This window comes from Pokkaliibacter sp. CJK22405 (assembly GCF_046614695.1).
GTDB lineage: Bacteria > Pseudomonadota > Gammaproteobacteria > Pseudomonadales > Balneatricaceae > Pokkaliibacter.
Map to the genome: position 1 here is coordinate 1 of NZ_JBKKHQ010000008.1, position 191,818 is coordinate 191,818.

A 191,818-nucleotide genomic window follows, 5' to 3' on the forward strand; every position below is an offset into this window, starting at 1 on the left:
ATTCGTGATACTGACTTTGCTTCTGAAACAGCGAACCTGACCCAGAACCAGATTATCCAGCAGGCCAGCTCTTCCATCCTGAGCCAGGCTAACCAGGTACCACAGATTGCCCTGTCCCTGCTGGGAGGCTAATAGTCGATTGAAGGTCGCTGATTAAAGACGCGTTTTATTATTTAGCGCCGATTTGTTAGTTATTTATTAAGAAAGTCTCCTTAAAGTCTTTATTTGTATAGCCAGGTTTTTACCTGGCTTTTTTATTGTCTGCTTAGTAAAAACTTAAAAGAAAGAATTAAAGAAAGTTTGTGCAAGGTCGATAACCTAAATATGAAAGATGCATGCATTTGCACCTGATTAAAAAAGTATTTAGGAGAGCTAAAATGTCTATTTACGTTAATACCAATACTTCTTCCTTGAATGCACAGCGTCAGCTGATGAATTCAACCAATTCCCTGTCCACGTCCTATGAGCGCCTGTCTTCCGGTTACCGGATCAACAGCGCCAAGGATGACGCGGCGGGCTTACAGATTTCTAACCGTATGACATCCCAGGTTCAGGGTCTGAACCAGGCGATCTCTAACGCGAATGACGGTATCTCCGTGGCACAGGTTGCTGAAGGCGCGTTGCAGGAAACCACCACTGCGCTGCAGCGTATCCGTACTCTGGCAGTTCAGTCCCAGAACGGCATCAACTCCAGCTCTGACCGTGCAGCACTGCAGAAAGAAGTGACCGCACTGAAAGCGGAAATCAGCCGTATTGCTCAGACTACCCAGTTTGGTGGTACTGATCTGCTGAAAGGCGGCTACTCTGCCAAATTCCTGGTGGGTGCGAACGCAGGCCAGACTATCAGTGTGAATATCTCTCAGGCCGGTGGCTTTGGTGCATCAGGTCTGGGTATCGGTACGCTGTCCATTTCGACCACGGCGCTGGCGTCGGCTTCTCTGGCTCAGCTGGACTCAGCGATTAAAACCATTGATGGCAAGCGTGCTGACCTGGGTGCGATTCAGAACCGTTTTGAATCGACCGTTCGTAACCTGAGCAGCATCGTGGAGAACGTGTCGGAAGCCCGTTCACGTATTCGTGATACTGACTTTGCTTCTGAAACAGCGAACCTGACCCAGAACCAGATTATCCAGCAGGCCAGCTCTTCCATTCTGAGCCAGGCTAACCAGGTACCTCAGATTGCTCTGTCGCTGTTGGGCTAATAGTCAGCAAAAAGAAACCTGCTAACAGATCGGGGAGGCTTAGGTAGGAGTTTCCGATCCGTTAGCAGGCAGTTGCTCGATCTCTCCTAAAGATGAGCATGCGATTGGCCAGGTTAATACTTGGCCTTTTTTGTTTCGCAAGACCTCTAATGCAGTTCGTGTGCCACTTCGAGCGCGTCGTCCTGATTAAACTTTGTGCTATAACGCTCCAGTCATTTCCCCGTCTCACCTCCCACTTCCACACCCTGATTCATCTCGCAGCTGGCAGGTTCTTGCCACCGATAGCGTCATCCGTTGCCACTTTTATGGCAATTCTTTGCCTCTTGTGAAAAAAGTTCTCAAGTTCTTCAGATCGAGGTCGTTAACCCATCTAGGTAGGAAGTTTGTAATGAGACAGTGGCTCTGTCTCGTTGCACATTTGACCGGTTTTTCCGGTCTTTATTGTGGCTACGTAGGAGTGGCCGCGTTTAAATTTGGAGGCTAACCATGTCCTTATACGTAAACACCAACGTGTCATCGTTGAATGCGCAGCGGCAGTTGATGAACTCCACCAACTCCCTGTCAACGTCCTATGAGCGTTTGTCTTCCGGTTACCGTATCAACAGCGCTGCTGATGATGCTGCCGGTCTGCAGATCTCTAACCGTATGACTTCTCAGGTTCAGGGTCTGAACCAGGCGATCTCTAACGCGAATGATGGTATTTCCGTTGCTCAGGTGGCTGAAGGCGCCTTGCAGGAAACCACCACCGCACTTCAGCGTATCCGTACTCTGGCTGTACAGTCTCAGAATGGTATTAACTCCAGCTCTGACCGTGCCGCATTGCAGAAAGAAGTGACTGCGCTGAAGTCTGAAATTAGCCGTATTTCGACCACCACTCAGTTCGGTGGTACCAACCTGCTGGACGGTACTTTCTCTGCTAAGTTCCTGGTCGGTGCCAACGCAGGTCAGACCATTAGCGTTAACATTTCTCAGACCGGCGGTTTCGGTGCTTCTGGCCTGGGTATCGGTTCACTGTCAATCTCTACTGCGGCGCTGGCTTCTGCTGCGCTGGCTAGCATTGACTCTGCAATCAAAACCATCGATGGCAAGCGTGCTGACCTCGGTGCGATTCAGAACCGTTTCGACTCTACCGTTCGTAACCTGAGCAGTATTGTTGAGAACGTCTCTGAAGCCCGTTCACGTATCCGTGATACTGACTTCGCTTCTGAGACTGCTAACCTTACTCAGAACCAGATCATCCAACAGGCCAGTACTTCCATTCTGAGCCAGGCTAACCAGGTACCACAGATCGCTCTGTCGTTGCTCGGTTAATCAGTAAGTAAGATCAAGTAGGGCCAGAGCTTTTAGCTGGCCTTACTATCTGCTCTTACTGACGTAAATAAGAGGTAGTTGGTATGGAAATTGAAACTTCAGGAATTAGCCGGGCGGGCTATGGAAAGATGCCCGAATCCATAGCGGCTGATAACGCAGTCAAAGACCCTGCAAATGCACCCGATCAGTCTAAGGACGATAGCGCTGCAAATGATGTGGTGGGTAACAACAGTGGAGTGTCATTGCAGGATTCTGTGGATGAGATCAACTCCATGATTCAGTCTCAGAATCGTTCCTTGCAGTTCAGTGTCGACGACAGCACAGAAACTCCTGTGATTAGTGTGATGGACTCTGATACGGGTAAGGTCATTCGTGAAATTCCGTCTGAAGAAGTTCGGGCACTGGCCAGTCGTATCAAAGACTTGCAGGACGCTCTGGGTCAGGCCACCGGCGTAATGCTGAACAAAACAGCCTGATTGATCAGGGCTGAGGAGTAATACCATGTCTACAGTAACTTCACTGGGTGTCGGTTCCGGTCTAGACCTTGAGAGTCTTGTTACTCAGTTGGTCTCTGCCAGCTATGACTCCAAGTTTCAGACCATCTCTGACAAACAGGATGCTATTACTGTTCAGCTCTCTGCGGTCAGTCAGGTTAAGTCAGCACTGGAAACCTTTCAGGATTCGCTGGCAAAACTGAAATCTGCCGATTCGCTGTCTGAGCGTCAGACCACCGTAACCAACCCGGACGACATCGAGGCGTTCACTGCCGAGGCGACCAGCTCTGCCTCCGTCGGTAATTACAAGATCGAAGTGCTGGGTCTGGCTAAAGGTTCTGTGGCGACCACTCAGGATGGCACCTTCTCTTCTTCCAGCGATGTAGTCTCCACCACTGATGGTGTGATGACCTTTTCCGCAGGGGATGAGACCTTTGATGTCAACGTCACTGCAGGTATGACGGTCAGTCAGTTGCGTGACGCCATAAACAAAAGTGCGTCCAACTTCGGTGTTAATGCCAACATCATCAACACCGGTGATTCGACCGTTGGTACCAAGCTGGTTTTTACGTCCTCCGTGACGGGAGATCCGCTGACCAATAACCTGACCATCACCAACAACAACTCCGAGTTGGACAAGGTCTCCACGGTGGCCTCGGGTGGTGGTTCAACCATGTCTTTGAAGGATTCCCAGCAGGCGCATATCACCATCGATGGTGTGGATGCCTACAGCGATTCCAACACCATGGAAAACGTTATCGCTAACGTGACCCTGGAGCTGAATGACGTTACCGATACTGACAGCCCCTCAACGCTGAAAGTGGGTACTGACAGTGATGATATCGAACAGTACATCCGTGACTTCGTCGACAGTTACAACTCCATGATGAGCACCCTGAAGGATCAAACTTCTTCAGGGACTTTCAGTTCTTCAGGTACTGCACTGACCGATGGCGGTGCTTTGCAGGGTGACGCGACGCTTCGTGGGTTTATGAACCAGATGGCGAGTCTGGTCTCCAATGTGGTTCAGGGTGCATCGCCACAGCTGAATACTTTGTATGCGCTGGGTATTTCGATGAATTCGGACGGCGAGCTGGAGATCGAGACGTCGAACAGTTACGGTGGTGAATCCGGCGAAGATCGCTTGAGCAGTGCTCTTGAAGATAACTTCGACGATATTGCTGCACTGTTTTCTGGTGATAACGGTATTGCTACCCAGATGGATAGCTTGCTGGAGCAGTATACCCAGCGTGGCGGTTTGCTTGATCAGAAGACGGATACTTACAATGACCAGCTGGATGATCTCAACAAGCAGGAAACTGATCTGAGCGATCGCCAGACCAGTTATGAAAGTACGCTGCGTTCCCGCTATACCGCGCTGGATACGGCGCTGGCTGAAATGAACTCGTCCTCTTCTTATGTTTTAAATCTGCTGGCCAGTCTGTAACGGTCCGGGAGGGCTCTATGTATCAACGTGGTATTGAAGCGTATAAAAAAGTCGGAGTGACGAATACGTTGTCCTCTGACTCTGATCCCCATTTGGTTATCCAGATGCTGTTCCAGGGCGCTCTTGAAAAAATGGCCTATGCTAAAGGCTGTATTGAGCGAAAGGATATCAGAGGCAAGAGTGAGCACATCACCAAGGCTGTTTCTATTATCTATTCCCTTCAGGGTTGTCTGGATATGAGCGTGGGTGAAATTTCCGACAATCTTTATCGGTTGTATGACTTCATTGTGGATCGTCTGACCTCCGCGATGATAAGTAATGACATCAGTAAGATCGATGAAGCGATTCGCGTTTTAATCCCCATTAAAACCGGCTGGGATAAAATCCCGGAGAGCGCCAAGCTCGAAGGCTATGCCTTACGTGCAGAAAAGGGCGCATTGGAGCATCTTTCAAATGTCCGTGATGACTGATCAGCTTGATGACGAAAGTTTGCTGCTGGCGCTTGAGGAAGTGCGTCATCATCTGACCGAGTTGACGCGTACCCAGGAGTTTGATGAGAAGGATCTCCAGGGTTACGTCTCAACTCACCAGCGTTTACTTGAAGCTATGGTGAGTCGGGAATCACTGCAGGGGCAGAAAAAGCAGCAGCTGGAGTTATCTCAGCAGGCATTGCGCGAATGGCAGCCTCAGGTAGAGGCCAGTTTCAAGCAGACCCAGGTTGATCTTAAACGAGCCATGAAAGGCGGTAAGATGCTTAAGGCTTATCGGAAAAGAGGTTGATTTTCATCAGTTTTTAAGACGTAATGCCTGAATCCTTCTAGGTGTCGCTTGTTTGAGGTTAAGTGCTAAAAGTGCTTTGAAATCAACCCTTTAAAATAAGATATTCCTATGCTTCGAAATATCAGCCAGCAGGTTCTCCCTAATGATGCCGAGCAATCGGAGCTTGAGGAGGTACTGGCCGGTCAGCTCTCCGAGCGACGCAACCGAAGCATTCAAGCCATCCTGAACTATCTCCCCCATCTGGCACCTCACATTAATGATGTGGTGCGTGATGATTGCCTCTCTATTTTTTGTACACGCGAAAGTCAGGCAAATCTGGTCGATTTTGCCACCGGTCGTTGCTGGTATACCGCTGATCCCAAATCCGAAGTGGCTGAAGAAATCGCAGCCTTTCAGCAGTGCGCCTATCGCATTGCTCTGAATGAAGAGGAACTGCCCAAGGGGCCTGACTCCATTCAGCAGCGTGGTGTGCCCTTTATCAGTCCCCAGGCCTGGCAGATGCACAGAAACGCCGGGCGCAGCCTGCCAGAACATGTCCCTCTGATGCTGATGTTTGGTATGGGGCTCGGCTATCAGCTTGAGGTACTGAGTCAGCAGCATGATGTCGATTGCTGGTTGATCTACGAACCTCTCGAAGATGTGTTTAATGCCTCTCTCTATGCCTTTGACTGGGATGTGTTCCTGAGTCGATGTGTGGAGCAGGGAAAGCAGGTGTATTTACAGATCGGCAATAATGCCGAAACTCTGGATGCCGATCTGCTGGCACTGAAAGAGGCCCATGGTCTTGAGCATGCCTGGGTCTATCGCCACTACAGCCATCCTCAGATGGATGCGCTTTATCAGTATGTGGTCTCCGCTTATTACCGCTGGGATGACCTGATGGCGGGCCGGATCGAAGTTCATCCCTTTGGCCATTTGTGGGATGAAGTCTCGCCCCGTGCCGTGCCTGTGGAGTATCTGGCAACGGCTGATATTGCTGTGGATGAGCTTCAGCAACGTTGGCAACAGGCCAAAATGCAGTATGCGCAGAACATGGCCGTCTTTTCTGAATACTATCCGCAGATTGCCGAAGGCTTCTTTCAGTATCGCCCACAGGCATGGCATCTCTTTCTGGATGATCAGCTGCAGTGGAACCTTTTTCATGAGGGGCGGGGCGTATCGCTCTACGGCAGAAATCCTGAGGGCGAGTCTGATGCGCATTTTGAGCATTTTCAGAACTTCCCGAACAAAGATGATGTTCTTCTCAATGTAACGGGCGGCAAGCTTGCTCACTACGGTCACTTCCGTTTTGTTCGCGAACTTCGCCAGCTCTTTACTGATAAAGGCGCAAAAACAGAGAAGTTGCCTGAGCGCGTCAACTGTATGGTGCTTTTCGGTATGGCGCTGGGCTATCAGTTGAGGGATCTGCTGGAAGCTACGCAGATTAACCACCTGTATCTCTGCGAGCCGAATCACGACTTTTTCTACGCCTCGCTTTATGTGCTGGATTGGCGCGAGATTCTGGAGCGTGTGGATGAGACCAAATCCTCGCTTTTCCTGAACCTTGGGGATGATGGCTCTAACCTCATGTCTGATCTGCTCAGCCAGTTCTATCGCATCGGCCCTTATAACATTGTTAATACCTATATTTATCCGGTCTATCACCATCCGGTGATGCAGCAGGCGGCTTTCGATCTGCGGCATGAGTTCAAGGTGGTGGTGTCCATGGGCGAGTATGTGGACCATGTCCGCTATGGTCTGTCCCATATGAAAGGCTGCTTTGAGCGTGAACTGGTGCACATGGCACGAGCGGATGTGGCCAAAACGATGGCGGACTATAACGATTACCCGGTGGTCATCGTCGGCAATGGCCCATCGCTGGATCACTGCATTGATTTTCTAAAAGCCAATCGCGACCGCTTTATTCTTATCTCCTGCGGTACCGCGCTAAAGCCTTTGTATGTGAGCGGCATTACTCCGGACTTTCACGCTGAGGTAGAGCAGAACTTCAATACCTACAGCTGGATTTCATCCATCAAGGATCCGGACTGGCTGAAAAAAATCACCATGCTCACTATCAGTGGTGTGCATCCGGATACCGCGAGCCTGTTTGGTGCCACTGCGATGGCATTCAAAAATGGCGAAGCCTCGGCTCACGCCTATCAACAGGCTCCCTTTTTTCCTGAAGATGAGTTTCTGTCAGTCAACCATGCTTATCCCACAGTCTCGAATGCAGCGCTTTCCATGGCGCTCACCATGGGATTCAAAAATCTGTATTTGATGGGAGTCGATCTTGGTTATCGCCAGATTGGTAAACACCACTCGTCACTGTCGGATTACTATGTGAAGGATGCCGCAGGGCAGACCAAGGAAACCTACGATTATGTTCGTGAGCATGGCCTGCAAACCGTTCGGGGTAACTTCGCGGATTTTGTCTTCACCAAACATGAGTTCAGTGTTTCGGCCAAGAGTCTGAGTCGTGCGCTTGCTTCCTTCCCGACGGCGACCTGCCATAACTGCTCGGACGGTGCTGCGATTGACGGTGCGATTCCATTACCTCTTTCAGCACTTGAGCTGCCAGAGCAGGATCAAAAGCCGTCCTATATCGTGCAGAAGCTTATGAGTGATGCCTTTGCTGACCCTGCTGAGTGCGCGCGCCGCGCGGCGCCTTTTGCTGACAAGTTCAGCGAGGAGCAGTTAGCTGAGGATATGGCTTCCATGCTGGAGTGGCTGGATGAGCAGGCGCCTGATAGTCGCGAAGCACTGGACAAGATGATTCATGAGCAGCGCCAGCGTATTGAGATTACCTATCTCAATCAAAACTCGCTGTTCTACTATCTTTATTGGGGAAGCATGTCGTATGTCTCCTCACTGCTTATCAAGATGGCTAACCTTAGCAATGATGAAGAGGCATGCATGGACGTGGTTCGTGAAGGCCTGGAAATCTGGAAGCGCTACTTGCGGGAAAGCTTTGAAGATTACCGTCAGGACCCTGATCGCGTGGAGCGCACTCCGGCGTTCAACCCCAACTGGTGACGAGGAATGTCGATGTTTAATAACAAGTCCGTATTAATCACAGGGGGCACCGGCTCCTTCGGGCATGCCTTTGTCAGACGTCTGCTCGAGCATTACAACCCCAGTAAAGTCGTGGTGTACTCCCGCGATGAGCTGAAACAGTACGAGATGGGGCAGGTCTTCCCGGATAGCCGCATGCGCTTTTTTATCGGTGATGTGCGTGATCTGGACCGCCTGAAAGTCGCGATGAACGGCATCGACTATGTCGTTCACGCTGCCGCCCTGAAGCAGGTGCCAGCGGCGGAATACAACCCGATGGAGTGCATCAAGACCAACATCATTGGTGGTCAGAATGTGGTGGAGGCGGCGATTGCGGCAGGTATCAAGCGCGTGATTGCGCTCTCCACGGATAAGGCCGCCAACCCGATCAACCTCTACGGTGCGACCAAGCTTGCCTCGGATAAGCTTTTTGTGGCCGGAAATAACATGTCCGGTCGTGATGGTCCGCGTTTCTCCGTCGTGCGCTACGGCAACGTTGCGGGCTCACGCGGTTCTGTGGTGCCGCTTTATCAGAAGCTGGTCGCAGAAGGGCGTGAGCGCCTGCCGGTCACGCATCCTGAAATGACACGCTTCTGGATTACCCTTGAGCAGGGCGTCGATTTTGTTATCAAGAACTTTGATCGCATGCACGGCGGTGAAATCTTTATTCCCAAAATTCCTTCCATGCGTGTTGTTGATCTGGTCGAAGCCATGACCGGCAGCCGTGATTATGACGACATCGGTATTCGTCCCGGCGAGAAACTGCACGAAATCATGGTGCCCGGTGAAGTCTCGCACCAGACCCTCGAATTCCATGACCACTATGTGATTACCCCGGCCATCGCCTTTTTTGATCGCGAGCTGGATTACCACACCAACCGTCTGGGCGAGAAGGGCCAGCCTGTTGCAGATGGCTTTGAGTATCACTCCGGTACCAATCCGGACTTTCTGGATATTGATGCGCTTAAGGCTCTGCTGTGATCCCTTATGGTCGCCATCAGCTGACCGAAGAGGACATCAACGCCGTTGTTGATGTTCTGCGCCACCAGCATTTGACCCAGGGCGCGCAAGTGCCTGCCTTTGAGGCGGCGCTGGCAGGTTATACCGGCGCGACACACGTCTGCGCCGTTAACTCTGCCACCTCGGCACTGCATCTGGTATGCCTTGCGCTCGGTATGGGGCCGGGGGATGTGCTCTGGACCAGTCCTCTTTCTTTTGTCGCCTCTTCCAACTGCGCCCTTTATTGCGGTGCTGGTGTCGATTTTGTCGATATTGATCCTGCGACCCTAAGCATCAGTCTGCCGCTTCTCGAAGAGAAACTGGCGCAAGCGCATGCCCGGCAACAACTGCCCAAAGCACTGATTACGGTTCACTTCGCCGGGCTGCCGACAGATATGCAGTTGCTGCATACCCTGTGTCAGCGTTACGGCATTGCGCTGATTGAAGATGCCTCCCATGCGGTAGGGGCCGATTGTCACAGCGCCAAGGTGGGCGAATGTCGCTGGTCGGATGCGGCGATCTTCAGTTTTCATCCGGTGAAAATGATCACCACCGCTGAAGGTGGAGCCGTGCTGACGCCACATGAGTGGCTGGATGCTCGGGTACGTAAACTGCGCACCCATGGCATCGTGAAAGATGCAGCGCGTGTTGCCTCCGGCGAATTGCCTCCGTGGTATTACGAACAGGAAGCGCTGGGTTTCAATTACCGGCTGACGGATATGCAAGCTGCGCTGGGGTTAAGTCAGCTCACGCGTCTGGACAGTATTCTGGCGGAGCGTCGGCGGCTGGCCGCTCGCTATCGGCAGTTACTGGCGGACTTGCCGCTGACCCTGGCGCCGGTCTCTGCAATTGAGGGCACAGAAAGCTCCTGGCATCTCTACGTTATTCAGCTTAATGACGCCGATCGGCGTCTTGGCTTGTATCAGGCCTGTCAGGCGGCAGGCATTGGTGTGCAAATCCACTACATCCCGATTTACTGGCAACCCTATTATCAACAGCTGGGCTTCTCGCAGGGGTATTGTCCACAGGTGGAAGAGTACTATCGCCGGTGCCTGACTTTACCGCTGTACGTCGGGCTGACCGATGCCGAGCAGGACAAGGTGGTGGCGGTGATCCGGGCGTTTTTTGAGCACACCTGAATCTTTCCTTTCGATTAACCACAAGGCGCTGATGTGATGAGTTCCCGAGTGGCTGTGATTCCTGCCCGTGGTGGCAGCAAGCGAATTCCCCGTAAAAATATTCGTCCTTTTGCCGGTCGTCCGCTGATCAGTTATTCCATTCAGGCGGCGCTCGATAGCGGCGTTTGCGACCGCGTACTGGTGTCGACGGATGATGAAGAAATCGCCGAGGTTGCTCGCACCTGCGGTGCCGAGGTGCCCTTTGTCCGGCCTGCTGACCTGTCTGATGATTTCACCGGCACAGGGGCGGTGGTGAACCATGCACTGCGCGAGCTTGAGCACAGCGGCGTTGCTATTGACTACGTCTGCTGCATTTATGCCACTGCGCCGCTGATTCGTGCTGAGCGGGTTCGCGCGGCGTTTGAGGCGTTGGCGCAGGCACCCGAAATGTCCCACGCTTTTTCGGTCGGGCGCTATGGTTATCCGGTGATGCGTTCACTGGTCAGTGAAGGGCAGGGCGTGCGAATGCTGTTCCCCGAACACATGGGCACGCGCAGTCAGGATTTGCCTCCCGTGTTTCATGATGCCGGCCAGTTTTACTGGTCCAGACGTCAGGCCCTTGCTGACAATGTGCTGATGTTCAGCCCGCACTCTATCCCGATTGAGCTGCCCGCGTGGGAAGTTCAGGATATTGATACTCCAGAAGATTGGCGTCGTGCCGAAATACTCTATGAGATCCTTCAGGCAGAGCGCACATCATGACCTTTCAGATTGGCAAACATCATATTGGCCCAGGCCACGAGCCTTTTGTTATCGCCGAGCTATCGGGCAACCATGATCAGTCGCTGGATAAGGCGCTGGCGATGGTCGATGCTGCCGCCAAGGCAGGCGCTCATGCCATCAAGCTGCAAACCTACACCGCCGATACCATGACGCTCGATGTTGACCGCCCCGAGTTTCTGATCGCCGATGCGGATAACCTCTGGAAGGGCAACACCCTGCATCAGCTTTACCACAAGGCACACACGCCGTGGGAATGGCATAAGGCCCTGTTTGACCGTGCGCGCGAGCATGGTGTACTGGCCTTTAGTACGCCCTTTGATGCCAGTGCCGTGGACTTTCTCGAAACCCTCGACGTCCCTTGCTACAAGGTCGCCTCCTTTGAAAACACTGATCTGCCGCTGATTCGCAAGATTGCCAGTACCGGCAAACCCATGATTATGTCGACTGGCATGGCCAGTGCCGGTGAGCTGGAAGAGTCGGTACGTGCCGCGCGGGAAGCAGGGTGCCAGCATCTGGTATTGCTCAAATGCACCAGCGCCTATCCCGCGCCGGTGGAGGAGGCGAATCTCCTGACACTGCCGCACATGTCGGCGCTGTTTAATTGCCCGGTCGGGCTGTCGGATCACACCCTTGGGCTGGCGGCGCCGCTGGTCGCGGTGGCTCACGGAGCCTGCGTGATTGAAAAGCACTTTGTGCTGGATCGCTCTGAAGGCGGTGTGGACTCGGTGTTTTCGCTTGAGCCTGAAGAGTTCGCAACGCTGGTGCGCGAATCGGCCAATGCGGCCAAAGCCCTTGGGCAGGTGCGTTATGGTGGCAGCGAGGCGGATGAAGTCTCAAAGAAATACCGCCGCTCTATCTATATCGCCACCGACCTTGCCGAAGGCGAGGTGCTGAGCGAGGCCCATATCAAGATTATCCGCCCGGGCCTTGGGCTGGCACCCAAATACCGCGACTCGGTGCTCGGGCGAACCCTGCGCCGTGGCGTTGCCAAGGGCGAGCCACTCGACTGGTCAATGCTGGACTGACCCATGCGTGTGCTTTTCCGGGTAGATGCCTCAGGACGGATGGGCGGCGGCCACTGGTTGCGATCCATGGCGCTGGCACAAGCCTGCCTTGCTCTCTCCTCTAACTGCGAGTCTGCGGTTTTCTGGTGTTTTGCCGAAGGCCCGCAAGGCTTGCAGCAACGGCTGGTATCCCTCGGTATTCAGCCCTACGCCTTGGCGGTCGAACCTTCCTCCACGGCAGATGCTGAAGCGACAATCGCGCTGGCGCGCTCTTTAAATGCCGACTGGCTGGTGCTGGATGGCTATCACTTTAGTGCTACCTATCGGCAACAGCTGACGGCGGGCCTTCATCCCGCCTGTCGGGTACTGTGGATTGATGATCTCTTTGCCGCTGAAGAAGCCCATGTCGACTGGGTGCTGAACAGCACGGCTCTCGCGCAAGAAGACGACTACGGTCAGGCGCGCGTACTGGCAGGCCTTGATTACGTGCTGCTGCGTGAGGACTACTGGCAGCCACCGACTCCAGCCGATGATTGCCGCTCTCTGTTTGTGAACTTTGGCGCGACCGATGCTTTTGGCCTGACACTGCCGGTGATTGAGCTACTAGGCAGGGCCGGGATAACGACGCCGGTGGAAGTGGTGACGGGGCCGGGCGTTGAAAATGCGCCTGAGATTGCCGCACGTTGCGAGGCGCTGGGCTTTATTCATCACCATGATTTGCCGAGCCTGACGCCGGTGCTGGCGCGCAGCCAGCTGGCACTCACCGCTGCAGGCTCGACGCTGCATGAACTGGCGTACTGGCAGATTCCGAGCGTGCTGTTAATCGTGGCGGATAATCAGCTTGCCTCCGCACACTGGCATCAGGACAAAGGCTGGTGCCAGAGTTTTGATGCGCGAAGTGAAGGCGCGCTTGTTGAGGCGGTGGCTACCGCGAGCCATCTGCTGGAAAACACCACCAGGCGGCAGCTCATGCAAAAGGCGGCTCACGGCATTATTGATGGACAGGGCGCGCGGCGTGTCGCGGCCCTGATGCAGGAGGCCATTGCGCGATGATGCACAGCGTGTTGGAAGCCTATCGTGTTCGGCTGGTGCCTTTTCTTGGTTTGATTGCCGAGCAGCCTGCTTTTATCGAACACGTCCGGCAGTGGCGAAACCATGAAAGCGTGCGCCAGCACATGTTTACCCAGGAGGTGATCAGTGCTGAGCAGCATCAGCGTTGGGTGGAAAAGCTGAAAACGCGCGAGGATTTAACGCTCTTTGTCGCCTTTTACGGAGATGATCCGCTGGCGGTGGCCAGCGTGAGCAGTATGGATGATCAGCCACTGGCGCTGAGTCAGCATCTGGAAGCGGCGATTTATCGTGTACCACCGATGCCCGCGGCGACAGGTGAGATAAGCCCTCCGGCCAGTCCGATGCTGGCCTTTGCGCCGGCTATGGCACTGAATGACTGGTGCTTCAGCCTCAATGACAAGATTGTGCTCTGGGCGCGTGTGCTGGAGGCCAATACCACGGCGCAGCGCTTCAATGACAGCATGGGGTACGAGGTGGAGCGCTGGGTGGAGGCAACGCCTGAGTTGCCTTATCGTCATGTGGTGCAGCGGCTTGACCGTGATGCTTATACTAAAGCCAATAAAATCAAAGCTTTACTAAGTAGAGTGCGCTGAATTAGCCTGCTCTGATACGTTTTGTCTGCCGTTCAGTGTTGAGCTTGTGCGGCCAAGAGGAAAATCTCCATGAGCGATATTGCCTCCCTGCATGAGGTTTTTGCCAAGGCGCTGAATGTGCCCCTCGATACCATCAGCGATGAGCTGGCTTACAACACCATTCCGGCGTGGGATTCCACGGCGCACATGATTCTGATCGCTGAGCTGGAAGCCACCTACGATGTCATGCTTGATACCGATGACATCATCGATATGAGTTCGGTGGCCAAAGCCCGCGAGATTCTTGCCAAGTACGGAGTGAACGGCTGATGTCTGCTGGCATTGCGTTGGTAACAGGCGCCAGCCGTGGGCTGGGTTTTGCCGTTGTCACGCGATTGCTGGCAGCGAATTACAGCGTCTGGATGCTGGGGCGCGATGAAGACTCCCTGACACAGGCAGGCAAGGCTCAGCGAGAACAGGCAGGTTTGCCTGATGATTCTTTGCGATTGCACATCGCCGTTGCCGATGTCACGGATGAAGCCGCGCTGAAAAGTGTTTTTCAGCGCATACACAAAGCCCACGGTCGGCTGGATGTACTGGTGAACGCGGCGGGCATCATGACCGAGGCGCCCCTTGCCATGACCCGCGCTGCCGATGCGCAAAAGCTCTGGCAGGTGAATGTCGAGGGTACGCGCCTGTGCTGTCAGTACGGCTCACGGCTGATGGCGCGCGGCAAGCAAGGCAGCATTATCAATTTCTCCAGCGCGGTAGCGCAGCAGGGCGCGGCGGGGCAGTCAGCCTATTGCGCGACCAAAGCGGCGATTGAAGGGCTGACGCTGGCGCTGGCCCGAGAGCTGGCGCCGAATGGCATTCGGGTGAATGCCGTCGCTCCCGGTTTTATCGCCACTGATCTTACCCGCCACTATGAAGGCGAGCGCCTGCAACAGGTGATCGAGCGTATTCCCCTGGGTCGTGCCGGTGAGGCCGACGAAGTTGCGGCGATGGTGAGCTTTCTCGCCAGCGACGATGCCCGCTATGTGACGGGGCAGGTGATTGGCGTCGATGGAGGCCTGCGCCTGTGAACAGCTTAAACCGCGACCTGTGCGCTGACTGGTCAGACTATGCCGAACAACAGGCGGTGATCACCCCTGCCGGTGAGGTGCTGACCTATCAGGCGCTGGCAGAGGCGGCGGATAGCTATTTCCCCCAGGCTGCAACAGGTACTAAAGAGCTGGTGGTGCTGGTTGCCGATAACTCGTTGACCGCGCTGATTGCCTATGTGGCGTGCTGGCGCAGTCGCCGCGCGGTGATGCTGCAACCGGCCACTCTGGATGAGGCGTCACTGGCAGCGTTGCTCGAAACCTATCAGCCCGACTGGCTGATTGATCCACGGCACGCGAAGATGCCTGAACGTCTGACCCATTCCGACAGCTCGGGCGCGCAGATTCATTCTGAACTTGCGGTACTGCTGTCCACTTCTGGCAGTACCGGCTCCCCCAAACAGGTGCGCCTGAGCTATGGCAATCTCAATGCTAATGCCCGCGCTATTGCTGAATATCTGGCGCTCGATGCCAGCGAGCGGCCTCTGTGCCACCTGCCGATGTCCTACTCCTATGGCCTGTCGGTCATCAATTCTCATCTTGCTGTAGGGGCGACCTTGCTGCTGACGGCAGATTCGATGATGGCGCGGGAGTTCTGGAATTTCTGCAAGGAAGCCAGGCTTACCAGCCTGCCGGGCGTGCCTTATCACTATGAAATGCTCGAGCGTCTGCGTTTTGAGCGCATGGCCTTGCCTTCACTCAGAACCCTGACTCAGGCCGGTGGACGCCTTGCGCCAGAGAAAATTCTGCACTGGCGCGCATTCTGTGAAGCCAGCACCTGCGACAAGGGTGAGCGGCGTTTTATCCCCATGTACGGGCAAACCGAAGCCAGCGCGCGGATCAGCTATCTGCCATGGGAGCAGTCTGCTGCGTATCCGCAGTGCATTGGCGTGGCGATTCCGGGGGGTAGTTTGAGCCTTGAGGAAAACGGCCAGCCGGTGACAGGCACTGATGAGCCCGGCGAGCTGGTATACCGTGGCCCGAATGTGATGATGGGTTACGCCCAGTCGCGGGATGAACTTGGCAAAGGCGCTGAGCTTGAGGCGCTGCACACCGGTGATATTGCCTGTCGTAATGCGGCGGGGCTGTTTTATATCGTCGGGCGCAAGAAGCGTTTTATTAAGCTCTTTGGTTTGCGGGTCAGTCTGGATGAGGTTGAAAGCCGTCTGCGCCAGCACTGGCCAGAGGCTGCGCTGGCCTGTACCGGTGAAGATCAGCGGCTGGACATCTGGTGGGTAGCGCAGGGCGCTGCAAGCGTTCATAATGCTGCAGCTTTGCCTGAGGCTGAAAGCATGCCTGACGCCGCGGCCTTTGCCTCCGTGCTGAGTTTTCACCCCAGTGTGATTCGCGTTAATGCCGTGGCCAGTCTGCCCTATAACGCCAACGGCAAACTCGACTATCAGGCGCTGCGTGCCGCCAACGAGAAGGCAGCGCCATGACGAACCGTGAACCGCTATCCCTCGATATTCCGGTGTATGACTGGCCTCATGCGCAAAAACAGACGTGGCTGGTCAACCGGCTTAATCAGCTGACGCTGCATCATCGCGCCTACTGCGAACCCTATCAGCGCTTGTTGTCAGTACTGAATACGCCAGAGCTGAGCCATCAGCGAGAAGATTTTTATCCACTGGCGGTACGCCTCTTCAAAGAGAAAGCGCTGAAAAGCATTGCGGATGAGGAGCAGTTTCGTGTGCTGACGTCCTCCGGCACCACCTCGCAGCAGGTTTCGCGGATTATTCTTGATAAGACCACGGCGGGTTATCAGTCCAAGGCGCTGGTGCGCATCATGCAGGAATGGCTGGGGCGTGAACGCCGACCGATGCTGATTATTGATCACCCCGGCGTCATTCAGGACCGCACGCAGTTTTCCGCCCGGGGCGCGGGTATTCAGGGCATGCTGATTTTTGGACGCCAGCCTGTCTATGCGCTGAATGAGGATCTAACCCCCAACTGGGAAGTGATTGATGCCTTTTTTGCGCGCTGGCAGCAGGCGCCTGTGCTGATGTTCGGCTTCACCTTTATGGTCTGGCAGCTGATCGAGAAATTACACAAGGCAGGTAAAGCGCTGCCGGACAACGGCGGCGTGCTGATCCACAGCGGTGGCTGGAAAAAACTGCAGGATCAGGCGGTGGATAACCCCACCTTCAAGACTGCCGCACGCCAGCATCTGGGCGTTGGCAATATCCATAACTTCTACGGCATGGTCGAGCAGGTCGGCTCGGTGTTTGTCGAGTGTGAACACGGCCATCTGCACACGCCGGTCTTTGCCGATGTGATTATCCGCGATGCGCTGACGGGGCAGGCGTTGCCCGCGGGAGCCACCGGCGTGATTGAAGTGCTTTCGGCACTGCCGGAAAGCTACCCCGGTCATGTCTTACTGACGGAAGATCGCGGTCGCTGGCTTGGGGAAGATGATTGCCCTTGCGGTCGTCAGGGTCGCTATTTCGAGGTGGCGGGCCGAGTGCCGCGTGCAGAAGTCCGGGGTTGCAGCGATACCGTGGCAACGCCATCCGCGCCGTCACCTGTAGCGGAGGCGGCTGTATGAACTGGCTATTTCCTTCGCAGGCGGGTGCGGTCACGCCGCAAAGGTCACTGGATAATACGGTCGAAGCGCTGCTGGCGGAACTGTCGTCCCTCTGTATGGCGAGCCCGTCGGCATCGCTCAAGGCACTCGGTTTCTGGCTGCGTCCTGCCCACCTTAAGCAGATGAAAACGCTGGTCGCGGGCCAGCGGCTTCGCCCCCGTGGTCATGTGCTACAAGTGGCGCCGGGCAACGTCGATACGCTTTTTATCTACGTGTCCTTACTGGCACTGTGGATGGGCAATGTAGTGACGGTGCGCTTATCCTCCCGTGAAAGTGAGGATGAGCGCCTGCTGCTGACGATGCTGAATACCCTGAATCAGCACACGCAATGGCAGAGCGCTCTCGCCAGATTGCGCTTACTGCGCTGTGATTATGACGACCCGCAGTGGCTGCGGCAGTTGGCGTGCGCCGATGTGCGGGTGTTCTGGGGCAGTAATCAGACGCTGGCGCAGTTGTCGCAGTTACCCAAAGCTGCGCACTGCACCGAGTTGCTGATGGGGCATAAACATTCCCTCTGCCTGATCCATTCCGCTGAGCTGCTGGCAGATCAGGAGATGCGCTGGGCCGAAGGCTTTATCCGCGATACGCTGGAGTTTGCCCAGCAGGGCTGCGCCTCGCCACGTACCCTGATCTGGCTTGGCAACGACGAGGATAACCGTCAGGCACAGGCGCGCTTCTGGTCGGTGATTGCCGAGAAAAGCGCTAAAGATTCTGCCGCTGCCAGCCGCTACCCCATAGACGAGGCCGGTGCGCTGGAGCGCCTGTTGCAGCTGCAATCCCTGACGATGGACGGGCTGATTAGCGCACCCTGGCAACAAAGCGGCGCTTTTGTGCGGTTGCCCGTGTCGGGGCTGAATCAGGCGCAGGAAGCACGGCATCCTGCTCAGGGCGTGATCTTCGAATGGCAGATTGAGCAGCTGGCGTCACTGGCAACGGAGCTTCGCCCCTGGCATCAGACTCTGACCTTTATTGGCGGTAGCCGTGAGGCGTTGGTGGACTGGGCACTCAGCGAGGCCGTGCCGGGGCTGGACCGCATTGAGCCAGTCGGGCAGGCGCTGGTGTTTGACCCTGTTTGGGATGGCCATTCATTACTGCTGAGTCTGGCCCGGTTGCTGCGATAGCGCTTGCGCTGAAAAAGTACGCCGCTTCTAACATTGCTAAATTGAGAGACGCCATGAAAGTCAGTGTGCTGGTTCCGGTCTACAATCTTGAGCGTTTTGTCCTGCCTTGTCTTGAAGGCTTGCTGGCGCAGGAGACGGATTTTGACTTTGAAGTCATCGCCGTTGATGACTGCTCACCGGATAATTCCCATGCGCTGATGCTGGAACTGGCGGCCCGCGAACCGCGCCTTAAGGTCTATCGTAACGAGCATAATCAGGGGCTGGCAAAAACCCAGAAACGTCTCTTGTCGCTGGCTTCCGGCGAGTATCTGGCGTATCTGGATGGCGATGATCTGGCACTGCCCGGTAAGTTGCAGCGTCAGGCGGATTATCTCGATGAACACCCCAGCTGTAGCCTCTGCTACCACGAATCCGAAATGTTTGATGATGAAAGCGGTCGCTTTCTTAAGCATTTCACCGAGGATTACTACAACGCGAAATACCTCTCGAATATCGCTGGGGTAGAACAGCTGATTCGCTACGGCGCCTTTGTGAACGCCAGCTCCATCATGTTTCGCCGTCATCCGAATCTTGCCGATGCCATCGATGAAGGCTGCAAGATCATTCTTGATCACACTTGGCATATCCTGATTCTCTGCCTTGGTGGCGGCACCCTCGATTTTATTCCCGAGGTGCTGGGCCGTTATCGCGCCCATGCCGGAAGCTTCGGTGCCCAAACCTCTCGCTCTGCTGCGCGCCGTGAGCAGTCGCTGGCGGATCTGATTCGCGCCTGTGACAACGCCCTGAACTACGGTGTTGATGCGCTGCTGGTGGCCAAAGGCCGTGCTCATCATTATTACTCGGCTGCGCTGTATTTCCTGTTCCGCGAGGATGAAGCGCGTTTTGTGCAGTTACTGGAACAGGCGAGGGCGACGCTGCCGGCGACGCATCAGGACTGGTATTTCGATGCGCGCCATCGCTTTGCTTATGAGCACCGGCAGGATGCCGGCGCGGTTCGGCAGTTTTTAAAGGCGGGTGGCTGATGCAGGGCGTTGATATGCGTTCTTCTGATGCCGCATCGTACGATGCGATCGTCATCGGCGCGGGGATTTCCGGCGCGGTAATGGCCGAGCGGATGGCCAGTCAACTGAACTGGCGGGTGCTGGTGATTGATCAGCGCAGCCACATCGGCGGTAACTGCTTTGATGAGCTGGACGCCGATGGCATCCGTATTCATCGCTACGGGCCGCATCTCTTTCACACCGACCGCGAAGACGTCTGGCAATACCTCTCCCACTTCACCCGCTGGCAACCCTACGAGCACCGTGTGCTCTCCAGTATTGATGGCGAGCTGGTGCCGATTCCTTTTAACCTCACCAGCATTGAGCGCTGCTTTCCGGAAGAAAAAGCACAACGGATGATCAGCGCCCTGATCGCGCGCTTTGGCGAAGAGGCGCGAGTGCCGATTCTGGAGCTGCGCAAAGAGGCCGAGCCACTGCTGGCGGAGCTGGCGGATTTTATCTACCAGAAGGCCTTTGTGAACTACACCAGCAAGCAGTGGGGCGTGGCGCCAGAGGCCATTTCCCCGGCGGTGACGGCGCGTGTGCCGGTGGTAGTGAGCCGTGATGACCGTTACTTCACCGACCCCTGGCAGGCGCTGCCCGCAGACGGCTACACCGCGATGTTTGCCGCCATGCTGAACCATCCTGCCATTGAGGTGCGCCTCTCTACCCCAATGAGCGAGATGCTGCGCTTTGACTGGGAGAGTCAGCGAATTTATCGGCGAGAAGGCGGTGAAGAGTCGCTGTTTACCGGCAAGGTTATCTACACCGGCATGATTGACCAGCTCTTCGCAGCGGACCGCGGCGCGCTGCGTTATCGCTCCCTGCGCTTTAGCTTTGAGCGTAAGGATCAGCCCTGGTGGCAACCGGCCACCACGGTGAATTACCCCAATGATCACGACTACACCCGCATCACCGAATTTCGTCACCTGATGCAGCCAGAACCTGCCGCTGCAGCCACCACGGTGGTGTATGAGTTTCCCAAAGAGTTTGATCCGGCAGCGGGGGATGAACCCTATTACCCCGTCTTCACCGAGGAGGGTCAGCACCGCTTCGATGATTACGCCGCGCGCGCCAAAGCGATGAGCCAGCTGCACTGTCTAGGGCGCCTTGCCCAGTACAAATATTTCGATATGGATGATGCCGTGGCCAATGCGCTGGAGGCGTTTACGGCGCTTGAAGCTGCCATTCGCAGCAAGTCAGCCGGCGGTGAGAGCGTGCCACATGGCTAAGGTGATGAGCATTGCGGATCTCAAACAGGCGCTGCAGCACACCTCGGCGCAGGTGATCTCCTGCGATATGTTCGACACGCTGATTTTCCGCCGAAGTGGCACGCCCCATGGATTATGGCGGCGGATAGGCGAGCAGGCCTTTACCCTGGGTTTATGGCCGCAAGAGGATACCGAAGCCTTTGTCCGTTGCCGTCAGCAGGCGGAAAGTGATGCTCGCAAGCGCAAGTTTGCCACCGCTCATCATCGCGAAGTGACGCTGGAAGAGATTTATGCCTGTTGGCCGCGTATCGACGCCGCTCGCCTGATCGCACTTGAACAGCAGATGGAAGTAGAGGACTGGTGCCTGAACACTGCCCTGATCGAGATGCTTGCAGTGCTCCAGCAGCAGGGTAAGCGGCTGATCCTCACTTCGGACATGTATCTGCCCACGTCATTGATTCGCGCCTACTGGCAGGAGCATTGCCCGTCGCTTTCGTTTTCTGACGTGCTGGTATCCGGCGAGTGTGCCGGGAGCAAAACCGATGGTTTGCTCTATCAGCAACTGATTCGGCGAGCAGGCGTTCTGCCCGGGCAAATCCTGCATCTTGGTGATCATCCTGTCGCGGATGGTCAAATGGCGCTCGCAGCGGGCGTGCAGGCCTTGGTATGCAGCTTTGAGTCCGGCATCGACAAGCTGGAAATGCTGGAAAGCCGGCTGGTGGCGAAAGAGCCTGCGGGCCTCTCGCTCTATCGCAAACGCTGGTGGTGGGCAAAGGATAAGCATCAGAATAGCCCGACGGCGGAACTGGCCGGGCTCGTGTTTGCTCCGGCGCTGTATGCCTGGGCCGCCTGGGTGGCTGCGCGCTGCCAGCAACTGGGTATCACCCGGCTTTATTGCTTTCGCCGTGAAGGGGAGTTGGTGCGCCAGCTATTGGCGGCGATGCCCTGGGTTAGGTTTGAGGTAAAAACGCTGGCGCTCTCGCGGCGCTCTACTTTTCTGCCAGTGCGCGTTGAGTGTTCTCTCGACACGCTTTATGAACTGACGGCACGGCGGGGTTATACCCTGTCGGAGCTGGCAGAGGATATTGGCCTTGGCGTGCCTGAGTCGCTGAGTGCTCAGGCCGCTCAGCCGCTGGCTCACCTGGTCAGTCAGCCAGAGTGGCATGAGGTCACGTCCTGGATTGAGCAGGAGCAGGCCGCTATTGCTGCGCATTTACAGACGCAGCGCCAGCGACTGATTCGCTATCTCAAAGCGCAGGGTATCCGCAACGATGGGCAGATAGCGCTATTGGACTGGGGCTGCGGCGGCAGCCTGTTTGCCAATCTGGCGCAGGCGCTGCCCCTCGATCAGGTGCGGTGCTTTATGTTCTATCAAAGCCCGAAAGCCGCCAAAGTGGCGCTGTCACAGCATCTGGAAGTTTTCCAGCCATGGAAACATGCCCAGTGGAGCGAGGTGATGGCGGCCTATCCTGAGGTATGCGAGATCCTTCTCAACGGTTTGGAAACCTCCACGCAGTCCTATCAGGAACATGATGGTGAGGTAGTGCCGGTAGCCGTTCCCAACCCCGACATCACGCCACAGCAACAGGCGCAGCTTGGCGATTTTCGTTCAGCCGTGCTGGCGTTTGCCACCCAGGCGGGGAGAGAGGGTTGGCTTAACGGTGGCGTAACACTTGCCGACCGTGATCGCTTTTTTGCCATGCTCTATCGGCTGGTGCGCTATCCGCGTTTTGAGGAAGCCAAGGCCTTGCAAACCCTGCCGGTACCTCTTTCTCAGGGTGAAAGCACACCGCTACTCACCTCTCAGGATATTGCCGAGGTGCAGGCGCTGTTTGGCAATAGCACCGATGCATTCGAGCTTGGGCGCAGCGGCGGCCATCCGCTGGTCGCGCGCAGCTGGTGGTACCCGGGCCTGGTGCCTCTGGCATTCCCCGGGAATGAGAAAGCGCTGGGTGAGCTGGTGGTCAATCAGGATGATGATATCGTCGCCCCGGGCTTGCTTGAGCAGCTGACGCGGGCAGGTATCCGCTCTGTCGCGCTTTATGGTGCGGGCGCTCTGGGCCAGCGGGCGATGGATCTGTTACTGGATAACGGCATCGGGATTACCGCCGTGGTGGATCGGCGCGCTGAGCATACTGCTTTTGAACTCAATGGCGTGCAGGTCGAAACGCTACATCAGGTGCTTGAGCGTGGAGAGCGCTGCTTTGCTGTGGCGTCGCGCGCCTTCGCCAGTGAAATTTCTGCGCAGCTTCGCCAGTCTCTGGCGGGGATGAGTGATGCGCGAATCGTATTGTTTTACGAGGTGCAATGATGCCTCCTCTGGAAGTGAGACACGCCATGAAACTGACCCTCGTGACCTGTACTTTCAACAGTGGCAAGACGCTGGCGCGTTGCCTTGAAAGTGTGGCCAGCCAAACGGCTATTGAGCATATCGAGCACATCATTGTGGATGGCGGCTCGCGGGATGACACGCTGGCGGTAGTGAGCCGGTTTCCCCATGTAGCGAAAGTGATCTCTGAGCGGGATTACGGTGTTTTTGATGCCTTCAATAAAGGGCTGGCCGCCGCCACCGGCGACTATATTCAGTATCTGGGCTCAGATGACAAACTCTCCGATGCCGATGCGACCGCTTATGCCCTGGCCATCCTCAAAGAAGAGCAGCTGGAGTATTTATCCTGCCCGACCCTGACCGTGGATGAGGCTTCCCGGAGCCAATGGCAAACCACCTGCACTGCCCTGAGCAAAGGCGACAAGCACTTTATTCATCCCTCCCACCCCGGTTTCTATATGCGCACTGAGCAGGTGAGGCGTATGGGCGGTTTCCCGCGCAGTTTTGATATCGTCGCGGATACCTTCGTGATGCTTAAAGCGATTCTTGAACTGCATGGCCGCTTTGATGATCGCATCGTCGCGCATTTCTATCAGGGCGGCCTCAGCAGCACCATTGAGAACCAACTCAAGGTCAAGAAAGAGTGCGAGTGCGTCTATAAGTTGCTGGGCATCAACGAAGAGCGCAAAACCGATGAGCAGCTCGCGGCGGAATATCGCTCGACGGTTTACGCCTTACGTGAGCTGTTTCTGGATCAGCTGACAGATAAAACGCTGACGGCTACGTTATCTGCTGACAAAACGATTGCGGTCTTCGGCACTGGCGTGATGGCGGCCATCATGACGGAAGCACTGGCAAAGCAAGGTATCAACGTTGATTGCTACGTCACCACGTCCGGAAGTGACGAGCCGTTTCGCGGTAAAGCCATTAAAGCCATCAGCGCCCTTGAAGGCGTGGATGTGGTGATTAACACCATCGAAGGCGGGCATTATGTTGATATTAATGCCGCGCTTTTACAGGCCTGGCCTACGCTCAGTATTCTGCATTGGCACGAAATTCTGGATAAACACTCATGAGCACTATCTGGATTGGCGCCTCAAGTCTGGCAGACAAGGCCTTCCATAAATGGGTGGGATTGTACGACCAGCCTAAACCGCGAGTCATACTGGATAATGACCCCGCCAAGCAGGGTTCGACCCGGCAGGGGGTGTCGGTTGATCTGGTGGCTAATGTGCAGCGTTATCTTGAAGGTAATGACGCTGAGGCGAGGCTGATTCTGACCTCGTCTTATGCTCGCGAGCTACGTGCGCAGTTACTGGCGCTGGGCGTACCTGAGAGACAAATCGTTGATTTCTACGATCATGATGCTCAGGTTGATGGTGGCCTGCTGTCCCGCAATGCCCTTCTGAAATCGCGAACGCAGGGTAAACGCTGTGTGATTGTTGGTAATGGCCCTTCGCTTAATCAGATCGATTTGAGCCAGCTAATGCCGCTGGACTGCATCTGCGTTAATCACGCCTACAAGAGTGAAGCCATTCTGTCGCTGCAGCCCAGGTTTTGGGTGGTGGCCGATCCGCTCTTCTGGCAGCAGGCTGAGCTTCATCTCGATCCGGTTTTCGATGTGTTGCAAACCCATCTGCCTGAGGCGCGCTTATTAATTAATGCCGATGCTATTTTCTCCTTTGACCGTTCGCGGGCGATGAGTGAGCAGGTGTATTACTTCGATATGTCTCTGCCTCGGCCTGAAACGGTGCTGGCATCCTGCGATTTTGAATCCCGCATGCCGCTTTGTGCGCAAAACGTGCTTTGTCCTGCGCTGATGCTGGCCATCTATCTGGGTTACGAGGAAATTCTGCTGGCAGGGTTCGATCATACCTGGTGGTCCTATACTCGCGAGGATATCGCAGCGGGGAAGGTCATTCCCCATGCCTATCAGCACACCTCCTCGGACAACAAGATTTCTACTGATGCCTATGCTGACCTTGGCTATGAAGGGCTGCGTGCCACCATTGCACAGCAACAGCAGGAGTACGGGCTAATCCGAACCTATGCGCAGACGCTGGGCCGACGGATTATCAGTATTACCCCGGGGGAGATGACCTGTTTCCCGTATCAGCGATTCGATGATGTCTTTTCTGCAGGGGTTGTTGAGGATGGCAAGCCATGCTGAGCCGATTCCGTTCACTGATTGATGAGCGCCTGTCACAAGGCAAAACCTTGTTGATTTACGGTACAGGTTCTCTGGCCGAGCAGTGTATTAACCAGAACCCCTGGATCCTGCCGAGAATTCACACCTTTGTGGTTTCCAGGTCTGCAGAAGGGCTCTTTCTTGGGTTACCCGTTGTGGGGATTGAGGAGTGTTCCCTCGCGCTGGAGAACTGCTTTTTTATCATTGCCAGTTCGTATCATCGGGAGATTGCAGCGGGGTTGATGGCGCGCGGTCTGATGCCAGATCAGCACTTCATTCAGATCTACCAGACCATTGACCCTTCGACCCAAACCCGGCGCCGGGTCAATGGCGTTGAGGTCGGTAAATACAGCTATGGTTATGAAAGCTTCTGTTTTAGTGGCTCTCTGGTCGAAAAGGTGGGGGCGTTTTGCTCGATCAATAACACCGCGCGTATTGGTGAATTCAACCATCCACTCGATGCCATCACGACGCATCCGCTGCTCTATGTCGCCGAAGGGGAAAAGCTTGGGTATGAAGGTGTCCCCGGTTTGCTGCCTGCAGAGGCACTTATGGATATCTATGCCGTACCCAGTAACGGCCCAATTGTGATCGGTAATGATGTCTGGATTGGTGCCAATGCCGTTGTGCTGCCAGGGGTGACGATAGGCGACGGTGCGGTGATTGGTGCTGGCGCGGTAGTGACAAAGGATGTTCCTGACTACGCCATTGTCACAGGAATTCCCGCGCGAGTGGCGCGCTATCGTTTTACCGATAACGAGATCGCAATCCTGAAAAAAGTGCAGTGGTGGCAGTGGAGTGATGAGCGTATCCGCGAGGAAGCACCGCTGATCAAAACTCCTGCACTATTCTTTGAACGTTATGCCTGATCAATCGTGACCGCTTCAATAAAAAGCCCGGGGATGCCGGGCTTTTTCGTTTCGGGAGCTCCGCCTTACTTGACGGTAATAAACGCCGGAATGTGGCTGAAAGGCAGTTTCTCAACGTGTAAGTCCGTCCCCTGGATAAACTCATCCACCGCGCGGGTTTCGCCTTCGACGGTGCCGTAATCATCCAGCACGATGATACCGCCCTTGACCATACGCGATGCCAGTAAGTCCAGCGCCAGTTTACTTGGACCGTAAACATCGACATCGATATGCAGCAGGGAGACTTTCAGCTGTGGATGTGCGGTGAGATAGGCGGGCAGGGTTTGCATGATATCGCCCGCAACCAGCTCAATATTGCTCAGGCCCTTGTGCGCCAGAAAGTCATTCAGTGATTCCTGCGAAATCCCATCGCCAGCGACTTCTTCAAACAGATCGATAAAGTCAGCATCCGCCGCCGAGCCTGACTCGGGGCGAGGAAAGCGACCAAAGGCATCAAAGCCAATGACCTTGCGCGACTCCGGTGTTTCGAGCATGTCCCGAAACGAGGCAAAGCGGATCAGCGAGGCGCCTTTAAAGACGCCAAGCTCAATCACTGTTCCGGGCAAATGGCTGATGCGCTTGTAGAGTTCGAAATGGGCGATCAGCTTTTGCAGGCGCTTGGGGTCGGAGGTCAGGTAAAAACCATTCTCGTAGGTAAAGGCCTGATCGGTATCAAATCCAAAAGTCTTCATAAAAAGCCCTGTTAAAGGTGTGCGGCTTCCAGTGCTTCGAGGGCTTGCCAGAAGCCTTCGCCCTGATTCTTGTGGCCCTGCCAGATCTCCGGGATAAAGGAGGCTGTGGGCGCAGCGCGTTGCAGCTCGGCGGCCAGCTCCGCAAAGTCGATCTCTCCCTCGCCAATCTGAAGCCCTTCGCCATCGACACCGGCAGCATCGACGATATGCAAATGTGCGGTGTAAGGAGCCACCGTGCGAATAAAGCTGGCAAAGGACGTCTTTTCCAGGTTGCAGGTCAGCTTCGAGTGGGAGATGTCAAAACAGATCCGCAGATCGTTGGCCTGACAGAATTCGGCAATTTCTCCCGCGCTCATAAAGAGGTTGTGGTAGCGCTGCCCACCGAAATGCCAGGGGTAGGGCGGCATCGTCTGGGGAATAATCTCGACACCTTCGCGGTCCAGCTCATTCAGCGATTGGGCGATTTTTTCATATTTGCGCTGACGTTCCTGTGCGGGCAGAAAGTGATCCATGCTAAAACCGCCGGCATTGATGATGATCATCGGTCGGGTGCTGCGATGAAAATAGCCTTTCAGGGTGCGGGTAATATCAATCACACGCTGGAGCTCTGCGACTGAGCGGCGGCGATAGCTTTCGTCATCGCTACACAAATCCATAATGTGATCGCCCTCAAACAGCTCCGGGCTATGGACGACGACATCGAGATCATAGCCTGCGGAATCCAGAAACTTCGCAGGGTCGAGCTCCATATCCTTGTAGCTGAAGTGAAATTCGACCAGATCCAGATTGGATTTGTCGGCCATGGCGGCAAAGTCGTGATAGCGCACCGGAATGCCAAATGGGCGGTTGAAACGGTATTCGCGGGCCTGAATCTGACGCTCACGAAGATCGGAGGGATAGAAGAAGTCACCCGCGTCGATGTCGCGCTGAGCAGTGCGGCCAATCAGCTGATGCTTTAGATAAGGCGCCAGACCTTTACCGGGGCTGCGGATATCCAGATCCTCGGCCTGAATCACCTCACCGGCGCGCAGCGTGCGAACACAGACCAGACTTTTACCAAGCACTTCGCGGTTCATCATTTCGCCCTGGGTCACCGTGCGCTGGCTGTTCTGTCCCAGGGCCTGCTCGATTTCACGAATGCCTTGCACCATCTGGGTAAACTCATCCGGCAGCAGGCTGACGCGGTGATCATTGCCTTCCATTGCCCGATCAACGGTGAAGTGTTTTTCAATCACGCGTGCGCCCAGGCCAACGGCAGCAATGGCGACGGCAATACCGCGTTCATGGCCGGAATAACCCACATAGCTGCCCAGCGCCAGTTCACTTAAACGGCTCAGGTAGCGCAGATTGATGTCTTTAAACGGGGCCGGATAGGTCGAGTTGCAGTGCAACAGCACAAATTGTGCCCCGTGCTGATGAAAGATGCTGACGGCATCACGGATTTCCTGCTCCGTTGACATGCCGGTGGAACAGATCAGGGGTTTGCCGGTACGCGCCAGCTCATGGAGGAAGTCGTGATTGGGCAGATCCGCCGAGGCGATCTTGTAGGCAGGCATGCCATAACGTTCCAGCGTTCTGAGGCTGGAAGCATCCCAGGGTGTGCACAGCGGGATGATGCCCTGGGTTTTGCAGTAGTCGAAGACGCTAAACATGTCTTCAACACTGAGCTGGAAACGCTCCAGTAGCTGCAGGGTGTATTCGGCACCGAGATCCTCCCCGGCGCTGCTGCCCGAGGCGGCCTGACGATACAGGCTTTCCAGATCTCGCAGCTGGAACTTGGCGCAGTCAGCACCGCTTTGCACAGCCAGATCAACCAGTTTTTTCGCCAGGACCGGATCCCCATTATGGTTATTGCCAATCTCGGCGATCACAAACACACCGCTGTCCTCGGAGAGCGTGAAGTGATCAATCTGGATGGGCTGGGTTTCCTGAGTGGCCACTGCTACCAGACGGCCTTGCGCATCCAGCAGAGGAATAAACTCGATACGACGGGAAAAAAGGGCGCTTAACTCTTCCCGGGGCAGCTCTTCCGAGGCGCTGGTGAAGCGGGAGTTACTGGCCAGCGACGCGGGCTGGTTCAGGTCAAAGTCCCGGGTTTCGAGCAGCCAGCGGCGAAAGTCGCCATCGGTCATAACGCCTTCAAGCACGCCATTCTGCGCCAGTACAAAGACGATCCCGCTTTTGTTCTGACTGATCTTTTGCAGGGCGTGGCTCAGGCTGTCATCGGAAAACACCACATAGCGGGCGATGTTACGGTCAATGATCATGGATTTTGCTCCCGCATCAGTGTTTCCACGATGGCAAAGTCGGTCAGAGAGTCAATCTCCCAGGATTCGCACTCTTCCATGCAATGCATGGCAATCTTGCCGCCCAGGCGGTTTTTGCCGCTGGCTAACAGTGAGGTCCGTGTCAGATAGACTGAGCCATTTTCCCGGTATTGCTTGTCCCCGGGGCGGATATCCTGGCGCCGGGGGCGGTTCATGTAGTCGTACTGGGCGATGGGGGCGGGCGGATTTTTCCAGAAAAAGGCATGGCTTTCACACACGGAAACCAGAGAGTCGGCGCCTTCATCCTCAAACTGTTGAATCGCCTGAGCCAAACGATGCGCCAGACGAAGCGGCGAGGTGGGTTGCAGCAGTACCATGACGCTTTCACCTGGCGTCATCCAGTCTTCCAATACCTGCAGCATCACCGCTTCAGTCGAGGTGCTGTCCTCTGCCAGATGCGCAGGACGCAGTGCCGGAACTTCCGCGCCGGCATCGCGGGCTACCGCGGCAATGGCTTCGCTATCGGTGGACACCAGTACCCGGGAAATGGCCGGGCAGGCCAGCGCCTGTTGAATGCTCCAGACAATTAATGGCAGGCCGTGAATGGGCCGGATGTTTTTACCGGGAACGCCCTTGGAGCCGCCGCGGGCTGGAATCAATGCCGTGTAGGTCATGGTGTTGCCTCTTCGTTTTTCACGGCGACAAATAGCAGGGTATCCGTGGTGTTGCGTGCGGCATGAAAGGCTTCATAGGCCTGTTGTAACTGCCGGGCGGAGGCATCCATCACCGTGGCTTTTAACCCGGAAGGCTTTTCTTCGGTCAGCCAGTGAAAGTGATTCCAGGCCGGGTAGCGCTGCACTCCGAGTTCCTGAGTTACCTGCCAGCCACAATGGGTTAGAAGTTTACGAAGGGACTCATGGGTATGCAGCACCAGATGCTCCGACCAGAACGTGAACTGGCGGTAGGCTTCAGGGCCATGAGTCAGTATCCAGTCCTTGCCGTGCGGGACTTCAATAATCAGCAGGGCGTTTTTGTCTGCGGCATCGTAGAGTTCACGCAGAATGCGCGGTGCCTCCAGTAAATGCTCCAGCACATGAAAGAGGCTGATGACCTGAGGTTTGATCGTCGTTTCCAGTTGCCCGACCACATGAAAGCCATCGGCCTGCAGCAGGTTTCTGTCTCCGGCATTAAGCTCAACGCCTGTGGCGGAGCGAGCCAGATGGGCATCCTGACGCAGCTGGTAACCCGGTCCGCAGCCAAAGTCGAGCCAGACTTTGCCGGTAATCAGCGGAGCAAGAATGTCTGAACGGCGCAGGCTATCGGCCTGATCCATTTCATTGCGAAAACGGGCTGAACCCTGAGAAGACTTGTCGGTGTAGTACTCGGTATAGCCCTGGCCTTTGCCTGCTCGCTGCGGGTCGAGATACACCACGCCAGAGGCCTGATCGCGAAACACCGCCACAGCAGCATCACGGCACTGATCACTGATGCGCCGACTGCTGGCAGTTTCAATCAGGCCCTGTTGCGTCAAAAAGTCGAAAATAGTATCCATTCGGCAAGGCTTCCTGGGTTAAGTAGCGCACGTCTCTGAGGCTCGGGTTGTCGTTAAAATACGATAACCCTCAGGAGCGTTTCAGAACGTGACAAGCAAATTAGCGGCCTTGCGACTCGCATCTTTAGCACCAACCAGGCTATATGCGCCTAAATATTGACGCTGTTTGGTCGATAAGGGTGTTAATTCGCTTCTTCGGCTCTGTTACCTGAGCCTACGCAGACTGATGGACTAGTTATGATCACACTTGCCTCAACCACCAATCTCATGCCCGGCAACCGCGCGTGGCAGCCGTTGGCCAATGAAGGTGAACTCCACTTTGCCGAGTTCGGCCACTGGGGGCAAGTCCTTGAAGCAAAAGCAGAAAGTGCCTCGCCTGAGCAGATCGTACTGATCTGGATCTGGGAAGACCTGATCAGTCAGGAATTGCTGGATGGCTGGCGCGAACTGGCCGATGAGGATCGGCGTCAGGCGATGTACGACTTCTGCGAGATTCTGCTGGTGTCCGTGACCCGTCGGCTGAAAGCCCGTCCGCAGGACGCGGTTCTTCTGGGGGCGGTCAGCGTTGCGCCTCAGCATGTGTTTTCCAGCGTTGAAACTCCGGGGCTGATGGTCGAGCTGCAGCAGGCGCTTCGCTGGCAGGTACAACAGGCTCAACAGCGCCACAGCAGTCTGCACTGGCTTAACCTGCAGGGCTGGCTCACCGAGCAGGGACGCACCAACTGCTTCGATGCCCGCAACCGCTATTTTGCCTCCTGCCGCTTTTCCATGAAGGGTCTGGCTTCTTTGGCTCTTTGGATTCAGCCGCTGCTGCACCGTCTCAAGGAACCCGCGCGCAAGGTGCTAGTACTGGATGCGGACAATACGCTTTGGGGTGGTGTGATTGGTGAAGATGGCCTCACCGGGCTGCAGCTCGGTCAGGATGGTCTTGGCCGTGCCTATCAGGATTTTCAGCAGGTCGCTTTGGGCTGGCAACGCCGTGGTGTGTTACTGGCGCTGGCCTCCAAGAATGAAGAAGCCGACGTCTGGCGCGTGTTTGATGCTCATGCCGGGATGATCCTGCTAAAGGAGCAAATCAGCGCAGCGGCTATCGGCTGGCAGCCTAAGTCTGAATCGCTGAAGGCGCTCGCTGCCAGGCTCAATCTGGGGCTGGAGGCTTTTGTCTTCTGGGATGATAACCCCGCTGAACGAGAAGAAGTGCGCGCCAATACGCCGGAAGTTCTGGTGGTTGAGCCACCTGCAGGCGTCTGGGACTGGCCACAGGCGCTGCACTCCATGAGCGAGTTTGCTCAGGTGCGCTACACCCGGGAAGATCAGGGGCGGCAGGCATCCTATCAGGGTCTGAAGGCTGCCGAGGCGTTAAAAGCTGCACAGGCGGCAGAAGGCGGCGAAACCGGAGGAAGTGGCTTTCTTAAGCAACTGGCCATGATCGCTGAGTTTGCGCCGGTGGCAGAGGACTCCCGCGCACGTGCTGCTCAGTTGTGTCAGAAAACCAATCAGTTTCATCTCAGTTTGCGGCGCCATGACACCGGCGATCTTGAGGCTATCGAAGCCCAGGGCGGTCAGGTCTGGATGGCAAGCCTGAAGGATCGTTTTGCCAATCACGGACAGGTTGCCGTGGCGGTAGTTAGGCCGGCCGGCGAGGGCATCGCCTATCTGGATACTCTGGCGATCAGTTGTCGTGTGTTGGGGCGGCAATTCGAGCATTGGGTGATGCAGCAACTGGCCAAAGTCTTGAGCGCGAACGCCGTAACGACACTGGTTGTTGGTGTGGTCACCGGCGAGCGCAACACCCCTGCACGGGAGTTTGTGGCCTCTTTGCCGGTTGTCGCCTTTACCGGGACGCTACCAGCCATTCCCTTGCTTGAGGGCGAGCAGCGCTATAGCCTGTCCGTCGAAACCCTTTCCCAACTGCGTTTTGATGAGGTAATTGACTGATGAACCCTTTGATCCCGGTTCTTGTGCAACAGTTTCCGGATGCGCAGTTTGACCATAACAACCCTGCACTGGCGATCGGCAGCTTTCCTGCCTGGGATTCCCTCGGCCATTTCAATCTGATGTTGCTGATTGAGCAGGAATACGATGTGCGCTTTGAGCCTGAAGAGCTGACCGAGCTTAAGTCGCTGAGCCAGATTGAGTCGGCGCTGAAAAGCAAAGGGGTCAGCCTTTGAGCGATACCTCAGCCGCAAGGGCGCAGCTTGAGCACGCCCTGAACACCACACTGGCTGCTTTGGGTATTGCTCCCGGGCAGAGCCTGATGGTGCACAGCGATGCCATGGCTGTGGCTCAGTTTCGTGGTCTTGGCTCGCAAGAAGGCATGCAGTTTTTCTGGACAGCTTTACAGCGCTATCTCGGCGCACAGTCCACCTTGTTCGTTCCTACCTTCACCTACGCCCTGACCCAGGGGCAGGTCTATGACCCGGCGACGACGCCGAGTCAGGTTGGGCAAATGACCGAAGCTTTCCGCACCATGACTCAGAGCTATCGGAATCGTGATCCTATTTTCAGCATGGCAATGACGGGTAACGAAGCTGAATCCCTTGCGGCCCGTGACTGCACCAATTGCTTTGATGACACTTCTCCCTTTGCCTTTTTGCATCAGCAGCAGGGCATGATTCTGGGGCTGGGCTGCCATCCGGATCGCATTACCTTCACCCATTATGTTGAACAACTGTTGGGCGTGGATTACCGCTACCTGAAAACCTTCTCAGGCCAGCGTCGCTCTGCAGGCGGGGAGCCTGAGTGTGTGGAGGTGGCTTATTTTGTCCGTGACCTTGAGCGCGAAACCCAGATTGATCTTCGCCTGCTGATTGACGAGCTTAAGACTCGCGGTCAGTGGCGTCAGGCGCTGTTTGGGCGAATTCCTGTCTGGGCGGTGGCGTGTGAGGACTTTGTTGAGGCGACGAAAGCCCTGCTGACCCGTCAGTCCAACGGGTTGATTCGCGAGGCTCATGCCGGGCGCTGAGCGCTCATGCCGATGTATTCTGATTTATGCTAATTGGGCGCCCCTAAGGACTCACCATGAAGTTTCATCATCTCGGACTGGTCGTTGCCACGCTGGAACAAGGGCGCCGCTACTGTGAAGACGTGCTCGGAATTCATGATTTTAGCGAAGCGATCGAAGACCCGGTTCAGCGTGTCTGGGTGCAGTTTTGTGAAGACGACAGTGGCCTTCGCTATGAGCTGGTGGCTCCTGCCACGGACGACAGCCCGGTGAAGCAGGCGCTGTCCCGCAAACAGAATATTCTTAATCATCTGGCTTACGGTGTGGCCGATCTCACGGCAGAGGCTGAGCGCCTGCGCCGCCTTCGCCATATGCCCGTGACCCAGCCTGCGCCAGCGGTCGCGTTTAATGGTGCCCGTATCCAGTTTTTCCTGAGCCCCCTTGGACATCTGGTGGAGCTGATCGAGCAGGAGTCACACCATGGCTAATACCGAACCTTTCGCTTTCACCTATCCGGCGGCTCCCATGGCCTTTGAGGAAAGCCTGCCGGTGGGCGAGTTTCTGCATCAGTGCTGCACGGATCTTTTTCCTCTGAACCGGAGTTTGAGTGGTGATGGCGTGCGCCAGACTCTGCGCTACCTTCAACACTATCTCCCCGAGTTGGAGCTGCATGAAGTCGCGACAGGCACCCAGTGTTTTGACTGGACAGTGCCGGATGAATGGAATGTACGCGAGGCATGGATTGAAGGCCCGGATGGCCAGCGGATCGCTGATTTTGCCGCACATAACCTGCATCTGGTGGGCTATTCCGAGCCGGTCGATACGGTATTGAGTCTGGAGGAGTTACAGCCGCATCTTTACTCCATTCCCAAACAGCCCACGGCGATTCCCTATATCACCTCTTACTACAAGCGCCGCTGGGGCTTTTGCCTGCCTCATGAGGTGCGTGAACAGCTCAGCCCCGGCCAGTATCGGGTACATATCGATGCCACACTCGAACCCGGTTCCATGACTTACGCCGACATGGTCTTGCCGGGGGAGTCCAAGGAAGAGGTGCTGCTCTCAAGCTACATCTGCCATCCTTCCATGGTGAATAACGAGCTGTCCGGGCCGATTGTCGCCCTGGGGCTGATGCTGTGGCTTAAGTCATTACCCAGACGTCGCTATACCTACCGTTTGATGCTGGTGCCGGAAACCATCGGTGCGATTGTCTACCTCGCTGAGCATCTGGAGGTTATGAAAGCCCGCACCTTCGCCGGGTTTAACCTTACCTGTATGGGGGATGAGCGGGGCTATTCCTTCCTGCCTTCAAGGAAGGGGAATACCGAGGCGGACAGGATTGCCCTGCATGTGCTCAGGCACATGGATAAGGATTTCAAACGCTACAGCTATCTCGAGCGCGGATCGAACGAGCGCCAGTTGTGCGCACCGGGCGTGGATTTGCCGGTCACAACGCTGATGCGTACCAAATACGGTTGTTTCCCTGAATATCACACTTCTCTGGATGACCTGACGCTGGTAACGCCTGCAGGTCTCGCCGGCGGTTTTGAGGCAATGAAGCATGCCTTGGAATGCCTGGAGTATGACGCTATCTACCGGGTCACTGTGTTGGGCGAGCCGCAACTGGGCAAGCGTGGGCTTTATCCGGACATGTCGACCTGGGCATCCGGCTGGCAGGTGCGCGATATGATGAACCTGATCGCCTATTCCGATGGTGAGCACAGTCTGCTCGACATCGCTGAAGTGATCGGCGTGCCTTTCTGGAAAGTGCGAGAATTGGCGCAGCCCCTGATCGAACATCAACTTCTGGCGGCTGTCGAACCTGACTGACACAGCGATATTCACTCAAAATAAAAATCAGGATGACTCATGACCACTGTTCCCGCGACCTCTTCACCCTCGGCGTTGCCAGCTGCATCGGCAGATACCTGTCAGTCTGAACTGGTGACCTTAAGCCCCTGGGGCGGTGTACTGGCTCCCATCGTCGTGGGAATGTGGCGGCTGGATGAGTGGCCTGAGCGCAGGCAGGCACTGGCGGACTGGATGAATGCCTGCATCGAACTTGGCCTGACCAGTTTTGATGTCGCGGATATCTATGGCGGCTACCAGTGCGAGCGCTGGGTGGGAGAAGCGCTGGCCACCGGTAGCGTTAAGCGCGAAAACATTCAGATCGTCACCAAGTGTGATATTTGTCTGCCTTGTGAAGGTCGCCCCGAGTGGTCGACCCATCACTACAATACCGATCCTGATTATCTGACCCATGCGGTTGAGCGCAGTTTGTCCTCCCTCGGCACTGACTATATCGACCTTTTGTTGCTGCACCGTCCTGATCCGCTGATGAATGCCGATGAGGTCGCCGAGGCGCTGCAGGCCTTGCAAAACAGCGGTAAGGTGCGCGCCTTTGGTGTCTCCAACTTTACCCCCAGCCAGTTTGCTCTGCTGCAAAGCCGCTGGCCGCAGCTGGTGACTAACCAGATTGAGATGTCACTTTTACAACGCCAGAGTCTGTGGGATGGCACCCTTGATCAGATGCAGCAATTGCGGGTTCGCCCTATGGCCTGGTCGCCCCTTGGCGGCGGTCAGCTGTTTGATGAAGCCGCTAATCCTGAGCTTTATCGGGTCATGCAGGCGATCGCCAGTCAGCACAACACCAGCGTTGCAGTGATCGCTCTGGCCTGGTTGTTGCGACATCCGGCGGGTGTGTTACCGGTACTCGGTACAGGCAAGCTGGAGCGCATTCGTGAAATGCACTCGGCGCTGAATCTGAAGCTTAGTCGGGAAGAGTGGTTTGGTTTGCTGACGGCAGCTCAGGGGCATCCGATTCCCTGAGCTGGTTTAGAAGATATGCGGTTCAGAAAGTGCGCGATTCAGAGACGAATACGCGCATGATAAATTGCCGTCATGGGCATGGCGGCAGCTTCACTTTGCTCTTCATCTTCTGCTCCAACCCTTGGCTCCGCTTCCTGCCCATCCTGTACTGCCTGCTCAGCCACTTCGTGGGAGGAGTAATACAGGCAATGAAGTTCTCCTTCATGCACCGCCAGGCCCGGATAGCTGCAGTCGCCTCCGGAGGGCACCGTCAGACGCTCTTGTAATACGCCTTCACGATTCAGCCGCGAGACCTCTGTCCACTGGGGTAGCCAGCTGTCGGGATACTGATAGCGGCGGTAGGCGGCAAGAAAGTCCTCACTGCCGTGCAGGCTGATCATCTCCGGGCCGCCGATGCGAAAACCCAGATCCTGCCAGTGCCAGTCTGTATAGGGCGGCGTGGCGTTACCCAATAAACCGTGGGTGATGCTGATGTCCTGATTATCCCGGCGCAGCAAACACCAGGCCGTACCGTCTTCATCAAAACTCAGTGCATGTTCATTGACATACTGGCCGGCAAATTCCTCGACGGGTCGGCAATGCCAGTGACCGTCCGGATTCACTTCATACCAGAATAAACCCTGAACGCCGCCGGTGCCGTAAGCCATGCCATAGGCGGTATCGCCATGCCAGGTCAAACGCCAGAGCCAATGATTGGGTTCTGCAACCGGGGTGGCTTGTGACCAGTTTTCTCCGTCTTCGCTCAGCCAGTAATGGCATTGATGACTGACCGGCTGGTTCTTGTATGCCGCCGCGCCGACCAGCATCAAACACCCATCAGGCCGGACACTGAGCTTGGCGTCACGCACATCGGCTTCGGGAAGTGTCATCACTGCTACACTTACCCACTGATCCTGTTCCAGACGCAATACCCGTAACTGTCCGTCGGGAGAGACATGGCTTGTGCCTTCCCGGAACGCGGTATAGAGCTGACCCTTAAAAACGCGGGCATCGGTAAAGGCGTTGTGAGGCGCCTCGTTCCAGATTCGGTGAGCAGAGATCAGTTGCATGATGGACAGCCGCCGTTCAGAGTAAAGTCTGAGAGTAGCAGGAGCGGGAGTTGTGCTCAAACCAGCCGTTGGCACAATCTTTACAATGCTAATTGATTGATTATGAAGATAATTCTATTCATAGTGCGTTATCACTAAAAGAGAGTTCGATATCGGGGAAAGGCTTTAATAGCGCCCGGTATGTCGATCTTCTTCGCCGTCAGAACGAGGATGGGAATGAGTCAGGACGATCAGCAACCCGCCGGTGAGCCATCAGCGGCCTCCCTCAGTCAGGCTTTTGCCGAGTTCAATAGCTACGCTGAAGCACTGACGACTCAATACCAGAATCTCGAAGCCGAAGTGCAGCAATTGCGGGCGCAACTGGCCGAGCAAACCAAGGCCGTCAGAAATGCAGAAGCCCAGCGTCAGGCGCTGGCCGAGCAATATGAAACGCTGCTGGATATTCTGCCTCTGGGTATGGTGCTGATTGATAACCGCGGCACCGTGAAGCGTGCTAACCCTTCCTCCGTGGAGCTGCTCGGTGAGCCTCTGCAGAATGAGCCCTGGTTCAAAGTCATCCAGCGCAGCTTTGCTCCGCGCAAGGATGATGGCCATGAAATATCTCTGCGCTCCGGCAAGCGCGTTTCGGTTTTGACCAACTCGCTACCGGATCAGACCGGGCAGATTGTGTTGCTTTATGACCTCACCGAAACCCGTGATTTACAGGCGCGGCTTAGCCATCACGAACGGTTGACGGCCATGGGCCGGATGGTGGCGGCACTCGCGCATCAGGTACGAACGCCTCTGGCAGCAGCCATGCTCTATGCCTCCCATCTGCAGAATCCGGCGGCGGATGAGCAGCAGCGCCAGCGTTTTACCGCCAAGCTGCGCTCCCGTTTGAATAATATTGAACGCCAGATCCGCGACATGCTGATTTTTGCCCGCGGAGAAACCCAGTTACAGGATCAGCTGAGCCTGCCTGAGTTGCTCGCGCAACTGGAAGATAATCTGGATTTGCCGCTCTCCCAGCATGACGCCGACTGTGATGTGATCAATGACGCGGGTGATGTGCCTTTGCTGGTCAATCAGGAAGTGTTGATTGGCGCGCTGCTGAACCTGGTGAATAACGCCTTACAGGCGGCCGGGAGTGGTGCTGAGCTTGTGATTCGCAGTCAGCGCTCACAGGATGAGGTCAGTATTAGTGTGATCGATAACGGCCCGGGCATTGCGCCGGAGCAGATTGCCAAGGTGCTGCAGCCTTTCTATAGCACTAAAAGTCAGGGAACCGGGCTTGGGCTGGCGGTGGTGCAGGCTGTCGCCAAGGCCCATGGCGGGCGCTTTGAACTTGGCTCCGAGCCCGGCAAAACCACAGCAACGCTCTGGTTGCCCATTCAACAAGCATAACGAGATACGACAAGGGGACGCTCCATGACTCAGGCACGCATTCTTCTGGTCGAGGATGACGGGGACTTGCGCGAGGCGCTGGAAGATACGCTGTCGCTGGCGGGCTATGATTTTCTGTCAGCCGGCAGTGGCGAACAGGCGCTCAGTCTGCTCAATCATGAAACCGTGGATATGGTGGTGAGTGATATCTCCATGCCGGGCATGGATGGTTACGAGCTGCAGCAGCGGCTGCGCCACCAGATGCCTTATCTTCCTGTGGTGCTGATGACAGCGTACGGCGATATCAGTAAAGCCGTTGAAGCCATGCGTAATGGTGCCACCGATTATCTGCTGAAGCCGTTTGAGCCCGAGGCGCTGATCAACATCGTCAGCCGCTGTGTCTCCGGTCAGAAAACCGCGAGTGATGATGAACCCATCGCGGAAGACCCTTCCAGCAAGCAACTTTTCCAGTTAGCGCGTCGTGTCGCCACGACGGATTCCACCGTGCTGATTTGCGGTGAATCCGGAACGGGCAAGGAAGTCATGGCGCGCTTTATTCACCTGCATTCGTCACGCGCCGCTAAACCCTTTGTCGCTATTAACTGCGCCGCGATTCCGGACAACATGCTGGAGGCCACACTCTTTGGTTATGAAAAAGGGGCTTTCACCGGTGCGTATGCCGCCATGCCAGGTAAGTTTGAGCAGGCCGATGGTGGCACCTTACTGCTGGATGAAGTGACCGAAATGCCCCTTGAGTTGCAAGCCAAGCTGCTGCGTGTGCTTCAGGAACGTGAAGTCGAGCGCCTTGGCAGCCGGAAAACCCTGACGCTGGATGTCCGTGTGCTGGCGACGACCAACCGTGATCTTGCTGAGTATGTGCATGAAGGCAAATTCCGTGAGGATTTGTTCTACCGACTGAATGTCTTTCCTCTGGAATGGCTGCCGCTGCGGGATCGTCCTGCGGATATTGCGCCGCTGGCGAAGCGCTTGCTGGGAGTACATGCCAAAAAACAGGGGCGTCATGCCATGGCTCTCAGTGCTGACGCCGTCACCAAACTCAGTGGCTACGATTGGCCGGGTAATGTTCGTGAACTGGATAACTGCATTCAGCGGGCACTGATCCTACAGCCGGGCGAAGTGATTGACGCTGAAGATATTCAGCTGGATATGGGACGTTTTCGTCCGGGGTTGAAAGCCGCGCCGGTGGTTGTGGCTGCTGAGATGGATGAGGAAGAAGAGAATGCTGCTGAGCGTGGTTTGGGCTCGGATATGATGGCGCATGAATTCCAGCTTATTGTCGAAGCGCTGAAATCCACCAGAGGTAGCCGAAAAGATGCGGCGGATAAGTTAGGAATTAGTCCGCGTACTTTGAGATATAAATTGGCGAAAATGCGCGAAAGTGGATTTGAATTGGATTCTGCTTATAAATAATAAAGTTCAGGCGCTTTTTATTTGAAAAGGTTATTGGCAATTAATTAGTACTAAAGTGCTAATTAATTGCTGCCTTCGATTGATTACTCCCTTCCTTATATTAGAAAGTCCTGAAACACTCTGTGGCTGTGCTTCGCATTGAATCAGGAAAAGTTCCCCGTCAAATATACCAATGTCTACTTATTTGCTTTTCACGAGGCGAGTATAAAAATTCGTCTCGGATGGAGGAAATGGCGTTTTTGGGCTAAAAATTCTTTAACGCTTCCTCTATCGGCTGAGTTCTAGTCGTACAGCCTGTTATATCGACAATAAATCTAATCAAGGGCACCGTTATGAGCGACACCAAGGTCTATCCGATCGATCAGAAAGGGGCTGCCAATGCCCTGATCAACGAAGCCAGCTACCGCAAAATGTACCAGCAAAGTATCGAGAATCCTGAGGGGTTCTGGGCGGAGCAGGCCGGGCGTCTTGAGTGGATTACGCCGTTTACCAAAGTAAAAAATACCTCTTTTGATTCTCACAATGTCGATGTTCGCTGGTTTGAGGATGGTCAGCTGAACGTGGCCAGTAACTGTCTTGATCGTCATCTCAAAACCCGTGGCGACCAGATTGCCATTCTCTGGGAAGGCGACAGCCCGGAGGAAAGCAGCCAGCTGACCTACCGTGAGTTGCATCAGGCCGTCTGCAGGTTTGCCAATGCTCTTGAGGCTCAGGGCGTCAAGCGTGGTGATGTGGTTACCCTGTACATGCCCATGATTCCGGAAGCGGCGGTGGCGATGCTGGGTTGTGCCCGTATCGGTGCGGTGCACTCCGTGGTGTTCGGCGGCTTCTCCCCTGATGCGCTGGCCGGGCGTCTGGTCGATGCCGGTTCGCGCTTTGTTATCACTGCTGATGAGGGGCTGCGTGGCGGCAAAAAAGTCCCGCTGAAAAAGAACGTCGATACCGCACTTAAGAACCCTGAAGTGTCGGTGGAGCGTGTCATTGTTGTGAAGCGCACGGGTGGCGATATCGCCTGGGATGACTCCCATGATCTCTGGTATCACGATGCCATCGCCAGTGTTTCTGACCAGCACACTGCGGCGGTGATGAACGCTGAAGACCCGCTGTTCATTCTCTACACCTCAGGTTCAACCGGTAAGCCCAAAGGTCTGAAGCACACGACAGGAGGTTACCTCCTTTACGCTTCCATGACCCATCAGTACGTCTTTGATTACAAGGACGGTGATATCTACTGGTGTACAGCCGATGTGGGCTGGGTCACAGGTCACTCATACATTGTCTACGGCCCGCTGGCCAACGGCGCGACTACGCTGATGTTTGAAGGGGTGCCAAGCTATCCGGACAACAGCCGCTTTGGTCGTGTGATCGAAAAGTACAAGGTGAACCAGTTTTACACGGCGCCGACGGCTATTCGTGCCCTGATGCAGCAGGGTGAGGACGTGCTGGGGGACAGTGATCTGAGTTCACTGCGGATTCTGGGATCGGTGGGTGAACCTATTAATCCGGAAGCCTGGGAATGGTATCACCGCATTATTGGTCAGGAGCGTTGCCCCATTGTGGATACCTGGTGGCAGACGGAAACGGGCGGCGTGATGATCGTGCCTTTACCTTATGCAACGGCCGCGAAGCCAGGCTCCGCGACCCTGCCATTCTTTGGTATCCAGCCGAAACTGGTCGATAACGAAGGCAAGGTGCTGGAAGGTGCGACTGAAGGCAATCTGGTTATAGCGGATGCCTGGCCCGGTCAGGCGCGCTCCATCTGGGGTGATCATGACCGTTATGTGCAAACCTACTTCTCCACCTTCAAAGGCTACTACTTCACTGGTGACGGCTGTCGTCGCGATGAAGATGGCTATTACTGGATTACCGGGCGCGTCGATGATGTGATCAACGTTTCCGGGCACCGCATGGGCACTGCCGAGGTGGAAAGTGCGCTGGTGGCTCACCCCAAAGTGGCCGAAGCTGCTGTGGTCGGTTACCCCCATGCCATCAAAGGTCAGGGTATCTACGTTTATCTGACGTTGCAGGCTGGTGAGGAAGGTTCGGATGAGCTGACCAAAGAGCTGAAAGCCTGGGTGCGTAATGAGATCGGCCCGATTGCCACGCCGGATCTGATCCAGTATTCCCCGGGGATGCCCAAAACCCGTTCCGGCAAGATCATGCGTCGTATTCTTCGCAAGATCGCTGAGGATGATTTTGCCGCATTGGGTGACACCTCAACGCTGGCTGACCCCTCCGTGGTGGATGATTTGATCAGTAATCGTCAGAACCGCAAAGGTTAAGGCGGATTCAGAAATGCAGCAGGCCTCAGGGTCTGCTGCATTTTTTTATGTCATTAGTTTTTCTGTCTTTCATGGCTGCCGTGAATGGCTTGATCGTAAAGGCCGTGTCGGCCACAATCATTGAACTTTTTGCATATGCGTACTTTGGCCATGATGGGCATGATTGCCCGCAGCCATGTCATTGTGACCCAACGGGTTATCATTCACCTGAGGAATCGCAAGAGCGCCTGACTAAGGGGAAATAAATGGACGTTAGTAACAAAGTTCTTATCGCTGATGATCATCCGCTGTTTCGTGCAGCGTTGAAGCAGGCGGTAAGCCAGGCCATTCCTCAGGCGATGGTAGTAGAAGCAGATACCTTGGAAGCGGCTCAGTCCGCTGCGGATGAACATCCAGATGCGGATCTGGTCCTGCTGGATCTGCACATGCCGGATGCTAACGGCTTCTCTGGCCTGGTTTTCCTGCGTGGTCAGCACCCCGGTATTCCGGTGGTGATGGTATCCGGCAGTGAAGAGCCTCAGGTGATCCGTAAAGCGATGGATTACGGCGCTGCCGGGTTTATTCCCAAGTCGGCTTCTCTGGAAGTGATCGCTGAGGCCATTCAGGCCGTCATTGAAGGAGAAGAGTGGCTGCCAATCGATATCGATGATCTGGATGATCAGGTCACTGAAGAGGAAGCCAAGTTTGCTGAAGCGCTGGCGACGCTAACGCCGCAGCAGTTCCGTGTCCTCATGATGCTGACTGAAGGTCTGCTGAACAAACAGATCGCTTATGAGCTGAATGTCTCAGAAGCAACGATCAAGGCTCACGTGACAGCGATCCTGCGCAAGCTGGGTGTGCATAGCCGCACCCAGGCGGTGATTGCCGCCAGCCAGTTGCTGGTGGACAAGCCCAAGGCTGAGCTGGAATAAGCTTTAGCGATAATAAAAAACGCAGCCCTGGCTGCGTTTTTTTATGCCCGAACACCGGATCAGCTGGATGTGCCGGAGGTGCGCCCATGGCGGGAAATCAGGGCGCGAAGAGCGGCAGGTTTCACCGGCTTTTGCAGCACAAAGGCGCCTGCCTGGTGAATTTCCTCCTTGATCTCTTCAGTACGGTCAGCGGTGATGACGATAGCAGGTAGCTGATCATCCTCCAGCTGCTTGCGGACGCCGGCAATCGCCATGACTCCGGTGAGGTCATTATCAAGGTGATAGTCGGCCAGCAGAATCGCCGGTTTCCACTCATCATTCACTTTCAAGATAGTAATGGCCGCCGCTTCCGAGAGGGCCGTTTTTACCTCGCAGCCCCAGCCTTCCAGCAGCACGCGCATCCCGTCCAGAATGCTTTGCTCATTATCGACCACCAGTACCGGCAGATTATCCAGACCGCCTTTACGACGGCTTACCACGCCGCCGCGGCGAGTCACATTCTGTACCTTGCTCACATCGCCCAGCGGTACATCGATAGAGAAGACCGTGCCTTTACCAACTTTGGAGCGCACATGAATGCTGTGGCCAAGAATGCGGGCGATACGATCAGTGATAGCCAGCCCCAGACCCAGACCCTTAACATCCGCATGCTGAGGGTTATTGATGCGTTTGAACTCTTCGAAAATCTCGTGAATTTTATCCTCGGCGATGCCTACGCCGCTGTCCCACACTTCAATACGCATCGCATCATTCACCCGTCGTGCGCCTAGCAGCACCTTGCCACTGCGGGTGTAGCGGATCGCGTTACTCAGGAAGTTTTGCACCACGCGGCGCAGTAGCTGGTTATCGCTATGGATAACCTGCTGGGACATGACCAGCCTGAAGGACAGGCCTTTTTCCTGTGCCAGCGCAGTGAATTCGGCTTTCAGCGCGCTGAACAGTCGCTCAATCGGGAAGTGGCTAAGGTTAGGCTGCAGTGCGCCCGCATCCAGTTTGGAAATGTCCAGAATCGTGCTGATCAGTTCCTCGGCGGCTTTAAGGGAGCCATCAAGGTTGGTGACCAACTCCTGGGTGAAGTCATCATAATGACGCTGTGATAGCGCTGAGGAGAACAGTCGCGCGGCATTCAGGGGTTGCAGCAGGTCATGGCTGGCCGCCGCCAGGAAGCGGGTTTTCGAGAGGTTGGCGGCCTCGGCTTCGCTCTTGGCCTGACGCAACTCATCTTCGATCAGCGAGCGAATAATGTTCTCTTTACGCAGCTCCTGGTTGGCAATTGAAAGCGCCTGAGTACGCTCGCGCACACGGGTTTCAAGATCCTCATTGGTTTCCTGCAACAGCATCTCGGCCTTGCGGCGCTCGCTGATGTCCACGTAAACCGCGAAGTAGCCGATGATGCGGCCTTCTTCGTTGATATGCGGCAGGTAGTTGACCTGGGCATAGCGTTCCTGATCTTCGCTGGAAGGAAGAGTAATTTCAAAGGACTGGCGCAGGCCGCGCAGTACCTGTTCGATAAAGGGCAGGCGTTGCTGATATTCATGCTCGGGCAGAATCTCTCGTGCCTGAGTGCCGACAACCACGGAGCGCTTCAGACCAAAGGTGTCTTCATAGGCTTGGTTGATGTAGCGATAACGGCCTTCGTTATCGAAATAGGCAATCAGCGCCGGCACGTTATCGGTGTAAATACGAATACTGCGCTCACTTTCTCGCAGGGCCGATTCGGTTCGCTTGTACTGGGTAATATCGGTGTAAGTGGTGACATAACCGCCGCCCGGCATCTGGTTGCCATGCACATCCAGCACCGTGCCATCAGCCCGATGGCGTTCATAGCTGTGGGAGTGCCCCTGATTGAGCATCTCCATACGTTTCACGACCTGATCCTCAGGGTCGCCCGGACCGAACTCACCCTGTAAGGCCAGATGGCGATACACCTCTTCAATGGGACGTCCGACACTGATCAGGCCTGGCGGATGAGAGAACATATCGAGATAAGCGCGGTTCCAGACCATCAGCCGTTGCTGGTTATCCACCACGGTAATGCCGAGGCTGATGTTCTCGATGGTCGCCTGCAGCATGGAGCGGTTGAACTGCAGTGCCTGTGAGGCTTCATCGACGATGGTCACCACATCGCCGATCTGCATATCGCGACCACGCAGGGTCGAGCCAATGACGATACGAGCCGACGAGGCGCCGATGACACCGCCCAGCAGGCGTTCACAGAAGTGAATCAGATCCGAAGGCGCTTTTTCGTTGGCCGAGGGCAAACGCTGATGACGCTCATGATAAAAACTGCGAAAGGCGCGTTGGGTACGTTCTACACCCAGGAAGCGCTCAGTCAGCATCTGCAGATCACCAATACTGATTTGTTCAACTGGTGCCCGTGAGCCGCCAAGTTCGCCATCATCCAGCGTATCGACAAAGCTGCTCGACTGAATACGGTCAATCAGGCGCTGATTGGCATTACGTGATACCCAGACATAAAGCGCGGTGTTAAGAAACAGGCTCCAGACCGTGCCGTGAGTGATCGGGTCCATGCCTTCCAGCCCAAAAAGCGCGTAGGGACGAAGCCAATGCAGGCCAAAAGGGCCGTTCTCCAGCAAGGATTGGGGCAGCAGGCCGGTATGGATAATGGCCGGCACTAGCAGAGTAAAAATCCAGACAGTGAAGCCAGCCAGTAAGCCTGCCATCACGCCCTGACGGCTGCCTTTCTTCCAGTAAATACCGCCAATCAGCGCAGGGGCAAATTGCGCCACCGCCACAAAGGACATCAGGCCAATATCTGCCAGAGAGGTATCTGCGCCAAGGATGCGGTAATAGAAATAGGACATCAGCAGCAGGCAGAAAATAGTGACTCGGCGGGTGTTCAACAGTAGCGCTGCGATGTCTTCATCACGGGTAATGCGGTTGCCACGAAGACGAAGCAGCAGTGGCATCACCAGATCATTACAGATCATGGTGCTTAGCGAGACGCAGGAGACGATGACCATACTGGTCGCCGCTGAGAGGCCGCCAAGGTAAACAAACATGGCCAGATGATCAGCGCTGGCGCTCAAAGGCAGGGTCAGGACAAAGCTGTCTGCATTCACAAAGCCGGACGGGAAGTTGGCCATGCCCGCCGTCGCGATGGGCAGAACAAACAGGCTCATCAGGATCATATAAAGCGGGAACAGCCAGCGAGCCGTGCGAAGATCGCGCGAGTGGGTGTTTTCGACCACCGTCATATGAAACTGACGAGGTAAACAGATCACGGCCAGCACGGCCAGAATGCATTCGGTGACGAAGCTGCCTCCGAACAGGTCGCCGCTGAAATTGGTGTTATTTTCCAGCTGCACTGAGGTTTTGAGGTAGAGGTCTTCAAAGCCGTTATAGATGCCAAACACCACAAAGAAGCCAACGGCCAGAAAGGCCATCAGTTTGATCACTGATTCAAAAGCGATCGCCAGCACCATGCCCTGATGGTGCTCCGTGGCGTCAATCTGGCGGGTGCCAAAGAGAATGGCAAAGATTGCCATCAGCAAGGCCACAAACAAGGCCGTGTCACTGCCACTTTCGACCGTTGTACTGGTAATGCCGGTCAGCACATTAAAGCTCATGGCCACCGCTTTCAGCTGCAAGGCGATGTAGGGCAGGGTGCTCAGCACGGTCATGCAGGCGACTAGTGCGCCCAAGCCCTGACTTTTGCCGTAGCGTGAGGCGATAAAATCAGAAACGGAGGTGATGTTCTGTTTTTTGCTGACCTGAATCAGCTTGCGCATTAAATGCAGGCCGAAAACAAAAACAACGATGGGGCCAATATAGGTGGCGAGAAATTCCCAGCCGGTGGAGGCCGCACGTCCAACGGCGCCGTAATAGGTCCAGGAGGTGCAATAAGCCGCCAGAGAAAGGGCGTAGATATAAGGGCGGCGTTTGCCTTCACGCATGCGCGGCTGGCGGTCGCCCCAATAGGCAATGCCAAACAGCAGACCCAGGTAGGCCAGTGATATCACGATGATCAACCAACCTTGCAGCATGCCTGGGGCTCCCTCTGAAAAAATGTTAGCCATTGTAAGTGGTTTTAAGGCAAATCTCACGGCAACTGACGTCCTGGCGACTCTTGATCCTGATCAAGGCTCCTAGTGCTTTGGTCGAGTTTTTATTCACACTTTGTGCGAGTTTTCTGGAAAAAATCAGGCGGGCGACTAATGTTTCATTACGTTGCTACTAAAGTTGATCTATCAGTTACAAAAGCCTTTGCTAGATTTGAATTGGTAAACCCCTGTTCCCTGATTCTCACATCGGAAGGAAGGTCCCATGAGCGTGAATAATGATAAAAACAATGCCAGGGCATACTGGAAAGAAAACGTCAGAATAATTCTGACCTATCTTGTTATCTGGTTTCTGGCCTCTTTTGGCTGCGGCATCATTTTTGTGGAGCCGCTTAATACCGTGCAATTCTTTGGATTCAAACTGGGCTTCTGGTTTGCTCAGCAAGGCTCCGTTTATATCTTCCTTATTCTGATTGTGGCGTATGCCATCAGCATGAATAAGCTTGATGAAAAATATGACGTGCACGAATAAACGTTGTCGAAAATAACCAAGTAGTACGCTGTACCTAAAAAAATAATTACGCAATCCATTACGGAAGGTATGAAGCTATGAGTTTGGATATCCTGACTTATTTATTCGTCGGGGCAAGTTTCGCGCTCTATATAGGGATTGCGATCTGGTCCCGTGCCGGTAGCACGAAAGAGTTCTATGTTGCCGGTGGCGGCGTTTCTCCCATGGCCAATGGTATGGCTACCGCAGCGGACTGGATGTCTGCGGCTTCCTTTATTTCTCTGGCGGGTATTGTTTCCTTTGCGGGTTACAACGGTTCGGCTTACATCATGGGCTGGACGGGCGGTTATGTGCTGCTGGCACTGCTGCTGGCGCCTTACCTGCGCAAGTTTGGCAAGTTCACCGTGCCTGATTTCGTGGGTGACCGCTATTACTCCTCTACTGCACGCACTGTGGCCGTTATCTGTGCGATCTTCGTGTCCTTTACCTATGTTGCCGGCCAGATGCGCGGAGTTGGGATCGTGTTCTCACGCTTCCTGCATGTCTCTATCGAGATGGGTGTTGTCATCGGCATGATCATCGTTTTCTTCTACGCCGTGCTGGGCGGGATGAAAGGGATCACCTATACCCAGGTGGCGCAGTACTGTGTGCTGATTTTCGCCTACACCGTTCCTGCCATCTTCCTGACCTTGCAGGTTACCGGGCATGTGCTGCCGCAGCTTGGTTTAGGGGCGGATGTCGATCCGTCGTTTAACGCAGCCTGGGGAGGGAAGCCTGTACTCGAGGTGCTCGATGGGTTAGTGCAGGAGCTCGGATTTACCGCCTATACGACCCAGGGTACAGACAGCCTCTTTAACCTGTTCTTCTTCACCATCGCCTTGATGGCAGGAACGGCAGGTCTGCCTCACGTTATTGTGCGCTTCTTTACCGTGCCTCGTGTTAAGGATGCACGCGTCTCTGCAGGCTGGGCTCTTCTTTTCATCGCGATTCTCTATACCGTAGTGCCATCCGTAGGTGCGATTGGGCGTCTGAACCTGATCAATACCGTCAACGGCGCAGAAGGTACCGGTACAACCTATAGCGAAATGCCAACCTGGTTTAAAAACTGGGAAAGTTCTGGCCTGATCGCCTGGGAAGATGTGAATGGTGATGGCAAGGTGCAGTACGCTGCAGGCAGCCCCTTCGTGGGCGGCAAGCCACAGTTTGAGGGCGATCAGCGTGCTGAAGACGGTCACCGTCTGGTGTCCAATGCTATCGAGGGTGCAACTTTTGATGCGACCAAACAGCCATTTGCCAACGAAGTCTACGTTGACCGTGACATCATGGTGCTGGCTAACCCTGAAATTGCCCAGTTGCCTGATTGGGTAATCGCACTGGTTGCCGCAGGTGCCATCGCGGCTGCATTGTCGACAGCAGCTGGTTTGCTGCTGGTTATCTCCACTTCCATCTCTCATGATTTGTTCAAGAAAACCCTGACTCCCAATATGACCGAGAAGCAGGAGCTCCTGTCGGCTCGTTTGGCTGCCATCGTGGCTATCGTCATCGCCGGTTACTTCGGGCTTAACCCGCCCGGGTTCGTGGCTCAGGTGGTGGCGCTTGCCTTTGGTCTGGCGGCGGCGTCTTTCTTCCCGGCGATTGTGATGGGTATTTTCTCTAAGCGCATGAATAAGGAAGGTGCGATCAGCGGTATGGTGATTGGTCTTGTGATCACTGCCGCCTACATCGTTTACTTCAAATTTATGGGCGGGTCACCTGACCAGTACTTCATGGGCCTGACTCCTGAAGCCTTTGGTACGGTGGGGATGGTTGTGAACTTTGTGGTTGCGATGGTGGTTTCGTCCATGACACCTCCTCCTCCTGAAGAGGTTCAGCATGTGGTTGAGGACATTCGTATCCCCCGTGGTGCGGGTGCTGCACAGAACCACTAATTCATTCGTCCTATAGCACGGCCTGCACACTCCCTTCGGGGAGTGTGTTTTTTCTGCCGACGTACCGGCCAGCTTCTAGCCTGACAACAGGACTGTCTTATGACGGCAAGCTTTGATGCGGACAAACCTCCTTTTAACTTACTGAGCGAAGGCGAACTGGACCTTTTACGGCGTAATCTGGATATCGCCTATTTCAAAAAAGGCGAAGTGATTATTGGTGCAGGAGAGGTGCCGGAAGGGCTGCATTTGTTACTCAAAGGTCGAGTGGCAGAAGAGGATCAGGCTGATAAGGATGCCCCGGCCCCGCTTCGGCATACCTATGTTCATTACACTCAGGATGACTACTTTGGTGCCTGGTCTTCATTAAGAGGCTCGGCCATCCATGACTTTATCGCGGTGGAGGAGACGATCTGTCATATCCTGCCAACCGCAAAACTGCTGGAGCTTATGGCCGCTAATCAGGCCTTTGGCGAGTATTTTCGCACCAGTTTTGCCAGTCGAACCCAACTGCGAGCCGCCACACCGCACAATCATGACATGACGGAATTCATGCTGGCGCGTGTCTCCAGTTGTATGCGTGAGCCATTAATCGTGCTCGAAGGCACCAGCCTTCGTGAAGGGTATCAACTGATGAAAAATCAGCAGGTCGACTGCCTGCTGGTTCGTCGCAACACCCGATATGGCATGGTCACTGGCTCGGACATGCTGACGGCACTGCTGGATCAGGCGCTGCCTGCCGATACCGATGTGGCGAGCATTGCTTCATACCGGCTGGTTCAGCTTCCTGAGGATGACTATCTCTTTAATGCGCTGGTCCAGATGACAGAGCATCGAATTGAGCGGGTGGTGATCGGCAAGGTGGATGAGGTCATTGGTATTGTCGAGCTGACCGATATTCTTAGTTACTTTTCAAACCACTCCCATGTGATTGGCTTACGGATAGATCGTGCCCAAACTATGGAAGATCTTGAAGAAGCTGCTGCTGTTCTGAATTCATTAATTACCGGGCTCAATGTACACGGAGTGAAAATTCGCTTCGTCATGGAGCTGATTGCGGCAATGAATGAAAAGATTATGGCGAAGCTCTTTCATTTACTGGTACCGGAAGGTGTTCAGCCACATGTCTGCCTGCTGGTCATGGGCAGTGAAGGTCGGCGTGAGCAGATACTGAAAACCGATCAGGACAATGCGCTACTGATGCGCAATGGCCTGGATTGGCCGGAAGGCCCAAGAATACTTGGCCGCTTCAGTGAGATGTTAGCGAAGTTCGGTTATCCACCCTGTACAGGCGGGATTATGGTTTCCAATGCGGACTGGGTTATGAGCCTGGCGCAGTGGACGGAGCATTTGCGGGACTGGTCAACTCAGCCTCGTGGCGACAATCTTCTCAAACTCGCTATTGCTGTTGATGCTCATCCGGTGGCGGGTAATGCCGCCTTGTTTAAAGCGTCCCGAAACTGGTTTATGCGCTCCTTACAGGAGAATCAGATCTTCTTTGCGCATTTTGCCAAAGCAGTACTGAGCTTTGCGACCCCTCTGACTTTCTTTGGCGGAATCCGCAAGCAACAGCATGGATTGGATATCAAAAAAGGCGGTATTTTCCCGCTGGTGCATGGTGTTCGGGCGCTGGCACTGGAGCATCGTGTTCTGGAAACCAATACCTTTAAACGTGTCGAGGCGCTTGTTCAGTTGGGGGTGCTTTCTGATGAAATGGGGCAGGATTTATCCCATGCCCTTGGGCTGTTTATTCAGCTTCGAATGCAGCAACAGGTTGAGCGCCTGGAAAGGGGCGCGGCCTCAGTCGCGGATGACTCGAACATGCTGGTGGTAGAGCTGCTGGATCGGTTGGATCGGGATCTGCTTCGCGAGGCGCTTCATATCGTTAAAAACTTTAAACAGTTTTTGACCCAGCGATATCGCCTGGAGTCCTTATGAAGTATCGGCTGATGCGTCATTACTGGCGCTGGAAAGAGGCGAGAACCCAGCAGTCTGGACCCTATCAGGTACTGTTTGAGCCTTATGAGGGTGATGAGGTGGTGTCACTGGATTGTGAAACCACAACACTGGATGTGAATGCTGCAGAGGTGCTGACTATTGGGGCGGTAAAAATTCGTCGTGGACGACGCGTCACTGTCAGTGATCGTCTGGATATCACCCTCAAGCCTCCCCGTCAGTTTCGACCGGAAACCGTGCCTTTTCATCGTATTCGAGAGATGGATCTGGAGTCTGGAATCAGTATTGAAGAAGCGTTAACGCAATTACTGGCCTATATCGGTAATCGTCCCATTCTGGGCTATTACGTTCATTACGATCTGGCGGTATTGGACAAGTTTCTATTTCCTTATTTAGGCTTCCATCTGCCTAACAAAGCGATTGAGCTTTCAGACGTGTACCACAGCATTATTAAGTGGCGCTCATTAGGTGGAGGTGTGGACCTGCGATTTGACACTATCGCCAAATCCCTCGATTTACCTATCATCGAGCGGCATACCGCGCTGGGGGATGCCATCACGGTGGCGCTTATGTACGTTCGATTAACCCAAGGTGACAGCCTCGCTCTATAGCGAGCCATCACCTAGAATTAAGGAAAGTCCCGTTTCCTGTTGGCTGGCTTAGGTAAGTCCTTTGTATTTTTGAGTATTTTCAGTAAGATGCGAAGATTGGGGGAACCACTGGCAAGTGAGTTCGGGGCGAAGTAGCGAAATAAAGGAGGGATAAAGATGGATGGCAGAGATGATATTCAGTCCGTTCTCTCTCAAATGCGCTCAATGCAGGCGCAAGTTCAGCGTACGCAAATCATCCCGCCGGTTGACACTGTCACACCGACTGACTCCGCTTCCCAGAATCTGCCTTCTTTCTCTGACATGCTGGCAGATGCTGTGAACTCTGTTGCCGCTCAGCAAAACAAAGCCAGTAGTATGTCTACGGCTTACGAGAAAGGTGACCCCAGCGTCGATTTGCCCCAGGTAATGATCGAGCTTCAAAAAGCCAGTGTGTCTTTTGAAGCCATGAATCAGGTGCGTAACAAACTGGTCGATGCCTACAAAGAAATCATGAGCCTGTCTGTGTGATGCCGCGGTGATGACTGCGATGAACTTCAGGCAAGCAACTGCTAACAGGCTGACGTGATATGGCAAGAGCTGGTGCAGACAATGCGTCCACACCTGCCCAGGGAGGGCTGTTTGGATCCCTGATGCTTGGCTTCGGTCAGCTCAGTATTATTCGTCAGGTCGGCCTGATGGTCGGCCTGGCTGCCAGTGTAGCCATTGGTTTTGCTGTGGTTTTGTGGTCACAGGAGCCAAGCTACCGTCCCTTGCTGGGGAGTCTTGAAAATCTGGACTCCGACCAGATCATGCAGGTTCTGCAAACCAATCAAATTCCCTACAAGATAGACACTAATAGCGGTGCACTTCTGGTGCCTGCCGATCAGGTAAATCAGGCTCGGATCAAGCTGGCCGGAGATGGCCTGATAGGCGATAAAACCGTCGGTTTCGAGCTGCTGGATCAGGACACGCCGCTTGGTAGTAGCCAGTTTATGGAGACTACGCGCTACAGGCGAGGCCTGGAAGGCGAGCTGGCGCGAACAATTTCCAGTCTGTTAAGTGTCAAGTCAGCCCGGGTTCATCTGGCGCTTCCCAAAGAATCTGTTTTTGTACGTGACTCCCGCAAACCGCGGGCTTCTGTATTTGTGGAGCTTTATGCCGGGCGTACGCTGGAGAAAGATCAGGTAACGTCAATACTGAATCTTGTGGCTTCCAGCGTGGCTGGCCTGGATCCGAAAGATGTCACCGTGGTGGATCAGAAAGGTCATCTCTTGTCTGAAGAACCCGTTGATACTGATGCGGGCATGGCGTCTGAACAGTTCGAGTACACCCGAAAGATAGAGCAGACTCTCGCGCGCAGGGTCGGTCGTATTCTGGAACCGGTGGTGGGCGCGGATCGCTACAAAGCTGAAGTCTCCGCTGATATCGACTTTACAGCCGTTGAGCAGACTGATGAGCAATACAACCCGGATCTGCCTTCCCTGAGAAGTGAGCAGACGTTGGATGAAGAAAAATCCTCCAACGGGGCCTCAGGCATACCTGGAGCGCTGTCGAATCAGCCTCCGGCAGAAACCTCGGTGCCGGAAGTGGCGAATGGTAATGCTTCAGGAGGTGGGTCAGGTACGCCTATCACGTCCCGAAAACAGTCCACCCGTAACTATGAACTGGACCGTACCATTAGCTATACCAAACATCAGGTAGGTCGGGTGCGCCGTCTTTCCGTCGCCGTGGTGGTGGATGATCTTGTTTCCGTGAATCCCCAGACGGGCGAGACCCAGCGAACGCCCTGGACTGAGAATGAGCTGCAACGTCTGACGATTCTTGTCAGAGATGCCGTGGGCTATTCCGCCGAGCGTGGAGATAGCGTCAACGTGATCAATTCGCCCTTTGTTCAGGGTGATAATCTCTTTGAAACGGAAGATATTCCCTTCTGGCAGACTCAGTGGTTCTGGGATTTGCTTCGTCAGGGCGGTTCAGTGCTCTTTATCCTGTTGCTGGTGCTGTTTGTTCTGCGTCCTATTTTGCGTAATCTCTCTACGGCAGGTCAGGCGCAATCCCAGGCCAGCGAAGAGGAGTTGCGTGCTCTGGAAGGCTTGGATGATGACCTTTCTGATGAGGCGATTACTCTGGCCAGCGTGGATGAAAGCCTTTTGCCTGGCCCCAACGAAAGCTTTGAGAAACAGCTTAATGCCATCCGTGGCCTGATAGCAGATGATCCGGGTCGTGTTGCGCAGGTAGTGAAAGGATGGATAAGCGATGACTGATAAGGCCAAGCTTTCTCAGCTCGAGAAAACCGCTGTTCTGCTTATGACGCTGGGTGAAAGTGATGCGGCTGAAATCCTTAAGCACATGGGGCCCAAGGAGGTTCAGAAGATCGGTGCGGCCATGGCGCAGTTGCGCTCTGTGCAGCAGGATCAGGTAGAGGCCGTTATTGCAGAGTTCCTTGGTCAGGTCGGTAACCAGACCAGTCTGGGTATTGGTTCTGATAGCTACATTCGTAACATGCTTAAGACCGCTCTGGGTGAAGAGAAGGCCAGTGGTCTGATCGATCGCATTCTATTGGGTGGTAATACCAAAGGTCTGGATACACTCAAATGGATGGAAGGGCGACAGGTGGCGGATGTGATTCGCTACGAGCACCCGCAGATTCAGGCAATTGTCGTGTCTTATCTGGACTCGGATCAGGCCGCAGAAATGTTGTCTTATTTTGATGAGAAGGTGCGGCTGGATATTCTTCTGCGCGTAGCCTCTCTGGATACTGTTCAGCCCGCGGCTTTGCAGGAGCTAAACGATATTCTTGAGCGTCAGTTCTCGGGCAGTTCTTCTTCCCAGACCACGAATATGGGCGGTGTGAAAGTCGCAGCCAATATCATGAACTTCCTCGATAGTAATATTGAGGCAGCATTGATGGATTCTCTTAAAGAAGTGGATGAAGACCTTGCTGAGCAGATCTCTGATCTGATGTTTGTCTTCGATAATCTCAGTGATGTGGATGACAAGGGAATTCAGGCCCTGCTGCGTGAAATTGAGCAGGATACGCTGATTGTGGCGCTCAAGGGCGCCGATGTGGGTCTTCAGGACAAGTTCTTCAACAACATGTCCAAACGTGCTGCTGAGATGATGCGTGACGATCTTGAGGCCCGTGGCCCGGTCCGTGTCAGTGATGTTGAAGGGGCGCAAAAAGAAATTCTGGGTATTGCACGTCGATTGGCTGACGAAGGTCAGATCTCCCTTGGAGGCGGTGGCGATCAGATGATCTGATCGCTGTGCGCTATTCTCCTCTCTTATTCCCATCCGGTATGCGTTATTCTGGAATGCCTACCCGTTTTTGCAGCAATAGGTTTTTTACGTGAGCAAATCAGACAAAGTGCCGCATCGCATTCCCGCGGGCTCTGCCGAATCCTATAACCGTTGGCAGTTGCCTGATGTGGGTGAGTCTGATTTCAGCAATGAAGAACCTGTCTATGGCTTGAATATTCGTCGCAAGCCGCCTGAGCCGGAAGTGATCGAATCCCTTGAAGAAGAGGAAGAGCCCGAGGTTCCGCTCATTACTCTGGAGCAGCTCGAGGCTATTCGTCAGGATGCCCATGATGAAGGCTATGCAGAAGGTAAAGAGACCGGATACCAAGAAGGTTTTTCTCAGGGAGAGCAGGCAGGCTTCGCAAGTGGTCAGGAAAAGGGACATAAAGAAGCCTTTGAAGCTGAGCAACAAAGAATCATCAATGCTGAAGCTTGGCTCAAAGCCTTGGGGCAGCAGTTTATGGAGCCTATTCAGAAGCAGGACGAGGCGCTGATTAGCAGCTTGGCTACGGTTGTAAAAAGGATGGCCGAAGCGGTCATCCAGCGAGAGTTGGCAACGTCGGACAAGGCTGTAAGAACGCTTGCCGAGCAGGTGATTAATGAGCTGCCTGATCCAGCCGTTGAGGCGCGGGTGCAGATTCATCCTGATGATCGGGAGCCGCTTCAGAAAGTGCTTACTGAGCAAGGCCTAAGCTGGCATCTTGAAGATAACCCAGAGCTGCAACAGGGAGGCTTCTTCCTGCGTACGCCCTACAGCTTCGTTGATGCTACGCTAGGTCCGCGTATGAATGCGGTATTTGAGCGTTTCTCGCAGCAGCATGAGCTTTCCGCCAGTCGTCTGAGTACTGAATCCATTGAGCCGACAAAAGGCGCTTCTGAGGAAGTGTCAGATGAAGGTCAGTCGCTACCCTCCGAAGGCAACGGAGAAGGCGCGTGAGTCATTCTCAGGTGATGAGCTGGCTGGCTGACCAGACGGCCTTACCCATGCCTCAGCCGCGTCCGCGCGCAGCCGGCAAGATAACCCGAGTGGTGGGCCTGACTCTTGAGGCGACTGGCTGCAAGGTCGCTTTGGGGGAGTTTTGTCAGGTGACGGTGCGTCCCGGATATTCGGTGGAAGCAGAGGTCGTCGGCTTTCACGGAGAGCGCGTTTTTTTGATGCCTGTCGATTCCGTTGAAGGCTTGCTTCCCGGAGCGCAGGTTGTTCCGACCGGCTCGACCAGTCTGGTTCCTGTGGGAATGGGGTTGCTGGGCCGGGTGCTAAATGGTGTGGGCAAACCGCTGGATAGCCTTGGGCCTCTGGATGCGGAAGCCTATGTTGACTTGCAGGGGGAGACGATTAACCCTTTGGGTCGACAGCCTATTCGTGAGCCGATGGATGTCGGGATTCGAGCCATCAACGCTCTGCTGACGGTTGGTCGTGGGCAGCGTCTTGGTCTTTTTGCAGGTAGTGGCGTCGGTAAGAGTGTCCTGCTCGGGATGATGACACGCTTTACCACGGCCCATGTGGTTGTCGTGGGCCTCATTGGTGAGCGTGGTCGTGAGGTTAAGGAGTTTATTGAGGACGTACTTGGCGAGGAGGGGCTTCGGCGAGCCGTTGTCGTGGCTTCTCCTGCGGATGATTCTCCCTTAATGCGCCTTAGAGCCTCGCAGTTGTGCACGCGCATTGCCGAGTATTTTCGAGCCCAGGGTCATGATGTGCTTTTGCTGGTCGATTCCCTGACGCGCTATGCTCAGGCGCAGCGTGAGATTGCTCTTGCGGTTGGAGAACCACCGGCAAGTAAAGGTTATCCGCCCTCGGTGTTTGCAAAGCTTCCCAAGCTAGTTGAGCGGGCAGGTAATGGTGAAAAAGGCGGAGGCTCCATTACGGCTTTTTATACCGTGCTAACCGAAGGAGATGATCAGCAGGACCCGATTGCTGACTCTGCACGAGCTATTCTAGACGGTCACGTTGTTCTTTCGCGGCGGTTGGCAGAAGAAGGACATTATCCCGCGATAGATATCGAAGCTTCTATTAGTCGAGCCATGCCGCAGGTCGTATCACCTGATTTTTTAAAGCAGGCGCAAAAAGTAAAGCAGTTATATTCACGTTATCAGCAAGTGCGAGACCTTATCAGTGTGGGGGCCTATGTGCGCGGTAGTGACCCTGAGACCGATCAGGCCATACATTTGATGCCTGCCATCAGGGTTTTTCTGCAGCAAGGCTTGCATGAGCCTGTTCCTCTGGCGGTAGCTCATGATCTGGTGGGTAAGTTACTCTCCATCAAGTGACACGGATTTATTAATAAGGTTTAGGCTATGGCGCGGCGTTCTCAGCGATTGGCACTGGTAAAAACACTCGCTGAGAGAGATGAGCAGAAAGCTTCTCAGGCTCTCGGAGCAGCTCGTCAGCGCGAGCAGCAAGCAAAGCAGCAGATTGCTCAGCTGGAGGCTTATCAGGAGGAGTACATCACGACGCTTCATGCCAAAGGTGAGGCGGGTATTTCTGCTCGAGACTGGATGTCGCAGCAACAGTTTATGGGTCGCCTTGAAGGCGCGCTGGAGCAGCAAGTCCAAATTCTGCGACAGGTAGGTCAGGATATTGATAAGAAAATGAAACAGTGGCAACAGGCGCGAGCGAGAGTAAAAGCAATCGAGGCCTGGATTGTTCGGGTTGAGGCGCAGGAACAGCTTGAATTGTCACGTAAGGAACAAAAGGCACTGGATGAACTGGTGTCTTTCTATCGGCGCTCGCAGGATAATTAAATTACCGGTCGCGTCGCGATAGCTCTGGAAAATGTCCTTGTCAGAGCCTTACATAGTGTCTATACCTTAGACATTAAGTGTTCGCAGGCGAAAGGCTGTTTTTGTTAAGGTCGGAATCCTAGGCGATCATCCAAACATGCTGCGTAAAAGGGAAGTTAACGCCACGCCGTTAAGTTAGTATTCCCGTATGTTTTACCTAGATGATCCAGGTTTAAAGAAAGCTTTATAGGAAGTGATGAGGTGAATAATGGCAATCTGGTCCCAGCTTTCTGATGATGGCAAAGAGTTGACCATTAGTATTCAGGGCCGTTTTGATTTTAGTGCCCACCAGGATTTTCGTGAAGCCTACGAACAGGTTGGGGAGGGGCAGGTCGAGCAGTTCGTGATTGATATGCGTGAGACTTCCTATTTGGATAGCTCTGCGTTAGGAATGTTGTTGCTGTTGCGTGATCATGCAGGTGGCGATGGATCCAGTATTCATATCGTTAACTGTAATACCGACGTAAAGAAGATCTTGATCATCTCCAATTTCGGTCAGCTGTTCCATATCGAATAAAATGGACTGCATGTGAACTCAGAAAGTCTTATTCCAGGGCCTGAAGATTCGGATGCCGAAGTACCGCTAAGAATTCTTGTAGCGGATGACAATACCAGTGATCGGATGATCCTCAGGGCTATTGTTCGTAAGCAAGGTTACGAAGTACTCACTGCTGAGAATGGTCGTCAGGCGGTGGATGTCTTTGCTGAACATAGGCCGCATATTGTATTGATGGACGCCTTGATGCCCGAGATGGATGGCTTCGAGGCGACGCGTCTTATTAAAGAAATGGCAGGTGAAGAACTTGTACCTGTCATTTTTTTAACCTCTCTTAAAGATACTCATTCGTTGGTGGATTGTCTGGAAGCCGGCGGCGATGATTTTCTGTCCAAACCTTACAATCCGACGATTTTGCAAGCCAAAATCAACGCCTTCAATCGTATGCGGCGTATGCATCATGTGCTGCAAAGGCAACGTGACGAGATCTCGCTGCATAACAAGCGGCTAATTCATGAGCAAAGTGTCGCCAAGCGTGTCTTTGACAATGTGGCGCACTCGGGTTGTCTCGACGCAGCCAACATCAAGCATTTGTTGTCTCCACTCGCTGTCTTCAACGGTGATGTGCTACTTGCCTCCAGAACCCCTTCAGGCAATATTTTTATACTGCTGGGGGACTTCACTGGGCACGGCTTGCCAGCAGCGATCGGTGCAATGCCGCTGGCTGAGATCTTCTACTCGATGGCATCCAAAGGGTATGCCATGGTGGATGTGCTTCGTGAGGTGAATCAGCGGCTCAAGAAAATTCTTCCAACCGGCTTTTTCTGTTGTGCCGGTACGCTAGATATCAATTTTCATAAGAAAACTGTCGAAGTCTGGAATGGAGGTTTGCCTGATGGTCTTATCTTCCATCAGTCGAGCAAGTCTTTAACGCAGCTGAAGTCTCGCCATCTGCCATTGGGCATTATGGGGAATGATCGTTTTAGCGATAAGACAGAAATTTATACCTTGGAAGAAGGTGACCGGATTTACCTTTACTCTGACGGTATTCTGGAGGCCAGTAATTCACAGGATCAGATGTTTGGTGAGGAGCGTCTGGCGAGTGTTTTCTACGATAACCAGACTCCGGATCAGTTATTCGATGAGATCGGGCAGGCCGTTAATGCTTTTGCCGGGTTAACAGGCGTTCAGGACGATCTGACGCTGGTCGAAGTACGGATGTGCGATCCAGAAGAACTGGTAGAGCTGGCTGAGCCCTTTGCCAGCAGCCGTAAATATGGCCCTAGCGACTGGTCTTTCTCATACGAGCTGTACCCCAATACGCTTAAAACCTATAACCCACTTCCCCTGTTGCTTCAGGTGATCATGGAAATGCCGGCACTGCGGCGTTTTAGTGGACAAATCTATACCTTGTTGTCAGAACTGTTTGCCAACTCGTTGGAGCATGGCCTTCTGTCACTGAGTTCCGAGGCCAAGTCAGATATTTCAGGTTTTGCCGCCTTCTATGCAGAGCGAGAAAAGCGACTGGCAAATCTGGATGAAGGCTATATTCAATTCCATTTTTCCCACCGACTATCACCTCAGGGGGGGGTATTAACTCTGGCTGTCAGGGATAGTGGAGCGGGGTTTGATGTGTCACGAATCCGGCGAGAGTTTTCTTCACAAGGCTATTCAGGCAGAGGGTTAGCGCTCATGCACTCCTTGTGTGATGATGTACGCTTCAATGAATCCGGTAACAGCGTTGAGATGGATTTCCGGTGGTATTTCGAAACCTGAGTCGTAGAAAGGTCGGCTTTGGTCGAAGAGGATGTAGGTTATGAGCCTTGATTTGGTGTTGCTGGCAGAGTTGCAAGACGTGATGGAAGAGGAGTTTGCCAGCCTTCTTGTTACGTACATAGATGACTCAACACAGCGATTGTCACGCCTCAAAGGTGCTCTGCAAGCGGAAGATGCAGAGGATGCACGTCAGTTTGCTCATAGTGTCAAAGGGAGCAGCAGTAATATCGGAGCCTTGCAGCTTGCCGAGCATCTGAAGGAAATGGAATACAATGCTGGCAGCAAAGACTGGCCTGCGCTTAATGATCTCTTTGCGCAAGTCGTAGCTGAACATCAGGCGGTGTGCCAAGAGCTAAGAGCGCGCTATTTGGTCGGTTAAACTGTCCTCATTCGGTGGTTTATTGCTGAAGTTGGCCTACACTTTGCTCTAATCCTTGCATTGGTTAGGTGAGGTTGTAGCTATGGCGGTTTCCATCGACGTTAAATCTGCTCAGTCACAAAGTGTAGCGGCGAGTAGTGCCTCTACGGGAGCAAATCGCCAGGACGGCTCATCATCTTCGGTTCCTTTCGCAAACCTGTTGGAGACAGTGAAAGCGGCTGTATCTTCCAGTCCTGATGCTCGTGCGTCAAAGTCTTCCTCAGCTTCTTCAGAAAACCCGCCCTTAAAGGCTTTCGGTAGCCAAAATAAGGCAACTGATGCTGTTTTACCCGCGACAGATGCAACTACGGCTACTACTAACAAGCTCTTACCGTCAGAGGTGCCGGGTTCTGAAGAGAATGCTTCTACGAAGGAGGGGCTAGACTCAAGTGAGCTTGAGGATATCTCTGAATGGCTGAGCATGATGGGCTTGGAGGGGCTGGGAAGTGCGGTTCATTCGCTCGGTGAAAGCTTGCCTGAGGACGGCCAGATTTTGCCGCAGGAGCTGCAGAGAATCGCAGTAGCTCAGGCCGATAGCCCTGAATTACAGGGTGAGTTGCAGACTCTTCAGTCCATGTTGAGTGGAAGTGCTTCATCGCCGTCTGGACTAACTGCTCAAATAGAGGTGGCTTCTGGTCCGGCGTCTAAAATAGCTGAAGATTCGACACTGACTTCAGGCGCAGATTTAACCGTGGATGAGCTTGCTGCCCTGACCCAGATGCTGGGTGGTGAGTTAGCAAAGAACTCTGTTAGTCAGGCCGCTACTGCATCAAGTGTCGATCAGAATTTTACTGTGGCTTTAAATCCGGTCACTGCTAATCAAGTGGGATCAGACGCAGCCATAAACACTTCTGTAGGCGGTCAAGCGGATTCATTATTAGCACAGCTTAAAGCCTCTGGATCAGACCTTACCTCTAAAACTGCTGCCAAGCTGGATGCTCAAGTAGCAAAAGCTGAACCTGCTCAAGCATCAGTGGTTGGTCCGTCCACTTCGGCAGCCTCCGCACAATTGAGTGCCACTGCTCAGGCAGTGGCTAATGGTAACGCGCAACTCGCTACGTCTCAGGATGCTGCGGTGCAGGATGGCTCTCGTGCTCAAAGTGCTACTGTGCAAGGTGCAACTGCTAACCAGTCTTCTGTGGATTCGTCTGCAAATACAATGCAGGTCAGCATGCGTCCTTTAACCCATGCCGAGCAGGAAGCGCTGGCTAAGGATCTTCGTGCTAATGGGCGTCAGGAAGGTTCCACGCAGCTGCGCGATGGTTCTCAGGTCACAGCTTCGCAGCGCTCTGATGCGATCGCTCTGGCGGGAGCTGCTCAGCAGTCCTCGGATAATGCCGGGGGTTTTGGAGGCAATTCGCAGGATGACGGCAGTAATGCCGCCCTTGGGTTAACTGCCCAAGGGGTTGGTTCATCAAACGCTGACAAATCGGTCGCGAATGATTTTAAAACGGTAATGCAGCAAGCCTCACAGAATGCCAATATGCCCTCTTTGAATGGCAAACCAGATACTGACGCCTGGGCAAGCCAGCTTTCTCGTCACATGCAGTCATTTACCAGCCAGGGAATTCAGAGTGCATCTCTGCGCTTGAACCCTGACGATCTGGGTACTTTGCACGTGCGAATCCATATCCATCAGGATCAGGCGAGTGTCGTTTTCCAAAGCGCCTCTCCTCAAGTGCGTGATGCTCTTGAACAGCATATGCAACGGCTCAAAGACGGTTTCTCCGAGCAGGGCTTGGGTCTGGGCTCTTTTGATGTTCGGGATGACAGTGGCACAGGTCAGCAATATGGCAATCAGAACGAGGGCGGTGCTGCTGGGGGGAGTTTCGCCGGAGATGCCTCTATGAGTGATACGGGCTCAGAGGTGGCGGCAGCTACCATTCAGCAAGATGTTTCCTCTCAATTAGTGGACTATTACGCTTAGGCTAGTCGTCCTCTAAAGTCACAATAATGCCAGTCCTTCTACTTCACGTGAAAATTCTATCGTGCCTGCTATGGTGCGATAGACTGGCCTTTGGCGTCATGTATAAGGTATTTTTCCAATAGGTCTTTTATACTTCCCTCATCTCACTGTCGTGATGGTGGGGATAAGATTCTATCCGTAAGGGGACGCTATGGCTGACGAGCAGCTGGAAGAAGAAAAACCCAAAGGTAAGAAAAAGCTCATCATTATTATCGTGTTAGCTTTGCTTGTGCTGGGCGGTGGTGGGGCTGCAGCGTATTTCTTTCTTTTTGCGTCTTCTGATGAGCCCGCCCCAGAAGCTCAAGCTCAGGAGCCTGCTCGGATTCGGGCGCTCTATGTCAGACTGCGTATGCCGGGAGACAAGCCTTCCTTCGTTGTTTCTCTGACTGATACTAATGGCCGACAGCACTTTATGCAGATCTTTGCTGAAGCTAAAACCCGGGATCAGGCAATGGTGGATGCGCTGACACTGCACATGCCGTTGGTATGCGACCGACTGAACTTTGTATTCAGTGCTGCCAATTTTGAAGAAATACAGACCAATGAAGGCAAGCTGGCCTTACAGCAAAAAGCGCTGGATGCGGTCAAAGATGTCATATCCAAGGAAACCGGTAAGTCTGATGTCGAGGCTATCCTCTTCACCAATATGGTCATGCAGTAGTAGGAGATAAATATGCAGGACCTGCTGTCGCAGGACGAAATCGATGCTCTCTTGCACGGCGTGGATGATGGAGAGGTCGAAACAGAGGCAGATGAAGAGGTTGCTGGTGCCCGTAATTACGACCTGACCAGTCAGGATCGTATCGTACGTGGGCGTATGCCTACGCTTGAAATGATTAACGAGCGTTTTGCCCGCTACACCCGTATCAGTCTGTTTAACCTGTTAAGACGAAGCGCTGATGTTTCTGTCGGCGGTATTCAGATTCTCAAGTTTGGTGAATACGTCCATACCCTCTATGTACCTACCAGCCTGAACCTGGTGAAATGCCGCCCGCTTCGTGGCACTGGTCTTTTCATTCTGGACGCCAAACTGGTCTTCAAGCTGGTTGATAACTTTTTCGGAGGGGATGGGCGCCACGCCAAGATCGAGGGACGAGAGTTCACTCCAACCGAAACACGTATCGTACAGAAAGTGCTTGAGCTGGTATTTCGGGATTTGCATGAGGCCTGGGCGCCCGTACTTAAGCTTGATTTTGAGTATGTGAACTCTGAAGTTAACCCTGCGATGGCAAACATTGTTAGCCCCAGTGAAGTCGTGGTTGTAAATACCTTCCATATCGAGCTTGATGGCGGTGGTGGTGACTTGCATATCACCATGCCTTATTCCATGCTCGAACCTGTCAGGGATATCCTCGATTCTGGTGTGCAAAGTGATATCGATGACAAGGATGAGCGCTGGGTTAAGGCCTTGCAAAGTGAAATCATGGATGCGAAGGTCCAACTCAACTCCGTAGTGGCGCGCCGTCAGGTGACCTTACGCGATATCCTGGAAATGGAGCCGGGAGACATTATTCCGGTTGAACTCCCTGAAACCCTTACTTTGACTGCGAACAAGATTCCCATCTATCGAGGTCAGCTGGGGGCAAGTCGCAAAAATCTTGCCTTTAAAATTATTGATGACTTTAAGCTGAGCTAAGGCTGTAAGTCAGATTCGGATTCTGATGACTGATCATGAGTGACGAAAATACCCCTAAGGACGATGAAGCACTGGCCGATGAATGGGCTTCTGCGCTTTCAGAGCAAACGGATGAGGCCGCCGATGACTGGGCTGCCGCAATGGCTGAGCAGGAAAATGAGGATGCTCAGCCGGTTTCGCTTGATCAACTGCAGGATGAGGGCTCGCCAGTCGATCTGGAGCGGCCTAATCTGGACGTTATCCTCGACATTCCCGTAACGATTTCTATGGAAGTTGGGAATACTGAAATTTCTATCCGTAACTTGCTGCAATTGAACCAGGGCTCAGTGGTTGAGCTGGATCGCATGGCGGGCGAACCGCTGGATGTGTTGGTGAATGGCACCCTGATTGCCCACGGAGAGGTAGTAGTCGTCAATGAACGTTTTGGAATCCGTCTTACCGATGTTATCAGCCCAACTGAACGCATTAAGAAACTTCGCTAACCTGGGTCTGCTATTCCTGCTGACCTTTTTCTCGACAGTGATTCATGCTGCAGACGATACGCCTGTTGCAGAGACTGTGCCTTCCGTGGTGGGAGGCAGTGGTTTTTCTGCGGGTACCAGTATTCTTAACGTGTTGACAGGGTTAATCGTTGTTTTCCTGTGTATGTGGGGGGCTTTCTGGTTCCTTAAGCGCATGCAGGGTGGGAATACTGGTGGGCGTCAGGACTGGAAAGTAGTCGCCACGCTGCATCTTGGTCCTAAGGAGAGGCTGGTGCTTGTTCAGGTGGGTAGTGACCAGCTTTTACTCGGCGTCACTGCTCAGGAAATCCGCCGTTTGGCGCGTTATACCGAGCCTGTTCTGCCGGAAGAAGCCTTTGCCGGTAAATTTGCTGAAGCGCTGACGCGGTATCGGAAACCCAAAACATGAGGCTGCTGCTAAAAAGCCTGGGAGCGTTACTGCTTATTCTTATGCCCCTGATGCAGGTTCATGCGGCAGAGCCAGGAATTCCAGCCATTCAGATCACTCCAGGTCCGAATGGTACGCAGAACCTGACGGTAACGATCCAGATTCTGCTGGCGATGACGGCGCTGACATTCTTGCCAGCCTTCGTCATGATGATGACTTCCTTCACACGAATTATTATCGTTTTTTCGATTATCCGTCAGGCGCTGGGTCTTCAGCAGGCGCCATCTAACCAGATACTGGTGGGATTGGCGCTGTTTCTCACCTTTTTCATTATGTCGCCGGTTTTCGACAAGATTAATGCCAATGCGCTGCAGCCATATCTGGATGGACAGATTGAGGCAAGGCAAGCGGTGGATGAAGCCGGAAAACCACTGCACAAATTCATGATCGAACAAACGCGTAAAACCGACATAGCCATGTTTATGCATCTTTCAGGTCGTCAGCAAGTGGCTGAACCTGAGGATGTGCCTTTTACCGTGCTGGTTCCTGCTTATGTGACCAGTGAGCTAAAAACGGCATTTCAGATCGGCTTCATGATTTTTATTCCATTCCTCGTGATTGACCTTGTGGTCGCCAGCGTTCTGATGGCTATGGGTATGATGATGCTCTCGCCAGTGATTGTCTCCCTGCCGTTCAAGCTCATGCTTTTTGTATTGGTTGATGGCTGGAGCATGATTATGGGAACGCTCGCTGCCAGTTTTGGCATGCAATAGGAAGCGCGCCTATGTCACCCGAAGTTGCGCTGGATATGTATCGGCAGGCATTTATGCTGATCATTGTGCTGGTGTCAGTCATAGTGGTGCCGAGTCTTGTGGTCGGTCTGATCGTGTCGATTTTTCAGGCCGCTACCCAAATCAACGAACAGACCCTCAGCTTTCTTCCGCGTCTTTTGGTAACGCTGGGAGCCATCATGTGGACAGGACCATGGATCGTCGAACGTATCATGGACATGTTTCACTACCTCTTCGTTAATATTCCTACCCTCATTGGCTAGTCCGGCATGATCGAGCTGGATGTGCCTACGCTAACGGGCTGGATGTACGCCTACATTTGGCCGCTGTTTCGTATTTCCGGATTTGTCATGGCAGCGCCGATATTTGGTGCCCAGATGGTGCCTGCGCGAGTAAAGATTTTTATCTCCCTTGGTTTGGCCGCCATTCTTGCGCCTGTAGTGCCTCATGGTGAACCGCCCACGGGGATAGGTTTTGATGTCTGGGTGCAAGCGGGTGTGCAAACCATCATTGGCGTCATTATGGGTTTTGCCTTGCAGATGCTGTTTCAGATCTTTGTTGTGGCAGGTCAGATTCTCTCCCTGCAGATGGGGCTTGGCTTTGCATCGGTGAATGATCCGGTAAACGGTGTCTCAATCGTTGTGCTCAGTCAGTTCTATATGATGCTTGCGACGCTGATCTTTCTCCTGCTGAACGGGCATTTGACCATTCTGCAGATGTTGGCTAACAGTTTTATCTGGATACCGGTAGGCCAGTGGCCGCAGGTCGATACCTACTGGCTGATAGCCCAGTCCGGAACCTGGCTGTTTGCCAGCGGGCTGTCATTGTCATTGCCTGGTATGGTCGCTTTGCTTCTGGTTAACCTCTGTCTTGGGGTGATTACCAAAGCGGCTCCGCAGCTGAATATTTTCGCTATCGGTTTTGCGTTTCTTTTGGTTTTTGGCCTGATTATTTTTTGGGCAAGCATGTCGGATATGCTCTGGCAGCAGGAGAACCTGATGCTGGAAGCATTCGATAAAATTAAGGTCTACCTCGGAGCTTCCTGATGTCAGATCAAGATCAGGAAAAAACAGAACAGCCAACAAGCAAGCGTCTGGAAGAGGCGCGACGTAAAGGTGATGTTCCCCGATCCCGTGAGCTGACAACAACGGTTCTGTTGGTTGTTAGCGGCAGCTTCATGCTGTTTTTTGGACCTGAAGTCGTGGATGCCTTCATTCGCTTAATGCGTTTTAACCTTGAGCTGGATTACACCGCTACGACTGATCCCTACATGATGTTTGCCCATCTTGAAAAAAGCGTAGAGGAAGCGCTGATGTCAGTGCTTGGTTTGCTGATCGGACTTTTCTTTGCCGCGATTGCTGCTTCGGTGTTAATGGGGGGGTGGAACTTCAGTGGTGAAGCTCTGATGCCGAAGCTCAGTAAGCTAAATCCGCTTTCGGGACTGAAGCGGATGTTCTCGGTTAACTCCCTGATTGAGCTTCTGAAAGCATTTGCCAAGTTTGTCGTTGTGGCCGGTGTGGCGGTGATGGTGATTCGCTCTGATCAGGAAACGCTACTATTGATGGCGCGACAAGATGTCGATGTGTCGATTCAGAATGGTCTCGATATCATCCTGTGGGGCTTTCTTTGGCTCTCTTCATCGCTTGTATTGATTTCACTGATTGATGTGCCTTTTCAGCAGTATCAGTACATCAAGAAACTGAAAATGACCAAGCAGGAAGTCAAAGACGAAATGAAAAACTCGGAGGGTAACCCCGAGATTAAAGGCCGTATCCGTCGAATGCAGCGTGAGATGGCGTTTCGTCGCATGATGGCTAATGTGCCTAAGGCTGACGTGGTTATTACTAACCCGACCCATTACGCCGTTGCCTTACAGTATGCTGGCGGCAATCGTGCGCCAATTTTGCTGGCAAAGGGCGAGGAGCACAGCGCTCTTAAAATCAGGGAGATCGCACAGGCTCACGAGATCCCGATGCTGGAAGCGCCAGAGCTTGCTCGTGCGATTTATTACAATACTGAGCTTGATCAGGAGATTCCAACAGGGTTGTATTTTGCCGTGGCGCAAGTGTTGGCCTATGTAACCCATCTGCGTGCGTGGAAACGTCGTCAGGGGCCGCGTCCGCTGGAGCCTTCCTCTTACGAGATTCCTACCGAACTGCAACACGACTAACTGTCTGAAAATCCTTGGAAGTTACACAGGTAGAGGTGGCTTCGCGGTTGCGAGATCAGGTGTTTTGCGTATGCTAACAGTGCACTCATCTGGCATTGTTCCTTAATGGCTATAAACCGCGCGCAAGTAGTATCGACTCTGAGGTCTTTCAGCCAAGGAGGATTAGGGGTTCCTATCGTCTTGCTGGTGTTGCTGGCAATGATGACGTTGCCCATGCCGCCGTTTCTGCTCGACGTTTTCTTTACCTTCAATATTGCGCTGTCTCTGGTCATTCTGCTGATCAGCATCTACGTGCTGCGGCCGTTGGATTTTGGCGTCTTCCCCACTGTGCTTCTTGTCGCAACGTTACTGCGACTGGCGCTAAACGTGGCTTCGACCCGTGTGGTACTGCTTTACGGTCATGACGGTGGTGATGCGGCCGGTAAGGTTATTGCTGCCTTCGGTGAGGTCGTGATCGGTGGTAACTACGTAGTTGGTCTGGTGGTTTTCGCGATCCTGATGATTATTAACTTCGTGGTCGTTACCAAAGGTGCTGGTCGTATCTCGGAAGTCAGCGCCCGCTTTGTTCTGGATGCTATGCCTGGTAAACAGATGGCCATCGATGCGGATCTCAACGCGGGTCTTATTAATCAGGAGCAAGCGCAGGCCCGACGTAAAGAGATTACTCAGGAAGCTGAGTTCTACGGCTCTATGGACGGTGCCAGTAAGTTTGTTCGTGGTGATGCCGTTGCCGGTATTCTTATCCTGTTTATCAATATCATTGGTGGTTTGCTTATCGGGATGATTCAGCATGGCCTGGCCTTTGGTGATGCCGTTCAGATTTATACTCTTCTCACCATCGGTGACGGCCTTGTCGCCCAGATTCCTTCTTTGATGCTCTCCACCGCGGCCGCTGTCATCGTGACTCGTGTTAGTGCGGCTGAAGATGTGGGCGTTCAGATTGGTACTCAGGTCTTTGCTTCACCTAAAGCGCTGGCGGTGACGGCGGGGATTATGGCCATTATGGGGCTGGTGCCAGGAATGCCGCATGTTTCATTCTTAGGCTTGGCGGCAGGAACAGGAGCGCTGGCCTATATCGCGGATAAACGCAGTAAGCAGCAGGCGGAAGCCAAGGCGCTTGAGGCCCAGAAGCCGAAACAGGCGCCTTCGGAGACTACTGAGCAGCGTGAGCTGAGCTGGGATGATGTCGGCCCGTTGGACATGATTGGTTTGGAAGTGGGCTATCGACTTATTCCTCTTGTGGATAAAAGTCAGGGTGGACAACTGCTTACTCGAATCAAAGGTATTCGAAAAAAGCTTTCACAGGATCTGGGATTTCTTGTGCCTTCTGTTCATATTCGCGACAACCTTGATTTGATGCCTGGCGGGTATCGTATTGTCCTGATGGGGGTCACGGTCGGTGAGGCAGAGATTTATCCAGATAAGGAAATGGCAATTAATCCGGGGCAGGTATTCGGTACTCTGCGGGGAATTGAAACCCGTGATCCGGCCTTTGGATTGGAAGCGTTGTGGATTGAACCTGCTCAGAAAGATCATGCTCAAACCATGGGCTACACTGTGGTGGATCCGGCAACCGTGATCGCGACGCATCTTAATCAGGTAATGCATGACCACTCTGCTGAGTTGATTGGTCATGAGGAAGTTCAGCATCTTCTTGATAATCTTGCGAAAAATGCACCGAAGCTGGTTGAATCCTTGGTGCCGGGTTTGCTATCTATTAGTATTGTTCTCAAGGTGCTGCAAAATCTTTTGCGTGAGCAGGTGCCGGTTCGTGATATTCGAACGATCGCGGAAGCCCTTACGGAAGCGGCTGCTCGGACGAAAGATCCGGGTCAGCTGACATCTTTAGTACGTATAGCACTTGCTCGACTGATTATTCAAAACATTAATGGTACTCAGCCTGAGCTGCCGGTTATGACGCTTGATCCGAAACTGGAGCAGATTTTGCTTAAGTCATACCAGCAGAGTCAGCAAAATACGGAAGACGGATTAATACTTGAGCCTGGTATGGCTGAGCGACTGCAGCAGTCACTCCAGCAAGCGGCGCAAAATCAGGAAATGCAGGGTCGTCCGGCAATTCTTCTGGTGGCGGCACCGCTTCGTATGTTGATGGCAAAATTTGTCCGTTATGGTAGCCAGGTGATTCATGTGTTGTCTTATCAAGAGATACCTGAGAACAAGCAAATTACCATTGTGGCGACGGTTGGTGGTTAATTGCTGGCACGATTTTCAATATCGGGTTTTAATGGCGTAATGAGAAAACTATCCGCACGCACAAATTTCGGGGGAAGGCTTTGAAAATCAAACGCTTTTTTGCTCCCGATATGCGACAGGCAATGCGACAGGTTCGGCAAGAAGTCGGACCTGATGCCGTTATTTTGTCGAACAAGCGGGTAGCAGGCGGCGTTGAGATCATGGTGGCAATCAATTACGAGCCACCTGAAAAGTCAGAGTCTCCGCTACAGCCTGAGCCGCAGGCCCCGGCAAAACCCCCCACGGCGTATAGTGAATCTATACCTTCGGCGGCCTCCCTTCGACAGCGGGCGCATGAGCAACAGGCTCGTCAGGGAAAAATCCATGAAGGGCTTCCAACATCAGGCAAAGGTCTTGATAAAGAATCCGTAGCAGCACTGTTAAAGCGTCTTGAAAGTGAGCGAAAAGAGCGCCAACGCCAGCAGAATGGTGATCATTTACGCGTAGTGCCGGATGCTCCTGCCTCCTCCCCAATGCCATCTAAGCCTCCTTTTGAGCCCGTCTCAATGTCGCAGTCGATGGATGAGGAAGAGGGGAGTGATACTTATACTGCTCATGGCAGGCTTTCCCCAAGTGAGCCTGTCGAGCCGCCTAAGGCAACTGCTCCTGTATCCCGACAGCAGGATGTTCATTGGTCGCAGATTCCTGATCTTCCTCCTTCAGTACCTGTGCGTCAGCCAGAGCCCGTGTTCAACGAGCGATCTGATGTCATAACTTCAATGCGCGGTGAGATCGAGCAGTTAAAAGGTCTGCTTGAAAAGCAGATGAAGGCTAGTCAAAAGCCTGCAAGCTTTTCGGAGCGCAGTAAGCCTCTGCAAATACAGATTCAGACACGACTGCATAAAATGGGCTTTAATGTCGCTCTTTCGCGTCAGCTCATTAAAGTATGTGATGAGGTCTCTGAGCCTAAACAGGCATGGCGTGCTGTGCTTGCTAAGTTGGCTGGGCATCTCTCTACATACGAGAATGATGTTGTCGACGGTGGCGGGGTCTTCGCACTGGTTGGGCCAACGGGTAGTGGAAAGACAACCACCATTGGTAAACTCGCAGCCAGGTATGTGCTAAAGCACGGAAGTGCTGGCTTGGCTCTGGTTACGACAGATTGCTATCGCGTTGCTGCTCACGAGCAGCTGCGTGTCTTTGGACATATTCTTGATGTTCCTGTCAGAGTTGTGGATGAGCGTCAGACGCTCAATGAGACGCTCAAGTCTCTGCGTGACAAGCATCTTGTTCTGGTGGATACGGCCGGAATGAGCGCACAGGATGTGCATCGAGACAAACAGCTGCGCCAGTTAAGTCAGGTCAGTATGAAACTTCGTAAGTTGCTGGTACTTCCAAGTACCAGTCAGGCGCAGGTGCTGCGCTCTGCGTATCAGTCCTACCGCCCTCTTGGTCTAGAGGGCAGTGTGATCACCAAGGTGGATGAAGCCGTGAATCTTGGTGAAGTTTTGAGTGTTGTCATCGAACATGCGCTCAAAGTTGCCTATATTACAGATGGACAGCAAGTCCCCGATGATCTTTCTCTGGCAACTCAGGGGAACCTGATCAGCCGGGCAGTACATGCTATTGATAATCTGGTTCCCGCGACGGTGAATGCGCGTCCCGTCGGTGAATTCAGCAGGACAGGATAACGACGCTGTTTGGCGCCTCCTGAGTACGGTTGCTATTGACCTGTAACTGTATTCAGGTGAATTTGTGTCATCGTTGGTTAACGTAATTCGTATTTCCTGAAACTGTCCAAGTGGTTATAAGGAATCTCATGTATAACCAGTTGTATCCTTCATCAAGCCAGGATCTGGTGACTCGTTATGCGCCCTTGGTTAAGCGAATAGCGCATCACCTGCTAGCCAGACTTCCATCAAGTGTTCTGGTCGAGGACCTTATTCAGGCAGGAATGATTGGCCTAATTGAGGCTTCGCGGAAATATGATGCGAGCAAGGGAGCCAGTTTTGAAACCTATGCTGGCATTCGTATCCGTGGGGCTATCATCGATGAAGTGCGTAAAGGAGACTGGTCTCCACGCTCTGTTCATCGAAATGCGCGACGCGTAAGCGAAGTTATTCAGCAGATCGAGTCAACCTATGGTCGTGACGCCAAAGATTATGAGGTGGCGGCTGAACTCGGTGTCTCGCTGGATGAATATTACGCTATGCTTCAGGACAGCTCGTCAACGCGGCTGTTCAGTTATGAAGAAATCACCGAGCAGGAAGAGGATGGTCCCGGCGTGCAAATCGCTGGAGATTCAGAGTCTCCCGAAGCGGAGCATCAGCGGGATGCTTTTGCCGGTGCGCTGGCTAAAGCCATTGAACTGTTACCCGAAAGGGAGCGTTTAGTGTTATCGCTGTACTATGACGAAGAGCTCAATCTCAAGGAAATTGGTGCGGTTCTGGGGGTGAGTGAGTCGCGTGTCAGCCAGATTCACAGCCAAGCGGCTGCCAGGTTGCGCGCAAAGTTGTCAGGTTGGCAGCTTCAGGTATAAAACTCAGCTTGTGCAGAATTGTGAATAAACTAATTTTTAAGAGAGCTTTGGGCTCAGCCGTTGGGGCATGACGGAGGTTGCCTTGGATAAAAATATGAAGATTCTCATTGTCGATGACTTTTCAACAATGAGACGGATCATCAAAAACCTGCTGCGTGATCTTGGCTTTACCAATACGGTAGAGGCCGATGACGGCAGTACTGCATTACCCATATTGAAGTCAGGAGGCATTGATTTCCTCGTTACCGACTGGAATATGCCCGGGATGACCGGAATAGATCTTCTAAAGGCTGTGCGCGCTGATCCTAAATTGGTGCGCTTGCCTGTTCTCATGGTGACTGCAGAAGCTAAACGTGAGCAGATCATTGCTGCAGCTCAGGCTGGGGTTAATGGTTATGTGGTTAAGCCTTTTACTGCAGCTGTGCTGAAGGAAAAAATCGAGAAAATCTTTGAGCGTATTGATGCGACTTCCTAAATAAGGTGCCCCGTTATGTCCGGTGAAGAAAAAGTGGATCTGCAAGGATTTGAGCAGACCCTGTTACGGGGTGGTGAAGAGATCATGGGGCATCTGGAGCAAGGTGACTTCAGTCGAGCCATCAGTGTGATTCACCGTTTGAGCGAAGCTCGTAACGAAGCGCTGTTTCATGAAGTAGGGCGCCTGACTCGTGCTCTTCACGAATCCATCAAATCGTTTCACTCTGACTTCGAGAACAATGCTCTGGTAGCAGGTTCTGACGATGTCAAAAACATTCAGGACGCTTCCGAGAGACTGAATTATGTCATTGAGCTGACAGCGACTGCTGCGAACAAAACCATGGATATGGTGGATGTCAGTATGCCGGTAGCTGAAAAACTGGGTAATCAGGCTGAGCTTCTTCGCACTGACTGGGAAAAACTGGTCAAGCGGGAGATGGATGCCAAGGCATTCAAAGAGCTCTATATGCGCACTTCTGATTTCCTGAAAACCGTTGAGGATGGATCGAGCTCGCTTCACTCTCACCTGACTGAAATTTTGATGGCGCAAGGCTATCAGGATTTGACAGGTCAGCTGATTCGCCGCGTTATTGCGATGGTGACAGAGGTCGAAGCCAGTCTGGTAAATATGGTTCGTATGGCCAGTCAGGTCGATTTCATCTCCGGGATTACGCACGATTTCGAGCAGCAGGATCAATCTAAGAAAGAAGATCAAAAAATAAAAGGTGAAGGTCCGCAGTTGCCCGGTGGAAATCAGGATGTGGTTTCTGGCCAGGATGAAGTTGACGACCTGTTGTCTAGCCTAGGGTTCTGAGGAGTGGCCAGATGAGCTTAGAAGTGGATGAAGAGATCCTTCAGGATTTTCTGGTAGAAGCCGGAGAAATTCTTGAGCTGTTGTCAGAGCAGTTAGTCGACCTGGAGCAACGTCCTGAAGACAAGGATCTTTTGAATGCTATTTTCCGCGGCTTTCATACCGTTAAGGGTGGGGCTGGTTTCTTACAGCTAACCGCTCTGGTTGATTGCTGTCATGTGGCGGAAAACGTCTTTGACGTGCTACGAAATGGTAAACGCCACGTCACTTCTGAGCTCATGGATATCGTGCTTCAGTCGCTCGATACCGTGAACGCCATGTTTGATCAGGTTCGAAATGGTCAGGAACCCGATCATGCCTCCCCTGAGTTGCTGGAAGCGCTTGGCCGTCTGGCCGAGCCTGAAACCGCTCAGGAGGCTGCAAATGCCGAACCTCCATTGGCTTCTCTTGAAGAGGAGTTTGCCGCGGCTCAGGAAGATGAGGTCGTCGAGGAAACTTCTGATATTTCTGATGATGAATTTGAAAACCTGCTGCAGGCTATCTCGTCTGAGGATGCATCTGCGTTAGCTGCCGAGCAGAGCTCAGGCGATGATGATCTTATTACCGATGATGAGTTCGAGAATCTTCTGGATGAGCTTCATGGTACGGGAAGTGGCCCGAGTGCAGGCGATACATCAGCCGCGGAGCCAACTCGGACGCCGACAACTCAGGAGTTACTGGGTGATGCTGATCCTAACGGTGACATCACTGATGAAGAGTTTGAGGCGCTGTTAGACCAGTTGCAGGGTGGTGGAGCGGCTCCTGCGGCTGCAGAGCCTCCTAAGCCAAAAGAGCCAGAGAAAAAGTCTCCCGCGCCAGTGAGTGCCGGGAATGACGGTGATCTGATTACTGACGATGAGTTTGAGCGGCTGATGGATGAGCTTCAGGCTCAGAACAAAGGGGCTTTTGCTCATCAGGATGAAGCACCTGTCAGTGCTCCAGCAGCACAAAAACCAACAGGTGTGACCAAGGCGCCAGAAACACCATCAGCTAAAGCTACGGAAAAGCCTACGCCTAAGCCTGCTACCCCACCTAAGCCGCCAGCTCCGGTAGAACCTCCCAAAGCAGCGCCAGCCGCAGAACCAGTCGCTGCTAAAGCTGCAGATAAAGCCGCACCCGCCAATGCAGCTGCTGCTGAAACGACTGTGCGTGTTGATACCAAGCGGCTTGATGACATCATGAATATGGTGGGTGAACTGGTGCTGGTTCGTAACCGTCTGGTTCGTCTGGGGTCAAAACATATTGACGATGAGCTGGTGAAAGCCGTAGCCAGTCTGGATGTTGTCACTGGTGATCTTCAGACATCCGTGATGAAGACACGTATGCAGCCAATCAAGAAGGTATTTGGCCGCTTTCCACGCGTTGTACGAGACCTTTCACGCTCCTTGAAGAAAGAAGTTCACCTTGAGCTAGTGGGGGAGGAGACGGATCTCGACAAGAACCTTGTTGAGGCACTGGCGGATCCTTTGATTCACTTGGTTCGTAATGCTGTGGATCACGGTATTGAAAACCCTGAAGTTCGCGAGGGGGCCGGGAAGCCACGTGCAGGTACTGTGATTCTCTCTGCACAGCAGGAAGGTGACCATATTTTGCTCTCCATCGATGATGATGGCGCAGGCATGGATCCACACATTTTGCGCGCCAAGGCTGTGGAAAAAGGTGTGCTGGATGCAGACTCAGCAGAGCGCTTATCGGACTCTGAAGCCTTTAACCTTATTTTTGCACCGGGCTTCTCGACCAAGTCAGAAATATCAGATGTTTCTGGCCGTGGCGTCGGCATGGATGTGGTGAAAACCAAAATCACCCAGCTGAATGGCTCCCTGAATGTGCGCTCTATCAAGGGCAAGGGCTCACGCATTGAGATCAAGGTACCGTTAACCCTGGCCATTATGCCTACGCTGATGATCATGCTGGATGATCAGGCATTTGCGCTGCCTTTGGTGAATGTGAATGAGATCTTTAATCTTGATCTCAGTAAAACCAACGTAGTGGATGGTCAGGAAGTGGTGGTTGTTCGTGAGAAACCTCTGCCCTTGTTTTATCTTCACCGCTGGTTGGTGAGTCGCCATCGCAATGATCAGGAGTCCAAGAGCGGTCATGTGGTTATTGTTTCGATCGGGACTCAGCGTGTTGGTTTTGTGGTTGACCAGTTAGTGGGCCAGGAAGAGGTTGTTATTAAGCCTCTGGGTAAGATGTTGCATGGTACCCCAGGTATTTCGGGAGCAACGATTACTGGGGATGGCCGTATTGCCCTGATTCTTGATATCCCCAGTCTGCTTAAGTATTACGCCTCGCGCTAACAGGGTTTAGCCGAGTTTGAAGGAGTTTAGCAATGCCCATCACCGTACTGGTGGTAGATGACTCAGCGTTCTTTCGGCGTAGACTGACAGAAATTCTGGAGGCTGATAGTCGCTTCAAGGTAATAGGAACTGCTGAGAACGGGCGGCTTGCGATTGAGAAAACGCTCGAACTCCGTCCTGATGTGATAACTATGGATTATGAAATGCCGATGATGGATGGTATTTCAGCCGTTAGTGAAATCATGCGTCGGCAGCCGACTCCTGTACTGATGTTTTCTTCGATGACCTACGAAGGCGCTCGCATTACCTTGAACGCCCTCGAAGCAGGGGCCATCGACTTCATGCCGAAGAACTTCGAGGACTTGTCCCGGAATCGGCAGAAGATGGAGAGCAGCCTGCGGGAAAAAGTCTATGAAGTGGCTATGAGCCGTCGAGCGACGCCTCGTGGCGCACCTTCAGTGAGCCTGGATATCACTAAACCGTCTGCGCCTCCTGTTAAAACCGTGACGCTCCAGTCGCGAACTGGTAATGACATCAATATTCCAACCCGCACCTTTAGCCCGACAGTAGCCAAACGCTATCAGTTGGTGGCGATTGGTACCTCAACCGGTGGACCTGTTGCACTGCAAGAGGTTTTAACGAAGTTACCCAAGGACTTTCCTGCCCCTATTGTTTTGATTCAGCACATGCCAGCGGCTTTTACCAAAGCCTTTGCAGAGCGTCTTAATCAGCTGTGTCAGATTAGTGTCAAGGAAGCGGAAGATGGCGATGAGTTGCGTCCTGGACTCGCTTTATTGGCTCCGGGTGGCAAACAGATGATGATTGAGCAGCGTCAGGGTGGTCGTGTACGTATATTGCCTGGCGATGAGCGCCTTAACTATAAGCCTTGCGTTGATGTTACCTTCGGGTCTGCTGCTAAACAGTATCCGGGGAAAGTGCTGGCTGTCGTCATGACGGGAATGGGCGCCGATGGTCGTGAAGGTGCTCGTCTCTTAAAGCAGTCCGGTAGTGATGTCTGGGCACAGTCGGAGCAAAGTTGCGTTATCTATGGCATGCCTATGGCTATCGTTAAGGCTGGGTTAGCAGATGACGTGGTTGATCTGGCCGAAATCGGCCAGCGCCTGACCAAAACCGTTAAGGTTTAGGGAGCTGCATCATGCGTGTATGGGCAGTATCCAATCAAAAAGGTGGTGTAGGTAAAACCACGACGGTCGTGACGCTGGCTGGTTTACTGGCAGATATGGGCAAATCTGTTTTGTTGGTAGACCTGGATCCCCATGGATCTCTGACCAGCTACTTCCGCTATGATCCTGATCAATTAGGCGGCAGTGTCTACGATCTTTTCAAGTCTTCAGAGCAACTGGACAGCGGTCTTGCCAGCCAGTTATTACTCGATACCTCTCATCAGCGTATTAAATTGATTGGCGCTTCCACGGCCATGGCCACTCTTGAGCGTCAGGCAATGGCTCAAGAGGGGATGGGCCTGGTGGTATCGAAAGCGCTGGCGACGCTCTGGGATGATTTTGAGTATGTCATTATCGATAGTCCGCCAGTACTAGGCGTGCTCATGGTTAATGCGATGGCAGCCTGTGAACGATTGATCGTTCCGGTGCAGACTGAGTACCTTGCAATTAAGGGGCTTGAACGCATGCTCAAGACCCTGCTGCTTGTAAATAAATCGCGTAAGCGACCACTACCTTTTACTATTCTGCCGACCTTTTATGACCGCAGAACTCAGGCATCTGTGCAAAGCTTACGTTTAATTCGTAATAGTTTTCCGGATCATGTGAGTAATGCTGTGGTTCCGGTCGATACTAAATTCCGCAATGCGAGTTCTGCCGGCATCGTGCCCTCAGAAGTTGATGCAGGATCGCGAGGAGTTCGTGCCTACAACATGTTGCTGAAATCGTTGCTATCGCAAGATGAGACAGTTCAGGCTAAGGGAACATCATGAAGCGGAAGAATTCCCCTGCTTTTGCTGAGCCTAAACAGGCGCTTGAGTCTTACCTTGATGCTCTGCTGCGGGATATGCCCGCTATTGATGAGGAAGAGGTCGATGATCAGGCGAAGCCAGAGCTGGCTGAAGAAGAACTGCAAGAGCCTGAAATAGCTCCTGAAGTGGTCGCACCAGAACCTATAGTCGCTAAATCTGAACCTGCCCCTGAGCCTGCCTGGCCAGAGTCTGCTGATGAGGCACCGGTTGAAGAGCTATCAGTTCCCGAGCTGACTCCACTGGCTGGATCGGAAGGGGGTGATGCTCCTCCTGATGAGGTGGGGCGTCCTGCGTGGGCCAAAGATCGCTTTGAGTGTCTGCTTTTTAACGTCAGCGGCTTGAAACTGGCGGTGCCTCTTATTGAGTTGGGAGGTGTGCTTACCTTTCCTGAAAAAGGATTGACGCCACTTTTTGGCCAGGCGAAATGGTTTATGGGTTTGCTGCCAGCGCACTCAGGTCAGATGGTTCGAGTTGTTGATACGGCCCTTTGGGTTATGCCTGACCGCTACGATGAAGCGCAGCGTGCCAGTATGCGTTACGTGATTATGATGGAAGGTTCAGACTGGGGGCTTGGTTGTCATGAGGTTGCGGAAGCCATTACCCTGAGTGTCGATGATGTACGCTGGAGAACGGAGCGGAGCAAACGGCCTTGGTTGGCTGGAACTGTCATTGAGCATATGTGTGCCATAATGGATGTTGGTGCGATGAACAAGTTGCTCAATGCGGGGGATAAAAACTACCGCCCGCAAGAAGACAAATAACAACCCTGATAATGAACAGGGAATAGATAAGCATCTCGGTGTGAAGAGGAAAGAACGATGGCGAGTAACAATGCTAAGGTCAGTAATGACACAGTTTTGCAATGGGTCACGTTTCGCCTGGAAAAGGAAGTGTACGGCGTTAATGTCATGCAGGTTCAGGAAGTTCTGCGTTATTCAGACATCGCGCCCGTGCCCGGAGCCCCCTCTTATGTGATGGGTATTATTAACCTACGTGGAAACGTGGTCACCGTTATTGATACACGTCAGCGCTTCGGTCTTCCTACCACAGATATCACTGACAACTCGCGAATCATCATTATTGAGGTGAGCGGCCATGTCGTTGGCATTCTGGTCGACTCCGTTGCTGAAGTGGTTTATCTCAGCCAGTCTGAAATTGAAAGCGCGCCGAACCTTGGAAATGAAGAAGCGGCAAAATTCATTCATGGCGTTTGCCATAAAAATGATCGCTTGCTGATTCTCGTCGAGTTGGACAAACTGATGAGCGAAGATGAGTGGGCAGAAATTATCAATCTGTAACTCCGTAATCAGTTTGGCTTAAGGGACAGGCATTGGAACCTTCGTTGTCCACTTCCAGCATAGGGCTAATTTTATCGGTGGCTGGCATCGCGTTTTTCTCGTTGATGCTGGCTATCTGGGCTTGTGTGCGCCTGTCTCAACAAAGAAAACAGTTCAACACGCTCATGGAGTTGTTGCGAAGTGAGCTGGATGTCATGAGCCAAAGCAGTATGGGCGTAGGGCAGCGCCTTGTGGAGGTCGAAAGACGTCTTAATTCCACGATGGAAAAGCAGCAGCGCCTTGAAGGTCGTGAGGGTGGCGGCGCCGCCATCACGCAAGCGGCAAAGTTAATGGAAATGGGAGCATCGGTAGACGATGTTATGACTAACTGTCAGATCGGCCGTCCCGAAGCAGAGTTAATTGCTTTACTGCATAAAGAAGTTCGAAGCCCTAGTGCGCCACGCAAGCGTATTCGCGGCTGATGAGATAACTCAATGATTGGGCTTAGGCGTTGACCGGTTTTTCATCACAGCACTTTTCTTTTCTTCTTTTAACCTGAACAGAAATGCCAGAATTTCGGCAATCGCGACGTATAGCTGTTCAGGAATTTCCTCTCCTGGCTCCATTTGACTCAACAGCGCTGCCAGTTCTGGGCTTTCATGCAGAGGTACATTAGCCTCTTTGGCTAATGCAATAATCTGCTCGGCCAGAAAGCCGCTACCTACCGCCGTAACTTTTGGGGCTCCGGTTTTATTGGGATCATACTCCAGAGCGGCAGCAAGCTTTTTCTTGATCGCCATGATCAGACCTTCTCATCAATCAGCGGTAGTGTATTTACGGGCCGGATATCATCGTCTTCTTTGGGGCGCCCGACAAATTGCTGGTAATTTGAGACTCTGATGCCCTTATCTTGTAGAGCGTTTATCAGACTTTTGCTGACTGGCTCGCTCAACGTATCGTCCCAGCTTTTATCCGGAAGCCACAGGCTGATACCAAGCGCCTGTTGGTAATCCAGGCGAATATGGATTTGCTCGTTGTCCTCAATTTCAAAGTCGAGGTCAATCTGCCAGTTTTGCTGTTGTTCAGGGGCTTCAGGAGAGGAGCCTGACTCATCGCGCTTGACGCGAAGTCGAAAGGGTTCCAGCTCCTGCTGAGGAGAGGTCATCACCAGCTCAATATGTTGTTCGTTATCCCGCTGCATATTCTCAAGTTGCATTACCTGAATGCGGGCTAGCCGACCTTCAACCGCTTTTCGCATCGGGTGCTCAGGCTCAAGGTTCTGCAGTGCCTGCCAGAGTAGTGCCTTATGATCCTGACTGACCGACTCTCCCTTGAGGAGCCTTTTTTCAGTAAAAAATCCACTATTCTGCACAGCGCTCTTAAGCGTATCAGGCTGTTTCAGTTCATCTTTCTTTGGAAGCTGCTGCTTTATGCTTTGCATGGCTGAATAAGCTTGAGGTGAAAGCGCTAAAGCCGTGGGGGTTAATGTCAGGCGCTGCAGCAGTGGCTGTAGCTGATCCAATGATTGCTGCTGTGGCAAATAAGTTTTTAATTGTGATAGCAGTGTCTGCTGGGCAGCAGAGGGTGTCGGAACCACCTGAAGTAGCTGTGGTCCAATGGCTTTAAGCGTTACCGTTTGACCCGGAGTGAGCGGCACATTGCTCACCGCTTTGTAGACCTGCCCCTGAACCGATACTGTCGCCTGATATTGCCCCTGACTCGTTGGGGCTGCTCCCGTGCGGGTATAACCTGCAGCGCCTGTCGTTGCGGCTCCGGATGAGGGAGATGCGGTAGCCGTCAGCACTTGTGCCTGTACCAGGTTCTGCCCCAGGCTATTGGTATTGGAGCTGCCCGCAAGCACGCTACCCTTGGCAATGGATTGCAAGGTATTAACAGCGACGAGTGATGATGGCGGGATCTGATTGACCACAGTGAATTCCATGTAATGTCAGGTTACAACCTATCACTTCTATTTCTATATAATCGACGCCTATTTGGCAAAGTTGAGCTTTAACGCTTATTTCCTCCATCGGCTGACTGTTTCAGGAGGCCACTGAATACCGGGTCCTTCATGCCATCACTGCTTGATGTGAAAGCGCTAGCCTGCGAGAGGGATGATGAATCCATTTTTGCCGGTCTTGATTTTGAGCTGAGCGCGGGCGAATTGATTCATGTTTTAGGTGCTAATGGCGCCGGTAAGACCAGTCTCTTACGTATTTTAGCTGGCTTAATGTTGCCTGCGGCGGGCGAAGTGCACTATCAGCAACGATCAATTGATCAGTTGGGAGTGGATTATCGGTCTCAGCTACTGTATCAAGGCCACGCAAACGGTGTTAAGACAGCGCTAACACCATTGGAAAATCTGGAAATAGCCTGTGCTCTGCAAAGCCATCTGGTGCCTGAGAAAATGCTGGAGGCTCTCACGTGGGTGGGGCTCGAGCATTACGTCGAACAACCCTGCCGACAGTTATCAGCAGGGCAGAATCGCCGGGTTTCACTGGCACGCTTGTTCATGACACGCGCACCTTTATGGATTCTGGATGAGCCTTTTACGGCGATTGATGTCAGTGGTACCAAGCTTTTGGAGCAACGTCTGGCTTCACACTGTCAGTCGGGAGGCGCGGTGATTCTTACAAGTCATCACACGTTGAAAGACGCCGGTAGCGTTCGTTACCTGTCACTGGATGCCTCCTATGCATAACTCTGCCTTAGTGGCCTGGGGCGCCATTATGAGGCGTGAAATGCTGATTATTGGTCGGCACCAGCTGGAGTGGATGAATCCACTTTTTTTCTTTGTTCTGGTGATTACGTTACTGCCTCTGGCTGTCTCCCCATCGGCTGAACAGTTAGCTCCTATTGCGCCCGGCATGATCTGGATCGCAGCTTTGCTCTCCGTCATGCTTGGAATGGATGGGTTATTTCGCAGTGACTTTGAGGACGGCACCCTTGAGCAGATGGTGCTTTCTTCACAGTCATTATCCTGGCTTGTGTCCGCGAAAGTGGTGGCTTACTGGCTGGTTACAGGTCTGCCTTTGACCCTCATTAGCCCTTTACTTGGCATGATGCTGTCGATGTCGTCAGAGAATATTCTGACGCTCTTTCTCGGTCTTTTGCTGGGCACGCTCAGTCTCTGCCTGATTGGTGCGATAGGAGCGGCATTAACGGTGGGTTTACGCCGCGGGGGCGTTTTGCTGGCACTGTTGGTGCTGCCACTTTATGTGCCAATTCTTATTTTTGGTGCAGGGGCAGTGACCACCTCAGCTCTGACGGGCTCAGCTAGTGGACAGTTCGCTCTTATGGGAGCCTTGTTGGCACTGGCTTTACCTTTGGCGCCGCTTGCATCTGCCGCCGCGCTCAAGATTAGTATTAATGGATAGTTTGTAATGGCAAAGAAACAACGTATGCCTACCTGGTTTTATCAGTTGGGCTCTCCCCGCTGGTTTTATCAGATGACAGGGCGTTGGTCCGGAGGGCTTGCCCTGCTCGCTGCGGTACTCTTAATTGTTGGTACTGTCTGGGGGCTGTTGTTCGCTCCAGCCGATTACCAGCAGGGCAACAGCTTCCGGATTATTTATATCCATGTGCCCAGTGCATTTCTGGCTGAATCCGCCTACATGCTGCTGGCCGCCGCTGGTCTGGTTGCGCTGGTCTGGCGAATGAAAATGGCCGAGGTTGTGATGAAGTGCGCGGCCCCAATTGGCGCCTCATTTGCGGCAATGGCGCTGATTACCGGTGCAATATGGGGCAGGCCCACCTGGGGTGCCTGGTGGGTATGGGATGCTCGTATCACGTCCATGCTAATCCTGCTTTTTCTCTATCTGGGCATCATCGCGTTGCACGCTGCTATCAACGATCGACAAATGGCCGCTCGCGCAGCCGCTATTTTGGCGCTGGTAGGTGTCGTCAATATTCCCATCATTAAATACTCCGTCGACTGGTGGAATACTCTGCATCAGCCTGCGACTTTTACTCTCACTAAAAAGCCAGACATGCCTCCGTCAATGTGGGTGCCATTACTGGTGATGGTGCTGGGTCTTTACTGCTTTTTTGGCTGGGCTCTGATCAAGCGTTGTCAAACCGAAATTCTTATTCGTGAACGCAAGAGTGTTTGGGTGATTGAGTTGCTGACAGGTAAAGCTGCCCGTTCTCATAGCGATAAAACCAGTGGGAGAAAGGCCAATGCCTGACATGTATTTTTCCTCATTCGCCGATTTTCTGGCAATGGGCGGCCATGGCTTATATGTGTGGCTCAGCTACGGAATCGCACTGGCTATTATGATATTTAATGTCATCGTCCCTGTGGTTAACGCTAAGACGCAGCGTCGGGTGCTGAAACAGCGAATCGTGCGGGAGCAACAGCGTGAGTCTTAAACGTAAACAGCGGTTGTGGGCTGTTATCCTGCTTGTGTTGGGAGTGGCCGTTGCAGTGGGGCTCTCTCTTTATGCTCTGCAACAGAATATCAATCTGTTTTATACCCCCACCCAGATTGTCAGCCAGGAAGCTCCTAAAGAGAAAACCATTCGAGCCGGCGGTATGGTTGTACAGAACAGCCTTAAGCGTGCCAGCGATAGCCTGAAAGTGACCTTTGGCCTTACCGATTACCAAAAGACTATCGAAGTGGAATACACCGGGATTCTTCCCGACCTATTCCGTGAAGGACAAGGCGTCGTTGCATTGGGCAAGGTTAACAGCGCGGGTGTTTTCGTCGCCGAACAGGTACTCGCCAAGCATGATGAAAAGTACATGCCTCCGGAAGTGGCTGCTGCTTTAAAAGCCAGCGGTAAACTTCCGCCCAAAGCAGAAGGGGAGGCGCAATGATTCCTGAATTAGGTCAAATGGCGCTAATCCTGGCATTTTGTCTATCGATATTGCTAATGACAGTGCCAATGGCGGGTAGCTGGAGCCGCAATGCGCTTTGGATGCGTTTTGCTCCACCTCTGGTCGTTGGGCAGTTCATTTTTATTCTGATCGCTTTTATCTGTCTGATCCTAAGCTTTCTGCACGATGATTTCAGTGTGGTTTATGTGGCCAGCAACTCAAACAGCCTGCTTCCTTGGTACTACAAGTTCAGCGCTGTATGGGGAGGTCATGAAGGCTCGCTTTTACTGTGGATTCTGATTCTCTCAACGTGGACCTTGCTAGTAACCTTGAGAAGCGCCCATCTCCCAGAGGTTCTGCGTGCCAGGGTGTTGTCTGTACTCGGCATTATTGCCGTGGGGTTTCTGGCTTTTATTCTCTTTACCTCTAATCCGTTCAATCGAAACCTCTTCAATCAGCCTGCTGATGGACGTGACCTGAATCCACTTCTGCAGGACTTTGGCTTAATTGTTCACCCGCCAATGCTGTACATGGGATACGTCGGATTTGCGGTGGCCTTTGCTTTTGCTATTGCCGCTCTTTTAGGAGGTCGCCTTGATGCGGCCTGGGCCCGTTGGGCGAGGCCATGGACCAATGCCGCCTGGGCGTTTCTGTCCGTAGGTATTGTGCTTGGCTCGTGGTGGGCTTATTACGAGTTGGGTTGGGGCGGTTGGTGGTTCTGGGACCCTGTAGAGAATGCTTCATTCATGCCTTGGCTGGCAGGTACGGCTCTCATTCACTCTCTGGCGGTGACAGAAAAACGCGGTGGCTTCAAAAGCTGGACGGCTCTTTTGTCTATCTGTGCCTTCTCGCTCAGTTTGTTGGGTACTTTTCTGGTGCGCTCAGGCGTACTGACCTCTGTGCATGCTTTTGCCAGTGACCCGACGCGTGGCTCTTTTATTCTCATGATGCTGGCAGTGGTTGTCGGCGGTTCGCTGCTTCTGTTTGGCTGGCGGGGGGGGCAATTACGCTCCCATGTTCGGTTTACGCTGCTCTCGCGCGAGAGTTTCCTGTTGGTGAACAACATCATTCTGTTGGCGGCAATGACCGTTGTGCTGTTGGGAACGCTTTATCCATTGGTAGTGGACTCACTCAATCTCGGCAAACTTTCCGTTGGCCCACCTTATTTCAATGCTTTATTTGTGCCCATGATGGTAATCCTTGCAGTTGTTTTGGGTGCAGGAGCGTTGCTGCGCTGGAAAACCCATGCGCCAGACTTATGGGGGCGTTCGCTAGTCAAACCTGGGCTTGTGGTTCTGGCGGTGGCTATTGTCAGTCTGGTTTGGGGTGGAGAGCATCGTTTAGGCATTGTGACAGGCTCAGTCGTTGCGGCTTGGGTCGTCGGTGTCACCCTCATTGAAGTTTTACAGCGAGTTCGTAAAAGCGGACTTCGGCGCTTGCCAGCAGGTTTTTGGGGAATGCATTTGGCTCATTTGGGCTTTGCTGTGTCCATTCTCGGTGTCACCTTTGTCAGCCAGCATGCCTTTGAGCAGGACATCCGTGTGGTGACCGGACAAAAGGAAGCTATTGGTGGGCTAACGCTTGAATATCTCGGCGCCAAAGAAGTTCAGGGGCCTAACTATGTCGCACAGGAAGGCCACTTCAAGGTTTTTGACGGTGAGAAGTTATTAACGGAACTGTATCCGCAGAAACGCCGCTATAGCTCGGGTATGTCAGTCATGACCGAAGCCGCCATTTCACCTGGTCTTATGCAGGATATCTATATTGCGATGGGAGAGAAGCTTGGTCCCGATGCATGGGCGGTCAGGTTTCATATTAAGCCTATGGTTCGCTGGATCTGGCTTGGGGGTCTCATGATGGCCTTGGGCGGTGCCATTGCGGCTCTGGATAAACGCTATCGCAGGCTTAAATTTAAAGATCAGGAGGTTGTGGCACATGCGTAAGCTTATGTTCTTTCTGCCTCTTGTGATTGTGATCATTCTGGGAGGGTTCTTCTGGAAAAGCCTGGGCAAGGACCCTAGCCTTCTACCGTCAGTTTTAATTGATAAGCCCCTGCCTGACTTTCGTCTGGCGAGCCTGGCCGACTCAGAGAAAATGCTGACTCCCCAGTCGATGCCAAAGAAACCTTACCTTCTCAACGTATGGGGAACCTGGTGTCCTGCATGTCGTATTGAGCACCCTTTCTTTACCCAGCTGGCACAAAGCGGGGTAAATATTATCGGGGTGAATTATAAGGATGAGCGCTCAAGCGCAGAGAAGTGGCTGAGTGATTTGGGTAACCCTTACTTAATGAACATCTTCGATGACAAGGGCACCTTAGGACTGGATCTTGGTGTTTATGGTGCTCCAGAAACCTACCTTGTCGATAGTCAGGGAGTTATTCGCTATAAGCATGTGGGAATTGTTAGCGCCGAGGTGTGGAGTAAAAATATTCAGCCTCGTTATCAGCAATTGCTGGGAGAAAAGGCACCATGAAGATAAGTCTTTTGCTGAGCCTGCTGTTGTTCAGTGCCATTGCTCATGCAGCAATTGATGCACAGCAGTTTGCTGATCCCGCATTACAGGCCAGATACCAGCAGCTGATACACGAACTTCGCTGCCCAAAATGCCAAAATCAGAATATTGGTGACTCTGATGCGCCTATCGCTTCGGACTTGCGCCAAGAGGTCAGTAGCCTGCTAAAGGATGGTAAAACAGATGATGAAGTGCGGGATTACATGGAATCTCGTTACGGGGATTTCGTGCTTTATCGGCCTAAAGTAGAAAGTAAAACCTGGGTACTCTGGTATGGACCTTTCGCCATTTTATTAATGGGAGCATTAGCGCTGATTATTCTGGTCATACGGCTTAAGACAGCTCCGGCGGAAGAGGCACCCGATCAACAACGGCTAAATGCCTTACTTAACAACGATTCTTCCAAGGAGCCCTGATGTCTGCTTTATGGTATGGGCTAACGGCATTAGTGCTGGTTGCCATCGTTATCCTGCTTTTCCCCCTTCTGTTTCAGCGCAAAAACAAGACCCAGCTGGCACCTGAGCAAGCCAACATTATTGCCTATAAAGAACGTCTTGCCGCGTTGGAGCTTGAATGTAATCAGGGACGTTTATCTCCTGAAACACTCGAGCAGTTAAAAAATGAGCTTCAGGCTGAGCTACTGCAGGATGTGCCGGAGCATGAGGCTTCATCACAATATGATGTTCGTTTTGCACTTGGTGCTCGTCAGTACGCATTGATATTTGTGATGGCGCTGGCGGTGCCCGCCACTGCTCTGGGTCTTTATGAACAGTTGGGAGGTTCGCAGCAGATGACGCAATTTGCGGCGATGAAAGCCCGTCAGAGTATGTCTCTGGAAGAGCTGGTAGCTGACCTGCAAAAGCGTCTTAGTGAAAACCCCGATAATGCCAAGGGTTGGTTTATGCTCGCTGGCAGCTTGCTGGATATGGGGCGTTATCAGGAAGCAGCTGACGCTTTAGACCATACGCTTAAAACGTTGCCAGAAAATGCACCGGTAAGGGCATCAGTAATGGGGCAGCGTGCTCAGGCCCTGTTTTTTGCGAACGACGGCAAAATAAATGCTGAGGTTAAGTCGGCAATTGATGAGACCCTTAAACTCAATGCCAATGAGCCCAGTGTGATGGGCGTTCTGGGTATTGCTGCCTATAACCAGCAGCTCTACTCCGAAGCAATTGGTTTCTGGCAGCGCGCATTGGCACAGAACCCTCAATCGGGAGCTGCTAATTCACTTCGGCAAGGTATCGAGAGAGCAAAACAGGCGCTGGGAGAGAATACCCCTGCACAAACTCCGCAAACAGCTGTTGTTGATGAGTCTAAAAACTTTACGGGGGTTCGCGTTAAAGTCAGTTTATCCCCTCAGGCACAGTCCGAGACAAATAGTAACCAGATCGTTTTTGTATTGGTTCGGAAAGTAGGAGAACGGATGCCGATAGCGGCTACCCGGGTAGAGGCTGATCGGCTTCCAGCTACCATCACTCTTGATAAGCGTAACTCAATGACGGGTCAGGCATTGGAGAATCAGGGAGCGCTGGAGGTTGTCGCCAGAGTCTCCAAAAATGCCAATGCAATCCCTCAAACTGGTGATTGGACTGGCCAAGTTGAAAATATCCATCTTGAAAACGGACAGCAAAAGCAGGTTGAATTACAAATAGACCATCAATTCAAGTGATTTTTGTGTTTTTTCTTGCACCAGAGTAATTGACGGTTATCATTAGAAAGGTTGTTTTTTGACCTTCAGACCATTGCGTTTGGTTTGGATGTTCACTAAAACGGTTACTTAATCGGATCAATCAGCGGTTCTTATAGAATGGATATCAGCTTGCGCGAATGGCTCATTGTGTTTGGCATGGTGGCCATATTACTGATAGCGATTGATGGGGCTCGTCGTTTCCTTTTGCAGCGTAAACGCAATCCGCTGCGTATGCGTATCGACCGGAACCTATCCAATCTCGATGATTCTCCGGAACCGGCGAATAACGAACTTCCCAACGGTGGTGCCAGAGTATCCAAGATGGAGCCTCAGGCATTTTCTGCTGCCTTGGCCAAGTTAACCCAATCCAAGAACCGCGCTGGCAAGTCGCGCAAACAAGCTACGGCGGTGGTTGATAAGCCTGTGAAGTCCAGCCGTAAAGAGCCGGGTCTTAGCAGCCTGGATGTCGACGTTGATCCGTTGCTTGATGATGCCGTGCATTATTCTTCTCCTCAGGCTTCCCTTAATTCTTCTGAGTTTTCAGAGCAAACCGAGTCTGAAGCGCACGGCGAGCAGTATAATTTCTCTTCGAATGTTTCTGAGCTTCATCTTCATAGTCATTCTGAGTCAACAAGTCCTAGCGTAGAGCAATCGTTTCCGGTCGAACCTGCCGCTTATGAGGCTACGGAAGTTATGTCTTTAAATGAGCAGTTAGTTGACCAAGAAATTACCCAGAACGTTTTTCAACAGCCTGAGACCTCAGAGTCTTCTGGCTGGTACGAAGTAAATCCTGCGGATACCTTTGAGACTTTTTCAGCACTTCAGGAGCAGTCTGAAGAACCGCAAACAGAAAGTTCTTCAGAGTCTATTGCAGAACTGCATGAGGAAGAGTCTCAGGCAGCGACTCCTACTGCTGAGTTGCATCCTTGGGAACGTCCAATTACTGAGCTGCTTGCTGAAGAGCATGAAGCTGAAGTGCTTCAGAGTGAATCTACTGAGTCCTCTGACAGTCATGATTCAGTGGTTGTGGAGGAACAAGAACTACCTCCACAGGAAACTGCGCGCGTGTTGCCAATGCGCCCAGATCCACTGGCAGACCTTAAGAAGCAGGCTCGTGTTAAAGCAGATGCTCGTGCCTTTTCTGTCCCTGCAGATGAGCACGTTATTATCAGTGTTACTGCTAATAGTCAGGACGGATTTGACGGTACTCAGCTGCTGCAAGTTTTGATGGCATGCGGCCTTCGCTATGGTGAACGTGAGATTTTTCATCGCCATGAGCATGCGATCAACAAGGGTAAAGTTCAGTTTAGTATGGCCAATATGCTGAATCCCGGTAACTTTGATCTGGATAATATCGAGAAACTTCAGACTCCAGGCGTGACATTCTTTATGGGTATGCCGGGAGCGGATGATCTGATGCTGGCTTTTGAATGCATGCTTTCAACAGCACAGTGCCTTGCCAAAAACCTCAATGGTGAGCTTAAAGATGAGCATCATAGTGTCATGCGTCCTCAGACCATTGAACATTGCCGCCAGCGCATCAGGGAGTTTGAAAGGCGCCAACTAGCCCAGCCCCACCGTCGACAAATCCACTCCTGATTTTCTTCACTGACTTCACTTAAACAGGCCGGTACAATTACCGGCCTGTTTGTTTTTATTGGACTCGCTTAATGTCGACTGCGCCCTCAGAACGAATTGCGGAACTTCGCGACCTTATCCGAAAGCATGACTACCACTACTATGTTGAGGACGATCCACAGCTCCCCGATCAGGCCTACGATGCACTTATGCGAGAGCTTAGAGAGCTCGAGTCCTTACATCCTGAGCTGATTACCTCTGAGTCTCCGACACAGCGAGTCAGCGGCACACCATTAAGCGCTTTTTCTCCCGCAGAGCATGTTGTTCCCATGCTCTCATTGGATAACGCTTTCTCAGAAGATGATATGGAAGGCTTTGTCCGCCGTTGTCGTGATCGTCTGAAACTCCCGGCTACTGCAGATATTGAGTTTATGGCGGAGCCTAAGCTTGATGGTATTGCTATCAGCTTACTCTATGAAAACGGCAAGCTTTCAAGAGCTGCAACGCGTGGTGATGGTCAAACCGGTGAGAATATTACGGCTAATGCCCGAACCATTGGCGCTATTCCTCTGCAGCTAACAGGAGAGGGGATTCCAGAGCGTTTGGAAGTTCGTGGTGAAGTGGTCATGGCGAAAGCCTCGTTTGAAGCATTTAATGAGCGTGCTCGAGCTAAAGATGAAAAGCCATTCGTTAACCCGCGAAATGCTGCCGCCGGAAGTTTGCGCCAGCTTGATGCAAGAGTTACAGCGAAGCGCTCGCTGGATTGCTATTGCTACAGTATTGGTTTGCTTGAGGGGCAGGACTGGCCAGAGACTCATGAAGAGGCCCTTGAGGCCTTGAAATGCTGGGGCTTTCGGGTGAATCCTGAAATTCGTAAGGTCTCTGGTCTTTCCGGCATGTCTGAATACTACGAGCACATGCTCATCCGGCGTGATGGTCTGGATTACGATATCGACGGCCTGGTGTTTAAGATTAATCGTCGAGACTGGCAGGAGACGCTAGGCTTTGTGGCAAGAGCTCCTCGTTGGGCAATTGCCCATAAGTTCCCCGCTCAGGAAGCATTGACCGTTGTTGAAAATATTGAGTTTCAGGTGGGGCGTACAGGAGCGGTGACGCCGGTTGCCAAACTCAAGCCCGTATTTGTTGGTGGTGTTACCGTCTCTAATGCAACACTCCATAACATGGACGAAATTGATCGTCTGGATGTCCGCATCGGCGACTCGGTTATGGTGCGACGAGCAGGTGATGTCATTCCTCAGGTTGTAAAAGTCATTACTGAGTCTCGTCCTGCGGATGCCAAAAAACCTGAAATGCCGACGCAGTGTCCTGTCTGTCAGGCTGCAATTGAGCGGGAAGAGGGCCAGGCTGTAGCTCGATGCTCTGGTGGTATTAGTTGTGCTGCTCAGCGTAAGGAAGCGCTGAAGCATTTTGTCTCTCGCAAGGCTATGGATATTGATGGCCTCGGCGATAAGTTGATCGATCAGCTGGTCGATCGGAACTGGGTGAAGAGCCCGGCTGAGCTGTTTGGGCTTGAGGCTCCTGCACTCGCTTTGCTGGAAAGAATGGGTAAGAAGTCATCTGAGAAGCTGGTTCAGGCCATTCAGAATGCTAAAACAACGACCTTGGCGAGATTCATTTACGCACTGGGAATACGTGAAGTCGGGGAAGCGACCGCTAAAGGGCTGGCTGGTTATTTTGGTAGTCTGGCTGCAGTTCGTGAGGCAACACTAGAGCAGTTGCAGGAAGTGCCGGACGTCGGTGGTGTGGTCGCAGGGCATGTCGAGACCTTCTTTAAGCAGGTGCATAATATTGAAGTCGTGGACGCTTTGATTTCAGTTGGTGTTGTCTGGCCCGAATCCAGTCCTTCCAGTGATGGAGAAGGGACTGAGCAGGATCTGCCTCTTGATGGCCTGACCGTTGTTCTTACAGGTTCCCTGGAGGCTATGTCCCGCGATGTGGCGGGCGCGCATCTGGAGTCATTAGGTGCCAAGGTTGCCGGTAGTGTGTCGAAGAAAACTGCCTGGGTTGTGGCTGGCCCCGGAGCTGGATCGAAGTTGGCTAAGGCAGAAAGTCTGGGTGTAGATGTGTATGATGAAGCTTGGCTTCTCGCATTACTTGAACGATATGGTATTTCTGCCTAATTCAAATGATGCTTCTTACACTTTCTAGGGGGGGCAAAAATGAGTTTTATGCCTGAGCAGCCTATGTTGCTCTATCCCTCGTTGGCCGTGAAGTTGGGCGTTGAGCCTGCTTTATTGCTCGGTATCTATCATCAGTGCAGCTCAGCCTGGGGGGCTAAAGCCGAAGGCAGCAAAAGCTTTTCTTTATCTCGCGCTCAGTGGTTGTCCTTAGCGCCTTTTTGGGATGAGGATCATCTGGCCACCTTAACGCAGACGCTGGTGGAGCAAGGCTATATCGAGGCGCGTTGGGAGCAGCGACAGCTTTTGCGAGTGCAGCTCTTTGACTCTCAAAGGCCTGAGGTCCCGGATGCTGCTGCAGAGGCTGCCGACGTTGAGGTGACTGAGCGTCCAATGCGTGCACTGGCTCAACAATTACGCGAGCATGACTCCGCTCCTGTGTCACGACCTGAGACCTCCTCTGTACCTGCGACGCCTGCCCCCAGTTTCGGTGGCAGTGTGGGCTGGCCCAAACGCAATACGCAGTCGGAAGATGCTTTAGAAGCTATCTTTGCCAAAAGAGCGCAACAAAATCAGGGCTTACACACCGTTGGCCTTGAATGGAAACCGGGTGAATCCGCTGTATCGATGCTGGAGCAACATCACCGGGTGACGCCCGAATTTGCAATGAGCTGTCTGGATGAGTTCATTGTGTACTGGGCCGAGACAGAAAAACGAAAAACGGCAGCGGCCTGGGATCAGGCCTTTATGAAATGGGTTAAGCGTGAGTGGGTTAAAGGTCAAACCCAGTCTAATACGCCAGCCGTAAGAGAAAGTGCAAGCAAGCATGTTCAAAGCCGGGAACGTACTCGAGAGAATCGTGAACAAGTCAGAAACTCCATACTCGACATCAACAACCTCGATTGGTGAGGTTGCGGAGCCCGGGGCTGACTACCGCCGGACTGATCCCATCTCTGATCATACGAGGCAGATGGTCAACCTGATCTTTGTCAGGTTTCAGGCTATTTATGGTCATAAGTTCGAAAGCATGTTCGCCTCGAATCAGGCTGTCTCTCTGGCTAAGCGTGAGTGGGCCATGAGTATTGGCGGCATCAGTGAAGCGTTGCTGGTGAAAGCTATCGATCACTGCAAAATTAACATGAGCTGGATGCCAACTATCGCCGAGTTTCTCAAGGTGGTGGGTATGCTGGATAAAGGTGTTAATTATCCGGATGTTCAGCGAGCCTACGAAGAAGCTTGTCGTTATGCAGAGCATCCGCGTGAACACGCCTGGAGTAATCCGGTGGTTTACCACGCTGGAAAGGCTTCTGACTGGTATAGGCTGAGACGTGAAGACAGTCGTATTATGTTGCGGATTTTCACTCAGCATTATGAAAGCCTGTGCGCGCGCGCTGTCGCTGGCGAGGATTTTACTGTTCCAAAGGCCGTAGCCTTGCCTGATCATCGGCCGGATACGTTATTTCAGTTTATGGCCGCTTGGGGAGAGCTGAATAATCTCACTCCTGAGCAGTCTCATACACTCTTGTTTTATCTCACTAAACCCGCTGACAGTAGCGCCAGGCGGTCACTTCAGAACCATGCTAGAAAGCTTCTGGAGTCTTGGGGGCGAGAAGAAATCAGCTTGCCTGATAGTCCGATTCTTTAATTGTCTCGTGTGATTGGTGGGAATGGATTTGTCCGTTCCCACATTCCCTCTTAACACTCTCTTGTCTTATTGCTTCACTACGGCATCGCTTTTTCAGGGAAATCCCTCGCTTCAGTGTGGTTGTTACCTCTTGAAACGCCTGCTAACCCACTTTTCCAAGGTGTTTTGCCACACTTGCTTTGGTTGTGAACTAATCTGAGTTTTCAATCGTATAGGAAAGACGAAGCAGAGAAACGCGTCACGGATTGATCGCACGATCTACAGAGTCAGTGATTTACCTGATCGGTAAATGACGCATCAAGCAGCGACACGTTCGCTGCCGAAATGAGGAGGATGATGTAATGGGAATGGCACATTTTTCACCAGGTCGCGATATTCACCACTTCATTCATAAGGCGAATGCCATCAAGTCTCTTTCTAAGGCAGAAGAGCTTGAGCTAAGCCGTAAGAGCAAGCTTAACGATAAGGAAAGTATCGAGAAGCTGGTGCTGGCAAACCTTAAAAGTGTAATTTGGATTGCTTACAGCTACCGCGGTTACGGGTTGCCTATTGGCGATCTGATCCAAGAAGGAACAGCAGGTTTGATGAAGGCCCTCAAAGGTCATGATCCGGATCGAAACATCCGTCTATCCACCTTCGCTGCCTACTGGATTCGTGCCGAGATTCATAAATATGTGATCAAGCATTCACGAATCATGAATGTCGCAACGAACAAAGAGCAGCATAAGCTGTTTTTCAAACTGCGCGCCGAGTTTAAGAATGCCTCTCTGTCTGAAGCAGAAGTCGACGACATCGCAGAGCGTTTGGGCGTTTCCCGTAACGCAGTCAAAGAGATGGAACTGCGACTGAAAGGTAAAGACATGACCTATGTCGAATATGACGATGGTCGTGACGATGATGGTTTTGAGATGGATACTGTTCGTGGACTTGAAAGCTTTGAGTTCAATCCTGAACAGATGTTCATTCGTGAGCGTAATGCCAACGAGAACTATCAGGCCCTTTCGCGAGCTCTCTCTGAGCTTGACCCTCGTAGCCGGGATATCATTGCTTCTCGCTGGTTGACTGATAACAAGATGTCACTGCAAGAGCTTGCCGATCGCTACGATATTTCTTCCGAGCGCGTTCGTCAGCTCGAAGCAAAAGCGCTAAAAGATATCCAGAAAATGCTGCTGGGTGCCTAAGACGCTTTATAACCGTTCCAGACGTGGCCTGAAGAAGTTCGTGAGTGTACAATGTGCGCCCACGTCACGTCTGGGGACAGTTATTGTCCGCAGGCTGGCATGATGACCTATCACCGGCTTGGGAACATCTCTCGTGGAAGTATCCAACTTTGACAAGAAGTCGCCGACCAACAGCGTCGCGCGCGAACTGCTAAGATTCGTTCTGGCAGTAGGTTTTGTACTGATCGGAATGTGGATTGCCCGAACTCAGGGAATCGCTGCAGACAGTACGGCTCTCATGATTGCTGCTGCTATTGGTGCCTATATGGCGCTCAATATCGGTGCCAATGACGTTGCTAATAACGTCGGCCCGGCAGTAGGTTCAAAAGCGCTTTCAATGACAGGTGCAATTCTCATTGCTGCTGTTTTTGAAGCATCAGGTGCTCTTGTTGCTGGTGGCGATGTTGTCGGCACTATCAAGAGTGGCATCATCCAGCCTGAACTCATTCAGGATCCCCAGCTATTTGTTTGGTTAATGATGGCCGCGCTACTTTCAGCTGCTTTGTGGCTGAATCTGGCAACGGCAATCGGTGCCCCTGTTTCTACCACTCACTCTATCGTGGGTGGTGTTTTAGGTGCCGGTATTGCCGCTGGCGGTATGGGAATTGCCAACTGGAGTCAGTTGGGGGCAATCGTTGCGAGCTGGGTGATTTCACCCGTGCTGGGTGGCCTGATCGCAGCCTTCTTCCTCTACTGGATCAAGACACAGATTACCTATAAGTCCGATATGCTGACGGCTGCCAAAAAAATGGTTCCGCTGTTGGTATCTGTGATGGCATGGGCATTTATTACCTACATCATTCTTAAAGGCTTCAAACACCTGTTTAAGATGGACTTTATCAGTGCTGCTTTGGTGGCTTTGGTGTTGTCTATTGCAATTTACTTCGTGGTTCGCCCCATGGTTGCTTCAGCCGCAACGCGTATGGCTAACCACAAAGACAGCGTGAATAGCCTGTTTAATATCCCACTGATTTTTGCTGCTGCGCTTCTGAGTTTTGCTCATGGTGCCAACGATGTAGCGAATGCAATTGGTCCTCTTGCTGCGATCAATGATGCACTGACTACAGCCCATATTTCTTCCAAGGCGGGAATTCCACTTTGGGTGATGATGATTGGTGGGTTGGGTATCTCTGTGGGTCTTGCGCTTTATGGTCCTAAGCTGATTCGTACCGTGGGTAGTGAGATCACTGAGCTGGATAAGATGCGAGCCTTCTGTATCGCGATGGCGGCAGCGCTGACCGTTATCGTTGCCAGTCAGCTGGGTTTGCCCGTTTCATCTACTCACATTGCAGTTGGTGGCGTTTTCGGCGTCGGCTTCCTGCGTGAGTATTTGAAGCAGTCTTATGATCGCAAAATGGAGCAGATTCATCTGCACCACCAGGATGCCAGCCAAACTGACGTGGAAAATTTCCTGAGTCAGTTTGAAGCCGCTGATGTGACTGCCAAGAAAGCGATGCTTCGTGAACTCAAGTCGCGTTCAGGTGAGTCTTTGCTGAAGAAGAAAGAGCTTAAGAGCCTGAAGAAAGCAACTCGCAAAGAGTTGGTCAAGCGCTCTGCAATCTACCGTATTGCCGCCGCATGGATCATCACGGTTCCTGCATCAGCTTTACTGTCCGCCTTTATTTTCTTCGCGATCCGTGGATACATGGCGGGCTAAACCGTCAGATCCAAGCGAATAAAAAAACCTCCCTTTGGGAGGTTTTTTTATATCTGTTGTATCCGCTTAAAGGTGCTTTAGAAGAAAGAGCCTCAGGCTTTGCCTAACGCTTTGCGGATATGGCGGCGCTGCAGGTTGTTCACCAGGCGACAAATAGTATTTACTCCACGTTCACCCAGCTCTACAAAGCGGCAGCGGTACTCGTTGTCTCTCTGCTCAAGGAGTTGTAGGGCAAAGTCGAGGGCTTGTTGCTCAGTGTCCAACTCAAACTGAAGCTTAGCCCAGAGCAGCGTCTCCGCAGACAGGTGATCACCCTCATAGATGAAAGCGCAGCCCGAAGCACTGAGATTAATCAGATGAACCCGGTGGTCACTGATACTCAGTTGTAAGCTGTCCCGATCCTGAGCGGTCAGTTGTACACGAAAGTCCGCTCGGCGGGCTTCGGCTTCATCAAGGCTGAGATGCAGGCTGGATTTTTTCAAGGACAAACTCCACGCGTCGGTTTTCGGCTCTGCCTTCGGACGTCTTATTGCTGGCGAGTGGTGCTGAGTCGGCAAAGCCTTCCGCAGTAAAGCGATCAGCCGTGATGCCTTTCAACAGAAAATAACGAACAACCGTGGTTGCTCTCACTGCTGAAAGCTCCCAGTTCGATGGGAACTGATTGGTATAAATGGGCTGATTATCTGTGTGACCCTGAACACTGATATGAAATTCAGGATGTTTTTTAAAGAGTGCAGTTAAAGACTCCAGAATTGGTTCAGCCTCATAGGACAGGTCTGTACTGGCGGGATCAAAGAGGGCCTGTCCCTTAACGCGGATATGTAGCCGGCTATTTTCGGTGACAACCTGAACATCCTTGGACATCATCGGCGTCTGAATCATCTCGCTAAGTTCAGAGGACATTTCGCTCAGTTCGGTATCCAGCTCACTATTTTTTGCTTCGCTCTGATTGGGGAGGATAACTTCCTCTTTCACGATGGGCTTGTCTCTTTCCGTGGGCGCTTCATGCTCAAACTCAATAATCGCGTTGGTTGTGCCATGAGTGTTCAGGCTGAAGCGAACCGAGGTAAAGATTTCTTCGAACTTTTTGATCTCAATGGTTGAGATGGAAAAGAGAAGAATGAAAAACACCAGCAGCAGGCTCATCAGATCAGCGTAGGTCGCCATCCAGCCTGCTTCGTCATCGTTGTCTTCGAGCAAAGGGTTGCGGCTCATTTTTTACCTTTTTTAGCACTGACAGACTGGCGCTGGGCTTCGGGAATGTAGGAGGAAAGCCGCTCGTAGACATTCAGGTAGTTGTCATTTGAGAGAATGCTGATAGCCCCCTCGCGAATGATTTCCAGATTCTGAACTTCCATCATGGTTCGGGAGCGTAGCTTTCCAGCAATCGGCAGAAAAAGCATGGTGCTCATCATTGAGCCGTAAAAAGTTGTCAGCAGGGCAACGGCCATCGCCGGGCCGATACTGGCTGGGTCATCCAGTTGGGAAAGCATTTGCACCAGGCCAATCAATGTCCCGAGCATGCCGAAAGCGGGTGCATAACTCGCCATCTTCTTGAAGATGTCCTGCACGGTGTAGTGGCGGGCGATGAGAGAATCAATCTCGGTTTGTAGTGTACGACGAATAAATTCCTCGCTGGCTGCATCCGCCATCATATTGCAGGCACGCTTAAGGAACTTGGAGTTAGTTTCCACATTCGCCAATGCCAGCAGACCATTGCGATGGGAAACCTTGCTCAGATCCAGCATGGTGTTAATCATTTCCAAGGGTTTGGAGCGTTCCTGACTAAAGACATGGAAGGCTCCGCGAAAAGCTGAGATGACATCCTTGAACTGAAACGTGAGCAAGGTGGCGGCAATCGTCCCGCCAACGACAATCATGATTCCCGGAACGTTGATAAAAATATGAAAGTCTCCGCCCATGAAAATGGCAGAAATGATCAGCGCTAAACCAGAAACTATGCCGAGTATGGAGGCAAAATCCATGAATGTGTTCGCTCCTGAAGCCTTAGGTGCAGAAAGTTCCGGTCTGCACGCTGCGCGAGTGGAAGGTTAAAAAAGGATATTTTTTCACGACAAGTGTGCGAAGAGTATAAACACGGCCTATGCTATCGTGAAGAGAGTGGCCTGTAGCTAATGACGCCATACGAAAACAATTAGGCATCTTTGCTCCGAAAAGCAACAAATGCCGAGGCGTTGTAAGTCACTGTCTTTTATCTGTGGGAGTAGTACATCAGCGAGAATAAAGCCTGTACTGAAGCTTGCGCAGCTTCAGGGTGTTTCAACAAAAATAGCGCCGCTGAATGAGTAGGGAACGACTGTAGCCAGAGCAAAGCACTGTTAGTTAACTCAAAGATACTGCAAGGAGATGCAAGAATGTCGAAACGAATTGCACTGGTAACCGGTGGAACAGGGGGAATTGGTTCCGCAATCTGTCAGGAGCTGGCAAAACAGGGTTATCAGGTTGTCGCTGGATATAACAATGGCGGCAAGCATGAAAAGGCACAGGCCTGGCAGGCAGAGATGCGTGAAAAGGGTCTGGATATCGGTATCGCCTACGGTGATGTAACCAAATACGATTCCTGTGAGCGCTGCATCAAGGAAATCGAAGAGGTTTACGGCGCGTCAGTTTCTATTCTGGTCAATAATGCGGGGATCACTCGTGACGGCCAGTTCAAAAAGATGTCCTGGGAGCAGTGGAACGAAGTTCTGCGAGCCAACCTAGACTCCATGTTTAACATGACCCGTCTGGTCATCAACCCGATGATCGAGCAAGGCTGGGGTCGTGTCGTCAATATCTCTTCTATCAATGCCCAGAAAGGGCAGTTTGGACAAACCAACTATTCTGCTGCCAAAGCCGGTATCCATGGTTTCACCAAGGCACTGGCTCAGGAAGTGGCACGCAAGGGGGTCACCGTTAATACCGTTTCCCCAGGTTACGTGCTAACTCCCATGGTTGAAAAAATCGCACCTGAAATTCTCGAGAAAATCCAAGGTGATATCCCGGTAGGGCGCTTGGGTACTCCAGAAGAAATCGGCTTTGCTGTGGCTTATCTTTGCAATGATATGGCAGGCTACGTAACCGGTTCCAATATCGCTATCAACGGCGGTCAGCACATGTTCTAACAGGCTCTGGATATCACTTAAGGGTGATGTTCTGCCAGTAAAAAAGGGTAGTCCTGCGACTACCCTTTTTTCTTGATCAATCCTTTTCTTGAACAGTCAGCGCTGCCTGAAGTGAGGATTACTCTGCTATCTCGGCCAGTGCATGCCCGAAGCGTTCAGTGAGTGAGTGATCAAGAACAGGGCCGGCGCTAAGCCAGGCGATTTCGACTTCCCAAGCCTGTACCGACAACGGCAGTACCTCTGTCTCGCCTTGAGACATGGAAGCCTGAAGCTTGCTTAGCTGATACTGCATGCGCAGCTCTTTATCAGAGTCCGGTGTCTCAGTGCCTGCCAACAACTCCATTCGCACGCACAGTAATCGAAGCTGATCGTGAAGGCTTTCAAAGCGCTTCATAATGGCGTCTTTACCCATTTGCAGCACTTGTGTGCGTTCGACTAATTCCGCAGGTACGTTACTGATTACGGCTTGCAGGCTCTCATTATTGAGGACCGTCGTTTCCATTGATGCCAGATCTTTGGCTGCAATTCGGCACAGTTTTAACTGATTAAACAGTGGCTGGTAGCGTTGCTGATGTAAGCGCTGAGTCAGCGTTGCAATGGCTGCTTTTACGGTTGTTTCACGAGGTGCCTGTAAAACTTCAGGCAAACCCAGAAACTCAGTTTCAAGCTCGGCTAGGGTGCTGGCCGACATCTGGTGCTGATTCAACAGCTTCTCCAGACGTGCATCGAAGGCTTCTGCACGCTGATTCGCCTGCTCGAAGCGCTCAAGTTTGGCGACCTTTTGTGCCTGAATCCATTCATCCCGGCGGGAAAACAGTTCATCGCAAATATCGCGCAGCTTTTGCCACAGCTGTTGTTCCTGACGGCGGCGACCACGTCCAAGAGACTGCCAGCGCTGCTGAATTTCTTTGGCCGCGCGGGTAGCAGCGATCACATCATCGCTTTCAAGCAGGTCGAAGGCTTCTTCAACCAGCGCTGCTTTTGCTTCCTCGGCTGATTTGCGAGAAAGCAGAATGGCATCGCTCAGGGTTTCCATGAGGACATCGAAACGCTCTTGCAGCGGTTGGCCTGCTTCACGATCGACTGGAGATGCTTCACGCCATTGCTGGCGTGCTGTGTGGCGCAACTGCTCAAGAAAGTTTCCATCGCTGTCACGGAAAGCCTCAGAGACAATGAAAGCAGCCAGCTCTGCCACGATGACCTGACGTGTCTTCAGATTTTGCTCACGCAAAGCCGCTTGCTGCTCGAGATAAGCCTGACAATGCAGGAAGGCTTTATCACTGGCTTCACGGAACTCACCCCAGAGACGCTCGGACTCATCCGAGTGATCTGTCCCGAGCGCACGCCAGGCTTCATTCAGTTCCCGAATACGCTGAAGTTGGCTTGCCCCTTCCAGAGGTTGAGCGGCGATAGCTTGCATCGACTCCACCAGGGAGAGCTTTTTGGGAATGACAGCAAAGCGCTGCCAGTCCTGAATCTCTTCGAGCTTTTCTTTCAGTTGCTCAACCCGGCTGTGGATAGCGGCCTGAACCTGAGGTTCGGCATTATTCTCGACCTGTTGAATCAGGCGAGTCGCCGCTTTGGAGCGACCACTGTTCAGGTGGCGCTGAGCCTGATCCAGCTTACGCTGAACGATTTGCTTGGCCTGTCGCTCCGCTTTCGCTTTTTCATCATCGGCTTTTTTCAGCTCCGACAATTTGCTCAGGCTTTGCTCCAGTGCTGCGGGCAGGGCAACGTTCTTTGGCCAGGCAATCTGACGGACGACATGTTCAAGACTGGAGTCCGCTGGCTCATTATTCAGATGCGCACGCAGATCATCGCTCACCGCGTGTAAACGCATCTGTGCTTCCTGCCACTGCAGCAGTTGCTCCAGTGCTTGGCCGGTAAACTGCGTACCCACTTCATTGTGAGCCTGTTGCAGTTCTGCCAGAGTCGCTTGCGGTAAAGGGAAATCTGGCTGGTCATTCTGGGCCAGGGCCTGTTCAAGCTGCTGATGCAATGCGGCCTGTTGCTCCAGGCGCGCTTGCTCTTCGCGTGCAGCCTGAGCCTGTTGCTCAATAACCTCGGCCATGGCCGTCAAAACGCGCTGACATTCACTGCAGGCATGGGCAAACCGTTGCTGCAATGATTCATCAATCTGTGCGGTATTCAGTAAATTCCAGCTTTGGCATAAGCCATCAAATTTGGCGCTGTAGTGGGCATACCACTGCGTACGTGACAGGGCTTCCAGAGAATCACACAGTGCCGCTGCGTCTTCCTGGAGCTGCGCGTATTCCTTTTCGGCCTGCTTAAAGGCGCCCAGTTTATCGCGGGCAATGCGCTGCAGGCGCTTGTGGTTCTGGCAAAGACGCAGCAGCTGCTCAAGAATGTCGCGTGACTCAATACGCTCAGTGGCAGTAATACGTAACTGCTGGTCGACAGGAGCAGTAGCGACTTTAAGTAGCGCGTACTCATCACTCAGGCGTAATAAAGCGGCTTCCTGAACCGAAAGCTCGGGCGCTTTTAGCGTAATGTGCAACAGCACTTCTTCCTGTTCGAGAGTCTCAATGCAGGAGAGAGCGTCGGTCGGGGCCTTGCTGCTGCTCTGGCTGGCGAGAAGGTCGGCCAGACGGCGAATGGCCATCTCGCGCAGGGCATCTTCTTTCTTTCGCTGGGCATATTCGCGCAGAACAGCCAGCTCATTGATGCGCGCCAGTGCTGCCGCGCGAACGTCCAGCACCGCATCTTTCACGAGCAGCTCGTGAAGCACACGTGCCTGTTCCGGCACATCGCCATCCAGTTGACTGATGGCGCGCAGGCGAATTTCGGCTCTTGGGTGTTGCCATTTAGGGCGAAAAAAGCGTGCGAACATTGTAAGGCTTCTACCACATCTGATGCAGTTGTAGGCAATCGGTATGTCGAGGGGCCGTCGATACAGACCGGCGGGCCATCCGATTGAGGGGCGCGTATTGTAACGTTGTTTCAGAAGGCCTTAAAGCAATAGTGCGTTACAGCCTTGTAATCGCTTCCAAAAAAGTACCGGTATTCGTCTTTAATCTGAAAGCTTGTTAGGCTTGCAGGCAGCTGTATTTCAAGGCTTTGCCCGATCAAGGAAGAGTAACTTCATGACACAACCCACGTTTTTCTGGCATGACTACGAGAGCTTCGGGATTGATCCTGCCCGGGACCGGCCTGCGCAGTTCGCCGGGATTCGCACAGACTGGGATCTTAACCCCATAGGTGAACCTGTCATGATTTACTGTGCTCCCTCGGTGGATTATTTGCCCCAGCCGGAGGCGTGTCTGATCACCGGGATTGATCCTTATGAGACGTGGGCAAAAGGGCTCTGTGAAGCTGAGTTTATTGCCCGCATCGAAGCAGAAATGAAGCAGCCCAATACGTGCAGTGTGGGATATAACTCTATCCGCTTTGATGATGAAGTGACCCGGCATTCGCTCTTTCGTAATCTGCGGGATCCTTACGCTCGTGAATGGAAGAATGGCTGCTCCCGTTGGGATATTCTCGACATGATGCGCCTTGTGCGCTTGATGAAACCTGAGATCCTGACCTGGCCCGAGCGTGACGGTCGTATCAGTATGAAGCTGGAGGATCTCACTGCCGCTAATGGGTTGAGTCATGCCAACGCCCACGATGCGTTAAGTGATGTGGAGGCGACCATTGCTTTGGCGCGGCTGGTAAAAAACCGTGCTCCTGCCTTGTTTGACTATTGCTTGTCACTGCGCAGTAAACGTGAAGTTCAGGATATCTGCCGCGTTGGCCAGATGAAGCCTTTACTGCATATTTCAGGGCGCTATCCAACGGATCGGCATAATGCAGCGGTAGTGGTGCCGCTAATGCAGGATCCATCGAATCCCAACGGGATTCTGGTATGGGACTTATCCTGTCCGGCGGAGATATTGCTCGAGTTAACGCCGGATGAAATCAAGCGCCGCCTGTATACCCCAAGTAGTGAACTGGGCGAAGGTGAAATTCGCCCAGGCCTTAAAACCCTGCATGTGAATAAAAGCCCGGTAGTTATGGGTGTCAATGCGGCGGTGCTGGAGCGTCTGGGGCTTTCCCAACAAGCGCTCACGGATAATCTTGAGTTATTGCGTCAGCACAGTGTCTGGCACGAAACCCTGAAACTGGTCATGGCTCGTGATGAAAGAGAAGTCAGTTCAGACCCGGATTTAAGCCTCTACAGCGGCGGATTCCTGTCCTCAACAGATCGGCGTCAGCTTGAGGAAATCACTGGCATGCCGGCTGAGGCTCTTGGATCTTATGCGCCGGCCTTTCAGGATGGCCGATTGGAAGAAATGCTGTTTCGCTATCGTGCACGCAATTATCCTGATTTCCTCAACCATGCGGAAAAAGCCCAGTGGATCGATTTCTGCCGGGAGCGTCTGGAGGATGGGCGTGCAGGAGCATTGAGTCTCGAGGCCTACCGTCAGAAACTCTCACAACTTGCAGAAGGCGCTACGCCAGCGCACCATGAGGTTCTGTCCCGTTTGGCCGAGTATGCTGATGATCTTGAATCCTCACTTTCTCAGGAGTTGTTGCGTCCTCAGCGGATTGCTGCTCAGTAGCAGCGTGCTGTGTGCCGCTGAAATTACGATTGAGCCGGGAAAGACCGCAGCGGACCCGTCTGTCATGGTGATTCCAGCGGCGGCAAGAGCCCGGGCATCCGGGAGCGATCCCAATAATGTGGGAGTCTATCCGGCTCCCACTGCGACCAAGGACTCGACAAATGCCAGTGTTGTGGATGTCATCAAGGCGCCGCTGCCAGTGGCCAAAAGTCCGGTGGATGCCAAAGTAATTCCTGCTCCTGCCGAGAGGAAAACTCAGCCAGCAGGGAGCTGGGAAGTTGAGGTGATAACCGCTCCGCAGGCGCGCAAACTCTCTGCGCCTGTTGAGGCACGCGTGATAACAGCACCTCAGGTGAAGGTCGCGCCCGGGAGCGTCATGCCTGAGGATGTGGATGTAATTGCCGCACCTGCCAAAGTGAAGACCGCTACACCGGATGCCACGATTATTTCTGCACCCGTGGCAAAAAAACCGGCAGAGGATTTTCCCGATCCGACGATCATTCCGGCGCCCTGAGCACGCCGGCAACGATGCTACTGACAGTGAAAATAAAAAAAGGCCTCAGAGAAGAGGCCTTTTTTGTCCTAAGTTTCCTCAGGACTTTTCAGGAACGGCTGAAATCACCAGACTGCGCTGGTCCTGCACACTGGTTTGGCGCTTGAACAGTGCCTTAAGATCCGCCGCTTTCACATTCTCCAGCGCCTGAATCATCTTCTCGCGACTATCGAAACTTTTTGCGTCACGGTCCAGCTCTCGCCAGTAGTATTCGCTTCGCTGATACAGGGTTTCATCCGGCTGTTTCAGATCCTGAATTATGCCCTGTTTGAAGCTTGCCAGTTGCTGATCGTTAAGCTGCGCCAGACGAGGACCGAAAACTTGCTGGAAGCTTTCAATCGCCCGCTCAATTTGTAATCCCGATGCCTTGGGCGACTGCACAATAAAGGACAGCCCCGGGTAATCGATAAAGGGTGTATAGGTGGCAAAAACGATGTAGCCCAGTTGCTGCTCAGTTCGAAGCGAAGCATAGAAGGGCGTCGACATGATCTGGCTGAGCAGAATGAATTCCGCTTTGGTCTTGTCAGAATCATCTGCGCCTTGCCAGTACCAGGTGACGGCCGTGTCTTTGTGCGCCAGTTCAGCGCTCTGACGTTCTTCCGTGCCGGGCAGCAGCATCTTCGGCTTGATGGACGGTACATCGACGGCCTTGGCATCCGCCAGCCAATGAGACTGCAGCTGCTTGGCCATGCTCAGCGCGGTATCTTTTTCCAGATTGCCATGGGCCAGGGCGACGATCTGCATTTGGCTACGCCATTGCGGGAAGAAGGCCTTGAGTTTATCCAGTGTCATTTCCTGACTGGCTTTGGCCAGCTCAGCGCTGCTCCATTGTGCCGGAATCAGGCGCTCACCCAGCCAGCGCATCGTGGCCTGATAGGGCGTCGTCTGTTGCTGGTTATCAATACCGTCGGAAAATTCCTGACGCAGGATGTCATAACGCTGCTGATTAAACTCCGGATGCAACATGGCATTCTGCACAGCCGCAAGAATTTCATTCTGCTTGTCGCTGTAGCCTGAAATGCGCAGGGAAACACCACGCAGGTGGTGATACAGCTGCATATCTATCCCGGCCAGCAGGGCAGGATAGAGCTCGGCATTCAACTGCTGGTTAATTAGCTGAACGTAGAACTCAGACATGACGTAATGCAGCGGACTGTCATTGGTCAGAGGCGAGCGGAAGTTAATAAAAATATCGCTTCGTGGGGTATTGAAAGAGGTGTCCTTCTGGAACCACATCTCAAGCCCGGGCACCTTGTAGATCGATTCCGGGTGCGCTGATGAATTGCCCGACAACAGATTCAGCTTTTCCGGAATAAAGGGATTGGGCTGCGGTAGTGCCAGTGCAGATTCAAGCTTGCCGGGCAGTTTGCCTTCGTAGTCCGAGGCTTTGATGGGCTTGAGCGAGTAATCCACCTTGTACCACTTGGTGGTTTTGTCGGTGCTGACTTCGGGGGCCATCAGGCTGACCAGCATGTTTTCCGGCGTCAGTTTATTCAGGAGCTGATGAACCAGTGCGGGGTCGAAGTCGTCATAACGGTAGTGCTCGTGAATGACTTCTGCGGCTGGCGTGTCCTGAAGATTGGAGGCCAGGGAGCGAACGTAGCTCACGCCATCAAACTTTTCCTGATAGCGGAAGTCGAGATCTGCCATCTTCGCCATTTCCTGATAGCGCCAGGCTTCAACGCCTTTCTCCTTGATCATGTCGATGTAATCAAAGATCAGCTTCAGGCTGTCCTGCACATGCTCAACGCCCGCTGGCGTCAGGTCCATTGTCAGCTGCAGTGTCGAGGCATCATCGCCTTGGTAGCCAATGCCTGCGCCTAAAGAAGTGGCCCATCCTTGTTTTTTCAGCACGGAAAGAATACTGCCTTCACTTTCATCGCCAATCAGGTTGGCAATATAAGAAAGTGGTTTCTTGTCACGGTAAGGCTCAAGAGAAGGTAACGGAAAGTCGACTGTCAGGCTTCGCAGTTCACGCAGGGGCTTCACATCCAGCCGGGCGGGGAGCTGCTGCGGGGTGTAGAGCGGAGCGAAGTCACGCTTGAGCTCAATATTATGGTTAGGAACGGCCGCGAAGTAGCTGGTAACCAGCTTCTGCAGTTCCGGTAGCGGACGTTTGCCCAGCACGACTAAACGCATGCGATTGGCACTGTAGTGGTGCTGGTAAAAGTCCATCAGCTCCTGGCGCAGCTGACCTTTATCGTTGGACAGGGTCGTCAGGTTTCCGACCGAGAAGCGGCTGATGGGATGATCCGGGTTATAGGCTCGTCGCATGGTTTCGTAGAAACGGCGGCCATCTTCACGAATCTTGGCTTTGTACTCGGAATCGACGGCGTGTACTTCACGGTCGACATATTCCGGTGTGAAGAGGGGCGCTATAAAGAACTGCGAGAAACGGTCCATGGCCTGAGGCAGCTGGCCAGGATCGATATCGAAGAAGTAGTTGGTGTGTGTAAAGGCGGTAAAGGCGTTTTGCTCACCGCCATTGGCGCTTACAAAGCCCTGATATTCATCGGGGCGGGGGAACTTCTTGGTTCCCAGAAACAGCATGTGCTCCAGAAAGTGAGCCAGGCCCGGAACCGCTGTGGGTTCATCGGCGCTACCCACATTCACGTCCATGGAGACGGCGGCTTTGTCGGTCTTGGGGTCGCTGATGAGCAGCACTTGCAGGTCGTTGGGCAGCGTCAGGCTCTGATACTGACGGTGATCATTAGGGCTCTTGATGATCTCTTGCGCGGAGACACTCCCGCAGCAAAGGGCGCTGAGAACAAGCGCAGAATACCAACTGGGCTTCATGGCAATCCTGTAAGCTGGTGACAATCGTTGCTCAACCTTGGAAACGACGGCCAATGGGTTGGATGCATTCCGGGCTCTGGAAGTCCGGCGAATTCATTTGTGGTGTTACCTGCCAGCTTTGCAAGGGAGCAGACCAAGGCTGTAACAGCTTGAACACTTCCTCCTCAGAGAGGTCAGGATCAAGCCACTGTTGTGCCTGTTCTTCGGTCAAAAATACCGGCATGCGCGTCAGAAAGGCGCTGAGAAAGGCGTTTGCCCGCGTACTGATCAGCGCGCAGGTCAAAAAGGATAGCTCTTCAAATTTGTAGGTTTCCCACAGTGCCGCTGCGTATAGCACCGGTTGCTCCGGGCTTGAGATATACACAGGCCAGCGGCGTTTATCCTGCTGTATCCATTCATAGATACCATCAACCGGAATCAGGGCGCGCTGGCGCCGGACAGGCTTTTTGAAGATGCCATTGGTCAGCAGCTGATCGGCCCGGGCGGTATAGGGCGCACGGTCAAGATGGCTGATCCAGGAGGGAGCGAGTCCCCAGTGGGCAGATTCAAGTATCTCGGGCTGACGAATCAGGGCCAGCCATTGGTGGGGAGCAATATTGGGTGAGGGTTTGAGAGGGCGGGGAGCGTTGTCACGCAACTCCCACCCTTGCTCGTAGACTGCCTGCTGGGCGACACGTCCCGTCATAGGCCTCTCTTATTAATGCTGAAGAAGGGCTTGTCGCTCAGTGGCGAGCGGGCAGTGCGGCCAGAGCAATATCACGGGCGCGGTGCTGATCGCCCTCTGGCAGGGTGGCAATCTGCTCCAGTGCAACCAGTGCCTGGGTCAGCTGCATGGCATATTCGTGGTTGGCTTCCTGAAAAGCTGTATCAATGGCCTGATACACCTTGCTGATCTGTTCATCCCTTTCAGCCTGGGAATCGACCTGTTTCAGGGCTTGCAGACAGGCAGTCGCTATCTTGATATAACGCTGGTTGCGTGCTTGGCTCATGGGAATGACTCCGGCAGTAACTTCATCGACATCCTATCCCGGTCATGATGGCGAAAGCCTTTTATCATGGCGGATGAGGCTAAGTGTACGGTAAAGCGTTACACACGACCAGCGCGGCCCTTGGGCCTTACCACCAGTATTTGCCCCAGTTTTGCGGATTGGCCCAGTGATTGGCATTGTTCCAGCTGCGAACATGGTTATAAGTAAGCAAATCAAAGGCATAGAGTACAAAGGCACTGTCAGCACTCTGAATGGTCGCTTCCTTGGTCATACCGAGGCTATAGAAGTCGGTATCCTGCCATTCACTCTGGTCGTCCTGCTGATAGCAGACCCAGACACTAGGGGCGAAAAGATGTCGCAGCCTGCCGATCAGGGTTTTTCCTTCTGACTTGGGTAACTGTTCCAGTTGCTGGGAGACCAGTACCAGATCGAACGTTTCCTCAGGTGCGCGTTGAATGTCCGGACATTCGCTCACCGCAATGGGCCTGTTCGTAGTGTCGATCTGAAAGGTACTGACCGCCGGTGGCAGTTCCGGACCCAGACACAGGAGACGCTGGGGCTTTTTTTGTTGCAGTCGTTCCAGTAAAAGTTCATTGGGCGTCATGGCGTACTCATTTCGCAGGTAAAGCGGCGCAGACTCGTAACAGCCTTTCACCGGATGACGTTATTGCGCAAAATAACCTCTGGCCCAGGCTGCTGGTGAGAAATCCTCAGCATCAAGGGCAGCGGGCTGAAGTTCACAAGGGTGACATAGCCCATTAACTTACGCATCAGGGAGACGGGGATGAATCGGGAAAAGGTCGTATTTGCATTTTTTATCGTACTGGCACTGACGCTGAACTTCGGCTTTGTGCTGGGGGAAATGCAAAACCCTGAGCACCACAATGCCTTTGAGCTTTTTGCGGCCATTGTCGTAAGCCTGATCGCAACGGTGCTTAAATTTGGCGACCGAACCCACATCGGTGCGGTGCTGCTGGCGACCAGCCTGGTGGCGGATTTGCAGCTGTTGCTGGCAGCCATGGTCTGGGGCTATGCAGACTATGTTTCGGAAAGTGGTTTGACCACCAGCATTGTCTCGTCGGTGGTGTCCTTATCCGCTGGCGCCTTGCTGGCGAATGTGACCTCAGTCATTCTGCTGATGGTCGAGACCGTGATGATTCGTCGGTAAGCGCTGATGAAGAGCGCTATGTACCTGCTGCTTCGCAGGTTACGTCTTCCGCTGATTTCACTGATCGTGGTGTACGCCGTCTCCATTACCGGATTCGTGCTGATTCCCGGTCAGGATGATCAGGGCCAGCCCTGGCAGATGGGCTTTTTCCATGCTTTCTATTTCGTCAGCTTTATGGGCTCGACCATTGGCTTTGGCGAGATTCCCTATCCCTTTACTGATGCCCAGCGCTACTGGGCGATGCTGACCATTTACGCCACGGTCATCGTCTGGCTGTACAGCATCGGAACCATGCTTTCCGTGTTGCAGGACCCGGCGTTCTCCCGCGTAAGGTCGCGGCACCGCTTTCGGAATGCCGTTCGGCAGATTCAGGAGCCTTTTTACCTCGTCTGCGGTTATGGCCTGACCGGCGGCTTGCTGGTCAAAATGATGGCTGAGCGGGGTTTGCAGACGGTGGTGGTCGATATTGACCAGAGCCGCGTGGATGATCTGGAGACAGATTCACTGGGGATGATGATTCCGGCCTATGGCGCGGATGCGAGCCAGCCGGATGTCCTCAAGGATGCAGGCTTGCTCAAGCCCAACTGTATCGGCGTGATTGCGCTGACCAACAATGATGAAGTGAATCTGGCCATTGCTATTGCCGGCAAGCTGCTCACCAAGGAAACGCCGGTGATCAGTCGTGCTGAAAACGACTCACTGGCGGCTAACCTGGCTTCTTTTGGTACAGATCACATCATCAATCCTTTTACCTCCTTTGCCGAATACATGGCGATGGCCATTCACGCGCCCTACCGTCATTTGGTGTATGACTGGCTGGTGAATCCCCGTCATCGCCCTTTGCAGTTTGGCGAGCGAAAACCGCGCGGCAACTGGGTGATATGCGGTTATGGGCGAATGGGCACCGCGTTGCATAAACAGCTGCAAGTGCAGAATGTTGAACTGGTGGTGGTTGAACCTGACCCGGCCAAGTACGGCCTGACCGATAATATGGTTGAGGGTTTGGGGACGGAGGCTGTCACTCTGGAACAGGCGGATATCCGTGAGGCTGCAGGTCTGGTGGCGGCGACCGCAAGCGATGCCAATAACCTCTCGATTCTCATGACGGCACGTGAAATAAACCCGGATCTGATCACCGTGGTTCGGCAGAATCAGCGCTATAACGAAGCGGTTTTTAAAGCAGCGAAAGCGGATTATGTCATGGACCCGAGCGGCATCATGGCCAACCGGATCATGATGCTGATCAAATCGCCATTGCTGCTGGATTTTCTCTCGTATCTGCCGCGCGAATCGGATGAGTGGGCTTACAAGCTCATCATGCAGATGCGTGATCTGGTCGGCCAGGAGGAACTGGATAGCTGGTCATTCACCCTTAATGATCGCGAAACGCCTGCGCTGATAACCTCCCTGAACCTTCAGGAAGAGCTGCCGCTGTCGCTGTTTTTGCATCATCCCGGTAACCGCAAGGACAGCTTGCCGGCATTGGCGCTGATGCTCAAACGGCAAGGCGAGGTGACACTGCTACCGGCCACCGACACGCAACTTCAGGCCGGAGACCAGCTGCTGTTCTGCGGTGATACGGAGGCCTACGGCCCCATGTCCCGAATTGCGTATAACTACAACATGCTGACCTACGTTCGCGATGGTTATGAAGGTGCCTCCGGCACGGTTTGGCGCTGGCTGAATCGTCGCTTTGAAGGCCTGGATGATCCTCGCTCCTCAAACTAGTGGGTTATTTCCTTGGGATATCTCAGTGGTATACCGCCTGATCCTGCCTGGTTCAGGCGGTTTTTGCCTGTCGATGTCATCGCAGGTAACCATTCGATACTTTGAACTGCTGGCCTGTTTATATTAGTTTGTGCAAGAAATTAGCATGAAGAGTGCATCTCTTGCGGCGGTCACGGGCTGTAAGAAAAACACTTTTTGATCATGGCGCGGGGCCGATGAGCAGGATGATCTCGGTCACCCGCGCAACTTTGGAGAGCACACGATGTCTTTAACGCGCATGATTCCCTTGTCGCGAATTAGTACCTTCGTTATGGGTTTTTTGCTGGTGTTCACTCTGGGCATGCAGCAGGCCGAGGCGAAGCGTCTGGGCGGCGGCAAGTCATTTGGCAGCACCTATTCCACGCCTGCCAAACCTACTTATTCACCCACCCAAAGCAAAACCACAACAAACAGCTCTGCTGCCACTAACTCCACATCCCAGACTGCTGCCGCCGCGAATACAGGCCGTAAGGGTGGTCTGATGGGCGGTATGCTAGGCGGCTTGCTGGCGGGCAGTTTGCTGGGCGCGCTGTTCTTTGGCGGTGGCTTCAGCGGCGGTGGTTTGATCGATATTCTGCTACTAGCCGGTGTGGGTTACCTGATCTACCGTATGTTCGCCAAAAAGCGTCAGGCGGCACAATCACAAACACAGTCCCAGCAAGCCAGCAATTACGGATACCAGCCACAGCCTGCACAAGGTAGCTACAATGAACAGGCGCAAGCAGCGGTTGAGCCTCAGTCCATGGCGCGTCAGCAGAGTGAGGACGTTATTCGTGGAGGCAGCTTTGGCACGCCTCAGCAAGGTCTGATGGCTGAGCTGGCTGAAGACTCCATGAAAACCCCGGAGTGGTTTAATGCCGAAGCCTTCCTTGAGGAAGCCAAAGGCCATTTCCGTGCCTTGCAGCAAGCCTGGGATCAGGCGGATTACGCCACGATGGCAGACTATATGACCCCCGCGCTGTTCGAGCAGATTCGTAATGAGCGCGAAGCGCTGGACCAAAGCCAGCACACTGAAGTGGTATCGGTGATGACTGAGCTGGTAAACTTCCAGCAGTTGCAAGATCGTTTTATTGCCTCGATCCAGTTCTCCGGCTGGGTTCAGGAAGAGCAGGCCGGTCAGGAAGGTGAGTTCAGCGAGATCTGGCATCTGACCAAGTCTTCAGCGGATCCAAAGGCTCCCTGGCAGATCGAAGGTATTCAGCAGCCTGACTGAAAGCGCTGACCCGCAAGACTAAACGCAAAAACGGCATCCAAAGATGCCGTTTTTTTATGACTCACTTTCAGTGGTACTCAGGTCGCATCCCGCAGGAATACCCAAGTGTCTTCCTCTGAGGCGGCGGCATTGAAAGCATAGCCGTCATAGTCGAAGTTCTTAAGCTCTTCAGCTTCCCTGGGCTGATGATCAATCATGTAGCGGACCATCAGGCCTCGGGCTTTCTTGGCGTAAAAGCTGATGATCTTGTACTCGCCATTTTTGTAGTCCTTGAAGACCGGCGTAATGAGTCTGCCTTTGAGTTTGGCCTTCTTCACCGCCTTGAAATACTCATTGGATGCCAGATTGATCAGGGTGCTATCGCCGCTGTTTTCCAGGGCTTTATTCAGCGCCTGAGTAATTTTGTCGCCCCAGAAGGCATACAGGTCTTTGCCGCGGGCATTAGCGAATTTGGTGCCCATTTCCAGACGATAGGGCTGCATTTGGTCCAGTGGGCGCAGTAGTCCATACAGGCCGGAAAGAATCCGCAGATGCTGCTGAGCATAGGTTAGGCCATCGTCATCCAGTGACTCAGCGTCCAGCCCCTGATAAACGTCACCTTTAAAGGCCAGAACGGCCTGTTTGGAATTTTCCTCGGTAAAAGTCTTGCTCCACTGGGCGAAGCGCGCTGCGTTCAGGCTCGATAGCTTATCCGACAGGCTCATCAACTGGCTGATATCGGCAGGCGTCAGGGCTTTGAGCTCATCAATCAGGGCCGCTGAATCTTCGATGAAGTCAGGCTTGGTCGATGTTTTCGTGATGGCGGGGGTTTCGTAATCCAGTGTTTTGGCCGGGGAAATAACGGCAAGCATGGCAACTCCTGTCGATCAAAGGGCTCTGCTCATTACCGAGCAGGGATTGCCAGACAGTCTACACAACCCCCGGTAACGCAGCTAATCGCTTATCCTAATCAGGTTGATTGAGCCAGACTTCAAGATCGCGTTTAGCGTTGTCACACCGAAAAAACCGCCCCAGCGTGGCTGCGACGTTTTTCCAGCGGTGTGACTCCAGCAGTAGCTCGTTACCCGGGGTAAAAGCAGGTTTAGCTGTTCAGTCGCTTAAGAGTTTGCAGGTAATCATTGGCTGCGTTGTCCTGCAAAAGGTGTTGGCCTTCCCGAATAGCCCACTGGCCATTGACCATCACATCCTGAATCAGGTTGCGCTCACTGGCGAAGAGCCAGCGACTGAGACGGTGAGTGTCGGAGGCGATTTGCAGCAAGGGGTGGTGATCATCCAGACGCAGCCAGTCCGCGCGATAGCCCACAGTGAGTTGGCCGATTTTTTGTCCCAATGCCTGGGCGCCGCCGAGGCAGGACGCCTGATAGAGATAGTCAGCCACCGCGGGCTGATCCGGCTGGCTCAGGCGGCAACGTCCCTGATCACGCAGGCGTTGTCCGTACTCAAGCCAGCGCAGTTCTTCCACTACGCTGAGGCTGATGTGACTGTCACTGCCGATACCAAAGCGGCCACCTGCGGCCAGATACTGGTCTGCCGGGAAGAGTCCATCGCCCAGATTTGCTTCCGTGGTAATACAGAGTCCGGCGATAGCCTGACTGCTGGCGAGCGCTTTCACCTCATGCTCATCCAGATGGGTGGCATGTACCAGACACCAGTCCTGATCAACCGGTGCGTTATCCATTAGCCAGGCGACGGGACGCTGGCCGCTCCAGCTCAGGCAGGTATCCACTTCTTTTTGCTGCTCGGCGATGTGAATGTGCACCGGTGTGCCGGGTTGATGCACGGCGAGGGTAGCGCTGATTTGCTCTGGCGTTACTGCTCGCAGAGAGTGGAAGCAAAGGCCGGTACGTTGGGTTGGTATCCCGGCCAATTCCTGAGTGAGGTTCTCATAAAGACGCAGATAGCTGTCCTGAGAGTGAATAAACCGCCGTTGTCCCTGCTCAGGCGGCTGACCACCAAAACCACTGTGGGCATAGAACACGGGCAACAGGGTTAAACCGATGCCGGATTCGCTAGCGGCCTGACTGATCGCCTGACCCAGGCGCTGCGCCGGTGCATAAGGCTGGCCATCAAGGTCATGGTGTAAATAATGAAATTCGGCGACACTGGTGAAGCCAGCCTTAAGCATGTCGATATAGAGCTGACGGGCAATTGCCAGCACATCTTCTGGGCCAATCTGCTCCAGCATGCGATACATTTGGGCACGCCAGCTCCAGAAACTGTCTTTAGGGTCCGTGGCGACTTCCGTAAGGCCAGCCATTGCGCGTTGAAAGGCATGGGAGTGCAGGTTGGGCATGCCGGGCACAATCATGCCGGTGAACTCATCCTCCGGTTGACGAACCTGATCAGCTTCAATGGAGGCAAGGGTGCCGAAGGCATCGACAGTCAGGCGGACGTTGGCTTTCCAGCCATCAGGGAGTAGGGCGTGGGAGGCAAAGTAAGTCGTCATTCCGGCATCCGGGCGCTAGGCGGTGAGAGGCTTTGCCTGAGTCTCTGACCGGTGGCTATGCGCAGTCGCAAGCCTGCGTCATCAGGGATGTCAGGTTGTATATACATATATATACGTTATAGTTGGCCGGTGCAATTCGTGATTACCGGTGTAATAACTTCCCGGCGGCGACCGGGAGACAGATTGAGGACGTCACAGTGACTCAACTCTCCCCTGAAGATACAGGGCTTGCGACCGCGCTCAAGCGCGACGGTTTACCGCCAGGCCCGGCCTATCTGCAGGTTAAGCGCCTGATTCTTAATCAGATTCAGGAAGGCCTCTGGCCTGAGCATTACCGTATCCCCTCGGAAAGTGAGCTGGTACGTGAGCTGGGTTTTAGCCGCATGACCATCAATCGTGCCCTGCGTGAGCTTACGGCTGATGGCTATCTGGTCAGGATGCAGGGCGTTGGCACCTTTGTCGCGGAAGCCAAAGGCCATTCGGCCCTGTTTGAAGTGCACAATATCGCCGATGAAATCACGGCGCGCCGTCATCAGCACCGAGCGGATATTCTGCGCATGGAGTCTGTGAAAGCGACTTCTGAGCAGGCCGTTGCTTTGGGAATTCGTGAAGGCGATACCCTGTTTCATAGCATCATCGTGCATTTCGAAAATGGCACGCCTATCCAGATTGAGGATCGTTACGTTAACCCTGCCGTGGCGCCGGATTACCTCCAGCAGGACTTTTCTCAGGAAACGCCCTTTGTCTACCTGACCCGTGTGGCACCGCTCACCGAGGGTGAACATGTGGTTGAAGCGGTATTGGCGGAAGCCTGGGAGCAGGAGCTGCTGCAGATTAGTGCCAATGAACCCTGTTTGCTGATCCGTCGTCGTACCTGGTCACAGAAAAATGTCGTGACCTCCGCCCGCCTGCTGTATCCCGGCAGCCGTCATCGTCTGGAAGGGCATTTTGATCAATCATGACTACTTGTCTCTGGTGGCCTGAAGGCCAGTGGCACCGCATTCGTCCCGAAGAAATCCAGCAGGTACCATGGAAAAATGGTGCCGGGTTAACGCGCACTCTCTGGCATCAGGGCGATGAGTCCCATTACCTGCGCATTTCGCTGGCCGACATCACCGGTAACAGCGGTTTCTCCCGTTTTGAAAATACCCAGCGTTGTCTGGCATTGGTGCAGGGTGAGCTAACTCTGAGCATTAACGGTGTGGGTCGGCAGGTGAAAACCGGCGACTGGCTGCACTTCTCAGGGGAGGATCTGGTCGACGCCAGTCAGCTTAAACATCCGCACTGTAAGGCGCTGAACCTGATGGTGCCTTTTGGTACCGGACGTTTTCAGCTGCAGCGCGTGTCGCTGGATGCGGGCCGGAGTCTGGGGCTCAACGCCGGGCCGGATCAGGGGCTTTTCTGTATTTCCGGTGGCGGTGTTCTGATCCATCAGAATCTTGAGCTTAAAGCCGGAGAAATGGCGCTGGGCGGTGGGGATGCGCTGAAGGCGACTTCGCCCAGTGTCTGGCTGCATTGGCGGTTAATGCCTGTCGTTATCTAGGCTTTGCCCCCATAAGTACAGGTGACGCATTAAAGCCATCGTTTAATTACCCACTCGCCATCAGAACGCTAAAAAACATTATCAAAGCATGGCGATGATCAGGAGTGACCTATGACTGCCGCTTTCGAATTCCAGCAGGGCCGATTGCCACTGCTGATCAGCATGCCCCACACTGGCGAGGCGTTGACCCCTGGTATCAGGCAATGTCTGACCGAAAAGGCCTTGCAGTTACAGGACACCGACTGGCACATCGCGCGCTTATATCACTTCGCCAAAGAGATGGGCTCGAGCATCTTGGCCGCCAATTATTCCCGTTATGTGATTGACCTTAACCGCCCCGAGGATGATCAGCCGCTGTATGCCAGTGCAACCACCGGGCTGTTTCCGGATATCGATTTCGACGGGCTATCACTCTATAAGCCCGGAATGATTCCTGCAGCTGAAGAGCGCACTCGTGCTATCGAGCAGATCTGGCGGCCTTACCACCAGAAAATCCGTGATGAGCTGGCGCGTATGGTTGAAACCTTTGGCTATGCGCTGTTGTTTGATGCCCACAGTATTCGCTCTCACGTACCGCGCTTGTTTGAAGGTAAGTTGCCTGACTACAACCTTGGTACCAATAGCGGTGAGAGTTGCGATCCGTCGCTGGCCCATGCGCTGGCAGAAACCTGTGAGCATTTTGAAGGGGTCAGCCACGTGGTGAACGGACGCTTCAAGGGCGGCTTTATCACCCGCTGTTTTGGTCAGCCTGCCATTCATTGCCATGCTGTACAGCTGGAGCTGTCACAGTGCAATTATATGGATGAAGACTATCCCTTTGCGTTTGATGAAGAAGTCGCAGGACCAACGCGTGAGCGGATTCAGGCTTTGCTGGATACCATGCTGCGCTGGGCGCAGGGGCATTATTCACAAGGCCATCATGTCTAGGATCGCTTTGCCTGAAGGTGTTCAGGTGCAACGCTGAGAGAAAATTAAAGCCACAACGAGGATGCCAGCCCGGCATCCTCAATCACTGCGAAAGCGGGTGTAAAGCAGGTTGTGGTCAGAGTAGACCTCACTGGAAAAACACCGGGCTTCCAGCAGCTCCAATCCCCGATAAAAGACATGATCCAGCGGCTGTCCAAAGAAGCGCTTGATCAGCCGTCCATCCATCATCGTCGCCTGTTGCAGGCTAAGACCGTGACAGAAGTTACGAAGCGTGGTGGCACGACGTGGGCTCCAGCTATTGAAATCTCCCGCGACGATTAAAGGCCCACGGTGCGAAGTGAGCGCCTCACCGAGTAAACCAATCTCTGCCTGATACTGACGAAGGCCGCGAAAATTGATCGCGTGGATATTCGCCACACACAGCAGGGCGCCATCGGCGCGGCCCAGAGAGTAATAGGTAATCAGCGCACTTTTGTGGGTTTTGATAAAGATTTCCTGAGCAAAGCTCAGCAACGAGGCAACATTTATTACCTGGGTGTCGCTGGCAGTCAGTACGCCGTAGTAGTGGTTCTTGAGTTGCAGATTGGGCGCCGCTTCGTAGCAAAAGCGGTCGAGAAAGAAGCTGTCCTGACCTCGAAACATGGCCTCCTGCCAGAGAATCAGATCCGTTGGCCGTTGCAGCATGTGCTGGCGGAAGAAGCTCTGAAAAGGCGCGCGCTGGTTGTTCTTGTGCACATTAAGACACAGCAGGCCAAACTCGCCGGAGAGGGCCTCCCGTGCCGGGCGGCCACCACATCGGTGATGAATGATGCTGGGTTTAAACATGCCTTACCTTAAAGCTGGGGAGCAAAAATGCGCATCAGGTTCTCGAAGAAGCGGCGCACCGGTTTGACCTTTTTCATATTCCGGCTGGACTGCGTCAGCAGCTCCTTCATCCAGTCTTCGACTTCATTGATGATTTTCTCAGAGTAGGCAAAGGTCACCACCTCATAGTTGAGAAAAAGACTGCGATTGTCCATGTTGACGGAACCCAGCATAACGCCTGCCCGATCCATCAGAATCGCTTTGGCATGCAGCATATTGCGTTCATAGAGGGCGACATGCGCGCCGACATCTTCCAGTTCGCGCATATAGCTGCTGCGGCCAAGGTCCGCCAGTTTGTGGTTGGAGAAGCGCGGTGTGATCAGTTTTACATCCACCCCCTTGTGATGGGCGATGATGAGCGCGCGCAGCAGATTGTCATCCGGAACGAAGTAGGGTGTCACAATCCAGATTCGTTCTTTGGCAGCGTAAATAGCGCTCAGCAGCGCCTCAAACAGGGCGTCGGTACGAATATCCGGGCCGGAAGGCACGACCTGCATAAAGGTATCGCCACCTTCAACCGGCGCGGGAGCTTCTTTCTGGGATACCCGCATCGGCACGCCACTGGCATAAGTCCAGTCCGCTGCAAATATCTGGTGGTAATGAAAGACGGCGGGGCCTTCGATCAGGAAGAGAATATCCTGCCACTGGGCCTTCTGGCTGGTGCGCAGGTCATTAATAAAGTCATCCGGGCCGCCACCATCTGCGCTCATGTAATCCGCGGCGAGGTTCATGCCGCCACTTAGGACGCGCTTGCGGTCAAAGAGATAGATCTTGCGGTGATTGCGCAGGTTGATGTAGCTGCGAAACGGCAGCGACAACAGAGGGAAACAGAAAATGACTTTGCCGCCTGCATCCTTCAGAGGCTCAAACATCTGCTGAAAAAAGTAGGCCTGCCAGGAACCGAAACTGTCGAGCAGCAGCTTCACTTCTACCCCTTCACGTGCACGCTCGGTCAGCTCATGCAGGAGTGCTCGGGTGGTGCGGTCTTTTTTGAACACATAGGTGCTGATGTAGATTGAGCTCTGGGCTTCCCGAATCTGCTTCACCATTTCGTGGTAAGCCTCCTTGCCGGAGGTATAAAACTCATAGCGATTACCGCGGGTGGGCGCGGGGATGCCATTGGCTGTGAGGATGCAGGAAACCGGGTTGTCCATCATCGCCTCATCGGGCGTGATGTCATGAAGCTCACGAATCAGCTTTCGTTTAAGACGCGAACGCTTGCGCACACCAATCAGGAAATACAGCGGTACAGCCAGATGGGGCACAAGCAAAATCGCCAGTAGCCAGGCCAGCATCGAGGTCGGCGTGCGCTTCTGGTAGATCATGCTGAACAAGGCAAGCAGATACAGCAGGATCGAGGAAATAATAAAGGTCTGGTAGATCAGGTCATACTGCATTCAGTGCGTAAGGCTCCGTCCTGTTCGGTAACGCGAGAGAGGCAGCAATGTGTCATCTGCTTTTACTTTTTTTACTACGCAGCCGAAGCACAGATCCTGATGACAAGTGCTTCGGCCGGAAACGTCGGATGCCAGCGCTCAGTGCATCTCATGCATGCGGGCATTAAGCTCATCCACGGTTTCAGCCCAGTCAGAATCCTGCGCCAGAGCTTCTTTCAAAAAGCGAGACTGCGCCGTGCTCCAGCATTGCGCCTGATGTAGAGGAATATCCTCAGAGAGGCCGCCGTTCTTCTGGATAAACTGGTCAATCTGCTGGTCAGACTCAGGCAGGCCGAGCTGGGCAAACAGGGTGTTCATTGAATGTGTTGAAGTGTCCATCATGGTTCTGCTCCTTGATCTCGCCAATGGAACGGCGCCAGTGTGAGCCGTGATACGGCGGCGCGTTGTAAGTCCGGTGTCATCTCCGGGCGTTAGGCTGGCCTGTATTGAGGCTGCTTTACCCGCGGAGGCGTTACCCCTTTACTTGGGTGTGATCTGCACTGATTGCAAATTGTGCACGCCGGAAAACGCCTGGCTTATCGTTTCCAAGTGTTTTCAGTGCTTAAGGCGCTGCCAAGGGATTGATTTTATTCGGCTCTGCCGGGCATTGACCGTGACACCAAGGGGCAGGGTTGATTAATATGGTTGACTCACCATCGCCAGCCTTTCCGTCTGATCGGAAGGGCGATTTGCCCACCAATCAGGCCGCCTGCGGGTCGGCTTACTGAGTTACAGAGTCTAGGGATGAGCAGCAAAACCATCGTACTTACCGGTATCACCACCACTGGCACCCCGCATCTGGGGAACTATGTCGGTGCCATTCGTCCGGCCATTGAGGAAAGCCGTAACCCGGATGTCAGCAGTTTTTACTTCATGGCGGATTTTCACGCCCTGATCAAATGTGATGACCCGGCGCGGGTATTTCGCTCCCGTCAGGAAATTGCAGCAACCTGGCTGGCGATGGGCCTGGATGCTGACCGTGCGACGTTTTACCGTCAGTCCGATATTCCTGAAATTACTGAACTCTCCTGGGTACTGACCTGCCTGACGGCCAAAGGCCTGATGAATCGTGCCCATGCCTACAAGGCTTCTGTGGATGCCAATGTCGCTGCCGGGAATGAAGATCTCGACGACGGCATTACCATGGGCCTCTTCAGCTATCCGATCCTGATGGCAGCGGACATTCTGATGTTCAATGCCCACAAGGTGCCGGTTGGCCGTGATCAGGTTCAGCACATCGAAATGGCGCGTGACATCGCGGGGCGTTTCAACCACATGTATGCGCCGGTCTTTACCCTGCCAGAAGCGGTGGTGGGTGAAGAAGGTTCCGTCATGTCCGGGCTGGATGGCCGCAAGATGTCCAAAAGCTACAACAACACCATTCCGCTTTTCGTGGAGCCGGATGAGCTGTTGAAGCTGGTTCGTCGCATCAAGACCGATTCACGGATGCCGGGTGAGGCCAAGGACACCGAGGGAAGCACTCTCTTTGAAATCTACTCAGCCTTTGCCACGAAGGATGAGCGTCAGGCCATGGCAAGCCGCTTTGCCAGTGGCGAGGCCTGGGGCGAGCTGAAGGATGCACTGTTTGAGCTGCTGAATGACCGTCTGAGTGCTCCGCGTGAAGAATACAAACGTATCATGGCTGATCAGTCCTACCTTGAGTCCGTATTGAAAAAAGGCGCTGACAAGGCGCGCGCTCAGGCGGCTCCTCTGATGGATCAGGTCCGTAAGGCTGTGGGCCTCGGTGGCTTTACTGAGGGCTTCACCAAGGTGGCAGCTCAGCAGGATGAAAGCACCAAGGAGCTTTCAGACGAGGATATCGCCAAGCGTGAAGCCGGAAAGGCCAAAGCACTGGAAATCGCCCGTCAGCGTGAAGAAGAAGCCAAGGCTGCGGCGGAAACTGAACTTAAAGCAGCACTGGCGGCGCAGGGCAATGATCTGGCGGCGCTGAAGGCGTTACTGGATGAGCAGTTTGCGCAGGCAAGCAAGAAAGAAAAACGCGGCTTGAAACTCAAGCTGAGTATTTTGGATGAATGGAATAGCTAAATAACGCTGAGAGAACAGGGTGTGTCCCGTTCTGCGGGAGAAAGTCCCAGCAGCATGTCAGGTCCCGGAGAAGGGCCGGATAAGGAGTGAATAATGGGATATAACACCTTGATTGATGCGGCCACTTTGCTGGCCGAGGGTAATGAGGATTGGGTCGTACTGGACTGCCGCTTCTCTGTGGCTTCTGCTGCGACAGCGGATGCAGGCTATAACGCCTATCTGGAAGGCCATATTCCCGGTGCGCTTTATGCCCACCTGAACAATGATTTGTCATCCCCGGTGACAGCGACAAGCGGCCGTCACCCCCTGCCTGAACAGCAGGCACTGCGCCAGTTCTTTGGTCGCTGTGGTATCACCCCCGAGACGCAGGTCGTGGTGTATGACGATCTGAATGGCGCGATGGCGGCTCGCTGCTGGTGGCTGCTGCGCTGGTTAGGCCATGACAAAGTGGCCGTGCTGGATGCGGGTATTCAGGCATGGAACGCCGCTGGCGGCACGCTTGAGCAAACCAAACACGAGCAAAACGCTGACGGCCAGTATCCTGAGCGCGAGTCTCTGGTGCAGGTACGTGATGCCGATGAACTGCTGATGCAAATTCAGGATCCGCGTTGGCAGCTGGTGGATGCGCGTGCACCTGAGCGCTTCCGTGGTGATGTCGAGCCTATCGATCCTGTCGGTGGTCACATTCCCGGTGCCATGAACCGCCCTCTGCAGCAGAACCTGCAGGCTGATGGTCGCTTTAAATCTGTTGAGCAGCTACGCGGTGAATGGCTGGCGATTTTGGGAGAGGCTTCTGCGAAGGAAGTCGTGCACTACTGTGGCTCTGGCGTGACTGCCTGCCATAACTTCCTGGCCATGGAGCATGCGGGCCTCACCGGCAGCCGCGTTTATCCCGGTTCCTGGAGTGAATGGAGCAAAGACCCGAGCCGTCCGATGGTGAAAGGCTAAGCCCATATGCTGGTTTAAGCGTGATACTAAAAAGGAGCGAAAGCTCCTTTTTTTGTGGGCGCAGACCTGCTGACAAGGACGTCCGAAAATGAACTCTGACAGGAAAACTAAGTGAAAAAACGAGTTTACGCTGCGGTAAAGCTCTTCTTTGCCGGCCTGTTGCTGCTTGGGCAAAGCACTCTGGCGGCAGAGCACGCCAGCCCGGCAAGTGCGGTCGAACAGTTTTACAGAGGCTATGTCGCCGATTTTGACGGCTCAAATGTTGACTGCCACTACTGCTCTCAAGTGGTGACAACCTTTGTTGCTCCGAAGACCGTTGCTCGCCTGCAGAAAGTGTTATCCATGCCGGAACAAGAGATTCTGCAGGCTGATTACTTTACCTACACCCAGGATTATGACCCGGTCTGGATCTTAGCCCTTGAAGTGAAAGAAGCCCCCGACTTTTCGACCAGTAAGACATTAGATGTGTACTTGCCTGTGAGTGAGGGGAAAAAGCTTCATCTTCGGGTGGTGGTGGAAGACGATCAGGGCTGGAAAATCGTTCGCGTCAGAGACGAGACCGACCACTACGAGCAGGCGATTTTTCAATAATACTTCACCCATACTCTGCTTTGCAGGCGACGGTCCTATCCATTAAAAGCCGTCGCCTCTCACCTTAAACCATCTTCAGCCTGCCTCATCAATCATCAGCATGCTGCTACTAATGGCCTGTGGTAGCCAGAGACTCAGCTTGCCAAGCAGGTCAGCGGCCTCCATTTCGCTTTGCTTAAGTGCCTCTGGCCAGAAGGCTGACGGGTCTAGGGTCGTATCGTTCAGGCACCGAAATATCGCTGCCTGCCATGGCGTCAGTCGGGCGACATTCAGGCGGTACTGATGACGGAAAACCAGCAAGGCGCAGGGCTCGTTTGCGGGTAACGGCACCGTCGATGGAGGTGCTTCGGTGGTCGTGATGGCCTCATCCAGTGCGTCTTCCTGACTTGCCAGCGTTTGAAAATAGCTGAGCAGATCAAACTCACTTTCGATCAGTTGCGAAGTGGATGGGCAGGCCAGCGCAGGCCAGGTAAACCAGTTAAGTTCAGGCAGGCAATTGCGCTGTGACTCCAGCCCTGAAGCTCGAAGGCTAACCGCCTGCGCCCGCTCCAGCCGGGCAATTTCCTCGGGAATCGATAGCCTGATCTGCTCAGCGGGCGGTAGCGCGGAGCAGGCAGGGCGCGTATCGGCAAGGTACTGGGCAAACCCTTCACCCAGTTCATGCAGGCTGTAATGCCGCGAAGGGAATCGTGCCAGAAAACCCAGGGCAAAGAGGCGAAAGATACGCTCGCCAAAATGACGATGCAGTACCGGAAATTCGGCCTTTAGGCATTCCAGCAGACGCAGTCGGTAGCCGTCCTGATAGATGCCAAGCCGAGCACTGGCGTCAAACTGCTCAGTACTTTCAATCATTCGCTGCCAACTGCCCTTCAGCAGCTGCGCTTCCTGCGGATTCGCCCCTGTACGGCGGCCAAGAAGGATTTCCTGCAACAGCCAGAATTGTTGCTCATTGAGGGAGGCATTCATCAGGCGCTGGCCTCCCACAGAGTGAAGGAGGAAGCCTCGATACCTGCTGCAATCGGTGTCGATAGCTGGCTGCCTTCGCTGGCCGTGGCGGTCCTGCGCTTCGGAATACGACCCGCCATCACGTCACGTGCCAGATACAATTCCTCCACAAGATCAGGGAAGTCCGGAATGTTGGCATCCCATTCCAGCAGGGTGGACACGGGGCGGTCGCAATGAGCCAGTAACGCCTGATAAAGCTCCCACACCGGCGTTGGCACTGGTTGGTCATGGGTGTCGATAAGATGACTGCCCATGTCCGTTGGGCCTGCGATATGGCACTGCACAATCGCCTCTGCTGGTAGCGCATGAAGGTACTCAAGGCGGTCAAAGCCGAGATTAACGCTGCTGACATGGATGTTGTTAACGTCTACCAGTAACAGGCAGCCGCTGCGTTTGACCAGCTCGGCGAGAAACTCCCATTCCGGGTAGTCATTGCGGCTAAAGGCCAGATAACTGCTGGGGTTTTCCAGCACCAATGGCCGTCCAAGCATCTCCTGGACCTGATCGATACGCTCTAAGGTGTGAGTCAGGCTCTCATGGGTCAGTGGCATGGGTAGCAGGTCATGGCTGTTAAGCCCCTGAATTCCTGTCCAGCACAGATGATCGGAAATCCAGGCCGGTGAAAGACTATCCGCCAGCGCTCTGAGCTTTTTCAGGTAATCCCGGTTCAGTGGATCGGTTGAGCCAATCGACAGAGATACGCCGTGCAGCACCACAGGAAAGTGCTCGCGCAGTCGAAACAGGAAATCACGGGCATAGCCCTGATGGTCCAGCACGTTTTCGGTGATGGCCTCAAACCAGTCAACACCAGCCAGCTCAGGGGATAAGTGCTTCTCAAGGTACGGTAAATGGCAGGAGCGTAATCCTGCGCCGAGTCCCAGACTGGCTAGGGCAGGGGTTTTGGAGGTGAATACGTTGCTCATTGCGTCTCATCGTCGGCGAGGGATCAAAAGGCCAGTAAGGACTGGCCTTAAGAAGTCTCAGGCGTGGTGATCGCCTGAGAAAGGAGGGTGCGCTGATCAGGTTGAAGGCGGGAAGGCCAGACGCAAGTCAGAAGGAGCAGGCTTCTTCGGCAGCTTCGCTTCTTCCATGCCCTGGGCCTTCAGCACCGTGGTGTAGGCATCCCAGGCGACATCAAACACCGGCTGAGCACGGCTGAAGGTAAGTTCATTGGGAAGCTTTTTCGAGTCCTCGTTGACGGTCAGTTCGTACATCGCCATTGAGCCTGATTTCGGATAAAGCTGTGAGGCTGAAATCGGCACGGCACAGCCGCCCAGCGTATTACAGGCGTTATCTGCCGGAGGTGAGTAAAGGCTACTGGTCGAGGTTGATGCGCCACAGCCACTGGACGCTCCGCAACCACTGGCGCCACCGCCGGTGCTTTGTACAAAGCCGCAACCACCTTCGCCTTTACAGGCATTCGAGCCGCGACAGGTATGGAAGACTTCCTTTGAGGCGCAAACGTCAAGATCCTGTCCGGGAGAATTAAAAGCCATGCCCTGACAGGCGTGGTAAAGGTAGTCGCGTTTGGATGCCGGCTCACGGGGATATTCTCCCAATGACAGGTCTGGCGCTTTACCAAAGACCGCCCAGCAAATGGAGACGCGGTCGCCGGAACCAGCCATGGACGGGTAGGGGAAGGTGACCTTTTCGTTCGACCAGAACTCATCCAGTACGGTCGTGATACCGGCAATGGCGCCCGCGGCGACATGACTCATTTCTGCAAAGCTGGTGTCGCCTGCTGTCTTGAGATTGTTCAGTGCAGTTGCGACCGCCTCAGGCGTGGGCAGCACGTCCTGATTAGGGTTGCTGGCATAATCGGCCGTCGCCAGCAGATCTGCCGTCCAAGTGTTGTTATTGCTGTGCCAGTCGACCCAGGTGGTGATTTCACCCGATACCAGCAGACCTTTGACTTGCTGGAAGCGGTCGTAATGATCAACCACGCCACCAAAGAAGCGGGCATGGGCGCTTGATGAGACGGGGAGTGGCTGGCCCAGTTCGTCGTATTCAACGTAGTCCTGCTTGAGCGCTTCATAGTTGGGCTGATAGTTCTGCTGAACCGGTGCTCCCAGCAATCCCGCAGGCGGTGCCTGCTCAGGCTTAACTTTCATGGTCGCACCTTCGCCCTGATCGGTGATGGCATTCATCAGCTGGTAGACCTGCTGTTTGGCCTCGGCGCTGGTGGTCGCATCCACGACGGTTTTCATGCAGGGGAATTCTGCCAGCGGGTGTCCGCCTTTCGGATCTTCTGTATTGAAGAGGTCGCGTTGCAGGGAAGTCGATGAATAAAGCACATCAAAGAGGGCAATGGTGTTGTCTTTGATGAGGCCGGCTTGCTCGAACTGGCTGCGCGCACTTTCTGGCAGATCATCCAGGCTGTAGGAAATATTCAGGTAAGCCGCAAGGCATTCGTACATGGTGGCGATGGTGCCAAACTGGGGCAGCTCGGCTTCGGTCTTGGCTGCAGACCAGTCTTTGAAAGGAACGGCACCCAGGACGCCATCTTCCTGAGTGGCAATGTACTTGTGACGTGCATCCGCTTTGATACGGCTGGCCAGAACATCGGAAGGCTCTTCGATCAGCAGGGATAGGTTGATGCTGTTGGTGTTCAGTGCCCCCAGCGCTACCTTGATCTGACTGTATTCGCCACCCTTAAGATCGGTGATATCCAGAATATGGGGAATGGTGGTTTTGTCCGGGCCGTAACAAGTCCAGCCATTTTGTTCATTCACCAGCAGCGGAGAGGTAAAGCTTGGGGTTAATTGCTGGCTGGTCAGCGCTTTATTAGAAGCGTTAAATAAATCCTCTTTGTTATAGGATTTGCCAAGAGCATTAAAGATATTGGCTGCCATCTGCAAATGCAGCATTTCCTGAATAAAGACACTGAAATAGAGATTGCATGCCTGCTGATTTGCCGTTTGTGGATTAGGCGTTGGGCTAATTCCTGGCCAGCGTCGACCAAAATAAAGCCCCTTTTCTTTATTAGCTGACTTTTCTGTAATGCTATGCATTCCTTCAATGGAATAAAGCGTCGTCATATAGAGCGGAATGGTAAACAGCTCTACGTTGACAGCTGCCTGCGCCAGACAATGCACAGCATTGATGTCTTCTGCCAGCTGGAGCACAGAGCGGTTATGAAGTTGGTTATTGTGTTCAGCGTGAAAAGCGGCCAAGCGACGAAAATCCATTCAGTGTCACCTCAAAGCTAAAAAGTACAGGTTTATGATTGTTTTCCGATCAATGTCATGGAATTGCAGTAATTTTTTCCGTATAGGGGCTGCAAATTTCAGAACGTTTTCGACTATAGATCACTTTTTTTTTATAAATCAAATTAAAATAACCAAGGGTTTTTAAAGTGAAAGTATTCGCTCATTTTTAACGAATAATTGAAAGGAATCAGGCGTTAATGGGAAATGTTTATGAGTGCTGAATGAAAGGATTTTTTAAAAACGGCGTAACTAATGAGGGTTCAGTTACGCCAATGCCCCTCACAGTGAAGAGGAGGTGGCAGTTCTCGGGCTGTCTTGAGAATTTCAGGGAGAAGAGCTGGCACCTCGCCGTTCGCAATAAAGCGTTCAGCGGTTTTCGGTTGACCTTACCCTTACGGCAGCCTTTAGCTTCGCTGGTAACGTGATAAGTAACTATTCAAGTAAGGACGCAAGGCATGAAACGTCGCCAGTTTCTCTTCTCGACGCTGACATTATCGGTGGCCGGAGTGATGGGGGTCTCCCTTCCGGGTAGGACTCTGGCCGCGGATGCTGGCGCCGTTGGGCAGCCACTACCCGTGCCACCGCAGCTTAAAGCCAATGATCAGGGAAAAATTGTCCTCAAAGCCCAGTCTGGCCAAAGCTATTTTACGGATAAGCCCACCACCACCTTCGGCTATAACGGCAGTCTTCTTGGCCCTGCGCTGAAATTTAAACGGGGCGAAACGGTCAGGCTGCGGGTGGAAAATGCCCTTGAAGAAGAGACGACCTTTCATCTGCACGGTTTGGCAATTGAAGGCGGGGCCGATGGTGGCCCTCACGCCATGATGGCCCCCGGTGATGCCTGGGAAACCGAGTTTGTGGTTGATCAGCCAGCCGCTACCTGCTGGTATCACCCGCATTCACACGGACGCAATGGCTATCAGGTCGCTATGGGGCTGGCGGGGCTGGTGGTCATTGAGGATGACGATACCGCCTCGCTGGCTTTGCCTTCCCGCTGGGGCGTCGACGATATCCCGCTGGTGATTCAGGACAAACGCCTGAATGACAACGCCGAGATCGACTATCAACTGGATGTGATGACGGCTGCGGTTGGCTGGTTTGGGGACCTGCCACTGGTAAACGGGGTGAAGTCTCCAGTGCATCAGGCGCCCAAAGGCTGGGTGCGCCTGCGCTTGCTGAATGGCAGCAATGCCCGCAGCTTGCGTCTTGGGCTGTCGGATCAGTCGCCCATGCAGGTTATCGCCAGTGATGGCGGGCTGCTGCCCACACCGGTGGCGCTGACTGAGCTGACCCTGATGCCGGGTGAGCGTTTTGAAGTCATGGTTAATCTCAGCTCATCTCTTGCCTTGCAATCCTTGCCTGTGGATCAGATGGGAATGACGCTTGAGCCCTTTGACCAGCCGTTCCCGCTGGTGACCTTGCAGGTGGATAACCGCATACCGGTCTCGAAGGCGAAACTGCCCACCCATCTGACGAGTATACCCGCGCTGCCGGATACGGATGCGCTGGCCAGGATTCCTGAGCGTCACTTCCAGCTCTCGATGAATCCGATGCTGGATCATCAGGGCATGATGGCCTTGATGGAGCGCTTCGGTCATAAGGCGATGGGATCGATGCCCATGGATAGTGCCATGGATGGTGCTATGGAAGGCGGAATGGATATGGGCAGCATGAAGTCGGCAGCTCTGGATCTCTCCAAAGGCAACCTTATCAATGGCCGCGCCTTTGCTATGAACCGGATTGATGCCTCGGTTCCTCAGGGACAATACGAGCGCTGGGTGATTTCCGGCAAAGGCGACATGATGCTGCATCCTTTCCATATTCACGGGCTGCAGTTTCGCATCCTTAGTGAGAACGGCAAGGCGCCGGCGGCGCATCGCTCAGGATGGAAAGACATGGTGCGCGTGGAAGGTGGCGTGAGTGAAGTACTGGTGAAGTTTGATCATGAAGCCACGGCGAAGCAGCCCTATATGGCTCACTGCCATCTGCTCGAGCACGAAGATACCGGCATGATGATGGCCTTTACCGTGGCGTAGTGGGCGCTCAGGCGGAGGTCAGCGGTTTGTGCCTGGCCGAATACTCGGCAGCGATCGCTGCACTGATCTCGGCAATCACGGCGCTACAGGCATCCCAATCGCTTTTGGCTTGGGTGATGTAAACGCTCAGCAGCAAGGGCTTCTGACCCGGCGGCCAGAGGATGGCGACATCGTTGGCGGTGCCATTATCGCCGCTACCGGTTTTATCGCCCACTTGCCAGGTGTTCGGTACCCCTTTGCGAATACGGCTGGCGCCGGTGGTGTTATCGCGTAGCCATTGGCCAAGCTGTTGCTGGCTTTCTTTGGAAAGCACGTCGCCCAGGAGCAGCCGCTGCAGGTTGGACGTCATCGCCTCAGGCGTTGTGGTGTCTCGCGGGTCGTTGTCGATGGCTGTGTTCAGTGCGGTTTCCCAGCGGTCCAGTCGTGAGACATCATCCCCGATGCTGCGGGCAAAATCCGTCACCGCTTGTGGGCCGCCTAGCTGACCAATAATCAGATTGGCCGCCGTATTGTCGCTGTAGGTCATGGCAGCATGGCAAATCTCGCCAAGGCTCATGCCGTCAGGTTTACCCGCGAAGGCTTTGGAAATAGGGGAGTAGTTCACCACATCCTGCTGACTAAAGCTCAGGCGCTGCGACAGCGAAAGCGTGCCCTCATCCACTCGCTGCAAAATGGCGCCACAGGCCAGCACTTTAAACGTGCTGCACATGGAGAATCGCTCGCTGCCACGATGGCTCCAGCCCATGCCAGTACCTGTATCGAAGAGGCTCACACCAATTTTTCCCTGCAGCTTTCGTTCACCATTGCGTACCGCCTCGGCCAGGCTTGTTTGCTCTGCTGCCAGTGTGAGTGGAGAGAGCGTTCCCCCGGATAAAGCTGCCAATATCAATAAACTGCTGTGACCAAGAAACTGTCGGCGACTCGATGGCATGAGGTGACTCCTGATAGTTAATCTAGGGCTTTGAGTTAAGGGCTAATACAGGGAGTACTTGACGAATCGCGTAAGTACAATGGCATATCCCCGATAAATACTGCCTTGGCCAAGGAGTAAGAGGATTCTAGAGATGTGCGTAGGGTTCAGGCAAAGTATCTTATTTTGCCTCTGGCATTAGTTTATTTAGGGGCTGAGGGGCTGAGGGGCTGAGGGGCTGAGGGGATGGGGTTGATAAGGAGTTCTGTATGCAGCGTCCGCATTTGCCGTTAAAAGCGCTGTTAGCGTTTGAAGCTGCGGCCCGCCATTTAAGTTTTACGCTGGCCGCACAGGAAATGAATGTGACACAGGCGGCGGTGAGCCATCAGGTCAAGGCGCTGGAGGAGCGCCTGGGCGTGTCGCTGTTTCGCAGGCTTTCCCGCGGGCTGGCCCTGACGCCGGAAGGTGAAGCCCTGCTGCCAAGCCTTCGGCGCTCATTTGACACCATGGCTCACTCCCTGCGCCAAGTCAGTGAAAGCCAGGGAAAACAGCCACTCGCGGTCGGTGTCGTCGGCACCTTTGCCACAGGCTGGTTACTGCCAAAGTTGGCGGATTTTTATCAGCAGTTTCCGTGGGTCGATCTGCGGTTATCGACCCATAACAATCGCGTCAATCTGGCGGAAGAAGGGCTGGATCTCGCTGTGCGCTTTGGTGATGGCGCCTGGCACGGCACGCTGGCTGAACCTTTGATGCCATCGCCTCTCACTCCGTTATGTACGCCACCGATGGCCGCGCAGCTCAATACAGTGGGGGATTTACTGCGCTGCCAGCTATTACGCTCCTATCGGGAAGAAGAATGGAGCGAGTGGTTCACCGCCGCCGGCTTGCCCGGTGCCTTGCCGCTGCGAAGCCCTATTCAGTTTGATTCCTCCCTCACCATGATGGAAGCCGCGCGGCAAGGCATCGGCGTGGCGCTGGCGCCGGTTGCGATGTTTCAAACTTGGGTCGAAGCAGGGTGGGTGTGTCAGCCTTTCTCAGCACATGTGGCGATGGGGCGTTACTGGCTAACGCGGCTTCGCCATCGGGACGAAACCGCGGCGATGCGGGCTTTCAGCGAATGGCTGCAGTTGTCGATGGATAAAGAGTCTGCATGAGAGGCGAAAGAGGAAGCGTTACTTCCTCGGACGCACACCGCTGATGGCTTCTGCGGTCATTGGGTCTTCCGGCCAGTAGTGTTTGGGATAGCGTCCTTTCAGGTCTTTTTTGACCTCAAAGTAGGTGTTTTTCCAGAAGTTATGTAAATCCCGCGTGACCTGAATGGGCCTGCGTGCAGGGGAGAGTAAATGCACCAGTACAGGCAGCTGGCCGTTCAATAGCCGCGGGGTTTCCAGCTGGCCGAACAGTTCCTGCAAACGTGCCGCCAGTACCGGCTCATCGCCACTGTAATCCAGCGTGATATTGCTGCCACTTGGCACTTCAAGGCTCAGGGGCAGCAGCGCATTCACTTGCTGCACCTTGTCCCATCCCAGAATACTTTGCGCCAGCGTCGACAGGCTTAACTCCGTTAAACCGCCAAGGCGAGTAATGGTGTTCATGTAAGGCTGCAGCCAGTCTTCCAGTGTGGCCTCCAGAGCTTCGGCAGAATATTCCGGCCATGAGGTCTGTTTATCCCGCGGCAGAAACTTCAGCCGGTCCAGCAAAGGCACTAGCTGCGGCATCACATTTAACAGCCCTTGCTGGCGGATGGCCTCCAGTAAGGCAGCGGTACGTTGCTCGGTGGTTGGTGCCGGGCCTGCTTTGCTTTCCAGCACTAACTGACCAAGACGACGTTGCTGTAAAACTTCCGGCTTTTGCAGGCTGGCGTTCCACTGCGGGTGCAGTTGCCAGTCGAGCGTTGTGGGGAAGCAGGTGTTGATCTGTTCAAGGGTTAAGGCGGCGGCGTTATAAATGCGTTTGCCGTCCGCGTCGAGAATCACCAGCCAGGGCGCATGGGCGAGATCGGATTCACTGGCGATACTCAGGCGTTGTCCGCCGCTGGTGGCGAAGGTGCCAAGGCTGACCTGTTTGCCGATACGATCAGGAAAGGCCTGTGCCAGCAGGGCGGCAATGTCGGTGCTATTGAGGGTGTTGTGGATAGTGTTGGCAGCGCTGATGTGGCGCTTCTTCGCCCACAGATCGACTTGCCGGTTGAGGCGTTGATTGAGCGGTAAACGTGAATTGGCCAACTGCGCTAATGCCTCGGCGGCATCCTGGTGTTGCGGCAGGCGTTCAGACTCCTGCAACCAGGCGGCGAGCCATAACGCTCCGCGAGCGCAGGCGTCTTGAGCAGATTCTGGTTGCATGGCCATGGCGCGGGCCGACATGCCAAGGCTGGCGCAGAGTTTGGCTTTGCCGCTGGGTTGGCCTTCCTCGGTCAGTAGACCAAGCTGCTTCAGTAGTCGTTCGGCTTGTAACCAGGCTCCCTGAGGCGGTGGTGTCAGCCAGCGCAGGCTTTGGTGATCCTGCACACCCCAGAGGCGCAGTTCCAGCAGCAAGTCGGCAAGATCAGTGCTGCGAATCTCCGGCGTGCTGGCGGGAGCCAGTGCCGCATGGGGTTGCCAGAGTCGATAGCACACACCGGGGCCAAGTCGGCCGGCACGACCACGACGCTGATCCGCGCTGGCCTGCGAGACCTGACGGGTTTCCAGTCGGGTAAAGCCGGAGCGGGCATCAAAGCTTGGTTCGCGGCTAAGCCCTGCATCAATCACGATGCGCACGTCTTCAACCGTCAGGCTCGACTCCGCCAGTGAGGTGCTGAGCACAACCTTGCGGCGACCTTGAGCATCGGGTGCCAGCGCCGCCTGCTGCTCGGCCAGCGTGAGCCCGCCATATAAGGGCTGAAGGCTGATATTAGCCACCACGCTTAAGGCGTCACTGGCGCGACGGATTTCCCGAAGCCCCGGTAAAAACACCAGAATGTCGCCACTGGCAGCCGCTAATGCGGTTTCGACTGCTTCCCGAATTTGCTGCTCAAGCGGCGTGTTCTTATCCCCCGGCAGGTAGTGCGTAGTGACCGGATACTGGCGGCCTTCGCTTTCCACCAGCGGTGTGTCATCACCCAGTAATGCCAGTAGCGGCTTGGCTTCCAGCGTGGCGGACATGACCAGCAATTTCAGATCATCACGCAGGCCATCCTGCGTATCCATGAGGAGTGCGAGGCCTAAGTCGCTTTGCAGCGCGCGTTCGTGAAATTCATCGAAAATCACCATGCCGACGCCTTCCAGCATCGGGTCATCCTGCAACATGCGCGTCAGCACGCCCTGAGTGACGACTTCGATTTGCGTGGCCGCGCTGACCTTGCTCTCCATACGCACGCGATAGCCCACGCGTTGCCCGACGCTTTCGCCCAGTTGCTCGGCCATAAAGGTAGCCGCCAGACGCGCCGCCACACGGCGCGGTTCCAGCATCAGGATTTTCTGTCCGCTAAGCCATGGCGCATCGAGCAGCGCCAGCGGGACACGCGTGGTTTTACCCGCGCCGGGAGCGGCAATCAGGACGCTGCGAGAGTGTGTATTTATTGCCTCAAGCAGTGCAGGCAGAACGGAGTTGATGGGGAGTTCAGGCGTTGAGGTCACAAGGCGGTTCCGGTGGCGCGGTCGGTGAAGGTCAGGATGAATTATCCTGATCGAGACAGGCTTTGTCGTGCTTTCTGCTCAGTATGTCGCCGAAGTGTGAGCCTCAACAGCGCAAGTGTAAAAAACCGATCTAGACTTAACTCAGGGGTTGCTGAAAGTGAAGGTGAGGAAGTCTTCAGTGACCGCCTGATAGCCATGCGGGTTATTGAGTTGAGGAAGAGATCATGCAGGCACAAATCATCAGTTATGACGAGTTCGCCAAACGCAAACGTCTGCAGGAGCGTGAAAAACGAACCCGCTCCATGCGTGCCCGCTTCGCTAAAGCCATGGGCATGGAATTGAATGCGAGAAAAAAACGCACACCTTGGTTTTAATAAGGAGATTGGGGTTGCTGTCTTGTCGGCTGACAGCGCAAATCCTAAGGTGATTCTCTTCGATATGTGAACAGAGAGCAGGGTCACCTGACAGAAGCTTATGTCTACGCTGGCTGCCGACTTAATCTATCCACTGGTGAATGGGCTTGTCCGTTTACCCCTGTGGAGTAGCGCTCAGGCGCGCCAACAGCTTCGGCTTAAAGGTCTGGCTTGGTGTGCCTGCCGTGGACATGTACGGGCGCAAAGCCAATACGGACATTTTCTGTATTTTCGCGGACGCAGCTCAGAGCAGCGTCATCAGGGAGTGCAGTTTATTATTGCGGCGGCTCAGGCTGGCGATGTGAACTCCCAATATCAGGCAGCGCTGTTACTCGAGCAGGGCAGTGATGCACTGGAGATGAACACCGCTGCGGCGATTCACTGGTATCAACAAGCCGGTGAACAAGGGCATGTGCAGTCCGTGCGTCGGCTCATTCAGATTTACAGCAAGGGTGAGCTGGGCGTGAATGTTGATGGTCAGCAGGCCCGTTACTGGATGGCGAAAGACCAGCGCCATGAGTTGGCTTCCTGAGCCTGCTGATCGACCTCTCTACTTCTTTTTTATTTCCTTTCCTTATGCAGCGCTGTCCTTAGGCTGCCTTCAGACAACTTCAATTATCAGAGTGCCATGCCAGAAGGCCGGGCAAGGTCATGGGCAATCGACTGGTAGTGCTTGATCAGGTGCAGGTTGGTCGGCAGTGGCCAGTCAAACTCGGCAGGGAAGAGCTTCAGATCGCTTTCTGCCAATGGTAGCAAGTAACGGTCTTCATATTCCAAATGCTTTTGCTGTGCCGTAATCCAGAAGTGAAGACGTGCGAGTAATTCTGTGCTGGTTAGCGTATCGCTTCGTTCAATCCCTTCCAGAATGCGACGCAGCTCATCGGACTGGTTCTCCAGTGCCTGATGGTCTTCATGCAGCTGTCGATAGAGTTTTCCCATTGACGGGTTATGGCTGGCGAGATGGCTCATCAGCTGGTCTTCCAGTGGATGGTGGTAGCGCTCGGCATAGTCGCCGATGTAGTCGAGGGTTTCTTTTACGAGCGTCAGGCTGAGTTCGCCACGGTTAAGGTGCTCTTCCAGCAGGTGAAGCATGCTGTAGAGATGAAGGTGGTCCTGCTTGAGTTGGTAGATAACGTCCATCGCATTTCCTCCTCTAAGGTGGTTAAAAACCAGCCTAGAGCAGTCAGGATGACAGCGTTATGACATGGATCAATCCGGCCGAAATTCACATGGCGATGAATTTTTACGGAAGGCCAAATAGCCGTAAAAAAGAAACCCCACGCACTGCAATCGTATTGCAGCACCGTGGGGCTGAAAGCGCTGCCAGCAATTTTTGACAGCGCCAAAGGGAGTGGTTCGAGCCTGCTTGCCTTAAGCAGCTGCTTCCTCAGCGGGTGCGGAGACACGAATCAGGTGGTCGAAAGCGCCCAGGGCTGCATTGGCACCTGAACCCATAGCGATGATGATCTGCTTGTAGGGCACATTGGTCACGTCACCTGCGGCGAACACGCCGGGCAATGAGGTTTCGCCACGGGGGCCAACCACAATCTCGCCGAAGCGGGATAGCTCAATGCCGCTGTCTTTCAGCCATTCGGTGTTAGGCACCAGGCCGATCTGCACGAAGATGCCCGCCAGCTCAACTTTATGGCTGTCACCGGTGCCGCGATGGGTGTAGGTCAGACCAGTGACGCGTTGGCCATCACCGAGGACCTCAGTGGTTTGTGCTTCAGTAATAATGGAAACGTTACGCAGCGAGCGCGCCTTACGTTGCAGCACGTCATCCGCCTTAAGCGTGGTACCGAACTCCAGTACGGTGACATGTTCGACAATACCAGCCAGATCAATCGCGGCTTCGATACCGGAGTTACCACCACCAATAACAGCGACTTTCTTGCTCTTAAAGAGTGGGCCGTCGCAGTGCGGGCAGTAGGCAACGCCTTTGCCGCGGTACTCTTTTTCACCGGGGACGTTCATTTCACGCCAGCGTGCACCAGTCGATAAGAGTACTGATTTACTGCTGAGGGTGGCGCCGTTTTCCAGTTCAATATGAATACGGTGACCAGCCACGCTCAGTTTCTTGGCCTGTTGCTCGGACATGATGTCGACTTCATAGTCTCGTACATGTTCTTCGAGGTTGGCGACCAGTTTTGGGCCTTCAGTCGCTTTCACCGAAATGAAGTTTTCGATGCCAACGGTATCCAGCACCTGGCCACCAAAGCGATCGGTCACGATGCCGGTACGAATACCTTTACGGGCGGCATAGATAGAGGCTGCCGCACCTGCAGGGCCAGCACCGACAACCAGAAAATCGAACTCTTCTTTTTTGCTCAGCTCCGCGGCTTTACGTTTTGACGCACCAGAGTCCACCTTGTTGAGGATTTCAGGCAGTGTCATACGTCCTTGGGCAAACTGCTTGCCGTTCAGAAAAACTGTTGGCACTGCCATGACATTCCGGCTGGTGACTTCTTCCTGGAAGAGTGAGCCATCAATCATGACATTGGTAATACGTGGGTTAATCGCAGCCATCATGTTCAGCGCCTGAATGACTTCCGGGCAGTTCTGACAGCTGAGGGAAACATAGGTCTCAAACTGGAAATCACCTTCAAGCTGGCGAACCTGTTCAATCAGGCTCTCATCAATTTTCATTGGGTGGCCGCCGCTATGCAGCAGGGCAAGAACCAGCGAGGTGAATTCATGGCCCATGGGAAGGCCGGCAAAGCGGATGACAGTCCCTTTTGCTGCACTCTTGACCAGCATGGAAGGCGTACGTTCAGAGCTGTCATCAGAAATAGTGAGGCTTACCAGATCCGACAGGCTGTCGATATCTTGTGCCAGAGCGTGGAGCTCCTGTGACTTGCTGCTATCGTCGAGTGCGACAACCAGTTCAACAGGGGTTTTCAGATTGGCCAGGTACGTGCGTAGTTGTTGCTTGAGATTGGTGTCTAACATGACCTTTCCTCGTTGAAGCAAGACAGTAGGGGAGAGTGGGCCAACCCGAAGGCTGGCCCTGCACCGGGCCCCCGCTGATGTTGCCGGTCAGCGAGGGTTGGGTGTGAGTAGGGCAGGCAATTTAGATTTTGCCGACCAGATCCAGAGAAGGAGCCAGCGTTTCAGAACCTGGCTGCCATGCCGCTGGGCAGACTTCGCCATCGTGTTCTGCAACGTACTGGGCTGCCTGAATTTTGCGAACCAGCTCTTTAGCAGAGCGGCCGATGCCCAGGTCATGAATTTCAGCGACTTTGATTTCGCCTTCAGGGTTGATCACGAAAGTGCCGCGCAGAGCCAGACCTTCTTCCTCGATCATCACACCGAAGTTACGGCTGATAGCACCGGTAGGATCGCCGATCATCGGGAATTTGATCTTCTGAATGGTTTCAGAAGCGTCATGCCATGCTTTGTGGGTGAAGTGAGTGTCAGTGGATACGGAGTAGCACTCAACGCCCATTTCCTGCAGCTGTGCGTAGTAATCAGCCAGGTCGCCCAGTTCGGTTGGGCAAACAAAAGTGAAGTCAGCAGGGTAGAACATCACAACAGCCCACTTACCCTTCAGGTCAGCGTCGGTGACATTGATGAATTCGCCGTTGTGGTAAGCAGTGGCGTTGAAAGGCTTGATGACGGTGTTGATCAGTGATTGAGTCATTGATGTAAAACCTTCTTTAAGTGAGTGAGTTGGCTACGAAACAAGAACCATACTAGTCACCGGTGACGATTGGGTGAATTTTAATGTTTGTATGATCCTGATAGATAAAAACTAATGGCTGAACCGGAAGTCATGCATAAGCACTAAAATGCTATATAGTTGAAGGCATTGGCCGATCCAGCGACTGGCTAACCGCTAATGACGTTAGAGATGGCTGCTAGCGCACTTTATTCTTTGGATAAGAAATCTTCAGGCAAGACGTTCTTCGAGCAAGTGAAGGGAAATTATGGATATCAACCTCTCTCCTCTGGCCAGCATGGAAGACATTCGTGATGCGATTCGTCGCTGTACCGCTGATGACATCATTTGTTGTCACGCTGAGGCGGTATTTCAGGAAGCCAAGCGCGCACTCCAGCAAAGCGCCAAAGCGGATGTCACCCTGCAGTTGATTGACTATGACGGCTACGCTGTTCGTCAGGCGTCCAGTCGTAGAAAAGGTGAAGAGGGCAAGAAAAAGCTGGTTAACCAGCTCACGCCCCAGCAGATGGCCGTGGTCGCTGCTCTGGAGAAAGTCTTGCAGCATTGTCGTCGTCATAATATTGCACTGGTCGGGTTCAGCGATTCTCTTGTCGCCGTTCCTGCCCACATGCTGGAAGCAAGCACCCATGCCGTTCATACCATGGCGGCACTGGAGATTAACTCCCATCAGGCTTATCGTGGAATGGACTGGGATGATCTGGAGGAGCCTGTGGAACTCAGTCAGGAGCCTGTCGAAGACTGAGCAGCCTTTACCCCCTTTTTGTGAGCTGTGCTGTTCGCTTTAAAGTGGTAAATGATGTTTGGCCCTAATTTCTGTCGTTGTAATGATCTTTTTTGATCAAAGTCTTTGTTTGTATCAAAATCCTTTCGTTGGTTTTTGAGTGTAGGATCTAAGTAAACAGGCTCGTTCATTGAGTGTCTGTTTAAAGCTTTATAACAATATCTTTTTCGTTCCCCTCTTAATTTTTCTTAATCCCGCCGATATTAATTTCAAGCTTTTGAAATTGCATGTATTAATGAACTCTGGTCATTCTCAGCTCAGTGACCACGCACGCTGGCGCTCTGCGTCCATTGTTCAGTAAAGCGTTTTTAGGTCATAAGTTTCTATTCCGAGCATTTGGTCGAAAATTGGCCGAATGGTAAAAAAGCAAGTCACTGATTTACGGCAGGTTTTTGTCAGGTTGAGAGAAAACACAAAGTGAGGGTTTTGTTGCTTTTTGGGGGATGCTTTCCTATCCTTTAAATTGTTTATCTCTCTTTTCTTTTGTTCTTTTAGGTAACCGAGAGTAATTTTATATGTCTGTCGCGGAAGAGTTAGAACGCGATAATCAGCAAGCCGTGTATGACCCGTTACTGGATTGTCTTCTGGTTTTATGTCGACGTAACGGTATTGCTAAAACACGTGATCAGCTGATTACTGGTTTGCCTATCAAAGACCAGCGTCTGAGCATCGATTTATTTGCTCGTGCTGCTGAGCGCGCCGGGCTTAAAAGTCATGTCGCTCGTGGCCAGTTTGATCAGATCAGCGCATTGTCATTTCCTGTCATTCTGATGATGAAAGACGGCGATGCTTGCGTCATGGTTGAGAAAGATGGCTCAAACGCTGGAATCATATTTCCGGCGCAGCCAAATGACGTTATCTCGGTCGAGCTCGAAGAGCTTAAGAAAAACTTCTCGGGTGTCTACATCCTGGCGCGCAAGGAATACCGAGCCAGCCGTAATCGTGAAGTGCATCAGGTTTCTGAGCGCCACTGGTTCTGGGGCACTTTAGAGCGCTACAAGCCTGTTTACCGGGATGTTCTGATCGGCAGCTTGTTTATCAACATGATTGCGCTGATCAGCCCCTTGTTCACCATGAACGTTTATGACCGCGTTGTACCGAACCAGGCCTTTGATACTCTGTGGGTGCTGGCGCTGGGAATGGGGCTCGCTTACATCATGGACTTCACCCTCAAGAGTGTCCGCGCCCACTTTCTGGAAGTGACCGGTAAGAAGATTGATGTTGTGCTGTCTTCGAAACTGTTTGAGCAGACGCTGAATCTCAAACTGAAGGCCAAGCCCGGCTCTGTCGGCAGTTATGCGTCGAATCTGCGAGAGTTCGATTCGGTGCGTAACTTCTTCACCTCCGCCTCAATGGTCACGCTAATCGATTTCCCTTTCTCGATTCTGGCTCTGATAACGATCGGCTGGATTTCTCCCTGGATGATGATCGTTCCCGGTATTGCCATGCCAATGGTGTTTCTCTATGGCTGGTGGGTGCGAAAGCCCATCATGGCGGCGATGGAGCATGTCTATAGCTCCGGATCGCAGAAAAATGCGGTATTGATCGAGAGCCTTACGGGGCTTGAAACGCTGCGTATTCTGGGAGGCGAGAGCTGGGCGCAGCGCAAGTGGGAAGCCGCTGTGGCTCACTCCAGCAATTGGGGAATCAAGGCGAAGGCCTGGACATCTTCTGTTGGTCACGTTTCTGCGATTATTCAGCAGTTCGCGACGATCTGTACGGTCATTGTCGGTGTGTATCTTATCTCCGAACAAGAAATGTCGATGGGTGGGCTGATTGCTTCTGTCATTCTGACTACTCGTGCCATTCTGCCAATGGCCCAGGCAGCTGGTCTGCTGGCGAATTATCAGCAAACCCAACTGTCGTTAAATGGTCTTGAGGAGATCATGAAGCGGCCTGTGGAGAATGATCCAAATCGTGAGTTTGTTGAGCGCCAGCATTTTGATGGTGATATTGAATTCATTAACGTGAGCTTTACCTATCCGGATCAGGAGCAAAAAGCCCTTGAGGGCATCAATCTCAAGATTAACAAGGGTGAGAAAGTCGCCGTTATAGGCAAGATTGGCTCAGGCAAATCAACACTGGGCCGTTTGATTATGGGGCTTTATGAGCCTGAAGATGGCTCGGTACGCATTGATGGGATTGATACCAAGCAGATCAGTATCTCGGATCTACGCCGTGGCGTGGGCTTTGTGCCGCAAGATATCACCCTGTTCTCTGGCACCCTGAAAGAAAACTTACTGGTTGGCTCCCCCATGGCGACGGACAGCGAGCTGATTCGGGCGTCTGTGCTCTCAGGGGTTTCTGAGTTTGTGAACCTGCACCCCAAAGGTTTCGACATGATGGTCGGTGAGCGTGGTGAAGGTCTTTCCGGTGGACAGCGCCAGTGTATTGGTCTTGCCCGTGCCCTGATAAGTGATCCCGCTGTCTATGTCCTGGATGAACCTACCAATGCGATGGACTCCAGTACGGAAGAGCGTTTTAAAAAGCAGCTGAGTAGTTTGCTGGCTGACAAAACGCTGGTGCTCGTAACTCACAAGTCGTCGCTGCTGTCTCTGGTTGATCGCGTAGTTATTGTTCACCAAGGCAAGATTGTTGCTGATGGGCCGAAAGATGCTGTGCTTGAAGCTTTGAAGCATGGCCGGTTGAAGGTGGGTTAAATCATGGGAATGCATCTGCCAAAACTTAACCGCCATACCGAGCAGGACGAAGTGCAGCTCTCATTTGCATCGGACCTGGCTGAAGCGTTGAAGAACCAGAACGTTGAACGGGGTAAGTGGATTTACTGGTCCATTATTTGTCTGATCATTGTTGCCATCGCGTGGGCTTATTTTGCCAAACTGGATGAAATTACCCGAGGTCAGGCCAAGGTCATCCCTTCCAATCAACTGCAAACCATTCAGAACCTTGAGGGCGGTATTGTCTCTGAAATCCTGGTCAAAGAAGGCCAGAAAGTCAGTAAAGGCGACGTTCTGGTTCGTATTGATGCGACCCGTTTTAACGCCAGTTTTCAGGAAAACGTTCAGAAGAAAAATGCCCTTGAAGCCAAAATTGCACGTTTGCAGGCAGAAGTTAATGGCAAAGACTTTGTGCCAAAAGGGGATAGCGAATACTGGAAGCAGGAGCAGAACTTTTTCGAGATTCGCCAGCGAGGCCTCAAAGAAAGCCTTTCCACACTTGAGTATCAGGTTGAGCAAAAGCAGCGTGAGTTGGAAGAAGCGAGAACCAAACTGGGCCAGCAGCAGCGCAGTTATGGCCTGATTTTAAAAGAGTTGAATATCACCAAACCGCTGGCCGAAAAAGGCGTTGTCTCTGAGGTCGATTTGTTGCGCTTACAGCGAGATGCCAATGATGCAGCGGGTGAAATTTCCGGTTTGAAAGTTGCGATTCCCCGTCTGCAGGCGGCAGTTGATGAAGCTAAACAGAAAATGGAGGAGCAGAAAGTTGCCTTCAAACAGGATGCTCAGAAAGATCTTAACGATGCGATTGCTCAATATCGTCCGCTGGAGGAAATGCAAGGCGCGCTGCAGGACCAGGTTAAACGTACGACGGTACGAGCTCCGGTGGATGGTATTGTCCAGCGTATCCTGGTGAATACCGTTGGAGGGGTGGTGCAGCCGGGTATGGATATTATTGAGATCGTGCCCACCGATGAGAATCTGCTGATTGAGGCGAAAATCCGGCCTTCAGACATTGCTTATCTGCACCCGGGTCAAATGGCGCAAGTGCGGTTTACCGCCTATGATTTTGCTACTTACGGCGGGTTGAAAGCAGAATTAATCAATATCAGTCCTGATACGGTCAAAGACGAAGAAGACCGAGAGTCTTACTACATCGTTCGTCTGCGTACTCTGGAAAATCATCTGGGAAAAGGGGATGAAAAATTGCCCATCATTCCCGGTATGACCGCAACTGTTGATATCAAGACCGGTAAAAAGACCGTGTTGGATTATTTGCTCAAGCCGGTATTCCGAGCAAAAGAGACTGCATTGAGGGAGCGCTAGCTGTGGATCTGGTTCTTAGTCGGAATGAATCGGTCAAGACCAAGCTTGGCCAATGCCTTGTGCATGGGACTACCTTGCTGACAAGCCCGGAGGGTGTGTCGGGCGAGGCAATTAAGGTGGTCTGGTTACACGTTCATCCAGGTGATGATGTGTCATCTCGTTTAGGTGCTGTTACTCAGCGCTTTACTGCTGCCCGAGTCGTGGTGCTGTCGAATATCCCTTCGGATGCCGAAGGAATGCAGGCCATCATTGCCGGTGCTTCAGGATATATGAATGCCCTGGCTCGTACGGATGTGTATGAGCAGGTTCGCCAGACGGTAGTTTCAGGTCACGTATGGCTGGGGCAATCGCTGTTATTGGAAATGGTCAGGCAGATGGGAAGAACCCTCGTGCCCAAGGCAGATACGGAGATCAGGCTATCTGAAAGAGAGCAGTTACTAGTCAGACATTTGGGTAAAGGTTTGAGTAATCAGGCCATCGCTGAAGCCATCGGGCTCTCAGAACAAACGATAAAAAATCAACTAAGTGCACTTTACCGGAAATATAACGTGAAGGACCGGCTATCTCTGATCATGGCGTTGGGAAACCTGCAGGCCAGGGACTTCGGAGCACAAGCAGCACGGGGAGGCGAATAGGGTGAACCATTCCAATAAGGCTTTTAGACTGAGCCTGTTAACACTATCCATTCTGGGCTTCGGCCAGGCTAATGCAGACACCTTGGAGCAGGTTATCAAGGACAATGTCTACAAAAGCCCGCTCGTAGAACAGGCAAAATATGACCACCAGACTGACAAGCAGGCGATTCGCGAAGCGCGTTCAGGCTATCTGCCAACGATCGATCTGAATCTGGCTGCGGGTCGTGAGAAAACCGAAAAGCTTAACGGTAATACCGTTAACGACATTATGACCCGTCGCGAAGCTTCTTTGACGTTAAGTCAGACGTTGTTCGACGGTTTCCAGACCAGTTCGGAAGTAGCGCGTCAAACAGCTGCAGCAGATGCTTCAGCCCTACAGCTGGATGGTCAGACTGATAGCGTGGCCCTGCAGATTGCCAGTGCCTATCTGAATGTTTATCGCCGTAACCAGCTGCTGTTGCTTGCCCAGGAAAACCTGTCCAAGCACCAGAGTATTTACGACCAGATTCAGCAACGTCGCCAGTCTGGTGTGGCGTCTCAGGCCGAACTTGCTCAGGCTGAAACCCGCCTTGCATTGGCGCAGGCCAATGTCATCTCCGCGCGAAATAACCTGAGCGATGAGAAGGCGACCTACATGCAGGTGGTTGGTGTTGAGCCTAATGACACCGTGTTCCCTGATTTTAATGAAGCCTTGCTGCCACAGTCTGAAGATGCGGCGGTAGCCCTTGCTCTGGATAGCAACAAGATCCTTCAGTCTGCTAACTCTGATATTGAAGAAGCGCAGGCGCAGGTGAAATCACGTAATGGCTCTTTCTTCCCGCGGGTAACCTTTGAAGTTAGCCGTAACTGGGATGAAAACGTGGATGGCGTCCGTGGTGAGGATGCTGACTACATGGCGATGGTCCGTATGAACTATAACCTGTTCAATGGTGGTGCGGATTCTTCCCGACATAAGCAGGCCATTCAGCAGGTCAGTAAAGCCAAATCCGTGCGTGACCAGACCTACCGTGAAGTCATTCAGACCACGCAGCTTTCCTGGTCTGCCTATGATTTGCTCAAGCAGCAGATTCCCTATTATGAAGGTCAGGTTCGTTCTGCGGAGCAGACTCGTGAACTGTACAAACAACAGTTCAACCTGGGACAGCGCTCATTGCTGGACTTGCTGGACTCCGAGAATGAGCTGTTTGAAGCTCGCAACTCTTTGGTGGGGGCGCAGGCTGACTTCCGCTACGCTGAGTACCGCTTGCTGGCGGCTTCTTCACAGCTGATGGTAGGTATTGAGACCCCCGATAAGGTAATGACGGGTTCTGACACGGTTGCTGATACAGCAGCAATGCCAGTTGCTGAAACTCCTGTCGAGCCACAGACTGCTGCGCCAGCGGATGCTGACTATGATGCGGTTAAGTCTGAACTGAATGCCTGGCAAACAGCTTGGGAAGGTAAGGATATTAACGCTTACATTGCTCAGTACACCGATGACTTTGCGCCAGCTAACCAAACCCATGCTCAGTGGGTAAAAGAGCGTACTTCGCGACTGGCTTATCCAAAATGGATCAAGGTTGAGATTGGCGATCCGCAGATCTCCGTGATGGGTGACCGTGCTGTCGTTCGTTTTAGCCAGCACTATACTGCCAATCATTACGAAGATAATGTGATGAAAGAGCTGATGATGGTCCGTCAGGGCGATCAGTGGAAGATTGCTGAGGAGATGTCGCTGTAAGCGGCATTCTCTGAGAGTGATGAACGAAAAAGCCACCCTTGGGTGGCTTTTTTATTGAGTGGTATGAGTGAACTGATACTTCGGTATACAACAGGCCTGGTTTATCGGGAAATCTCAATCCAGGCTTGTCCCATCGGCTGTCCTGAAGCATTGCTGGCAATCACAGGATAGCGGTTACCCTGACCACTTTCGGAATATTGCCTCAGGAAATGAGACTTGCCGACTTGAATCAGGTAGCCCCGATCGTCGTGGTTTACGGGTGTTTCGGGTAACCAGCCGCGCAGGTTGAGCTGAATACCATCATCGTTGCTGCCGTTAGTGAAGCTGGTGATAAGTTCCAGAGTATCGTTAGCGGAAACCTGTAGTGTTTCGTTTTCCATAACCACACGATTCTGGCCGTTTACACTAATGACAAAGACGCGCTGATCACCGGGGCGATGTTGTTTGGCATTATCTTGCTGGCGTTTCGCATACTCGCTGGAGTCGAGTGTTCGAACGTTAATGCTGCCGAATTTCTGGCCTTCCTTGCGGAAGACGACTTGGGTGTCGCTGTCGATTTTGACATCATTCATCGCATCATTGAGATTACCCAGTCCCAGAATATCGACGGTCACACCGCGCTGGTAGTCAGAACCGACCTGAGTGACTTTCACCGTATCGCCCTTGTGAATATAAAGGGTGTCCTGATCCTTCAGCGTTTCGGTTTTGCCATCCACCTGAAATTCTGCGAAATGCAGGGCAGAGTTTGCGACCAATACTTTAGGTGTCTCCGGCACTATGCCGAGGCGTTCCATGAAAGCGTTGATAACCAGATTGTGGTAACGAATCTTGTCTGTCAGTGAAGGCAGGTTTTTGGAGGCCTCGACACCGAAAGCAGGGAGACACTCTTTGCGAAGAGCATAGAAAGTCGCTGTCTTGCGCATTTCCGTGTAAGGGGTATCCGGGTCTGCTGTGCGGGTGTTAAAGAAGTGCAGGTAGTGATCCTTGTTCTCAATCTGTTTGTTAACTTCTTCAAGAACACCATTGGCCATCTCGCCGAGCTTCAGATCCGAACCATTGCTGCACTGATAGTCGTCAGCATCAGCAATCAAGGACTGGCCGTAGCGATTTGGGTTGCGCAGGCTGTCGATATAAACCGGGGAGTGGAAACCCCAGCCATCGTGCAAGTGCAGGAACAAATCTGCCTTGGACATCAGAATTTTCAGTTGGTTGACGACCTGTAGCATGGGGCCGTTCTGCGCATCATCATGAAACTGGCGGTTCATATCGCCGTCAGGGCCACGGTCGCCAAGAATGATGGACTTGAGGTTGGCGCGCGGGACAACGATCAGGTTGCCCTTTTCCAGTTCGAGGTCGGGGTATAAGTCCGCAGACAAATAACCGCCCGGTTCATCACCCTGAATACCGCCTATCAAGAGCAGAGTTTTGCCATCCTGCCGGCCATTCACGTAATAGACATTGAGCTCGTAATCCGAACCGGGAAAGAACACTTCGTGGTGTCGGCCGGGACGGGTTTCGGCATGGGCAGTCATTTGACAGAGCAGGGCTGTTCCAAGGGCGAGGGCAGCACGAGTAATCAACTTCATTTCAGGGCTTTCCAGGTCTCGTCTACGATGGCGAAGGAGCCAGGGCAGCCTTCCAGCGTTAAGGTTTTGATACCGTCATCGGCGTAGCTATTACTGGTGTAGTGCTGAGTAAAGCTGACCTGATAACGGTTGGGTTGAACCTGATGTACTTTCAGATTCTCGTAGGTGATCTGCTGTTGGGGGCGCTCGGCAAAAATACCGCTTTTATAGTCCTTCCAGTCTGCCAGCGTCTTGCCGCCCTTATAGGTAAAGTTCGGGCTGTAGTACTGCAGATAATTGAAGATCTCGTTGTTGTTCCAGGACTTCATCCACTTGGCAACGAAGTCACTTGCTTCCGCAGTAAGGATGCCATCCGTCGACAGTGGCGTGCTGTCTTCAGCTACCAGACTCAGCTTGTCACCTTCGGGCTTGAAGAACAGGCGTTTGCTGTCCAGTGAGAAAAGGTTGGCAGCACAGTATTGCTGGCGGAAATCAAATACGACCTGATTGCCATCTTCTTTGAAGGCGTGAACATCGGTGACCTTGATCTGACGCTCCGGGAACATTTCGGCCAAGCGCTTTTTGCGGTCAACCCATTGCTCGCGGTTAAGGCCGTCAGCGCCACGGAAGTCCGGATGCAGCATTTTGGCGACGGCGCTAATGTCCGCGTTGCTCCATTCTTTAATGAACGCATCAAGCTGACCCAGCATGGAGGCCCGGCGCTTGGCATAAGCGCTTGGTGTCATAAACTCGGTCTTTGGAGTAATGACTACGGTGGTCCCGGCAGTCAGAATTGGCTGCAGGTAATCTATCTCGTTGTTCTCAAAGGCAACGCAGCCGCGTGTGGCCACTTTGGTGGGATCATCATCATCCCGGCCATGCAGCCAGATGCCGGAACCATTACGACCTTCAATACGATCTAACGGGTTAGGGTAGTCGAGAGGAAACGCTCCATGTCCATAGACAGGCAGCAGGCTTTGGTCCGGAATAAAGTGGGTGATACGGTAAACCCCTTCAGGCGTACGCATGTCTCCTTCACTGACTTTATCGCCGTCTTTCTGGCCAAACTGCAGGTTCTTGAAGGTGCGGATAATCGTTGGGGTGTCGTTCTTCACCTTAATGAGGTAAGCCTCCTTGCGAAACTTATCCACAAGGATGTCGGTTTGCTCCTCAGGAGAACGGGAGAAAATATGCCCCGGAATAGTCGCTTCTTCAGCCGCTGCCTTTGGTGCAACGCTCTTTGCTGGCTTGGCGTCAGGGATTTTGGTCTGAGCTTGATGGCTGGCTGGATTCGTCGCTGCAGCCAGCTTTGCAGGTGCGCTGTGCTGATTACTGCTGGCCGGTTTTGCGCCTGAGGTGTCAACCTCAATCACCTTCACTCCCTGATTGGTCGGAGAGGTGGTAGCTGCCTGAGAAGAGGTACTGATGAGAGCGACAGAGATGGCCAGTGGTAGGCTGGCAAGTGCAGGTAACCACCCGCGACTGTCATGTTTAGCTGCTTTGTCCATAGGCAGTAGCTGATTCTTCCGCACAATTAGGTAAACCGGGATGCCCACTTGCCCGTGACAGCAGAGTTAGATCAGAGTCTTTTGCTGTATCGATAGCAACGCCATTCTTGTGATGTCAGAGGGCCTCGCTACGTACTGGAAGGACGTTGAAGGGTGAGACTGCCTCGGGGCATTCATCCACCGAGTATTCAGGGACGAGCCGGTATTGGTTTCAAACTGTTTGCGGCATTCTACCTGTGGGTATCTATGGCAGCAAACGCTAAATCACTGTGGCGGCAAATGTGATTGTTGTTCCATTTTTTCATGGGCTATAGTTCATTGGTGACGCGGCTTTATGCCGACAGCGGGGGACAAATGGCCAAACTTTATCCACATTCAGTCATGGAGTTTGCGCCGGTGTTTGGACTACATGGAGAGTCGGAGTAGCTCATGCCTTATATCAAGCGTGATGAAGGCGGTAAGATTGCCGCTATTTTTGCCCAGCCTGAAGAGCAGGCTAAAGAACAGCTTGCTGCCGATGATCCTGAATTGCTGGCATTTTTGCATCAGGATGATAGCCATTCCAAAGCTTACATGCGTCAGTCTGACGTCGAGTTACAGCGTGTTCTGGAAGACGTTATCGATCTGCTGATCGACAAAGGGGTGCTGATGTTCACGGATCTGCCCGCTCAGGCACAGCGCAAACTGGTTGGTCGTAAGCGGGTACGTCAAACCATGCAAACCAAGAGTACGCTTTTTAGTGACGAGGACGATCAGCTGTTGCTCTGATTCCCGTGTAATTGCATTGCTTACCCTGGCTGGCTAAAATCGCCGCTCTTTTGTGCCTGTATCCATGAAGCCTGGACGGCTTGGCAGGTATGCCTTTCTCACTGCTGACAGGTCAGCGATCGCTTATGAAAGCGCACAAGATTTCCTCTGCCCCCGTACCGATGCGCTGGGTTGGCCCTATCGCCATTTCCGGTAATGTCCTGACTGATTCGCTGTCAGTCCCACTGGCGACCTATGAGTCTCCACTTTGGCACTCTGTGGGCCGTGGTGCGCGGGTGTCCCGCCTTTGTGAAGGCGGTATTAAAACCACCCTGATTGATGAGCGTATGACTCGCTCAATTCTGCTGGAAGCCGCTGATGCTGGTGTGGCCTTGAATGCCTGGCAGCGTCTGCAAGGTCTGCGAGACGAAATGCAGGCTGTTGTCAGTCAAAGCAGCCGCTTTGCAAAGCTTATCGATCTTCATCATCAGATCGTGGGTAACCTTCTTTATATTCGGCTCGAGTTCACCACTGGTGATGCTTCCGGACATAACATGGTGACCAATGCCGCGGATCATCTGATGCGCTGGTTTATGGAGACCTTCCCGGAACTGAGTTATGGCTCCATTTCCGGTAACTATTGCTCGGATAAGAAAGCAACAGCGGTCAATGGCATTCTGGGGCGTGGTAAAAATGTTGTGGCAGAGATCCTGATTCCGCGGGACATTTGTGAACGTCGCCTGCTGACCACTCCTGAGAAAGTTGTTGATCTTAATATCAAGAAGAATCTTCTCGGCACTCTGATGGCAGGTGGTATTCGAAGTGCGAACGCTCACTATGCCAATATGCTACTGGCTTTCTATATGTCGACGGGTCAGGATGCGGCGAATATCGTCGAGGGTTCCCAGGGTGTGACCCATGCTGAAGTGCGTGAGGGCAATTTATATTTTTCCTGTACCTTGCCCAATCTGATCGTCGGAACTGTAGGAAATGGCAAAGGCCTTGATTTTGTTGAAGATAACCTCCAACAACTAGGCTGCCGTGAAGAGCGAGAGCCCGGTGCCAACGCTCGCAGGCTTGCTGCGATTTGTGCCACGGTAGTTCTTTGTGGTGAGCTTTCCCTGCTTGCCGCCCAGACCAATCCTGGTGAGTTGATGCAGGCACATATTCAATTGGAGCGTGGATGACCGACTCCACCAACGACCGCAAGATCGAACATATCCGTGTTATCGAAGATGATGCGGGTGTGGATCGTGATGGGCAGCATTTCGAGCGTTACCAGTTGATGCACCGGGCATTGCCCGAGATCAATCTGGAAGACGTCGATACCCGTGTAGAGTTATTTGGTAAAACCCTTTCTTTCCCGTTACTGATTTCCTCTATGACCGGGGGTGATCATGCATTGGTTGAGCGGATAAATCGCCACCTTGCCGAGGCAGCAGAGATTACCGGTGTTGCTATGGGAGTGGGTTCCCAGCGTGTGATGTTTACTCATCCTGCAGCACGTCGCAGCTTTGAACTGCGTGATGTTGCACCGACAGCGCTACTGCTTGGGAATGTCGGTGCGGTTCAGCTGAATTATGGTTTCACTGATCAGCACTTGAATGATGCGCTGGATGTACTCAAGGCAGACGGCCTTTTTTTGCACGTCAACCCCCTGCAGGAAGCGATTCAGCCAGAGGGAGATACCCGTTTTTCTGGTCTGACTGAACGCATCGCTGATGTCGTTGGCCGCATTGATGCACCTTTGATCCTCAAAGAAGTCGGTAGTGGTTTGAGTCCTGCCGATATTGAACTCGGGCTCAAAGCCGGTATTCGCTTTTTTGATCTCGCGGGTACGGGCGGGACCTCATGGAGTCGTATCGAGCATCATCGGCGTTCGTCTGGTCAGCTCGGGTTACGTTTTCAGGACTGGGGTTTGCCCACACCTGTCGCGCTGGAAATGAGTCGTCCTTATCATTCCCAGGCAACTTTTTTTGCCAGTGGCGGCTTGCGAAGCGGATTGGATATGATCAAATCCGTTATACTTGGCGCTCGGCTATGCGGGCTGGCGGCCCCATTTTTAGCACCTGCCATGATCTCGACAGAAGCTGTCGTTCAGGAAATTGAAGTGCTCAGGCAGGAGTTTCGCGTCGCCATGTTTTTGCTGGGCGTTTCGACGTTTGATCAGCTCCATCGGAATGAAGCCCTACTATGGCGCAGGTAACAGGAACCGAGTCCTTTTTATGAAGGTTGGCATTGAAGATATCTGCTTTTACACCGCGAATTATGTTTTGGACATGGCGGTTTTGGCCGATGTTCACGGTATTGAAGTAGAAAAGTTTTATCAGGGCATTGGTCAGGTTGAAATGAGCATGGCTGCGCCCGATGAGGACATCGTGACGTTAGCCGCAGCGGCTGCCAAACCTATTGTTGAAAACCATGATATGAGCCAGCTGCGTACCGTACTGGTCGCTACCGAAAGTGGTATTGATCAGTCCAAGTCCGCGGGGGTTTATGTTCATAACCTTCTGGGGTTGCCATCGCACTGCCGTGTTCTGGAAATGAAGCAGGCTTGCTATAGCGCTACCAGCGCCTTGCAAATGGCCTGTAGCCTGGTGGCTCGTCAACCAGAGCAGAAAGTGCTGGTGATCGCGACAGATATCGCCCGATATGATCTCAATTCATCCGGTGAGCCGACTCAGGGCTGTGGCGCGGTGGCAATGTTGGTGGGAGCCAATCCTAAACTTCTGGAAATCGAACCTGTGTCAGGTCTCTTCTGTGAAGATGTGATGGATTTCTGGCGACCCAATTATCGCAGTACGGCGTTGGTGGATGGCAAGTACTCCACCAAAGTGTATCTGCGCTCACTGAAGCAGGCATGGCAGGACTATCAGGAGCAGGGTGGCCACAGTGCTGATACTTTCTCTTATTTTTGCTACCACCAGCCCTTTACGCGTATGGCCCAGAAGGCTCATACCCACTGGCTGAAGCAGGTCAAAAAGGAGTTGTCTGCTGAAGCCATTGAGCAGCAACTGGAGCCATCGCTGGTCTATAACCGACGTATTGGTAACAGCTATACGGCTTCCATGTATATCGGTTTGGCCTCTCTCCTGGATAACACTCAGGAGAATCTGGATAACAAGCGTATTGGCCTTTTTAGTTATGGTTCCGGGTGTGTCGCCGAATGGTTTGCCGCCAAGGTGCAGCCTGGCTACCGTGAATACCTGCGCACGGCATATCATCAGCAATTGCTGGAGAGCCGAACCGCTATTGATTACCCGACTTATCGCCGACTTTATGAGTTTCCTAATCCGACGGATGGCGGCGATCATCAAAACCCTCATGAGACCACTGGGCCTTTCCGCCTGAGTGCTATCAGCCAGCATAAACGCCTCTACGAAAAGACCTCTTCATGATTCATGCTTCAGCTCCCGCTAAGATCATTCTTAGCGGTGATCACTCCGTTGTTTATGGCGCGCCAGCGCTGGTCGCCGCTATTTCACCTCGCGTTAAAGTGACATTGCAGGAGCTGCCAGAGCCCATCGTGCGGCTTCATGCCGACGGTCAGCACGCCGAGATGAGTATTCCGGACTGTCTTGAGCTGCAGGCTGAACTGGATGAGCTTCATGATGACTTTATGGAAGGTGAAATTAGTGTTCATGATGTTCTGGAGTCTGGCAGCGAGCTGTTTTTTTACGCCTTGAGCCAGTGGCTTCAGCCTGATGCTCGCAAAGGTGTCGAGCTGTGGATGGACTCTCCCATTCCTATTGGCTGTGGCCTCGGTTCCTCTGCAGCCACCATTGCGGCGGTTTGCTGTGCTGCGGGCAAGTTTTTTGGTGAGCCTCTTGAAGACTTGCAGTCTCTCGTCGCTCAGGTTCGTTTTATTGAGCGTCTTCAGCATGGGCGCGGCAGTGCGCTGGATGCCTCCGCGGTCGTCTTCGGTGGCGTGGTGCATCTGGCAGATACCCTGACTGAACAAGCACCGCTGGATAACAACTGGTGGGTCGTTCACACCGGGAAACCAGCCAGCTCTACCGGGGAGTGTGTGGCTGCCGTTCGCGAAAAGTATGAAGACAGCCCAATCTGGCAACGTTTTTCTGAAGTGACGAACCGATTCCAGGCGGCAATGACTGCTGGTGATGAGCCCGCGCTGGCTCAGGCGATTAAAGATAATCAGCGTTTATTGGAAGAGCTGGGCCTTGTGCCGGAGCGCGTACAGTCTTTCGTGCGACGCATTGAGATTGCCGGTGGTGCAGCGAAAATATGCGGTGCGGGTTGCATCGTCGGTGAGGGCGCTGGGGCGGTTCTGGTTCGTGGTGTTGATCCTACGACGCTGGCGGAAGAGGCTGGCTACGGCTGTCAGCCCATCATCGGAGATAGGCATGGCGTCCGACTGGAACCGGCTTAAGGTTTCCGCACCTGGCAGCCTGATGGTGATGGGGGAGCATGCTGTTCTTCATGACCAGTGGGCCATTGCCACAGCGGTTGATCGCCGTATTGAGCTGAGTCTGGTGCCCCGCGATGACCGCAATGTCATTATTCGATCTTCTCTGGCGAACTACGAAGCCAGCCTCAATCAGCTGCTGCCTCATCCTCAATTGAAGTTCGTGCTTGAAGCCATTGCTCAAGCGCATCCCAGCCAGGGCTTTGAGGTCGATATTGAATCTGCTATCGACCACACCGTAGGACTTGGCTCCTCGGCAGCGGTGACCGCTGCAATGGTGGCTGCGTTAGCCTTTTGGGAGAATCCAGCGCTGGCAGATGATAAAGCGCTGTTGCTTCAACGTGCTCATGAAGTCGTACTTGCTGTTCAGGGAAGAGGGTCGGGCACTGACCTTGCTGCCAGTGTTTATGGTGGCCTGCTTGGGTATCGCGTTGATGGCCGTCAGGTGAAACCCTTACCCGCAATATGGCCCATAACACTGGTGTATTGTGGGTATAAGACGCCGACTCCTGAGGTATTGCAGAAAGTCCATGATGAGGCCGCGCAATGCCCTTCGCTTTACTCGGGGATTTATCACCTCATGGGACAGGCCGCCGAGCAGGCTATGACGGCTGCCGAGCTGGGCAACGATGAACTTTTCATGCGTTGCATGCAGATGCAACACGGTTTGCTTGATGCGCTGGGTGTGTGTGATGAAACCCTGGCGGACATTGTGTATCACCTGCGCCAACTTCCCGGCGTAAGTGCCGCCAAGATCTCAGGCTCAGGCCTTGGAGACTCAGTGCTGGCACTTGGCCACACTTCGGCAGAATTACCCTGGCAGTCCATTGCCGTTTCCATGAGTTCACGAGGAGTGGAAGTTGTCCCTGAGTCCATCTGATGCATTTCTGAGCTATCTTCCTAAGCGGACTTCTTCTTTGAAGGTCTCGGCCGAGGCTTTTGCTCCTTCAAACATTGCCCTGTGCAAGTATTGGGGGAAGCGAGATCCTGCACTGAATCTTCCGGTCAACAGCTCACTGTCCATAAGCCTTGGCTCTCTGGGGACTTCAACCCGTGTGACGGTCATCGATAGCGATCAGGATCAGGTCGTGCTGAATGGTCAAGTACAGGCAGCGGACTCCGCATTTGTACGTAAATGCAGCGCCTTTGTGGATCATTTTCGCCAGATCGAGCCGGTTCGGGTTCGCATCGAGACCGAGAACAACATTCCTACCGCTGCCGGGCTTGCCTCCTCTGCCTCAGGTTTTGCTGCCTTGACGCTGGCGCTCGCTAAACTTTATGGCTATGAGCTGGTGGGGCCTGCGTTGTCACGAATTGCCCGCATGGGAAGTGGAAGTGCGTCGCGGTCTCTTTATCAGGGGTTCGCTGAATGGGAAATGGGTGCCAAAGATAACGGCTCTGATTCTCAGGCTATTGCGTTGTCGCAGCAGTGGCCATCGCTGCGTGTCGGGGTGCTTGAAGTAACGCGGGATGCCAAAACGGTGGACTCGCGCAGCGGAATGAACCGGACGACGCAAACCAGCCATCTTTATTCTGCCTGGCCGCAGCAGGCGAAAGAAAATCTGCTTACACTCAAAGCCGCCATTGCTGAGCAAGATATCCACCAGCTGGGTGCTACAGCAGAGCAGAATGCACTCAGTATGCACGCTACGATGGTGTCCTCCTGGCCACCGCTGCTGTACTGGCAACCTGACAGCGTTAAATTAATGCATCAGGTCTGGCAGTGCCGTGAATCGGGAGTGCCGGTTTATTTCACTATGGATGCGGGTCCAAACCTCAAGCTGCTCTTTGAGGAATCTGCCCAGTCCGATATCGAAGCAGCATTTACCGGACTTGAGGTCGTGAATCCCTGGGCGGGGCCGTGTCCTCTCAACGATTAAGTTCTTGGGAATCCATTGAGGGCGTCATTCTGGATAAGGATGGCACGCTGGTGGATTTTTATCCGACCTGGACGCCGCTTTATCTCTGCGCGCTTGAAGCGCTATCAGCCGCTTTTTCCTGTCCTTTGTCGAACCTGCTTACAGTCAGCGGCTTTTCACCTCGGGGTGAGCGCTTGGCAAGTGACTCTCCACTGGTGCACGCGACGCCGGATACCATTCTTGCGCTATGGGCGTCAGCGCTTGAGCAGGATTCCATTGAACCGCTGCGACCGGTGGTGGACAGGGTGTTTGCTGAGCATTACTTGTTCTCCTTAGTGCCGCCGGGTGACTTGCCAGCGTTGTTCGGTAAGCTGTCAAAACAAGAGTTACGGCTGGCGCTGGTGACGTCTGATTCGACGCGTTATGCCGAAGGTGCTGTAGCAGCGCTCGGTATTAGTCGTTGGGTGAGCCCGGTGATTGGGTCGGATGCCGGTTTTCCCCCCAAGCCTTCTGCCGCTATGGCTATTGAGTGTTTGAAGCAATGGCGGTTGGAGCCTCATCAGGTTGCCGTTATTGGCGACCACCCGCGGGACCTGCAGATGGGAAGGGCGCTAGGTGCTGGCCGTGTTGTTGGTGTGTTAAGCGGGTCAAGTCGGGAAGATGAGCTTGCTCCCTGGTGCGATGAAGTCTGGTCTTCCCTGATGAATCTTGAGTTTCTTGCAGAGCTGAAGTTAAAAAAAACCCGGCGGGGGAGCCGGGTGTAAGACGAGTAAGCACACTTACTCTCAAGCCGGGATGCCGCAAGAATGCATCCCAATTGCCAAATCAAGCCTTGAACTGGGTCATCCAGCTCTTCATGACGCCGCTGTATACATCAGTCAGCTCATCCATCACCTTCGCGGTTTCATCTTTTGCGCTCATCATGATGGATGTTTGCTTCTGGGCATTTTCCATCAGTTTGCTGTCCAGGTTTTTTGCGTAAACCGCCTGAGCGTCAACGAACGCGACCATGTCTTTGCAGCCAGCCAGTTGCTTGGACTGTTGCAGGCTGGAGGACATCAGTTCGCGGGTATATTCGGAATATTCCTTGATCAGACTCTCAGCCGTTTTTTTGCTAATGGTGCTCAGTTCCATCATGGGCTGGTAAGCTTTTTTCATGTCTTCAAAGAATGACTTATACATAAAGGCGCTCCTCATGTTGCGCTGCACAATAAATTTATAGAGCAAATATTAACCAGTTAGAGGCAACTGTCAACGTCATTTTGTTGCAGTGCAAAATGGATTCGAGACTTTTTAGGCATAAAAAAAGCCGCTTCAAAGCGGCTTTTGCAATAAGAGGATTTTACTCGGTACGCTGTGCTGCCTGGGCGGCAGTAAGAGCGATCGTGAAAACAATATCCTCCACCAGTGCGCCGCGAGAAAGGTCGTTCACGGGCTTGCGCATACCCTGAAGCATAGGGCCAATGCTGATCACGTTAGCGCTACGCTGTACGGCTTTATATGTGGTATTGCCAGTGTTCAGATCCGGGAAAATAAACACAGTGGCTTTCCCCGCCACGTGGCTGCCGGGCGCTTTGGAGCGGGCAACGTTTTCCATAATTGCGGCATCATACTGAAGAGGCCCATCGATCATGAGATCCGGACGCAGCTCTTTTGCCAGACGGGTGGCTTCTACCACCTTGTCGACGTCCGCGCCGCTCCCTGAACCCAGAGTGCTATAGCTGATCATCGCGACACGGGGTTCGATACCAAAGGTTTTGGCCGAGTCCGCACTTTGAATGGCGATCATGGCCAGTTCTTGTGCATTGGGGTCAGGGTTGATGGCGCAGTCGCCGTAAACCAGCACCTGATCCGGGAGACACATAAAGAACACAGAGGAAACCAGACTGTAGCCCGGTGCCGTTTTGATCAGCTGCAGAGCAGGGCGGATGGTGTTGGCAGTGGTGTGAACTGCGCCGGAAACCAGTCCATCGACATCATCCTCCTGCAGCATCATGGTCCCGAGGACCACGTTATCCTGCAATTGCTCTTCGGCGATCAGTGCAGTCAAACCTTTGGCCTTGCGCAGTTCTACCATGGGCTCGATATACTGATGGCGCACTTCGTTGGGGTCGACTAAAACAACGCCTTCGCCCAGGGTGACACCTGACTGGCGCGCAATCAGCTGGATCTCTTCGGGGTTACCCAAGAGAACGCAGCGGGCAATGCCTCGTTCAGCACAGATGGCTGCCGCTTTGATCGTGCGTGGCTCATTGCCCTCCGGCAGCACGACCGTTTTACTGGCTCGGCGTGCTCGTTCGATGAGCTGATAACGGAAAGCCGGGGGTGACAGGCTCTTCACGTAGGAGCTGGTGCGGAAGCTTTCCAGCCAGGATCGGTCAATAAAGCGTGCGCCTTCTTCCTTAACGCGGGTAATGCGTTCAAGGTCATCCAGCGGGACTTCCTGGTTAAAGCGTTGCATATGCAATGCGGTTTGCCATGAACCAAAAGTGATGGCCATGATGGGCAGACCACTTCGCATTGCCTGCTCACAAAGACGCATTACCGCAGGGGAGGGGCGGAAGCCTCCAGTCAGTACCAGTGCAGCCAGCTCAACACCGTTAAGTGCGGCAAGGCAGGTGGCCAGAATAATGTCTTCACGATCTCCGGGAGTGAAGACCAGTGTGCCTGGCTGCAGTTCATCGATCACGTTGGCAACGCTTCGTGCCATCATCGCAATGCGTCGAACGCGGCGGTGGGTGATATCGCCTTCGTGAATAATCTCCGCAGCAAAGTAGCGAGCGATATCCAGCGCGCGTGGGGCGATCAGATCCTGTGTCCAGGGCAGTGTGCCCAGAAGACGAAAGTCGTCGCTGAAAAGCGTGCTGCTGCTAATGACTTCTTCAGCAGAAATCGACAGTTGCTGGCTATCCTGATGGGCCTGCGGACGAGTGCGTCCGTCTTCATCCACCGGTGCGCTCAGTTTGTTGATTATGCAGCCAAGCACACGCTTGTGTTCGATACCGCCATAGGCGCGCGCAGTGATCTCAATGTGGTCTTCAAGCTCGGCAGGGGTGTCGATACCGGGCGCTGCTACCATCACAATTTCAGCATCCAGTGCACTGGCGATGGCTTTGTTCAGACGCGTTGAGTAGTAGTGGCTCTGGGTCGGTACCATGCCTTCGATAATGATGACGTCAGCATCTTCCGGACGATAAGCCTCAAACTTGCCGACAATCTCCTCCAGTAGCTCATCACCACGATCTTCACTGAGCAGCCCTTCAACATAACGAATGCCGATGGGAGGAGCGACCGGGCTTTTGCAAGCACTGGCGAGAATCTGTGTGGAGCGCTCCGGGCCTTCATCGCCCGGATGCAGCTGAGCAATAGGCTTGAAAAAGTGGACTTTCAAACCTTGCTGATCCATGGCGTGGAATAGCGCCAGTGCCGCGGTGGTCAGGCCAACGCCCAGGCCAGTGGGCACCAGCATTAGCGTTCTGTTCATGATTTCACCTCGGCTTTGGCAAGCTCAGCACTGTCACGGGCGATCATTAATTCTTCATTGGTGGGAACAACCCAGGCCGCGGCCTGTTCGCCCTGGGTGATTTTGCCGGCCTTGCCCCGGATTGCCGCGTCATTGGCGGTGCTATCGATCTTCAGGCCAAGGAAGCCCAACCAGGACAGGGTGCGTTCACGAATCAGGGTTGAGTTCTCACCAATGCCGCCAGTAAAGACCAGTGCATCCAGTCCTCCCAGTGGGATCATTAGCTCGCCGACTGCCTTGGCCAGGCGGTAGGAATAGATCTCAAGGGTTAAAATCGCGCGCTCATTGCCATTCTGCGCCGTTTCTTCGATGGTGCGACAGTCATTGCTCATGCCGGAGAGGCCAAGAAGGCCACTTTCTTTCCACAGAATCGCGTCGACCTCATCCACATTTTTGTTCAGGCGGTGAGCCAGATAGGCAATGATGGCAGGGTCAATTGAACCCGAGCGTGTGCCGTGAACAACGCCTTCCAGGGGCGTCATGCCCATCGTGGTGTCGACGGAGTGACCATTTCGAATAGCCGCAACGCTGGCACCATTACCCAGATGCGCAATGATCAGTTTGAGCTCGTTGGCGGGGCGATTCATCAGGCGTGCGGTTTCGCCAGTCACATAGCGATAGCTGGTGCCATGAAAGCCGTAGCGGCGCACACCAAGCTCTTTGTAGTGTTCGTACGGTAGTGGGTAGAGATACGCATAATCCGGCATCTGCTGGTGGAAGGCGGTATCAAAAACTGCCACCTGTGGTAGTGCCGGGAAGGCGGCCTGTGCAGCTTCAATGCCAAGTAGATGCGCTGGATTGTGGAGCGGTGCCAAAACCGAGCATTCACGAATACGCTCAATGGCGTTGTCATCCAGAATCAGCGAGTCTCGGAAATACTCACCGCCATGAACAACGCGATGTCCTACGGCGATGATGTTCTGTGCCAGAGCTTCTTGTGTTTGCAGGAAGGCAACCAGTGCTGATAACGCCGCCGTATGGCCGCCAGCCTCCAGCGATTGCTGGGTTTTCTGGCCGTTGGCCTTAAAGTTAATGGACGCATCGGCAGTGCCAAGACATTCTGCCATGCCGCTCAACGGCTGATCGCCATCGACAGCGTTGACTACAGCAAACTTCAAGGAGGAGCTGCCACAGTTGAGAACCAGTACATAATTCATGGGAAGGGAACCTGGTTGAAGCGAGTGGGTGCCAGTTCGGCCTTATAACTGCTGAAAACGCATGGATAAATCGACGGCAGTGCAGTCCTTGGTCAGCGTCCCGATGGAGATGAAGTCCACGCCGGTATCGGCAATCGCCCTGAGCGTTTTCTCATTCACGTTGCCGGAAGCTTCAAGCTTGGCTCTGCCATTGGCAGTCGACACGGCAGTACGCATATCTTCGAAGCTGAAATTATCCAGCATGATGATATCTGCACCAGCATTGAGCGCCTGCTCAAGCTCATCCAGAGACTCGACTTCCACTTCCACGGTTTTACCGGGTGAGAGTTGGCGGGCCTGAGCTACTGCCGCTGAAATCGAACCGCAGGCCATGATATGGTTTTCCTTGATCAGGTATGCATCATACAGGCCAATCCGGTGGTTAAAGCAGCCGCCCTGAGTGACGGCATATTTTTGTGCAAGGCGAAGACCCGGCAGGGTTTTGCGCGTGTCCAGCAGGCGAACACCAGTGCCTTCAATCATGCGGGCAAAGTATTTGCAGCGTGTGGCAGTGCCAGACAGGGTTTGCAGAAAATTAAGTGCCGCACGTTCTCCTGTCAGCAGTGAGCGGGCGTTACCGTAAAGGCTAAAAAGCAGCGTGTTGGGGGCAACTTCCTGGCCTTCTTCCACGTGCCAGGTGATCTCAACTGAGGGGTCGACCTGTTTGAAAACTTCGGTTACCCAGGGAGCACCACAAATAACGGCCTGATCGCGGCTGATGACCTGTGCCTTTGCCATGCTATCTGCAGGGATTAGCTGTGCCGTAATGTCACCGCTGCCGATATCTTCAGCCAACGCGTGGCTTACGGTGGTGGTCAGGCCTTGTAAATGCATGGGTGAGCCTCGTACGCTGCATGGAATGAATAGAGAACGTGCCCAAATATTGGGCCGGGCAAATTTTAACGAACCTCAGGGCTAAAACCCAGACGAATGTCTTAGAGACTTTGCAGAAACTGCAAGGCAATGGCGGTGAAAATGCATCAATTTGATGAACAGGGATGGTGGAGTGGTGCGCAAAAGATTCCCTCTCCGAATCATAATGAGCGCCCAGAGGGAACTGCAGGGTTGGTCGATGTTCTGGTCATTCACAATATCAGTTTGCCGCCAGGTCGCTTTGGCAGCGAGCACATCACCCAGCTTTTCACGAATACGCTGGATGCCAAGGAACATCCGTTTTTTGCAGACATCGCGCACCTTAAGGTGGCTGCCCACTTTTTGATTCGACGTAATGGGCAGGTAATCCAATATGTGCCCTGCGATAAGCGTGCCTGGCACGCGGGCGTGTCACGTTTCGACGGGCGGGAAGGCTGTAACGACTTTTCCATAGGCATTGAGCTTGAAGGCACTGACGCCTTGCCATTTACCGACCCGCAGTATCTTGCCCTTGAGAGTCTGACTCGTGCTATTCAGGCACGCTATCCTGCGATTACCCAGGAGCGTATCACCGGTCACAGTGATATTGCTCCCGGACGGAAAACGGACCCCGGCCCCTGCTTTGACTGGCAGCGCTACTTCCAGCGCCTCAGTTGAGATTGCCTTTCCTGCTTACTCTCCTGTTGTCTGGCTTCTGGAGCAAAATAGCGAAGAGTCAGCGCGGTTTGCTCACGAACAGCAATCAGTACACTCAAGTCTGTGGGCTGATCCAGTGCGTCTTCAACCTGATCCAGACTCTGTGGCAATGCTTCATAGCAGGCCCTGCGAAAACTTTCGCTCTGGCTGAAGTTAATGCTGGCAGCCATTAGCAGGTCATGGCTGTTAAGGCAGTAATCCTGCTCGGTTTGCCAGTCTTCAATAATCTTGCAACTACGGCTTACGGCTTTGGTTGCCCGGAGCAGCGCCGCGGGCACTTCCTCTGGCGTGCAATGGCAAGGCAGTAAATCAAATAGCGTTACAGCGGCTTCATAGGCGATAAAGCTGTGCAGGCGAGCATCACGGAATCTGGCGTTAAGAAAGGTCTCCTCTGCCAGCTGAATGTGATAGGCATAGATCCCTGCATCTGCCCGGGTTGTCATGGCGCTCCCTCCTGCATAGTGTTGATTCTTAAAAAACACTAATGCAATTGAGAATTATTATCAATTGATGTTTTGTAGGGTTATTCGCCTGTTGTCTGTTTAAAAAGTGATAGCTTCATTACAACGCCAGCCAAAGTGCCAAAGGAATAATCACCAGACTGGCAATATTACCCAGCATCACGATCGACGCGACCTGTGCGGGTTCCTGCTGAAATTGCTCAGCCAGCATGTAATTCAATACAGCAGGTGGCAGGGCGGCGAAGATGATCAGGTATGCCCACTGATCCGCAGGCAATGGGCTGATCCATTGCACGGCGAGCGCAACAATCAGCCCCACAGCAGGGCAGGCCAGTGCGCCCAGAACCCCCAGATGCCAGTCGCGAAGATTAACGTGAGTCAGCCGGATCCCGAGTGTGAAAAGCATCAGTGGGATAGAAATCTGTCCTAGCATATCCAGCGGCTGGTTCAGCCAGGCTGGCAAATGACCGCCCGCGAGTGAGAATACCAGCCCCACCAAGGTCGCCAGCGTGATTGGCATTTTCAAAAGCGTAAGTGGTGGGGTGCGAGGGGACAGCATGTAAATGCCCAGTGTGAAATGCAGCAGCATCTCCACGATAAAAAGAACAACAGCTGCGGGTAGTGCCTGATCTCCAAAGGCGAACACCAGGAGAGGAATGCCCATATTGCCGGTGTTGTTAAACATCATGGGTGGCAGAAAGGTTTTCCAGGAAATCCCCCTCCAGAGACAAAGAGGTAGCAGCAGCAAGCCGCTGCCTAATACCACTGCGGCAGACATCCAGGCCAGTTGCCCGTAGTCAGTGAGTTGAAAATCCTTGCCCGCCAAAACGCTGATAAGCAGCGCCGGGACGAAAAGCTCCATGTTGATCTGGTTGGCGACTCGAATGTCAGGACGGCGAATCTTGCCGTAAATCGCTCCAATAAAAACGATAGCAACGACGGGGAAAACCGTTAAAAAAATACGCTCAAACATCGGGCGTCTGCGCTCCTTGGGGCAGGTCTTAAGTTCGCGAATGCGCTTCCCTGCACTTGGCTGATTAAAAGGTGCTTGAGGAAAATGCAGTGATTACTTCAGGCTGCATTGACGCTTGTTTTAGCACTGCTGCAACGATCCAACAGATAAAGGATCGAGTGGTATTCGATGCCGCTGTGATGGGAAAGGCCAATCTCGCAGGTGCGGCTCAGTGAAATACCTTCGTGACAGTGCGACGGCACCTGAGCTTTTAGCGGTGCCAGCGCCGAGGCGTTCAGTTCGGGCTCAGTAAATCCTTTATCCCCGGCAAAACCGCAGCAGGTAATGTGTTCAGGCTCAATAACATTGGTTGAAACACTGTTGGCGAGGGTGCGGATTGATGCCTGCTCACCCAGGCGTGCAGTGCTACAAGGAATATGCAACATCACGCTGGTGTCGCTGGGTGTAATGTTGAGTCGTGGTAGTACTTCACGCACAAGGAAGCTGCAGGTGTCTTCAATGCGAACACTGATTTCGCTTTGCTCTTTTAGCCTCGCGGTACAGGGGGAGGTGTCGGTAATGATAGGCCAATGGCCATTTTCCGAGGCTTTGGCCAGGGCATCCAGGGTTTCTTGCTGCTTTTCCTGTGCCTGATCGAAAAAGCCCTTGCTTTGAAAGGGCATCCCGCAACAAAGACCTTCGATTTGCTCAGGAATAACGACCTGAAACCCGGCCTTGCGAAGCACGGACAGGGTGACTTCGGGGAGGGCGCGCTTATCCTGCGTCTGTTGTGCAGGTCCCATGGTGCGCGAGACGCAACTTGGCATGTAGACGACTCTTGGCTGCGGCAGTGTTTGCTCCTGAATACTGAGGAGTTGTGGCTCTTCAAACACCGCCGCTGTGGGCATGGCTGGCGTCCACTGCATGATACGGTTTCCGCTCAGTTTGCGTCCCCAGCGTGTGGCACGCTGCATAAAAGGCACGCCAAAAATTTTACTGGCACTGCCGCTGAGCTTTAAGCCGATGCGAAATCCTTCGCTGGTGAGTTTGAAGTGTTCCGCCACCCATTCAGCGGTACCTCGCCAGGAGCGGTTGTGCTCCGAGCGCAGGTTTCGTGTCATGTCCCCTGTATTAATGCCGACCGGACAAAGGGTCGAGCACAGTCCGCAGGCGGCACAGGTATCGTTACCCAGGTATTCGTATTCCGCCGCCATGGCATCGTGAGCGGGATAGTCTCCCTCCGCTTCAAGTCGGGCAATTTCCCTCTGGGCAACGATACGCTGGCGGGGCGTCAGAGTAAGCTGCCTTGAGGGGCAGGCAGGCTCACAGAAACCACATTCGATGCAGGTATCGACTAAGGGATGAGTCGCAGGCAGGACCTTCAGATCTTTCAGGTGGGCCTCAGGGTCTTTATTGAGAATGACCCCCGGGTTTAGCAGGTTGTCCGGGTCAAGCAAGGCTTTAATCGACCACATCAGTGCATAGGCATCGCTTCCCCATTCCTGTTCGACAAAGGGGGCCATATTACGACCGGTGCCATGTTCCGCTTTCAGGGAGCCCTGATACTCACCAATAACGAGGCCAGCCAGATCTTTCATTAGCCCTTCATAGCGTGCAACGGCTTGCTCGTCATCAAATCGCTGAGTGAAAACGAAGTGCAGATTCCCGTCCAGTGCATGGCCAAAAATGATGGCTTCGTTATAGGCCCAATGTTGAAAAAGCTGATGCAGATCGGCGACGGCATCTGCCAAGCGTTCTGTCGGGAAAGCGACATCTTCAATAATGACGGTTGTTCCGGTCGGGCGAACCGCGCCGACAGCCGGGAAGAGCCCTTTGCGAATATTCCACAGCTGGCTGATGGTCTGACTGTCCTGGCTGAAATCCAGCGGGCGCAGTGTCTCTAACCCTTGCTCAATAAAGTGCTGCTGTACGGTAGCAATTTGCTGATCCAGTGAGGCTTGATCCTGACCACGAACGTCGACCAGCAAGGCGGCAGAGTGATTGGGCAGGTGTTTAAGTGTCGATGCAATGGAAGGATAGTCCGCAACACTCTTGAGACTGCGCCAGTCCATCAGCTCGGCTGCAGCAACATTGCACATTTTGAGCGTTGGTATGGCAGCACAGGCAAGCTCCATCGACTCAAAAAACATCAGCGATGTTGCCTTGAAGCTCGGCTCCGGAAGGGTGTTATAGGTAATCTCCCCCAGAAAACCCAACGTGCCTTCTGAGCCAATCATCAGGTGTTGAAGAATATCCAGCGGATCGCTGAAATCGATGAGAGCGTTCAACGCATAGCCGGTGGTGTTCTTGAGACGATACTTGTGACGGATTCTGTTACAGAGCTCAGGGTTGTCCTTAACCTGATCAGCAAGGGCTGATAACTGTGTCAGTAACTCGGATTTTTCATCGCGAAATATGGCGATGCTCTCTGAGTTGTCGGTATCCACGTAAGTGCCATCAGCCAGAATCAGCTTCATGGCACTCAGGGTGTAATAGGAGTTGCCTGCCGTGCCACAACACATCCCACTGGAATTGTTAGCGGCAATGCCTCCAATCATCGCGGCATTAATAGACGCCGGGTCCGGACCAATCTTTCGTCCAAAAGGAGCAAGATAGCGGTTGGCATGGGCTCCAATGACTCCGGGCTCAAGTGCTATTCGCTGTCCATGATCAATAATGCGGTGATTACGAAACGCTCCCGCTAGCTGAATTAGCACGCTGTCAGTAATTGCCTGGCCGGAGAGGCTGGTGCCGGCAGTTCTGAAAGTCACCGGAGTGCGATGTCTTCTGGCTGAGGCGAGGAGCGCCTTGATCTGCTCAAGAGTGTCAGGCCTCAGGACGACTTTGGGCACCAGCCGGTAAAAACTTGCATCCGTGCCGTAGGCAAGCAGCTTTAATGGAGAGGTGATAACTGCCGATACTGGCAGCAGAGATTTGGCATCTTCAATAAAGGCGGTGTAGTCAGGAGCCATCAAACTAAAAGTCTCAGTATTCAGATAGGTGATCAGTAGTGAGCAAGGCTTGTAGATACTGCTTCGGTCAACCACTCTGAATTGGTATTACCAAATGACCAAAATAGTACTATTACTCTAGGTGGGCTCTTTGAAGGCTGTCAATTAGTCGAATGGCACGAGGTCGGGGATAGGTAAAGCCGTGAAAACAGGATAGGATGGCCGATCTGACGTTAAAAATTGCTAACTATCTGTTTTATCAATGTAAATTGTTTTGCTGAGTTGTCCTGATTTGCGCCACTCCCTGTCTGTTGCTATGTTGTTGTCCGGCACTAAAGCCCTTTGGCGAAAGGTGCCCGGGTCAGAAGATGCTTTGTCAAGCCAGGAGAGAACCTCTATTCCCTTGGGTTTCAGGCTTCCTGCTCATACATATGATGGTTGTTATTTAACTGCCACAAGGTGGTGGTAACGTTGGAAAGAGTCAGAACTGCCAAGCTTTCAGATGTGATCATGGAGAAACTCGAAGCCATGATTATGGAAGGCTCTCTCAAACCCGGTCAGCGCCTGTTGCCTGAACGGGAGATGGCCGAACGATTTTCAGTATCTCGTCCTTCCATTCGGGAGGCCGTGCAAAAGCTCATCGCTAAGGGCTTGTTAAGTAGTCGCCAGGGTGGCGGAACCTATGTCGTTGAACGGATCGGTACTTCATTCTCTGATCCACTACTGCAGTTGTTCTCCCAACACCCAGAAGCTCAATATGATTTGCTTGAATTTCGTCATGCTCTTGAAGGCGTCTGCGCCTATTACGCAGCGCTTCGTGGTACCGAAGCTGACCGGGATAACCTTCGCAAGTGTCATGAGCAACTTAAGCTGTACCATGAACGACGGGATTTCGAAAAAGAGGTGGCTGCTGATTTAGCCTTCCACCTGGCGATTGCCGAAGCTTCACATAATATTGTTCTGCTTCATTCGATGCGCTCGTTGCTGGAGCTGCTGAAAGACAATGTGTTTGGCAATCTGAGTCAGATGTATTCCAAGACAGTGCATCGTCAGCAGCTTAGCCTGCAACATCAGCGTCTATTGAATGCCATTTGTGAAGGTGAGCCTGAAGCGGCCAGAGATTGTGCCCATGAGCACTTTGCCTATGTGGAGGAAGTACTCATGGAAGTCAGTAAAGAAAAAACCAGGCTGCAGCGATCGTTGCGTCGTCAGCAGCTTTTAGAGCAGTAACACGAATGGATGCCATGGCTTATTTGTCCGGTTCGAGGTGTAAAAACCACGACATACGCATTATGCAGGCATTGGGCCAAGTAGATTTATCCCATTCGGTTTTGTAGTATTACTACAAAATTTGTCATAACAACCCTGTTGCAATGCACAACAGGAGGTGGCTTGTGTAGCAAAAATACATGAGCAGGGTACATAAAAAGAATTTTCAATGTGGGGAATTCATAGTGCAAGACATTATCGAAGATAAGGATCCTATCGAAACTCAGGAATGGCTAGACGCCCTTGAGTCGGTGGCGAAAAACGAAGGTGATGACCGTGCTGGATATATCCTGCGTCGTCTGGGCAACCATGCTCGTGACCTGGGTGTAGATAATTTCACCAGCCTCAACACTCCCTATGTCAACACTATCAAGCCCAAGGACGAAGCCCGCATGCCGGGTGATTTGTTCATGGAGCGCCGTATTCGCTCGCTGATCCGCTGGAATGCTCTGGCGATGGTTATGCGTGCAAACGACAATGATGAGGGACTTGGCGGTCACATCTCTTCATTCTCTTCCTCTGCCACCCTTTACGATGTGGGCTTCAACTACTTCTTCCGTGGACCTGAAGGCGATCAGGAAGCGGATATGGTGTTCTTCCAGGGCCACATTTCCCCTGGTATTTACGCCCGTGCCTATCTGGAAGGCCGACTGTCAGAGCAGCAGCTGGATAACTTCCGTCGTGAAGTCGATGGCAATGGCTTGTCTTCGTATCCCCACCCCTGGTTGATGCCTGATTTCTGGCAGTTCCCGACCGTTTCCATGGGCCTTGGTCCTATCCAGGCGATTTATCAGGCGCACATCATGCGCTATCTGGATGCGCGTGAACTGGTGCAGCGTGGCGACCGTAAGGTTTGGTGTTTCATGGGCGATGGTGAATGTGATGAGCCAGAAAGCCTTGGCGCCATTTCTCTGGCGGGCCGTGAGAAGCTCGACAACCTTATCTTCGTGATCAACTGTAACTTGCAGCGTCTGGATGGTCCTGTTCGTGGTAACGGTAAAATCGTTCAGGAACTGGAAGGCATCTTCCGTGGTGCTGGCTGGAACGTTATCAAAGTACTTTGGGGCCGCCATTGGGATCCGCTGCTTGAGCGTGATGAGCAGGGTCTGTTGCAACAGCGTATGGACGAAGTGGTCGACGGCGAGCTGCAGAACTACAAAGCCAATGGTGGTGCCTACACCCGTGAGCACTTCTTCGGCAAGTATCCTGATTTGAAGGACATGGTTTCTGATCTGAGCGATCAGGACATCATGAACCTGAACCGTGGTGGTCACGATCCTTACAAGGTTTACGCGGCGTATCACGAAGCGGTTAATCACAAAGGACAGCCAACTGTCATTCTGGCGCAGACCGTAAAAGGTTACGGTACCGGTACTTCCGGTGAAGCCAAGAACGACACTCACTCCATGAAAAAAGTGAAAATGGACGACCTGAAGGCCTTCCGTGATCGCTTCAATATTCCTCTGGATGATGAGCAGCTTGAGTCCATCCCTTACTATCGTCCTGCGCCAGACAGTCCTGAACTGAAGTACATGTTTGACCGTCGTAAGGCACTGGGTGGCATGTACCCTGTACGTCGCAGTGATTTTGAGGCACTGGAAACCCCGGATCTGGATTCTCTGAAGAGCCAGCTCAAGGGTACAGGTGATCGTGAGATTTCCAGCACCATGGCGTTTGTTCGTATCCTGTCGACCATCGTCAAGGACAAGAACATCGGCCCACGTATCGTGCCAATCGTTCCTGATGAAGCCCGTACCTTTGGTATGGAAGGTATGTTCCGTCAGCTGGGTATCTACAGCTCCGCCGGACAGCGATATACCCCCCATGATCGTGACCAGATCATGTACTACAAAGAGTCCAAAGACGGTCAGATTCTGGAAGAAGGTATCAACGAGCCGGGCGCCATGTCTGCGTGGATTGCTTGTGCGACTTCCTACGCCAACAACAACTATGCACTGATCCCGTTCTACGTGTACTACTCCATGTTCGGTTTCCAGCGTATCGGTGACTTGGCGTGGGCAGCTGGCGACATGCAGGCGCGCGGCTTCTTGATCGGTGCTACTTCTGGCCGTACTACGCTGAACGGTGAAGGTCTGCAGCATGAAGATGGCCATAGCCATATCGTTGCCAGCACCATCCCGAACTGTGTGACTTATGACCCTACTTACAGCTATGAGCTGGCGGTCATCATTCAGGACGGTATCCGCCGCATGTACCGTGAGAAGGAAAGCAAGTTCTACTACATCACCACGATGAACGAGAACTATCAGCATCCTGATATGCCTGCTGATGCTGAAGAAGGCATCATCAAAGGTATGTATCTGCTGGAACAGGGCAACCCTGCCTCTGAGCTGACTGTTCAGCTGATGGGTTCTGGTACCATCCTGAACGAAGTTCGCGAGGGTGCGAAACTGCTGAAAGAGCATTTCAACGTTGACTCTCATATCTGGAGTGCAACCTCCATGAATGAGCTGCGCCGTGAAGCTCTGGATTGCCAGCGTTATAACCTGCTGCATCCTGAAGCAGAACCGCGCGTACCTTACGTGACTGAATGCCTGAGCAAGTTCAATGCGCCTGTTATTGCTTCTACTGACTACATGAAGCTTTACTCTGACCAGCTGCGTGAATTCGTACCTCACCGCTTCAAGGTGCTGGGCACTGACGGCTTCGGCCGAAGCGATACCCGTAAGAAACTGCGTCACTTCTTCGAGGTTGACCGCCACTTCGTTGCTGTTGCTGCACTGAAAGCACTGGCTGAAGAAGGCAAGATCGAAGCAAGCGAAGTGACTCGCGCGATCAAACTGTTTGGTATCAACCCAGACAAGCCAAACCCCCTGAACGTTTGATCGAGTCATTAACGGATTAAGAGGTGACGAATGAGTACTGAAACTATCAACGTGCCAGATATCGGTGGCGGTGAAGCAGACGTCATTGAAGTGTGCGTCAGTGTAGGCGATACCATTTCCGAAGGTGATTCCTTAATCGTTCTGGAAACGGATAAAGCCTCCATGGAAGTGCCTGCTCCTAAAGGCGGTACTGTAAAATCCATCATCATCAAAGAAGGCGATAAGGCTTCTGAAGGTGTTGCGGTTCTTGAGCTTGAAGTCGGTGGTGGTGCTTCTGAGGAAGCGCCTGCCCCTGCGCCAGCGAAAGAAGAACCCAAGCAGGAAGCTGCTCCTGCACCACAGAAAGCGGCACCTGCCGCTTCTGCTGGCGGTGTTGAGGAAGTGAAGGTTCCTGATATCGGTGGTGCAACTGATGTCGATGTGATTGAAGTTGTTGTCAAGGAAGGCCAGGAGGTTGCCGAAGGTGACTCCCTGATCGTGCTTGAAACTGACAAGGCCTCCATGGAGGTTCCTGCACCCAAAGGTGGTGTTGTTAAGCGCCTGATCGTTAAGGAAGGCGGCAAGGTATCCGAGGGTGATGTCATCCTTGAGCTGTCCGTTGCTGCTGGCCCAAGCGAGCCTACGCCTGTTGAGTCTGGGGCTGAAGCACCTTCCAAAGCGGAAGAGGCGCCTAAAGCGGCCGCTCCAGCGCCTGTTGCAGGCGGTGTGGAGAAGATCAATGTGCCTGACATCGGTGGTGCGACTGATGTTGATGTTATTGAAGTCTGTGTTAAAGCAGGCGACAGCATCAGCGAAGGCGATTCACTGATCGTTCTGGAAACAGATAAAGCCTCTATGGAAGTGCCTGCGCCGAAGTCTGGCAAGGTTAAGTCCGTAGCACTCAAGGAAGGCTCCAAGGTCTCTGAAGGTGACTTCATTCTTGAGCTGGAAGTGGAAGGTGCAGCAGCACCCGCGCCTGCAGCTCAGCCAGCAAGTCAGCCCGCGGCCTCAAAGGCAGAGACGCCTAAAGCGGCGGCTCCCGCTGCTGCTAAGGCTGAACCAGCAGCGCAAGCGACGGGTACTGCAGGCAAGAATGTTCACGCTGGCCCCGCTGTGCGTATGTTGGCCCGTGAGTTTGGGGTAGACCTGAACCTGGTGACCCCGACGGGTCCTCGTGGTCGTATCCTGAAAGAAGACATTCAGGCCTACGTTAAGCAGGTCATGTCAGGAGCCAAAGCGGCGCCTGCGGCAGCACCTGCGGCTTCTGCTGTGGCCGGAGCTGGAATTCCTAAGGTACCTGAGATCGACTTTAGCCAGTGGGGCGAAGTTGATATCCAGCCAATGACCAAGATTCATAAGGTCACGGCATTCAACATGAGTCGCGCCTGGCTGAACGTCCCGCATGTGACTCAATTTGATGATGCGGATATCACTGAGCTGGAAGCCTTCCGTAAAGCGGTTAAAGCAGAAGCGGAAAAAGAAGGCGTTAAGCTGACTCCGCTGCCCTTCATTTTGAAGGCATGTGCGATGGCACTGAGCAAGTTCCAGAAGTTCAATGCGTCCTTGCATGCGGACGGTGAGCATATTGTCTACAAGAAATATGTGAACATCGGTATGGCAGTGGATACGCCGAACGGTTTGGTAGTTCCTGTTATCCGTGATGCTGACAAGAAGAGCTTGTATGAGCTGTCGCGTGAAGCGAATGAGCTGGCCAAGAAGGCTCAGGAGAAGAAACTCAAGCCAGCAGAAATGCAGGGAGCCTGCTTCACAGTCTCCAGCCTGGGTGGTATCGGCGGTACTGGCTTTACGCCAATCGTTAATACTCCTGAAGTTGCCATCCTTGGTATCTCCCGTGCCGACGTTAAGCCGCACTGGAATGGCAAGGAATTCGAGCCTCGCACCATGCTGCCGCTGTGTCTGTCATACGACCACCGTGCAATCAATGGTGGTGATGCAGGTCGCTTCCTGACTTACATCACTCAGCTGTTGAGTGAAGTTCGTCGTATGCTGCTGTAATTAGCAGCTAACGCACTGGTACCCTTGAAGGCCACTCATTTGAGTGGCCTTTTTTCATTACGCAGGAATCGACATGCTGTATCAGCAGATTGCCGAACAACTGGGCCAGCAAATACGTCAGGGTGTGTTAACCACGGGGCAGCGAGTGCCGTCCATCCGTCGTTTGCATAAAGAGTGGGGCGTGAGCCAGAGCACAGCCATGATGGCATTAAGCCTGTTAGAGGCGCAGGGTTTGATTGAGGCTCGGCCTAAAAGTGGCTTTTACGTGCGCTATGAGTCTCAGTCTGCGGCTCGGATAACCACCATCTCTGCTCCCGTCGAGGTTACCCGGCATGCGTTGATCAGCAGGGTATTGCACCAATCCCGTGAGCCGGATGTGATGCATCTTGGCGCGGCAGTCCCTGAGGCAGGGTTTCTGCCAGTGGATATTTTGCGCCGAGTCACTCATCGCTGCTTACGTGAGAATCCTGAGCTGATGACTGCCTATGCTTTCGCGCCAGGAAGTCTGGTCTTGCGCCAGATGCTGGCACTCAAATTAAGCCAGCAGGGTATAAAGCTCGAAGCGAGCGAGCTTTCATTGACCCAGGGCTGTCAGGAGGCGCTCAGTCTGGCGCTTCAATCCGTGGTTAATCCCGGAGATCTGGTTGCCATCGAATCTCCCGCTTATCACGGACTTCTGCAGTTACTGGAGGCTCTGGGGCTAAAGGCTTTGGAGATTCCCTGTGATCTGGCTAGTGGGATGAATCCTGAAGCCTTGGCGGAGGCACTCAGGCAGTGGCCGATCAAGGCGCTCGTCGTGTCACCCAACTTTTCCAACCCTACCGGCAGCCTGATGCCGGAACCAGCCAAACAGCAATTACTGTCAGTGACTCAGGACTATGACTTACCAGTGATTGAGGATGACACCTATGCGGAGCTGACTCATGGGCGTCGGGTGCCGGTACCTCTCAAAGCCTGGGATACGTCTGGCAGAGTGTTGTATTGCTCTGCTGTTTCCAAAACCTTCGCGCCAGGATTTCGTGTGGGATGGATTGCTGCGGGTCGCTACCATCAGCAGGTGCAGCAGTTATTAACGGTCACTACAATGGCCAGCCATGCGCTGTCCCAGCAGGTCGTGGCTACGTTTATGCAAGGTCTGGAATACCAGCGTCATATCCAGCGAGTGAGGCGGCGTTATCGGCAGCAGTTGGCGGACTTGTGTCAGTGTTTGCAGAGCCAGGGTCTGGCTCACTGGCGCTATGTGATGCCGCAAGGTGGTTTTTTGTTGTGGCTTGCATTGGGTGAAGGAGTCGATGCCCTTCAGCTGCATGAATGGTTGCTGGATCGCGGTGTTAGCATTATGCCTGGCAGTTTGTTTTCCACCTCAGAGCAGTATCGGCATTGTATTCGTATTAGTACGGCAGTGGAGGCGCCGGATTGGCCTCGTCTGGTTGCCTGGTTGCGTACTTTTGAGGAAAGCCAGACCGGCTGATGAGAACCGGTCTGGAATGGGAACGCTGAGGCTAAGACCTCAGGTCCAGTCGAGAATCACCTTGCCGGTCTGCCCGGTATTCATGGCCTCGAAGCCCTGCTCGAACTCTTCGACTTTAAAGTGATGAGTAATGAGAGGGGAGAGATCCAGCCCGCTCTGGAGCATGGCGACCATCTTGTACCAGGTCTCGAACATTTCGCGACCATAGATGCCCTTAATGATCAGTCCCTTGAAAATGACCTGACTCCAGTCGATAGCCATTTCTTTGGACGGAATACCGAGCATCGCGATTTTACCGCCATGGTTCATACTTTTGAGCATGTCATTAAATGCGGCAGGAACGCCGGACATTTCCAAGCCAATATCAAAACCTTCCGTCATGCCGAGTGACTTCATCACATCCTTAATGGAAGTCTCAGCAACATTGATTGCGCGTGTAGCGCCCATCTGTTCTGCCAGTTTCAGGCGGTACTCATTCACATCCGTAATCACCACGTGACGAGCGCCCACATGGCGGCAGATCGCAGCGGCCATAATGCCAATGGGACCAGCGCCAGTGATGAGTACATCTTCGCCGACCAAATCAAACGACAGAGCGGTATGGGCGGCATTGCCAAAGGGATCCAGAATGGAGGCAATATCATCCGGAATGTTCGCCGGCAGCTTGAAGGCATTAACGGCAGGCAGCACCAGATAATCGGCAAAAGCGCCGGGACGGTTTACACCGACACCCAGGGTTTCACGACACAAGTGTTGTTTTCCGGCACGGCAGTTACGACAATGGCCACAGGTGATGTGGCCTTCACCTGAAACACGATCTCCAATAGCAAAACCCTGAACATCGGCGCCCATCGCAGCAACTTCACCGACATATTCATGCCCTACATGCATCGGCACAGGAATGGTCTTTTGTGCCCACTCATCCCAGTTCCAGATGTGCATGTCAGTACCACAAATAGCGGTTTTGCGGATGCGAATAAGAAGGTCGTTATTGCCGTATTCAGGGACCGGCGCTTCATGAGCCCAAAGGCCTTTCGCCGAGTGAAGTTTTGCCAGGGTACGCATCATAGGCTCCTAGGGTTACAGCTTGTACTGCGAGCGTGCAGTTAAACGTGGTTATATCCTGACCTTGCAGCAAGTGCAATCGGTCGAAATCAGTCAATAATTTGCAAGGCTTTTCCGACTTTGATGAAGGCGCTGATGGCTGTATCCAGATCTGACTGACTCAGGGCTGCAGACATCTGGGTTCGAATCCGCGCCTGCCCTTGAGGTACGACCGGGTAGGAAAAACCGGTCACATAAATGCCTTCATCCAGCATCATCGCGGCCATCTCCTGCGCCAGACGGGCATCACCCAGCATCACTGGCACAATGGGGTGTTCGCCGGGCAGGAGGTTAAAGCCCGCAGCGGTCATTTTTTCACGGAAGTACTGACTGTTGTGTTTGAGCTTTTTGAGCAAGTCGCCAGACTCGGTCAGAAGGTCAATAGCGGCAATGGAAGCTGCGGTGATCATAGGAGCCAGGCTGTTCGAGAACAGGTAGGGGCGCGAGCGCTGACGCAGCAAATCGATAACAGGTTTTTTGCCGCTGATATAACCACCTGATGCGCCGCCCAGTGCCTTGCCCAGGGTGCCGGTCAGAATGTCCACATGGTCAATAACGCCACAATGCTCATGGGTGCCGCGTCCGTTTTCTCCCATAAAGCCAACGGCATGGGAGTCATCCACCATGACCAATGCACCGTAGCGCTCCGCCAGATCACACACGGCCTGCAGATTGGCGATGGAGCCGTCCATGGAGAAGACACCATCGGTGGCAATCAGAATCGTGCGAGACGACTTTGCCTGTTCAAGCTGGGACTCAAGGTCCGCCATGTCGTTATTCTGGTAACGATAGCGCTGTGCTTTGCACAGGCGCACGCCGTCAATAATGCTGGCGTGGTTCAGACTGTCTGAAATGATGGCATCTTCGGGGCCAAGCAGGGTTTCAAACAGGCCGCCATTGGCATCAAAACAGGAGGAGTAGAGGATCGTATCTTCAGTGCAAAGCAGCTGGCTGATACGTTGCTCAAGGGTTTTGTGAAGATCGTGAGTGCCACAGATGAAGCGGACTGAGGCCATACCGAAACCATGGATATCCAGTGCCTGCTTGGCGGCGGTTACCAGCTTGGGATGGTCTGCAAGACCGAGATAGTTATTGGCGCAGAGGTTAATAACCTCATCACCATTACGGGTAATGATGTGCGCGCTTTGTGGGCTGCTGATAGGACGCTCGTCCTTGTAAAGTCCTGCATCGCGAATTTCTGTAAGAGTGCTCTGTACGCGATCATAAAATGTGCTGCTCATGGCCGAACCCCTGATGCTGATTGAGTCATGCCTTCACTGTAGATATTTGATCTGCTGTCGTGTAGATGCAGTTTTGTTTAATTAAACCATAGCAGTTTCACGGCTTTCCCCTGCCTATAGGTATTTCCTATCAACCCACTGAGAAAGTTCAATCAGTCGAATGATTGAGTTTTTGCTAACTAATGCTTACTTTGTTAACCATGGTTGATTTTATGAAGTGAGGTTAAGGATGTACGTCCTCTCCGATCAAAATGTTCAGAATCAGGCGGATCAGGTGCTTTCCGGACAGCAAGGTCGTGGTTTAAAACGATTTTTGCCGTTTTTTGGTCCTGCCCTGATTGCTGCCGTGGCTTATATCGATCCGGGTAACTTTGCGACCAACATTGAAGCGGGTTCCCGATACGGATATGCCCTTTTGTGGGTTGTGCTCTGGGCTAACCTGATGGCGATGCTGATTCAGACCCTGTCCGCGCGACTGGGCCTGGCGACCGGCAAAAATCTGGCGGAGGTCATGCGTGAGCGTTATCCGCGGCCGGTGGTCTGGTTTCTCTGGATTCAGGCAGAGATAGTGGCTATAGCGACTGATCTGGCCGAGTTTCTGGGGGCCGCGCTTGCTTTCAATCTACTGTTCGGGATGTCGATGCTTGAAGGGGCGTTGCTGACCGGGGTCATCACCTATGTGGTGCTCTACATGCAGCGCTACGGTTTTCGCATGATGGAGATGCTGATCGGCGCCATGATACTGGCTGTGTCGTTTGGTTTTCTGACCCAGATCGTGCTGGATCGTCCCCCGGCAGAACCCATTATTTACGGCCTGCTGGTGCCCGGTTTTGCCGATGGTTACGCGATCTTCCTTGCCGCAGGTATTTTGGGCGCGACGGTGATGCCCCATGTGATCTATCTGCATTCAGCGCTGTCACAGAACCGTATCAAGGTGCGAGAAGACAAAGACCGCGCCCGTATCATGCGTTTTTATCGACTTGATGTGATTATCGGAATGGCGCTCGCGGGATTGATCAATATGGCGATGCTGATTCTTGCGGCCTCAGTCTTTAACGGTAACGGCGAGACATCTGTTGCCTCTATTACTGAGAGCTATCGTCTGCTGTCTCCACTCATGGGGCATGATGCGGCGAGTATTATCTTTGGCTTCACCTTGCTGATGGCCGGTCTGTCATCCTCCATTGTCGGTACCATGTCGGGTCAGGTGGTTATGCAGGGCTTCGTACACTTTACGATTCCCTTGTGGCTGCGCCGCCTGATTACTATGGTACCAGCCATTGCTGTCATCTTGATGGGTCTGCCGGAGCAGCAGGTGCTGGTGGCAAGTCAGGTAGTGCTGAGTTTTGGTATTCCCTTTGCGCTGGTTCCTTTGTTGTTCTTTACCGCCAACAAGCAGTTGATGGGGAATCTGGTCAATCGTCCATGGGTGAACTGGGTCGGAGCGCTGGTGGCGGCTATCATTATTGCCCTTAACCTCTATGTGCTGGTCTTTGAACTGACCTGACAGTTGTGGTTATCAGGCAACACTAAAGAATGACTGGGATCAGGCAACTGTCGCTTTAGTGGCCCGGATTTGATGCTAAGATGGTCACTTTATCAGTGCCGGGCAGTAAGGATCCTTTCCGATGGTAGAGATTAAACGCCACACCTCTTTCGAGCGGACTCGACAGGATCATCAACGTGAGCTGATCGAAGATTACGTGGAAGAAATTGCTGTGTTGCGTGCCGAACACGGTGAGGCGAGGGCAAGCGATCTGGCTGAGCGTTTGGGAGTCAGTACGGCGGCTGTCTCGAAGGTAATTACCCGGCTTCGTACCGAAGGTCTTGTGGAAGCCCGACCCTATCGTGGCATTTTCCTGACGGATGAAGGTCAGACTCTGGCAGAAAAAGTGGCCGAGCGCCATCAGGTGGTGCTTAACGCACTACTGGCTTTGGGCGTTCCAGAGCATGTTGCAGTGGCTGACTCAGAGGGGATTGAGCATCACTGCAGTGATGAGACGGTAGCTGCCATGCGCCGCTTTCTGGTGGAGCATCAACAGCAGTCTGATTAACCACAAGGACTGTGAATTAACGAGAAAAGGCAGGTAATCCCTGCCTTTGGTGTTTTTGTGCTCTGGAAAATTTTTCTTCCGGGTAATCAATAATCCAGATAGAACAGCGCGGCCCAGAGCACCGGCAGTATTGCCATGACGAAGGGGGCCTGATTACGCCATAGTCCCTTCGCCGGTATCTGAAAGCGTAAACCGAGCATCAGGTTCATTCCGGACAACGGGCTTGAGCCAGAGCCAAGTGCCCAGGCACTCAGATACATAAAACCGAGCATGTCAGGGTTGGGGTGCATCGGTAATAAAAGCGGACTGCTGACTGCGACGCTGATCATGGCGTGAATGCCAGTCCAAGCCAGCAGAATCATGACGACCAATAAAATACAGGCCTGCAGGGCACCAAAATGATGTATGGGCAGGCTGTAATCCAGCGCTTTCACCATCACCATTAGCCCACTACTGAGCACCCCCGCCGCCAGAAACAGAGCCACTTCCCCGCCCATTCTGCCAAGACTCTGGCTGACGTGTTGTTCAAGTTTTTGAGGAACACTGCTGGGCTGTCTTAACCCCAAAAAGAGCAGGGCGGTTATGGGGGCGACCAGAGTAATCACCAGCGTGACAGATACCTGCGGAAAAAACTCATGGCAGGTGATCACGATGATCGCGAGGCCAACGGGGAGTAGCAGTGTTTTAAGGTCCAGAGGGTAGCCTTCGATATCCTGCCACTGACGGTTCATTCTCCAGGTGCTGGCAACAAGAGCGATGAGCGCTATGGTTAGGCCAACGGGCAAAATATGAATAAAGGTCATGCCGGGTGAGGCAAGCAAAGAGACGTTCATGGCGACAAAAAACGGTGACCAGAGCGCTGCAAAAGTAAAACCGCGGCCAATCAGAGTTCCTTGCCGCAGAGTGATTTTTCCCTGTCTGGCCAGGCGGTCGCCCATAATCACCAGAATAGAGAGATTGAGTACCGCGCCAAGTAAGTGGCTGGCGGCGAGGGTTGAAACAATCCCCTTTTTTCCCCGTGGCAGGCTTTCCTGATTGCCTGAGGCCATCATTTTCAAAAAGCTGACCGCTGTAAGCATAGAGATCAGTGACAGGTAATTTCCCAAGAGTGTGCTCAGTGGGATGTTATCTCCCCGAAAATGCGCGACGGCTGCGCCAATCAGGCCGACGCTCATCAAGGCGAGGCTTTGCTGCTTGTTGATTCGAGGTAATGCGGGCCAGAAGAAAATAAACGCCAGCCATGCAAACAGAGTAGAAGGCAGCGTGCTAATCGGGGTAATCTGCGACAACAGAAAGCTGATGAGCATGGCCAGCAGGCAAGAACCTGCGACTGTGGCCCGATGAGTGCGTAGCCATGTAAGGATATTGGAAGTTTGCATGGTCATTCAGTCGGAGTTGGCAAAAGCCGGATGGATAGGCAATAGCATTTAATCACGGGCAACAGAACGAGGCGAAGGGCTTTGTTAAGGTTCGGTGACAACGCTCTGTCCTGTCTCACCCGGATCATCCAACGGTCACTTAGGCGATTCATACTCGTCACATAACCCCGTATTGCGTTTGGTTAACTCTGGCAGGCGTCAGAGTCCACAAGGAAAGCTCACCATGACGATACGTGTTGCCATCAGGCACCAGACTTCCTACGTCTTTGATCGCCATGTGGGGATTGGCCCCCATGTGCTCAGGCTGCGACCTGCCAGTCATTCACGCACCAAAATTCATGGCTACTCCCTCAAGGTTTTTCCAGAAAACCACTTCATCAACTGGCAGCAGGACCCTTTCGGCAACTATCAGGCGCGTCTCGTTTTTCCGGAGAAGTGCAAGGAGCTGAAGTTTGAAGTGGAAGTGATTGCCGACATGACGGTGATTAACCCCTTCGATTTCTTCATCGAGGAATATGCTGAAGAGTTTCCGTTCAAGTACGACCCGCTGCTTAAGAAGGAGCTGGAAGCGTATTTAGAGACCAGTGAGAATGGCCCGCTTCTGAGCGAGTGGGTCAAGGCTATCCCGCAAAAGCCGCGTAAGACCATCGATTTTCTGGTCGAAGTGAATCAGCTCCTACAACAGCAGATTGGCTATGGCGTCCGGCTTGAACCCGGTATTCAGACCTGTGAGGAAACCCTGACGCTGGCGAAAGGGTCTTGTCGTGATACCGCCTGGTTACTGGTACAAATTCTTCGTCACTGCGGTATCGCAGCACGATTTGCCTCCGGCTATCTGGTACAGCTGACTTCGGATGTGAAATCTCTTGACGGTCCCTCAGGCCCTGAGCAGGACTTCACCGATTTGCATGCCTGGTGCGAAGCCTTTATCCCGGGAGCGGGCTGGGTTGGTCTTGATCCCACGTCCGGTCTGCTGGCAGGAGAAGGGCACATCCCTCTGGCTTGTACACCTGATCCTGTCTCGGCCGCTCCAATTACCGGGGTAACGGACAAGTGCGAGGTCGAGTTTGATTACAGCAACGTGGTGACCCGTATCCACGAAGACCCTCGTGTTACCAAGCCCTATGATGACTTTCAGTGGGAATCAATTCTGGCGCTCGGGGATGCGGTTGATCGTGAGCTGGACAGTGGCGATGTTCGCCTGACCATGGGGGGGGAGCCGACGTTTGTTTCCATCGACGATATGGATTCTCCGCAATGGAATACCGAAGCCTTGGGCGCCGACAAGCTGCGTTTGGCGAAGGACTTGCTGCTGCGCTTGCGTGAGAAGTTCGCCCCCGGTGGTTTACTGCATTACGGTCAGGGTAAATGGTATCCCGGTGAGGAGATTCCTCGCTGGGCATTGAGCTGCTTCTGGCGAACGGATGGACAGCAGCTGTGGAAAACACCGGCACTGCTGGCGCGCGCGGATAAAAACTACGGCCATGGCACGGTCGATGCTGAGCGCTATATGCAAACACTGGCAGCGAAGCTGGGTGTTAATAATCAGCATATTCTGCCGGGGTATGAAGATGCGCTTTATTATCTCTGGCAAGAACAGTCTCTGCCCGACAACGTTGACCCGGCAAAAGTTGATCTCGATGACTCGCTGGAACGGCGTCGACTTGCGCGGCTGTTATCCGAGCAGGGGCTGAATCGCGCCAGTGGTTATGTGCTGCCATTGGCGTGGAACTATTACGAGAACTGCTGGCGTTCTTCAGACTGGCAGTTACGTGCCGGACGGTTAACTCTGATCCCCGGAGATTCGCCCATGGGGATGCGCTTACCGCTTAACTCATTGCCTTTTGTTGAGGAAGAAGAGCGCGAGCTTGAGGCCGAGGTGGACCCCTTTGCTGAAAAGTCACCATTACCGGATGCAGGTCAGAGTTGGCAGCAGGCTGCCAGCGCTGCACAGCCAGTGCAGTCCCAGCGCGGTAAAGTCAGCATCGTGCGTGATGTGGCTCGTACTGCATTGTGCGTTGAAGCGCGAAATGGTCGTCTGCACCTTTTCCTGCCGCCACTTCAGCATCTGGAGCATTTCGTCGGGCTGATCGAGGCCATTGAAGCCACCGCCGCGGAGCTGTCATTGCCTGTGGTGCTGGAAGGCTATGAGCCGCCAAAAGACTATCGTTTGCAAAAACTGGCGGTCACCCCGGATCCGGGTGTGATCGAGGTGAATATCCATCCTGCTGCCAGCTGGCGTGATCTGGTCACCAATACCGAGACACTGTATGACGAGGCTCACAAGTCCCGGCTTGGTACCGAGAAATTCATGCTGGATGGATTGCATTCCGGTACAGGTGGCGGTAATCACGTCACCTTGGGCGGCAAAACACCGGCAGACAGCCCTTTGCTGCGCCGTCCGGATCTGCTTCGCTCACTGGTCACTTTTTGGCAACATCATCCCGGTTTGTCCTATCTCTTCTCTGGCAAATTTATCGGGCCGACCAGTCAGGCGCCGCGTGTTGATGAAGGGCGTGATGAAACGCTGTATGAGCTTGAGATCGCCTTTAAGGAAATGCCAGAAGGACTGTGTGAGCAGCCTTGGCTGGTCGACCGCTTGATGCGCAACCTGCTGGTAGATATCACGGGCAATACTCATCGCTCCGAGTTCTGTATCGACAAGCTCTATGCGCCCGGGTCGGCAACTGGCCGTTTGGGAATTCTGGAGTTTCGTGGCTTTGAGATGCCGCCCCATGCGCGGATGTCTCTGGTCCAGATGCTTCTATTGCGTTGCTTGGTCGCGCGTTTCTGGAAAACGCCCTATACCGGCAAGCTGGTACGCTGGGGTACTCATTTGCATGATCGCTTCATGCTGCCGCATTACGTGTGGTCTGATATTCGTGATGTTGTCGCTGACCTGAATGCTCACGGTTACCCCTTCCGCATGGAATGGCTGGCACCTTTTGAAGAGTTCCGCTTCCCGCATTATGGCAATGTTCAGATTGATGATCTCAATCTGGAGCTGCGTTGGGCCGTGGAGCCATGGCATGTGTTGGGCGAGGAAGTCAGCAGCTTTGGCACTGCACGTTATGTGGATTCGACCGTTGAGCGCCTTCAGGTGCGGGTGACAGGTGCGCTGGGTGATCGTTATGTCGTCGTGTGTAACGGTCGTCGTATTCCGTTGCGTTCATCTGGACGGCGCGATGAGCAAGTGGCCGGTGTACGCTATCGTGCCTGGGCTGCGCCGTCAGCATTGCACCCGACCATTGGGATTCAGACGCCACTGGTCTTCGACGTGATTGATACCTGGAATGGCCGCTCCATCGGCGGCTGTACCTATCATGTGTCACATCCGGGTGGTCGCAATTACAGTACCTTCCCGGTCAATGCGAACGAGGCCGAAGCGCGCCGTGTTAACCGTTTCTGGGACTATGGCCATACCCAGGGGCCGATAACCCCGCCGCCACAAACGGGAGGAAAGCGTACCTTCACGCCGCACTTTAATTCACGGCCCATGTCTCCTCCTGCTGAGGAGCCGAACCCAGAGTATCCCTGCACACTGGATTTGAGGCGTTAGTCGTCTCTTTTCTCGTCCTGCCAATGCTGAAGTGTTTCGAGTACTTCGGCATTGGCAGGGCAATTTAATCCCGCTTCCTGTGCTTTTCTCATCACGTAACCGTTGATGTCTTCAATTTCTGTAATGCGCCCGGCCCGGCTATCCTCACGCATACTGGAACTATTGCTGGCGGTGCGTTTAGCGACTTGCTTCACCAAACCGATGAGTCCATCTGTGGGGGGCGTGATATCGAAATACCCCATCAGACTCTCTACTTCCCAGGCTAGCTGCTCCATCCTGGCTTCTCTTTCTGCTCCATCCAGTAACTCGCCGTTTTTGCAGTCGTAGATTACTGTTAGCGGATTAATCGCGGCATTGACACCCAGCTTATACCAGAGTGCCTGCAGGATATTGTCTTGCCAGCTCATTCCCCAGTCTTCATCGTCATCGGGTAAAGGGGCGATGCTTTCCTGTGATACTTTCAGCTGGCCATAGCTTCCCAATTGGCAGGTGCCGAGGCCTGTGTGCTGAATTTTGTCGCGGGCGATTTTCATCACGCCGTGGGAAATAGAGCCCAGAACGATCGGATTCTCAGGAAAGCGCTGAGCGAGCCATTCATGGTTACCCAAACCGTTCTGCAACAACACGAGGGTTGTATGGGCGGTAATGTGGGAGGACAGCGCTTCAACCGGCTGCTTGGTGCTATGGCTCTTAGTGCAAATCAGCAAAACATCCATGGGAGTGTTGAGCTGTGCCGTTGTGGTGTATTCAACCTGAATAGTCGACGTGGTGGAGTTGGGCGCAGGAGACTGATAGTGCAGGGTTTGAAAGCCGGTACTGTTTTCACGTCCGATCAGCGTGACTTTGATGCCGTTTTTATCCAGCAAGGCTGCCATAAGGCAACCCACGGCGCCTGGCCCAAGAATATGCCAATGTGTCATTGAGTTTTCTCTGGTTGAAGCAAACTGCCTTGAGTGATTGGCCCAATGCAGTAAAATGCCAGCATTTACTGGAATGTTGAGGTTATTATGCCGTCATTTGATGTGGTCTCCGAGCTGGATCAGCACGAAATTACTAATGCCATCGATCAGGCCAACCGCGAAATCACACAGCGCTACGATTTCAAAGGGATTGATGCTTCTTTCGAGATGAAAGAGGACGTGGTCACAATGATGGCAGAGGCTGAGTTTCAGCTGCAGCAAATGCTGGATATTCTGCGCAGCAAGTTGGTTAGCCGTAAAATTGATATTCGCTGTATGGAAGAGGGCGATGTTGAAATCGCTAATCTGCGTGCCCGTCAGCCGATCACGCTAAAGCAGGGGATTGATCAGGCGCTTGCCAAGAAAATGGTCAAACTGATCAAAGACTCCAAAATTAAGGTGCAGGCACAGATTCAGGGCGATCAGGTGCGTGTAACAGGAAAGAAGCGTGATGACCTTCAGGAAGTGATGGCATTACTTCGTGCCAGTGAAGAGATTGAGCTGCCGCTGCAGTACACCAACTTTCGTGACTAAGACTGTTTCGTCTCCGCTAAGTAGAAAACCGCGACATTATCGCGGTTTTTTTATGGGTCTATTTCAGTTCTGAGGTGCCGTCGGTAGGCTCTTCGTCCTGCAGTTCCGGCGGAGGCAGATGTCGCCAGGCCAAAACGATCAGTATCAATACCGGGATGCCGAGTACTGCGGTAAGCGTAAAAAAGTTGAAGTAGCCAATTTCATCGACCGTGACGCCAGAGAATCCGCCCAGAAATTTCGGGAAGATCACCATGACTGAGCTGAAAAGTGCATATTGCGTTGCTGAATAGGCAACCCGCGTCAAAGAGGAGAGGTAAGCAATAAAGGCGGTTGTTGCGATGCCGCCGCTCAGGTTGTCAGCAGAGATAATCACCGTAAGCCATTCTACGCTATGGCCAATCTGGCTCAGGCCAGCAAACAGCAAGTTAGTTGCTGCAGATAAGACAGCGCCCAGCATTAGAATCGGCATGATGCCATAGCGGCGGATCAGTAACCCTCCCAGACCAGCGCCAGCCAGTGTCATTATTACCCCAAAAACTTTACTGATGGTGGCTACTTCTTCCTTGGTATAGCCCATATCGACATAGAACACGTTGGCGACGATCCCCATCACAATATCTGAAATGCGGTAACAACTGATCAGGGCAAGAATCAGGATGGCGAGTTTGCGGTAACGGCTCCAGAAGTCATAGAAGGGCATAAAGACTGCTTGCCGGAACCACTCGGAAGGGCTGCGCCGGGCCTGGGATACGACAGGTATTGAGCCGCGTGGCTCGCGCATGAGAAGAGTCGTCAGAATGCCGGGTAGCATACACAACGCCATGACCATATAGGTGTTTTGCCAGGCAAAGAGATCATAGACCTCGGGGTCTTGATCAAAATGTGCGGCGATCGCTAAAGCGCCGGCAGTCGCCAGCAACATGGCAAGCCGATAACCCACCATGTAGGCCGCAGCAAAAGTAGCCTGTTGTCCGGTCGAACCCGACTCAATGCGGTAGGCATCAATGGTAATGTCCTGGGTCGCGGAGCTAAAAGCAACGCCAACTGCCAGCAATGCAAAAGCACCGGCTGAAAGGCTTGGGTCAATCCGGCCCATTCCAAGAAGGCAGGCTGCCACACTCAGCTGGGCGAGTAGTAGCCAGGCACGGCGGCGGCCCAAGGTTTTACTTAATATTGGCAAGGGCAGGGCGTCTACCAGCGGAGACCAGATCCATTTAACGCCGTAAGCCAGAGCGATCCAGCTGAAAAAACCGATAGTTGCCCGGTCAACGCCTGCTTCACGAAGCCAGAATGAGAGCGTGCTGAACACCAGCATGATGGGCAGTCCTGAGCTAAAGCCCAGAACAAAAATCGCGAGGGTACGAGGTCGGGTATAGTCCTTAAAAGCCGTTAGCCAGCTATTCATTCCATCATGTCCTTTTACAGCAGGACACCGACGATACGTTGAGCGCTAAAAGGTGTAAAGAGAGGGGAGTCAGAGTCTTGAAGAAGCCGGAAGCGCCGAATAGCGCTTCCGAAGGGGGCATCAGAGGCGCAAGCCGCCGTCCATTTCGATCACTCGGCCATTAACATAGTCGTTGTTGATGATATAGCTCACTGTCATCGCAATTTCTTCAGGCTTGCCTAAACGGTGAGCCGGAATCATGGCCTCAATTTTTTCCAGTGCTTCGGGCTTCATGCTGGTCACCATCTCGGTGGCGATAAATCCTGGAGCAATGGCGGCGCAGCGAATTCCATAGCGAGCCAGTTCTTTGGCCCAGGTCACTGTCATGGCAGCTACACCTGCCTTGGAGGCTGCGTAGTTGGTCTGCCCCATATTTCCCGCGCGCGAAATACTGGAAATATTAATGATGCAGCCTTCTTGTTGCTCTTCAATCATGGCAGTGGCTGCTTCACGACCACAGAGAAAGGTCCCAGTCATGTTGACGTCGATAACGCTCTGCCAGTCTTCAAGTGACATGCGCTTATCAACAGTGCCGTCCTTGGCTTTGATAAACATCGCATCACGAGTGATACCTGCGTTATTGACCATGACATGAATGGCGCCAAGATCTGTCCGAATGTGAGAAAAAGTGTTTTCAACATCCTCTTCCTTGGCAACGTTGCAGACATAGGCGCGAGCTTCGCAGCCCAGTGATCGGCATTGGCTCACAGCTTCATCGAGCGCCTGTGCATTCATATCAATCAGTGCAAGATTGGCACCTTCAGAAGCGAGCTGTTTGGCCATTGCCAAGCCTAGCCCGCGTGCGCCACCGGTGATAACGATTGTCTTACCTTTTGTATCCATGTCTGTGTCTCCTCATGTTCTTAGAGAACGACTACGGTGTTTGTGCAGTGCATCATAATCCTCCTTTTCATGGTAGCAAAGCGGCAAAACATCAAACCCCTACTTTTGTTGCACTGAGTCAACGATGGTGAAGTAAAGCGTCAGTAACAGCTTTTTACCTGAAAGGGGTTTAATTATGTTCAATACGCATCCATCTTGTCTGGATTGTTGAACTGACTGGGCTGTGGCAGCGCTTGGACAGATTCATAACAGGATTGCTTCAGGCAAAGGTCTCCCGGCCACCCGGGTTCTCTGAATTGTGGTTGTGATAATGCGATTACTTTTTCCTCTGTTAATTGTCATTCCCATGGTAGAGCTGGCTCTGTTGATCAAAATTGGCCAGTCCATTGGTTTATTTAACACTTTGATGTTGATCATCGTCACTGCGCTGATTGGTAGCTATGTATTGCGTCAACAAGGAGCTGCAGCTCTTTTTCGTGTTCAGGAAAAACTGGCTCGGGGTGAGTTGCCGGCCAAGGAAGTCGTTGAAGGCTTCTTTATTGCCGTCGGCGGGGTATTACTCTTAACCCCTGGGGTCATGACTGACATCATGGGGCTTATCTGTCTTTTGCCTGTATCTCGAACCATGTTGATCAGTTGGGCTGGCTCTAAAGTGAAGTTCACTTCAACCTCTCAGCGCTCTCATCAATCTCAGCGTCATCCTGAAGGCGACTTTCATTACGATCGTCGTCAGGCTTCGCCTTTGGATGAGTTTCGTGAAGCGGCTCAACGTCGGCGCGAATCAGAACGTCATGGCGTTACGCTGGAAGGGGAGTACGAGCGTAAAGACGAGCAGGACAAAAAAGATCCGTAAGACGGACAAAATTTTTTCAAGCAACTGTTGAAAAGGTTTTTGCTGGCCCCATCTTGGGAAGCACTGGAAGCTCCGGCCAAGCCGGGAACTCAAACTAAGACTTTGGAAATGTCTGGGAGATAGACAAGCATGAACATTCGTCCCTTGCATGATCGTGTGGTTGTTCGCCGCAAAGAAGAAGAAACCAAAACTGCTGGCGGTATTGTTCTGCCTGGTAGTGCTGCGGAAAAGCCAAATCAGGGCGAAGTAATTGCAGTAGGCCCTGGTCGCCGTACTGATAACGGTGAACTTCAGGCGCTGGACGTCAAAGTAGGTGACGTTGTGCTGTTTGGCCCTTACAGCAATACCGTGAAAGTAGATGGTCAGGAACTGCTGATCCTGAAAGAAAGCGAAATCTACGCTGTTGTTGAAGGCTGAGTGCCGCATTAACCACAGTTAATCGTTTTTCCATTTTCCAGAATTTGCGAATTAGGATTGAAAAATTATGGCAGCTAAAGAAGTCAAATTCGGCCTCTCTGCTCGTTCCAAAATGCTGAACGGCGTTAACATCCTGGCTGACGCAGTCAAAGTAACTCTGGGCCCTAAAGGCCGTAACGTTGTATTGGAAAAGTCTTTCGGTGCACCTTCCGTCACTAAAGACGGTGTATCTGTTGCCAAAGAAATCGAACTGAAAGACAAGTTCGAGAACATGGGCGCACAGATGGTCAAGGAAGTGGCTTCCCAGGCTAACGATAACGCTGGTGACGGTACTACCACTGCAACCGTACTGGCTCAGGCTATCGTTAACGAAGGTCTGAAGTCTGTTGCTGCAGGCATGAACCCAATGGACCTGAAGCGCGGTATCGACAAAGCCACTGTTGCTGTTGTTGAACAGCTGAAAGGTCTGTCCAAGCCTTGCGCAGATGGCAAAGCCATTGCTCAGGTAGGTACTATCTCTGCCAACGGCGACGTTGAAATCGGCGACATCATTGCCAAGGCAATGGAGAAAGTCGGTAAAGAAGGCGTTATCACCGTTGAAGAAGGTAGCGGTTTCGAGAACGAGCTGGATGTTGTAGAAGGTATGCAGTTCGACCGTGGCTACCTGTCTCCTTATTTCATCAACAACCAGGAAAACATGTCTGCCGAACTGGAAGACCCGTTCATCCTGCTGGTTGACAAGAAAATCTCTAACATCCGCGAACTGCTGCCCACCCTGGAAGCGGTTGCCAAGTCCAACAAACCTCTGCTGATCATTGCCGAGGATGTTGAAGGTGAAGCGCTGGCAACTCTGGTTGTTAACAGCATGCGTGGCATCATCAAAGTGGCAGCAGCTAAGGCGCCTGGGTTTGGTGATCGCCGTAAAGCCATGCTTCAGGATATTGCTATCCTAACTGGCGGTACTGTGATTTCCGAAGAAGTTGGTCTGTCTCTGGATACCACTACTTTGGAGCATCTGGGTACTGCGAAGCGTGTCACTCTGACCAAAGAAGAAACTACCATCGTTGATGGTGCAGGCGCAGCTGAAGATATTCAGGCTCGTGTCGAGCAGGTACGTCGCGAAATTGAAAACTCCACCAGCGACTACGACAAAGAGAAGCTGCAGGAGCGTGTTGCTAAGCTGGCTGGCGGCGTAGCCGTTATTAAAGTAGGCGCTGCTTCTGAAGTGGAAATGAAAGAGAAGAAAGCACGCGTTGAAGATGCACTGCACGCTACCCGTGCAGCAGTAGAAGAAGGCGTGGTTCCTGGCGGTGGCGTTGCACTGATTCGTGCGCTGAGCCAAGTGAAGGGTCTTGAAGGAGCTAACCACGACCAAACTATCGGTATTCAGTTGGCACTGCGCGCAATGGAAGCTCCAATGCGTCAGATCGTTAGCAACGCGGGTGCTGAATCCTCTGTAGTCGTTGATAAGACCAAACAGGGCGAAGGCAACTTCGGTTATAACGCTGCCACTGGTGAATACGGTGACATGATCGAGATGGGTATCTTGGACCCGGCAAAAGTTACTCGCTCTGCACTGCAGGCAGCGGCTTCTGTTGCTGGTCTGATGATTACTACCGAAGCTATGGTTGCTGAAATTCCTGAAGAAAAACCTGCTGCACCTGATATGGGCGGCATGGGTGGTATGGGCGGCATGGGTGGTATGGGCATGATGTAATGCCCTGACCTATACGTCAGACCAAAAAGAAAGCCCGCGTTAGCGGGCTTTCTTGTTTTCAGGATTCGGACTTTAAAGCTTGCAAGCATCGCCACAGTCAGACAAAAAATCTGAAAGCTCATTTTGCTCTGTCTCAAACTGATTAATCAGAGCGCGTACCTTTTTGCCCAGTGCTGTATCATCTGCTTCTTCATTGCATGCCTGAGTGATGGCATCTAACAATTCATGTTCGTTCATAGCTCTCTCCCATAATTAGCGCTCACTGTTGGCGCAAATAGTAGTGATCAGTGTAGCAATCAACAAGCGTTGAGCGTTTTTTCAAAAAAACACTTCTGCTGGCAATTAATCTTTGATTTTTAAAGACTCCCTTGGTAAAGTTCGCGGCCGTTGATGTGGAGAGTTGGCCGAGTGGCTGAAGGCGCACCCCTGCTAAGGGTGTATAGGGGAAACTCTATCGAGGGTTCGAATCCCTCACTCTCCGCCATGTTTTGATGGGTTTTAAAAACATTAAAATATGGGTGGTGAAAAAGAAGTTGACACTCAAGTTTAGCTCCTTATAATGCCGCCTCACTTCAGCGCTAAACGCTGATTGCTCTTTAAAAATGAATCGGATAATTCGTGTGGGTGCTTGTACTGGGTATCGACAAGATAGTCAGAGACAAGACC

General features: G+C 53.2%; 170 protein-coding genes and 1 tRNA gene. 126 read left to right on the top strand and 45 right to left on the bottom strand.

All coding sequences use genetic code 11. The annotated features are described in order from the left end of the window. The 25 genes from ACKC9G_RS04540 to ACKC9G_RS04660 all read left to right on the top strand — a co-directional run. The coding region (locus ACKC9G_RS04540) for a flagellin (RefSeq protein ID WP_411403911.1) at positions 1–132 on the top strand (132 nt) is incomplete at its 5' end. Positions 133–377: 245 nt separating this feature from the next. Then, the gene (locus ACKC9G_RS04545; protein ID WP_411403746.1) at positions 378–1,202 is read left to right on the top strand and encodes a flagellin; all 825 of its coding nucleotides are present in this window, start codon (positions 378–380) and stop codon (positions 1,200–1,202) included. 486 nt (positions 1,203–1,688) lie between these two features. Further along, entirely contained in the window at positions 1,689–2,513 is an 825-nt protein-coding gene (locus ACKC9G_RS04550; RefSeq protein WP_411403747.1) for a flagellin domain-containing protein, read from the top strand. 83 nt (positions 2,514–2,596) lie between these two features. Continuing rightward, positions 2,597–2,989 carry a flagellar protein FlaG gene (locus ACKC9G_RS04555; protein ID WP_411403748.1) on the top strand — a complete coding sequence of 131 codons (393 nt, stop codon included), beginning with the start codon at positions 2,597–2,599 and terminating at the stop codon, positions 2,987–2,989. A gap of 25 nt (positions 2,990–3,014) precedes the next feature. After that, on the top strand, positions 3,015–4,454 hold the full coding sequence (gene fliD, locus ACKC9G_RS04560) for a flagellar filament capping protein FliD (RefSeq protein WP_411403749.1): 1,440 nt from the start codon (positions 3,015–3,017) through the stop codon (positions 4,452–4,454). 17 nt (positions 4,455–4,471) lie between these two features. Continuing rightward, positions 4,472–4,924 carry a flagellar export chaperone FliS gene (gene fliS / locus ACKC9G_RS04565; protein ID WP_411403750.1) on the top strand — a complete coding sequence of 151 codons (453 nt, stop codon included), beginning with the start codon at positions 4,472–4,474 and terminating at the stop codon, positions 4,922–4,924. Then, complete coding sequence (locus ACKC9G_RS04570; protein ID WP_411403751.1) at positions 4,908–5,234, top strand: hypothetical protein; 327 nt, start codon at positions 4,908–4,910, stop codon at positions 5,232–5,234. The genes fliS and ACKC9G_RS04570 overlap by 17 nt, the downstream gene beginning before the upstream one ends. A 108-nt stretch (positions 5,235–5,342) precedes the next feature. Next, entirely contained in the window at positions 5,343–8,249 is a 2,907-nt protein-coding gene (locus tag ACKC9G_RS04575; protein WP_411403752.1) for a 6-hydroxymethylpterin diphosphokinase MptE-like protein, read from the top strand. Positions 8,250–8,261: 12 nt separating this feature from the next. Then, positions 8,262–9,248, top strand: coding sequence for a UDP-N-acetylglucosamine 4,6-dehydratase (inverting) (gene pseB, locus ACKC9G_RS04580; protein WP_411403912.1), 987 nt, complete (start codon positions 8,262–8,264; stop codon positions 9,246–9,248). Next, positions 9,245–10,405 carry a UDP-4-amino-4,6-dideoxy-N-acetyl-beta-L-altrosamine transaminase gene (gene pseC, locus ACKC9G_RS04585; RefSeq protein ID WP_411403753.1) on the top strand — a complete coding sequence of 387 codons (1,161 nt, stop codon included), beginning with the start codon at positions 9,245–9,247 and terminating at the stop codon, positions 10,403–10,405. Before pseB ends, pseC begins: the two co-directional genes overlap by 4 nt. Positions 10,406–10,441: 36 nt before the next feature. Further along, on the top strand, positions 10,442–11,146 hold the full coding sequence (pseF, locus tag ACKC9G_RS04590; RefSeq protein ID WP_411403754.1) for a pseudaminic acid cytidylyltransferase: 705 nt from the start codon (positions 10,442–10,444) through the stop codon (positions 11,144–11,146). Further along, entirely contained in the window at positions 11,143–12,192 is a 1,050-nt protein-coding gene (gene pseI, locus ACKC9G_RS04595) for a pseudaminic acid synthase (protein ID WP_411403755.1), read from the top strand. Before pseF ends, pseI begins: the two co-directional genes overlap by 4 nt. A 3-nt stretch (positions 12,193–12,195) precedes the next feature. Continuing rightward, positions 12,196–13,224 (top strand): UDP-2,4-diacetamido-2,4,6-trideoxy-beta-L-altropyranose hydrolase, encoded by a 1,029-nt coding sequence (pseG, locus tag ACKC9G_RS04600; RefSeq protein ID WP_411403756.1) that lies wholly within the window; start codon positions 12,196–12,198, stop codon positions 13,222–13,224. After that, positions 13,221–13,835, top strand: coding sequence for a hypothetical protein (locus tag ACKC9G_RS04605; protein ID WP_411403757.1), 615 nt, complete (start codon positions 13,221–13,223; stop codon positions 13,833–13,835). Before pseG ends, ACKC9G_RS04605 begins: the two co-directional genes overlap by 4 nt. 69 nt (positions 13,836–13,904) lie before the next feature. Continuing rightward, positions 13,905–14,144 carry an acyl carrier protein gene (locus tag ACKC9G_RS04610; protein WP_411403758.1) on the top strand — a complete coding sequence of 80 codons (240 nt, stop codon included), beginning with the start codon at positions 13,905–13,907 and terminating at the stop codon, positions 14,142–14,144. Continuing rightward, on the top strand, positions 14,144–14,896 hold the full coding sequence (locus ACKC9G_RS04615) for an SDR family NAD(P)-dependent oxidoreductase (RefSeq protein WP_411403759.1): 753 nt from the start codon (positions 14,144–14,146) through the stop codon (positions 14,894–14,896). Before ACKC9G_RS04610 ends, ACKC9G_RS04615 begins: the two co-directional genes overlap by 1 nt. Further along, positions 14,893–16,353 (top strand): AMP-binding protein, encoded by a 1,461-nt coding sequence (locus tag ACKC9G_RS04620; protein ID WP_411403760.1) that lies wholly within the window; start codon positions 14,893–14,895, stop codon positions 16,351–16,353. The genes ACKC9G_RS04615 and ACKC9G_RS04620 overlap by 4 nt, the downstream gene beginning before the upstream one ends. Further along, positions 16,350–17,459, top strand: coding sequence for an acyl-protein synthetase (locus ACKC9G_RS04625; RefSeq protein ID WP_411403761.1), 1,110 nt, complete (start codon positions 16,350–16,352; stop codon positions 17,457–17,459). Before ACKC9G_RS04620 ends, ACKC9G_RS04625 begins: the two co-directional genes overlap by 4 nt. Continuing rightward, positions 17,456–18,619 carry an acyl-CoA reductase gene (locus tag ACKC9G_RS04630; protein WP_411403762.1) on the top strand — a complete coding sequence of 388 codons (1,164 nt, stop codon included), beginning with the start codon at positions 17,456–17,458 and terminating at the stop codon, positions 18,617–18,619. Before ACKC9G_RS04625 ends, ACKC9G_RS04630 begins: the two co-directional genes overlap by 4 nt. A gap of 53 nt (positions 18,620–18,672) precedes the next feature. Continuing rightward, the gene (locus tag ACKC9G_RS04635) at positions 18,673–19,641 is read left to right on the top strand and encodes a glycosyltransferase family 2 protein (RefSeq protein WP_411403763.1); all 969 of its coding nucleotides are present in this window, start codon (positions 18,673–18,675) and stop codon (positions 19,639–19,641) included. A 14-nt stretch (positions 19,642–19,655) separates the two neighbouring features. Next, on the top strand, positions 19,656–20,891 hold the full coding sequence (gene glf, locus ACKC9G_RS04640; protein WP_411403764.1) for a UDP-galactopyranose mutase: 1,236 nt from the start codon (positions 19,656–19,658) through the stop codon (positions 20,889–20,891). Beyond that, on the top strand, positions 20,884–23,181 hold the full coding sequence (locus ACKC9G_RS04645) for a hypothetical protein (RefSeq protein ID WP_411403765.1): 2,298 nt from the start codon (positions 20,884–20,886) through the stop codon (positions 23,179–23,181). The genes glf and ACKC9G_RS04645 overlap by 8 nt, the downstream gene beginning before the upstream one ends. A 26-nt stretch (positions 23,182–23,207) precedes the next feature. Next, on the top strand, positions 23,208–24,275 hold the full coding sequence (locus ACKC9G_RS04650) for a glycosyltransferase (protein WP_411403766.1): 1,068 nt from the start codon (positions 23,208–23,210) through the stop codon (positions 24,273–24,275). Continuing rightward, complete coding sequence (locus ACKC9G_RS04655; protein ID WP_411403767.1) at positions 24,272–25,369, top strand: hypothetical protein; 1,098 nt, start codon at positions 24,272–24,274, stop codon at positions 25,367–25,369. The genes ACKC9G_RS04650 and ACKC9G_RS04655 overlap by 4 nt, the downstream gene beginning before the upstream one ends. Beyond that, positions 25,363–26,256, top strand: coding sequence for a CatB-related O-acetyltransferase (locus ACKC9G_RS04660; RefSeq protein ID WP_411403768.1), 894 nt, complete (start codon positions 25,363–25,365; stop codon positions 26,254–26,256). The genes ACKC9G_RS04655 and ACKC9G_RS04660 overlap by 7 nt, the downstream gene beginning before the upstream one ends. 65 nt (positions 26,257–26,321) lie before the next feature. On the opposite strand, the gene ACKC9G_RS04665 is transcribed toward ACKC9G_RS04660, so the two are convergent. The 4 genes from ACKC9G_RS04665 to ACKC9G_RS04680 are packed head-to-tail and all read right to left on the bottom strand — an operon-like array spanning position 26,322 to position 30,806. Then, positions 26,322–26,987, bottom strand: coding sequence for a TylF/MycF/NovP-related O-methyltransferase (locus tag ACKC9G_RS04665; protein ID WP_411403769.1), 666 nt, complete (start codon positions 26,985–26,987; stop codon positions 26,322–26,324). A gap of 11 nt (positions 26,988–26,998) precedes the next feature. After that, positions 26,999–29,254 (bottom strand): N-acetylneuraminate synthase family protein, encoded by a 2,256-nt coding sequence (locus ACKC9G_RS04670; RefSeq protein ID WP_411403770.1) that lies wholly within the window; start codon positions 29,252–29,254, stop codon positions 26,999–27,001. Continuing rightward, positions 29,251–29,928 carry a cytidylyltransferase domain-containing protein gene (locus ACKC9G_RS04675; RefSeq protein WP_411403771.1) on the bottom strand — a complete coding sequence of 226 codons (678 nt, stop codon included), beginning with the start codon at positions 29,926–29,928 and terminating at the stop codon, positions 29,251–29,253. Before ACKC9G_RS04675 ends, ACKC9G_RS04670 begins: the two co-directional genes overlap by 4 nt. After that, a complete protein-coding gene (locus ACKC9G_RS04680) occupies positions 29,925–30,806 on the bottom strand; it encodes a class I SAM-dependent methyltransferase (protein ID WP_411403772.1) in 882 nt (293 codons plus the stop codon). Before ACKC9G_RS04680 ends, ACKC9G_RS04675 begins: the two co-directional genes overlap by 4 nt. 237 nt (positions 30,807–31,043) lie before the next feature. Here ACKC9G_RS04680 and ACKC9G_RS04685 point away from each other — a divergent pair, with 237 nt between their 5' ends. From ACKC9G_RS04685 to ACKC9G_RS04710, 6 genes are read left to right on the top strand one after another with little or no spacing between them, the layout of a single operon-like run. Next, on the top strand, positions 31,044–32,744 hold the full coding sequence (locus ACKC9G_RS04685; protein ID WP_411403773.1) for an HAD-IIIC family phosphatase: 1,701 nt from the start codon (positions 31,044–31,046) through the stop codon (positions 32,742–32,744). Continuing rightward, positions 32,744–32,977, top strand: a complete 234-nt coding sequence (locus tag ACKC9G_RS04690; protein WP_411403774.1) for an acyl carrier protein — start codon at positions 32,744–32,746, stop codon at positions 32,975–32,977. The genes ACKC9G_RS04685 and ACKC9G_RS04690 overlap by 1 nt, the downstream gene beginning before the upstream one ends. Beyond that, positions 32,974–33,771, top strand: coding sequence for an AAC(3) family N-acetyltransferase (locus ACKC9G_RS04695; protein ID WP_411403775.1), 798 nt, complete (start codon positions 32,974–32,976; stop codon positions 33,769–33,771). Before ACKC9G_RS04690 ends, ACKC9G_RS04695 begins: the two co-directional genes overlap by 4 nt. Before the next feature lie 56 nt (positions 33,772–33,827). Further along, positions 33,828–34,238 carry a VOC family protein gene (locus ACKC9G_RS04700; RefSeq protein WP_411403776.1) on the top strand — a complete coding sequence of 137 codons (411 nt, stop codon included), beginning with the start codon at positions 33,828–33,830 and terminating at the stop codon, positions 34,236–34,238. Beyond that, a complete protein-coding gene (locus ACKC9G_RS04705; RefSeq protein WP_411403777.1) occupies positions 34,231–35,580 on the top strand; it encodes a DUF4910 domain-containing protein in 1,350 nt (449 codons plus the stop codon). Before ACKC9G_RS04700 ends, ACKC9G_RS04705 begins: the two co-directional genes overlap by 8 nt. A gap of 39 nt (positions 35,581–35,619) precedes the next feature. Beyond that, positions 35,620–36,579, top strand: coding sequence for an aldo/keto reductase family oxidoreductase (locus tag ACKC9G_RS04710; protein ID WP_411403778.1), 960 nt, complete (start codon positions 35,620–35,622; stop codon positions 36,577–36,579). 38 nt (positions 36,580–36,617) lie between these two features. Here ACKC9G_RS04710 and ACKC9G_RS04715 read toward each other — a convergent pair whose 3' ends face one another. Further along, entirely contained in the window at positions 36,618–37,628 is a 1,011-nt protein-coding gene (locus ACKC9G_RS04715; RefSeq protein WP_411403779.1) for a hypothetical protein, read from the bottom strand. Positions 37,629–37,844: 216 nt separating this feature from the next. Here ACKC9G_RS04715 and ACKC9G_RS04720 point away from each other — a divergent pair, with 216 nt between their 5' ends. The 4 genes from ACKC9G_RS04720 (at position 37,845) to ACKC9G_RS04735 (ending at position 43,614) form a co-directional block, all read left to right on the top strand. Continuing rightward, positions 37,845–39,011 carry a sensor histidine kinase gene (locus tag ACKC9G_RS04720; protein ID WP_411403780.1) on the top strand — a complete coding sequence of 389 codons (1,167 nt, stop codon included), beginning with the start codon at positions 37,845–37,847 and terminating at the stop codon, positions 39,009–39,011. 24 nt (positions 39,012–39,035) lie between these two features. Beyond that, positions 39,036–40,421 carry a sigma-54-dependent transcriptional regulator gene (locus tag ACKC9G_RS04725; RefSeq protein ID WP_411403781.1) on the top strand — a complete coding sequence of 462 codons (1,386 nt, stop codon included), beginning with the start codon at positions 39,036–39,038 and terminating at the stop codon, positions 40,419–40,421. 332 nt (positions 40,422–40,753) lie between these two features. Beyond that, positions 40,754–42,703, top strand: coding sequence for an acetate--CoA ligase (acs, locus tag ACKC9G_RS04730; RefSeq protein WP_411403782.1), 1,950 nt, complete (start codon positions 40,754–40,756; stop codon positions 42,701–42,703). 245 nt (positions 42,704–42,948) lie between these two features. Then, positions 42,949–43,614, top strand: a complete 666-nt coding sequence (locus tag ACKC9G_RS04735) for a response regulator (RefSeq protein WP_411403783.1) — start codon at positions 42,949–42,951, stop codon at positions 43,612–43,614. Positions 43,615–43,673: 59 nt separating this feature from the next. Here ACKC9G_RS04735 and ACKC9G_RS04740 read toward each other — a convergent pair whose 3' ends face one another. Further along, positions 43,674–47,621: a NahK/ErcS family hybrid sensor histidine kinase/response regulator gene (locus tag ACKC9G_RS04740; protein ID WP_411403784.1), complete on the bottom strand. Its 3,948-nt coding sequence runs from the start codon at positions 47,619–47,621 to the stop codon at positions 43,674–43,676. A gap of 280 nt (positions 47,622–47,901) precedes the next feature. On the opposite strand from ACKC9G_RS04740, the gene ACKC9G_RS04745 reads away from it, so the two are divergent. The 33 genes from ACKC9G_RS04745 (at position 47,902) to ACKC9G_RS04905 (ending at position 80,948) form a co-directional block, all read left to right on the top strand. Then, a complete protein-coding gene (locus tag ACKC9G_RS04745; protein WP_411403785.1) occupies positions 47,902–48,168 on the top strand; it encodes a DUF4212 domain-containing protein in 267 nt (88 codons plus the stop codon). Positions 48,169–48,245: 77 nt separating this feature from the next. Beyond that, positions 48,246–50,075, top strand: a complete 1,830-nt coding sequence (locus tag ACKC9G_RS04750; RefSeq protein ID WP_411403786.1) for a sodium:solute symporter family protein — start codon at positions 48,246–48,248, stop codon at positions 50,073–50,075. Between the two features lie 99 nt (positions 50,076–50,174). Continuing rightward, complete coding sequence (locus ACKC9G_RS04755; protein ID WP_411403787.1) at positions 50,175–52,010, top strand: putative nucleotidyltransferase substrate binding domain-containing protein; 1,836 nt, start codon at positions 50,175–50,177, stop codon at positions 52,008–52,010. After that, positions 52,007–52,639: a 3'-5' exonuclease gene (locus ACKC9G_RS04760; RefSeq protein ID WP_411403788.1), complete on the top strand. Its 633-nt coding sequence runs from the start codon at positions 52,007–52,009 to the stop codon at positions 52,637–52,639. The genes ACKC9G_RS04755 and ACKC9G_RS04760 overlap by 4 nt, the downstream gene beginning before the upstream one ends. 156 nt (positions 52,640–52,795) lie before the next feature. Next, entirely contained in the window at positions 52,796–53,146 is a 351-nt protein-coding gene (gene fliE / locus ACKC9G_RS04765) for a flagellar hook-basal body complex protein FliE (RefSeq protein WP_411403789.1), read from the top strand. 59 nt (positions 53,147–53,205) lie between these two features. After that, a complete protein-coding gene (gene fliF, locus ACKC9G_RS04770) occupies positions 53,206–54,882 on the top strand; it encodes a flagellar basal-body MS-ring/collar protein FliF (RefSeq protein ID WP_411403790.1) in 1,677 nt (558 codons plus the stop codon). After that, on the top strand, positions 54,875–55,879 hold the full coding sequence (fliG, locus tag ACKC9G_RS04775; RefSeq protein ID WP_411403791.1) for a flagellar motor switch protein FliG: 1,005 nt from the start codon (positions 54,875–54,877) through the stop codon (positions 55,877–55,879). The genes fliF and fliG overlap by 8 nt, the downstream gene beginning before the upstream one ends. Before the next feature lie 88 nt (positions 55,880–55,967). Next, positions 55,968–56,855, top strand: coding sequence for a FliH/SctL family protein (locus ACKC9G_RS04780; protein ID WP_411403792.1), 888 nt, complete (start codon positions 55,968–55,970; stop codon positions 56,853–56,855). Positions 56,856–56,869: 14 nt separating this feature from the next. After that, positions 56,870–58,186 (top strand): flagellar protein export ATPase FliI, encoded by a 1,317-nt coding sequence (gene fliI / locus ACKC9G_RS04785; protein ID WP_411403913.1) that lies wholly within the window; start codon positions 56,870–56,872, stop codon positions 58,184–58,186. 27 nt (positions 58,187–58,213) lie between these two features. Then, the gene (fliJ, locus tag ACKC9G_RS04790) at positions 58,214–58,660 is read left to right on the top strand and encodes a flagellar export protein FliJ (RefSeq protein WP_411403793.1); all 447 of its coding nucleotides are present in this window, start codon (positions 58,214–58,216) and stop codon (positions 58,658–58,660) included. Positions 58,661–58,907: 247 nt separating this feature from the next. Next, on the top strand, positions 58,908–59,216 hold the full coding sequence (locus ACKC9G_RS04795) for an STAS domain-containing protein (RefSeq protein ID WP_411403794.1): 309 nt from the start codon (positions 58,908–58,910) through the stop codon (positions 59,214–59,216). A 12-nt stretch (positions 59,217–59,228) separates the two neighbouring features. Continuing rightward, positions 59,229–60,971 carry a SpoIIE family protein phosphatase gene (locus ACKC9G_RS04800; protein WP_411403795.1) on the top strand — a complete coding sequence of 581 codons (1,743 nt, stop codon included), beginning with the start codon at positions 59,229–59,231 and terminating at the stop codon, positions 60,969–60,971. A gap of 40 nt (positions 60,972–61,011) precedes the next feature. Further along, positions 61,012–61,350 carry an Hpt domain-containing protein gene (locus ACKC9G_RS04805; protein WP_411403796.1) on the top strand — a complete coding sequence of 113 codons (339 nt, stop codon included), beginning with the start codon at positions 61,012–61,014 and terminating at the stop codon, positions 61,348–61,350. An 82-nt stretch (positions 61,351–61,432) separates the two neighbouring features. After that, positions 61,433–63,316, top strand: coding sequence for a flagellar hook-length control protein FliK (locus ACKC9G_RS04810; protein ID WP_411403797.1), 1,884 nt, complete (start codon positions 61,433–61,435; stop codon positions 63,314–63,316). 190 nt (positions 63,317–63,506) lie between these two features. Continuing rightward, positions 63,507–64,016 carry a flagellar basal body-associated FliL family protein gene (locus ACKC9G_RS04815; RefSeq protein ID WP_411403798.1) on the top strand — a complete coding sequence of 170 codons (510 nt, stop codon included), beginning with the start codon at positions 63,507–63,509 and terminating at the stop codon, positions 64,014–64,016. Between the two features lie 12 nt (positions 64,017–64,028). Beyond that, positions 64,029–64,991, top strand: coding sequence for a flagellar motor switch protein FliM (gene fliM / locus ACKC9G_RS04820; RefSeq protein ID WP_411403799.1), 963 nt, complete (start codon positions 64,029–64,031; stop codon positions 64,989–64,991). A 35-nt stretch (positions 64,992–65,026) separates the two neighbouring features. Next, complete coding sequence (gene fliN, locus ACKC9G_RS04825; protein WP_411403800.1) at positions 65,027–65,473, top strand: flagellar motor switch protein FliN; 447 nt, start codon at positions 65,027–65,029, stop codon at positions 65,471–65,473. Next, the gene (gene fliO, locus ACKC9G_RS04830) at positions 65,433–65,900 is read left to right on the top strand and encodes a flagellar biosynthetic protein FliO (protein WP_411403801.1); all 468 of its coding nucleotides are present in this window, start codon (positions 65,433–65,435) and stop codon (positions 65,898–65,900) included. Before fliN ends, fliO begins: the two co-directional genes overlap by 41 nt. Then, positions 65,897–66,652, top strand: coding sequence for a flagellar type III secretion system pore protein FliP (gene fliP / locus ACKC9G_RS04835; RefSeq protein ID WP_411403802.1), 756 nt, complete (start codon positions 65,897–65,899; stop codon positions 66,650–66,652). The genes fliO and fliP overlap by 4 nt, the downstream gene beginning before the upstream one ends. Positions 66,653–66,663: 11 nt before the next feature. Further along, a complete protein-coding gene (fliQ, locus tag ACKC9G_RS04840; protein ID WP_411403803.1) occupies positions 66,664–66,933 on the top strand; it encodes a flagellar biosynthesis protein FliQ in 270 nt (89 codons plus the stop codon). Between the two features lie 6 nt (positions 66,934–66,939). After that, positions 66,940–67,716 carry a flagellar biosynthetic protein FliR gene (gene fliR / locus ACKC9G_RS04845; protein ID WP_411403804.1) on the top strand — a complete coding sequence of 259 codons (777 nt, stop codon included), beginning with the start codon at positions 66,940–66,942 and terminating at the stop codon, positions 67,714–67,716. After that, entirely contained in the window at positions 67,716–68,840 is a 1,125-nt protein-coding gene (gene flhB / locus ACKC9G_RS04850) for a flagellar biosynthesis protein FlhB (RefSeq protein WP_411403805.1), read from the top strand. Before fliR ends, flhB begins: the two co-directional genes overlap by 1 nt. A gap of 105 nt (positions 68,841–68,945) precedes the next feature. Then, positions 68,946–71,054 carry a flagellar biosynthesis protein FlhA gene (flhA, locus tag ACKC9G_RS04855; protein WP_411403806.1) on the top strand — a complete coding sequence of 703 codons (2,109 nt, stop codon included), beginning with the start codon at positions 68,946–68,948 and terminating at the stop codon, positions 71,052–71,054. A gap of 80 nt (positions 71,055–71,134) precedes the next feature. Continuing rightward, positions 71,135–72,724, top strand: a complete 1,590-nt coding sequence (flhF, locus tag ACKC9G_RS04860; RefSeq protein WP_411403807.1) for a flagellar biosynthesis protein FlhF — start codon at positions 71,135–71,137, stop codon at positions 72,722–72,724. A 128-nt stretch (positions 72,725–72,852) separates the two neighbouring features. Next, positions 72,853–73,572, top strand: coding sequence for an RNA polymerase sigma factor FliA (locus tag ACKC9G_RS04865; protein WP_411403808.1), 720 nt, complete (start codon positions 72,853–72,855; stop codon positions 73,570–73,572). Positions 73,573–73,654: 82 nt separating this feature from the next. Beyond that, entirely contained in the window at positions 73,655–74,047 is a 393-nt protein-coding gene (gene cheY, locus ACKC9G_RS04870) for a chemotaxis response regulator CheY (RefSeq protein WP_411403809.1), read from the top strand. 15 nt (positions 74,048–74,062) lie between these two features. Beyond that, positions 74,063–74,860, top strand: coding sequence for a protein phosphatase CheZ (locus ACKC9G_RS04875; protein ID WP_411403810.1), 798 nt, complete (start codon positions 74,063–74,065; stop codon positions 74,858–74,860). A gap of 11 nt (positions 74,861–74,871) precedes the next feature. After that, positions 74,872–77,196 carry a chemotaxis protein CheW gene (locus ACKC9G_RS04880; RefSeq protein WP_411403811.1) on the top strand — a complete coding sequence of 775 codons (2,325 nt, stop codon included), beginning with the start codon at positions 74,872–74,874 and terminating at the stop codon, positions 77,194–77,196. A gap of 32 nt (positions 77,197–77,228) precedes the next feature. Further along, the gene (locus ACKC9G_RS04885; RefSeq protein WP_411403812.1) at positions 77,229–78,341 is read left to right on the top strand and encodes a protein-glutamate methylesterase/protein-glutamine glutaminase; all 1,113 of its coding nucleotides are present in this window, start codon (positions 77,229–77,231) and stop codon (positions 78,339–78,341) included. 11 nt (positions 78,342–78,352) lie between these two features. Further along, on the top strand, positions 78,353–79,150 hold the full coding sequence (locus ACKC9G_RS04890; protein WP_411403813.1) for a ParA family protein: 798 nt from the start codon (positions 78,353–78,355) through the stop codon (positions 79,148–79,150). After that, positions 79,147–79,950 carry a chemotaxis protein CheW gene (locus ACKC9G_RS04895; protein WP_411403814.1) on the top strand — a complete coding sequence of 268 codons (804 nt, stop codon included), beginning with the start codon at positions 79,147–79,149 and terminating at the stop codon, positions 79,948–79,950. The genes ACKC9G_RS04890 and ACKC9G_RS04895 overlap by 4 nt, the downstream gene beginning before the upstream one ends. 57 nt (positions 79,951–80,007) lie before the next feature. After that, positions 80,008–80,487 (top strand): chemotaxis protein CheW, encoded by a 480-nt coding sequence (locus ACKC9G_RS04900; protein WP_411403815.1) that lies wholly within the window; start codon positions 80,008–80,010, stop codon positions 80,485–80,487. A gap of 44 nt (positions 80,488–80,531) precedes the next feature. Beyond that, a complete protein-coding gene (locus tag ACKC9G_RS04905; RefSeq protein WP_411403816.1) occupies positions 80,532–80,948 on the top strand; it encodes a DUF2802 domain-containing protein in 417 nt (138 codons plus the stop codon). 9 nt (positions 80,949–80,957) lie between these two features. On the opposite strand, the gene ACKC9G_RS04910 is transcribed toward ACKC9G_RS04905, so the two are convergent. Both ACKC9G_RS04910 and ACKC9G_RS04915 read right to left on the bottom strand, forming a co-directional pair. After that, positions 80,958–81,266 (bottom strand): EscU/YscU/HrcU family type III secretion system export apparatus switch protein, encoded by a 309-nt coding sequence (locus ACKC9G_RS04910; protein ID WP_411403817.1) that lies wholly within the window; start codon positions 81,264–81,266, stop codon positions 80,958–80,960. A 2-nt stretch (positions 81,267–81,268) separates the two neighbouring features. Continuing rightward, on the bottom strand, positions 81,269–82,396 hold the full coding sequence (locus tag ACKC9G_RS04915) for a carboxypeptidase-like regulatory domain-containing protein (RefSeq protein ID WP_411403818.1): 1,128 nt from the start codon (positions 82,394–82,396) through the stop codon (positions 81,269–81,271). Between the two features lie 141 nt (positions 82,397–82,537). On the opposite strand from ACKC9G_RS04915, the gene ccmA reads away from it, so the two are divergent. The 15 genes from ccmA to ACKC9G_RS04990 all read left to right on the top strand — a co-directional run bounded on the left by ccmA (position 82,538) and on the right by ACKC9G_RS04990 (position 97,727). Next, on the top strand, positions 82,538–83,167 hold the full coding sequence (gene ccmA / locus ACKC9G_RS04920; RefSeq protein WP_411403819.1) for a cytochrome c biogenesis heme-transporting ATPase CcmA: 630 nt from the start codon (positions 82,538–82,540) through the stop codon (positions 83,165–83,167). Beyond that, positions 83,160–83,843, top strand: coding sequence for a heme exporter protein CcmB (ccmB, locus tag ACKC9G_RS04925; protein ID WP_411403820.1), 684 nt, complete (start codon positions 83,160–83,162; stop codon positions 83,841–83,843). The genes ccmA and ccmB overlap by 8 nt, the downstream gene beginning before the upstream one ends. 6 nt (positions 83,844–83,849) lie before the next feature. Next, positions 83,850–84,653 carry a heme ABC transporter permease gene (locus tag ACKC9G_RS04930; protein ID WP_411403821.1) on the top strand — a complete coding sequence of 268 codons (804 nt, stop codon included), beginning with the start codon at positions 83,850–83,852 and terminating at the stop codon, positions 84,651–84,653. Between the two features lies 1 nt (position 84,654). After that, positions 84,655–84,837 carry a heme exporter protein CcmD gene (ccmD, locus tag ACKC9G_RS04935; RefSeq protein WP_411403914.1) on the top strand — a complete coding sequence of 61 codons (183 nt, stop codon included), beginning with the start codon at positions 84,655–84,657 and terminating at the stop codon, positions 84,835–84,837. Continuing rightward, positions 84,827–85,285, top strand: a complete 459-nt coding sequence (gene ccmE / locus ACKC9G_RS04940; RefSeq protein ID WP_411403822.1) for a cytochrome c maturation protein CcmE — start codon at positions 84,827–84,829, stop codon at positions 85,283–85,285. Before ccmD ends, ccmE begins: the two co-directional genes overlap by 11 nt. Beyond that, positions 85,282–87,228 (top strand): heme lyase CcmF/NrfE family subunit, encoded by a 1,947-nt coding sequence (locus ACKC9G_RS04945; protein ID WP_411403823.1) that lies wholly within the window; start codon positions 85,282–85,284, stop codon positions 87,226–87,228. Before ccmE ends, ACKC9G_RS04945 begins: the two co-directional genes overlap by 4 nt. Then, positions 87,221–87,760 (top strand): DsbE family thiol:disulfide interchange protein, encoded by a 540-nt coding sequence (locus ACKC9G_RS04950; protein ID WP_411403824.1) that lies wholly within the window; start codon positions 87,221–87,223, stop codon positions 87,758–87,760. Before ACKC9G_RS04945 ends, ACKC9G_RS04950 begins: the two co-directional genes overlap by 8 nt. Next, entirely contained in the window at positions 87,757–88,215 is a 459-nt protein-coding gene (locus tag ACKC9G_RS04955; protein WP_411403825.1) for a cytochrome c-type biogenesis protein, read from the top strand. Before ACKC9G_RS04950 ends, ACKC9G_RS04955 begins: the two co-directional genes overlap by 4 nt. Continuing rightward, positions 88,215–89,468, top strand: a complete 1,254-nt coding sequence (gene ccmI, locus ACKC9G_RS04960; RefSeq protein WP_411403826.1) for a c-type cytochrome biogenesis protein CcmI — start codon at positions 88,215–88,217, stop codon at positions 89,466–89,468. The genes ACKC9G_RS04955 and ccmI overlap by 1 nt, the downstream gene beginning before the upstream one ends. A gap of 138 nt (positions 89,469–89,606) precedes the next feature. Beyond that, positions 89,607–91,088, top strand: coding sequence for a cell division protein ZipA (gene zipA / locus ACKC9G_RS04965; protein WP_411403827.1), 1,482 nt, complete (start codon positions 89,607–89,609; stop codon positions 91,086–91,088). 71 nt (positions 91,089–91,159) lie between these two features. Continuing rightward, positions 91,160–93,208, top strand: a complete 2,049-nt coding sequence (gene ligA / locus ACKC9G_RS04970) for an NAD-dependent DNA ligase LigA (RefSeq protein WP_411403828.1) — start codon at positions 91,160–91,162, stop codon at positions 93,206–93,208. A gap of 39 nt (positions 93,209–93,247) precedes the next feature. Next, complete coding sequence (locus ACKC9G_RS04975) at positions 93,248–94,114, top strand: DnaT-like ssDNA-binding domain-containing protein (RefSeq protein ID WP_411403829.1); 867 nt, start codon at positions 93,248–93,250, stop codon at positions 94,112–94,114. Positions 94,115–94,175: 61 nt separating this feature from the next. Further along, positions 94,176–94,850 (top strand): replication protein P, encoded by a 675-nt coding sequence (locus tag ACKC9G_RS04980; RefSeq protein ID WP_411403830.1) that lies wholly within the window; start codon positions 94,176–94,178, stop codon positions 94,848–94,850. Between the two features lie 347 nt (positions 94,851–95,197). Beyond that, positions 95,198–96,031: an RNA polymerase factor sigma-32 gene (locus ACKC9G_RS04985; protein ID WP_411403831.1), complete on the top strand. Its 834-nt coding sequence runs from the start codon at positions 95,198–95,200 to the stop codon at positions 96,029–96,031. A gap of 133 nt (positions 96,032–96,164) precedes the next feature. After that, a complete protein-coding gene (locus ACKC9G_RS04990) occupies positions 96,165–97,727 on the top strand; it encodes an inorganic phosphate transporter (RefSeq protein ID WP_411403832.1) in 1,563 nt (520 codons plus the stop codon). 92 nt (positions 97,728–97,819) lie between these two features. Here the strand turns inward: ACKC9G_RS04990 and ACKC9G_RS04995 are convergent, their stop codons facing one another. Genes ACKC9G_RS04995 through ACKC9G_RS05005 form a run of 3 tightly spaced genes read right to left on the bottom strand, consistent with a single transcriptional unit; the run spans position 97,820 to position 99,712 of the window. Further along, on the bottom strand, positions 97,820–98,209 hold the full coding sequence (locus ACKC9G_RS04995) for a PilZ domain-containing protein (protein ID WP_411403833.1): 390 nt from the start codon (positions 98,207–98,209) through the stop codon (positions 97,820–97,822). Beyond that, positions 98,178–98,942 (bottom strand): flagellar motor protein MotB, encoded by a 765-nt coding sequence (locus ACKC9G_RS05000; protein ID WP_411403834.1) that lies wholly within the window; start codon positions 98,940–98,942, stop codon positions 98,178–98,180. Before ACKC9G_RS05000 ends, ACKC9G_RS04995 begins: the two co-directional genes overlap by 32 nt. Then, on the bottom strand, positions 98,939–99,712 hold the full coding sequence (locus tag ACKC9G_RS05005) for a motility protein A (protein WP_411403835.1): 774 nt from the start codon (positions 99,710–99,712) through the stop codon (positions 98,939–98,941). Before ACKC9G_RS05005 ends, ACKC9G_RS05000 begins: the two co-directional genes overlap by 4 nt. 390 nt (positions 99,713–100,102) lie before the next feature. Here ACKC9G_RS05005 and phbB point away from each other — a divergent pair, with 390 nt between their 5' ends. Further along, positions 100,103–100,852, top strand: coding sequence for an acetoacetyl-CoA reductase (gene phbB / locus ACKC9G_RS05010; RefSeq protein ID WP_411403836.1), 750 nt, complete (start codon positions 100,103–100,105; stop codon positions 100,850–100,852). A 118-nt stretch (positions 100,853–100,970) separates the two neighbouring features. On the opposite strand, the gene ACKC9G_RS05015 is transcribed toward phbB, so the two are convergent. Next, a complete protein-coding gene (locus ACKC9G_RS05015) occupies positions 100,971–103,703 on the bottom strand; it encodes a DUF349 domain-containing protein (protein WP_411403837.1) in 2,733 nt (910 codons plus the stop codon). 253 nt (positions 103,704–103,956) lie between these two features. Here ACKC9G_RS05015 and sbcB point away from each other — a divergent pair, with 253 nt between their 5' ends. Together sbcB and ACKC9G_RS05025 are read left to right on the top strand one after the other, a co-directional pair. Next, on the top strand, positions 103,957–105,417 hold the full coding sequence (sbcB, locus tag ACKC9G_RS05020) for an exodeoxyribonuclease I (protein WP_411403838.1): 1,461 nt from the start codon (positions 103,957–103,959) through the stop codon (positions 105,415–105,417). A 64-nt stretch (positions 105,418–105,481) separates the two neighbouring features. Continuing rightward, positions 105,482–105,931 (top strand): hypothetical protein, encoded by a 450-nt coding sequence (locus ACKC9G_RS05025; protein WP_411403839.1) that lies wholly within the window; start codon positions 105,482–105,484, stop codon positions 105,929–105,931. 78 nt (positions 105,932–106,009) lie between these two features. On the opposite strand, the gene ACKC9G_RS05030 is transcribed toward ACKC9G_RS05025, so the two are convergent. From ACKC9G_RS05030 to ACKC9G_RS05045, 4 genes are all read right to left on the bottom strand, one after another. Beyond that, positions 106,010–108,766: an insulinase family protein gene (locus tag ACKC9G_RS05030; RefSeq protein ID WP_411403840.1), complete on the bottom strand. Its 2,757-nt coding sequence runs from the start codon at positions 108,764–108,766 to the stop codon at positions 106,010–106,012. Between the two features lie 31 nt (positions 108,767–108,797). Beyond that, on the bottom strand, positions 108,798–109,451 hold the full coding sequence (locus ACKC9G_RS05035; RefSeq protein ID WP_411403841.1) for an SOS response-associated peptidase: 654 nt from the start codon (positions 109,449–109,451) through the stop codon (positions 108,798–108,800). Between the two features lie 37 nt (positions 109,452–109,488). After that, complete coding sequence (locus tag ACKC9G_RS05040; protein WP_411403842.1) at positions 109,489–109,755, bottom strand: hypothetical protein; 267 nt, start codon at positions 109,753–109,755, stop codon at positions 109,489–109,491. 127 nt (positions 109,756–109,882) lie between these two features. Next, positions 109,883–110,359 carry a DUF6231 family protein gene (locus tag ACKC9G_RS05045; RefSeq protein WP_411403843.1) on the bottom strand — a complete coding sequence of 159 codons (477 nt, stop codon included), beginning with the start codon at positions 110,357–110,359 and terminating at the stop codon, positions 109,883–109,885. A 180-nt stretch (positions 110,360–110,539) separates the two neighbouring features. On the opposite strand from ACKC9G_RS05045, the gene ACKC9G_RS05050 reads away from it, so the two are divergent. The 3 genes from ACKC9G_RS05050 (at position 110,540) to ACKC9G_RS05060 (ending at position 113,903) form a co-directional block, all read left to right on the top strand. Beyond that, positions 110,540–110,923, top strand: a complete 384-nt coding sequence (locus ACKC9G_RS05050) for a DUF6394 family protein (protein ID WP_411403844.1) — start codon at positions 110,540–110,542, stop codon at positions 110,921–110,923. Between the two features lie 6 nt (positions 110,924–110,929). Beyond that, a complete protein-coding gene (locus tag ACKC9G_RS05055) occupies positions 110,930–112,651 on the top strand; it encodes a potassium channel family protein (RefSeq protein ID WP_411403845.1) in 1,722 nt (573 codons plus the stop codon). 262 nt (positions 112,652–112,913) lie between these two features. After that, positions 112,914–113,903 (top strand): Tim44 domain-containing protein, encoded by a 990-nt coding sequence (locus ACKC9G_RS05060; protein ID WP_411403846.1) that lies wholly within the window; start codon positions 112,914–112,916, stop codon positions 113,901–113,903. A 77-nt stretch (positions 113,904–113,980) separates the two neighbouring features. On the opposite strand, the gene yaaA is transcribed toward ACKC9G_RS05060, so the two are convergent. Together yaaA and ACKC9G_RS05070 are read right to left on the bottom strand one after the other, a co-directional pair. Next, positions 113,981–114,754: a peroxide stress protein YaaA gene (gene yaaA / locus ACKC9G_RS05065; protein ID WP_411403847.1), complete on the bottom strand. Its 774-nt coding sequence runs from the start codon at positions 114,752–114,754 to the stop codon at positions 113,981–113,983. A gap of 230 nt (positions 114,755–114,984) precedes the next feature. After that, on the bottom strand, positions 114,985–116,349 hold the full coding sequence (locus ACKC9G_RS05070) for a formimidoylglutamate deiminase (protein ID WP_411403848.1): 1,365 nt from the start codon (positions 116,347–116,349) through the stop codon (positions 114,985–114,987). Positions 116,350–116,546: 197 nt separating this feature from the next. Here ACKC9G_RS05070 and hutC point away from each other — a divergent pair, with 197 nt between their 5' ends. The 3 genes from hutC (at position 116,547) to hutG (ending at position 118,819) form a co-directional block, all read left to right on the top strand. Next, positions 116,547–117,311, top strand: coding sequence for a histidine utilization repressor (gene hutC, locus ACKC9G_RS05075; protein ID WP_411403849.1), 765 nt, complete (start codon positions 116,547–116,549; stop codon positions 117,309–117,311). Beyond that, complete coding sequence (locus tag ACKC9G_RS05080) at positions 117,308–117,892, top strand: HutD family protein (protein WP_411403850.1); 585 nt, start codon at positions 117,308–117,310, stop codon at positions 117,890–117,892. The genes hutC and ACKC9G_RS05080 overlap by 4 nt, the downstream gene beginning before the upstream one ends. A 111-nt stretch (positions 117,893–118,003) precedes the next feature. Further along, complete coding sequence (gene hutG / locus ACKC9G_RS05085) at positions 118,004–118,819, top strand: N-formylglutamate deformylase (protein ID WP_411403851.1); 816 nt, start codon at positions 118,004–118,006, stop codon at positions 118,817–118,819. A 78-nt stretch (positions 118,820–118,897) separates the two neighbouring features. On the opposite strand, the gene ACKC9G_RS05090 is transcribed toward hutG, so the two are convergent. The 3 genes from ACKC9G_RS05090 to ACKC9G_RS05100 all read right to left on the bottom strand — a co-directional run bounded on the left by ACKC9G_RS05090 (position 118,898) and on the right by ACKC9G_RS05100 (position 121,461). Next, positions 118,898–119,644, bottom strand: coding sequence for an endonuclease/exonuclease/phosphatase family protein (locus tag ACKC9G_RS05090; protein ID WP_411403852.1), 747 nt, complete (start codon positions 119,642–119,644; stop codon positions 118,898–118,900). 8 nt (positions 119,645–119,652) lie between these two features. Then, positions 119,653–121,080 (bottom strand): phospholipase D-like domain-containing protein, encoded by a 1,428-nt coding sequence (locus ACKC9G_RS05095; RefSeq protein ID WP_411403853.1) that lies wholly within the window; start codon positions 121,078–121,080, stop codon positions 119,653–119,655. Positions 121,081–121,218: 138 nt separating this feature from the next. Continuing rightward, a complete protein-coding gene (locus ACKC9G_RS05100) occupies positions 121,219–121,461 on the bottom strand; it encodes a DUF2789 domain-containing protein (RefSeq protein ID WP_411403854.1) in 243 nt (80 codons plus the stop codon). A gap of 402 nt (positions 121,462–121,863) precedes the next feature. Between ACKC9G_RS05100 and ACKC9G_RS05105 the strand changes: the two genes are divergently transcribed. The 3 genes from ACKC9G_RS05105 to ACKC9G_RS05115 all read left to right on the top strand — a co-directional run bounded on the left by ACKC9G_RS05105 (position 121,864) and on the right by ACKC9G_RS05115 (position 124,704). After that, positions 121,864–123,165, top strand: a complete 1,302-nt coding sequence (locus ACKC9G_RS05105) for a tryptophan--tRNA ligase (protein ID WP_411403855.1) — start codon at positions 121,864–121,866, stop codon at positions 123,163–123,165. A 93-nt stretch (positions 123,166–123,258) separates the two neighbouring features. Beyond that, on the top strand, positions 123,259–124,113 hold the full coding sequence (locus tag ACKC9G_RS05110; RefSeq protein WP_411403856.1) for a sulfurtransferase: 855 nt from the start codon (positions 123,259–123,261) through the stop codon (positions 124,111–124,113). A gap of 111 nt (positions 124,114–124,224) precedes the next feature. Next, on the top strand, positions 124,225–124,704 hold the full coding sequence (locus ACKC9G_RS05115) for a DUF3828 domain-containing protein (protein ID WP_411403857.1): 480 nt from the start codon (positions 124,225–124,227) through the stop codon (positions 124,702–124,704). Between the two features lie 75 nt (positions 124,705–124,779). On the opposite strand, the gene ACKC9G_RS05120 is transcribed toward ACKC9G_RS05115, so the two are convergent. The 3 genes from ACKC9G_RS05120 to ACKC9G_RS05130 all read right to left on the bottom strand — a co-directional run bounded on the left by ACKC9G_RS05120 (position 124,780) and on the right by ACKC9G_RS05130 (position 128,897). Continuing rightward, complete coding sequence (locus tag ACKC9G_RS05120; RefSeq protein ID WP_411403858.1) at positions 124,780–125,670, bottom strand: putative DNA-binding domain-containing protein; 891 nt, start codon at positions 125,668–125,670, stop codon at positions 124,780–124,782. Continuing rightward, positions 125,670–126,632 (bottom strand): DUF692 domain-containing protein, encoded by a 963-nt coding sequence (locus tag ACKC9G_RS05125; protein WP_411403859.1) that lies wholly within the window; start codon positions 126,630–126,632, stop codon positions 125,670–125,672. The genes ACKC9G_RS05120 and ACKC9G_RS05125 overlap by 1 nt, the downstream gene beginning before the upstream one ends. A gap of 96 nt (positions 126,633–126,728) precedes the next feature. After that, entirely contained in the window at positions 126,729–128,897 is a 2,169-nt protein-coding gene (locus tag ACKC9G_RS05130) for a ferritin-like domain-containing protein (RefSeq protein WP_411403860.1), read from the bottom strand. Between the two features lie 476 nt (positions 128,898–129,373). Between ACKC9G_RS05130 and cueO the strand changes: the two genes are divergently transcribed. Further along, positions 129,374–130,954, top strand: a complete 1,581-nt coding sequence (gene cueO, locus ACKC9G_RS05135) for a multicopper oxidase CueO (protein ID WP_411403861.1) — start codon at positions 129,374–129,376, stop codon at positions 130,952–130,954. Between the two features lie 7 nt (positions 130,955–130,961). Here cueO and bla read toward each other — a convergent pair whose 3' ends face one another. Continuing rightward, positions 130,962–131,885 (bottom strand): class A beta-lactamase, encoded by a 924-nt coding sequence (bla, locus tag ACKC9G_RS05140; protein ID WP_411403862.1) that lies wholly within the window; start codon positions 131,883–131,885, stop codon positions 130,962–130,964. A 248-nt stretch (positions 131,886–132,133) separates the two neighbouring features. On the opposite strand from bla, the gene ACKC9G_RS05145 reads away from it, so the two are divergent. After that, complete coding sequence (locus tag ACKC9G_RS05145; protein WP_411403863.1) at positions 132,134–133,018, top strand: LysR family transcriptional regulator; 885 nt, start codon at positions 132,134–132,136, stop codon at positions 133,016–133,018. 18 nt (positions 133,019–133,036) lie between these two features. On the opposite strand, the gene hrpB is transcribed toward ACKC9G_RS05145, so the two are convergent. After that, positions 133,037–135,478, bottom strand: coding sequence for an ATP-dependent helicase HrpB (hrpB, locus tag ACKC9G_RS05150; protein ID WP_411403864.1), 2,442 nt, complete (start codon positions 135,476–135,478; stop codon positions 133,037–133,039). A 224-nt stretch (positions 135,479–135,702) separates the two neighbouring features. Between hrpB and ACKC9G_RS05155 the strand changes: the two genes are divergently transcribed. Next, on the top strand, positions 135,703–135,852 hold the full coding sequence (locus tag ACKC9G_RS05155; protein WP_411403865.1) for a hypothetical protein: 150 nt from the start codon (positions 135,703–135,705) through the stop codon (positions 135,850–135,852). Positions 135,853–135,952: 100 nt separating this feature from the next. Continuing rightward, positions 135,953–136,423 carry a tetratricopeptide repeat protein gene (locus ACKC9G_RS05160; protein ID WP_411403866.1) on the top strand — a complete coding sequence of 157 codons (471 nt, stop codon included), beginning with the start codon at positions 135,953–135,955 and terminating at the stop codon, positions 136,421–136,423. Positions 136,424–136,509: 86 nt separating this feature from the next. Here ACKC9G_RS05160 and ACKC9G_RS05165 read toward each other — a convergent pair whose 3' ends face one another. After that, positions 136,510–137,031, bottom strand: a complete 522-nt coding sequence (locus tag ACKC9G_RS05165; protein ID WP_411403867.1) for a hemerythrin domain-containing protein — start codon at positions 137,029–137,031, stop codon at positions 136,510–136,512. Positions 137,032–137,090: 59 nt separating this feature from the next. On the opposite strand from ACKC9G_RS05165, the gene ACKC9G_RS05170 reads away from it, so the two are divergent. Further along, positions 137,091–137,228 carry a hypothetical protein gene (locus ACKC9G_RS05170; protein ID WP_411403868.1) on the top strand — a complete coding sequence of 46 codons (138 nt, stop codon included), beginning with the start codon at positions 137,091–137,093 and terminating at the stop codon, positions 137,226–137,228. 34 nt (positions 137,229–137,262) lie between these two features. Here the strand turns inward: ACKC9G_RS05170 and ahpF are convergent, their stop codons facing one another. Both ahpF and ahpC read right to left on the bottom strand, forming a co-directional pair. Then, on the bottom strand, positions 137,263–138,840 hold the full coding sequence (gene ahpF, locus ACKC9G_RS05175; protein WP_411403869.1) for an alkyl hydroperoxide reductase subunit F: 1,578 nt from the start codon (positions 138,838–138,840) through the stop codon (positions 137,263–137,265). Between the two features lie 121 nt (positions 138,841–138,961). Continuing rightward, positions 138,962–139,531 (bottom strand): alkyl hydroperoxide reductase subunit C, encoded by a 570-nt coding sequence (gene ahpC, locus ACKC9G_RS05180; protein WP_411403870.1) that lies wholly within the window; start codon positions 139,529–139,531, stop codon positions 138,962–138,964. 286 nt (positions 139,532–139,817) lie between these two features. Here ahpC and ACKC9G_RS05185 point away from each other — a divergent pair, with 286 nt between their 5' ends. From ACKC9G_RS05185 to ACKC9G_RS05205, 5 genes are all read left to right on the top strand, one after another. Next, a complete protein-coding gene (locus tag ACKC9G_RS05185) occupies positions 139,818–140,312 on the top strand; it encodes a response regulator (RefSeq protein ID WP_411403871.1) in 495 nt (164 codons plus the stop codon). A 554-nt stretch (positions 140,313–140,866) separates the two neighbouring features. Then, complete coding sequence (locus ACKC9G_RS05190) at positions 140,867–143,011, top strand: type I secretion system permease/ATPase (RefSeq protein WP_411403872.1); 2,145 nt, start codon at positions 140,867–140,869, stop codon at positions 143,009–143,011. Between the two features lie 3 nt (positions 143,012–143,014). After that, positions 143,015–144,355 (top strand): HlyD family type I secretion periplasmic adaptor subunit, encoded by a 1,341-nt coding sequence (locus tag ACKC9G_RS05195; RefSeq protein ID WP_411403873.1) that lies wholly within the window; start codon positions 143,015–143,017, stop codon positions 144,353–144,355. A 2-nt stretch (positions 144,356–144,357) separates the two neighbouring features. Further along, a complete protein-coding gene (locus ACKC9G_RS05200; protein ID WP_411403874.1) occupies positions 144,358–144,990 on the top strand; it encodes a response regulator transcription factor in 633 nt (210 codons plus the stop codon). A 1-nt stretch (position 144,991) separates the two neighbouring features. Beyond that, the gene (locus tag ACKC9G_RS05205; protein WP_411403875.1) at positions 144,992–146,710 is read left to right on the top strand and encodes a TolC family outer membrane protein; all 1,719 of its coding nucleotides are present in this window, start codon (positions 144,992–144,994) and stop codon (positions 146,708–146,710) included. A gap of 101 nt (positions 146,711–146,811) precedes the next feature. Here ACKC9G_RS05205 and ACKC9G_RS05210 read toward each other — a convergent pair whose 3' ends face one another. Continuing rightward, entirely contained in the window at positions 146,812–148,296 is a 1,485-nt protein-coding gene (locus ACKC9G_RS05210) for a M14/M99 family metallopeptidase (protein ID WP_411403876.1), read from the bottom strand. Continuing rightward, positions 148,293–149,783 (bottom strand): L,D-transpeptidase family protein, encoded by a 1,491-nt coding sequence (locus tag ACKC9G_RS05215; RefSeq protein WP_411403877.1) that lies wholly within the window; start codon positions 149,781–149,783, stop codon positions 148,293–148,295. The genes ACKC9G_RS05210 and ACKC9G_RS05215 overlap by 4 nt, the downstream gene beginning before the upstream one ends. 429 nt (positions 149,784–150,212) lie before the next feature. On the opposite strand from ACKC9G_RS05215, the gene ACKC9G_RS05220 reads away from it, so the two are divergent. The 8 genes from ACKC9G_RS05220 to ACKC9G_RS05255 all read left to right on the top strand — a co-directional run bounded on the left by ACKC9G_RS05220 (position 150,213) and on the right by ACKC9G_RS05255 (position 157,579). Next, positions 150,213–150,551 carry a tryptophan synthase subunit beta like protein gene (locus ACKC9G_RS05220; protein WP_411403878.1) on the top strand — a complete coding sequence of 113 codons (339 nt, stop codon included), beginning with the start codon at positions 150,213–150,215 and terminating at the stop codon, positions 150,549–150,551. A gap of 125 nt (positions 150,552–150,676) precedes the next feature. Next, positions 150,677–151,717, top strand: coding sequence for a hydroxymethylglutaryl-CoA reductase (locus ACKC9G_RS05225; RefSeq protein WP_411403879.1), 1,041 nt, complete (start codon positions 150,677–150,679; stop codon positions 151,715–151,717). Further along, entirely contained in the window at positions 151,714–152,736 is a 1,023-nt protein-coding gene (gene fni / locus ACKC9G_RS05230; protein WP_411403880.1) for a type 2 isopentenyl-diphosphate Delta-isomerase, read from the top strand. Before ACKC9G_RS05225 ends, fni begins: the two co-directional genes overlap by 4 nt. A 19-nt stretch (positions 152,737–152,755) precedes the next feature. Further along, the gene (locus tag ACKC9G_RS05235; protein WP_411403881.1) at positions 152,756–153,928 is read left to right on the top strand and encodes a hydroxymethylglutaryl-CoA synthase; all 1,173 of its coding nucleotides are present in this window, start codon (positions 152,756–152,758) and stop codon (positions 153,926–153,928) included. Continuing rightward, entirely contained in the window at positions 153,925–154,920 is a 996-nt protein-coding gene (locus ACKC9G_RS05240) for a mevalonate kinase (RefSeq protein ID WP_411403882.1), read from the top strand. Before ACKC9G_RS05235 ends, ACKC9G_RS05240 begins: the two co-directional genes overlap by 4 nt. After that, positions 154,895–155,836, top strand: coding sequence for a mevalonate kinase (locus ACKC9G_RS05245; RefSeq protein WP_411403883.1), 942 nt, complete (start codon positions 154,895–154,897; stop codon positions 155,834–155,836). The genes ACKC9G_RS05240 and ACKC9G_RS05245 overlap by 26 nt, the downstream gene beginning before the upstream one ends. After that, complete coding sequence (gene mvaD, locus ACKC9G_RS05250) at positions 155,817–156,836, top strand: diphosphomevalonate decarboxylase (RefSeq protein WP_411403884.1); 1,020 nt, start codon at positions 155,817–155,819, stop codon at positions 156,834–156,836. The genes ACKC9G_RS05245 and mvaD overlap by 20 nt, the downstream gene beginning before the upstream one ends. Further along, positions 156,818–157,579: an HAD family hydrolase gene (locus ACKC9G_RS05255; RefSeq protein WP_411403885.1), complete on the top strand. Its 762-nt coding sequence runs from the start codon at positions 156,818–156,820 to the stop codon at positions 157,577–157,579. The genes mvaD and ACKC9G_RS05255 overlap by 19 nt, the downstream gene beginning before the upstream one ends. Positions 157,580–157,640: 61 nt before the next feature. On the opposite strand, the gene ACKC9G_RS05260 is transcribed toward ACKC9G_RS05255, so the two are convergent. From ACKC9G_RS05260 to nadC, 4 genes are all read right to left on the bottom strand, one after another. Continuing rightward, positions 157,641–157,997 (bottom strand): phasin family protein, encoded by a 357-nt coding sequence (locus ACKC9G_RS05260; protein WP_411403886.1) that lies wholly within the window; start codon positions 157,995–157,997, stop codon positions 157,641–157,643. A 160-nt stretch (positions 157,998–158,157) separates the two neighbouring features. After that, positions 158,158–160,299 (bottom strand): phosphate acetyltransferase, encoded by a 2,142-nt coding sequence (pta, locus tag ACKC9G_RS05265; protein WP_411403887.1) that lies wholly within the window; start codon positions 160,297–160,299, stop codon positions 158,158–158,160. Continuing rightward, positions 160,296–161,495, bottom strand: coding sequence for an acetate/propionate family kinase (locus ACKC9G_RS05270; protein ID WP_411403888.1), 1,200 nt, complete (start codon positions 161,493–161,495; stop codon positions 160,296–160,298). Before ACKC9G_RS05270 ends, pta begins: the two co-directional genes overlap by 4 nt. Before the next feature lie 42 nt (positions 161,496–161,537). Next, positions 161,538–162,368 carry a carboxylating nicotinate-nucleotide diphosphorylase gene (gene nadC / locus ACKC9G_RS05275; protein ID WP_411403889.1) on the bottom strand — a complete coding sequence of 277 codons (831 nt, stop codon included), beginning with the start codon at positions 162,366–162,368 and terminating at the stop codon, positions 161,538–161,540. A 141-nt stretch (positions 162,369–162,509) separates the two neighbouring features. Here nadC and ampD point away from each other — a divergent pair, with 141 nt between their 5' ends. Next, complete coding sequence (gene ampD, locus ACKC9G_RS05280) at positions 162,510–163,064, top strand: 1,6-anhydro-N-acetylmuramyl-L-alanine amidase AmpD (protein WP_411403890.1); 555 nt, start codon at positions 162,510–162,512, stop codon at positions 163,062–163,064. Here ampD and ACKC9G_RS05285 read toward each other — a convergent pair. From ACKC9G_RS05285 to ACKC9G_RS05295, 3 genes are all read right to left on the bottom strand, one after another. Next, complete coding sequence (locus ACKC9G_RS05285) at positions 163,043–163,546, bottom strand: hypothetical protein (protein ID WP_411403891.1); 504 nt, start codon at positions 163,544–163,546, stop codon at positions 163,043–163,045. The genes ampD and ACKC9G_RS05285 overlap by 22 nt on opposite strands. A gap of 118 nt (positions 163,547–163,664) precedes the next feature. Beyond that, positions 163,665–164,537, bottom strand: a complete 873-nt coding sequence (locus ACKC9G_RS05290; protein WP_411403892.1) for an AEC family transporter — start codon at positions 164,535–164,537, stop codon at positions 163,665–163,667. Positions 164,538–164,635: 98 nt separating this feature from the next. Continuing rightward, positions 164,636–167,488 (bottom strand): FAD-binding and (Fe-S)-binding domain-containing protein, encoded by a 2,853-nt coding sequence (locus tag ACKC9G_RS05295; RefSeq protein ID WP_411403893.1) that lies wholly within the window; start codon positions 167,486–167,488, stop codon positions 164,636–164,638. Positions 167,489–167,929: 441 nt separating this feature from the next. On the opposite strand from ACKC9G_RS05295, the gene pdhR reads away from it, so the two are divergent. The 4 genes from pdhR to ACKC9G_RS05315 all read left to right on the top strand — a co-directional run bounded on the left by pdhR (position 167,930) and on the right by ACKC9G_RS05315 (position 175,048). Beyond that, positions 167,930–168,697 carry a pyruvate dehydrogenase complex transcriptional repressor PdhR gene (gene pdhR, locus ACKC9G_RS05300; RefSeq protein ID WP_411403894.1) on the top strand — a complete coding sequence of 256 codons (768 nt, stop codon included), beginning with the start codon at positions 167,930–167,932 and terminating at the stop codon, positions 168,695–168,697. A gap of 179 nt (positions 168,698–168,876) precedes the next feature. Continuing rightward, positions 168,877–171,582, top strand: coding sequence for a pyruvate dehydrogenase (acetyl-transferring), homodimeric type (gene aceE, locus ACKC9G_RS05305; protein WP_411403895.1), 2,706 nt, complete (start codon positions 168,877–168,879; stop codon positions 171,580–171,582). Positions 171,583–171,612: 30 nt separating this feature from the next. Continuing rightward, positions 171,613–173,577 carry a dihydrolipoyllysine-residue acetyltransferase gene (aceF, locus tag ACKC9G_RS05310; RefSeq protein WP_411403896.1) on the top strand — a complete coding sequence of 655 codons (1,965 nt, stop codon included), beginning with the start codon at positions 171,613–171,615 and terminating at the stop codon, positions 173,575–173,577. Between the two features lie 73 nt (positions 173,578–173,650). Further along, a complete protein-coding gene (locus tag ACKC9G_RS05315; RefSeq protein WP_411403897.1) occupies positions 173,651–175,048 on the top strand; it encodes a PLP-dependent aminotransferase family protein in 1,398 nt (465 codons plus the stop codon). A 39-nt stretch (positions 175,049–175,087) separates the two neighbouring features. Here ACKC9G_RS05315 and tdh read toward each other — a convergent pair whose 3' ends face one another. Continuing rightward, positions 175,088–176,113: an L-threonine 3-dehydrogenase gene (tdh, locus tag ACKC9G_RS05320; protein WP_411403915.1), complete on the bottom strand. Its 1,026-nt coding sequence runs from the start codon at positions 176,111–176,113 to the stop codon at positions 175,088–175,090. Positions 176,114–176,202: 89 nt separating this feature from the next. Beyond that, positions 176,203–177,393 carry a glycine C-acetyltransferase gene (locus tag ACKC9G_RS05325; RefSeq protein WP_411403898.1) on the bottom strand — a complete coding sequence of 397 codons (1,191 nt, stop codon included), beginning with the start codon at positions 177,391–177,393 and terminating at the stop codon, positions 176,203–176,205. Positions 177,394–177,622: 229 nt separating this feature from the next. Here ACKC9G_RS05325 and ACKC9G_RS05330 point away from each other — a divergent pair, with 229 nt between their 5' ends. Continuing rightward, positions 177,623–178,900: an Nramp family divalent metal transporter gene (locus ACKC9G_RS05330; protein WP_411403899.1), complete on the top strand. Its 1,278-nt coding sequence runs from the start codon at positions 177,623–177,625 to the stop codon at positions 178,898–178,900. Positions 178,901–179,021: 121 nt separating this feature from the next. Beyond that, positions 179,022–179,447, top strand: a complete 426-nt coding sequence (gene mntR, locus ACKC9G_RS05335; protein ID WP_411403900.1) for a manganese-binding transcriptional regulator MntR — start codon at positions 179,022–179,024, stop codon at positions 179,445–179,447. 86 nt (positions 179,448–179,533) lie between these two features. On the opposite strand, the gene ACKC9G_RS05340 is transcribed toward mntR, so the two are convergent. Continuing rightward, a complete protein-coding gene (locus ACKC9G_RS05340; protein ID WP_411403901.1) occupies positions 179,534–180,826 on the bottom strand; it encodes a hypothetical protein in 1,293 nt (430 codons plus the stop codon). Between the two features lie 223 nt (positions 180,827–181,049). On the opposite strand from ACKC9G_RS05340, the gene ACKC9G_RS05345 reads away from it, so the two are divergent. After that, positions 181,050–184,385 (top strand): DUF2126 domain-containing protein, encoded by a 3,336-nt coding sequence (locus ACKC9G_RS05345; RefSeq protein ID WP_411403902.1) that lies wholly within the window; start codon positions 181,050–181,052, stop codon positions 184,383–184,385. Here the strand turns inward: ACKC9G_RS05345 and ACKC9G_RS05350 are convergent. After that, entirely contained in the window at positions 184,382–185,305 is a 924-nt protein-coding gene (locus tag ACKC9G_RS05350) for a ketopantoate reductase family protein (protein WP_411403903.1), read from the bottom strand. The two genes, ACKC9G_RS05345 and ACKC9G_RS05350, sit on opposite strands and share 4 nt — an antisense overlap. 87 nt (positions 185,306–185,392) lie before the next feature. Between ACKC9G_RS05350 and ACKC9G_RS05355 the strand changes: the two genes are divergently transcribed. Beyond that, positions 185,393–185,878 (top strand): YajQ family cyclic di-GMP-binding protein, encoded by a 486-nt coding sequence (locus tag ACKC9G_RS05355; protein ID WP_411403904.1) that lies wholly within the window; start codon positions 185,393–185,395, stop codon positions 185,876–185,878. A 58-nt stretch (positions 185,879–185,936) separates the two neighbouring features. On the opposite strand, the gene ACKC9G_RS05360 is transcribed toward ACKC9G_RS05355, so the two are convergent. Beyond that, the gene (locus tag ACKC9G_RS05360) at positions 185,937–187,283 is read right to left on the bottom strand and encodes an AmpG family muropeptide MFS transporter (protein ID WP_411403905.1); all 1,347 of its coding nucleotides are present in this window, start codon (positions 187,281–187,283) and stop codon (positions 185,937–185,939) included. Between the two features lie 120 nt (positions 187,284–187,403). Continuing rightward, entirely contained in the window at positions 187,404–188,165 is a 762-nt protein-coding gene (locus tag ACKC9G_RS05365) for an SDR family oxidoreductase (RefSeq protein WP_411403906.1), read from the bottom strand. A 310-nt stretch (positions 188,166–188,475) separates the two neighbouring features. Between ACKC9G_RS05365 and ACKC9G_RS05370 the strand changes: the two genes are divergently transcribed. The 3 genes from ACKC9G_RS05370 (at position 188,476) to groL (ending at position 191,152) form a co-directional block, all read left to right on the top strand. Further along, positions 188,476–189,018: an FxsA family protein gene (locus tag ACKC9G_RS05370; RefSeq protein WP_411403907.1), complete on the top strand. Its 543-nt coding sequence runs from the start codon at positions 188,476–188,478 to the stop codon at positions 189,016–189,018. 129 nt (positions 189,019–189,147) lie between these two features. Further along, complete coding sequence (locus ACKC9G_RS05375) at positions 189,148–189,435, top strand: co-chaperone GroES (protein ID WP_411403908.1); 288 nt, start codon at positions 189,148–189,150, stop codon at positions 189,433–189,435. Between the two features lie 67 nt (positions 189,436–189,502). Next, positions 189,503–191,152: a chaperonin GroEL gene (groL, locus tag ACKC9G_RS05380; protein WP_411403909.1), complete on the top strand. Its 1,650-nt coding sequence runs from the start codon at positions 189,503–189,505 to the stop codon at positions 191,150–191,152. 72 nt (positions 191,153–191,224) lie between these two features. Here groL and ACKC9G_RS05385 read toward each other — a convergent pair whose 3' ends face one another. Beyond that, complete coding sequence (locus ACKC9G_RS05385) at positions 191,225–191,389, bottom strand: hypothetical protein (protein ID WP_411403910.1); 165 nt, start codon at positions 191,387–191,389, stop codon at positions 191,225–191,227. 157 nt (positions 191,390–191,546) lie between these two features. Between ACKC9G_RS05385 and ACKC9G_RS05390 the strand changes: the two genes are divergently transcribed. Further along, positions 191,547–191,636 (top strand) — tRNA-Ser (locus tag ACKC9G_RS05390). Positions 191,637–191,818: the final 182 nt, after the last annotated feature.

What these genes read in the sequence shown, in the direction of transcription:
- ligA (WP_411403828.1), top strand. Translation starts at nt 91,160, where the DNA reads ATGTCGACTGCGCCCTCAGAACGAATTGCGGAACTTCGCGACCTTATC.
- ACKC9G_RS04635 (WP_411403763.1), top strand. Translation starts at nt 18,673, where the DNA reads ATGAAAGTCAGTGTGCTGGTTCCGGTCTACAATCTTGAGCGTTTTGTC.
- ACKC9G_RS04545 (WP_411403746.1), top strand. Translation starts at nt 378, where the DNA reads ATGTCTATTTACGTTAATACCAATACTTCTTCCTTGAATGCACAGCGT.
- ACKC9G_RS04805 (WP_411403796.1), top strand. Translation starts at nt 61,012, where the DNA reads ATGAGCCTTGATTTGGTGTTGCTGGCAGAGTTGCAAGACGTGATGGAA.
- ACKC9G_RS04625 (WP_411403761.1), top strand. Translation starts at nt 16,350, where the DNA reads ATGACGAACCGTGAACCGCTATCCCTCGATATTCCGGTGTATGACTGG.
- fliF (WP_411403790.1), top strand. Translation starts at nt 53,206, where the DNA reads ATGGCAAGAGCTGGTGCAGACAATGCGTCCACACCTGCCCAGGGAGGG.
- ACKC9G_RS05125 (WP_411403859.1), bottom strand. Translation starts at nt 126,632, where the DNA reads ATGAGCAACGTATTCACCTCCAAAACCCCTGCCCTAGCCAGTCTGGGA.
- ACKC9G_RS05070 (WP_411403848.1), bottom strand. Translation starts at nt 116,349, where the DNA reads ATGACGACTTACTTTGCCTCCCACGCCCTACTCCCTGATGGCTGGAAA.
- pseF (WP_411403754.1), top strand. Translation starts at nt 10,442, where the DNA reads ATGAGTTCCCGAGTGGCTGTGATTCCTGCCCGTGGTGGCAGCAAGCGA.
- ACKC9G_RS05160 (WP_411403866.1), top strand. Translation starts at nt 135,953, where the DNA reads ATGTCTACGCTGGCTGCCGACTTAATCTATCCACTGGTGAATGGGCTT.
- ACKC9G_RS04605 (WP_411403757.1), top strand. Translation starts at nt 13,221, where the DNA reads ATGATGCACAGCGTGTTGGAAGCCTATCGTGTTCGGCTGGTGCCTTTT.
- ACKC9G_RS05285 (WP_411403891.1), bottom strand. Translation starts at nt 163,546, where the DNA reads ATGACAACCCGGGCAGATGCAGGGATCTATGCCTATCACATTCAGCTG.
- ACKC9G_RS05385 (WP_411403910.1), bottom strand. Translation starts at nt 191,389, where the DNA reads ATGAACGAACATGAATTGTTAGATGCCATCACTCAGGCATGCAATGAA.
- ACKC9G_RS04950 (WP_411403824.1), top strand. Translation starts at nt 87,221, where the DNA reads ATGCGTAAGCTTATGTTCTTTCTGCCTCTTGTGATTGTGATCATTCTG.
- ACKC9G_RS04720 (WP_411403780.1), top strand. Translation starts at nt 37,845, where the DNA reads ATGAGTCAGGACGATCAGCAACCCGCCGGTGAGCCATCAGCGGCCTCC.
- mntR (WP_411403900.1), top strand. Translation starts at nt 179,022, where the DNA reads ATGGTAGAGATTAAACGCCACACCTCTTTCGAGCGGACTCGACAGGAT.
- fliN (WP_411403800.1), top strand. Translation starts at nt 65,027, where the DNA reads ATGAGTGACGAAAATACCCCTAAGGACGATGAAGCACTGGCCGATGAA.
- pta (WP_411403887.1), bottom strand. Translation starts at nt 160,299, where the DNA reads ATGAACAGAACGCTAATGCTGGTGCCCACTGGCCTGGGCGTTGGCCTG.
- ACKC9G_RS05120 (WP_411403858.1), bottom strand. Translation starts at nt 125,670, where the DNA reads ATGAATGCCTCCCTCAATGAGCAACAATTCTGGCTGTTGCAGGAAATC.
- ACKC9G_RS05015 (WP_411403837.1), bottom strand. Translation starts at nt 103,703, where the DNA reads ATGTTCGCACGCTTTTTTCGCCCTAAATGGCAACACCCAAGAGCCGAA.
- ACKC9G_RS05155 (WP_411403865.1), top strand. Translation starts at nt 135,703, where the DNA reads ATGCAGGCACAAATCATCAGTTATGACGAGTTCGCCAAACGCAAACGT.
- ACKC9G_RS05105 (WP_411403855.1), top strand. Translation starts at nt 121,864, where the DNA reads ATGAGCAGCAAAACCATCGTACTTACCGGTATCACCACCACTGGCACC.
- groL (WP_411403909.1), top strand. Translation starts at nt 189,503, where the DNA reads ATGGCAGCTAAAGAAGTCAAATTCGGCCTCTCTGCTCGTTCCAAAATG.
- ahpF (WP_411403869.1), bottom strand. Translation starts at nt 138,840, where the DNA reads ATGTTAGACACCAATCTCAAGCAACAACTACGCACGTACCTGGCCAAT.
- ACKC9G_RS05040 (WP_411403842.1), bottom strand. Translation starts at nt 109,755, where the DNA reads ATGAGCCAAGCACGCAACCAGCGTTATATCAAGATAGCGACTGCCTGT.
- ACKC9G_RS05325 (WP_411403898.1), bottom strand. Translation starts at nt 177,393, where the DNA reads ATGAGCAGCACATTTTATGATCGCGTACAGAGCACTCTTACAGAAATT.
- ACKC9G_RS05030 (WP_411403840.1), bottom strand. Translation starts at nt 108,766, where the DNA reads ATGAAGCCCAGTTGGTATTCTGCGCTTGTTCTCAGCGCCCTTTGCTGC.
- nadC (WP_411403889.1), bottom strand. Translation starts at nt 162,368, where the DNA reads ATGCATTTACAAGGCCTGACCACCACCGTAAGCCACGCGTTGGCTGAA.
- ccmI (WP_411403826.1), top strand. Translation starts at nt 88,215, where the DNA reads ATGTCTGCTTTATGGTATGGGCTAACGGCATTAGTGCTGGTTGCCATC.
- ACKC9G_RS04980 (WP_411403830.1), top strand. Translation starts at nt 94,176, where the DNA reads ATGGTCAACCTGATCTTTGTCAGGTTTCAGGCTATTTATGGTCATAAG.
- ACKC9G_RS05035 (WP_411403841.1), bottom strand. Translation starts at nt 109,451, where the DNA reads ATGACGGGACGTGTCGCCCAGCAGGCAGTCTACGAGCAAGGGTGGGAG.
- ahpC (WP_411403870.1), bottom strand. Translation starts at nt 139,531, where the DNA reads ATGACTCAATCACTGATCAACACCGTCATCAAGCCTTTCAACGCCACT.
- ACKC9G_RS04865 (WP_411403808.1), top strand. Translation starts at nt 72,853, where the DNA reads ATGTATAACCAGTTGTATCCTTCATCAAGCCAGGATCTGGTGACTCGT.
- ACKC9G_RS05025 (WP_411403839.1), top strand. Translation starts at nt 105,482, where the DNA reads ATGGTGATTCCAGCGGCGGCAAGAGCCCGGGCATCCGGGAGCGATCCC.
- ACKC9G_RS05190 (WP_411403872.1), top strand. Translation starts at nt 140,867, where the DNA reads ATGTCTGTCGCGGAAGAGTTAGAACGCGATAATCAGCAAGCCGTGTAT.
- ACKC9G_RS04690 (WP_411403774.1), top strand. Translation starts at nt 32,744, where the DNA reads ATGAACCCTTTGATCCCGGTTCTTGTGCAACAGTTTCCGGATGCGCAG.
- ACKC9G_RS05005 (WP_411403835.1), bottom strand. Translation starts at nt 99,712, where the DNA reads ATGGATTTTGCCTCCATACTCGGCATAGTTTCTGGTTTAGCGCTGATC.
- ACKC9G_RS04885 (WP_411403812.1), top strand. Translation starts at nt 77,229, where the DNA reads ATGCCCATCACCGTACTGGTGGTAGATGACTCAGCGTTCTTTCGGCGT.
- ACKC9G_RS04670 (WP_411403770.1), bottom strand. Translation starts at nt 29,254, where the DNA reads ATGATCATTGACCGTAACATCGCCCGCTATGTGGTGTTTTCCGATGAC.
- fliS (WP_411403750.1), top strand. Translation starts at nt 4,472, where the DNA reads ATGTATCAACGTGGTATTGAAGCGTATAAAAAAGTCGGAGTGACGAAT.
- ACKC9G_RS05220 (WP_411403878.1), top strand. Translation starts at nt 150,213, where the DNA reads ATGCCTTATATCAAGCGTGATGAAGGCGGTAAGATTGCCGCTATTTTT.
- ACKC9G_RS05165 (WP_411403867.1), bottom strand. Translation starts at nt 137,031, where the DNA reads ATGGACGTTATCTACCAACTCAAGCAGGACCACCTTCATCTCTACAGC.
- ACKC9G_RS04795 (WP_411403794.1), top strand. Translation starts at nt 58,908, where the DNA reads ATGGCAATCTGGTCCCAGCTTTCTGATGATGGCAAAGAGTTGACCATT.
- ACKC9G_RS05340 (WP_411403901.1), bottom strand. Translation starts at nt 180,826, where the DNA reads ATGCAAACTTCCAATATCCTTACATGGCTACGCACTCATCGGGCCACA.
- ACKC9G_RS05245 (WP_411403883.1), top strand. Translation starts at nt 154,895, where the DNA reads ATGGCGTCCGACTGGAACCGGCTTAAGGTTTCCGCACCTGGCAGCCTG.
- ACKC9G_RS05145 (WP_411403863.1), top strand. Translation starts at nt 132,134, where the DNA reads ATGCAGCGTCCGCATTTGCCGTTAAAAGCGCTGTTAGCGTTTGAAGCT.
- ACKC9G_RS04930 (WP_411403821.1), top strand. Translation starts at nt 83,850, where the DNA reads ATGGCAAAGAAACAACGTATGCCTACCTGGTTTTATCAGTTGGGCTCT.
- ACKC9G_RS04615 (WP_411403759.1), top strand. Translation starts at nt 14,144, where the DNA reads ATGTCTGCTGGCATTGCGTTGGTAACAGGCGCCAGCCGTGGGCTGGGT.
- ACKC9G_RS05195 (WP_411403873.1), top strand. Translation starts at nt 143,015, where the DNA reads ATGGGAATGCATCTGCCAAAACTTAACCGCCATACCGAGCAGGACGAA.
- ampD (WP_411403890.1), top strand. Translation starts at nt 162,510, where the DNA reads ATGCATCAATTTGATGAACAGGGATGGTGGAGTGGTGCGCAAAAGATT.
- sbcB (WP_411403838.1), top strand. Translation starts at nt 103,957, where the DNA reads ATGACACAACCCACGTTTTTCTGGCATGACTACGAGAGCTTCGGGATT.
- aceE (WP_411403895.1), top strand. Translation starts at nt 168,877, where the DNA reads ATGAGCAGGGTACATAAAAAGAATTTTCAATGTGGGGAATTCATAGTG.
- ACKC9G_RS04685 (WP_411403773.1), top strand. Translation starts at nt 31,044, where the DNA reads ATGATCACACTTGCCTCAACCACCAATCTCATGCCCGGCAACCGCGCG.
- fliR (WP_411403804.1), top strand. Translation starts at nt 66,940, where the DNA reads ATGATCGAGCTGGATGTGCCTACGCTAACGGGCTGGATGTACGCCTAC.
- ACKC9G_RS04985 (WP_411403831.1), top strand. Translation starts at nt 95,198, where the DNA reads ATGGCACATTTTTCACCAGGTCGCGATATTCACCACTTCATTCATAAG.
- acs (WP_411403782.1), top strand. Translation starts at nt 40,754, where the DNA reads ATGAGCGACACCAAGGTCTATCCGATCGATCAGAAAGGGGCTGCCAAT.
- ACKC9G_RS04735 (WP_411403783.1), top strand. Translation starts at nt 42,949, where the DNA reads ATGGACGTTAGTAACAAAGTTCTTATCGCTGATGATCATCCGCTGTTT.
- ACKC9G_RS04755 (WP_411403787.1), top strand. Translation starts at nt 50,175, where the DNA reads ATGACGGCAAGCTTTGATGCGGACAAACCTCCTTTTAACTTACTGAGC.
- ACKC9G_RS04645 (WP_411403765.1), top strand. Translation starts at nt 20,884, where the DNA reads ATGGCTAAGGTGATGAGCATTGCGGATCTCAAACAGGCGCTGCAGCAC.
- ACKC9G_RS04700 (WP_411403776.1), top strand. Translation starts at nt 33,828, where the DNA reads ATGAAGTTTCATCATCTCGGACTGGTCGTTGCCACGCTGGAACAAGGG.
- ACKC9G_RS04875 (WP_411403810.1), top strand. Translation starts at nt 74,063, where the DNA reads ATGTCCGGTGAAGAAAAAGTGGATCTGCAAGGATTTGAGCAGACCCTG.
- ACKC9G_RS05080 (WP_411403850.1), top strand. Translation starts at nt 117,308, where the DNA reads ATGACTACTTGTCTCTGGTGGCCTGAAGGCCAGTGGCACCGCATTCGT.
- hutG (WP_411403851.1), top strand. Translation starts at nt 118,004, where the DNA reads ATGACTGCCGCTTTCGAATTCCAGCAGGGCCGATTGCCACTGCTGATC.
- ACKC9G_RS05235 (WP_411403881.1), top strand. Translation starts at nt 152,756, where the DNA reads ATGAAGGTTGGCATTGAAGATATCTGCTTTTACACCGCGAATTATGTT.
- ACKC9G_RS04650 (WP_411403766.1), top strand. Translation starts at nt 23,208, where the DNA reads ATGAAACTGACCCTCGTGACCTGTACTTTCAACAGTGGCAAGACGCTG.
- ACKC9G_RS04660 (WP_411403768.1), top strand. Translation starts at nt 25,363, where the DNA reads ATGCTGAGCCGATTCCGTTCACTGATTGATGAGCGCCTGTCACAAGGC.
- fliJ (WP_411403793.1), top strand. Translation starts at nt 58,214, where the DNA reads ATGGCGCGGCGTTCTCAGCGATTGGCACTGGTAAAAACACTCGCTGAG.
- ACKC9G_RS04890 (WP_411403813.1), top strand. Translation starts at nt 78,353, where the DNA reads ATGCGTGTATGGGCAGTATCCAATCAAAAAGGTGGTGTAGGTAAAACC.
- pseG (WP_411403756.1), top strand. Translation starts at nt 12,196, where the DNA reads ATGCGTGTGCTTTTCCGGGTAGATGCCTCAGGACGGATGGGCGGCGGC.
- ACKC9G_RS04900 (WP_411403815.1), top strand. Translation starts at nt 80,008, where the DNA reads ATGGCGAGTAACAATGCTAAGGTCAGTAATGACACAGTTTTGCAATGG.
- ACKC9G_RS05185 (WP_411403871.1), top strand. Translation starts at nt 139,818, where the DNA reads ATGGATATCAACCTCTCTCCTCTGGCCAGCATGGAAGACATTCGTGAT.
- fliO (WP_411403801.1), top strand. Translation starts at nt 65,433, where the DNA reads ATGTTATCAGCCCAACTGAACGCATTAAGAAACTTCGCTAACCTGGGT.
- ACKC9G_RS04975 (WP_411403829.1), top strand. Translation starts at nt 93,248, where the DNA reads ATGAGTTTTATGCCTGAGCAGCCTATGTTGCTCTATCCCTCGTTGGCC.
- ACKC9G_RS04880 (WP_411403811.1), top strand. Translation starts at nt 74,872, where the DNA reads ATGAGCTTAGAAGTGGATGAAGAGATCCTTCAGGATTTTCTGGTAGAA.
- ACKC9G_RS05060 (WP_411403846.1), top strand. Translation starts at nt 112,914, where the DNA reads ATGTCTTTAACGCGCATGATTCCCTTGTCGCGAATTAGTACCTTCGTT.
- flhB (WP_411403805.1), top strand. Translation starts at nt 67,716, where the DNA reads ATGTCAGATCAAGATCAGGAAAAAACAGAACAGCCAACAAGCAAGCGT.
- ACKC9G_RS04945 (WP_411403823.1), top strand. Translation starts at nt 85,282, where the DNA reads ATGATTCCTGAATTAGGTCAAATGGCGCTAATCCTGGCATTTTGTCTA.
- ACKC9G_RS05100 (WP_411403854.1), bottom strand. Translation starts at nt 121,461, where the DNA reads ATGATGGACACTTCAACACATTCAATGAACACCCTGTTTGCCCAGCTC.
- ACKC9G_RS04680 (WP_411403772.1), bottom strand. Translation starts at nt 30,806, where the DNA reads ATGGATACTATTTTCGACTTTTTGACGCAACAGGGCCTGATTGAAACT.
- ACKC9G_RS05355 (WP_411403904.1), top strand. Translation starts at nt 185,393, where the DNA reads ATGCCGTCATTTGATGTGGTCTCCGAGCTGGATCAGCACGAAATTACT.
- ACKC9G_RS05170 (WP_411403868.1), top strand. Translation starts at nt 137,091, where the DNA reads ATGACATGGATCAATCCGGCCGAAATTCACATGGCGATGAATTTTTAC.
- ACKC9G_RS04910 (WP_411403817.1), bottom strand. Translation starts at nt 81,266, where the DNA reads ATGGCGATCAAGAAAAAGCTTGCTGCCGCTCTGGAGTATGATCCCAAT.
- ccmA (WP_411403819.1), top strand. Translation starts at nt 82,538, where the DNA reads ATGCCATCACTGCTTGATGTGAAAGCGCTAGCCTGCGAGAGGGATGAT.
- ACKC9G_RS05110 (WP_411403856.1), top strand. Translation starts at nt 123,259, where the DNA reads ATGGGATATAACACCTTGATTGATGCGGCCACTTTGCTGGCCGAGGGT.
- ACKC9G_RS04665 (WP_411403769.1), bottom strand. Translation starts at nt 26,987, where the DNA reads ATGAAGACTTTTGGATTTGATACCGATCAGGCCTTTACCTACGAGAAT.
- ACKC9G_RS04570 (WP_411403751.1), top strand. Translation starts at nt 4,908, where the DNA reads ATGTCCGTGATGACTGATCAGCTTGATGACGAAAGTTTGCTGCTGGCG.
- ACKC9G_RS04815 (WP_411403798.1), top strand. Translation starts at nt 63,507, where the DNA reads ATGGCTGACGAGCAGCTGGAAGAAGAAAAACCCAAAGGTAAGAAAAAG.
- ACKC9G_RS04740 (WP_411403784.1), bottom strand. Translation starts at nt 47,621, where the DNA reads ATGCTGCAAGGTTGGTTGATCATCGTGATATCACTGGCCTACCTGGGT.
- ACKC9G_RS05370 (WP_411403907.1), top strand. Translation starts at nt 188,476, where the DNA reads ATGCGATTACTTTTTCCTCTGTTAATTGTCATTCCCATGGTAGAGCTG.
- ACKC9G_RS05365 (WP_411403906.1), bottom strand. Translation starts at nt 188,165, where the DNA reads ATGGATACAAAAGGTAAGACAATCGTTATCACCGGTGGCGCACGCGGG.
- ACKC9G_RS05315 (WP_411403897.1), top strand. Translation starts at nt 173,651, where the DNA reads ATGCTGTATCAGCAGATTGCCGAACAACTGGGCCAGCAAATACGTCAG.
- pseB (WP_411403912.1), top strand. Translation starts at nt 8,262, where the DNA reads ATGTTTAATAACAAGTCCGTATTAATCACAGGGGGCACCGGCTCCTTC.
- ACKC9G_RS05295 (WP_411403893.1), bottom strand. Translation starts at nt 167,488, where the DNA reads ATGGCTCCTGACTACACCGCCTTTATTGAAGATGCCAAATCTCTGCTG.
- ACKC9G_RS05225 (WP_411403879.1), top strand. Translation starts at nt 150,677, where the DNA reads ATGAAAGCGCACAAGATTTCCTCTGCCCCCGTACCGATGCGCTGGGTT.
- ACKC9G_RS05045 (WP_411403843.1), bottom strand. Translation starts at nt 110,359, where the DNA reads ATGACGCCCAATGAACTTTTACTGGAACGACTGCAACAAAAAAAGCCC.
- ACKC9G_RS05345 (WP_411403902.1), top strand. Translation starts at nt 181,050, where the DNA reads ATGACGATACGTGTTGCCATCAGGCACCAGACTTCCTACGTCTTTGAT.
- ccmB (WP_411403820.1), top strand. Translation starts at nt 83,160, where the DNA reads ATGCATAACTCTGCCTTAGTGGCCTGGGGCGCCATTATGAGGCGTGAA.
- glf (WP_411403764.1), top strand. Translation starts at nt 19,656, where the DNA reads ATGCGTTCTTCTGATGCCGCATCGTACGATGCGATCGTCATCGGCGCG.
- ACKC9G_RS05130 (WP_411403860.1), bottom strand. Translation starts at nt 128,897, where the DNA reads ATGGATTTTCGTCGCTTGGCCGCTTTTCACGCTGAACACAATAACCAA.
- fliQ (WP_411403803.1), top strand. Translation starts at nt 66,664, where the DNA reads ATGTCACCCGAAGTTGCGCTGGATATGTATCGGCAGGCATTTATGCTG.
- ACKC9G_RS04575 (WP_411403752.1), top strand. Translation starts at nt 5,343, where the DNA reads ATGCTTCGAAATATCAGCCAGCAGGTTCTCCCTAATGATGCCGAGCAA.
- ACKC9G_RS04750 (WP_411403786.1), top strand. Translation starts at nt 48,246, where the DNA reads ATGAGTTTGGATATCCTGACTTATTTATTCGTCGGGGCAAGTTTCGCG.
- ACKC9G_RS05000 (WP_411403834.1), bottom strand. Translation starts at nt 98,942, where the DNA reads ATGAGCCGCAACCCTTTGCTCGAAGACAACGATGACGAAGCAGGCTGG.
- fliM (WP_411403799.1), top strand. Translation starts at nt 64,029, where the DNA reads ATGCAGGACCTGCTGTCGCAGGACGAAATCGATGCTCTCTTGCACGGC.
- ACKC9G_RS04760 (WP_411403788.1), top strand. Translation starts at nt 52,007, where the DNA reads ATGAAGTATCGGCTGATGCGTCATTACTGGCGCTGGAAAGAGGCGAGA.
- pseI (WP_411403755.1), top strand. Translation starts at nt 11,143, where the DNA reads ATGACCTTTCAGATTGGCAAACATCATATTGGCCCAGGCCACGAGCCT.
- ACKC9G_RS04555 (WP_411403748.1), top strand. Translation starts at nt 2,597, where the DNA reads ATGGAAATTGAAACTTCAGGAATTAGCCGGGCGGGCTATGGAAAGATG.
- ACKC9G_RS05360 (WP_411403905.1), bottom strand. Translation starts at nt 187,283, where the DNA reads ATGAATAGCTGGCTAACGGCTTTTAAGGACTATACCCGACCTCGTACC.
- ACKC9G_RS04655 (WP_411403767.1), top strand. Translation starts at nt 24,272, where the DNA reads ATGAGCACTATCTGGATTGGCGCCTCAAGTCTGGCAGACAAGGCCTTC.
- ACKC9G_RS04550 (WP_411403747.1), top strand. Translation starts at nt 1,689, where the DNA reads ATGTCCTTATACGTAAACACCAACGTGTCATCGTTGAATGCGCAGCGG.
- zipA (WP_411403827.1), top strand. Translation starts at nt 89,607, where the DNA reads ATGGATATCAGCTTGCGCGAATGGCTCATTGTGTTTGGCATGGTGGCC.
- bla (WP_411403862.1), bottom strand. Translation starts at nt 131,885, where the DNA reads ATGCCATCGAGTCGCCGACAGTTTCTTGGTCACAGCAGTTTATTGATA.
- fliI (WP_411403913.1), top strand. Translation starts at nt 56,870, where the DNA reads ATGAGCTGGCTGGCTGACCAGACGGCCTTACCCATGCCTCAGCCGCGT.
- ACKC9G_RS05215 (WP_411403877.1), bottom strand. Translation starts at nt 149,783, where the DNA reads ATGGACAAAGCAGCTAAACATGACAGTCGCGGGTGGTTACCTGCACTT.
- ACKC9G_RS05090 (WP_411403852.1), bottom strand. Translation starts at nt 119,644, where the DNA reads ATGTTTAAACCCAGCATCATTCATCACCGATGTGGTGGCCGCCCGGCA.
- ACKC9G_RS05260 (WP_411403886.1), bottom strand. Translation starts at nt 157,997, where the DNA reads ATGTATAAGTCATTCTTTGAAGACATGAAAAAAGCTTACCAGCCCATG.
- ACKC9G_RS04895 (WP_411403814.1), top strand. Translation starts at nt 79,147, where the DNA reads ATGAAGCGGAAGAATTCCCCTGCTTTTGCTGAGCCTAAACAGGCGCTT.
- ACKC9G_RS04745 (WP_411403785.1), top strand. Translation starts at nt 47,902, where the DNA reads ATGAGCGTGAATAATGATAAAAACAATGCCAGGGCATACTGGAAAGAA.
- ACKC9G_RS04725 (WP_411403781.1), top strand. Translation starts at nt 39,036, where the DNA reads ATGACTCAGGCACGCATTCTTCTGGTCGAGGATGACGGGGACTTGCGC.
- fliD (WP_411403749.1), top strand. Translation starts at nt 3,015, where the DNA reads ATGTCTACAGTAACTTCACTGGGTGTCGGTTCCGGTCTAGACCTTGAG.
- ACKC9G_RS04715 (WP_411403779.1), bottom strand. Translation starts at nt 37,628, where the DNA reads ATGCAACTGATCTCTGCTCACCGAATCTGGAACGAGGCGCCTCACAAC.
- ACKC9G_RS05210 (WP_411403876.1), bottom strand. Translation starts at nt 148,296, where the DNA reads ATGAAGTTGATTACTCGTGCTGCCCTCGCCCTTGGAACAGCCCTGCTC.
- ACKC9G_RS05375 (WP_411403908.1), top strand. Translation starts at nt 189,148, where the DNA reads ATGAACATTCGTCCCTTGCATGATCGTGTGGTTGTTCGCCGCAAAGAA.
- ACKC9G_RS05350 (WP_411403903.1), bottom strand. Translation starts at nt 185,305, where the DNA reads ATGACACATTGGCATATTCTTGGGCCAGGCGCCGTGGGTTGCCTTATG.
- fni (WP_411403880.1), top strand. Translation starts at nt 151,714, where the DNA reads ATGACCGACTCCACCAACGACCGCAAGATCGAACATATCCGTGTTATC.
- ACKC9G_RS05330 (WP_411403899.1), top strand. Translation starts at nt 177,623, where the DNA reads ATGTACGTCCTCTCCGATCAAAATGTTCAGAATCAGGCGGATCAGGTG.
- tdh (WP_411403915.1), bottom strand. Translation starts at nt 176,113, where the DNA reads ATGCGTACCCTGGCAAAACTTCACTCGGCGAAAGGCCTTTGGGCTCAT.
- ccmD (WP_411403914.1), top strand. Translation starts at nt 84,655, where the DNA reads ATGTATTTTTCCTCATTCGCCGATTTTCTGGCAATGGGCGGCCATGGC.
- ACKC9G_RS04675 (WP_411403771.1), bottom strand. Translation starts at nt 29,928, where the DNA reads ATGACCTACACGGCATTGATTCCAGCCCGCGGCGGCTCCAAGGGCGTT.
- fliG (WP_411403791.1), top strand. Translation starts at nt 54,875, where the DNA reads ATGACTGATAAGGCCAAGCTTTCTCAGCTCGAGAAAACCGCTGTTCTG.
- ACKC9G_RS04705 (WP_411403777.1), top strand. Translation starts at nt 34,231, where the DNA reads ATGGCTAATACCGAACCTTTCGCTTTCACCTATCCGGCGGCTCCCATG.
- ACKC9G_RS04810 (WP_411403797.1), top strand. Translation starts at nt 61,433, where the DNA reads ATGGCGGTTTCCATCGACGTTAAATCTGCTCAGTCACAAAGTGTAGCG.
- ACKC9G_RS04955 (WP_411403825.1), top strand. Translation starts at nt 87,757, where the DNA reads ATGAAGATAAGTCTTTTGCTGAGCCTGCTGTTGTTCAGTGCCATTGCT.
- ACKC9G_RS05095 (WP_411403853.1), bottom strand. Translation starts at nt 121,080, where the DNA reads ATGCAGTATGACCTGATCTACCAGACCTTTATTATTTCCTCGATCCTG.
- ACKC9G_RS04710 (WP_411403778.1), top strand. Translation starts at nt 35,620, where the DNA reads ATGACCACTGTTCCCGCGACCTCTTCACCCTCGGCGTTGCCAGCTGCA.
- ACKC9G_RS05055 (WP_411403845.1), top strand. Translation starts at nt 110,930, where the DNA reads ATGAAGAGCGCTATGTACCTGCTGCTTCGCAGGTTACGTCTTCCGCTG.
- fliP (WP_411403802.1), top strand. Translation starts at nt 65,897, where the DNA reads ATGAGGCTGCTGCTAAAAAGCCTGGGAGCGTTACTGCTTATTCTTATG.
- fliE (WP_411403789.1), top strand. Translation starts at nt 52,796, where the DNA reads ATGGATGGCAGAGATGATATTCAGTCCGTTCTCTCTCAAATGCGCTCA.
- ACKC9G_RS05290 (WP_411403892.1), bottom strand. Translation starts at nt 164,537, where the DNA reads ATGTTTGAGCGTATTTTTTTAACGGTTTTCCCCGTCGTTGCTATCGTT.
- ACKC9G_RS04610 (WP_411403758.1), top strand. Translation starts at nt 13,905, where the DNA reads ATGAGCGATATTGCCTCCCTGCATGAGGTTTTTGCCAAGGCGCTGAAT.
- cueO (WP_411403861.1), top strand. Translation starts at nt 129,374, where the DNA reads ATGAAACGTCGCCAGTTTCTCTTCTCGACGCTGACATTATCGGTGGCC.
- flhA (WP_411403806.1), top strand. Translation starts at nt 68,946, where the DNA reads ATGGCTATAAACCGCGCGCAAGTAGTATCGACTCTGAGGTCTTTCAGC.
- ACKC9G_RS05240 (WP_411403882.1), top strand. Translation starts at nt 153,925, where the DNA reads ATGATTCATGCTTCAGCTCCCGCTAAGATCATTCTTAGCGGTGATCAC.
- yaaA (WP_411403847.1), bottom strand. Translation starts at nt 114,754, where the DNA reads ATGCTTGCCGTTATTTCCCCGGCCAAAACACTGGATTACGAAACCCCC.
- ACKC9G_RS05050 (WP_411403844.1), top strand. Translation starts at nt 110,540, where the DNA reads ATGAATCGGGAAAAGGTCGTATTTGCATTTTTTATCGTACTGGCACTG.
- aceF (WP_411403896.1), top strand. Translation starts at nt 171,613, where the DNA reads ATGAGTACTGAAACTATCAACGTGCCAGATATCGGTGGCGGTGAAGCA.
- ACKC9G_RS05270 (WP_411403888.1), bottom strand. Translation starts at nt 161,495, where the DNA reads ATGAATTATGTACTGGTTCTCAACTGTGGCAGCTCCTCCTTGAAGTTT.
- phbB (WP_411403836.1), top strand. Translation starts at nt 100,103, where the DNA reads ATGTCGAAACGAATTGCACTGGTAACCGGTGGAACAGGGGGAATTGGT.
- ACKC9G_RS04630 (WP_411403762.1), top strand. Translation starts at nt 17,456, where the DNA reads ATGAACTGGCTATTTCCTTCGCAGGCGGGTGCGGTCACGCCGCAAAGG.